Source organism: Halarcobacter ebronensis, assembly GCF_013201825.1.
Taxonomy (GTDB): domain Bacteria; phylum Campylobacterota; class Campylobacteria; order Campylobacterales; family Arcobacteraceae; genus Halarcobacter; species Halarcobacter ebronensis.
The window spans coordinates 2,710,560-2,941,245 of record NZ_CP053836.1 but is presented as its reverse complement, the minus strand read 5'-3'; the positions used below and the strand labels follow the sequence as shown (position 1 = coordinate 2,941,245).

Here is a 230,686-nt window from a genome sequence, read left to right as displayed (position 1 = left end):
ATGATAATTTTTCTTTTGTTATTAGAAGTACACAAAACCTTTCATCAAAAAGGGTATATGATAAATGTTATGGTTTGGAGTTTATTGTTTTTATTGATGAGTTAGGGGATGTTTATACATGTTTTTCACACCAGCATGATAAGAAAACTATACATGGTAATATATTTGAAAATAGTTTTAAAGAGATCTGGAATTCAAAAGAGAAAAAAAATGCATTAAATTATATTAATAATTGTATTGAAAAAAATATGTGTCAACCAAATTGTAGACATCATCAAATAAATAACTATCTCTGGAATATTAAACACCCAGATATAGAGCATATTAATTTTATTTAAGGTATTAACTATGTTATCTTCAAAAGAATTACGACAAAAAACAATAAAGTTTTCATGTGATACAAATGCCGGACATTTAGGTTCATCTTTATCTACAGTTGAAATACTTAAAGTTCTTTTTGAATCTTTTTTAAAGTTTGATAAAAATGATCCGAGGAATGAATCGAGAGATAGACTTATATTTTCAAAAGGTCATGGCGCTTATACTTATTATATTATTTTAAATCATTTAGGATTTATACCTGACTATGAACTAAATTATTTTAATACGGAAAAATCAAGTTTAAAAGGTTGTTTAGTTCAAAATAATAACTATATGATTGAAGCATCTACTGGTTCTTTAGGTCACGGACTTCCAATTGCAGTTGGGATGGCAAAATCTTTTAAAATAGAGAATAAACAAAATAAAGTTATATGTATTGTTGGAGATGGAGAGATGCAAGAGGGTAGTAATTATGAGGCATTACTTCTCGCTATAAGGTTTAAGTTGAATAACTTACTTGTTATTGTAGATGCAAATGAATTACAAGCAATGGATTATGTAAAAGATGTTTCAGTTGAGAATAAACATTTAGCAAAAATTTTAAATGCTTTTTCTCCTGAATCTTTTTATGAAATTGATGGGCATAGTGAAGAAGAATTAAGAGATGTTTACAAAAAGTTTTATACGGGAAAAAATGAAAATATCTCTATAGTAGTAGCACACACTTTAAAGGGAAATGGCTTAAAAATGATTCAACATGATACAAAGTATCACTATAGATGCCCAACAGAAGATGGTTATATCTTTAAAGAAGAGGAATTATAATATGGCAATTTCTAAAAAAGATGTAATGAAAGAGATATATAAATATTTTAAAAAAGATAAAAAAATGGTTCTTTTAGCTGGAGATATGGGGTTTGCAGTACTTGATGATTTCTTTAATAATCATGCTAATCGTACTTTTAATACAGGAATAACAGAACAAGCGACAATTGGTATTGCAGCGGGAATGGAAATGGTTGGAATGAAACCTATTGTATATTCACAAATACCTTTTTTAGTTATGCGTTCATTTGAACAGATTAGATATGATGTATGTGAACATAACCTAAATATAAAAATGATTGGAGTAGGTGCTGATAATTATTTTAAAGCTTTAGGTAGGAGTCATTGTATGGATAAAGATGATGTTTACTTAATGTCACTTTTTAAAAATCTTTTAATATTAGATCCTGATGAGTCATCTTTAGTAGAAGATATAAAAAAGATGTTTACTTATGATGGTCCAGTTTATGTAAGAACTCTTTAAAGGTTAAGATATGGGGAAATTACTAAATATAATAACTAAACTTCATAAAAGTACACAAAGAGATTACCTTGAAAGAATGAATAGGGAAAAGATTTTATGTATGAAAAAGGCAAAAGAGTTTGAATATGACTTTTGGGATGGAGATAGAAAATATGGTTATGGTGGATATAAGTATGATGGAAGATGGAATATTATTGCAAAAGAATTAATTGAAGAATATAATTTACACGATGGATGTAAAATACTTGATGTAGGATGTGGAAAAGGATTTCTACTTTATGAGTTTAAAAAGCTTTTACCAAATTCTAATATTGTTGGATTTGATGTTTCAAACTATTCTATAGAAAATGCAAAAGAAGAAGTAAAAAATTTTTTATATAATTATAGAGCAGAAGATAAATATTCATTTGTTGATAATGAATTTGATCTAGTAATTTCTATAAATACTTTACATAATTTAAAAATCTATGAGTTTAAACAAGCGATACAAGAGATTGAGCGTGTTGGAAAGAATAAGTATGTTTTAGTAGAAGGTTATAGAAATGATGCAGAGCTTTTTAATTTAGAATGCTGGGCTCTAACTTGTGAGAGCTTTTTTAGACCTGATGAATGGGTATGGTTATATGATGAGTATGGGTATACTGGTGATTATGAATTCATATACTTTGAGTAAGGAAAATAATAATGGCATCAAAATATTCTAAATTTAAAGTATTTCACTTTCAAGAGAAGTTAGATTCTTTACCAAAAGATGTGGAGGAAATAAGCTCTCCAATACATATAAGAATTAAACCTACAAATGTATGTAATCATAGTTGTTGGTATTGCTCTTACAGATTTGATGAGGTGCAATTGGGACAAGATATGGTAGTTAGGGATTTTATTCCAAAAGATAGGATGATGGAAATACTTGATGATTGCATTGAGATGGACGTAAAATCAATAACTTTTAGTGGAGGTGGAGAACCATTTGTTTATAAATATTTTCTTGATACAGTTAAGAAGCTTTCAAAGTCTAATATTAAATTTGCATCATTAACTAATGGATCTAAGTTAAAAGGAGAAGTTGCAGAAATTTTTTCAAAATATGGTGAATGGATTAGAGTTTCAATGGATGGCTGGGATGACTTAAGTTATAAAAAGTATAGAAAAACAAAAAAAACAGAGTTTACAAATATACTAAATAATATGAAAGAGTTTAAATCTCTTGGTGGTAAATGTGCTTTAGGGGTTAGTTTTATTATTGATAATAAAAATTTTAATCACATTTATGAGATGGCAAAAAAAATAAAAGCTACTGGTGCAGATAGTATAAAAATGTCACCATGTATAGTAAGTAATCTAGGAAAAGAAAATAATGAATATCATGCTCCAATATATGATGAAGTAAAAAAACAAATAAAAAAAGTAAAAACCGAACTTGAAGATGAAAGTTTTGAAGTTTATGACACTTATCATCTACTTGAAGAAAAATTTGAAAAAGATTATGATTGGTGTCCATATATCCAAATATTACCAATAATAGGTGCAGATTTAAATATTTATTCATGTCAAGATAAGGCATATAACTTGGATAATGGATTAGTTGGAAATATTAAAGAAAAAAGTTTTAAAGAATTTTGGTTTAATGATAAAGAAAAATTTTTTAAGATAAATCCAAAATGTGATTGCAGTCATCATTGTATAGCAAATGAAAAGAATAAAATGATTTTAGATTATTTAAATGTAGATTTAGATCATTTAGGATTTGTTTAATGGAATCTGTTGATTATTTAATATCTGGAATAAATGGAAATGTTGGTAATGAACTACTTCCTCTTTTTTTAAAGAATTCAGATATTACATATAAAAAAGCTGATTTGAAAAAAAATATAAATGCTAAGTGTTTTATTCATCTTGCTGCAAAAACTGGAAATAACTATAATGATTTAATAGATTCAAATATAGAATATTTAAGAACAATAATTGAGTATTGTTATAAAAATGGGATTAAAAAGTTTATTTTCTTTTCTGCAATGAGTATATATGGTAATCAAAATAAGTTAAATGTTAGCGAAAAATCAAGTTATAAAAATCTAAATTTATATTCTACCTCTAAATTATTTGGAGAAAAAATACTAGAAGAATCTTCTTTAAAATGTTTGATATTGAGATTACCAATGATTCTTACAAAAGATAGTAGTAATGGATTCCTAAATAGGTTTTTGTTAAAACTTAATAATGATGAGACAATTTATCTTTATAATGCAAAGAAGTTAAGTAATAATTTTATTGATGTAGAATCAATTTTTAATTTTATAATTGGATACAGATTTGAAAAACAATATGAGTTATTAAATCTTGCACTTGAACAAGAAATGAGTTTGAAAGATATAGTTCTTTATTTAAAAAAAGAGATTAAATCGAAATCAACAATTTTAGAAAATAATGAAAAATATAATTTTTTTAATATATCAATAGAAAAAGCTAAAGTATTATATGGATTTACTCCAAATAATACTAAGAGTGTTCTAAAAAAATGGGTATTAAAAAGGAAAAGGAATAATTTTTGAAGGAATCAATTAGAAAAATTTTGTTTCCCTTGCCAAGGGATCAGCAAAAACAAGGTTTTGAACCAAATTTTTATATCAAATTTTTAAGAGGCATTTCTAAAGTATTAATTGGACTATTTAAATTAAATGGTGTAAATCGATTTAGTAATGAGTTTATACAAATTTTAGAACCAAAAATAAAAATCCCTATATCTTCTAATGATAGTATTTTATTTAGAACAGGACATGGTAGATTATTATGGAGAGCTAAGACTTTGCTAACTGAAGAACCTATGACAATTGAATGGATTGATAGATTTTCAGAAAATGATATTTTTTATGATATTGGTGCAAATGTAGGAAATTATTCAATATATGCAGCTAAAAAATCAATAAGAAGTTTTGCTTTTGAACCAGAGATTTTAAACCTTTCTCTTTTATATGAAAATATTTTTTTAAATAATGTCGAAAAATTATGTACTCCTGTTCCCTTTGCTGTTCATGATGAAACGGCATTAGAAAAGTTTTATTTAAAAGATATTTCTAAAGGGGACGCATTACATTCAATTGGAAATAAATCTTATCTTCTTGAAAATCCTGATTTATCAACAAAAGTTATTGATACTTTTACTATGTCGTTGGATGACTTGATAAAAAATTATAATATCCCTTCTCCTACAAAATTAAAAATTGATGTAGATAATAATGAATTAAATGTTATATTAGGCGCGAATAAAGCATTAGAAAGTGTTAAAGAAATATGCGTAGAATTAGATTTGAATTTTTCGGAACATGTAAAGGTAAAAGAGATTTTAGAAGAAAAATCTTTTGAAATTATTTGTAAAGAGAATGGACCAATTAATTATAATACAAATATTGCAAATTATATATTTAGAAAAGGGTTTAAATGCAAAAAACAGCTTTAATAATTGGAGGTGGTTTTGCTGGTTGTACAGCAGCTTATATGCTGAAAGAAAAAGGTTTTAAGGTTACACTAATAGAGGGTAGTTCTTTATTAGGAGGTGGATGTAGAACTTTCTTTTATGGTGGGCACCCTTATACTTATGGACCTCACCATTTATTAATAAATAAAGATGAGATGTATGTTTGGGAGTATTTTGAAAAATTTTTAAATTTAAGAGAATTAAAACATCATTGTTTAACTTATGTTGAAAATGATCAAGCATTTTATAATTATCCTATTCATATTGATGATGTTGAATCTATGCCAGATTATGAAAAAATAAAATTTGAATTGGAAAATAAGGAAGATGTTTCAAAGGCAAATAATTTTGAAGAATATTGGATAAATTCTATAGGTACAACACTTTATGATAAATTTATACATTCATATTCTGAAAAAATGTGGAAAATAAAAAATAATACCGAACTAGATGAATTTGCTTTCTCTCCAAAGGGTAAAACAATACAAAGTGGATCAAAACAATGTTTTGTGGATCAAAAGAATATTGCTTACCCTATTGAATTAGATGGATATAATACATATTTTGATAAGTGTGTAGATGGCACAAATGTAATACTAAATCAAAAAGTAGAAATTTTTGATTTTGAAAATAAAAGAGTAAAAGTTAATTCTGAATGGATAAGTGCTGATGTTATAGTAAATACTGCTTCTTTAGATTCAGTTTTTGAGTATTGTTATGGGGAACTAAGATATATAGGACGAGATTTTCAAAAAATTATTTTACCTATTGAAAATGTCTTTCCTGAACCTTATCATTTTATTCATTATTCAGGAGAAGAACCATATACAAGGATTGTGGAATATAAAAAAATGACAGGATATAAATCTCCTCATACTTTAATAGGGATAGAAACACCTTCTTTAAAAAATAAGTTGTATCCTTATCCAATTAAATCAGAAATTAATAAAGCAGATAAATATAAAGAATTATTTCCTAAAGACTGTTATACCTTAGGTAGAATGGGAACTTATCATTATGATAATATGGATATTATTGTTAAAGAATGTATGGAACTTATGAAAAGGATATAGAAATGATTAGTTTAGACTTCTCAACATACAGATTTTATGAAAACCTTGCAAAGATGAATTTAACCAATTGGAGAATTCAGGCTTTATTTAATTTGGATTTATTTGAAAAAGCAAGTTTTCCAGTTAGAGTCAAAAACAACATGGAACTTAGGATGCTTATTGATACAATGCAAGAGAATAGATTTGAATCATTTATGAACGAATTAGATGGTTTGACAGAAGATGAGTTAGAGGAATTTCTTCATGCATTAAAAGAGAGTTACTATTTTCAAGTAAATATGTTTCCTCATCAAAAACCTATCATATCTTATGATACAGTATTGCATGCATTAGTCATAAAAAACCGTTTAGAACAATTAAAACCTGAGTATAAAACCTTATTAGAGATTGGACCAGGTTGTGGTTATTTTAGTTTCTATCTAAAACATAGAGAGTGTTTGAAAAATTATACTGCAATAGAAGCTTGTGAAAGTTTTTATTTATTACAAAATCAAGTAAATCAATTTTGTTTTGGAAGTCAATTTGAACAAAAAGTACCCATTCCTATTGAGTATGTAGAACCTAAAATAAACAAAACATTTGGAATCAATGATGAAACATTAATTGAATTAGATAAAAACAATTTTATTAGTAATAAAGAGGAGAAAAGAGCTTTTCATCTTCCATGGTGGAAACTTGGGAGTTTATATGAAAGTAAGAATGTTTTTGACATTATAATGTCAAATAGTAACCTATTGGAATTTAGCAGTGGTGCATTAACATATTATTTAGACCTTATTCAAAATAAACTTGATAAAGAAGGATTCTTTTTTGTTAATGGTCCTGGGCATCACACTTCTGCAACACAAAGAGAAGAATTAGGACAATTACTTTTTCAAGCTGATTTTGCACCAATTGCTATTGTAAGTGAGGTAGAGAACCTATATGATTTAAAAGTTATTGAAAAAGAAATTATGGATGAGGATGAAGTTGTTTTTTCACCTTTTACCATGCAAGTTAAAAAATTTTTATATGAAGAAAAAGATAAATTATTAAAAGATAAGAGTGTAGTTATCATTGATGATTATATAACACACCACGATGATTTTAAAGAGTATAAATTCATATCAACATCAATGCTTAAACAACACAAGATATCTTCAAAAAAAGTTATTATAGGTACTCGTTCACAAAATATATATGATACATTTGAGACTTTCTTTATCGAAAGAGGGTTTAATATTTTAAATTTAAATGATATTGTTATTCAAGCCAAAAGTTTTTGTATGTGGACAGGAATTTTTATTAATAAAAAACACGAATTATTTGAAAAATATCATAAGAGGGAGTTGTTTAGAAGACCTTCTTTTTTTGCAGATGAGTTTGAGTTTAAGCAGTTGTTTGAGGGTGATATAACACAAAAGAGAAAGAAGTATTCCAAAATAGAGATTAAGCAATTACTTCAAAAAAAATTAGATAAATAAGTAGGATTGGAAATGTTATTATCTGATAAAGAGTTTTACAAGTTATATGGAAAAATATTTAATGAAAAATTAGCAGAAGCGAAGTATTTTGTTAAAAACCCTAATCTTTTAAGATATAAAATAGAAAAATTAAAGAGGGGAGAAAATAAACTTTTAGCACCTAGTGTTGATGAGTTTTCTCATAAAATGACTTATTACAAGGGATTTGTAAAATATCCTCATCGACTAAAAAACTATATAGTCTCAAAAGAAGAAGAATATTTACCAGTTAGAAACTTTTTCCCTACAATAATGGATTTAGAACCTAATAGTAGATGTAATTTTAAATGTATCATGTGTCATGTTTCATCTTGGGAAAAAGGAAAAAGAGCTGAAGATATGACTTTTGAACAGTTTAAAGAATTTATAGATTCTAATCAAAATTTTATAGAAATAAAATTACATGGAATGGGAGAACCTCTTCTTCATAAAGATTATTTCAAAATGGTTGAATATCTTTCTTCTCAACATATATGGACAAGAACTTCAATAAACGGTTCTTTATTACATAAAAATGAAAATTATAAGAAACTAATTGATGCGGAGATAGGTGAAGTCCAATGTTCTTTTGACGGAGCAACTAAAGAAGTGTATGAAAAAATTAGAGTTAATTCAAATTTTGAAAAAGTAGTAAGTAATTTTACTTTGTTAAATAATTATGCCAATGAAAAAAATAGACCATATACAAGAATGTGGGCATTAATACAAAATTATAATAGGCATCAGTTATTTGATTTTGTTGAATTAGCAAAACAGATGAATTTTAAAAGAATAAGTTTTTCAATTACATTAAATGATTGGGGAAGAGAAGAGTGGCATGAGAAAAATGAGAAGTTGCAATCAAAGGGATTAAGTGAAGAAGAGGAAGTAAAACTTTTAGAATTGTCAAAAAAATATGATATTGATATTAGTGTTTGGGAGCAAGCAAATAAATATAAAACAGACTCTTTAGAGAATTTATGCCCTTGGGTTTTTAATAGACCGTACATTAGTTCTGATTCTAAAGTCGTTCCATGTTGCATGATAGCTGATCCTGATGTTATTAATTTTGGAGATATAAGTGAATTTAAAAGTTTGTGGAATGGTAAAGAATACCAAGACTTTAGAAAAAAACATTTAGAAGGAGATATCCCTTCTTGTTGTAAAAGTTGTTATGGGAATTAAAATGGGAAAAATTGAAGTTAGAAAAGCATTAGAAGAGGATAAGGAGATTATTTGGAAATGGTGGAATGATGAAACCACTAGAAAAATGATGAAGCAAAATGAATTTGTTCCATGGGAAGACCATATCAAATGGTATGAAAATACTTTAAAGAGTGAAAAAAGAATTTTATTAATGTCTTTGGAAAATCAAAATAAACTAGGGGTAGTTCGTTTTGACTTTAAAGAAAGCAATATATATGAAGTAAGTATAAATTTAAATCCAGAGTATAGAGGCAAAGGTTATGGAAAATTAATACTAAAAGCATCTTTGAACTTTTTTCTAAAAGAGAATCAAGAGGTGAAGAAATTATTTGCGATGTTTAAAAAAATAAATGTAGCTTCGAAAAAAACTTTTTTAGAAAATGGCTTTGTATTAGTTTCTAAACCTGATATGGATATTTCAGGTGTAAAAAAACTTGATATGGAAACTGAAGAGTATAGTGAATTAATAGTGAATAAAAAAGAGGAAAATTAAAATGTATGAAATGCCAGCAAGATTTTCTTTTGGTAATGAAGAAGTTTATGCAATAGAAAAAGTAATTAATTATTATAAGCAAAGGGGCGAAGATCCAGGCTATAATGGTGTTTTTGAAAAAGAGTTTTGTGAAAAATTTTCTTCTTATATGGGAGGAGGCTATAGTGATGCAGTAGCAACTGGTACAGCATCAATTTATACAGCACTTTTATCTTTGAATTTACCTAAAGGTAGTGATGTTCTAATATCTCCTGTTACAGATAATGGACCTTTGAATTGTATTATAATACTTGGATATAAACCTGTTTTGATTGATAGTAAAAAAGGAAGTTATAATATTGATTTAGAACAATTTAAGAAAAGAGTAACACCAAATACAACAGGGGCAGTTTTAGTTCACACTGGAGGTGAGCCTATTGAGGATATTGAAGATATTGTTTTAGAGGCTAAACGTTTAGGTATAAAAATATTAGAAGACTGTTCTCAATCAATTGGTGCAGAAGTTAATGGTAAAAAGGTTGGTTCTTTCGGAGATATTGCTGCTTTTTCTACAATGTATAGAAAGAACTTGATTGCAGGCTCTTCCGGAGGAATTGTTTTTACTAAAAGTAAAGATTTATATCACCTTGCATTAGCCCATGCAGATAGAGGTAAACAACCTTGGAGAGATGATATTAATCAAAATGATCCAGGTTGTGCACTTTTCCCTGCACTTAATTTGAATACAGATGAGATATCTTGTTCAATTGGTATTTCTTCCCTTAATAGATTAGATGAAACAATAAAAAGAAGAGTATTATTTCTTGAATATTTTATTCCATTACTTAAAGAAAAATCTAAATTTTGTAGTCCTTATAATTTTAATAAAAACTTTTCACCTTTCTTCTTTCCAATTTTTGTTGATACTTCTAAAATTAACTATTCAAAAAAAGATTTTGCTGAAAGATTAAACAAAAAAGGTGTTCCCAATAATGTAAATTATGGATGTGTTATTTCTGATTGGATTTGGGCACAAAAATATTTATCTGATGATTTTAAAACTACTAATGCACTAGAGGTTAAAAATAATTCATTTAATCTATTTTTTAATGAAAACTATACTTCAAAGGATGCAGATTTTATTGTTGAAACAATTGTCTATTTAGAAAATGAATTATTAGGTATAGGATAATAAATTGAAAAAAGCTTCAATAGTAATACCTACATTTAATAGAGCAAATTTTTTAAAAAGAGCTTTACTTAGTGCTACTTCTCAAGTGTACTCAAATTTAGAAATTATTGTTAGTGATGATTGTTCAGATGATAATACAAAAGAAGTAGTTGAAGAATTCTTGCATGATGATAGAGTAAAGTATTTTAAGCATATAATAAATAAAGGACAAGGAGATAATTACTTTTATACTATTAAAGAACTAGCAAATGGAGAATGGGTATTTTTATTAGCGGATGATGATTATTTTAATAGTAAGTACTATGTATCTGAAGTTATGAATTTAGTGATAAATGATGATGTTCATATGGTTTTAACTAACACAAAGATTGATTTAGGGATTACGCAATCAACATGTCATAAAGATATTCACGATAAGTATGGATTGAAAAATTATGATAAAAAAACATTAATAGATATATGGAAAGAATACCCTCATATATTAGATGGTGCAAATTGTTTTAAAAGGGATATTTTTTTTAAAGGATTTGGGGATAATTATAAAGAATCTACTATGAGTCTTGTTGAAGATTTTGATTTAGAAGTATTAAAACAAAATGTTATATATTGCCCTGAAGCTTCATATATATTTACAAATGGGGAACATAGTTTAAATAAATTTAAAGTGAATATTTATGAATATATATTAATCTTGAAATCATTTGTAAGACCTATAAAGTATGCTTTAAAGGAATCAATTTTTAGTAAAAAACAGTTAGAAACAATCTATTTAAAGAAATGGGAGTACTATTGCAATTGTACATCATTTGTATCGTCAGTATTAGATGAAGAGTTTTTAGATTTTGTTAAATTAATTATAAATAGTTCTTTAGAAAATGATAATATTTTTAATTTAATAGAAAAAAAAGCAATTAAATATTCTAAACTATATCAAAAAGAAATAGACAAGAAAATTATAGAGTATTCAAAATATGATCATATTTATAAAAATAAAAATAAAAAAATTGATGATGCAAAAACAGTAATAATCTATGGAACTAAAATTAGAGCTTTAGAGTATAAGTCATTTTTTGAAAAAAAAGGAAAAGAGATAAAATCTTTTCTTGATGATTTTTCTTATGGGTATGAGATAGAAAATGTTTTTGTACATAATATACAAAAAACTGATGATATTAAAGCAGATCTATATGTTATTGCCACTGATAAGTTTAATTTTGTTGAGAAAATGTATGAAAAACTAATAAATAAGAAAGTTGATAAAGATAAAATTATAGCATAATCTAATTTTAAGAAATGTTTAGATATCCTAATTATTATATTTTTAAGGAATAATAATGTTGAATAGTGGCTCAATATCTTTTAATTCTGCTCCACATTCTAAACCAACGAATGAGTTTAAATATTTATTAAAAAGAGCCGTTATAGATTTTTTTGGAGCAATTTTTTTAATTGTATCTTTACCTATAGTATTACTTATAAATAAACTTATTCCTTCTAAAAAAAGAAGAATAATGGTAGGTACTCATCCTATTGTAAGCAATATACATTATAAATATTTGTTAGAACATGGTTTACCTGAATATGAAATAGAAATATTTATATTTGAAGACTGGCTAAATGAAAAAAGTTATTATGATATTTCTGCTAAAGATATTTTTCCTAAATGGATAGTAGGTAAAAATGCATATGACATAGCTCCTTATTTTGTACTTTTATGGGCATTAAGAAAATATAATGGATTTTATTGGCATTTTGATGGAGCAATTTTAGAAAGAACTTTTTTATGGAGAGTTGAACCTCTTATTCTTGAACTATTTGGTAAAAGAGTTATTATGCAAGCATATGGAGCAGATCAATGGACAATTTTGCAATCTAATAATAATTTAAATTTTAAAATAGGTTTAACCCAGCATAGAAAAAGGTATTTTATGATGGATTTAAAAAAGATTAAAAGAAATTACATGTGGTGTAAATATGTACATCAGATTTCTGGAGATGTGAGATATTTACCTGTTGTAAATAGTTTCAGCTTAGCTCATTTCTTTGTTGAGACAAATGAGTTAGAATATAATGTAAATCAAAATTTAGAAAAGATAATAATTTCACATTTTGCAAACCACCCTGAAAGAAAAGGATCTAATGCTATAAAAGTAGTATGTAATAACTTAATTAAAAAAGGTTATAATATAGAGTATAGAGCTATTTCAGGGGTAAAAAGAGAAGAAGCATTAAGGATTCTTGACTCTTCTCATATATTTATAGAACATTTGTTTAATGGTATTATTGGTACTGGTTGTTTAGAAGCAATGGCAAAAGGGAATATAGTATTAACAAATATTGATGATAGATTAATTGATCTTGCATTGGTTCAAGATTATGAATTTTATTCAGATTTTTTTGATAATGCTCCAATTATTAATGTAAATATAAGAACTTTAGAAAAAGAACTTATTTCCATTATTAATGAAAAAGAAAATATATTAAATAAAATTGAAAAATCAAGAGAATTTATTGAGTTAGCGAGTAAAAAAGTAAAAGATGGGTTTTCTGATGACGAAAATATTAAAAAAATTTATAGTGAAGCAAAATAATTTTAAGTCAAGGAATATAAATGTTATCAAAATTAGTAGATATTTTTGTTTGTCCTTCTTGTAAAAACTCATTAAGTATTGATGTTGAGGAAGAAAAAAACAATAGAATAAAAGAAGGAACTTTCCATTGTTCTTCTTGTTCATCAAGTTATAAAATTATTAATTTTGTTCCAAGATTTGTTACAAATGAAGAATATGTTAGCTCTTTTGGAGATGAATGGCATTTATTTAAAAAGGTAAAGAATAGTAAAACTGATATGTCTAAAGATGAAATGGATAAATATCTAGGGTTAAAAGAAGTTAATATCAAAGATAAAATGGTTTTAGAAATTGGCTGTGGAGCAGGACCATACTTAGATGTATCTGGAAGAGAATATGGAGCTAAACATGTTATAGGAGTTGATTTAAGTCGTGCGGTTGATGCAGCGTATGAAAATGTAGGAAATCTAGAAAACATAACAATAATACAAGCAAACCTATTTTCTTTACCTTTTAAAGAGCCTATCTTTGATTTAATATATTCATTAGGGGTTCTGCATCATACTCCTAATACTAAAGACGCATTTAATGCAGTAATACCCTATGTAAAAAAAAACGGAGAAGTTTCAATTTGGCTATATGGAAAATATTGGGAAAGAAAAATAAGAAACCAAAATTGGATAAGAAAAAATATAACTTCAAAGTTTTCATCTAAGCAATTATATATTTTTAGTAAATTTGCTTCGTATTTATATTATCTATATTTAATACCAATTTTAGGCGATGGATTAAGAGAACGTATTCCAATAGCTATGGATAAAGATATTGAAGTTAGACAATTAAATACATTTGATATGTACAGTCCAACTTATATAAATTATCATTATTTAGATGAAGTTTATAGCTGGTTTGAAGAAGCAAAGTTTGAACAAATAAGACCTAATAAATATTTATTAGGTATGAAAGGGATAAGGAGATAGTATGATTTTTTCTCTTAATGATATACCCAAAAATAAAAGACTAATAATTTATGGGTATGGACATGCTGGACAGATGTTATTAAAATTTTTAAGTATTTATCGACCAAATCAAACTATAAAATGTATAGTTGATGATAACTACAAAAATTCAGATAATGATTTAAAGATTATTACTTTTGAAGACTTAAACGATATTTATTCACAAAATGATTTAATTTTGGTAACACTTTTATTAAGTGACAAAATTGAGTATAGATTAAGAGAAAATACAAAATTCAATTATTCATTGATAAGGTTAAATTATTTTCATGATGACATTGAATTTCTTAAATTCAAAAAGTTTTACAATAATAAACGTAAATATATATCTAAGTTACATAGTTTTGACGAATATAAAGAGAAAGATAAGCTTAAAAGAGTATTGTCAATTTTTACAAATGAAGTTGACAAAGAACTTTATAGTACAATAGTCAGTTGTTGGCATGAAGGAGATGAACTTATTCAGGATTATTTTGTTAACAATTTTGAAAAAATAGGGAGACATTATTTAGAGTATTTAGATTTTTCAAAAATTAAAAATGTTATTGAAGGAGGTGTAGCAGATGGAATCAATAGTATTGAATTTTTGTCCTTATTATCAAAAGATTGTAAGATATTTGGATTTGACCCTATATTTAATGAATATAATGAGTCTAAACATAAAAAATATCTTGAAGAAAATAATAATTTTGAAGTTATATTAAAAGGATTATGGGATGTTGATACTAACTTGGAAATAAATATCTCTGATTCCCTTCCTCTAGCTTCAGTTAGTGAAGTAAAAAGTATTTTGTCTAAAACAATAGAAGTTACATCAATAGACAATTTTATGAATGTAAGAAAAATTGATAAATTGGATTTTTTAAAGTTAGATATTGAAGGTGCCGAATATAATTGCTTAAAAGGTGCAATTAATACATTAAAGAAAGATAGACCACAATTAAGTATTTCTATTTATCATAAATATGAACACTTATATGAAATACCATTATTTTTATATGATAACCTGGCTAACTATACTTTCAGATTAGGACAATATCATTATGAACATGGGGAAACTGTATTGTATGCTATACCTAATGAGTTAATATGAAAATATTAAATAGACTTAACAACTTTATATCTTTTAAAATAATACCTTTCTTAACTGGAGAAAATAAAAAACCGTATGTGTATATAACAAACTTAAATTATTTGAATTGGAGACATCTTAAAACATCTATATTGAAGAGTAAACCTTACATAAAAGGCAAGTGTGTTGATATAGGTTCAGGAAATTCTCCTTATAAAAAAATTATTATTGATGGTATTGCTGAATATATATCTGTTGATAAAAGTAATATTCATAAGCATATGTTTTCATCTTTAAAGGAAAAGTTTATAGATGCTGATATAAAAGAATTACCTTTTTTAAATGATAGTTTTGACACTATAATATTAACTCAAGTATTAGAGCACATAGATGATCCCTTTAAAGCACTTAGTGAAGCTAAAAGAATTTTAAAAAAAGATGGTGTACTTATTCTATCAGTACCCTTTATATACCAAGCTCATGCCGTGCCATATGATTATTTTAGATTTAGTGAGTTTGGTTTAAAAAAAATTTGTAATGATTACAATTTTGAGATTATTGAACTTCATAGGCAAGGTTATTTAGGAACTACAATATTTTCAATTATTAATGGGTTTATTTGGGAGTTATTAAGTTTAAATAAGATTTTAAGGAATACAATTGGATTACCATTTTTATTAATAACATTTGCAATAAATAATTTATTTGGATTACTTTTAGATATTATAAAGTTAAAAAACTATAGTCCAAACTTTTGGTTAATCTTGAAAAATAAATAAAGATATGAAAATAATAATATTTACCCAGAATTTAGATTTTGGAGGAGTACAAAAGTCAGTATATTTATTAGCCAATTATTTAAAAAAAGAGTATGACTTAACAATTATTCTTGCAGAGGATAATAAAAAAATAAGATATAAAATTGATGGGATAAATATTTTACAAATTAAGACTCCATTAATAAATATTAAAGATCCTAATGTAGGAGAAAAACTTTATAAATATAGAATTATTGAACTTGATAATCTTCTCAATAAAGTGAAACCCAATATTTTAATAAGTTATGAAGATTATAATAATTTGATTACTTTAAATTGTGAATATAAATGTAAGAAGATTATTTCTTGTAGGGTAAGTATAAAGGATAGTTATGAAAAAAGAAGAATTCATCTTTTAGAATCAGAATTTTATTACAATATGATTAAAAAATTATATAAAAAAGCAGATAGAATAATAACTGTAAGCGAATCAATAAAAAATGAACTAATAGATGATTTTCAACTTGATAATATCATAACAATATACAATGGTATAGTTCACAATAATGATGTGGTTTCGTCAAAATATTCAAATTTTATTTTAAATATAGGTAGACTTCATACTCAAAAAGGTCAAAAAGATTTAATCAAAGCTTTTAATGAAATTAAAGATAAAGTAGATGTCAATTTAATTATTGTTGGTGATGGTAATATGAAAGAAGAGTTATTAAGTCTTGTCAATAGATTCAACTTAGGTGAAAGAGTTTTATTGGTAGGATATGATGACCCTTACAAATACATAAAAAATTGTAAGCTTTTTGTATTTCCTTCTTATTATGAAGGGTTTTCAAATACTATTCTTGAAGTTATGAGTTGTGAAAAAAATATTGTTTCATATAATTATAAAGGAAGTAAAGAAATATTATATGAAGATAATATAGTTCCCCTTGGAAATATTAAGAAATTGTCAGAAAAAATTTTATATTATTTAAATAATGAGAGAGAGAATATAGATTGTTCAAAAAAACTATTTGAAAAATCACAAAATTTTACGCTAGAAAAAACATTGCAAAATTATAAAAAGGAAATAGAAGCTTTATGTGTGGAATAATTGGTACAAATAATAAATCAGTAAATTTCACAAAAGCTGTGGAATTATTAGAACATAGAGGTCCTGACAATTTAGGTTATTATGAATATAAGAATAATCAGTTTGGACATACTAGATTATCAATTATTGATTTAGATAAAGAAGCTAATCAACCTATGGAATTTGATCAGTTAGTTATAACCTTTAATGGGGAGATATATAATTATAAAGAACTTATTGAAAGTGAAAAACTTCACTGCGTAACTAAGTCAGATACAGAGGTTTTAATCAGGTTATATCAAAAATATGGAAAGGATTTTTTAAATAAACTTAATGGGATGTTTTCATTTTGTATTTATGATAAAACAAAAGATAGTTTTTTTTGTGCTAGAGATAGATTTGGGAAAAAACCATTTTATTATTATCATAAAGATGGAATATTTATTTATGCGAGTGAAATTAAATCAATTTTAAAACTTTTATGCACACAACCTGAAATGAATATGAATGCTTTTTATGAATATTTATCATTTATGACACCAATAAATACAAATACTTTTTATAAAGATATAAAAAAACTTTTTGCTGGAAGTTTTTTGTATAAAGAAGGGAAAGAGTTTATTACAAAAAAATATTATGATATAGATAATATTAATACTACAGTTTTTGATGAAGAGGAGGCATTAAAAAGAATTGAGGAAATTTTAATCTCTTCAGTTAAAAGTAGACTTGTCTCTGATGTTGAAGTTGCAACATTACTTTCTGGAGGAGTTGACTCTTCTTTAGTGTCAGCACTATATGCAAAAATTGGAAGGAAGAAGATTAACACCTTTTGTATAGGTTATGATGAATATGAACATTATAGTGAACTTAATTATGCAAAAGTTGTTTCGAAACATATAAAATCAAATCATCATGAGTTAATCATGAATAGTAAAGATTTTGTAAATACACTTGATTTAGTTTTTAATCAGATGGATGAACCTTTTGCAGATAGTGCATCAATTCCAACTTATTTATTAAGTGAGTTTATAAATAAACATGGCATTAAAGTCGCATTATCTGGTGAAGGAAGTGATGAGAGTTTTTTGGGCTATGATAATTATTTCAAAATGTTGGAGTATTATGATAAGAAGCCTCAAAAAGAAGTTTTTAATTTGACTAAAGATTGGGAATATAACTTTAGGGCACTAAACAAAAAACACATATATCAGACAAGTGGAGAAACTTTTACTGAGATTCAAAAAGAAAAATTGTTGCTTAATTATAAGGCTTCATCATATATCGATAATTATAATTGTAATTATCCACCTTTTAAATGGTTAACATATATAGATTTTAAAATTTGGATTGAAGATGTTCTAATGACAAAAATAGATAGGATGTCTATGGCACATTCATTAGAGTTAAGGGCGCCTTTTTTAGATTATCGGCTTGTTGAATATGTTCTTAGTATTGATAAAAGTGTTAAAATAGGAAATACAAACAAATATCTTTTGAAAAAAATAGCAGAAAAGTATCTTCCTTTGGAAATTGTAAATAGAAGAAAAAAAGGATTTTCATTTCCATTTATAGAGTGGTTACATAAAGAGTTAAAAGATGAGTCATTATCTACCATTTTAAAAGCTAATAAGAAACTTGGGTTATTTGATGAGAATTTTTTAAAATATATTTATACTGAATCAAAAGATGGTAGATTTAAACAACACTTTTGGAGTTTGTATATTTTTGCTAAATGGTTTAATCAAAATTATTAACTTAATGGTATTTATTATATCTTGTAATTAAGTCAAGTAAAGAGTATGTTTTATCCTTAAAGGAGCATTTTATGATTAATTGGATTTATCTACTTGATTATAACATTGCGATTTTTATGGATTTACAATAAAATAAATCCTCTAAAAAAAGAAATGTATTAATTGATAGATATTCAATAGTGTACAATACAAATTATAAAGATTTATTAATAAAATTGTTAAATAAATTTATGAGAAAGATAAATAGTATTCTTATAATCAATAAAGTTTTTGTAATATTAATATATAATTATTTTTTATGCATTAAAAAATCATAAAGGTATGGGATGATAAATTTGACAAAAGAAGATTATGAAATCTTTGAAAGTATTGAAAAAATTAGAGAAGAGATTAAAAAAAAGTATATTCCTATTAAAGTTATAGATTATGGAGCGGGAAATCCTGAAAATGAAAGAAGTGCACATACGATGTATAAGGGTGTAGAAAAAATAACAAATACTTTTGAACAGTGTTCAATTGGGCTAAAAGAAAAATGGGCTGAAATAATTTATTCCTTAGTAAAAGAAAATATGCCCAAGAAAGTTTTAGAACTAGGAACATGTTGTGGTTTTTCTAGTATATATATGGCAAAAGGATGTAGTAGTTCTTTAATATATACAATAGAGGGTGATAAAAATGTAGCTAAAATTGCTAGTAAAAATATAAAAGCCGCATCTTGTAGTAATATAAAACAATTTGTAGGAAGATTTCAAGATATATTGGATGATGTTTTAAATGAAATTAAAGAAATTGATATGGCTTTCATTGATGGTCACCACGATAAAAAGGCAACACTAAATTATTTTGAAAAGATTAAACCTTTTTTATCTGAAAAATCAATTGTTATTTTTGATGATATTTCTTGGTCAAAGGGAATGATTGAAGCATGGGAAATTATAAAAAATGATTCTATGGTAAAAGAATATAAAGATTTAAAGAAATTAGGTATTTGTTATTTCTACTAAAAGGTTATATATATGATTTGGTTTGATCTTGTGACTCCAAAGTCAGTTTTATTTTTTATCCCTATTATTAAAGAGATTGAAAAAAGGGGTCGAAAAGTTTTAATTACAGCTAGAGAAGGTTCTGGTTATACAGAAGTTGTAGAACTTTTAAGACTATATAATATGGAGTTTGTAAATAGAGGTGAGTTTGGTGGAGCTGGGTTAAAAAATAAACTTCATGCTTCAATTGAAAGACAAAAATCTTTGATGGAGTTTGTTACTTTATACAATATTGAAAAATTAGTTTGTTTATGTTCTGTTGATGCAAACAGAGTTGCTTTTGGTCTTGGTATACCAGTTGTTAATTTCTATGATATTCCTTTATCTGATTGGGAAACAAACTTTAAAAAAGCTTTACCTCAAGCAAGATTAACTCTTCCTCTCTCTAATAAAGTATTTAAACCTTTTGTTGTTCCTGATGAGATATTTTTACGATTTTCTTTAGATTCAGAGCAAATATTTACTTATGATTTTATTGACCCATTAATTTGGTTAAAAGATTTTAAACCAGATTTTTCTTATGTAGAAAAGATTCTAAAACCATATAACCTTGATTTATCAAAAAAATTGATTGTTATAAGAGAAGAAGAGTATAAATCTTCATATGTTGATAAAAAATATCCTATTCTTTATGAAGCCTTGGAAAATATAAAAACATTGACAGATGCAAATATTATAATAATTCCAAGGTATGAAAGTGAATACTTAAAAAATGAATTTCCTTTTGCCACTATTTTAGAGGAAAAAGTGGTTATTCAACATCTTTTGGCATATGCCGATTTATTTATTGGTGGTGGTGGTACACTTAATACAGAAGCCTGTTTTTTTAATACTCCAACAATATCAACAAGAAGTTTTATTTGTCATTATGATAAATATCAGATTGACGAAGGATTAATGTGTTGGGTTTCAACAAAAGATGAACTACTAAAAAAAGTTATAGAACTTTTGAGTAAGAATAAAGAAGAAAAAGAAAATCCTTTTTTATCTATGGATTTAAATATTCAAAAAATGGTAGATCAAATATTAAAGTAGAAGGATAAGAATGTCATTAGAAAAAGCCCAAGAGCAATTACAGGAAATATTAGTAAAAACATTTTTTTCAAATTTAGAGTTATTAAAAAAATTTGATAATGAACTATACTGTAGAGTAAATGGACTTTCTCAAGCTATAGAAACTGAAGTATATAAAGAGAGATACTTCCTGGAGTTTATCCAAGAAGCTAATGAATTTGATATTTATGATTCTCATACAAAAGAGTATCTTTACAAAAGAAAGCCAAAACAATTTAATCGAAGGTTATTTAATAGTGTAAATTTAGATAAAAAAAGTTATTTTTCTTCCCTCTTACGAGAACCTTATGACTTAAATAATAGTTATCAAGAAGTGAATTTTGATTATGAATCATATGAAGAGTTAGAACCAATGATTTATAATGATATGAAAGAGTTTACTGATATATTAAAAGATGATACTACAAAGGAAAAAGTTTTTAATAGAATTGAAAAATTTGTTTTTGTAGGGACTTTACTTGGACGTCACCTTATTGATATTCATAGAAAAATAATGGCAAAGAGTTATTTTATATGTGAAAATAATTTAGAAATTTTTAGACTTTCTCTTTTTGTAATCAATTATGCTGATGTTTTCAATGGAACTAAGATTAGATTTTCAATTATGGACGATGAAAATAGTTTCATCAAAAAATATCAACTATTTTTGGAAGATAATTCAGATGAAAATTATTATATAAAATATTCCACTACAAATTATAATGTGTCGGAAATGATGAATAAGATTATTTCTACAATGTACAAAATAAATCCCATGACTTTTGATTATACTAGAAGTTTATATAACCTTGTAAAATTGACATCACAAAGGGTTAATAGTGATAATATATTAGTTGCAAATAAAAAGGAAAAAGGATTTGATTTTTCAAATAGTAATCCTGTTCTTTTTGTTGCAGCAGGTCCATCTTTACAAGATAATATACTGTGGCTTAAAAAATATCAAGATAGGTTTATAATTGTTGCAATTGGAGCTTCTTATAAACTACTTTTACAAAATGGAATCACTCCAGATATTATAAGTTCGGTTGAACCAAGTTTTTGGGAATTAGAAAAGCATCATTTTACTAAAGAAAATATAGAAAATTTACAAAATACAATTTTTTTATTTTCTATTATAACGCCTAAACAACTGACCAATACTATTAATCCAGAAAATGTCTTTTATTTTGAGATAAATAACTCTTTTAAAAGTAATTCAACAATATATAAAGGGTATAGTGTAGGAGAATTAACTGTTTCTTTACTATTAGATATGGGAGTAAAAGAGCTTTATATGTTAGGAACAGATTTAGCAATAAATAAAAAAACAGGGGAAACGCATTTCTCAAATTATAAAGATTTAGTAAAAAAAGAGGTCCAAAATATTAATATAACTAAATCTTTAGAGACAACTAAAACTTCATATAAAGATGATTTAATTCCTGTAACAGGAAATTTTGAAAAGGAAGTCTTAACTACAAGAATATTTATTAGTTCAATATTTGCATATATGCAAACTTTTGAAGATTTTAAGAAAGAAAATCAAAAAGTAATTAACCTTTCAAATCATGGTGCATATTTACAAGGTTCAGAAGCAAAAAAAGTAGAAGATATAGAAATAAACACTTTTAATAAAATAAATAAGAAAGATATAAAACAAATATTATTAGAAAATTTAAATAAAATTAGTGAAAACAAATTGACAGTAGGAGAGTTAGCAATAGTCAAAAAGGAGATAGAGTATTTTTCAGAATTGATAAAATGTTTAGAAAATGAAAAAAAACATAAAATAGACAATTTTAATCAATTAAAACAATTGTTAGAGGCTACAAATCAAAATATAAAAAAAATAGGATATGCTACATTGTTAAATTTTGTGTATGAAGAGTATTCAAAACTAGCGAATATTTATATTTGTTACTGTTTTAACAATAAAAAAATTAAAAATGAACAAAAAAAAATAATGGAAGTAAAAAAAGTTTGGTTGAATCAAGTAATAAGATTGACGAAACAGTATATTGAATATTTAGAAGATATCTTAAAAAGCAAGGGGACTTTCTAAAAGAAAGCCCTCTTTTAAAAACTATTGTAATAGTTTAAGTACGTTTTGTTGTACTGAGTTAGCTTGAGAAATTGCATAAGAACCAGCTTGTGCAATGATATTTTGTTTATTAAAGTTAGCAGATTCCGCTGCATAATCAACATCTCTAATAACAGACTCAGCTGCTGATATGTTTGTTGCTTGAGTCATTAAGTTTCTTACCGCTGACTCAACTTGGTTTTGAGTAGAACCTACATCCCCTCTATATCCATTTAAGGTAGTAATTGCAGAGTCAATAGCAGTTTGGAATGTTCCAGCACCACCACTAGATAATCCACCAGCATTAACCGATGCTTTAAGTGCAGTAAGACCTAATCCTGTAACATTAGATTGAATTGTACTTGCACTAATAATATCACTTGATGTCTCACCAACTTGGAAAGATAGAGTAGCCGATGCAGTAGTTGCTGTTGCACTATTTTGTAACAAATATGTACCATTATAGTTTGTTTGTTTAGCAATATTATTTAATTGATCTAAAAGTTTATTAATATCTTTTGCAATTGAAGTTCTACCATCGGCTGATGTAGTACTTGTATTAGCTTGTACTAATTTAGCTTTAATTGTATCAAGAATATTTGATTGCTCAGCCATTGATTTATCTGCAATTTGAAGTAATGAAACTGCTGAATTTCCATTATCAACACCTTGATTAATTGATGTTGCTTGAGTTCTTAATTTATCTGCAATTGCAAGACCAGAAGCATTGTCAGATGCTTTATTAATTGATAAACCTGAACTTAATTTTTCTAGAGAACTAGAAAGTGTTTTGTTTGTGTTTGTTGCTGCCTCTTGTGCATTAAGAGACGATACGTTTGTATTAATTCTCATAATAAATCCTTTCGATATTATGACACATTGCAAACTTATTATTTGCAGCCAATTGACCTTCTTGTTTTACCAAGCATGAAGATTACTTCTTGGAAGCCATTGCCCCTACATTTTTATTTTACACAAAAGAAACAGATATAAAAATCTGAATCTAGATTGAAGCTTTCACTTCATATACTCAATGAGAATTATGGCACACCAATTCTTAAAGTTAGTTTAAATTAAAAAAAATGAAAAAATTTTAGTAATAATATAGTAGCCTTGAAGCTACTATAATATTACTGAAGTAGTTTTAAAACATTTTGTTGAACTTGATTTGATTGAGAAATTGCATAAGAACCAGCTTGTGCAATAATATTTTGTTTATTAAAGTTTGCAGATTCTGCTGCATAATCAACATCTCTAATAACAGATTCTGCTGCTGTTATATTAGTTGCTTGAGTCATTAAGTTTCTAACTGCCGATTCTATTTGATTTTGAGTAGAACCTATATCTCCTCTATATCCATTTAAGGTAGTAATTGCTGAATCAACTGCTGTTTGTTGTGAAGATGCTAAAGTTTGTGTTATCCCTCCTGCAGAAACAGAAGCTTTAAGTGTATTTAATCCTAAGCCTGTAACATTTGATCTTATTGTCGCAGTGGTAATTGCATTTCCTGCATTTTCTCCAATTTGAAAAGTAAGAGCACCTGAAGCAAGTGAAGAAGTTGCACTGTCTTGTAGTAGATAACTCCCATTATAGTTTGTTTGAGAAGCAATATTATTTAATTGGTCTAAAAGTTTATTAATATCAGCTGCAATTGAAGTTCTACCTGATTCAGAAGTAGTATCAGTATTTGCTTGAATCAGTTTTGCTTTAATTGTATTAAGAATATTTGATTGCTCTGCCATAGATTTATCTGCAATTTGAAGTAATGAAACAGCTGAATTACCATTATCAACAGCTTGGTTAATAGATGTAGCTTGTGTTCTTAATTTATCAGCAATTGCAAGACCAGAAGCATCATCTGATGCCTTGTTGATTTTTAAACCAGAACTTAATCTTTCCAATGAAGCCGTCAATTCATTATTAGTATTAACAGCAGCTTCTTGGGCATTAAGAGACGAGACATTTGTATTAATTCTCATATCTGTTCCTTTTGTGTATTTTGAGTATGAATAATATTATCTAAGCAAAGTTTAAATTTTGGTTAAAATAACACCAGATTCTATATGTTCTGTATATGAAAATTGATCAAAAAGTGCAAATTTAATTATATTGTGTGTTTTTATCAGCTTTTCAAGGTCTCTATGCAATGTTTCTGGGTTACATGAAATATAAATTATTTTTTCAAAATTTGAAACTAATTCTCTTGTTGTATCATCTAATCCAGCTCTTGGTGGGTCAACAAAAATTGTATCAAAATCGTAACTTTTTAGGTTTATGTCTTTTAGTCTGTTAAATTCTCTCTTCTCTTCTAAGGCTTCAACAAACTCTTCGGCACTCATTCTTATAAAATCTATATTTGTAACTTCATTTAATTGACAATTTTTAAGGGCAGATTTGATTGAAGTTTTAGATATCTCAGTTGCAAGAACTTTATTGAATTTTTGACTTAATGCAATTGTGAAATTCCCCCCTCCACAATATAGTTCACACAAATCTTTATTTGATTGTTCAAGGTTGCTTAATACCCAGGTAATCATTTTTTCATTTACTTTGCTGTTTGGTTGAGTAAAGCCACCCTCTTGATATAAGAATTTATATTTTTTATTATCAATATTAAGCTCTTCATTAATATGTTCTTTTGATAAAATAACTTTTTGACCTCTACTTCTACCAATTATTTTAATATTTAATAATTTTTCAATCTCTTTTGCTTTTGTTTCCCATAATAGATCAAGTTTTTTATGATAGATTAGTGTTACTAACATATCATCTATTGTTGAGTTTAAAAATTCAACTGCATAGAGTTTATGTTTTAAAATTTCATCTTTTTTAATCTCTTTTAAAAGTTTGTGCATAATCTCTTTTATATGCAAAGTTACTATTTCACAACTATTAATTTCAACTGGCTTTTTATCAAAACCCGTCATGGCATAAGAGATTGTTGGATTGTTATTTTCATCAAAGCTTTTCCAGATTCTAAATTCTGCTCTGTTTCTAAAGTTTTTTTCATCACTTTTTATGATTTCAAACTCTAAGTTTGTTAGATTGCTAAACCTATTTTTCTCCCTTTGAATCTTGAAATTTAGTTGTTCTTCATAAGATTTGTCATAAAGTGTACAGCTTCCACATTTGCCAAAATATTCACAATGCATTAATTTCCCTAATGTAATAATTTGATTTAATCTAATATTATATTCTATTTACTATAATACTCACATGAAAGAGACTTTCCAAGAACAGCTACAATCACTGCTAAACTGTGATTTAAAATCCCTATTCCCACTAGCAAGAAGTATGAATAGAAAACTAAAATTTTTTGTTGGTCCTACTAACTCAGGAAAGACCTATAGTGCAATGAGTGAATTAAAAAGTTTAAATAGTGGAGTATATTTAGCCCCACTTAGACTTTTAGCACTTGAAGGGTATGAAGATTTAAAAGAGAATAATATTGAAGCTTCTTTAATAACAGGAGAAGAACAACTAATTGATGAAGATGCATCTCACGTTTGTTCAACAATTGAGATGTTGGATTTTAATTTAGATGTTGATTTGGCAATAATTGATGAAGTTCAGATGTTAGAGGATGAAGATAGAGGTTGGGCTTGGGTAAATGCAATTATTGGAGCTCCAGCAAAAACTGTTATTATGACAGGAAGTGTAAATGCCCTTGATGCGGTTAAAAAAATTGCTCAATATTTAGGCGAAGAGCTTGAAATAGTAAAATTCCAAAGAAAAACTCCACTAAAGGTATTGGCTAGATTTACCTCATTTGAACATTTAGAAGAGGGGACTGCCCTAATAGCTTTTTCAAGAAGTGATGTTTTAAAGCTAAAACAAAGACTTCAAAAAAAATATAGAGTATCTGTAATTTATGGGAATTTATCACCTGAAGTAAGACGTGATGAAGCAAGAAGATTTAGGGAAAAAAGAAGTGATATTTTAATAGCAACAGATGCCATTGCAATGGGACTTAATCTTCCAATAAAAAATCTTCTTTTTACAACTGATACAAAGTTTGATGGTAAAAGTAGAAGAAAATTAACTGTAAACGAGATTGTTCAAATTGCAGGTCGTGCAGGAAGATATGGTCATCATCAAGTGGGATTTTTAGGAGCAACAAGAAGGGATGTTTTAGCTTATATAAAAGAGGAGTTTGAACAACCAATAAAAACAATAAAACCTCCTTTTAATGTAAAAATGAGCAGTGACCAGCTTTTAGACTTATCTTCACATATAAAAACAAACTCTTTAACAAAAATTTTAAAATTTTTTAATAAAAATATGAAGTTTGATGGTCCTTTTAAAGCTGCTAACATAAGTTCAATGATTGAGGCTTCAACAATAGTTGATAATAAAGAAAAGTTAACATTAGAAGAGAAGTATCTTTTATCACAAGCTCCAATTACAGCAAAATCTACAATTATTATTCAAGCGTTTGATGCTTATGTTGCAGCTGTAGTTAAAAAAAGAGTGTGTAGATATAAGCCTTCAATTACTCTTCCTAAAAAAGCAATCACACAAAAAGATTTGTTATTAGTTGAAGATGAAGTAAAAAAAATCTCTTTATATCTGTGGTTATCATATAAATTTCCAGATATTTTCCCAGATTATGAAAAGGCTGTCATTTTAAGGGATAGTTTTAACTCATTTATTGAAAAATCCTTAAAAGCAAATTTAAGAGCAGATATAGAAAAGAAGCCTATAAGCAGAGAGTTTAAACCAAGGGCTTTTAGAGGAAGAAGAGATTAATTAAAAATTATTTTGGTATAATCTATGACTTATATAAGTTAGGGGTTTTTATATGCTGGGCATATTTAAAAGTGATAGTGCAGAGTTACTTCAAAGAGAACTTTTAAAAGATTATATTGATGAGAAAAAAGTACAATCAATTATTGACAGCGGAGTAAACTTAAACAGAAGAGATGCAAAAGGTAGAACAATTCTTTTTGATTTAGCGGCAAAAAGAAGAATAGAGTCTATTAAGATATTGATTCAAAATGGTATTGATATCAATGCAGAAGATAATTATGGGAAAACTGTTTTAAGTGAAGCTGTAGATAAAATGGATGGAATGATGATAAGATTCCTCCTTGATCAAGGTGCTTCAATTAATCATATCAATTCATCTGGTAGAACAATAATGCATGATGTGGCTTTGGAAGATAATGAAAAAGCCTTTAAAATTTTAATGACTAAAAATCCTGATTTATTAATTACTGACCATTATGGGAAAACCGCACTTTTTGATGCAGTTGAATGTGGAAACTTAGAGATTATCAAAGAGATTGTAAATAATATAGACGATATTAATATTGTTGATAACAATGGGCAAACAGTACTTTTTACAGCTGTACTAAAAGAGAATCCAGAAATTACCAAATTTTTAATTTCAAATGGAATAGATGTAAATGCATTAGACAAAAAAAGACAAAATGCTCTGTTTAATGCTGTTATTTTAGGTTCTCAAAATATTGATACCATTGAACTTCTTCTAAAAAGAGGTGCAAATTTAAATATAAAAGATTTTTCAGGGAAGACTATACTTGATGAAATTTTAAAAATTCTCTCTATTTTGAAAGATGAAGATACAAAAACTGAGGGAAAATATAAGCTTGTAACAAAAGAGAGAAATTATCTAAAGCTTACAGGAATTCTTATTGATTTAGGTTTGGCTATTGATAGGGTTGATGAGTATGGTAAAACAGTACTTTACAAAGAAGTTGATAGAGGAAACTTAGATACAATTAATTTTTTAGTTGCATCTGGTGCTGATATTAATGCTCAAGATAATGAAGGAAGAACGGTACTTTTTGATGCTGTATTAAAAGGATCAAAAAATATGCAGATGATTGACCATCTAATCTCGCTTGGTTCAGATGTTGATCATAGAGACTTCAATGAAAAAACAGTTATAGATGAACTTGCAGAAGCAGTTTTAATCACTATGAACCATAAAAAACCAAGTTCAAGAAGATTTTTTGAGATTGATGATACTGAAAACTATATTCCTATGCTTAAAAAAATGCTTCTTTTTAAACCAAGAATAAATGACCAAAGATCAGATGGAAAAACAGTTATTTTTGATGCACTAATTGAAAACAATCTTGAGCTTATAAGAGTTTTAGTTAATGCAGGAGCAGATTTAAATTTAATTGACAATGATAATAATACTCCGCTATCTTATTTGGTAGATAGAGGATTAAAAATAGTAAACCAAAAAGAGAAAGAGAACTTTTTGGAGAGATTAGTTTTTGTTCTTAAATATAGAGTTGATGTAAATATTATAGACAATGATGGAAGAACAGTAATTCATAAAGCAGTACTAGCAGATAATATGGAAGTTGTTGAAAAACTACTGACAAAAAAAGTTAATCTAAATATAAAAGACAAACAAGGGCGTACGGCATTAATGCATACTCAATGGAAGGGTAACTATAAAATTGCCAGACTTCTTATCTCAGCAGGAGCAGATATTAATGAACCTGACTACGCTGGTTTTACACTTTTAAATTATGCAGCTATTTTAGGGCATACAAAGTTAGTTATTGTTCTGATTATGTCTGGTGTATTGATGTACAATCACAATAAAAAGAGCAAACCAGTTGCCAAGTTTTTTAAAGAGAGAGAAAAAAATCTAGATAAGCTTTTAAATGCAAATATTACAGATGAAAAGATGAGAAAAGCTATAGAAGAGGTTACTCAAAACCTTAAAAAAGAGATAGAAGAGACACTGAAAGGGTGAGATGAATAAATCAATTATTATTTTAGCAGCAGGTGCTGGAACAAGAATGAAATCTACTTTACCAAAGGTATTGCACAAGATTTCAGGTAAACCAATGCTTTATTACTCAATTAAAGAGGCTTTAAAAATTAGTGATGATATTACAGTTGTACTTTATCATCAAGCAAAATTAGTTGAAGAGAGTATAAAAAAATATTTTTCAAAAGATAATATAAATTTTGTAATCCAAGATCATGAAAATTATCCAGGGACAGGTGGTGCTGTTATGGGAATAAAACCTAAATATGAAAAGACTTTAGTTTTAAATGCAGATATGCCACTTATTCAAGCAAATGAACTTGAAAAGTTTGATTTGGAAGCAACTATTGTTATGTCAGTTTTAAAGTTAGAAGATGCATCTGGATATGGAAGAGTAGTTATTGAAAACGGGAATGTAAAGAGAATTGTTGAACAAAAAGATGCAAAAGAGAATGAACTTAAAATAACAACGGCAAATGCTGGTATTTATCAGTTTGACACAAAATTTTTACTTGAGAATTTGCCTAAACTAACTAATCATAATGCTCAAAAAGAGTATTACATAACCGATTTAATAGAGTTTGCAATCTCTCAAAAAAGAGATTTAAAACCTATTTTTGTTAGTGAAGAGAATTTTAAAGGTGTTAATTCAAAAGTTGATTTAGCCTTGGCTGAAGTAATCCATCAAAATAGAATCAAAAATGAGTTTATGAGTAACGGTGTTATTATGAGACTACCTGAGACTATCTATATAGAAGAGGGTGTAAAAATAGAGGGAGAATCTATAATAGAAAATGGAGTTTCTCTTCTTTCTAATGCAGTTATTATTAACTCACATGTTAAAACAAACTCTATTGTGGAGGACTCAACATTAGAAGATTCAGATATTGGACCAATGGCTAGAGTAAGACCTGGTTCATATCTAAAAAATACCCATTTAGGAAATTTTGTTGAAGCAAAAAAAGCAAAATTAAATGGGGTAAAAGCAGGGCATTTATCATATCTTGGTGACTGTGAAATAGATGAAGGAACAAATGTAGGAGCAGGTTGTATTACTTGTAACTATGATGGAGTAAATAAACACAAAACCATTATAGGAAAAAATGTGTTTATAGGTTCAGATTGTCAGTTGGTTGCTCCTGTAACAATAGAAGATGAGGTAATGCTTGCAGCAGGAACTTGTGTAACGAAAGATATTTCAAGTGGAAATTTGGCAATAAATAGAGCACCAATGAAACTTGTTAAAAACTTTTATTATAAATTTTTTGGGAAAGAGTAATGCTTTTAAAAGAGAAAAATATACTTTTAGCAGTCACAAGTTCAATTGCAATATATAAAAGTTTGGAATTAATAAGACTATATGTAAAAGCTGGAGCAAATGTAAAAGTGATTATGAGTGAAGCTGCAAAAAAATTTATTGCTCCACTTACTTTTGAGGCAATTTCAGGAAACAGAGTTTTAAGTGAAAAGACAGAGTCGTGGGATAAAAGTGATGTCTATAATCATATTGATATAGGAAAATGGGCGGATATTTTTGTAATTGCTCCTGCAACTGCAAACACTATAAACAAACTAGCAAATGGAATTGCAGACAATCTTTTAACCCAAGCAGCTTTAGCATATCCAAAAGTAAAACTTATTGCACCAGCAGCTAATACAAATATGATAAAGAATCCAATAACTCAAGCAAGTTTAAAGATGTTAAAACTTTGCAATTTTGAAATAATCTCTTCTCAAGTAAAAGAGCTTGCATGTAAAGATGTTGGTGATGGAGCTATGGCTGAACCAATAGATATCTTTTATGAAACAGCAAGAGAACTTTTAAAAGAGAACTATTGGCTTGATAGAAGAGTTGTTTTAAGCGGTGGCGGAACCATAGAAAAGATTGATGAGGTTAGATATATTTCAAACTTCTCATCAGGCAAAATGGCATCATCAATGGCTTTAGCTCTTTATCTAAAGGGTGCAGATGTCTGTTTAGTTACAACTAGAGGTCATGAGAATTTACCAAAAGCAATTCACACAATAGCTGTTAGTTCAAGTAATGAAATGTATGAGTATTTGGTTGACTCAATAAGGGTTGCAAAAAAAGGTAAAATGAGTAAAACAACACTTATGGATGACTCAAAAAATAGTTTAATAAAGAAAAAACCATACCTTTTTATGGTAGCAGCAGTTAGTGATTATGTGCCTAAATTTCCCCAAGAAGGTAAACTAAAAAAAGAGCTTCTTGGAACAAAGTGGAATCTTGAATTAAGTCAAAATATGGATATTTTATCTTCACTTGACAAAGAAGGAATATATAGTATTGGATTTAAAGCTGAGATGGATGACACTGTGGCTTTTGATAATGCGAAATCTATGCTAATGAAGAAAAAAGTTGATGCAGTTTGTCTAAATAGTCTTAAAAACAGCGGTTCTTTTGGAAGTGAGACAAATAGTATTGAACTTATATTTGAAGATAGTTCTTATAGTTTTCAAGGTGAAAAATTAGAGATATCTTTAGAGATAATTGAAAGTTTAAAACAAGAGTTTTCATCTGATGAGTAATAAAATACCAAAACATATTGCCATTATAATGGATGGTAATGGAAGATGGGCAAAAGAGAGAAACTTAAAAAGAACAGCAGGACATGAAGAGGGAGCAAAAAGAGTTAGAGATATAACAACACACTGTGCAAAAATTGGAGTTGAATATCTAACTTTATATGCTTTTTCAACTGAAAATTGGAATAGACCTAAATTAGAAGTTGAGTATCTAATGAAGCTTCTTGAAAAATATTTAAAAAATGAGCTTCAAGTATATTTGGATAATGGAATAAAATTTAAAGCAATTGGAGATATATCTAAATTTTCTAAATCCCTTCAAAATATAATTAAAACAACCCAAGAACAAACTTCTCAAGGGAAAAATCTTACACAAATATTAGCTTTAAATTATGGTTCGCAAGATGAGATATTAAGGGCAATAAAAAAGTTAAATGAAGAGAAACTTGAAATAACAAAAGAGAATTTTGAAAACTGCTTAGATACAGCAGGAGTTCCAGATGTTGATATGCTAATTAGAACAAGTGGTGAGATTAGATTATCAAACTACCTTTTATGGCAAAATGCCTATGCCGAGCTTTTCTTTGTAAATACATTTTGGCCTGAGTTTTCTCCAAGAGATTTGGATGATTTGATTAGTGACTTTAATCTAAGAGAGAGAAGATTTGGCGCTCTTTAGTTTTATATTTGGAGCACTTATAGGCTCTTTTTTAAATGTAGTAATAAATAGATTACCCCTAAAAGAGTCTGCTGTTTTCCCAAGAAGCTACTGCCCAAAATGTAATCATAAAATATTTTGGTACCATAATATACCAATATTTTCATATATTTTTTTAAAAGGGAAATGTGCTTATTGTCAAAAGAGTATTTCAATAAACTATTTAGTAGTTGAACTTTTATCCGCATTTCTAACTTTGGCACTTTTTTTAAAAATAGGTTTAGAGTTGAATCTATTCTTATCTTTAGTATTCTTTTATACATTGATAGTATTGTCTTTTATAGATTTTAAATATAAAGCCGTTCCAGATTATCTTCTTTTAATAGTATTTCTTTTATCTTTTTTTATTACGGAATTTAGTTTAATAGATGCTCTAAAAGCTTCATGTATCCTTCTTGGTGCCTTTGTTATTTTAAACTTTTTAATAACTTTTTATATTCAAAATATAAAAGCAAAAATATTAAAAGATGAGAGTTTAAAAACACAACAAGCTTTAGGTGAGGGGGATTTTCCAATCTTAGCGGCAATTGGGGTAGTTTTAGGATTAAAAGGGGCTTTTGTAGCTATATTTTTATCATCTATTTTTGCTATAATACCTTCAATCTATTTTAATATCAAAAAAAAAGATATTCAAACACCATATATTCCATATTTAGTTTTAGGGTTTATTGTTGAATATTTTTTCAATATATCAAGGGTTTTTAATTGAAATTAAAAAAATATTTATATACACAATTTTCAAACACATTTTTTCCAATATTTTTTGGTTTGTACTTTATCACATCAATTGTATTTTTAGTAAAAATAGCAGCATTAACATCAGTAATAACAATAGATTTTTATGAATTATCTATACTTTATATGTATGTTGTGCCATCTATTCTTTTCTATACTCTTCCTGTAACTTTTTTTATTTCAATGGCTATTACTTTTTCAAAACTTTCAAGTGAATATGAGCTTATAGTTATCACCTCTTTTGGTTTAAATCCAACAAAAATTCTGAAGATTTTTTTCCCTATGACATTTTTAATCTCTCTTTCATTGCTTATTATCTCTTTAGGTTTAATGCCCAAAGCAAACTATGAAAATCAAAATTTTATAGAGAAAAAAAAGGCAGAAGCAAATTTTAATATCAAAGCTTCAGAATTTGGACAAAATTTTGGCTCATGGCTTATTTTTATTGATAGGAAAGATGATAAAGATTATCACGATGTAAAACTTTTAAAAGTAGAAGATAAACAAGATCAATTTGTAATTGCAAAAAAAGCAGTAATGGATAATAATAATGGGGATTTGAGTTTTAAACTAACTGATGGTAAATCTTTTAGTATAAAAGAGAATGAGTTAAACCAAATAGATTATACAAATATGATTCTTTATAATAGAGTAAAAAATAGTGATGTATGGTTTGATTTTACTACGGCTTATGAGTATTGGATGTTTTATTTAACTGAAACAACCATGTATGTGGATAAGTTTACCTTTAATATTTTATTATCAATTTTTCCTCTAGTTTCAATTTTTTTAACTGCTGCCTTTGGATACTATAATCCAAGATATGAGAAGAGTAAAACTATTCCATGGTCTGTTTTTTTTATAGTAATTTATTACACTACAATTAATTTCTTATCAAAATCAATTTATTATCATGCCCTATATATAGTTCCTTTTGTATGGTTAATTCTTACTTACTTTTTATATAAACACTTTGTAAAAAAGCAGTACTAAATGAATGCCAAGTTTACTATTTCTTATGATGGAACTAGTTTTCAAGGTAGTCAAACACAGCCAAATAAATTGAGTGTTGAGGATGCTCTACAAAAGGTATTTAAATCTTTAAATATAGATACAAAAATAGTTTTAAGTGGAAGAACAGATAGAGATGTTCATGCAACAGGGCAGGTTTTCAATTGTAATCTTCCTTCTTATTGGGAAGAGTTATTAAAACTAAAAGAGGCTCTAAATAGACAACTTCCTCTAAGCATAAAAATCAAAGATATTGTAAAAATTGATGAAACTTTCCATGCGAGATTTAGTGCAAAAAAGAGAGTTTATAGATATTTAGTTACAAAAAAAGAGTTAACTGCATTTAATTCAAAATATTTATGTAGCCAAAAAGAGTTTGATGAAGAAGAGATAAAAAAGGCAATAAAAGAGTTTGTAGGTATTTATGATTTCGAATATTTTCATAAAACAGGAAGTGATAAAGAGAATACAGTAAGAGAAATTTTCGATGCAAGATTTTATAGATATAAAGATATCTATGTATTTAGATTTTGTGCAAACTCATATCTTCGTTCTCAAATAAGATTGATGGTAGGTTTTTTACTAAAAATTGGAGAAGGAAAACTTTCAATTGAGGATTTAAAAGACCAATTAAATAAAAAAAGAAGAGTTTTTAAAACCCCCGCATCACCATATGGATTATATTTAGCAAAGGTTTATTATTAATGTTTAAAGATAGAAAATTTTATACTCTTTCAGATATAAAAAAACATCTAATCTTTACACCCTTAATCTTTGTTTTTATAATTGCTGTTTTGTCAATAATAATCACAATACTCTCATTAGAATTTAAAAAAAGTAATGAAATCTCACTTTTGATTCAAGAGGATAGTTTTCAAAAAGAGAAGATTTTAAATCAATTTATTGATGATATAAAATTTAATGCAAGTTCCTCTTTTGACAATGAGGAGACCTCTTTAAGAGAAGCTGTAATCTCTTTGTATGGTTTTATTAGTTATATGGATAAACAAATAGATGAATCACAAATTAATAAAAAAATAACAGAACTTGAAGAGATTAGTGGCTTTGATTTTGTTCTTTTTAAAAAAGACTCTGATGAGATTTTGCATGGTATACAAATTATTGATTATCTAAAATCAATTACTGATACAAGCTTGGAGATAAAAAATTTTAGACACCATATGTTAAGAAATATCTCTTATATTGGAGTTGACAATCTTATTTATTGGATTGATAAACAAAAAAGAAAGATTAGACTTAGTTACTTTAAACTTTTGGATAAACAAGGTTTATATTTAGGGGCTTTTTCTAAAATTGATGATATGAAAGATACTACAAGAAGAGTTATACAAAACTCAATTGTACAAAAAAGTAAATATTATAATGACAGCTATTTTTGGTTTTATGATTATGATTTAGGGTATGTTTTTAACTACTATAACAAAGGGCAGAAGCTCGATGCAAAATATATTTTGGAAAAAGATAGATTAAATAGTTCAAATGTAATTTTAAAAAAATATAGACAAAAAGAGATTCAAGAGGAGAGTGTAAACACCTATAATTTTATAAAATATAACTTTTTAGTATCTATAAAAAGTAATTTTTTAGCTTCAAAAAGTGTTGATATTGAACATGAATATAATTCAAAACTCTCAATATCAATTGCCATAATCTCCTTAATTGCGCTGTTTTTAGTTGTTGCATCTTCTCTTTTCGCAAAATTTATTAATAAAATCATCTATAGATACAATAAAAGATTAGAGACTAAAAATATAATGTATAAAAAGTGGAAAGAGAGATATGAATTAGCAATTATTGCCTCTAATGATGGACTTTGGGATATAGATTTAAAGAGTAATCACATATATTTTTCAAAAAAATGGTTAGATATGTTTGGTTATAAAGATGGAGATATAAATAAATTAGATGAGTGGTTTGATTTAATACACAAAGATGATGTTTTAGAAGTTAGAAGAAAGTTTGAAAATCATCTAAATGGTATAACTGAACACTTTATTTGTGAATATAGAATAAGAAATAAAGCAAACAAATATAAATGGATATTAGTAAGAGGGAAAGCCTTTTATGATGCCAATCACAAACGAATGCTTATGATGTCTATGGATATTGAACAGAGAAAAAAACTTACAAAAGAGTTACAATATGTAGATTTGCTTGTGGAATATGGAAGAATAGTAATCTTTAAATGTAAAAATGATGAAGAGTTAACCATTGAATATATCTCTAAATCAATCAACTCATATGGATATATTCCTGATGATTTTGAAAGAAGAAGAGTTAAGTATTTTGATTTTGTTTATGAAGAAGATACAAAGGTTTTATTAGAAGATTTAAAATCGGCTATGAAAAATGATGATAAATCTTTTACAAAAATCCATAGGGTAAAAGATAAAAATGGTGAGATAAGATGGGTTTTTAATAGAACAATATTTCTAAAAGATGATTTTGGAAATGTAACACATCTTTATGGTTATATAAGTGATATTACCCAGATGAAATTAACAGAAGAGCAACTAAAAGAGAAAATAAATGAAGAGGTGGAGAAAAATACCCAAAAAGATAGAATTTTAGTGCATCAAAGTAAACTTGCAGCAATGGGAGAGATGCTTGGAAATATTGCACACCAATGGAGACAACCTCTAAATAATATCAATCTTTTAGTACATTTTATTAGGGATAGTTATGGAACACTCTCTAAAGAGCATATTGATGAAGTAGTAAAAGATGCAAAACTGCAAATTGAGTATATGTCGCAAACAATTGATGACTTTAGAAATTTCTATCAGCCAAATAAAGACAAAATCAGGTTCTATTTGAAAGAGTCAATTGAAGATTGTGCAAAAATAATAGAGACACAGCTTGAAAAAAGTAAATTATCATTAAAAATAAAAGGGGACAAAGTCTCTTTATTTAACTATAAAAATGAGTTTCAACAAGTTATTTTGAATATTTTAAATAATGCTAATGATGCAGCAATTATTAAGAAAAAAACAAAAGAGTTTTCTCCTTGGATAAATGTTGATATAGAAAAAAACAGAGATAGTGTAGAGATTAAAATTTCAAATAATTGTGGTGAAATACCAGAAAATATAATAGATAGAATTTTTGAACCATATTTTACAACAAAGTTTGAAACTCAAGGAACTGGAATAGGGCTTTATATGGCAAAAACAATTATTGAAAAAAATATGTTAGGAGAGATTTTGGTAAAAAATATAAATGGCGGAGTTATGTTTATTATCGTTTTACCACTTTAAAATAATTTTTTGCTATAATAAAGCAAATTATGAATAGGAAAGCAGATGAAGAGTTACTCTACAAGAGTTCTATTAGTAGAAGATGAAGATGTTGCAAGAAAAACATTATCATTTTATCTAAATACTATTTTTGATGAGGTCGTCGTAGCAAAAGATGGACAAGAAGGCGCTTCTACTTTTAAAAAGAATTTCGAAGAAAAAAGAGTCTTTGATTTAGTTTTAACTGATTTAAAAATGCCAAATAAAGATGGTATCTCAATGATTGATGAAATAAGAGAAGTTGTTCCAAACCAAAGATTTATAATAGTTAGTGCCCATAAAAATGAAGATGATCTATTAAAGCTTATTAATTTAAGAGTTTTAGGATATTTTGTAAAACCTTTAAATATTGACAATATGATGGAGATGTTAAAAAAAGCTAAAGAGGAAGTTTTAGCTGATAACTCAAATCAAGAGGATAATAATGAACTTATTATTTTAAATAAAAGATATACCTACAATAAAAATAGTGACAAACTTTATAATGAAGAAAATATCGTTAAACTATCAAAAAAAGAGTTAGATATTTTAAAAGTTTTAATTGATAATCTTGGAGATGTTGTTCCTGTTACAAAGTTTAAAGAGCTTGTTTGGAATGATATAAACACAAATGATTCTGCTTTTAGAACAGTTATGAAAAGATTAAAAGACAAAGTAAAAGATGATGACTTTGTTATCTCTCACAAGGGGTATGGATATATTATAGAGAAACCTTTAAAAAAGTAGTTATTTTATAAAGTTATTCTCTTTAAAATATTTTAATGCACCATCATGAAGTGGTGCATTCAACCCTTCTAACAATGACTCTTTAGTAATATATTTATATACTGGATGAAGCGCTTTAAAATGTTCAAAATCCTCTAAAATTGCTTTTACTAAAGTATAAACAGCTTTTGTACTTACATCTGAACTTGTAACTAATACTGCTTTTACTCCAAATGTAGGCACATCTTTATTTAAGCCTTTATATAATCCAGAGGGAATTACACCTTTAATATAGTAGGGATTTTTATTTATAAAAGCATCAATCTTTTTGCCAGTTAATGGAGTTATATCAATATCTGTTGAGTTTGCTGCATCTTTAATATTTGCAGTTGGATGACCAACCATATAAAAATATCCATCAATTAAATTATCTCTTAGTGCATTTGGTGCCTCACCTGCTTTGAGTCTTCCAACATATGAGAAATCACTGGTTTTTATATTTAGTTCATTTAATAAAGTCATAGAAGTTGCTTCATTTCCAGAACCAGTATTTCCTATATTTATTCTTTTCCCTTTTATATCATCAATTGAGTGAATATTTGCGTCTTTTCTAGTAACTAAAGTAAAAAGTTCTGTATAAATAGAGAATACAGATCGTAGCTTTTCAACAGGAGCATTTTTAAATTTTCCTATTCCATTTATTGCTTGGTAAACTGCATCTGATTGTACAATTCCAAAATCTAGCTCACCTTCATTTATTGCCATAATATTGTATACAGAAGCATCAGTTGCTTCAACTGAACATCTAATCTTAGTCTCTTTTTTATATTTATTAACAAGTTTACAAATTGCACCACCAGTAGGATAGTATGTTCCTGTAACACTTCCTGTTCCAATTGTAATAAACTCAGTTCCAAAAATTGACAAATTAAAAGTGAAGATAAAGATAAGAATTTTTTTCATGGCAAAACTTTTTATTTTAATTATATATAAAAAAATTGAAATAATGACTAATTTTCTACCTAAAAAATGGCATTAAATATAAATTTAGCACTTTTATAAATCTTTTGCTAAAAAGAACTTGACATTTAGTCACTCATATAGTATAATAATTTTAGCAGTTTAAGATTTTAAGTGCTAATTTAAAGAGAGTGATAAAGATGTTAGACAAAAAAGAGTTTCTATTACATTCTATTATTAAGGCTTATATTGAGCATTTAGAGCCAATTGGTTCTTCACAGCTTAAAAGTATGTATGATATCACATATTCACCCGCAACTATTAGAGGTTACTTTAAAAAGTTGGGAGATGAAGGATTTCTTGCTCAAGAGCATGTAAGTTCAGGAAGAACTCCTACAACTGAAGCCTTGAAAATGTATTGGAGTGGAAAATTAAATTTCAAACTCAATTTTGTTGATGAAAAAGCAGTTGAATATCTTTCAAAAGATATTGGATTATCTGTTTTTTTGCAAGAACAAAAGTCAGATGTTTTAAAAGATATATTAAATGTTGAAAATAGATATATGATTTTAGAGTTTTCAACTTTTTCAATCACTGTTAAATTTACAGATGCTCTATATAGATTTTTAAGTGAAATGGTTGGTTTAGAGTTAGTTCATATTGTAAGTATCTCTAAACAAGTAGGTGCTTTTGAGATTTATGAAAAGGTAAGTCAACATCTACAAAATAAGAATTTCCACATCTATAATACAAAAGAGTTTTTTTCGTTAGCACTTCATTTTAACTTTGATGAAAAGAGTATTAACTCTTTTTTAAAGGGTAAAATTTTAGACTCAATTGAAGAGGGTTTATACTTTGACAAGATAGTGCCAGAAGGATATATTGGGATTTGTCACAATTGTAAAATTGAGGACAAGGATGTAAAAATGTTAGTAGTTGGTGAATTGTCAAGGGATTATGAATATTTCTACAAAAAGATAAGTATATGATAGGAGAGTTACTTTGAGTGAAAAACAAGAAGAATTAAACAAAGAAGAACAAGTTGAGAATCAAGAGAGCAAAGAAGAGGCAAAAGATACTCAGCCTACAGAACTTTCTGCTGAAGATAAAATTGCAGAACTTGAGGCAAAACTAAAAGAGAGTGAAGATAAATATTTTAGAGTTCACGCTGATTTTGAAAATATTAAAAAAAGATTAGAGAAAGAGAAGTATCAAGCTATTGATTATGCCTCTGAAAAATTTGCAAAAGATCTTTTGGCTCCAATAGATACTTTAGAGATGGCTTTAGCCGCAGAAGAAGCAGCAAAAGAGATGCCTTCTGATGAACTATTGGCAAAACTAAAAGAGGGAGTTGAACTTACAATTAAAAACTTCTATAGTGCTTTTGATAAACACAATATTACAATTGTTGAAGTTGATGGTGAGTTTGATCCAAATTTCCATAATGCAGTTATGCAAGTAAATAGTGCAGAGCATGAAGATGGAGAGATTGTTCAAGTTTTACAAAAAGGTTATAAATTTAAAGATAGATTACTAAGACCAGCAATGGTTTCTATTTGTAAAAAGTAAAACTTTTTACAAATAAATGAATAGATAATAATGAACAATGAAGAGTGATTTTTAGAAATTATTCATTTGATGCAAAGCATCACTGACCGCAATGTCTTTAAACTATCAATTAAGTTAAACAACATGAGGGAATCACACATGCGAAAGCATGTGCTTTAGGATTGGTTCTTAGGTTGAATTTATTTCAACCGCTAAAGAACATCAAAAAAGATGGTCCCTTCATTTTATAAAATAAAATTAAGGAAGAATAAAATGAGTAAAGTTATTGGTATAGATTTAGGTACAACAAACTCTTGTATGGCAGTTTATGAAGGTGGTGAAGCAAAAGTTATTCCTAATAAAGAAGGGAAAAACACTACTCCATCTATTGTAGCTTTTACAGACAAGGGTGAAGTTTTAGTTGGTGATCCAGCAAAAAGACAAGCAATTACAAATCCAGAAAAAACTATATATTCTGTAAAAAGAATTATGGGTCTTATGATGGATGAAAAAAATGCACAAGAGGCACAAACAAAAGTTGGATATAAGATTGTAAATAGAAATGGTGCAGCAGCTGTTGATATTGCAGGAAAAATTTATACTCCACAAGAAATTTCAGCTAAAATTTTAGGAAAATTAAAAGCAGATGCAGAGGAGTATTTAGGTGCTCCTGTAACTGATGCAGTTATTACAGTTCCAGCTTATTTCAATGATGCACAAAGAAAAGCTACTCAAGAAGCAGGAACAATTGCAGGACTAAATGTACTAAGAATTATTAATGAACCAACAGCTGCATCACTTGCTTATGGTTTAGATAAAAAAGGTGAAGAAAAAGTTCTTGTTTACGATTTAGGTGGAGGTACATTTGACGTTACTGTTTTAGAGATTGGTGATGGAACATTTGAAGTACTTTCAACTGATGGTAATGCATTCTTAGGAGGAGATGACTTTGATAATGCAATTATTGATTGGTTAGCAAAAGAGTTCAAAGATGAAAATGGCTTTGATATTAAAAATGACAAAATGGCTCTTCAAAGACTTAAAGATGCAGCTGAAAATGCTAAAAAAGAGTTAAGTAGTGCAGAATCAACAGAGATTAATTTACCATTTATTTCAATGGGAAGTGCAGGACCTGTTCACTTAGTAAAATCTTTAACAAGAGCAAAATTTGAGTCAATGACTGAGCACTATATTAATGAGACTTTAGGACATATCAAAACTGCATTAAAAGATGCTGGATTAGATAAAAGTGAAATTGATGAAGTTATTATGGTTGGTGGTTCAACAAGACTTCCAAAAGCAAATAAAGTAGTTAAAGAATTTTTTGGAAAAGATTTAAATAAAGGTGTAAACCCAGATGAAGTTGTTGCTGCTGGTGCTGCTGTTCAAGCTGGAGTTTTAAGAGGGGATGTTAAAGATGTTCTTTTACTAGATGTTACACCACTATCTCTTGGAATTGAGACTTTAGGTGGAGTTGCAACTAAACTAATTGAAAAAGGTACAACTATTCCTGTTAAAAAATCTCAAGTATTTAGTACAGCAGAAGATAATCAACCAGCTGTTTCTATTCATGTTGTTCAAGGGGAGAGAGAGTTTGCTAAAGATAATAAATCTTTAGGTATGTTTGAACTTTCAGATATTCCAGCAGCTCCAAGAGGTGTTCCTCAAATTGAAGTAACATTTGATATTGATGCAAATGGTGTTTTAAATGTAAGTGCTAAAGATAAGGGAACTGGAAAAGAGAATAAAATTACAATTTCAGGTTCATCTGGATTAAGTGATGAAGAGATTGAAAAAATGGTTCAAGAAGCAGAAGCAAATAAAGAGATAGATGCTAAGAAAAAAGAACTAATTGAAGTAAGAAACCAAGCAGATGCACTATTACATAGTACAAGAAAAACTTTAGAAGAGAACGAAGGTGCAGTTTCTGAAGATGAGAAAAAAGCTATTATTGATGCAGCAGCAGATTTAGAACAACTTTTAAAAGATGAAAATGCAACAAAAGAGCAAATTGATGAAAAAGTTAAATCTTTAACTGAAAAATCTCATAAATTAGCAGAAGCTATGTATAAAAAAGAGCAAGGTGCTCAAGGTGAAGCTCAACCAAACCAAAAAGCTAAAAAAGATGATGACGACGTAATTGATGCAGAAGTTGAGTAATTTGATAAAAATAAAAAAAACCTCTACACCAAAAAGATGTCTAAATCATTTTGAAAGAGAAAATATAACAAAACTCTTAAATGTTCTAAAAGAGGAACAAGAGAGAGTTTTTAGCATAAAGCAGGGGTAACTCTGCTTATGCAAACTATTCTTTTTTTACTGCTACTTTTTTTAATCGTAATTTTTTCTGTACTTCTTTTTTATAAAAACAAACACTCAAGAGTTGATAAATTAAATCAAGGTGAATGTCCTACTTGCAAAGCAAAAAGAAGAGTCTTTTTTGATGAAAATACAAGAACAACTTTCAAAGATGAAGTTATTAGTGCAAAAGTTTTGAAAAACCATGGTTGTTCAGGTCTAAATGAAATAGAATATACTTGTAAAATATGTGGACTAAAAGAGGTCTATCCCCAATCTTCAAACTCTAATTGCTCTATGTAATTGTAGATTAACTTTTAGATGATAAAATTTCAAGCTATAAAGGAAAAAGATGAAATTTTTATCAACAATCACAATAATTTTTATATTACTATTTACAGGATGTTCTCAAAAAGAGTTAATGAAGTTTGAAAAACTTCCAGTCTCACAAGCAAATGTAAAAAAAGTCTCTTTTAATGAAATAGAGGGATTTTATGAAGATGATTTACCTTTAGCTTTTGAAGTTTTTAAAAAAGATTGCCAAAAAGCTGTAAAATATGATTTATTTAAAAATGTATGTGAGAAAGCCAAAGAGTATACAAATGCCTCAGAATTTTTTACAAACAATTTTACCCCTTATGTTTTATATAATAGCAATGGTTTAGACAAAGGTGTTATTACTGGTTATTATGAGCCTCTTTTAAATGGAAGTAGAACTAAAAGTGATATTTATAAATATCCAATATATAAAACACCTGATGATATGATAATAATTGATTTAAGTGACTCTTATCCTGAATTAAAAAAGTATAGATTAAGAGGAAAAATGGTTAATGGTAAAATTGTCTCTTATGATGATAGAAAAGCAATTAACAAAAGAGATGATTTAACACCTATTTGTTATGTGGATGATAGATTAGAGCTCTTTTTTCTTCAAGTCCAAGGTTCAGGGGAAGTTAAACTAGATACAGGAGAGATTATAAATATTGGGTATGCAAACCAAAATGGACATCAATATAGTGGAATAGGAAAAATTCTTTTAGATGAAGGTGTTCTAAAAGAGTATGGTGCTTCAATGCAAGGTATTAAAGCCTATTTTGATGATAATCCACAAAGATTAGATGAGATTTTATATAAAAATAGAAGTTATATTTTCTTTTCTGAGAGAAAACAAGGAGCAACGGGTGCTTTAGGAATTGAACTTGTTGCAGGTAGAAACTTAGCAGTTGATAGAACTTATATCCCTTTGGGAATTCCTGTTTTTATCAATACAAAAAACTCTGTTACCCAAGAGAAAATTGATAGATTAATGGTTGCAGCAGATACAGGTGGAGCAATCAAAGGGGAGATTAGAGCTGACTTTTTCTTTGGTGATGGTAAAAATGCAGCAATATATGCAGGTGGAATGAAAGAGCAAGGAAGACTTACAATCTTAGTACCTAATAATTAGCATTTATATTATAAAATATTAAAAATATTTTTTGAAGGACTCCTTTGAACTTTCCATTTTGGAACCAATATGAATTTTTAGACAGTGATTTAGCAATTGTTTTAGACAAAAGACTGAAGATAGTTAGTGATAGAATAGAAAATTTTTTTAAAAATGTAGTCTCAACACCTCTAAAAGAGGAGTATATAGAGTTTTATCTGGCAGGGTCTTGTCTCAAAAGAGATACTTTTAGAGATATAGATCTATTTTTTCTTACAAATGAAGCATTACATGAAGTACTTGATTGTATAGATAAAAAATATTTCCTTTATAAAAACAACTCTCACACTTTTAAATTTGAAAATGATATTTTCCAGTGTGTATATAGGGAGAGATTTTTAAATAAAAATTTAAAATTTGTAATTGATATTTTTGATTTCTATTCAACAAAAATTGGTTTTAAATGTAGAGTAAATACCAAGAATTTCAAACTTGAAGTAGTTGAATCTGAGGTTAGGAAAGAGTTTGTTCTTTATATGAAAAAGAGATATAACCATGTAACAAGAATAAATCAAAATCCTTTTGTCTCATTACAAAGGGCAATCCATTTTTGTAAAAGTGGTGATGATGTGCCTTTTCACTCGTTTTTGGATGTTATTTTAGAGATTATGAAAATAGATCCTGTTGCTGATTATGAAAAATGTTTTCAAAGAATACAAGGTGATGGGCAAAATTATGAGGCTGTAAAAAAAGCAATAGAAGAGTTTTTAGAAAAAAGAAAAGAGCTTGAAAAAAGGGAGTAACTGCGAAATTAACCGCAGTGTCCTCCCCCACAACAGGTAGATTTTTGTGCTTTAAAAGCAATCACAAAATTGTTTGAATCCTCTTGAAGTTGGAAATCATGTTTCCCACAGAACTCGCTATTCATTCTATCTTTCATCTCAATTGCTTTACTTAAAGCTTCATCTTTTGAGCTGATTGATAAATTGTTTTCTAAATCGCTTCTTTTAAAACAACCACACTCATTTTCAACTATAATCTTATGCATTGTATATCCTTTAAAAATTTGTAATATAAAGTTTTGGAAGATTATCAAAATAGATTTTATAAATTCTTATAATTTTCTTTTAAATACACATTTTAAAATTGAAGATATTTTTAGGTAAAATTTAGGCAAACATATCAATTTATAATAAGGACAATTATGCATATAACAAATGTTATTTCCCAATATTTTGGAAAATTTGCAAGATTTGAATTTCCAGCATTTATACAAACAATAATAAATAGTGCCTATGTGAAATTCTTGGGATTAAATATGAGTGAGTTTAGAAATCCTAAATTTTATAAATCTTTAAATGATCTTTTTACAAGAGAGTTAGCAATTCCAAGGGAGATTGAAAAAGCAGATAATCTTTTTATCTCTCCGACAGATAGTTTAATTACCCAATGTGGAAAGATTGAAAAAGAGTTGGCTTTGCAAATAAAAGGTATGGAATACTCTATTGAAGAGCTTTTGACATATAATTGTGCAGAAAATTTTCATAAAATGCATGATGGAGATTATATGAATTTTTATCTCTCTCCAAAAGATTATCATAGATATCATGCGCCAATAGATTTTGAGGTAAAAAGATTGTTACATGTTCCAGGAAAACTCTATCCTGTAAATTTAAAATATCTAAATAAACAGATTGATCTGTTTATAGAAAACGAGAGAGTTATTTTAGAGTGTATTTACAAAGAGAAACTTTTTTATATGGTTTTTGTAGGTGCTTTAAATGTTGGACAAATGGTATTTGAATTTGAGCCAAAAGTTGAGACTAATTGTGATACTAATGAGATTAAAATCTATGAGTATGAAGATTTAAAAGTTGAACAAGGGGATTGTTTAGGTTATTTTAAAATGGGTTCAACTGTAGTAATGCTATGGGAAAAAGATTTTGTTAAGCTTGAAAATCTTTTAGGAACTAATGTTAAATTTGGAGAGCTTATAGCCAAAATGTAATTTTATGTAAGAAGGGTAAATAGATATGAAGAATAAAATCTTCTATAAAATATATGCAATTATAGTTGCTATTGTTCTTATCTATTCTCTTTTTATTATCTTCATTATTACCCCTAAAATATCTGACTATATTATTGATTTAGAGATAAAACAAGCGCAAATACAATTAAAAAGAGTTGACTCTATAATTAAATCAAAGGAGCTATATCTTAAAAGCCAAGAGAAAGATATAGATTTTGAAGAAGCGAAAAAGAGTATTTTAGAAGAGCTGAGATCTTTGATTCAATCCATAACTATAGAAGATTTGGGATATATATTTTTAATAAATAGTGAAGCAAAGATTGTTCTACATCCAGAAATAACAAAAGATTCAAATTCAAGTATTAATAATATGCCAAATATTAAATCTATGTTTCAAAAACTGGAGTTAGCATATAAAAAGAATATGCCATACGAGTATAAATGGCATAAAAAAGAGGATTCAAGTAATTTTAGTTATGAGAAAATTGCTTGGATAAAATATAATGATTATTTTGATTGGTATATAGTCTCATCTTTATATAAAGAGGACTTAATAAAAAAATCAAATGAGATTAGTTTTATGATAATTAATATCTCACTTATTGTTTTAATTCTTATCTCTTTGTTATCATCTCTTTTTATAAAAAGACTTTTAAATCCAATTTTAAAACTTTCAGAAAAAGCAAGATTAGTAAAAGAGGGAAGGTTTGATATTAGATGTAGTGTTGACACAAATGATGAATTAGGAGTGTTATCTAGTCAATTTAATGATATGCTTGATTTTATAGAAGATAATACAAAAAATCTTGAAAAAAAGATTTCACAAAGAACAAAAGAGATTGAGTATAAACTATATCATGAAAGTGTTACAGGAGCAAAAAACAGACTTGCCCTTTTAAATGATTTGAAAAAATATGAATTTTCAGCCCTAAATCTTATTAGTATAGATGATTTTGATGATATAAACGAGTTGTATGGCTATGAAGTAGGGGATGAAGTTTTAATTGAACTGACAACAAGAATAGATGAATTTGCTAAAAAAGAGGATTTCTTATTTTATAAAATAGGTTCTGCAACTTTTGCAATATTGGATTTACAGCTAAAAAATTTTATCTCTTATGACTTAGTTATTCAAAAAATATTAAAAGAGTTTAAAAAACCTGTCAGAATAAATTCTCTAAAAATAGAGATTATTTTTGAAATAACAGTTGGAACAGCAATCTCTCAAAACAATCAATTAGCTTGTGCAAATATTGCTTTAAAAAATGCAAAAAAAAGAGGAAGTAGATTTACAATATATAATCAAACAATTGATACCCAAGAGAATATAAAAAATACTACATTTTGGAGAGAAAAAATAAATAGTGCTTTAAAAGATGATAGGGTGATCCCTTTTTTTCAACCAATTTTTAACAAAGAGGGCAAACTTATTAAATATGAAGTTTTAATGAGAATAAAAGAGACAATAGAGAACGAACATTTTTATATATCTCCTACAAAATTTTTAGATATTGCTTTTAAAATAAAACAATACTACTCTCTAAATAGAATCATTATAAGTAAAGCCTTTTCAATGCTTGATACAATTAAAGAAGAGATATCAATAAACCTTAGTTTTAGCGATATTATGAATGTTGAGTATATGAAATTTTTAAAGAGTCAAATTGAACTTTTGAATAAAGAACAGAGAGAAAAAATAGTATTTGAAATTTTAGAGAGTGATGACATTACGGATAGTGAAGTTCTTAGTCAGTTTATTAGTGAATATAGGGGAAAAGGTATCAAAATAGCAATTGATGATTTTGGAACAGGTTTTTCAAACTTCTCTTATATTTTAAAAATCAAACCTGATTTTATAAAAATTGATGGTTCCTTGATTAAAGATATAAATAGTGATGAAAATTCTTATGAGATAGTTAAATCAATAACAACCTTCTCAAAATCTTTAGGAATAAAAGTAATTGCAGAGTTTGTCCACTCAAAAGAGGTTTATGAAACTTTAAAAAGACTTGATATAGATGAGTTCCAAGGTTACTATTTGGGTGAACCTTGTGCATTAAATTGATGAATTTAAGATAAAAAAAGTTTCTTTTTGTAAAATAGAAGAAATCTAATTTAATAAAAGGATATTATATGGCAACAACAGAATTAGGAAAACTTCAACTAGCTGGAACAAAAAAAGGTGTAATCTCAATCTCAAATGTATCTGAGCCTTATGGAAAAGGAACACCTGATATTATTAGTATTGGTATCTCATTAAATGGAAAAGATATTGAGTGGAAATCTCACATCCCTTATGAAAATCTTGATGATGTGATAGCAATATTACAAGAAGCAAGCAATAAGAAAAAAGAGGAAGAGTAAAACTCCTCTTTTTTATTCAAAAACCACTTCCTTTCTCTCCTCTAACCATAAGGCCATCCCACCTGCTAGATGAGCCACATTTTTATATCCATGTTGTTGTATTAGAAATTCTCCAACCACTCGTGTTCTATTTGCATGGGCACAAATAAGGACAAAGGGTTCTTCTTTTGACGTTACAATCTTCTCAAAATTTCTAAGCCAAGTGGGAATATCATGGTTTCCAAAAGAGTCAAAAAAAGTTAGTTTATGGGCATTTTTTATAACTCCTGTATTTTCCCATTCATCAGGACGTCTAATATCAATCATTGCAACGCCATCTTTTATCATAAACTCTACACTCTTTGGCGGTAAATCAGTTAATCTATTCATCTATAACCTTTTGCAAAAAAAATAATTCTAACATAAAAAATTTAATTATTTTATAATTTTTTATTATAATAAAATCTATAAGTTTACTTATATTATAAACAAAGGCTTTACAATATTTCTATATAATTAAAAAAAATGAAGGAAAAATATGAAGAAGATTTTATTGGTATTGCTATTTGGCTTCTCAACTCTTTTTGCTATTGAACATTTAAATGATTCAAATTTTGAGGAGAAGTTAAAAGGTAAAAATGTTATAGTTGATTTCTATGCTACTTGGTGTCCTCCTTGTAAAATAATGACAGGAATATTAAATGAGTTTGAAAAAGAGAAACCTGAAAATGTGGAAGTCTATAAAGTAGATATTGATCAATATAGAGATTTGGCAATTAAAAATGGAGTTAAAGCTCTTCCTACTTTGGCTTATTTTCAAGATGGTAAACTTATCACTTTGGAAGTTGGAATTAAAAGTGTAACAGATTTAAAACTAAGTAGTTATAACTATTTTAAATAAGGATTTATATTCTATGATAAAAAAACTCCTTTTACTACTATTTATAAGCATTTATGCTTTTGCAATAGAACAGAATTTTTTAGAGCCTAATGAGGCTTTTAAGACAAGTTTTGAAAAGAAAGATGACAAATTAGTCTTTAGACTTGCTTTGGGGAAAGATATCTATTTATATGATGATAAACTAAAATTTTTTATTAGTAAACCCAAAAAAATAGATATTAGAGATGATTTAAATGTTCCAGAAGCTCATCCATATGAAATTTGGCAGATTCATACAGATGATTTAAACATAGAGATACCTTATTCCTTACTAAAATCAAAAGTTAATGCTTCAAATATTGAAGTGCAAGTTGATTTTCAAGGATGCTCAAAAAAAGGTCTTTGTTATGCTCCTATGAGTGAGACAGTTACAGTTGATTTTGCTACAAGTTCAGCCTTAGCAAATGAAAATAAAGATGTTCAAACAGAAGTTGCACAAAATGAGACAGATATTATTGCTGGAACATTAAAAGATGGAAATATTCTTTTAGTTTTAGCAACTTTTTTTGGTTTTGGACTTCTTCTGTCTTTAACTCCTTGTGTGTTTCCTATGATTCCAATTTTGTCTTCTATTATTGTAAAAGCAGGGGATAGTGGAAATTTAACAGCTTCAAAAGGATTTTTCCTTTCACTTGTTTATGTCCTATCTATGGCAGTAGCTTATACAATAGCAGGAGTTTTAGCAGGAGTTTTTGGAGCAAATCTACAAGTAGCCCTTCAAAATCCTTATGTGCTTGTGGCTTTTGCTGCTATTTTTGTGGCTTTAGCACTATCAATGTTTGGCTATTTTAAACTTGAACTTCCACAAAGTTTGCAAAACAAAGTTAATAAAACAACAGATGGGAAAGAGAAACAAGGTGTTGTTGGTATTGCAATTATGGGATTCTTATCAGCGCTTATTGTTGGTCCTTGTGTTGCACCGCCATTAGCTGGAGCTTTAGTATATATTGGTCAAACAGGTGATGCTTTTTTAGGTGGAGCAGCTCTATTTGTAATGAGTCTTGGAATGGGAGCGCCTCTTCTTCTAATTGGTCTAGGAGCTGGTAAATATATGCCAAAACCAGGTGGCTGGATGGAAGATGTTACTAAAATCTTTGGTATAGTGATGCTTGGTGTTGCTATTTGGATGTTAGATAGGGTTTTAGATGCAACTTTAATAATGTATTTATGGGCAATTTTATTAATAGGAACTGCTTTATATCTAAAAGTATTTGGACATATTTTAGTGAAAATTTTAACAACTGTAGTTTTAATTTATGGTATTTTACTTTTTGTTGGTGCTGTAAGTGGTGCAACAAATCCATTAAAACCCCTTGATAAATTTACTTCAAAAGTTGCATTTGAGGAAACACAAAAACTAAATATTGTTTATGTAAAAAGCAATGAAGAGATTGATATGGCAGTCAAAGCATCAAATAAACCAGTAATGCTTGATTTCTATGCTTCATGGTGTGTCTCTTGTAAAGAGCTTGAAGAGATCACTTTTAAAGATAATAGAGTAATAGAAAAACTAAAAGAGTTTACTCTAATAAAAGCAGATGTTACAGAAAACAATCAAGATGATAAAGCAATGCAAAAAAGATTTGGTGTTGTTGGACCCCCTGCACTAATCTTCTGGGATAAAGATAACAATGAGATAAAAGCTGCGCAAATTGTTGGATATAAAAATCCAGATCAATTTTTAGAGATAGTAAACAAGCACTTTAAATAACTTATCTTAATTTTGATATACTTCCTAAAAATATAATTTTAGGAAGTATAGAATAATGGAGATATTTCTAGCAACATTTTTAAAAATGTTCTTTATAATGACCCCTTTCTTTGTTTTGTCAGTATTTTTAACTGTAACAAATGACGCAACAACAAGGGAGAAAAAAACACTAGCTGTTAAAGTTACCCTGTCAGTTATTATTTTATGTTTAGTTCTTCTCTTTTTTGGAAAACATATTTTCTCTATTTTTGGTATAACTTTAGACGCTTTTAGAATAGGTGCTGGAGCTTTACTATTTTTAACGGCAGTTGATTTGATAAGAGGTAGCAAAGATGGGCAAAAAGTTGATGCTACAAATATTCAAGAACTAGCAGTTGTTCCTTTGGCAATTCCTATTACAGTTGGACCTGGAACAATAGGTATTTTACTTGTAATGGGTGCAGGATTTAAAACTGCCTCGGAACTTTTTTTAGGAAGTGGTGCTCTTATTGCGGCAGTTGTACTAATTGGTATTATGTTATATTTTTCACATATTATAAAAAAAGTTATTGGTAAACAGGGACTTTTAGTGGTTTCAAAAATCACTGGACTATTTTTGGCAGCTCTTTCAGCGCAAACTATTTTTACTGGGATAAAAAACTTTTTAAGCCTTTAACATGATTGATTTTAGCAGTGAAATTAACTTTTTAAAACCAAATGTAAATCTAAATTATGGGTTAATTTCAGAGGCTAAATCAAACAGCTATAACACTCTTTTAGAACTTTTAGAAAATAGATACAAAGTTAAAAAAGAGCAAATAGAACTCTTTAATGGTTTTAGTTCAGCTATCTATTCTATACTAAAATTTTTGGATAAAAAGTTTTGTTTTATCTACTCTCCTTGCTCACTAGAGTATAAAAAAGCGGCTTATAATTTACAATATGAAGTAAGGGTTATAAATAGGTTTGAAAATCTCTTTTTACCAATAAAAGAACAAAGTGTAGTAATCTTTGCAAACCCTTCTTATCTTGATGGAACTTATTATGAGTTAGAAAATCTTTTTAAATATTGGATAGAAAAAGAGGCAATTGTAATAGTTGATGAGACTTTTTTAGATTTTTGTGGAGAGGAAGCTGCGGTAAAGTATCTAAAAGAGTATAAATTTTTGTATATTTTAAAAGATTTTTCAAAATATTATTCAAATGTAAACTTAAGTATTTCAGCAATATTTTCAAACCAAGAGAATATCTCTTTTTTACGAAAATATGAGCCAGAGAACAAACTCTCAATTTTTGATGTGAAGTATTTGGAAAACTCTTTAAAAGATGTTGAGTTTAGAGCTATTTCAAATAGTGTAAATATTAAAAATAGAATAGAGTTGGAGAAGATTTTTCACTCTTGCAAATATGTAGAATCTATTTTTCACAGTAGTTCAAACTCTCTTTTAATAAAACTAAAAGAGATAGATTCAAAAGAGTTTATAAATAGACTAAAAAACAGAGATTTTAAAATCTTTGATTGCATGAGTTATGATTTTATAGATGAGAAGTTTTTAAATATTTATGTAAATTCAAAGGATAATATAGCAAGTCTGAAAGAGGCAGTTTATGCTATTTGAAAATAAAATGATAAAAAATCTTTCAATTATAGTAATCCTTTTTGTTCTGCTTTTTATGGTTTGGATGATATACAAATCTTTTTTTATTGTAAAAAATCAGTTTATAGATATTGATGGCTTAACCTATGTAAATCAAGTAAAAGAGGATAAATATACAAAAGATTTGGCAAATAGACTTACAAAAGGGTGTGATACAAAACTTTGTGAAGTTCAGAGTCTGCTTGATTTAGTTACAAATATTCCATATAAAATAAATAAGTCAGTTGCAAGAAGTGGAAAAAATGTATTAGAGCAAAACTATGGAGATTGTGATGATAAGAGTAATCTTCTTATCTCTTTACTAAAAGCAAAAGGGTATGAGGCATATTTTGTATTAGTACCTAAACATATTTTTGTGGTTGTAAATATGAATCTAATTTTTCCAAATAAAAAAGCACTTTATATAAATGGTAAACCTTTTTATATTTTAGAAAGTACTGCAAAGGGTTCTAAAATAGGGTTTCCTTTAAAGTATAGTTTCGAAGATATAAAGGCATTTATTGATCCTTTTAAGAATAAGAAATTAGTGATTGAGAGTTTAGAGTATAAATGATAGCAGTAATACAAAGAGTAAGTAGTTCTAATGTAAAAGTTGAGGGAAAGATTGTAGGTGAGATTGGATGTGGATTAAATATTTTGCTTGGAGTTAAAAAAGGTGATACAAAAGAGGATATAAAAAAACTAATCTCTAAAATAGTAAATCTTCGTATTTTTCAAGATAAAAATGACAAGATGAATCTTTCACTTCTTGATACAAAAGGTGAAGTTTTAATTATCTCTCAATTTACACTAGCAGCAAATATAAAAAAAGGCAGACGTCCAAGCTTTGATTCAAGTGAAAATCCTGAGCTTGCAAAAAAGCTTTATGAAGAGTTTATAGAAGAAATGATAAAAGAGGATGTAAAAGTACAAACGGGAATTTTTGGTGCAAAGATGGATGTAAATATTCAAAATGATGGCCCAGTTACTTTTATTGTGGATTCTAAGGAGTTAAATTAGTGAAATATATAGAGTGGTTTGAAAACCATGGAAAAAAACATGCAAAAATTATGGGAAAACTAAAAAATCTAAGCGATGATGAGGTTATAAAATATTTTAGATTTGAAAATATGGTAAAAGAGGAGCCAGATTTTTGTCCACTGTATAAAGATAATAAGAAGTGCCATGATTATGAAGAGTTAAACTGCTACTTATGTGCCTGTCCAAACTTTAGATTTGATGATAATGGAGTTAGAAAACAAGAGGAAAAAACTCTTTATTCCTATTGTAGTATTGATTCAAAAGATGGAAGTCAATATAAAGGTGAAGATTATATACATCAAAACTGTTCAGGTTGTATAGTTCCACATAAAGAGAAATATATTAAAAAACACTTTTCAAGGGATTGGTTTTTGATTATGAAAGATGTTATTTTATCAAAATAGAGAAGATATTTTTCCCTGCATTGTGTTGGTAAACAAGTCTATATCCGTGTAAATGGGCAATTGTTTTAACAATATAAAGACCAAGTCCAAAACCATCACTTCTTTTCTCTTCCTGTGAGAAAGGTTCTGTGTAATACTCTAAATTGTTTTTTAGTTTTTCCCCTTTTGAGATAATATCTATTTTATATTTATTTGCACTTATACAAGCGTGTCTATCTGGAGAGAATTTAATAGCGTTGTCTATTAGGTTTTTTAGTGCCACTGAAAGCATAGCGGTATCTGCATTTAGTCTAAAGTCATTTATTTTTGCATCAATTTTATTAGGGTTTAACATGGCAATTTCAACTGTTTTTTTATAGATTTTAAAGAAACTTGTTGCCTCTTTATAAACTAAAGTACTATTTGAAGTAAGCCTTTCAACCATAGCTAACTCTTTGATAATATCATCCATTCTTTGAAAAGCTCTTTGCAAAGTCTCTCTTTTTTTCTCATCATCTAAAGTTTCAGCTATAAACATTGCTTTTGTAATAGGAGTTTTAAGCTCATGCATCATATTACGCATAAAAAGCTCTTTTGATTTTGTTTGATTATTTATATGTGTTATTGCTTCATCAAAAGTTTTTGCAATAGTTCCTATTTCATCTTTGCTATTTGAGACTATTTTAACGTTTAAATCACCTTCTGAGAATTTTTTAATCTCTCTATTTAGGTTTCTAAGAGGTTTTAATTTCTTTTTCAAAATATAATAAAGGGAGAATAAAACACCAATAGATAAGGCAATAGCTAAAGAGATAATCAAAAGATTATATGAGTAGTTTTGGGTATCTTGAATCATCAAGTTATAACCATCTTTTTGTACATAAGTGTAAAGATTGTCTTCTAAACTAAAGATTCTATACATTCCATTTATCGTTTGTCTAACAACAACAACTTTTGCATCATTTAAAACGGTAAGAGATAATATATTATCCTCTACTTGTTGCATTTTGAACTGTTTTAGAATAATCTTAATACCATTTTTTGAAGGGTTTGTATCAAGGGTTTTAAGTAAATTTTCTGCAACAAGTTCATACTTTTTTTGCATAGAGATATTAAACCTCTGTTTATCAAGTTTTATAAAAATGGCAAATGTAAGTGAGATTGCAATAAGTGCCAAAATAAAGATTGTATTGATAAAAGCAGAGATAGAGATATTTCTTAGCATATTAGTTGATAACCAATTCCTCTTACTGATTTAATATAGGTTTTACTATCATCTATTTTAGAGATTTTTGATCTAATTCTTGAAACCATAACATCAATATTTTTTAAACTACTATCATCTTCTATATGGTCACTTGCATAGATAAAATCTTCCCTTGCTATAACTGCACCATTTCTTTGAATAAGAAGTTTTAAAATATCAAACTCTGCCAAAGTAAGATTTAGAAGTTCCCCTTTGAAATATACTTGAATATCATCCTCTTTTAATATAAAATCAGATTTTTTTACTGTTTCATCTATTTTTTCTACAGGAGACATTCTTTTTAATATAGCTTTTATTCTTGCTTGAAGTTCTCTTGGATTATATGGTTTAGGAAGATAATCATCAGCTCCCCTTTCAAGTCCCATAACTTTGTCTAGAATATCATCCCTTGCACTTGAAATAATAATAGGAATGTCTGATTTCTCTCTTATTTTTGGAATCAGTTCAAGTCCATCAATCTCTGGAAGAGTTAAATCTAAAATTAAAAGTTTGTACTCTTTTATACTCAACATAGATAGTCCATTGTATGGACTATCTGTATTTGTTACTTCAATATCATAAGAGGCTAAGTAGTCAGTTATGATTTGAGCAAGCTCTAAATCATCCTCTATCATTAGTACTTGAACGATGGGAAATCCTTTAATCTATAACTAAAAGCAGTGTTTGACCATATCTGTCCACATACACTCTTTTGTCTTTTTTATTATATTTTCTAATTGCTTGTTGCATATCACCGAAATTTTTTACTTCGATATCTTCTATTTGTATAATAACATCCCCTGGTTGAAAACCTACTTTTTCAGCTTTTGAATTTGGTTCAACATAAGTGATTAGTACCCCTTGAGAGTTTGAACTAAGTCTAAATCTTTTTAGCATATCTGCATTTATCTCAGATAATTGAAGACCACCTAAGAAGTTTCCATTATTTGCTTCAGAGGTTACAAGTCCAGCTCTATTTCCTAAAGTGATAGCTAATTCAACATCTTTTTTATCTCTTTCAAGTTTTACTTTTATTGTCTCATTTGGTTTAAATGAAGCAATTGTATTTTGTAGAGTTTTTCTATCTCTAATAGGAACATTATTTACCATATAGATTAAGTCACCTCTTTTTAGACCAGCTTTTGAAGCAGGAGTATCATTTGCTACATCTAAAATAAGTGCCCCTTGTTTGTGAGTATACATTTTATTTATACTAGCTTTTAAATCATCAATTACTACACCTAAATAACCTCTGGTTACTTTACCATCTGTAATTAGTTTTTTAACAACATCTTTTACCATTGAAACTGGAATTGCAAAACCAACACCATTGTTCCCACCAGATTTTGTAATAATTGCACTATTAATACCAATTAATGCACCTCTACTGTCAACTAAAGCTCCACCTGAGTTTCCAGGATTGATTGAGGCATCTGTTTGAATAAAGTTTTCATATCTATTAATACCAACATGGTCTTTGTTAAGTGCTGAAATTATACCTTGAGTTACAGTTGTTCCAATACCAAATGGGTTACCAATTGCAAAAATCAAATCTCCAACTTTTAGTTCATCAGAATATGCAAAACTGATTGCTTGAAGATTGTTCCCATCAATTTTAATAACTGCTAAGTCACTATCTGAATCTTTACCAATTACAACTGCATTGTACTCTTTTGGATTATCTCCAATAGTTACAGAGATCTCATCTGCATTTTCAATAACATGGTTGTTTGTTACAATATATCCATCTTTTGAGATGATAACACCAGACCCAAGTGATCTTTGAATTCTATTCTCTTGAAACTGCTCACCAAATTGATCTCCAAAAAATCTTCTTAAGAAAGGGTCATTGAACATTTGAAATGGAATGCTCCCTGCATTTGAAGCAACTCTTCTTTTGGCTGCAATATTTACAACTGAATTCATTGCATCTTTTATACTATTATTAAATGATAAAATCTGATTTGGAGTATTAGGTGCTACTCTTTGTGGGTTTTGTTCTGCCATTTGAAAATCTATACTGTTGGCAAAAACACTACTTGCTATAAATATAGCTATAAAAAGTATTTTTCTTTTCATATTAGTTCCTTTGTAATTTTCTATGTATATAGAAAGAATTATAATACCCAAATGTAAACTATATTTGAATAAAGCGTAAATAAATAATTAATACAACGTGGAGTTTTTGTGGGGTTTGTAGTTATAGTATAGCCTAAAGCTATACTATTTTTTATAGATCAGTTTTTAAAACTGCTCCGCTACTTGCATTTGTTACAAGTGCTCTATATTGTCCAAGCCATTTTGATTTAAGTGTTTTTTTAAGTGGTTTAAATTCTGCTTTTCTTTTTGCAATCTCTTCATCGCTTAGATTTACACTTAAAATATATTGGTCAACATCAATATGAATCTCATCACCATCTTTTAGTAAACCAATCATTCCACCTTCTGCTGCTTCTGGACTTACGTGACCAATTGAAGCACCTCTTGTAGCTCCTGAAAATCTTCCATCAGTAATTAGTGCAACTGAACTTCCAAGTCCCATACCCATGATAAGTGAAGTTGGCGCTAACATCTCTTGCATACCTGGACCACCTTTTGGACCTTCGTATCTAATAACAACCACATCACCAGCTTTTACTTTTCCGCCAATGATTCCAGAGATTGCTTCAGGTTGTCCATCAAAACATACAGCTTTTCCTGTAAATACTCTATCTCCTGTAATACCAGCAGTTTTTATAACTGCCCCTTGCTCTGCAAGATTTCCATAAAGTATTGCCAAGCCGCCAACTTTTGAATATGGATTATCAATAGTGTGGATAATAGAAGTATCTTTTATAAAAGCATCTGCTATTTTTTCATAAAGAGTTTCACCAGTGATTGTTAAGTTATCTATTAAGATATCATTACCTCTTTTGGTCATCTCTTTCATAACTGCATTTACACCACCAGCTCTATTTATATCTTCCATATGAACTGTTGAAAGTGATGGAGAGATTTTTGCAATATGTGAAACTTTTTTTGAAATAGAGTTAATATCTTCAAGGTTAAAGTTAACTTCTGCCTCTTTTGCAATTGCAAGCATATGTAAAACAGTATTTGAACTTCCACCCATTGCCATATCAACTGCAAAAGCATTTCTAACAGCATTTTCATTTAAGATATTTCTTAATTTGAATTTTTCTCTTGAAGCTGCATCTTTTGCAATTTCACAAACTCTTTTAGCTGCTTTTTTGTATAACTCTTCTCTCTCAGGGGTTAAAGCTAAGATTGTTCCATTTCCTGGAAGTGCAATCCCCATAGCTTCCATAAGTGTGTTCATAGAGTTTGCTGTAAACATACCAGAGCATGAACCACCACTTGGACAGGCATTACACTCAATATCTTTTAACTCTTCATCACTCATCTGTCCAGCTTCATGTTTTCCAACTGCTTCAAATGCTGTTGCTAAGTCAATAGGTTTACCATCTTTTGTATGACCTTTTGCCATTGGTCCACCACTTACAAATACTGTTGGAACATTTACCCTTAATGCACCCATAATCATACCTGGAACTATTTTATCACAGTTTGGAATAGCAATCATTGCATCAAGTTTATGTGCATTCATTACAGTTTCAATTGAGTTTGCAATTAACTCTCTACTTGGAAGTGAAAATAACATTCCATCATGTCCCATTGCAATACCATCATCAACACCAATTGTATTAAACTCAAATGGCACACATCCATTTGCTCTTATCTCATCTTTTATAATTTTTGAAACTTTATCAAGGAAAAAATGACCTGGAATTACCTCTATAAAAGAGTTTGCAACTCCAATAAATGGTTTATCAAAATCTTCATCTTTTAATCCTGTAGCTCTAAATAGTGATCTATGCGGAGTTCTATCAAAACCTTTTTTTACTTCATCACTTCTCATGGAAACCCCTTAAAATAATTAAATTGCTTGGATTATAGCAGAAATTTTAAAAAATCTTGTTGAAACTCTTGACAAATATAAATATTTAGAATATAATTCCACTCCAATTTGAAAAGAACGATTTTCAAATACTACTATAAAATGTGCGAGTGTGGCGGAATAGGTAGACGCGTGGGACTTAAAATCCCATTCCGGTTTCGGAGTGTGAGTTCGATTCTCACCATTCGCACCACTATTAATCTTAATGTTGTAGAGAGTTGGCTGAGTTGGTCGAAAGCACCGGTTTTGAAAACCGGCGAGGTTCACGCCTCCGAGGGTTCGAATCCCTTGCTCTCTGCCATTTACAAATAATCATTTTGCCTTTTTACTGTTAAAATGATGTTTGTCGGAGGTATAGCAAAGTTGGTAATGCACCTGATTGCAAATCAGATATTCATCGGTTCGAGTCCGGTTACCTCCTCCACAGTAGTAGTTCTCCAGACTAATAAATACTGACAGTGTAATTACTTTTTATCAATTTTTTTATTGTTAGCATTGTTAGATTTAAAAGGGACAAAATTTTTTATTTTGTCCCTTTTTTTATTAAGAAGCTCTTCTTAGTATTTTTTTCTCATAATTATTAATACAAAACTCTTCAATAAGAATCTCACAAAAATTTTGTATATGGAATCCCAAACCTTTATAAAATGAGCTTTTTGCATTTGATTGTAAATCTTTTGCCCATACTCCAACCCAAGGTAAAAAGTTCTCTTCTAAAAATATTTTAAGGGCTTCTTTATAAGTAGCATCTTTTTCAAGATTAAAAAGAAGAGTACTTAAAAACTCTAATTCAATAGCAATAAAATCAGCAGGTTGCCCAAAGAGTGCATCTGTGAAGAAAGAACATTGATTATATAGTGATTTTACATTATCAGACTCTCTTGAATAAAGTTCCCCTGAAATATCAAGATAATATGAACCATAAGGAGGAGCTTTTAAAGAGATCTCATCACATATAAAAAGATCTGTATAATCCACTGCTAACTCTAAATAATCCTCTTTGAAATGAGATTCTTTCCATAAAAGATTTGCTTGAACGTTACTTGTGCTATTAGAGTGAATAAACCACTCTAATAGAATTTTTTTCTCTTTTATATCTTCCCACATCTCCTCTTTTGGAGGATTATATAAAAACTGTGAAAATATAGATGCCATATAGGCTAATACATTACAATCTTTCATAACAATCTCCTTATCCTATAAATATATGAGATGTAATTAATCCATAAAATACAATTCTTGTTAAAAATACACCTATGAAAGATACAACAAAGGCAATTTTCGCAAATTTTGTATTATCTTCTTCAATTAAAAGTAAAACCAAACTAAGTCCACAAAGTATAATTCCCCAACCAATTAGAAGCTCATATTTTCCATCTGCTAACTCAAAAGCATTTCCAACAATATCCAAATTTAGATTTCCTAAATGGAATGTATAAAGAACTGATGCTAAAACAAAAAGGACAAATCCAATTACTGCTGCAATAACTGAATATTTATACTCTTTACTCTCACTAGCAATAAAGGCTGTATAGGCAATTGAACCTAACAACAAGGCTGAAGAGAAAAATAGTAATAAAGTTAAATTTAGATTCCAAGTAGGAATTGTATTTGCCATTGAACCATAGATATTACCCATTGCATATAACATTGCCAAACCAACTACAGGTAAGATATAAATTAGGTTTTTATTCCCTTTTAATAAAATAGCAACACCCAATAAAAGCATTAGAGCAATACCAACAATCTCTAAAGGCAACCAAGAGATTACAAAACTATCATTTTGTGTAAATCCAAAAACTCTTGTAATCATATATGGTGCATGGAAAGGATCACCTAAGTGAAAAGTTGAGGTAATCATTCCCAACGCTACAAGAACAATAAAAATCATCCCAAATTTTTTATAACTTCTATCTTCACTTGCTGTAGCACCATTGTTAAAGGCATACAGAAGTGAGAAACCAACTGCACTTTGTGCAATTACTGTAAAAAGTATTAGAGGTAATTCCTCTATAAATGAGTTATATAATGTCATAAGTCACCTCCTGATAATTTTGAGGAAGATGTGCTTTCCCTGAACCATTTTCAGAAGGTTGCGCATTTTTCTCTGGTTTAATACATAAATTAGGTCTAGTTTTTTCATATTCTGGTAGCGGAGCAACTCCTGCTATGTGCCCATGTTTCTCTCTTAACTCTTTAATAGGACCAGCTTCTAAAGCTCTAAAAGGACAAGCTTCCACACAAATTGGATCTAACCCTTCATCAAGTCTTTCGCTACATCCGTTACATTTTGTCATATGTCCTGACTCTTCATCAAATTGTGGAGCACCATATGGACATGCCATTGCACATGATTTACAACCAATACATTTATCTGCATCAACGCTTACAATCCCATAGCTGTCTTTATGCATTGCTCCTGTTGGACATGCTTTTGTACAAGCTGGATCATCACAGTGATTACAAGATAATGAGGTGTAATATGTAAATACATTTGTTTGCTCAAATGCACCACTTTGTTTTTGGAACCATTTCCCACCTTCATACTCAACAACTCTTCTAAAACTTATACCAATTGAAGATTGTTTATAATCTTTACAAGCAAGTTGGCAAGTTCTGCATCCTACACATCTTGTTTGGTCGAGATAGAAACCAAATTGTCTATTTTTTTCCATAATATTTCCTTTTAAGCTCTATATTTTTCAATCTCAACTAATGCAGAGTGTTGAGGATTAGCTTTTGAAATTGCAGTAGGTTCTAAGTCAGTTAATGTATTAATACAACCTCCCACATCAATTCCATTTTCATTTTTATACCATCCACCTTGTGGGCAAGTTGTAACACCAGGTAAAATTTTTGAAGTAACTTTTACTGTTAATAAAATTTTCCCATGATCATTGTATACCAACGCTTTGTCTCCTGTTTTAAGAGCTCTTATTTTCGCATCAAGTGGGTTCATCCATAATTCATTTGGGTTTATCTCTCTAATTGGAGCACTTTCCCAAAAACTTGAGTGAGTTCTTCCTTTATAGTGATAACCAAAAATTTGTAAAGGGTATTTTTTTCTAATTGGATCCAATGGACCATTTTTTGCCTCAACAAACTCTGGTAAAGGATTTATTTTTTGCCCCTTTTTTAAAATCCAAGTTTTTGCCATTTGGTCTAGTTTTGTACTGTAAATCTCTATTTTCCCTGTTGGTGTTTTTAAAGGGTTCGCAACAGGATCTTTTACAAACTCTTCATGAATAATAAATGGTTTTTCATATCTTGGGAATTTTAAAATACCCATTTTTCTCATCTCTTCAAAAGTTGGCATATCTGGTTTATTTTCAAATTTCATATTCCACAAATGCTCTAACCATTGAACTTGAGTTCTTCCTTCAGTGAATTTATCAACTAACTCTTGACCACCTAGTTTTTCAGCAAGTTTAATACACATATCATAGTTTGTCATTGCCTCACCAAGTGGTTCTATTGCTTTTTGTGAATAGATAATATATGGTCTGTCATTTGAGTAACCAGCACTTGATCTTACAAAATCCTCTTGTTCAAGTGGAGTTGCATCAGGTAAGATAATATCTGCAAATTTATTACTTGATGTTCTTGTTACATTTATATCAACAATAAACTCACAAAGTGTGTCATCTTCTAAGATTTTTGCAGTTCTATTTGTATCACTGTGTTGATTTATAAGACAGTTACCACCACTATTTAAGATAAATTTGATATTTTGTTTTAACTGTTTAGTATGTTTAATACCATCAGTTAAATCTGTCATCTCTTTACCTCTTACAATTGCATCTGTCCATAAAAAACATGGAATAGAGTCTTTTATTGGGTTTTTAAAAGGTAAACTTGCAGGTTCAATCCATCCTGTTGTATGCTCTCTCCCTCCACAGTTTGTTCCTGGAACTCCTAAATTTCCTGTCATTACATTTAATGTTGCAATTGCTCTTGCAGATTGTTCACCATTTGAGTGTCTTTGTGCACCCCAACCTTGAGCGATATAACATGGTTTTACACTTGCAATCTCTCTAGCAAGTTTTACAATAGTTTCAGCTGGAATTTTTGTGATTTTCTCAGCCCATAAAGGAGTTTTTTCTGTTTTATCATCTCCTCTTCCCATAATGTAATCTTCATATGAACCATTTTGTGGTGCACCTTCAGGAAGTGTATTGCTTGAAAACCCAACACAATATTTGTCTAAGAATGCTTTGTCATGTAGATTTTCACTAATCATAACATGAGCTAATCCTGCAACTAAAGCGGCATCTGTTCCTGGTTCAATTGGAATCCATTGGTCACAAGCACCAACTAAACTGTCTGAATATCTTGGATCTATATGGATCACTTTTGCGCCACTTTTTTCTAAAGCAGTTTTATAAGCATATCCCGTTCCCCCACCACTCATTCTTGTTTCAACTGGATTATTTCCAAACATTACAACAAGTTTTGTATTTTCAATTTGCATAATATCACTACCTCTGTGAGTACCATAGAAGTAAGTTAAAGCATTTGAAATTTGTCCAGTTGAATAAGAGTTATGATAGTTAATATATCCTCCATACATTGACAATAATCTCATAAAAGGTCCTTTTGTCCCTCTATTCATTAATCCACCAGTTGTTCCTGTATTATATGGGATTAAAATTGCTTCATTTCCATATTTCTCTTTTACCTCTTTAAGTTTGTTTGCAATTGTGTCAATTGCTTCATCCCAAGAGATTCTTACAAATTTTCCTTCTCCTCTTTTCCCAACTCTTTTTAGAGGATATTTTAATCTATTTGGATTATATACTCTAAATCTATTTGATCTACCTCTTAAACAGGCTCTAACTTGGTGAGAACCAAATTCATCACCACCTGTGTTATCTGTCTCTATATGATCAATTTTATTGTCATTTACAAATACTCTTATGGCACATTTACTACCACAATTGATAGTACATCCAGCCCATTTTATAGCGTCATACTCTTTTTTTGTAACTTTTGTTTTTTCTGCTAAAGAGGGAATAGGTAGAACTGTACTTGCTGCAACACTTCCTCCTACTGCTCCACTCCATTGCAAAAATTGTCGTCGACTAACTTGCATGATGTCTCCTTAATTAATATCATTTATAAATAAAATCTTATAAAATAAAGTTAGCAAAAAGATGTCAGTTTTCAATAAGTAGTAAAAAATGTTTACTAAGGAGATATTGATATAATTAAACAAAAAGTATTGGATTCTCAATGAAAAATTTATTAGTTTCAATTTTTATAATAAGTCTTTTTATGTCAGCTTTATATGGGAAAAGCAAGCATATTCTGGTCTTACAATCATATAATAAAGGTTTGGTTTGGACAGATAATATTTCAAAAGGTGTTGAAGATGTTCTTCTGTCTCAAAAAAATCCTTATGAGATTACAACAGAGTATATGGATACAAAAAAGATAAATAATAAAGAATATATGGAGCAGATGTATAAACTTTTTCTTATGAAAATGAAGATACAAAAGTTTGATGCTGTAATTGCTGGAGATAATGAAGCTGCTGAGTTTATTTTAGAATATAAAGAGGAGCTTTTTGAAAATGTCCCTCTGATATTTTGTGGAATTGATAAACGAGATCCTGGTTTAAATATAGATATGGTACTAAAAAAAGGTATCACTTTGATTTTAGAGAGTAAAGAGATAAAAATCAATATGCAGTTTATAACTAAAATTTTGCCAAATTTGAAAGAGCTGTATGTTATAAATGATTATACAGGAGCTTCGGTTTTAGTAAATAATACATATAGACGAGAGGCAGAAGCCTTAGAGGAAAAGGGTATTAGAGTAGTTCTTAATTTCGATGGGAATTTAGAAGAGATTGAGGAAGATATAAAAAATCTTCCAAAAAATAGTGCAGTATTATTTGGTAGTTTATTTAGAGATAAAAATGGTAATTATGTTCCCTATTATGATGTAAATAGAGTTTTAAATACTTCAAAAGTTCCTCTTTTTGCCATGTCTGATTCACACTTTGGAAAAGGCGTGATAGGAGGCTATCTTTTAAGAGGTTATGATTTAGGAAAGGCTGCTGCAAAAGAGGCAATAGATATTTTAGAAAAAGGGGAAAAACCTCTAAAAGAGCCAATAGTAATCCCTTCTCAATGGACATTTGATTATAGAATTCTTGAAAAATATAATATAAATATGTCAAAAATACCTAAAGAATCAATTATTATAAATCTTCCTAAAACTTTTTTTGAAAAAAATAAAAAGCTGGTTGAATACTCTTTTATTCTTCTTCCTTTTTTAATAATCTCTTTGATTTTTGCAATAATAAACAACTATCAAAAATATAAATTAAGTCAAAAACTAAAAGCCCAAAGTGAGTTACAGGCAGTTTTGCTTAATAATATACATAGTTCTATTTTTTGGATTGATAATCAAAGTAGAGTTAAAGGGTGTAACAACTCTTTTTGTAGAATGCTAAATATGCCCCAAGATGAAATTATTGGAAAAGAGATTTGTGAAATCTTTTTTAAATTTTGTGATATGTCAATAAAAGAGAGCTTAAAAGAGTTAAAAGAGATTGAGTTTACAATAGATGAAAGAATATATAGACTTACAAGTCAGATATTTATGAACAACAAAGGTGAAAATGGTGGTATAGTTTCTATTATTACAGATATTACAGAGAAAAAACAACTTGAAGTTAATACCCAGTTTATTGTTCAACAATCAAAACTTTCAGAAGTTGGAGAGATGCTTTCTGCAATTGTTCATCAATGGAAAAATCCTCTTGTGGAATTATCAGCAGTTGCCCATAAAATGCTCTATTATGACAAAAAAGAAAAACTTACAAGTAAAGATATAAAAATATTTTATGATAATATTATGACACAAACCATATATATGAGTGAAACAATAGATGGCTTTAGAGATTTTATTAGACCATCTAATACTCCAAAAGCCTTTAATGTAGATACGGGCTTAAAAGAGGTTTTAATGCTTTTATCACACTCCTTAAAATATGATCATATTGAACTTGATTATATAAATAGTTCAAAAGAGTTTTGTTTTGCGTATGGCTATCCAAATGAGTTTAAACAAGTTGTTGTTAGTATAATTAATAATGCAAGAGATGCTATAGTGGAAGAAAAAAATCTAAATAGTACTCTAAAAGGAAAAATCACACTAACTTTGAAAAAAAATACAGAAGGTATAGACCTCTTTGTTGATGACAATGGATGTGGAATAAAAGAAAAAGTTATGGATCAAATATTTAATCCATTCTTTACAACAAAAAGCAGAGGTGATGGTTTTGGTTTATATATGGCAAAGTTAATTATAGAGAATAAAATGGAAGGTAGAATAAAAATCTCGTCCTTAGAAAAAGGTACAAGAGTAAGTATTTCTATACCAATATCAGAGAGTATAACTTAATGAAGATTTTGCTTTTAGAAGATAATGTAAGTTTATCAGAGATAATAAAAGAGATGTTCGAAGAGAAAGGGCTTATTGTTGATTGGTTTAAAGATGGAGAAGAGGCTTTATATGCAATTATAAATGGATATGATTGTTTCGTATTAGATATAAATGTACCCTCATTAAGTGGACTAAATCTTTTAAAAGAGATAAGAGATAGAGATAAAACGACTCCTGCAATTATAATAAGTTCAAATATAGAACTAGAGACTATACAAAAGGCTTATGTCAATGGTTGTAATGATTTTTTAAAAAAGCCTTTTTATATTTATGAGTTAGAGTGTAAGGTTGATCTTTTATGTAAAAATGAAAAGAATATTAATCTTTGTGAAGGATTTTCTTATAATTTAAAAGCTGAAATCTTATATGACAAAGAGAATAATAGTGTTAAACTTACTCACAAAGAGAAGAGATTATTAACACTATTGTGTAAAACTCCAAATATTACTGTCTCATTAGAGGTTATTGAACAATATGTATGGGAAGGTGAAATTGTAGGAATTTCAGGTATTCGTTCTTTGATAAAAAGGGTTAGATTAAAGATTTGTAAAGAGTTTATCCAAACAGAAAATTATGGATATAAGTTAATTACCAATCAAATGGGAAGTTAAAAACTTTCCCATTCTGCGTCATCTTTATTCTCTATTGAAGGAGTAATTTGTTTTTCCTTTGAATCCTTTTTAGATTTGTTAGGAAGAGCCTTAGAAGAGGCTTTTTTATTATCATTAGGATTGATGTGAATATGTTTAGCTTTAACATCATCTTTACCTATAAACCTTTTTTCATCTGCATTTCTAACAATAGCTAAAGCAATGTGTTGGGTTTGAACAGCAACCTCTTGGGTATGGGTTGCAACACTAGCATTCTCTTGGGTTTGTTGGTCAAGCTCAGTTACTGCATCATTTATCTGTTCAATTCCTGCTTGTTGCTCTTTTGATGACATCTCTATATCTTTTATAATTTGAATTGTTTTTATAATATTCTCATTTAGATCTTGATATCCATGTATCATCTTATCTGCAATACTTTTACCATCATTTGCTTTAGTAGTAGCATTTTCAACTAAGGCTTTAATCTCATTTGCTGCTTCTGCAGATCTTGAAGCTAGGTTTCTTACCTCTTGGGCAACAACTGCAAATCCTTTCCCTGCTTCTCCTGCTGTTGCTGCTTCAACTGCTGCATTAAGTGAAAGAATATTTGTTTGGAAAGCTATTTGATCAATAATAGTAATTGCTTCATTTATTGCTTCAACTTGATTATTAATCTCATCCATTGCTGTTGTTGTTTCAGAAGCTAGTTTCTCTCCACTATTTGCTGATCTATTTAACTCTTCTGCATATTTTGACATCCTTACAACATTTTCTGTATTTTGTGTAATATTCCCTGTAATTTGTTCTAAGGCTGCTGCTGTCTCTTCTAAAGATGCTGCTGCTTCATTTGTTGAGTTACTTAATGATTCTACATTCTCCAATAGTATATCTGCACTCTCTTGCAGTGTTAATCCTATTGATTTATTCTCTACTAGCATCTCGTTTATGATTTCAGCTAATCTATTAAGACCTTGAGAGGTTTTTCCTGTTGGGTTTGGTATTCTATGAGTAAAATCAAGATCTTGAAAATTTTCAAGACCTGTTTGTACTTTATTCATATCTCCACAAACTCTATCTGCCATAATTTCAAGCATCTCATTAAATATATTTCTTAATTCATGCAGAGATTCATTTTTTGTATCAAGCTCAACTTTTTTGTATAAAATACCGTGTTTTGCTTCATTTACAATTCTTTTTACATCATCTATTACAAGTAAATCTTTGTGTAGTCCATCTTCAATAGTTTGTAAGTATTTATTAAAGTTTTCACTTACAATACCAATCTCATCTTTTGATTCAACACTAACCCTTGATTTAACATCTCCACTATTTAATAGTTGAAGCACACCTTTATTTAATCTATTAAGAGATTTTGCAATACTTACAGGTATTGTAATAGAGAATAGAATAACTGCTATTATGATTAGAATAGAGACTATCAATGAGGTGTTAGATAAATTTTTATTTAGCTTGGCTACCATTGGACCAATAATCTCTTGTTCACTTTTTATTGATTGTTTCATATCTTCTGCTAAAGCAGCTATATTAACACCTATAGGTCCCAAAGAGTCTTGAATAAGCTGATTCCTAGTTTCAACAATTGTGACAAGTTTATTTAAACCAGAAATATAAGTAGTTAAGAGTTTATTTGCTTCTTCTATTAACTCTTTTCTATTTGTTGAGCTAAGTGAATTTTTTAATTTTACTAAATCTTCTTTAAATAATGAGAACTCTTCAAGTGCTTTTTGTATATCCTCTTTTGTGTTTGTATTTAAAAATTTAACCACATAAAGTCTAGCAAGTAGAAGAAGTTTAATTGAGTATGAAGTAGCTAAAGCTTCATCTTGTCTGTTATTCTCTTGAGCTTTTTTAGTTACTAATGTTAGGACCTCTTCAATCTTTTTACCATTTATGTTTAAGTTATTATTGACAATGTTATTTCTTTCATTAATTAATGCAATTATCTTATAAAAATCACTATTATAAGTTTGCAATTGATTATCAATTTTTGTTACCATTTCTGCCCGTTTAGAATTCTTGATTTCTTTTTTGGCTACTTCCAAAAATTCTGTTGTTAGTTTATAGTATTTGTCAAATTCATCAATACTATCTTTAGATTGTGTTCTTAGATAAGTTGCTCCTTGCATTCTCATCATAAGCATATTGCCTTGCACTGTATTTGCTAACAAACTATCTTTTGCTAACTCCCTATATGTTGAAAATCCGTCAGTTGCTTTATTCAATCCTATAATATTATATATTGCAAGAATTGCTACAAGTATTGAAATGGTAACAAATGAGAGGATTAGTTTCATTTTAATGGACATATTTTTTAGCATATCTATTCTCCTTCAAACAAATAATATTTTAAATGATAAATAAATAATTGTTAAAGCGAACTTATAAATAATATATAATATAATCAATTATATGTAATGAAATATTGGGAACTTATCTTTTAAGTTGATTAGTATTATCATATAAATAACAAATAAAAAGATGAGAAAATTTAAAAAACTAAATAATCAATTGGAATAGAAGTATAAAAGAAAAATAGGCTTATAAGAGATTAATATGAGCTTTTTTTGTAATAGTTTTTAAAAAGTAAAGCCAGTTCTATTGTTTAATTATTTCTGTTTAATCTACATCCAACTTTTTGAATTGTCTCTATAATTTTATGTTCTAATTTACTTCTTAGCCTATAAACTAAAGTTCTTAAAGTACTATCTGAAATGGTACTATTAGGCCAAATTCTCTGTTCTAATTCGCTAAAAGAGACAACATTGTTATTTGCTTCAATAAGTATTCTAAGTAAAAGATTCTCATTTTTACTTAAGTTTATAGGCATCTCTTTAAAAAAGAGTTTGTTTGTTTTGTAGTTATAATAGTATCCAAGACCCAAATCCAAATCAACAAGATTTTTGTATAACTGGCTTTTTTTACTATTTTTATAAATTCCTAAAAGAATATTTGATTTTAATTCATCTCTTTTAAAAGGTTTTATAAGATAACTTACTGGTTCAGTTTGAATAGCTCTACTTATAGTTTTTTCATCAGTAAAAGCAGTAATATAAATAACAGGAATTTTTTCATTTAAGTGAATTTTTTTTATGGTTTCAATTCCATCTAAACCTTTACCTAGATTTATATCCATAAGTATTAAATCTGGTTTATTTACTCTTACGCTATTTAGTGCCGCATTGTAGTTTGTTGCAGTTCCAGTTACTTCAAAGTTGAGACTTTGAAGTATCTTTTTTATGTCCAAAGCAACTATAGTTTCATCTTCAACAATTAAAATTTTCGCTCTATTCATCTCTTTCCTTTGTTTAATGATACCATTTAGTTGTTACAGTTTTTGTTGCAAATTCATCTATTGTTCCAAAAAAACTTTTTTGAAAAATTTTGATGCAAACTCTGGATTATAAGAGATAATTAAAAAAGGTACATCAAGGGAACCATACCCTTCCATCTCTTTGTAAATCTCTACTCCTCCTAATTTTTTAAAAAGTTTTAAGTGGTCTTTTCTTATCCCTGAAAGAGCAATATCAATATCATTATTAATAAAGATATTATATATTCCACACATAAGATATTTGAACTCTTGATGAAGTCCCTCATTTCTATATTTAACTACATTTCTAGAGATCTCTCCAATAGTATTATATTTTTTTCTCATATCATCAAATTTAACTTTTCCTTCTGTTGGAAGATTCTCTTTAGAGTCAAATATAAGTCTTATAGAAGCTGTTACTTCTTTGTTTTTTTGATAATATATAACTGCTGAGTTCATATCAAATTTGTCAAAATTGAGACCCTCTATAGTATCAGGAAACTCATGTTGGTAGTTAATATCTGTGTAAACGTCACTTCTTAGTTTGAATACTTCAATCAACTCTTCAGCTGTTTTAGTAAGTTTTAGATTATTTTTTTCATATGTCCAGACAAGTTTTTTATTAAATGATATTGTCTCATCAATTACTTTTTCTAAAAAAATTCTTTTATTAAAGATTTCAATAGCTTTTTGTTGCTCTTTGTAAAACCCCTCAGGAAGATATGTTGATTTTTGTTGGAAATTTGCTTCAAGCAACTCTTGTAACTGGAATAACGAGATGTTTTTGTTTATATTTACCATTTTTTGTCCTTTTTTTTAAGGACAACTTTACAAGAGCAGCGTCACGCTTTCTGTCACAAACAAATTAAGCTAAAAAAGAGGAGTTAGTTTACATCCTAAAGAGGGAACAGTTTCAATAATTTTATACTCAAGTTTTCCCCTTAAACGATAAATCAGTGTTCTTAACGCACTACTTGAAACTGCACAATCAGGCCAAATATAGTACTCAATCTCACTAAAACTTATTAATGAACCTTTTGCTTCAACTAAAAGAGTTAAGAGTTTTTTCTCATTTTGACTTAGTTTTATAGGTATATTTTCATAATATAGTATCTCATTATTTAAATCAAAAAAATAGTTAAATCCTAAATTTACACATTTCATCTCTATATTACATCTATTAGATTTATTTAATTTATAAAGACCCAAACGGATTGTGGAGTTTAGTTCATCCCTTTTAAAAGGTTTAATAAGATAACTTATTGGATTGGTTTCAATGGCTCTGCTTATTGTTTTTTCATCGGAATAGGCAGTTAAATATATGATGGGAATATTCTCTATTTTTTGGATAGCAATTGCTGTTTCAATACCATCTTTATCGCCAAATAGATGAATATCCATGAGAATAATATCTGGTTTGTTATTTATTACACTTTCAAGAGCTTTGTTATAACTTCTTACACATTGGGTAACTTCATAACCCAAATGCAAAAGAGCACTTTTTATATCTAAAGCAACTATAGTTTCATCTTCAACTATTAAAATCTTTGCCTTTTTCATAATCTATCCATGTAATTGATACCTTTACTCCATCTTGAGAATCCGTTACTATTTCTCCATCTAACTGTTGGGTTGCTAATGTATGAATTAATAATGTTCCTAATGAGTTGTCTTTTATTGATTTTTTATCATATCCAATTCCATTGTCTTTTACTTCCAAGAGAAAAGTGTTGTCATTTTTCTCTAAATTAATATATATATTTCCTTCCTTTTTTGGGAAAGCATATTTAAATGAGTTTGTAAGTAGTTCATTTAGGATTAAACCACAATAAATAGCATCTTCAATTCTTAGTTCAGTTTTTACATTCAAAATAATCTCTATATCTTTTTGGTAACTGTATTTTACCTCTTCAACTAATACTTCAAAATATTCAAAAGCATTTATAGATGATATATCATCTTTCCTATAAAGAAGTTCGTGTAAGTGACTCATAGCATTAATTCTATTTTGTATTGTCATTAATACATCTTGAAGTCTCTCATCTTCAACTTCATCATTTTGTAGTCTAATTAAAGAAACAATTGTTTGCATATTATTTTTAACTCTATGATTTAGCTCTTTTAGAAGAAGACTTTTTTCCTCTAATGCTTTTGTTAAATCTACTGTTCTCTCTTCAACTTTTTTAGCAAGAATTTTAGTCTCATTTTTTTGTTGATCTAAAAGTTTTTTATTTGCCTCTTCTTTCTCTTTTTGCAAAGAGTTAATTCTATTTGCCAAAGCAATAGAGAATAAAATAGCCTCTAAAATAAAAGAGATTTCAACAAAATAAGGTACATGTTCATAGATATTAAATATCCCAGCACTTGATAAAAACATTAACATCCCAGAGGTTAAGAAAATTGTCCAGGCAAAGAGTATAAAATAGGCTTGTCTATTCCTTTTTATTGCTGCATATAAAGTTAAATACATTAGATAAATTAGAAGTAACATTGTAAATAAATTTCTATATTTATCATATCCATTTGAAAAAAGGAAAAAGAGTATGGCAATAGGAATTAAAATAAGAAAAGCATTTAATATAAGATTGTGTTTTGGGTACTGTTTTGTTTGTAAAAAAGTTTTTGTAAACATTCCAAGAGCTAAAACAGGGAAAGCAACAATTATTGATGCTGCTTCAATAAGATTATGAATAGTTTGAGTAGATTCAATAAAAAACTTAATAAAACCTACATAAACTAATTGATGAAAAACAATGCCAAAAATATAAAGTACATAATATAAGTAACTTAAATCCTTTGTGAAAAAGAAAATAAAGAGATTGTATACTCCTAGAATAAGCATTGATCCAAAAAACAAAGCCAAAATAATCTGATGGAATACCTCTTTATTAAAAAAGGCTTCCTCCTGCCAAAGTTTAACTTTTATAATCAAAGTAGTAATATAAGAAGAAACATTTAAATAATAGGTTTTTGTTTCATTTGCTTTAAGATGGGCTTCAAAAGTTGGATTAACACTATTTCTTGTGAAATCTTTTGAAAAGAGTCCATTTTTTTGTTCTTGATAATTCTTATCTGGATCATAGAAATTTACTGTAGTTGTAAGTGGGTTATCATACTCAATTATTCTATTTAGGATACTATTTGAGTTATTTTGTAGAGTAAACTTAATCCAGACATTAAAATCAGGAGAGTAACCATATGGTAATATTTTTTTACTGTTTGGTTCAAATTTTAAATTTTTTCCAATAATATCATCTATAGTCAAATTTTTTGTTTTATCAATATATATTTCTGAGTGAGAAAGAATATCTGTACTTTTTGTCATTTCATCAATTTTAATTATTTGGGCATGCAATAGTGATGATAAAAAAAGAAGTAAAATTATAATTTTTAATTTCAAAGTAGGGTACCTTTAGATTTTTAGTAAATTATACTTAAGATGAATTGGGTTTCTTATAAATAGAAATATTCGAAAGCAAATATAGCACTAATATTGTGACAATTTTTGTGACATAAGCTAAATTAGAGTGGAATTTTTACCTCAAAAACAGTATAACCATTTTTAGAGTTTGCTTCTATTGTTCCTTTAAAAATATTATTAATAATCCCTTTACAAATATGTAATCCTTTTCTTTGTATATCTTCATTTTCACTTTCAAAATTTTCATTAAAGATTTTTTTTGTAGCTTTTAATGGAAGCTCTTTTGCATTGTCTTCAACTTTTATTACAATAAAAGTTTCAGTAATTGAAGCCCCAATAAAAATATCTTTTTTTGTATATTTTTTATTTGATGACTCAAACTCGTTTAATGAGTTATTTATAAGGTTTAATATCACTTGAGAGAATTCATTTTTTAAACCTTGTATCTTAATCTCTTCATTAATCTCTTTTCTTATATCAATATGTAACTTTTTTAATCTTCCCATTAAAATTCTTTCAACGGTGTTGACAATATCTGAAAGACTAAAGAGTTCAATTCCTTTATCAAGGGATAAAAACAGTTTTAAATCAGCAGTTGTATCAAACATAAATTGGGTACTCTCTTTAATTGTTTCCACTCTTTTTAAAGTATTCTCTTCATCAAGTTTATTTATTGTTTCATATTCCAACTCTATAGCTTGAGTATTTAATGAGATAAGATTTAAAGGGTGTTCCCATTGAAGAATAATATTATCAATTAAGTTTCCAATCTCTGCAAGTTTTGTTTTTTGAGCAAGTCTTTGTTCACTTTTTAATCTTTTTGCCAACTCCTCTTTTACCCTTTTTTCTAGTTCATTATTAAGCTCTTTAAGCTCTGTTATATCTATGGCAATACCTAAAATAAAATCTTTTTTAAAAAGTCCCAAGAAAGTTATTTTTATCAATCTTGTATCAAAATATAACTCTTTACTATTACTTGGAAGATGAAGAATATCTTCATATTTTATTTTGCTTTTTTTAAGAGCTTGGGAATCTTTTATTTTATTAGTATATGGAAGATTTTTTGAGCTAAAATCATAAGATATTTTCCCCAATAGTGACTCTTTATTCTTAAAACTATAAAGACTTACTAAAGATTCATTTACCAAAACAAATTTGCCAACTCTATTTTTTAGTGCAATAGGAAAAGGCAAACTATCAATTAAAGTCTCTAAAATTTTCATTTGAAATGCTTGTAGATATGAACCAATAATAACAATAGGAAAAGTAACAACAAAGATGATGATAAATATCATAAAAATTTCATTTTCTAACTCTTTTTCTTCTTTTTCATAAATCTCTTTTTTTACTGAATAGATTATAAAAAAGTCGGTATCAGTAATAGAAACTCTATCTATGTAGTAGAGTAGATTCTTGTCTTTATAGTTATTTAGTTTTAATTCATCTATATTTTTTATTTCATCTTTTACTTTATAATTAGTTTTAAGTTGGGTACTCCAACATTTTTTTCTATCAGGATGAAGTAAAAAATTACCTACATTATCCATATAGTACACATTGAATATATTTTGTGCTGAAATATAATCTATTAAATTCTTTACATTATAATTGATTATTAAAATTCCTAAAAATTTATCTCCTTCGTAAATGGGTGTTGAGACTCTTATTGTAGGTTTGTATGGTATTTCAATTTCACCATTTTCTACATTTAAGTCAAAATCAGAGATGTAGTATTGATTCTCTTTTAAATTTTTTGTTCTTAAAAAATAGTATCTATTCTCTTTGTTTTGAAGGTTTTTTGCAACATACGTTTCGCCACTTATTTTATCAACTCTTATTCTCTCCATCCCTTCATTGTCTAAATATCTTACCTGAAAAATATCTTCATTTGTTTTTGCATAATTTTCAAAATCATGGATTAAAGTGTTTTCTATATTTTTATCATAATCCATAATATATTGTTGGAAATTTCCACTCTCTTTTATAACTCTTAAAATTAGTCTATAGTGATCAATCTCTTTTTTTATCTGAATCTCTGTTTTGTTAAACTCATTTTGAGCAAGTTTAATATTGTTTTCATAAGTAGACTCAATTAGACTATCTTTTAAATAGATAAACATTAAAATAGCAATGGCAGTATTTAAAATTGCAACTGTAATAAGAAAAATATACGCATTCTTTTTTTGCTGATATTGAAAAGTCCATTTTTTTCTCTTTATTTAGAAAGTAGAAAATTTTACTTATTTAAACTGAAAGGTATTTTTAATATTTATTTTAATTATTTTAATGTAGTTTAAACTCTATTTTTAGGGTAACTATTAGAGGAAAAATATCTTTTTGTGTGGGTGTTTTTATTGGAAAACTATCTTCTATTGCATTAAATACGGCTTTTTTAAAGATTTTATTCCCTTGCAATAACTTAATATTATTAACACTTCCATTTTGGAAAATTTCAAAGCTTACTTTTGTATCTCCTTGGATTCCACGTCTTTTTGCACTATCTGGGTAGATTTTATTTTGATTAATTTTACTTTTAACTTTTGCTAAAAACTCATTTTTTATTGATGCTATGCTAATTGATGCTACTTGAGATTTAGGTTCTACTTTTTTTTGTTCTTTTTGCTCTAAAGGGTCTTTAATAGGAGTTTCACAAATCTTTTTTTCTTCTGGAAGTTTTTTTACAAGAGTCTCCTCTTTTTTTACCAAACTCTTTTTTAAAACCTTTTTTTCTCCTCTTTTTTCAATTTTTTTCTCTTTTTTTATAATCTTTTTTTCTTCTATTCTAGGAGTATCTAACTGCTTTTTTTCCTCTTTTATTGGTGGAGAAAGAAGTGAGATTTTTACAACTCTTTTCTCTTCTATAGTTTTATTTGAAAAAGAGGGTTTAGTGTTGTTATAAACAACTGCAAAAATTAATGAGCCATATAGAAATAGCGAGATTAAAAAAGAGCCTAAATATCTCAACTTTTGGATTCCTTTTTTGTAATTATTGCAATATTTTCAAACTCATTCTCTTTTAGAGTATCTAAGAGTTTAATAAAGAGTTCAAATCTAACATCTTTATCGCAATTTATCTCAATATTGGTTTTTTTATCATATTTAAGCAAACTATTTTCAAGCTCTTTTTCATCTATAGAACTTTCGTTAAAGAGTATCTCATCATTTGCTTTTATTGTAACAACTAGACTTTTTTTATCTTTTTTTATTGTGGCACTTTTTGCACTAGGCAAGTTTACAGGAATTATACCTTTTGCTACAAATGAGGCAGTGGTAAGAATGATTACTAAAAGGACCAACATAATATCAATAAATGGAATTACATTTATTGAATCAAATTTTTTAGGCTTCACTCTTTGCCTTTTGTAAAACTTCCCATTTAGCAATCAAAACTTCACTTTTTCTAACTAAATGGTTGTTAAATACAATTGCAGGAATAGCCACAATAAGCCCCATCGCTGTTGCTTTTAAGGCTAAAGCCAGAGAAGTCATAATGTTTTTTACATCAATATTTCCACTTTGACCCATAATATAAAAGGTAACAATAATGCCAAATACTGTCCCAAGCAGACCAATATATGGTGCATTTGATGCAGTTGTAGTAATAATACCAATATTATTTGTCAAATCTATCTCTAACTCCTCTTTGTTTTTATACTCTTCAAGTTTGATAGTTTTGTAAAACCAAATTCTTTCAATATAAAACATTAGTGTTAAGAAACTAAGAAAGCCCAAGAAACCGATTATTCCATAATCGGTTATCTTATTTATTAGTTCAATGTCCATTTATCTCCTTTGATGTTGTTAAAACTGTTGGTTGTTTTTCAACAGTTTTTGTATGGGTTTGATGTCTATGATTCTGCTCTTTTACTCCATAAGTATTAAATACATAGATTCTATAAAGATTAAGAAATAGATATAAAGATATAAGTGCAGAAGCAAAAAAGAATGCAAATACTTTTTTTAAAGTTGAGGCTTCAAAAAATTTCAATCTTTTTGCTAATATTAAATAAGCCCAAACTACAGCTAAATAAGGGAAAAAACTAAATATTTTTAACCAAGATGCATCCCTTGAGGCTAGGTTTTCAACTTTTTGTAAATCAAGGTTGAATCCATAAATAAATCCATTTGCTATATCTGCATAGGTGTGAGTAAAAAAACTATGAAGCAAGTGTGCTAAACCACCAATAACAAAAATTGGAATAAAGGCATATCCTAAAGTATATAAAGTTGTATTGAAACTACTTTTTAATAGTTTTGAGGCAAGAAACATACCTATAAAAACAGTTAAAATAGAGAATATTAGGGCATAAAGAAATGAGAACATTCCAACTGTATCTAAACCTTGAAGATTAAAAAGTTGCTCAAACTGTGCAGCTGTTTTGCTCCAAATAAACTCATTTGCAAGGTTTGTTCTATTTAATCCATGATGAAAAGACATGGTAATAGGAATACAAGCAATAATAAGTATATAAGTCCACACTTCGGCACTATTTATCTTAAATTTGCTAAATAGGGAGTTTGAAGGTTTTTCAACTTTAAAACTAACTGCTTCACATGCACTACTACAATCCATACATAAAGAGCAATCTTCCATAGAGTTTTTTTTCTCAAAAGTAAAGGGTTTTAAATTGTAACTACAGGCTTTTGCACACTCAAAAGTTTTACACTCTTTGCAATCTTCACTATAGGTTTTTAAACTTGTAAAAGAGATTTTATTAAAAGCTCTTGTTAGCGTTCCAATAGGACAGATAAATTTGCAGTAAGACATATCTTTATACAAATAAAATAGTGTAACTGAAAGAAGAGTTAATATTGTAAACATTAAAGCTGTGTTAAAAGGAGTTTTCCAAAAACTTGGGAAAGAGTAGTATACAAACCACCAACCAATAACTAAAATCATAATACCAATATATCTATTTTGCAAAAATTTAGGCATCTCTTTTTTTAGCCCTAATTTTGTGATATATTTTCCTAAAAAGCCATGGGGACAAATCCCACAGAAAACTCTTCCAAAAGTAACAAGAGAAACCACCATAAATAAAGACCAAAAAAGTCCCCAGAAAAGATATCTTGTAAAACTATTTTCTAACGTTGGTTCCTTAAATCCTAAAAAAATTGCATATACAAAAAGAGAAAGAGTTAACAGCTGTATCACTTTAATAAATACTCTATTTTTGAAAACTACTTTTAATATTGGCATTGCAAAAATATCATTAAAATCTCTATTTTTTGAAGTAATCATTTTATATCCTAAAATTTATATCTTAACCCAACATAAAAAGACCTAGATGGTCCGACAATAATTGTTGCATCTTCCATAGTGTAACTTACGCTACTATTTGTCAATTGTACAAACTGATAATAGTCTCTATCAAGAAGGTTGTCTACTCTTCCAAAAAGTTCAAGATTTTTGTTAACTTTATATGAAGTTCTTAAATTTACTAAAGCATAACCACCTTGTTTGTAGTAGTTTGTTTCATCTGCGTAATAACTACTTTTAGCAATAATCTCAGGTGACAGAGTTAAATTAGCTCCAACTTTATAATCAAATCTTAGATTAATTGTATGTTTAGGAGTTCTAGGAACTTGATTATTTGAGAGATCAAGGGTATTGTAATTTCCAACTGAAACATACTGTTTAAAACTATATCTTGTAAAATATGCATCCAAATAAGTATAGGCTAAATTAAATCCTAAATCTTTTGATAAATCACCACTTAAAGCAAGTTCGAAACCTCTACTTACCATATCTGCAACATTATCATAATAGTTTGCTTCATCAGAACGTCTTACATAGTTTCCTGCGCTTTTCCCAATATAGTCATCTCTGTTTAGCTGATAGATTGAAGCATCATAATTTACAAATCCTAAACTACCCTTTACTCCTATTTCATAGTTGTATACTGATTCAGATTTAATATCAGTTGTATAACCATCAGCGCTATTACTGCTTATTTGATCAGCTGTTGGAGCTCTAAATCCTGTAGAGATACTTGTATATAAGTTTGTATTTGAGTTGATTTTATAATTTAATCCAGCTCTATATGAACCTTCATCGTAAGTTGATTTTATACTACTAGCTGGTTTAGTAAGATTTTTCAAATCATACTTTATATTATCATATCTGGCATTTAATGTTGAGGTTAAATTATCTGTTATTTTATATTTAAATTCTCCATAAATAGCATTTACATCTTCATTTGTATCTACTGCTGAGTATGTTAATCCAGCGTGTAAAGGTGTACTGCTTGATTCTTGTTTATTTCTTTGAATATCAGCTCCTGCCATAAAAGCACTTTTCTCAAAACTAAATCTGTATTCACTTTTTATACCATTTTGTGTCCATTTCTCATCATTTGCATAATCATGTGATTCATCTAGTCCATCACCATTAGCATCTTCATAACCAGATTGATAAGATTTATCATCAAGATATCTATAGGTACTAACCATTAAGTTTGAGTTATCTTCAAAATCTTTTGAATAGGTTAAAAAAGTTTTAATAAGAGTTGTATCATAATCTGATGAGTAAGTAATCTCTCTTGCACTTTTTGGGTCAATTGTTGCTGCTGTAACTCCATGAACTCCACTTCCATCACCACTATCTATTTTGTTATAACTTAAACCAAAAATAATATCACTTGTATCATCTATATAGTAGTTATATTTACTGCTAAAAGATTTATTATCATTAAAAGCTCTGTCCCAATAACCATTTGTAGTTTTATAACTTCCTTGAATTTGAAGAGCAGAGTTTTCAAAACTTCTATTTGTTGAAGCAAGATATTTTTGATAACCAAAACTTCCAAACTCTGTTTCTACCTTGCTAGAGTTTTCTCCTTTTGGTCTTTTTGTAGTAATTACAATGGCTCCTGCAATGGCATCATTTCCATAAAGATATGAAGCTCCACCTTTAATAACTTTGATTGTTTCAATATTTTCTAAATCTATATTTATTTTTCCAGTTGTCTCTTGAACAGGAACTCCATCAATTACAACTGCAACCCCAGGTCTTTCTCCCATATATACTTGGTTATCAACTCCTCTTATATGAAGTTTAACAATATCTCCTTCAGTCTGCATAGCTGTAATTCCAGGCACCGAGTTTAAAACTTCAACAATATTTTGTGGGTTGATTTTCTCAATTTCATTTGAATCTACAATTGCAGTTGATGAGATATCACTTAATGTAGATTTAAATTTATCATCAATTGTAGAGGAGTCAACACTAATAACTCCTAAATCTTCAGTTGCAAATAGCAGTGAAGCTAGACCAATTGATAAAAATATGGCTTTTTTCATTTTTCTCCTTTGTTATAAAGACACCAATATTAATTTTAAAGAGATAATCAACTATAATAAATATTGGTATCTATGTACCAAATTTCCTACCTATGAGTCGCCAAACTTACTTTAGGTAGGAAATCCTACTTTAAAAAGAGTATCAATATTTTGTTAATTTTTAGTTAATTTTTTTAAGCTTTATATAATATTTGTCACTGAAATGTATTTTTTTGATAGGTAGAGGTTTGAAGTGGCAAAATACCACTTCAAATAAGTTTTAAGATAGAAAAGTTGTTTTATACTCCTCTTCATCAAAGCCAATTGTAAACTTCTCTTCACCATTTAGTCCATGTTCTATTATAGGTCTTTTTAAAATTCCATTATCTTTAGAGATTATCGATACAGCTTTTTTTTCTGTAGTTTTTTTATCTTTTAATCCTAAATCTTTATAGGTTTTACTTCTTGGATTTAACATCTGTGTAGCAGGTATAAATCTTTGCCAGTTCTCAATTTTTGGTAGATCAACAGGTTCTTTTGTCAGGTCTATAAACTCATAGCAGATATTATTCTCATCGAAAAAAGCTTTAGCTTTTTTAACACTTGGGCAACTTTTAATACCGTAAACTCTCATTCTATTCTCCTTTTTATTGAACTTCAATAGTATATTTCAAATCTAATTGAGTGCTAAAATCTTTAGCAAAACCAAAAGCAATACCTTGAATAGTATAATCAACTCCCGATTCACTCTGACTTACACTTTTAACCGGATAAACATACATCTCAATACATTGATCAAAATGAAATGTTATTGTTTTGTTTAAAGACTGGTCTAAAATTGTAAGTTGTGAATTTTCAAAGTGCAAACTCTCTCCTATATTGTGTCCATTAACAGTCAAAATCTCATAATCTTGGAAATGAAAATTAAACTCCAATAGATATCTCATTACAGAGATTTCATCTGTTTGGATATTAATATTAGAGTGAATTTTTCGATTTTCAAAAGTAAAAGTTTTAGTTAAAGTTGTATCTTTTTTTGAAATCCTATAAATGCCTCCATCTCTTTTAAGTTTAATACTATTTTGGGTAGTTTCAACTACCTCAAATGGTTGATTTGCAAAATCTCCATACTCTTGAAAAGTACAAGATTTAAACTCTGCTCTTGTAAAACCTCTATCGGTAATATGGTCAATTGCAGATTTTTTGATATACCAATCTGAAAACAGTTCAATATCTTCAGTAGTTGCAAGGATGTTGTCGTTATGAATTGTTGCAATCTCTTCATCACTCTCTTTTTTTTCTAAAACTTCATCACTGTTCTCTTCAACTCTTTGTATTTTATTATGATAAGTTTCATGGTATCTTGTAAGGGTATTTTGAAGATTGAACTCTTTTTTTCTTATATCAAACTCAACAATCTGTCCACCCATTTTTGGGTCAATAATTGTGATTAATTCAGGAGTATAAAACTTATACTCTTCATAAGAGTCCATATTTATATCACTTTTAGTGTAACCACTTTTAATATCAAGTAGATTTTCACATTTTATTATATATTTGTAGGCATTATCTCTAAGATTTGGAAGATAAATTCCTCCAAAAACACCATGCCATAGTACATCGTTGCATTGGGTTCTATAAAGAAAATCTTTAAATTGTTCATTTTGGTTTTCAACTTTTGAAAGTTCTAATGCTCTTTTATGAATCCAGTTGCTCTCATTATATTTGATAAAGAAGTTTTTCCAAATACCACCTCTTATTAGATACTCTCTATCAGAGTGTTCATGGATTAAATCCAAATAATCTTTAGAGATATTTGGTAGAGTTGACCACTCTCCCATTTCATGGTATGAAACAGTTGGAAGATATGACAATGAAATAGCTTTGTTTTTATCAAAAAATTCAGAATAAGTTGTGACATTTATTGTCTCATCTTCAATACATTTTTCAAAAAAGTTTTTAAGCCATTTTTTTTCATAAACTTTTTCATAAGTTTTTGGCCAAACACCAAATTTTTCACCATCATCAAAGATTATTGCAGCATTTTTACCCTCATAATTTGCAAACTCTTTTAATTTGTTTATACTATTCTCTACAGTTGCAAAAGGGATAATGTATCTTAAGTCTTTACTTATAGGAAATAGTGCAATTTGGTTATTACTATTTTCAGTTAAAAAATATCCGTTTAGTTCATATTTATTAAAACCTGAAGCTATTAAATGATAATCGTCAACAATCACATAATCAATTTCACATTTTTTTAGATCATCGATAATTGAGTCATCCCAAATTCTCTCAGTAAGCCACAATCCTCTTGGTTTTTGATTAAAGTTTTCAACTATAAAATTTGAGAGTTTATTTATTTGTGCAACCCTATCATGACTTGGAATTGAGGCCAAAATAGGTTCATAATAACCACCTGTAAAAAATTCAATTTGAGGGCTAAGTTTTTTTATTAAATTAAAAAGCTCCTTTTCATTGTTTTTTATAAATTCAAAAAGCCAACCACTAAAATGAACTGAACATCTAAACTGGGGATAATCTTTTAAAATCTCAAAAAAAGGTTTATAAGATTTCTCTATAATTTCGTATACAACTTTATCGAAATTATCAACGGGTTGATGGCAGTGTATCCCAAAAAGAAGATTTGTTTGCATCGTATTCCTTAAAAAATTTAAAATAAATGATTATTTTATATTAATATTTTATTTTACTTAAATATAATAATATTAGTCATTTACAAAATGATTACATTATACACATTTGCAATTATAATGTAATTTTTGTTATGTATTATAATATAATTGTTTATTAAATTTATTATAATAAAAATAAAAAGGAAAAAATATGGCACTAAAAGTAGCAATCAATGGTACAGGAAGAATAGGTCTTATTGCAGCTAAAATTATAGCTCAAAGAAGTGATATAGAGTTAGTGGCAATAAATACTACAACTGATTTGGATATGTTAATATATCTATTAAAGTATGATAGTGTTCATATGGGAGTTGAAGCTGAGATTATTGACGAACAACATATTAGTATTAATGGTTGTGATGTAAGAGTTTTCTCAGACAGAGATCCAAAAAATATAGATTTTGGTGGATGCGGAGCAACTGTTGTTATTGAGTGTACAGGAGCATTTTTAACTACACAAAAGTGTGAAGCGTATTTACATGGTGGAGTTCAAAAAGTTGTAATGAGTGCACCAGCAAAAGATGACACACCAACATATGTTTTAAATATAAATACAGATGAGTATAAAGGTGAAGCTATTATCTCTAATGCCTCTTGTACAACAAACTGTTTAGCACCAATTTGTAAAGTATTAGATGAAAAATTTGGTATTGAAAATGGACTTATGACAACTATTCACTCATATACAAATGATCAAAATATTTTAGATGTAAAACATAATAAAGATAAAAGAAGAGCAAGAGCAGCAGCACTTAATATGATTCCAACTACAACAGGTGCAGCTAAAGCTATTGGAAAAGTTATGCCACATCTATTGGGAAAACTAAATGGTTATGCAATGAGAGTACCAACAGCTGATGTATCAATTGTTGATTTAACTGTAAATCTTAAAAAAGAGGTTACAAAAGAGGATATAAATAAAGCGATGGTATTAGCTAGTCAAGCTGAATTTGAGGGATTAATTGAGATTGACAATGATATGAGAGTTTCAAGTGATTTTATAGGAAGTGCATACTCTTCAACTTTTGTTCCTGATATGACTTCTGTTGTTGATGGTAAAACAGTAAAAGTATTAGCTTGGTATGATAATGAATGGGGGTATACAAGTAGATTAGTAGATATGACACTATTTGTTGGACAATATTAATATATAGGGTAAAAAATGGCAATAGCAATAATGACTTCTGGGGGAGACTGCGCAGGGATGAACCCTGCAATTAAACAATTTGTAGATTACTGCTACACTAATGAAGTTCAACCTTATCTGATTTATGATGGTTTAGAAGGGTTAATAGATGGTGCAATTAAGGCTGCAACATATGAAGATGTTGCAGGAATAATGCATGAAGGTGGAACAAAGATAAGATCATCTAGGTCTAAAAGATTTTTTGAATATGAATATAGAAAGCAAGCTTTTGAAAACTTACAAAAACACGGCATTGATAAAATAGTAATTTTAGGTGGAGATGGCTCTTTTAGAGCTTTAAATCAGTTTCATAAAGATTTTGGTGTAAATTTTGTGGGAATTCCTGCAACAATTGATAATGATATTTATGGAACAGAATATTGCTTAGGTGTTGATACTGCACTAAATATAATAAGACAAGCAACAGATGCAGTAAGAGATACTTCTGCTTCATTTAGAAGAGCTTGTGTTATTGAAACCATGGGTAGAGATTGTGGATACTTGGCATTGGTATCTGCTATTACTTGTGGAGCTGAGATTTGTATTATCCCTGAGTTAGAGTATGATTTAGACTCAATTGGAAAGAGACTTAAAGGGGAACTTGCAAATGGAAGAAAATATATAGTTTGTTTAGTTGCAGAAGGATGCAATAAAGACAAATGTATATCTACACCTAATCTTGTAAGATGGCTAGAAGAGGATATTGGAATAGAGACAAGAGCTACAATTTTAGGACATGTACAAAGGGGAGGAAATCCTACTGTATTTGATAGATTGATGGCTTCAGAATTTGTCTCTTATTCAATAGATAAACTTTTGTCAGATCATAAAGAGGGAAGTGTAATTGTTTATAAAAAGAGTGAGTTTGAATTTGTTTCAATTGAACATGTAAATTCACAAAAATATAAAATAAGAGAAGATTTATTAGAGCTTGCAAAAAGATTAGTTAACTAAAAACAAAAAATCTAAAACGAAAGGTAAAAAATGAAAGCAATAGTACTAGCTGGAGGTTTCGGAACAAGAATACAGCCATTAACAAATGCTGTTCCTAAACCAATGCTACCAATATTGAATAGACCTATGATGGAACATATTATCATCAAACTTAGAGATGAACTTGGTATTACTGAAATTGGAGTTTTACTGTATTTCAAGCCAGAGATTATAAAAAATCATTTTAAAGATGGAAAAGATTTAGGGGTAAAAATAACCTATTTTTTACCAGATGATGATTATGGAACAGCAGGAGCAGTAGCATTTGCAAAAGAGTTTTTAGATGAGACTTTTATAATTGTTAGTGGAGATTTGGTAACAAATTTTGATTTTAAAAATATTCAAAATTTTCACGAAAAGAAAAACTCAAAACTAACTATTACACTAACTTCTGTTGAAAATCCTTTACAGTTTGGCGTTGTGATCGCAAATGAAGACCATAGAATAGAGAGATTTTTAGAAAAGCCAAGTTGGGGAGAAGTTTTTAGTGATACTATTAATACAGGTATTTATATTATAGAACCAGAAGTTTTAGATTTAATACCATATAAACACAATTTTGATTTTGCAAAGGATCTATTTCCTTTGATGATGAAACAAGATATTCCTCTTTGGGGTTGTTCTGAAAGTGGATATTGGAGAGATGTTGGAAATCCTGAAAGTTATAGAGAAGTATATAAAGATATCTTTAATGGGGAGATTACACTTCCATATAAGGGTTATGCAAAAGAGATTGATAATGGGATAGTTTATAGTGAATCAGGAGTTAAGCTAAATAAAAAAGTTAGAGTTGAAGGTACAGTTATTTTAGGTAAAAATGTATTTGTTGATGAGGGTGTAACTTTAAAAAATTGTATAATTGGTGATAATTCAAAGATTGGTAAACACTCAGAGATTATTGATTCAGTTTTATGGGATGATGTAAAAATTGGAGTTAAAGTTAAAGTTAATAACTCTGTAATTTGTAATGATAATATTATAAAAGATGAGAGCAAAATACCTTTTGGTGTTATTATGGCTGAAAAGTGTATTGTAAACAAAAAAGTATCTTTTGAAAAAGATATTATTATGTGGCCTGATAAAGAGATTGAAGCATCATCTGTTGTTAGTGCAAACATTATTTGGGGGAATAAATATAAATCATCAATCTTTGAAGATGGTGCGGTAGTTGGTAGAACAAATATTGAACTTTCGTGCGAGATGACTACAAAACTTGCAGAAGCTTTTGGGACGATTTTGCCTCAAGGCTGCAATATCTATGTATCAAGGGATTATCACAAATCTACATTTATGTTAAAAAGAGCCTTTGTAGCAGGTATTTTATCAACGGGTGTTAATATTGTTGACCCATACAATGTTCCTTCAAATGTTATGAGACAAGCTTTAAGTAAAAATGAAGATGTAATAGCAGGAGTACACTTAAGGCAATCTGTTTTTGATCCAACTCAAACTGAGATTATCTTTTTTACAAATGAAGGTTTAGTTTTAGATAGTAAACTTGCCCAATCAATAGAGAGAATTTTCTTTAGAGAAAACTTTAGAAAAGTGAAATATGATGAGATTGGTTCAATTACAGAGGATAAAAATCTAAGAGAGTTATATATAAAAGCTATTGAAGACTCTTTTGATAAAACCCTATTTAAAAACTGCGAACAGAAAGTTGCAGTTGATATTATGAATGGATCAACCTCTGATATCTATCCAAGAATAATAAATGAACTTGGAATTGATAATATAATTTTAAATGCCCATAGAAGAGAGAAGGGTAAATCAAACGATATTGTAAAAACCCAAGAGAATATGCAACATATTGTAAGAGGTTTAAACCTTGATTGTGGATTTCTTATCTATCCAAATGGACACAAACTTCAAGTTATAGATAATAAAGGTGAGTTAATCTATGACTATAAACTTCTTTTGATAGTTTTAGCTCTTTTAGATAAAAGTACAGATAGAAAATTAAAAGTTATTCTTCCAGCTTGGGCACCAGATTTTATAGAGTATGATCATATTGAAGTATATAGAGAAAAACTCTCAAACTTCAAAGCAGAGCAGTTAAAAGAGTATGATTTAATAGCAGATACAGATGGGCATTTTGCCTTTAATGAATTTGGATTAAATAGGGACTCTATTTTTACAAGTTTCAAAATTTTAGAGCTTCTTAAAAAGTCAGGGAAAAAGCTCTCTAAACTGCATAAAGATTTACCTGATTTTTGTTATAAAGGAGAAAACATACCTTGTCCTAGCTCTTTAAAAGGAAAAATGATGAGGAAGTTTTTAGAGGATGGTAAAGACAAAAAAATCTCTTCAGTTGATGGGGTTAAGATTTGGATGAATGATGAAGAGTGGATTTTGATGGTACCAGACCAACACAATGAGTACTTAAATCTCTATGTTCAGGCAGAAGATGAAAAGAGTGCCGGTAGAATTTTCTACTCATATCAAGATAAAATAGAGAAGTGGATCAGTGAGTAAAAAACTATATTTGTCATTTTTATGGCATATGCACCAACCATATTATAAAGATGATTGTGCTAATACTACTTTAATGCCATGGGTATTTTTGCATGCAACCAAGGATTACTATGATATTCCTTGGTATATGGAGAAATTTCCAAAAATCAAAGCAACCTTTAATTTAGTCCCATCATTAATGGCGCAAATTGATGAGTATATAAGTGGTAATGCCAACGACAAGTTTTTAGAGATTTTGAAAAAAGAGATTGTTAGCTTAAGTAAAGATGAGAGAGATTTTTTAGAAGAGTATCTCTTTTTGGCAAACGAAGAGTATATGATAAAACCTTTTTCAAGATATTATGAGTTGTTATTAAAATATAGAATGAATAATAATAACTTTTCAATCTTTTCCGATGATGAAATATTAGATTTAGAGGTACTATTTCTACTTAGCTGGTGTGGAAACTATTTAAGACAAAATAATGGGATTGTGCAAAATCTTTTAAATCAAAAAAGCACTTATGACCAAACTCAAAAGACAGAGCTATTAAATACAATGTTTAATTTTTTAAAAGAGATTATCCCTTATTATAATACTCTTTTTAAAGAGGGTAAAATTTCTGTGTCAACAACACCTTTTTATCATCCTATTTTACCTCTACTTTTAGATAGAAAAAGTGCAGTTGAAGCAAGAGCAGATGTGGCTTTACCTTTTTCTAGCGGAGCAAGTTATGATGAGTTTGCAAATATGCAAGTTGAAAAGGCTGTTTCTTACTTTGAAAATAAGTTTGGACAAGCTCCAATTGGATTTTGGCCAAGTGAGGGAAGTGTAAGTGAAAAAACCATAAATCTTCTGGCAAAAAATGGAGTGAAATGGGCTTGTAGTGACGAAGAGATACTTTTTAAAACTCTGAATAGCTCAAAAAAAGAAGCCCTTTATAAGCCATATTATCTGGATACTAAAGAGGGAAGAGTAAACCTATTTTTTAGAGATAAATATTTAAGTGACTTAATAGGTTTTGAGTTTAGTAAAAAAAGTGCAAAAGCTGCGGCAGGTGACTTTGTTTCACATCTAAAAAACATTTACTACAATGCACAAGAATCTGTAGTTGTTCCAGTCATTTTAGATGGGGAAAATGCTTGGGAGTTTTATCCAAACAATGCCCAAAACTTTTTTGAAGAGTTATATAAACTTCTAAGTGCTCAAAGTTGGTGTGAACTAACTTTGTTTGATGAGATTTCTAAGTGTGAAGATTTAAAAGCAAACTCTCTTTATTGGTTAGCAAGTGGTAGCTGGATTAGTGGGAACTTTGATATTTGGATAGGAAGTGGAGAGAAAAATAGAGCTTGGGAACTTTTAGATATGACTAAACTCTCTTTTGATGGAATAAAAGAGAATTTGAGTGAAGAACTTATTGAAAAAATCAATAAAGAGTTTCTTGTTGCCCTTGGAAGTGACTGGTTTTGGTGGTATGGAGATGATCATTATACTGAGCTTAACCATCAATTTGATGAACAGTTTAGAGCCCATTTGAAAAATATTTTTGAACTTATGGAGATTGAAGTTCCTAAAGAGATTTATACTCCAATTGTAAAAAGAGACAAAGGGAAACTAATAGATATAAAACCTACAGATTTTGTTGCTCCAACTGTAGATGGAAATATGAGCAACTTCTTCGAGTGGTTAAATAGTGGTAGAATTGATATAAAAAAAGAGTTTACAACTATGGATTCCTCTTCTTTATTTGTTGAATATCTCTATTATGGAGTTGATAGGGAGTCAAACCTATATTTATATCTAAAAGGTGATAGAATAAAGAGTTTAAAAAATGAAGGCTTTGAATTAAGATTGACTCTAAATAATCTAACTTTTATTTTTGATATAAAAGAGGGTAAAGAGAGTACCTCCCAAAATGGTGTTTACTTTGATATAGCCTATGATACAGGTGTAGAGTTAAAACTTTATGAGTGTAAACATAAAAGAGTTAAGCTGATTTTTGAAGTTTATAGAAATAAAAAAAGAGTTCAAAGATACCCGTTGTATGATGAATCAATACTCGATTTTGAAAATCTTTTTTTAAGAAATTGGTATATTTAGGAGATATTGTGTCAGAGTTTAGATATTGCAAATTAAGAAGAGAGTGGACACTATTTGCTCCTGAACGTCTTAAAAGACCTAAGTATTTGAATAATAAAAAAGAGGCTTATTTAGGGGAGATAATACATGAAAAATGCCCTTTTGATATGGGGAGGGAAGAGTTCACTCCAAATGAGATAACTAGAATTTCTCAAGATGGGAAATGGAAATGCAGAGTCGTACCAAATCTTTATAATGCCCTTTCTATTGAGACTCAACCAGTATCAAAGAGAGATGGATATTTTGAAAAATTTAATGGTTTTGGTGCCCATGAAGTCGTAATAGAGACACCAAACCATGATAAACAAATTTGGGATTATGACTATAATGATTTAGCAAACTATTTTACTATTATTCAAGAAAGAGTAGTTAATCTAAAAAGAGATAGTAGATTTGCATTTATCTCTATTTTTAAAAATCAAGGGGAAGAGGCAGGTGCTTCAATCTCTCACTCTCACTCTCAAATTATGGCACTACCATTTTTACCAAAAAAGATAAAAGAGGAGATAGAGTATAAGAAGAGTTACTACAGTGAACACAAAAGGGCACTTCTAGATGACTTAGTATATGAAGAACAAGGTTATGGAAAAAATATTATAAGTCAAAATAGTGAGTTTATAATCTACTGTCCATACGCTTCAATATTCCCTTTTGAAGTAAAAATTGTGGCAAAGAAAAAATTGTCATCTTTAAGCGAATTTAGCAAGAGTGATATTAGTGCTTTGTGTGATATTACAAAAGAGTTTTTTAATAAGTATTATAAGGCATTAGGTGAGGTTGCTTTTAATATGATTATTAATAACGCACCTTATGAAGAGTATAGTGAAAAAACAAAAGAGTATTATAGATTTAATATTGAGATAGAACCAAGAATCTATAAAATTGCAGGATTTGAGATAAATAGCTTAATGAATGTAAATGTTATGTTGCCGGAGACAGCAGCAAAAATTTATAAGGATAATTAATGAACATTCTATTTGCAGCAAGTGAAATCTTTCCTTATGCAAAAACTGGTGGTTTGGCAGATGTAGGGTATGCCCTTCCAGAAGCTTTAAGAGCTCAAAATCAAAAGGTTTATACAATTATGCCTTTGTATAACCAAATCGATAGAGAAAAATATGAAATTGTTTATGCTGGTTTAACCTTTGATTATTGGTTAGCAGGAGTAAGACACCAATTTGATATTTTCCATAAAGAAAATAATAAAGATGAACTTTTTGTCTACAATCCAATTTTATGTAATAGATGGGGTTTATATGATGATGAGTTCGGTGATTATGGAGATAATGCCTTAAGATTTGGACTCTTTTCTTACTCTGTTTTAGAAGTTATGATAAGAATGAATCTAAAAATTGATGCAGTTCATGTAAATGATTGGCAAACAGCATTAATTCCTCTTCTAATGAAAACAAGATATAACTTAAATCAAAAAACAGTGTTAACAATACATAATCTTGCCTATCAAGGGATTTTCCCTAAAAAAGTGATGGATGAGTTAGAGATTGATTGGAAAAGTTGTTTTAAATTTGAAGGCTTAGAGTATTATGATAATGTAAACTTCCTAAAAGCTGGAATCTTTTTTAGTGATAGTGTTACAACAGTTAGTTACACCTATGCAAAAGAGATTCAAACCCAAACTTTTGGAAATACTTTAGAGGGAACACTAAAGGTAAACAGCTATAAGCTAAGAGGCATTTTAAATGGAATCAGCACAGAAGTTTTTGATCCACAAAAAGATGAAAATGTTAAGTATAACTACTCTATAAAAAACTATAAAAATAGAGAAAAAAATAAATTAGCTTTATATGAAGAGTTAGGCTTAAAAGAGATAGATAGACCACTTTTTGTTTTTATTGGAAGATTTACCAAACAAAAAGGTGTTGATTTGATTTTGGATGCATTAAATCTATTTAAAAGCTATGAAGCTAATTTTGTTATTTTAGGAAATGGAGAAGATTTTTACAATCATGCCTTTGGAAGTTTTGTAAATAGTTTTGAAAATATTCATATAAGACTTGGCTATGACGAATCTTTTGCTAGAAGATTGTATGCAAGTTCAGATTTTCTTTTGATGCCATCATTTTTTGAGCCTTGTGGTTTAAATCAGATGATAATTATGAGATATGGAGGTTTACCAATTGTCTCTAAAACAGGTGGATTAAAAGATACAGTTGTTGATTTTACTGATGTAAAAGAGCTTGAAGGATTCAACTTAGGACTTGGTATTACCTTTGAAGAGCTAAATCTTTTTTGGTTTAATCATGCAGTTGCAAAAGCACTGTCATTGTACTCAAATAAAGAGAAGTTTGAAAAAATATCAAAACACAATATGGGAGTTGATAACTCTTGGAAAAACTCAGCACTTGAGTATATAAATCTATATAAATCATAAAAGGAAATAGAGTATGAGCCATTTACACACATATGAGATTGACAAAAAATATTCTAAAAGCGTTGCTTACTTTTCAATGGAGTTTGCAATTCACCAAGCTTTAAAGATATATTCAGGTGGTTTGGGATTTCTAGCGGGTTCTCATATGAGAAGTGCCTATGACTTAAAACAGAATTTAATTGGTATTGGAATGCTTTGGAGTTATGGATATTATGATCAAAATAGAGATGAAGACAGATATCTAAAGATTGAGTTTAGAAGAAAAAGATACTATTTCTTAGAAGATTTGAATATAACTGTAAATGTAAAAATTAATGGGAAAGATGTATATGTAAGAGCATATTTAGTTCCAAGTGAACTTTTTAACAGTGCTCCACTTATTCTTTTATCAACGGATATTCCAGAAAACGACTATCTATCAAGAACAATTACCCATAAACTTTATGATTCAAATAGTGAAACAAGGGTAGCTCAAGAGATAGTTTTAGGAGTTGCTGGAGCTAAAGTATTAGAAGAGTTAAAAATAGACCCAGAGATTTATCATATGAATGAAGGGCACTCTTTGCCTATGACTTTTGAGTTATATAAAAAGTATCAAAATATTGATGAGGTTAAAAAAAGAGTTGTTTTTACAACACATACTCCTGAAGCTGCGGGAAATGAAGAACATAATATAGATTTTTTATTCAAAATGGGATTTTTTAGTGATGTTTCTTTGGAAGAAGTTAGAAATTTAACGGGAATAGATAAAAATATGTTCTCTTTGACAATTGGGGCATTAAAGATGTCAAAAATTGCAAATGCAGTCTCTAAAATTCATGGTGATGTATCAAATGAAATGTGGTCTTCAATTGAGGGGCGATGTCAGATTATCTCTATCACAAATGCCCAAAATAGAAAATATTGGGCAGATAAAAATCTATTAAAAGCATTAGATGAACATGAAGAGTTTGAGCTTGATTCAAGAAAAAAACACTTAAAAAGACTTCTTTTTGATGAAGTTGCAAACCAAACAGGAAAGATGTTCTCTCCTGAAATTTTAACAATTGTTTGGGCAAGAAGATTTGCAGAGTATAAAAGACCAGGTTTATTAAAGTATGATTTAGAAAGATTTGAAAATATGTTAAAAAATCAAAAACATCCTGTTCAGATTATTTGGGCGGGGAAACCTTATCCTTTTGATACTCAAGCAATTAATATCTTCAATGATATAACATACCTTGCAAAAAAACATAAAAATTTGGCAGTTCTAATTGGCTATGAACTTGATTTGTCAATGAAGCTAAAAAAAGGTGCAGATATTTGGCTAAACACTCCAAGAGTAACTAGAGAAGCTAGTGGAACAAGTGGCATGAGTGCAGCAATGAATGGAGCTATTAATCTATCAATTGCAGATGGTTGGCATCCAGAGTTTTGTAGAGAGGGAATAAACTCTTTTACAATACCTACAGAGGGTAGAGGTTTGCCAATTGAAGAACAAGATAGATTGGATAATAAAAGTCTAATGGATATATTAGAGCATAAAATAATTCCTTTATATTATGATGATAGAAAAGAGTGGATGAGCGTAAAGAAAAACTCTATTTCTGATGTAATTCCAGCATTTGATTCTGGAAGAATGGTTCACGAGTATTATACACTTATGTATAATGCCTAAAAAAGGAGTAGATTTAATGGGATTAAATAGCCTTGCTGGTAAAAAAGCACCAAAAGAGATTTTAGAAAATATTGCTCAACTTGTAAGTGATTATTATGTAAAGATTCCAGATGTAAATAATCCTTTGCATTTGGTCTCTTTTGGAACTTCAGGACACAGAGGATCTGCTTCAAAAAATAGTTTTAATGAAGAGCATATTATGGCAATGGCACAAGCAGTTGCAGAGTTTCATAAAAAAAGTGGTCATGAGGCTCTTTTTGTTGGAATGGATACCCATGCTCTATCAACTCCTGCACATAGAACAACTCTTGAAGTATTGGCTGCAAATGGGGTTAAAACATATTTTGCAAAAGATTTTGAGTATACTCCAACTCCTGTAATTTCCCATGCAATTTTAACCCACAAAAATTGTGATGGCATAGTTATTACTCCTTCACATAATCCACCAAGTGATGGTGGTTTTAAATATAATTTTAGTGATGGAGGCCCTTCTGATGAGTCTATTACAAAAGTTTTAGAACAAAGGGCAAATGAGTTACTAAAAAACGATCTTGATGGTCTTAAAATAATGGATTTAGAAGATGCTTTTAAAAGTGGTTTTTTAATTGAGTATGATTTTATTACTCCTTATGTGGATGATTTGGTAAATGTTATTGATATGGATCTTATAAAAAAATCAAATCTTAAAATTGGTGCAGATGCAATGGGTGGTTCTGGGATGGCTTATTATAAAGCTATAAAACAGAAATATAATCTAAATATGGAAATTTTTAATGATATTGCTGATTTTACCTTCTCTTTTATGCATTGTGATAAAGATGGAAAAATTAGAATGGATTGCTCCTCTTCTTATGCAATGGCAGGACTTATTGATTTAAAAGATAGATTTGATATAGCTTTTGGAAATGACACAGATTTTGATAGACATGGGATAGTTACAAAAAGCAAGGGTCTTTTAAATCCAAACCATTATCTCTCTGTGGCAATTGACTATTTATCAAAAAATAGAGATTTTGATGGCCTTGGAGTTGGAAAAACACTTGTTAGTAGTTCAATGATAGATAGAGTTGTAAAAGATAACAACAAAAAAGTTTTTGAAACTCCTGTTGGTTTTAAATGGTTTGTTAAACCTTTTATAAACAAAGAGATATTTTTTGGGGGAGAAGAGAGTGCTGGAGCCTCTTTTTTAAGAAAAGATGGTGGTGTTTGGAGTACAGATAAAGATGGAATTATTTTAAATCTTCTTGCTGTTGAAATTTTGGCAAAAACTAAAAAAGATCCAGGAGAGTATTACAACGTTTTAATAGAAAAATTTGGAGAGCCAGTTTATGGAAGAGTTGATGCCATTGCAAATGTTGAGCAAAAAAAAGCTCTGAAAAATCTAAAACCAGAAGATATAAAACAAGATACTTTGGCAGGTGAAAAGATTGAAAATATTTTAACAAAAGCAGATAATGGATCTTCAATTGGTGGATTAAAAGTAGTGGCTCAAAATGGTTGGTTTGCAATAAGACCTTCTGGAACGGAAGATATTTATAAAATATATGCTGAGAGTTTCAAAGGAGAAGAACACCTAAAATTGATTCAAAAAGAGGCTCAAAATATTGCAAATAGTATATTTGATACTATTTAAACAATTTGTTAACAAAATTGTAACTTCAATTTTGTATAATTAAAAAATAAATTAATATTAGGAAAAATTATGTTTAAGAATTCAGAAAATCTTATTAAAGAAAGTTTAGAGAATGAGAATGATTTTTCTAGTGCAACCCATGTAATTGATAATTTAGTAGCTGTAAATAAACCAAAAGCTACAGAGTACAAAATACCAGAGAGATACAATAAAGATACTCTTAGAATAATCTTGGTTAATACAGAGAAGTATTTTGTCTATTGGGAAGTGAGTGATAAAACATTAGCTGAAAAAAGTATTGATTTAAATAAAGAGAAACTCTATTTTAAAGTAGATGATATAAATGGAGATGAATTATATAGTTTTGAATCATCACTTGCTTTAGGTGATTATTATGTTAACTCAGAATTTGAAAACAAAGATATTTTTGTAAAAGCGGGAGTTATTAAAAATGGAGAGTTTATAGAACTGATTAGTTCAAATGTAATACATACTTTCTCTTCAAAAATTAATTTCCCAAGTCAAGAGGAGTATGAAGAGTTGCTTAAAAAAGGTTATAGCTGGACAGAGATAATTAGAACAACAATTGAGCATTTTGATATGGGAACATCTTCAGCTAAATATGTACAAGAGTTGGAGAGATTAAAACATTTTATCCAAGAAGAGGAAAAAGATAAGTTCTCATCTAGCTCTTTTTTAGGAAAATCAAATGATTAAGGGGTATTGGGTTCCAGTTCTTCATTCACATCTACCTTTTGTAAAACACCCTGATTATGAAAATTTTTTAGAGGAACATTGGCTTTTTGAAGCGATAACAGAGTGTTATATCCCACTTTTAAAAAGGTTGAAAAAACTTGAGGATGATGGAGTTAATTTTAGGCTTACAACTTCTGTTACACCGCCATTAGCTGAGATGTTAGCAGATGAACATCTTATGTACAAATATAGAAAATTTTTAGAGACTCACATAGAGCTAGGAAATAAAGAGGTAGAAAGAACAAAAGGTGATGACTATTTTCATCCTTTGGCACATTTCTATAGAGATCTTTTTGTAGAGACAAAAGATTTTTTTGAAGGGTTTTTAGCAGGAAATGTTATAAATGGATATAAACACTTCTATTATAATGGAAGTTTAGAGATTATTACTTGTGGAGCAACCCATGGATATCTTCCAATCTTAAGCGTAAATGAAAAAGCTGTTAGAACACAAATAGAGATAGCAGTAAGAGCTCATGAAAAACATTTTGGTAAAAAACCAAATGGAATATGGTTGCCTGAGTGTGCTTATTATGATGGACTTGATAGAATTTTGAATGAAAAAGGTATTAAGTTTTTTATTGTTGATTCCCATGCTTTAACCTATGGAAGACCAACCTCTTTAAATGGAGTTTTTGCACCAACTTATACCCCTCACAGTGTTGCAGCTTTTGGTAGAGATTCTCAATCTTCAAAACAAGTTTGGAGCTCAAAAGAGGGTTATCCTGGAGACTTTTGTTATAGAGATTTTTATAGAGATATTGGATATGACTTAGATTTTGATTATATAAAACCCTATATTAATCCAGATGGAGTTAGGGTATTTACAGGCTTCAAATACCATAAAATAACAGGAACAACTGATTATAAAGAGGCTTATAATCCTTGGATTGCGATGGAGAAAACAAAAGAACATGCAAGTAACTTTCATTGGCATAGACAGCTACAGTTTGACCATTTGGGAAGTATGATGCAAAGAACACCAATGGTAGTCTCTCCTTATGATGCAGAACTTTTTGGGCATTGGTGGTTTGAAGGTCCAGAATTTTTGGCAAATATGTTTAGGGAAATAGATAAACATAAAGTTATGAAAGCAGTTACTCCAATGGAGTATCTAAATATGTATCCAAAAAACCAAGTTGTTAATCCAAATCCTTCTTCGTGGGGAGACAAAGGTTATTATGATGTTTGGTTAAATGAAGGAAATGATTGGATATATAGACATCTACATGAGATGGCAGATGTGATGGAGCAAAAAGCAAAAGAGTATTTCAGTACAAATGATTATGATATCTCTAGAGTTTTAACCCAAATGTTGCGAGAGCTTCTTTTAGCCCAAAGTAGTGACTGGGCATTTTTAATGACAACAGCTACAGCAACTGAATATAGCGTTAATAGAACAAAAGAGCATATATCAAATTTTAATGAATTACTTGGTATGATAAATAGCAATTACATCGATTATAGAAGATTGGATTATATGGAACATAAAAACTCTATATTCGATTTTATTGATTTTAGAATATTTATAACAAGTTAAGGTAAAGTTTATGATTGCGGTTTTTAATGCCATTACAAATATAGCAGAAGATATAGAAAAAAATGTATTTGTAGAGTGTGAAAGTTTTTTAGAGAGCAATTTGACAGAACAACAAATGAGAGAGTCTGTTCACAAATATTGTTCAGAAGTTATTCAAAGAGAGTTTAAAAAAGTAAAATCAGTTCATGGATTTATTGGAAAATATAAAAAAGAGTATATAACCATAAATGAAAGTGGAAAATATAAGATAAGTTATGTGGCAATTGATAATTTAGACCTTTTAGATGTAAATTTTTCTTTGGGTTCTATTTTTGGAATTTATGAGTCTCAAATGGATGCTTTTCACTTAAAAGCAGCTATGTATATAACTTATGGACCAACATTCCAACTTGTGTTTGCTTCTAAATCTGAGGGAGTTATCTATTTCTCTTTTGAAAATGGAGAGTTTATAGAACAAGATCCTTTAAATTTAGAAAAAGAGGGAAAAATAAACTCAACAGCTGGACTTGTACATGAGTGGAGCAGTGAGCATAAAGAGCTTGTGGATAGTTTTTTTAATAAAGGTTATAGACTTAGATTTTCTGATTCATTATCTTTAGATACACATCAAATATTATTTAAAAAAGGTGGACTTTATAGCTCTCCTTCAACAAAATCTTTTCCAGATGGAAAAATAAATGTGCTTTGTGAAGCTTTTCCTATCTCATACATTATTGAACAAGCAGGTGGTAGAGCAATTAGTAAAAAAGGACGAATCCTTGATATGACTAATGTTACTATTGAACAAAATACACCAATCTATTTTGGTTCAACAACAGAGATACAAAAAGTAGAAGACTCTTTTAACAGTTAAGCTTGCTTAACTGTTGATACTATAAAATTTACAACTTCATTCAAACACTTTTCATATTCAGATTTATTTTTTATTTCATTAAAATTATTAGTTAACATTGAAAAAACTTCAAAATTAGGAGTTATGTCGTATAGATTCTCAAGTATTGCCATCATAGTTTTAATTGAAATATGATGACTTAATAGAGTTTTATTTCTCTCTTCAATAATACAACCTAATCTATATTTTTCTTGTTCACAATAAGCTGCATCAATAAAGATAATTTGCGTAGCCTCTTGTAACTCTAGGCTCAATTCAGGAGTTAATTGAAAAGTTGAGATAAGTTTTACACCAGGAAGATTTAACTTTTGAAGTTTAGAAATAACATCAACTCCAAAAGCATCTTCTCCTCTTAGTTTATTTCCAAAGCCTACAATAATTTGCAAATTAGCCTCTTTTTATAGACTCAATTAGCTCTTTATTATGGTCTCTAATTTCCACTATAGAACTATAAACTCCTTGAGCATGAGTTGAACAGCTTAAACATGGATCAAAACATCTAATAACAGCTTCAACTCTATTTAAAGCCCCCTCTTTTATATTATTTCCATCCACAAAAGTTTTAGCCACTTGTGTTACTCCTGCATTCATAGCTAGGTTATTATTTCCTGTTGCTATTATCAGGTTTACTCCTGTAATGATTCCATCATTATTTACTTTATAGTCATGAAACAAAGTTCCCCTTGGAGCTTCAGAACAGCCAACTCCTTGGTTTCTGTTTATTTGTGCATAGGCTCTAATTTGTGGGTTTAAAGTCTCTTTTTCATTTAAGAGCTCTTCAATTCTCTCTATTGCATAAATAATCTCAATAAGTCTTGCATAGTGATAATAAAAAGTTTGAAGAATTGGTTTCCCATTATTTAGGTTTTTAAATCTTTCAAACTCCTCATCTGCTAAACTTGTACCACACTTATCTGCAACATTTAGTCTAGCTAGTGGTCCAACTCTATACATTCCTTTTTCATAACCATAGGGTTTAAAGTAGGGAGATTTTAAAAAACTATCTTCTTCAACAGCTTCACCTATATAATCTTTATAATCTTTTGGATCAATTTTATCTTCTACAATTTTACCTTCGCTATCAACAAATCTTAATAATCCATCATAGTGCTCAAGTTTCCCTTTTTTACTAACTAAAGCCATAAATAGTGAAGGAAAGTTTCCAAAAGATTTTATCTCTTTTTCAAATTTATGTAGATTTGAGACAAAAAACTTTAAAGATTTTTGAGCAATATCCATTGCTTCTGGAATTTGAGCTAGGATTGCATCTTTTGTCTCTTTTGAAATCTCATGGCTAACACCACCTGGAACTATCCAAGTTGGATGTATTCTTTTTCCTCCTAATGTTTCAATTATTTTTTGACCAAAGGCTCTTAAGTTTATCCCATCTTTTGCCATTTCTGGGTTTGTTTGCATAAGTTTGAAAATATTTCTATCTTCAGGATTTGCATCAAATCCAAATACAAAATCTGGACTACTTAGATGATAAAAATTTAAAGCATGAGATTGAACTATTTGTGCTAAATTTATAATTCTTCTTAAGTTTCTTCCAGCTTTTGGAGGTCTTACAGCAAGAAGATTATCACAAGCTTTTGATGAAGCTATGGCATGACTTACTGGGCAAATACCACAAGTTCTTGCAGTTAGTGCTGGCATCTCTGTATAGGGTCTTCCCTCACAAAGTTTTTCAAAACCTCTAAATTGGGTTACGTGAATTCTTGCTTGGTCTACCTCTTTTTTTTCATTTAAATCAATAGTTATTTTAGCATGCCCCTCTATTCTTGTTACAGGACTAATTACAATTGTCTCTTTCATATTTTTCCTTTATAGTCCAAATCTTGTATATTTGCTTGTGTCAACTTCAACTCCATCAATCAACCCTTTTAAAACTGCATAAATTGCATCTGCAGGAGTAGGGCAACCAGGTACAAAATAGTCAACTGATATTGCTTCATTCAGTGGAATTACTTTGTCTAAAAGTTTAGGTACAACTTTATTTGGGTATTTGCCTTTATTTAAATCAGCTAGCTCAAAATATCCTTTTTCAAGGGAAATTTCTGTTCCTGCAAGATTTTTCATTGCAGAGATATTCCCTGTAATTGCACAATCACCCAAAGCTAGGATTTTTTTACTATTATCTCTTATTTTTTGAATAATCTCTAAATCATGGTCAGTACTAATTGCTCCTTCGACAATAAAAAGGTCAATATTTGCTGGTATCTCTTTCGCATCAACATAGGGACTATAGATAATATTTAGATATTGACTCAATTCAACAATTCTTTCATCCATATCTAAAAATGACATATGGCAACCAGAACATCCATCAAGCCAGATTGTTCCCACATTTATTTTTGTTTTACTCATTTGTCATTCCTTGCTTGAATTAGGTTAGTTACGATATTTTTTCTTTTTACCATCTCTGTAGCACTTAAACCCTTTTCAAATAGAGCGCCAGTTGGACAAACTTGTACACATTTTCCACAACTTGTACAACTCTCACTTTGTGCCCAAGGCTCATCCATATCATGGATTATTTTCGAATCTATTCCCCTTCCAAAAATATCTAAAGCATGTGCACCTTCAACTTCATCACAAACTCTAACACATCTAGTACAAAGAATACATCTATTTGGGTCATACACATAATCTTTGTGGGAAGCATCTATCTCAAAATGTTTATGAATATAAGGAACATAGCTATGTTCAAGTCCTAGCTCTATTGCTTGGTCTTGCAATTCACAATGACCATTTGAAACACAAACGCTACAAGTGTGAGTTCTCTCTGCAAAAATCATTGATAAAACCATTTTTCTGTGGCTTGCAATCTTTTCTGAGTTTGTTATAACTTCCATTCCCTCTTTTATTTTAGAAGTACAGGCAGGAACTAGATTTTTACTCCCCTTTACTTCCACTAGGCAAATTCTACATGAACCAACACTACTTAAGCCTTCCAAATGGCAAAGGGTTGGGATTTTTATTCCATGATCCCTTGCCACTTCTAAAATAGTTGCATCTGATCTTCCTGTAACATCCATATCATCGATTTTAAAGGTCTTTACTCTAACTTTATCTTTAAGCATCTTTTATCCCTTCCAAATACTCTTCTTCAAAATATTTAATAGTACTTAATACTGGATTTGGAGCAGTTTGTCCTAAACCACATAGGCTAGTATTTTTTACAACTTCACATAACTCTTTTAAAAGTTTATAATCATTTTGTGTTGCATTTTTAGCAATAAATTTATCAAGTAAAGAGGTAAGTTCAGTAGTACCAACTCTGCAAGGAACACATTTCCCACAAGATTCACTTTGACAAAAATCCATAAAAAACCTTGCAACTTCAACCATATTTGAGCTTTCGTCCATAACAATAAGCCCACCACTTCCCATAATTGAACCAATAGATTTTAAAGATTCATAATCAACAGGAATATCTAAAAGTTCTTCAGGAATACATCCCCCACTTGGACCTCCTGTTTGTATAGCTTTTAGTTTTACTCCTTGTGGCAAACCTCCACCAACTTCATAAATAAGTTCTCTTAAGCTAATTCCCATTGGAACTTCAACAAGTCCAGTATTTTGTATATGCCCTGTTAGTGCAAATACTTTTGTCCCAGGAGAACTTTCAGTTCCAATATTTTTAAACCACTCTCCACCATTTCTAATAATAGGTGCAATATTTGCAAGAGTCTCAACATTGTTTAAAACTGTTGGCGATTTCCAAAGACCATAATCACTTAAATGTGGTGGTTTTTGTCTTGGGTTTCCTCTATTCCCTTCTATTGAAGCTACAAGAGCAGTTGCCTCACCACAAACAAAAGCTCCTCCTCCAAGTCTTACTTCTACATCAAAACTAAAACCACTATCTGCTATTTGATTCCCCAGAATTCCTTTTTGCCTTGCCTGTTTTATAGCTCTATTTAACTTTTCAACTGCTATGGGATACTCTGCTCTTACATATATATACCCTTTTGTTGCTCCACATGCATAACCAGCAAGAGCCATCCCCTCAATTATTTTATGTGGATCTGCTTCCATAATAGCTCTATCCATAAAAGCTCCTGGATCTCCTTCATCTCCATTACATACAATATATTTCTGGTCTGCATTTACCTTTGAAACAGATTCCCATTTAAGTCCTGTTGGATATCCACCTCCACCTCTTCCTCGAAGCCCTGAGATTTTTATCTCATTTAATACATCTTCGGGTCTCATCTCATCTAAGGCTGTATATAATGCCAAATAACCATCATAGGCTATATAATCATCAATATCATCAGGGTCAATAACCCCTGCATTTTCTAAAACTATTTTTTTCTGTCTTGTAAAAAAAGCTTGAGATAAATCACATTTTTTATCTTTTATAGGAGAGCCACTTTTAAGAGTTTCAATAAAGTCATTGTTGCTTGAAGCTTCAATTTTGCTATATATTGATTCTCTGTTTCCAACTTTGTGGTAATGAGATACCATTATAGCTTCTGAACAAAGTCCATTGCAGCCAACACCTTTTACTTTACATCTATGTTCCAACTCTTCATTCTCAGATACACTCTTTTTTAAATCTTTTAAAAGTTCTTCCGAACCCAGTGATGAACAACTACTCCCAATACAAACCCTAAGCTCTTCGTGAGAATTTCTTTTTAAGTCTCTTTTTTCAAGAGCAAGTTTTTTTAAATCTTCAAGTGAATCTATCATTTTATAAGCTCCTCTGCCTCTTTTTCAGACTCTTCAACTGAAAGATGTCCAACAGTTTTATCATCATAAATCGCAATAGGTGCTAAAGAACATGAACCAACACATCTAGCACTTATTAATGAAAGTAATTCATCTTTTGTAGTTTCTCCTGCTTTTATATTAAATTTTTTCTCTAATCTCTCAAGAATTTTATTAGCATTTTTAATATAACAGGCAGTTCCCATACACACAACTATAGTATGTTTCCCTTTGGGTTTTAATCTAAAGAAGTGATAGAATGTTGCTACACCATAAACTTTTGCAAAAGGAAGCTTTAATCTTCTTGCAATAAATTTTAGGGTTTCATTTTCTAAATATCCAAAAGTCTCTTGTGCTGTATGAAGTGTCTCTATAAGAGCACTTCTATCATAGTTAAGTTTTTTCATGGTTTTTTCAACCATTTTATATCTTGCATCATTGGGTACAGTAGCTAACAATGTAAATCCTTTTGATAGTTTTTGTATTATATACTTTTTTAGTTGCAGAAATATTACTTCTTTGTATATTTAATAAAAAAACAAATTAATTTACTTTTTTTAAAAAAGATATTAAATTTTAAAAAAAATTAGTATTATAATTTAAACTTATGGTAAATTAAGTGTAGATTTATAAAAGTATGGTTATTATTTCCTTGATTAATTTCATGCATATCTATTAAGAGTATCATAAGTAATACTTATGATACTCTTTTTTTTGTCTACAGATTTGTAAATAATCCCAAATAATATTAATTATCACACCTGTTATAAATCCTAATAAAATATTTAGTTGTATAATATCTTCGCCTATTATTGTGTTATAAATTATTGCACCAAGGGGAAAACACCAGACGAAAAAACTCGCAAGAAGGTATTTAAAAGTAGATTTGGCAAGACTCTCTCTTTTTTGCATTGATGACTCCATGAAAAAAATTTTGTCTAAAGATTTTTAAAAATTATTATCTAATAATTAAAAACATAATAAAATGCTATTATACTAACATAAAAAATTATTTATGTAAATAGTTTAAATATGATTTTGACTATTAATTTATATATTTAGAGTAAAAAGTGATGTAAGGACACTGTTTTTCAACTTGTGCAACTTTAATTTTGATTTTTTCGTAAATATAGTTACATTGTTGAATGTTCTGTTTTGTTGGGTTTACTATTAGCAAACCACTACAAAGTGTGTACGTATCATTTAATGTTTGTATCTCATTTACAAGAAGATAATATATGATTAACTCCTCTTTCATCTTATGATGTAAGTATATTGAAGTAATAGTAGCTAATGTAATAATTGTAAGTGCAATAATAGATAAGATTTTAGTAACTCTATTTATATTATTCTCCTTTTTATATATAAATAAAATTTATCAAAAAATTAATAATAAAAGAATAAATAGCAAAATATTTTTTTGAAAATTTTAAAAGAGTTTATTTTTTCATTAATAAGCTAAGTGTATAATGATTGGTTATTTATAGTAAGTAGTAAAATTATGAGGATTAAATGATTGAGAATATAGAGTTGTTATTAAAAGATATAAGAGAAGCACTTTTTTTAAATAAACCTTTTTTGTTAAATCCAAATATAAATCTAAACTTTAATCCACAAATCTCACAAGTATATATAACTCTTTTTCAAGAAGGATTGCCGCCTATTAAATGGGGTTCAAAAAGAGAAAATTTACAAATAACCATAAGTAGAATTCTTTTTAAATTGAAAACCAATAAAAACTTTGTTAAATTTGACCTTATAAGTAGTAACAAATGTAGAATTCTCTTTGAAATAGTAACTAAAGAGTACCCTTGTAATATTAGAAATCTGACAACCATGAAAATGACTTCACCAAATAGATTTGAACCTGGTGTTAATGGCTTAAAGTGGCAATATAAAGGGAATACAAACTATTTTATGCCAACTGATTCTTATACAAAATCAATTATGAGTGTAAACCAATTACTAAATTTTTTATCAAAACAGTGTGACATTGCTAAAAAGACAAATGAAATCAGTCAAAGAGTTCATTTAATGAGAAGGGAAGATATAAAATATACTTTTATAGAATCATTGGCTTATATAAGCTACAAAGATGAAGTTTTACAATTAGAAAGAGGTTATCCTCTTCCAATAGAATTTAATAAAGATATAGTTTATGATAAAACTTTTAAAAGTGTAGATTGGTTAATAAAAAATATGAATAAAGATGGAAGTTTTCTATACTTTTATGATCCATATAAAGATACAATTATTGATGAAATGCATCCAAATATGGTAAATCCTTTATATAACAATATTTTAAGACATTCAGGTGGGACAATAACCCTTTTAAGAGCATATGAATTTTCAAAAAACAGTATCTATTTAGAAAAAGCAAAAGAGTCAATAGAGTTTTTATTAACAACCTTTAAAGAGCACAATTATAAAGGAGAATATGCTTGTTTTCCTTTTTTTAATAAAAAATCAAAATTGGGTGGAGCGGGGATTGCGTTGGTGGCATTGATGCACTACTATATTCATACAAAATCACTTGAATATGAGAAACAAGTCAAGGGACTTGTAAGACATATTTTAAATCAAATCGATGAAAAGGGAGAGATGTTAGGTTATTTTATTCATCCTCAAATTGATGGTGGAAATCCAATAATAAATCCAAATGAAAAGATAAAAAAAGCACTTTTTTCTTTTTATTATCCAGGAGAAGCTCTTTTAGGACTTGCTTTATATATAAGGTTTTTTGAAAATATTGAAAAAAGTTTTAAAGATAAGGTTTTATTTTTAAGTGAAAAAGCATTGGATTTTTTAGTGGATATAAGACCAATAAAATATAAAGAACTTTTTGATACTTTACCAGCAGATTCATGGCTTATGCAAGCAGTTGAAGAGTGGGTTAAAATTGAAGGATTTAAAAAACACAGTTATATAGATTTTGTCTTTAATGATACAAAAAAAATGATAGATCATATGTATACAAATAAGAATACTTTTCCTTTTAATAAGGATTATATAGGTGGTTTTTTCTACTCTTATGGAGATCATGTTTATCATGATGCATCAAGGTGTGAAGGAGTAATTAGTGCTTACTATTTAGCAAAATATTTAAAAGATGAAAAAATGGCAACTTTTATAAAGGAACATATGCTTTTAAGTGCAAAAGGCTTAATGAAAACTTTCCATGATGAAAGATCAAATTATTGCCATATAAATCCTAATAAAGCTCTTCATAGCTTTAGATTTAAATTAACAAGACAATGGGTTAGAGTTGATTCTGTACAACATGCAGCTTGTTTTTTTATTAGACTTCTTTTTGCATGGAAATAAAAGGATAAATGATAAAACATAGACTTTTTATAAATATTTCAAAGAATGAAGCTAATCATGATTTAAGATGGGCTTATTCAATGGATATTGCTATTGCAAAAGGAGTCTTAGCTGTAAAATGGTCTTAATAAAGAGGAGTAAAATCTTTTGAGAGACAAGTTTTTAAAGTTACTTCCCCCTGAGGATTCTCCTGAATATCTTGAGCAAGAGGCTTTTATCTATTATAATCAATATTTTCCAAAGGAGAACATGCCTTGGAAAGCAAAAGATATTTGTGATTTTATACTTGCTTTATACCATAGAGATTACTCTTTTACTTTTAAGTTAAGATATTGGGAGAAATCTAGCTTTAAATGTGTTCCAATTGGTATTCCGCGAACGAAAAATATTACTAAAATGCAAGAAATTATAAATATTTCAAAAGTATGGGAAATAGTTGAAATGTTGTATCAGTATGCAATTAACTATAAAATAGAAAATCAAAATGATTTAGATAAATTAGTTGGTATTGTAGCTCAAATACATTGGTGGTTGAGTCATTCTATGCCATATCTTAGAGGAAGTGCAGCAATCAGTGATATGTTTACAAAAATTATTTTTCAATATCATAATATTTTTACACCTTTTTGGAAAGCGGGAATTGCACCAGATTTAGAGGCTTTCTGTATGCCTCTGGAAGAATATATAAAAAATTATCAAAACCTCTTTGAATCGCCCTTTAAATCTATAATATAAAAATTTATAAAAACCTTACATAGCAACTTTTTAGCAACTTATTTATTGTATATTAGTGTATAAAAAAATTATTCCCAAAAGGCACTATGATGAAACTAATAATTAGACACATAAATGGTGAAATAGAACAACTTGATGTAAGCAATAAAATGGAACTAAAGCCACTAGAAGGTGAGCAATTCTATTTTTTAGGAGCAAATAAGTATACTTTTTCTCTATCAGGAGGAGAAGAGAACATAAAGCTGTTTTTAATGGAAGATGGTCAGAAATTCGAAATTCTTCTTGATAATATGGCGGAGCTTATAAAAAACAATAAGCCAGATGATATTTTTGCTTTAAATACAGCCCTTGGAGTATCTTCTACTACTGATGGTGAAAAAGAGATTTTAGATGCAGTTAATAATCCTGATTTTCAAGGTGGAGAGATAATAAATGCTTTAAAAGAGTCTCTTAGTGTTAGTTCTTTAGCTGATATTGATGGTGCAATAATTGATAATTTTGGAAGTTTAGCTGAGCTTTTAGATGCTGCTGCTGCTGGGGATAATATAGCAAGTGATGGAAGTGTAAGTATAATCGAAGACAGTAATGATGTGCCAACTCCTGCTGGGGCAACCAATAGAGGAGAAAGAATAGAAGGCGATAGTGATACTGATGCCGACACAGATACAGATAGTGATACAGACACAGATACTGACACGGATACGGACACGGATACGGACACGGACACGGACAATGATGTCATTATTAGTTTATTAGGAGATAATGTAAATGAGGGAGAAGAAACAGCTACAATTACTGTAAGTGTAGATAATGCTCCACAAGGCACACCTTTAGTAATTACATTAAATCAAACTGATGAAAACAATAATCCAATTCAAGTTACGATTCCAGTGGGTGAGACTAGTATAACTATAGAAATACCAATTAATAATGATGAAGATGTGTGGAAAGATCCAAGTTCATTTGATGTTTCAATTGTAGAAACATCAGGAGGAGGATATGATAATGTTGATTCAACAAGTAATGCAACAGTAAATGTAAGTGATACAATAGATAAAACAACATTAACTTTAAATGATGTAAATGTAGATGAGGGAGCAGGAACAGCAACAATTGGAGCAACATTAGATCATACACCTCAAACAGAGTTAATAGTAACCCTTTCAAATGGAGCAACAGTAACGTTTGGAACAGATTATGTAGCAGGAACAGTAGTACAATCAACAGAGTTTAATATCCAAGGGGATGATGTATATAACGATGGTGAGAGTTATAATGTAAGTGTAACAAGTACAACTGGAGGTAACTTCGAAAGCTTAGATACAACAGATACCTCAAAAGTTACAGTAAGTGATACAATAGATAAAACAACATTAACTTTAAATGATGTAAATGTAGATGAGGGAGCAGGAACAGCAACAATTGGAGCAACATTAGATCATACACCTCAAACAGAGTTAATAGTAACCCTTTCAAATGGAGCAACAGTAACGTTTGGAACAGATTATGTAGCAGGAACAGTAGTACAATCAACAGAGTTTAATATCCAAGGGGATGATGTATATAACGATGGTGAGAGTTATAATGTAAGTGTAACAAGTACAACTGGAGGTAACTTCGAAAGCTTAGATACAACAGATACCTCAAAAGTTACAGTAAGTGATACAATAGATAAAACAACATTAACTTTAAATGATGTAAATGTAGATGAGGGAGCAGGAACAGCAACAATTGGAGCAACATTAGATCATACACCTCAAACAGAGTTAATAGTAACCCTTTCAAATGGAGCAACAGTAACGTTTGGAACAGATTATGTAGCAGGAACAGTAGTACAATCAACAGAGTTTAATATCCAAGGGGATGATGTATATAACGATGGTGAGAGTTATAATGTAAGTGTAACAAGTACAACTGGAGGTAACTTCGAAAGCTTAGATACAACAGATACCTCAAAAGTTACAGTAAGTGATACAATAGATAAAACAACATTAACTTTAAATGATGTAAATGTAGATGAGGGAGCAGGAACAGCAACAATTGGAGCAACATTAGATCATACACCTCAAACAGAGTTAATAGTAACCCTTTCAAATGGAGCAACAGTAACGTTTGGAACAGATTATGTAGCAGGAACAGTAGTACAATCAACAGAGTTTAATATCCAAGGGGATGATGTATATAACGATGGTGAGAGTTATAATGTAAGTGTAACAAGTACAACTGGAGGTAACTTCGAAAGCTTAGATACAACAGATACCTCAAAAGTTACAGTAAGTGATACAATAGATAAAACAACATTAACTTTAAATGATGTAAATGTAGATGAGGGAGCAGGAACAGCAACAATTGGAGCAACATTAGATCATACACCTCAAACAGAGTTAATAGTAACCCTTTCAAATGGAGCAACAGTAACGTTTGGAACAGATTATGTAGCAGGAACAGTAGTACAATCAACAGAGTTTAATATCCAAGGGGATGATGTATATAACGATGGTGAGAGTTATAATGTAAGTGTAACAAGTACAACTGGAGGTAACTTCGAAAGCTTAGATACAACAGATACCTCAAAAGTTACAGTAAGTGATACAATAGATAAAACAACATTAACTTTAAATGATGTAAATGTAGATGAGGGAGCAGGAACAGCAACAATTGGAGCAACATTAGATCATACACCTCAAACAGAGTTAATAGTAACCCTTTCAAATGGAGCAACAGTAACGTTTGGAACAGATTATGTAGCAGGAACAGTAGTACAATCAACAGAGTTTAATATCCAAGGGGATGATGTATATAACGATGGTGAGAGTTATAATGTAAGTGTAACAAGTACAACTGGAGGTAACTTCGAAAGCTTAGATACAACAGATACCTCAAAAGTTACAGTAAGTGATACAATAGATAAAACAACATTAACTTTAAATGATGTAAATGTAGATGAGGGAGCAGGAACAGCAACAATTGGAGCAACATTAGATCATACACCTCAAACAGAGTTAATAGTAACCCTTTCAAATGGAGCAACAGTAACGTTTGGAACAGATTATGTAGCAGGAACAGTAGTACAATCAACAGAGTTTAATATCCAAGGGGATGATGTATATAACGATGGTGAGAGTTATAATGTAAGTGTAACAAGTACAACTGGAGGTAACTTCGAAAGCTTAGATACAACAGATACCTCAAAAGTTACAGTAAGTGATACAATAGATAAAACAACATTAACTTTAAATGATGTAAATGTAGATGAGGGAGCAGGAACAGCAACAATTGGAGCAACATTAGATCATACACCTCAAACAGAGTTAATAGTAACCCTTTCAAATGGAGCAACAGTAACGTTTGGAACAGATTATGTAGCAGGAACAGTAGTACAATCAACAGAGTTTAATATCCAAGGGGATGATGTATATAACGATGGTGAGAGTTATAATGTAAGTGTAACAAGTACAACTGGAGGTAACTTCGAAAGCTTAGATACAACAGATACCTCAAAAGTTACAGTAAGTGATACAATAGATAAAACAACATTAACTTTAAATGATGTAAATGTAGATGAGGGAGCAGGAACAGCAACAATTGGAGCAACATTAGATCATACACCTCAAACAGAGTTAATAGTAACCCTTTCAAATGGAGCAACAGTAACGTTTGGAACAGATTATGTAGCAGGAACAGTAGTACAATCAACAGAGTTTAATATCCAAGGGGATGATGTATATAACGATGGTGAGAGTTATAATGTAAGTGTAACAAGTACAACTGGAGGTAACTTCGAAAGCTTAGATACAACAGATACCTCAAAAGTTACAGTAAGTGATACAATAGATAAAACAACATTAACTTTAAATGATGTAAATGTAGATGAGGGAGCAGGAACAGCAACAATTGGAGCAACATTAGATCATACACCTCAAACAGAGTTAATAGTAACCCTTTCAAATGGAGCAACAGTAACGTTTGGAACAGATTATGTAGCAGGAACAGTAGTACAATCAACAGAGTTTAATATCCAAGGGGATGATGTATATAACGATGGTGAGAGTTATAATGTAAGTGTAACAAGTACAACTGGAGGTAACTTCGAAAGCTTAGATACAACAGATACCTCAAAAGTTACAGTAAGTGATACAATAGATAAAACAACATTAACTTTAAATGATGTAAATGTAGATGAGGGAGCAGGAACAGCAACAATTGGAGCAACATTAGATCATACACCTCAAACAGAGTTAATAGTAACCCTTTCAAATGGAGCAACAGTAACGTTTGGAACAGATTATGTAGCAGGAACAGTAGTACAATCAACAGAGTTTAATATCCAAGGGGATGATGTATATAACGATGGTGAGAGTTATAATGTAAGTGTAACAAGTACAACTGGAGGTAACTTCGAAAGCTTAGATACAACAGATACCTCAAAAGTTACAGTAAGTGATACAATAGATAAAACAACATTAACTTTAAATGATGTAAATGTAGATGAGGGAGCAGGAACAGCAACAATTGGAGCAACATTAGATCATACACCTCAAACAGAGTTAATAGTAACCCTTTCAAATGGAGCAACAGTAACGTTTGGAACAGATTATGTAGCAGGAACAGTAGTACAATCAACAGAGTTTAATATCCAAGGGGATGATGTATATAACGATGGTGAGAGTTATAATGTAAGTGTAACAAGTACAACTGGAGGTAACTTCGAAAGCTTAGATACAACAGATACCTCAAAAGTTACAGTAAGTGATACAATAGATAAAACAACATTAACTTTAAATGATGTAAATGTAGATGAGGGAGCAGGAACAGCAACAATTGGAGCAACATTAGATCATACACCTCAAACAGAGTTAATAGTAACCCTTTCAAATGGAGCAACAGTAACGTTTGGAACAGATTATGTAGCAGGAACAGTAGTACAATCAACAGAGTTTAATATCCAAGGGGATGATGTATATAACGATGGTGAGAGTTATAATGTAAGTGTAACAAGTACAACTGGAGGTAACTTCGAAAGCTTAGATACAACAGATACCTCAAAAGTTACAGTAAGTGATACAATAGATAAAACAACATTAACTTTAAATGATGTAAATGTAGATGAGGGAGCAGGAACAGCAACAATTGGAGCAACATTAGATCATACACCTCAAACAGAGTTAATAGTAACCCTTTCAAATGGAGCAACAGTAACGTTTGGAACAGATTATGTAGCAGGAACAGTAGTACAATCAACAGAGTTTAATATCCAAGGGGATGATGTATATAACGATGGTGAGAGTTATAATGTAAGTGTAACAAGTACAACTGGAGGTAACTTCGAAAGCTTAGATACAACAGATACCTCAAAAGTTACAGTAAGTGATACAATAGATAAAACAACATTAACTTTAAATGATGTAAATGTAGATGAGGGAGCAGGAACAGCAACAATTGGAGCAACATTAGATCATACACCTCAAACAGAGTTAATAGTAACCCTTTCAAATGGAGCAACAGTAACGTTTGGAACAGATTATGTAGCAGGAACAGTAGTACAATCAACAGAGTTTAATATCCAAGGGGATGATGTATATAACGATGGTGAGAGTTATAATGTAAGTGTAACAAGTACAACTGGAGGTAACTTCGAAAGCTTAGATACAACAGATACCTCAAAAGTTACAGTAAGTGATACAATAGATAAAACAACATTAACTTTAAATGATGTAAATGTAGATGAGGGAGCAGGAACAGCAACAATTGGAGCAACATTAGATCATACACCTCAAACAGAGTTAATAGTAACCCTTTCAAATGGAGCAACAGTAACGTTTGGAACAGATTATGTAGCAGGAACAGTAGTACAATCAACAGAGTTTAATATCCAAGGGGATGATGTATATAACGATGGTGAGAGTTATAATGTAAGTGTAACAAGTACAACTGGAGGTAACTTCGAAAGCTTAGATACAACAGATACCTCAAAAGTTACAGTAAGTGATACAATAGATAAAACAACATTAACTTTAAATGATGTAAATGTAGATGAGGGAGCAGGAACAGCAACAATTGGAGCAACATTAGATCATACACCTCAAACAGAGTTAATAGTAACCCTTTCAAATGGAGCAACAGTAACGTTTGGAACAGATTATGTAGCAGGAACAGTAGTACAATCAACAGAGTTTAATATCCAAGGGGATGATGTATATAACGATGGTGAGAGTTATAATGTAAGTGTAACAAGTACAACTGGAGGTAACTTCGAAAGCTTAGATACAACAGATACCTCAAAAGTTACAGTAAGTGATACAATAGATAAAACAACATTAACTTTAAATGATGTAAATGTAGATGAGGGAGCAGGAACAGCAACAATTGGAGCAACATTAGATCATACACCTCAAACAGAGTTAATAGTAACCCTTTCAAATGGAGCAACAGTAACGTTTGGAACAGATTATGTAGCAGGAACAGTAGTACAATCAACAGAGTTTAATATCCAAGGGGATGATGTATATAACGATGGTGAGAGTTATAATGTAAGTGTAACAAGTACAACTGGAGGTAACTTCGAAAGCTTAGATACAACAGATACCTCAAAAGTTACAGTAAGTGATACAATAGATAAAACAACATTAACTTTAAATGATGTAAATGTAGATGAGGGAGCAGGAACAGCAACAATTGGAGCAACATTAGATCATACACCTCAAACAGAGTTAATAGTAACCCTTTCAAATGGAGCAACAGTAACGTTTGGAACAGATTATGTAGCAGGAACAGTAGTACAATCAACAGAGTTTAATATCCAAGGGGATGATGTATATAACGATGGTGAGAGTTATAATGTAAGTGTAACAAGTACAACTGGAGGTAACTTCGAAAGCTTAGATACAACAGATACCTCAAAAGTTACAGTAAGTGATACAATAGATAAAACAACATTAACTTTAAATGATGTAAATGTAGATGAGGGAGCAGGAACAGCAACAATTGGAGCAACATTAGATCATACACCTCAAACAGAGTTAATAGTAACCCTTTCAAATGGAGCAACAGTAACGTTTGGAACAGATTATGTAGCAGGAACAGTAGTACAATCAACAGAGTTTAATATCCAAGGGGATGATGTATATAACGATGGTGAGAGTTATAATGTAAGTGTAACAAGTACAACTGGAGGTAACTTCGAAAGCTTAGATACAACAGATACCTCAAAAGTTACAGTAAGTGATACAATAGATAAAACAACATTAACTTTAAATGATGTAAATGTAGATGAGGGAGCAGGAACAGCAACAATTGGAGCAACATTAGATCATACACCTCAAACAGAGTTAATAGTAACCCTTTCAAATGGAGCAACAGTAACGTTTGGAACAGATTATGTAGCAGGAACAGTAGTACAATCAACAGAGTTTAATATCCAAGGGGATGATGTATATAACGATGGTGAGAGTTATAATGTAAGTGTAACAAGTACAACTGGAGGTAACTTCGAAAGCTTAGATACAACAGATACCTCAAAAGTTACAGTAAGTGATACAATAGATAAAACAACATTAACTTTAAATGATGTAAATGTAGATGAGGGAGCAGGAACAGCAACAATTGGAGCAACATTAGATCATACACCTCAAACAGAGTTAATAGTAACCCTTTCAAATGGAGCAACAGTAACGTTTGGAACAGATTATGTAGCAGGAACAGTAGTACAATCAACAGAGTTTAATATCCAAGGGGATGATGTATATAACGATGGTGAGAGTTATAATGTAAGTGTAACAAGTACAACTGGAGGTAACTTCGAAAGCTTAGATACAACAGATACCTCAAAAGTTACAGTAAGTGATACAATAGATAAAACAACATTAACTTTAAATGATGTAAATGTAGATGAGGGAGCAGGAACAGCAACAATTGGAGCAACATTAGATCATACACCTCAAACAGAGTTAATAGTAACCCTTTCAAATGGAGCAACAGTAACGTTTGGAACAGATTATGTAGCAGGAACAGTAGTACAATCAACAGAGTTTAATATCCAAGGGGATGATGTATATAACGATGGTGAGAGTTATAATGTAAGTGTAACAAGTACAACTGGAGGTAACTTCGAAAGCTTAGATACAACAGATACCTCAAAAGTTACAGTAAGTGATACAATAGATAAAACAACATTAACTTTAAATGATGTAAATGTAGATGAGGGAGCAGGAACAGCAACAATTGGAGCAACATTAGATCATACACCTCAAACAGAGTTAATAGTAACCCTTTCAAATGGAGCAACAGTAACGTTTGGAACAGATTATGTAGCAGGAACAGTAGTACAATCAACAGAGTTTAATATCCAAGGGGATGATGTATATAACGATGGTGAGAGTTATAATGTAAGTGTAACAAGTACAACTGGAGGTAACTTCGAAAGCTTAGATACAACAGATACCTCAAAAGTTACAGTAAGTGATACAATAGATAAAACAACATTAACTTTAAATGATGTAAATGTAGATGAGGGAGCAGGAACAGCAACAATTGGAGCAACATTAGATCATACACCTCAAACAGAGTTAATAGTAACCCTTTCAAATGGAGCAACAGTAACGTTTGGAACAGATTATGTAGCAGGAACAGTAGTACAATCAACAGAGTTTAATATCCAAGGGGATGATGTATATAACGATGGTGAGAGTTATAATGTAAGTGTAACAAGTACAACTGGAGGTAACTTCGAAAGCTTAGATACAACAGATACCTCAAAAGTTACAGTAAGTGATACAATAGATAAAACAACATTAACTTTAAATGATGTAAATGTAGATGAGGGAGCAGGAACAGCAACAATTGGAGCAACATTAGATCATACACCTCAAACAGAGTTAATAGTAACCCTTTCAAATGGAGCAACAGTAACGTTTGGAACAGATTATGTAGCAGGAACAGTAGTACAATCAACAGAGTTTAATATCCAAGGGGATGATGTATATAACGATGGTGAGAGTTATAATGTAAGTGTAACAAGTACAACTGGAGGTAACTTCGAAAGCTTAGATACAACAGATACCTCAAAAGTTACAGTAAGTGATACAATAGATAAAACAACATTAACTTTAAATGATGTAAATGTAGATGAGGGAGCAGGAACAGCAACAATTGGAGCAACATTAGATCATACACCTCAAACAGAGTTAATAGTAACCCTTTCAAATGGAGCAACAGTAACGTTTGGAACAGATTATGTAGCAGGAACAGTAGTACAATCAACAGAGTTTAATATCCAAGGGGATGATGTATATAACGATGGTGAGAGTTATAATGTAAGTGTAACAAGTACAACTGGAGGTAACTTCGAAAGCTTAGATACAACAGATACCTCAAAAGTTACAGTAAGTGATACAATAGATAAAACAACATTAACTTTAAATGATGTAAATGTAGATGAGGGAGCAGGAACAGCAACAATTGGAGCAACATTAGATCATACACCTCAAACAGAGTTAATAGTAACCCTTTCAAATGGAGCAACAGTAACGTTTGGAACAGATTATGTAGCAGGAACAGTAGTACAATCAACAGAGTTTAATATCCAAGGGATGATGTATATAACGATGGTGAGAGTTATAATGTAAGTGTAACAAGTACAACTGGAGGTAACTTCGAAAGCTTAGATACAACAGATACCTCAAAAGTTACAGTAAGTGATACAATAGATAAAACAACATTAACTTTAAATGATGTAAATGTAGATGAGGGAGCAGGAACAGCAACAATTGGAGCAACATTAGATCATACACCTCAAACAGAGTTAATAGTAACCCTTTCAAATGGAGCAACAGTAACGTTTGGAACAGATTATGTAGCAGGAACAGTAGTACAATCAACAGAGTTTAATATCCAAGGGGATGATGTATATAACGATGGTGAGAGTTATAATGTAAGTGTAACAAGTACAACTGGAGGTAACTTCGAAAGCTTAGATACAACAGATACCTCAAAAGTTACAGTAAGTGATACAATAGATAAAACAACATTAACTTTAAATGATGTAAATGTAGATGAGGGAGCAGGAACAGCAACAATTGGAGCAACATTAGATCATACACCTCAAACAGAGTTAATAGTAACCCTTTCAAATGGAGCAACAGTAACGTTTGGAACAGATTATGTAGCAGGAACAGTAGTACAATCAACAGAGTTTAATATCCAAGGGGATGATGTATATAACGATGGTGAGAGTTATAATGTAAGTGTAACAAGTACAACTGGAGGTAACTTCGAAAGCTTAGATACAACAGATACCTCAAAAGTTACAGTAAGTGATACAATAGATAAAACAACATTAACTTTAAATGATGTAAATGTAGATGAGGGAGCAGGAACAGCAACAATTGGAGCAACATTAGATCATACACCTCAAACAGAGTTAATAGTAACCCTTTCAAATGGAGCAACAGTAACGTTTGGAACAGATTATGTAGCAGGAACAGTAGTACAATCAACAGAGTTTAATATCCAAGGGGATGATGTATATAACGATGGTGAGAGTTATAATGTAAGTGTAACAAGTACAACTGGAGGTAACTTCGAAAGCTTAGATACAACAGATACCTCAAAAGTTACAGTAAGTGATACAATAGATAAAACAACATTAACTTTAAATGATGTAAATGTAGATGAGGGAGCAGGAACAGCAACAATTGGAGCAACATTAGATCATACACCTCAAACAGAGTTAATAGTAACCCTTTCAAATGGAGCAACAGTAACGTTTGGAACAGATTATGTAGCAGGAACAGTAGTACAATCAACAGAGTTTAATATCCAAGGGGATGATGTATATAACGATGGTGAGAGTTATAATGTAAGTGTAACAAGTACAACTGGAGGTAACTTCGAAAGCTTAGATACAACAGATACCTCAAAAGTTACAGTAAGTGATACAATAGATAAAACAACATTAACTTTAAATGATGTAAATGTAGATGAGGGAGCAGGAACAGCAACAATTGGAGCAACATTAGATCATACACCTCAAACAGAGTTAATAGTAACCCTTTCAAATGGAGCAACAGTAACGTTTGGAACAGATTATGTAGCAGGAACAGTAGTACAATCAACAGAGTTTAATATCCAAGGGGATGATGTATATAACGATGGTGAGAGTTATAATGTAAGTGTAACAAGTACAACTGGAGGTAACTTCGAAAGCTTAGATACAACAGATACCTCAAAAGTTACAGTAAGTGATACAATAGATAAAACAACATTAACTTTAAATGATGTAAATGTAGATGAGGGAGCAGGAACAGCAACAATTGGAGCAACATTAGATCATACACCTCAAACAGAGTTAATAGTAACCCTTTCAAATGGAGCAACAGTAACGTTTGGAACAGATTATGTAGCAGGAACAGTAGTACAATCAACAGAGTTTAATATCCAAGGGGATGATGTATATAACGATGGTGAGAGTTATAATGTAAGTGTAACAAGTACAACTGGAGGTAACTTCGAAAGCTTAGATACAACAGATACCTCAAAAGTTACAGTAAGTGATACAATAGATAAAACAACATTAACTTTAAATGATGTAAATGTAGATGAGGGAGCAGGAACAGCAACAATTGGAGCAACATTAGATCATACACCTCAAACAGAGTTAATAGTAACCCTTTCAAATGGAGCAACAGTAACGTTTGGAACAGATTATGTAGCAGGAACAGTAGTACAATCAACAGAGTTTAATATCCAAGGGGATGATGTATATAACGATGGTGAGAGTTATAATGTAAGTGTAACAAGTACAACTGGAGGTAACTTCGAAAGCTTAGATACAACAGATACCTCAAAAGTTACAGTAAGTGATACAATAGATAAAACAACATTAACTTTAAATGATGTAAATGTAGATGAGGGAGCAGGAACAGCAACAATTGGAGCAACATTAGATCATACACCTCAAACAGAGTTAATAGTAACCCTTTCAAATGGAGCAACAGTAACGTTTGGAACAGATTATGTAGCAGGAACAGTAGTACAATCAACAGAGTTTAATATCCAAGGGGATGATGTATATAACGATGGTGAGAGTTATAATGTAAGTGTAACAAGTACAACTGGAGGTAACTTCGAAAGCTTAGATACAACAGATACCTCAAAAGTTACAGTAAGTGATACAATAGATAAAACAACATTAACTTTAAATGATGTAAATGTAGATGAGGGAGCAGGAACAGCAACAATTGGAGCAACATTAGATCATACACCTCAAACAGAGTTAATAGTAACCCTTTCAAATGGAGCAACAGTAACGTTTGGAACAGATTATGTAGCAGGAACAGTAGTACAATCAACAGAGTTTAATATCCAAGGGGATGATGTATATAACGATGGTGAGAGTTATAATGTAAGTGTAACAAGTACAACTGGAGGTAACTTCGAAAGCTTAGATACAACAGATACCTCAAAAGTTACAGTAAGTGATACAATAGATAAAACAACATTAACTTTAAATGATGTAAATGTAGATGAGGGAGCAGGAACAGCAACAATTGGAGCAACATTAGATCATACACCTCAAACAGAGTTAATAGTAACCCTTTCAAATGGAGCAACAGTAACGTTTGGAACAGATTATGTAGCAGGAACAGTAGTACAATCAACAGAGTTTAATATCCAAGGGGATGATGTATATAACGATGGTGAGAGTTATAATGTAAGTGTAACAAGTACAACTGGAGGTAACTTCGAAAGCTTAGATACAACAGATACCTCAAAAGTTACAGTAAGTGATACAATAGATAAAACAACATTAACTTTAAATGATGTAAATGTAGATGAGGGAGCAGGAACAGCAACAATTGGAGCAACATTAGATCATACACCTCAAACAGAGTTAATAGTAACCCTTTCAAATGGAGCAACAGTAACGTTTGGAACAGATTATGTAGCAGGAACAGTAGTACAATCAACAGAGTTTAATATCCAAGGGGATGATGTATATAACGATGGTGAGAGTTATAATGTAAGTGTAACAAGTACAACTGGAGGTAACTTCGAAAGCTTAGATACAACAGATACCTCAAAAGTTACAGTAAGTGATACAATAGATAAAACAACATTAACTTTAAATGATGTAAATGTAGATGAGGGAGCAGGAACAGCAACAATTGGAGCAACATTAGATCATACACCTCAAACAGAGTTAATAGTAACCCTTTCAAATGGAGCAACAGTAACGTTTGGAACAGATTATGTAGCAGGAACAGTAGTACAATCAACAGAGTTTAATATCCAAGGGGATGATGTATATAACGATGGTGAGAGTTATAATGTAAGTGTAACAAGTACAACTGGAGGTAACTTCGAAAGCTTAGATACAACAGATACCTCAAAAGTTACAGTAAGTGATACAATAGATAAAACAACATTAACTTTAAATGATGTAAATGTAGATGAGGGAGCAGGAACAGCAACAATTGGAGCAACATTAGATCATACACCTCAAACAGAGTTAATAGTAACCCTTTCAAATGGAGCAACAGTAACGTTTGGAACAGATTATGTAGCAGGAACAGTAGTACAATCAACAGAGTTTAATATCCAAGGGGATGATGTATATAACGATGGTGAGAGTTATAATGTAAGTGTAACAAGTACAACTGGAGGTAACTTCGAAAGCTTAGATACAACAGATACCTCAAAAGTTACAGTAAGTGATACAATAGATAAAACAACATTAACTTTAAATGATGTAAATGTAGATGAGGGAGCAGGAACAGCAACAATTGGAGCAACATTAGATCATACACCTCAAACAGAGTTAATAGTAACCCTTTCAAATGGAGCAACAGTAACGTTTGGAACAGATTATGTAGCAGGAACAGTAGTACAATCAACAGAGTTTAATATCCAAGGGGATGATGTATATAACGATGGTGAGAGTTATAATGTAAGTGTAACAAGTACAACTGGAGGTAACTTCGAAAGCTTAGATACAACAGATACCTCAAAAGTTACAGTAAGTGATACAATAGATAAAACAACATTAACTTTAAATGATGTAAATGTAGATGAGGGAGCAGGAACAGCAACAATTGGAGCAACATTAGATCATACACCTCAAACAGAGTTAATAGTAACCCTTTCAAATGGAGCAACAGTAACGTTTGGAACAGATTATGTAGCAGGAACAGTAGTACAATCAACAGAGTTTAATATCCAAGGGGATGATGTATATAACGATGGTGAGAGTTATAATGTAAGTGTAACAAGTACAACTGGAGGTAACTTCGAAAGCTTAGATACAACAGATACCTCAAAAGTTACAGTAAGTGATACAATAGATAAAACAACATTAACTTTAAATGATGTAAATGTAGATGAGGGAGCAGGAACAGCAACAATTGGAGCAACATTAGATCATACACCTCAAACAGAGTTAATAGTAACCCTTTCAAATGGAGCAACAGTAACGTTTGGAACAGATTATGTAGCAGGAACAGTAGTACAATCAACAGAGTTTAATATCCAAGGGGATGATGTATATAACGATGGTGAGAGTTATAATGTAAGTGTAACAAGTACAACTGGAGGTAACTTCGAAAGCTTAGATACAACAGATACCTCAAAAGTTACAGTAAGTGATACAATAGATAAAACAACATTAACTTTAAATGATGTAAATGTAGATGAGGGAGCAGGAACAGCAACAATTGGAGCAACATTAGATCATACACCTCAAACAGAGTTAATAGTAACCCTTTCAAATGGAGCAACAGTAACGTTTGGAACAGATTATGTAGCAGGAACAGTAGTACAATCAACAGAGTTTAATATCCAAGGGGATGATGTATATAACGATGGTGAGAGTTATAATGTAAGTGTAACAAGTACAACTGGAGGTAACTTCGAAAGCTTAGATACAACAGATACCTCAAAAGTTACAGTAAGTGATACAATAGATAAAACAACATTAACTTTAAATGATGTAAATGTAGATGAGGGAGCAGGAACAGCAACAATTGGAGCAACATTAGATCATACACCTCAAACAGAGTTAATAGTAACCCTTTCAAATGGAGCAACAGTAACGTTTGGAACAGATTATGTAGCAGGAACAGTAGTACAATCAACAGAGTTTAATATCCAAGGGGATGATGTATATAACGATGGTGAGAGTTATAATGTAAGTGTAACAAGTACAACTGGAGGTAACTTCGAAAGCTTAGATACAACAGATACCTCAAAAGTTACAGTAAGTGATACAATAGATAAAACAACATTAACTTTAAATGATGTAAATGTAGATGAGGGAGCAGGAACAGCAACAATTGGAGCAACATTAGATCATACACCTCAAACAGAGTTAATAGTAACCCTTTCAAATGGAGCAACAGTAACGTTTGGAACAGATTATGTAGCAGGAACAGTAGTACAATCAACAGAGTTTAATATCCAAGGGGATGATGTATATAACGATGGTGAGAGTTATAATGTAAGTGTAACAAGTACAACTGGAGGTAACTTCGAAAGCTTAGATACAACAGATACCTCAAAAGTTACAGTAAGTGATACAATAGATAAAACAACATTAACTTTAAATGATGTAAATGTAGATGAGGGAGCAGGAACAGCAACAATTGGAGCAACATTAGATCATACACCTCAAACAGAGTTAATAGTAACCCTTTCAAATGGAGCAACAGTAACGTTTGGAACAGATTATGTAGCAGGAACAGTAGTACAATCAACAGAGTTTAATATCCAAGGGGATGATGTATATAACGATGGTGAGAGTTATAATGTAAGTGTAACAAGTACAACTGGAGGTAACTTCGAAAGCTTAGATACAACAGATACCTCAAAAGTTACAGTAAGTGATACAATAGATAAAACAACATTAACTTTAAATGATGTAAATGTAGATGAGGGAGCAGGAACAGCAACAATTGGAGCAACATTAGATCATACACCTCAAACAGAGTTAATAGTAACCCTTTCAAATGGAGCAACAGTAACGTTTGGAACAGATTATGTAGCAGGAACAGTAGTACAATCAACAGAGTTTAATATCCAAGGGGATGATGTATATAACGATGGTGAGAGTTATAATGTAAGTGTAACAAGTACAACTGGAGGTAACTTCGAAAGCTTAGATACAACAGATACCTCAAAAGTTACAGTAAGTGATACAATAGATAAAACAACATTAACTTTAAATGATGTAAATGTAGATGAGGGAGCAGGAACAGCAACAATTGGAGCAACATTAGATCATACACCTCAAACAGAGTTAATAGTAACCCTTTCAAATGGAGCAACAGTAACGTTTGGAACAGATTATGTAGCAGGAACAGTAGTACAATCAACAGAGTTTAATATCCAAGGGGATGATGTATATAACGATGGTGAGAGTTATAATGTAAGTGTAACAAGTACAACTGGAGGTAACTTCGAAAGCTTAGATACAACAGATACCTCAAAAGTTACAGTAAGTGATACAATAGATAAAACAACATTAACTTTAAATGATGTAAATGTAGATGAGGGAGCAGGAACAGCAACAATTGGAGCAACATTAGATCATACACCTCAAACAGAGTTAATAGTAACCCTTTCAAATGGAGCAACAGTAACGTTTGGAACAGATTATGTAGCAGGAACAGTAGTACAATCAACAGAGTTTAATATCCAAGGGATGATGTATATAACGATGGTGAGAGTTATAATGTAAGTGTAACAAGTACAACTGGAGGTAACTTCGAAAGCTTAGATACAACAGATACCTCAAAAGTTACAGTAAGTGATACAATAGATAAAACAACATTAACTTTAAATGATGTAAATGTAGATGAGGGAGCAGGAACAGCAACAATTGGAGCAACATTAGATCATACACCTCAAACAGAGTTAATAGTAACCCTTTCAAATGGAGCAACAGTAACGTTTGGAACAGATTATGTAGCAGGAACAGTAGTACAATCAACAGAGTTTAATATCCAAGGGGATGATGTATATAACGATGGTGAGAGTTATAATGTAAGTGTAACAAGTACAACTGGAGGTAACTTCGAAAGCTTAGATACAACAGATACCTCAAAAGTTACAGTAAGTGATACAATAGATAAAACAACATTAACTTTAAATGATGTAAATGTAGATGAGGGAGCAGGAACAGCAACAATTGGAGCAACATTAGATCATACACCTCAAACAGAGTTAATAGTAACCCTTTCAAATGGAGCAACAGTAACGTTTGGAACAGATTATGTAGCAGGAACAGTAGTACAATCAACAGAGTTTAATATCCAAGGGGATGATGTATATAACGATGGTGAGAGTTATAATGTAAGTGTAACAAGTACAACTGGAGGTAACTTCGAAAGCTTAGATACAACAGATACCTCAAAAGTTACAGTAAGTGATACAATAGATAAAACAACATTAACTTTAAATGATGTAAATGTAGATGAGGGAGCAGGAACAGCAACAATTGGAGCAACATTAGATCATACACCTCAAACAGAGTTAATAGTAACCCTTTCAAATGGAGCAACAGTAACGTTTGGAACAGATTATGTAGCAGGAACAGTAGTACAATCAACAGAGTTTAATATCCAAGGGGATGATGTATATAACGATGGTGAGAGTTATAATGTAAGTGTAACAAGTACAACTGGAGGTAACTTCGAAAGCTTAGATACAACAGATACCTCAAAAGTTACAGTAAGTGATACAATAGATAAAACAACATTAACTTTAAATGATGTAAATGTAGATGAGGGAGCAGGAACAGCAACAATTGGAGCAACATTAGATCATACACCTCAAACAGAGTTAATAGTAACCCTTTCAAATGGAGCAACAGTAACGTTTGGAACAGATTATGTAGCAGGAACAGTAGTACAATCAACAGAGTTTAATATCCAAGGGGATGATGTATATAACGATGGTGAGAGTTATAATGTAAGTGTAACAAGTACAACTGGAGGTAACTTCGAAAGCTTAGATACAACAGATACCTCAAAAGTTACAGTAAGTGATACAATAGATAAAACAACATTAACTTTAAATGATGTAAATGTAGATGAGGGAGCAGGAACAGCAACAATTGGAGCAACATTAGATCATACACCTCAAACAGAGTTAATAGTAACCCTTTCAAATGGAGCAACAGTAACGTTTGGAACAGATTATGTAGCAGGAACAGTAGTACAATCAACAGAGTTTAATATCCAAGGGATGATGTATATAACGATGGTGAGAGTTATAATGTAAGTGTAACAAGTACAACTGGAGGTAACTTCGAAAGCTTAGATACAACAGATACCTCAAAAGTTACAGTAAGTGATACAATAGATAAAACAACATTAACTTTAAATGATGTAAATGTAGATGAGGGAGCAGGAACAGCAACAATTGGAGCAACATTAGATCATACACCTCAAACAGAGTTAATAGTAACCCTTTCAAATGGAGCAACAGTAACGTTTGGAACAGATTATGTAGCAGGAACAGTAGTACAATCAACAGAGTTTAATATCCAAGGGGATGATGTATATAACGATGGTGAGAGTTATAATGTAAGTGTAACAAGTACAACTGGAGGTAACTTCGAAAGCTTAGATACAACAGATACCTCAAAAGTTACAGTAAGTGATACAATAGATAAAACAACAATTACTTTAGTGGCTCCTGATGATGTTGATGAAAATGCAACAAAAGCAACTTATACTGTAAAAGTTGATAATGCGCCACAAGGTGATTTAACTGTTACTGTAGAAGTAAATGGAATAGAAAGAGAAGTTACAATAAAAAATGGAGAGACATCAACAACTTTTGATGTTGATGTAAGAGCTGATGATTACTACATTGATGAAGATGATACAACTGTTGCTAAAATAGTTGATCATAGTGGTGGAAATTACGAGGATGTAACTTATAATAATGATGATGATACAGTAGTTGTCAAAGATGATGCTGATGTTACTAATGTAACTATTACTGCAACCATTACAAAAACAACAACAATTGATGTTTCAAATGTTGATGAAGAGGCTAGTTACACTGTAAAAGCGTATGATTTGGATGGAGATGAAGTTAATGTCTCAAAAGTTACTGGTACGGATCATGATGGATTCGGTGTTTCTTCAAATACAAGTAATTATGGAGGAAGTGCTGCAGATAGTGAAATAGGTTCTGTTTATAATAATGGAGAGTGGAGCAGCGAAAAACTAGTAGTTGAATTCAAAGAAGATGTTTTAAGTGTTGATGTTTCATTTGCTTGGAAAAATTCACAGGAGAAAGCTGTTATTAATTTCTATAAAGATGGAGTAAAAGTTGGCGAGACAATATATGATTATGGTGGAACTGATACTGTAGATGATATTTTAACTCTTCAACCATCAAATGGTGAAGCCTTTGATACAATTGAATTCTCAGGTGCAATAAATGACTGGAATTATGCTGATCATGATTATTTAATTAATAGCATAGCTTATAAAGAGATTGTCTCTGAATCTACAGAGTTAACAAATGGGACAGAAGAAGTTACATTTACTATCCAAACTTCAAATGTACCTGATCCATCTCATTACGATTATATAAATACTTTCCCAACAGCAGTTGTTGAAGTAGAAGATGGAGAAGGGAATAAAACAACTTATACAATAAAATTGGATGATAATGGAATAGGAACATTAACTATACCAGCTAATGGAAGCACTAATATAACAGCGACAGTCATTGAAGTTAATGGAAACTTTGAAGCTGTAAATTTAGATAATGCTTCAGTTGAATTGACAGTATCTTTACCAGAGACAGAAGATGATAGTATCATAATTGATGAAGATCAAACATATACATTAACAACAAATGACTTTGGAACTTTAGGCGATGATATAACTAAAGTTAAAGTAGAAACACTTCCAACGAATGGAATTCTTCTTCTATCAGGAGTAGCAGTTGCTGCTGGTGATGAAGTTTCGATAAGTGATATTGAAAGTGGTAAATTGGTATTTAAACCTACAGAGAATAGTGATGCTGATAGTGGTTTTGATTTTAAAGTAAGTGATGGAACAAACTGGAGTGCAGATAGTAATACAACTACCATTGAAATAACAGCTGTTGCAGATAAACCTACAGCAACTATTGATGTTACTAAAATAGAATCATCTTCTAGTTCAGAAGAGCTTATTGTTAAAGTGGGAGATAAAACATATAATATCTCTGAAATAATTGCAAATAAAGATGTATATACAGAGTTAAGTGGAATTACAAATAGTACTTCAACTAATAAATCAAGTGTAGTTATAAATGAAGATATGGATACTAATGATTATCTTAAAACAACAAATTCAGATGATATTATAGTATTAAATGGAGATTTTGGTGAACAATGGGGTAACGCAAAATTTGAAGGAATGTCTGGTAATGATGTATATGTAATATTAGGAGATATTAAAGGATATAATAATGCTATAAACGACAGTGCTGGCGATGCAGATATTATTTATCTAAGTAAAAGTAGAGAGTATTATGTAATTACCGATTCAAATAACCATATAGTCAATGATTCAGGAACTGGAGTTGATTTTACTATCACACAATACGATGATAATGGTAATGTTGTGGGAAGTATGAGAATTAATAACATTGAAGGTATTGTATTTGGTGATGGTTCAACTTTTGGAAGTGTAGAGAAAGTTGAAACAACTACTACAACAGAGGAATATCAAGTTGACTTTAGTGCTGCTTTAACAGACTTAGATGGAAGTGAAAGTTTAACTGTAACAATTTCAAATGTTCCAGAAGGAGCAACTTTTGATACAGATGCTTTAGTTAATAAAGGTAACGGAGTATGGGAATTAACTATTGCAGAAGGGCAAAAATCTGTAGATTATCAAGATATTAAAATGACAGTTCCAGAAGGAACTAAAGATGTTGACTTAACAATAACTGCAAGAGCAACAGAAACAAATGATAATAGTGATGGACAAAACTATGAGGAGACCACAGATAGTGATGCTGTTCTTTACTCTTCTAATGAGATAAATAGTATGGAGCTTGGTACTTCAACTACGAATCTAATATTTACATTAGATGTATCTGGTTCTATGAATGACTGGGTCAGAAATAGTAGTGGAAATTGGGTTACAAGATTAGATATTGCAGTAGCATCTATTAAAGCTACAATTGAAGCCTATGAGGACCTTGGAAAAACTGAAGTAAACTTAACTCTATTTAATTCTACTTCTAATAATATTGGTTGGATGAACGCAAATGATGCAATTAATTATTTAGAAGGGTTATCTTTTAAAAATATTGGTTATTATAATAATCCAGAATATTTAATTCAATACAATAATAACGATATAAATGGATTAAGTGAACATGCGGGGACAGATTATCGAGATGGTTTAAAAGAGACACAAACAGTAGATTTTACTGGGCATAATGCAGATAATACAGTTGCATATTTTATTTCTGATGGAAAACCTACAGAAAATGAAACTAAAGTAGATTCAGATAATGATAATGCTATTAAAAATTGGAAATCTTATGTTGATGCTAATATTGATACTTTATATGTGGTTGGTGTAGGTCAAGGTGCAGATGATGATTATTTAAAAGTAGTACAAGTTCAAGATGGTGATGAAGTTATTATCGTAAGAGATGAGTCAACATTAGGAGATGTTCTTCTAAATACAGTAACACAAACAATTACTGGAGATGTATCTGATAATATTTATGGTGGAGATGGTGAATTTACAATTGATAGTATAGTTGTAGATAATGTTACATATACAAAAGATACATTCCCTCAAGAAGGTATAAAACTAGATGGAGATGGGACTTTCAAATTTAATTTTGATGATGGTACATACTCATATAGTGCAAAATCTTCAGAATTTAATGAAGATGTAACTAAATCATTTACAGTAAATGCTTCTGATGAAGATGGAGATAAAACATCTTTAGAAGTTGATATAAAAGTTGATATAACACCACTTAGTACAGGTTCAACTTTATCATTTGATTTGGCTGATGATACAATTGATTTATCAACTATCAATGAAACTAATATTAAAGTGATAGATTTAGAAAATGGTACTAAACAGACAATTAGTTTAAGTTCAGAAGATTTGGATGATCTTATTGATACACAGAGCCATGAGTTAATTATTAAAGGTGATAATACAGATGAGATAAAATTTGATGATTCAGATAATTGGAGTAAATCGTCTGAAAAAACACAAATTGAAGGGCAAGATGGAGAGTTCTATGAATATACAAGTACCTCAAATCCAAATATCTCAATTTTTATTGATGATGAAGTAAAAACAGATTTATAGTAGTATATAGAAGAGGAACTCCTCTTCTATAAAAAAGGCATATTTTTGAAAAGTTTAGAAGAAGAAAATTTATTGTTAAAAGAAGAGATAAAAACTCTTAAAGAGAAAATATCAAAAGAGATAGAGACAAATTATCGAAAAGATAAATTACTTTTTCAGCAAAATAAAATGGCTTCAATGGGTGAAATGTTGGGAAATATTACCCACCAATGGAGACAACCATTAATGGAATTGTCTTCTGTTACAATGGAACTTCAAGCAAAAATTGAACTTCTTGGTGGAGTTAGTAATGAAGAGATTTTGGAAGCAATAAAAAAATCAAATGAACTTACAAAATTTATGTCTCAAACAATAGATGATTTTCGTAATTTTTTTGTGAAAGATAGGGAAAAAATAGAGTTAAAAGTCTCTGAACAAATTAGTGCTGCAATAAATATAATCAACTCTTCTTTTAAAAGAAATAATATAAAAGTTGAGATTATTGTTGCAAAAAATTCTAAAATCCATGGTTTTAGAAATGAGTATTGTCAAGTTTTAATAAATATTCTTTCAAATGCAAGACAAGAACTAGTTTCAAGAAATATAAAAGAACCAAAAATAATAATAAGAATTTTTGAAAAAGACGAATATAGTATTGTTGAGATTGAAGATAATGCAGGTGGGATTAAAGTTGAACCAATAAATAAAATATTTGAACCATTTTTTACAAAAGATAAAGCTAATGGCACAGGAATGGGACTTTTTATGTCAAAACTTATTGTGGAAGACAATATGCAAGGGAAACTTTTAGTTAAAAATGTAGAAAAAGGAGCAAAATTTATTATTGCTATTCCTAAATCTAACTAGTAATAATTTGATATCCAATCCCAGAAATATTTTTGATTGCATCTTTACCAATTTTATTTCTTAATTTATTTAATACTGCTTTTAATGCTGAATCTGTAGCTTCATAAGAATCTTCCCAGATAACATCTTTTATCTCCAAAGTGTTAACTACATGATTTCTGTTTTTTAAAAGAAGTTCTATTAAAGCAATCTCTTTCCCTGTTAATTTAATGCTTTTGCCATCTTTCAATACAACTTTTTCTGAGATATTGTATTGGGTGTTGTTATTAAGTTTAATAATAAAATTACCTTCATCAGATATTTCCTGACTTGCTTTTATCAAAGCCTCTTTTAGTTGACTAAAATCTAAAGGCTTAACTAAATAATCAACTAATTTAAGTTTTGTTGCATGGAGTAAATAAGGAGTATCTGTATAAGCAGAGAGCAAAATTGCAGGAGTTCTTTTCCCTTTCTCTCTAATTTTTGATACAAATTCCAAACCACTCATTTTTGGAAGATTTATATCACTTAAAATAATATCTATATGATTTTCGTTGAATATATTTAAAGCATCTAATCCATTTGATGTTGTAAAGATTTTATTACACATCAATTTTAAAACTTTTGTTATATTGTCCCGTATATTCTCTTCATCTTCCACATAAAGTATAGTTAATTTTTTTAAAATCTCTAAAGAATGATGAGTTTGCATTAAGCACCTTTTTATTTTTAATTCTATGGTTGTGTATTTTAATCTATAAAAAATAAGAAAATAATAAAAAAAGTTTGTTTTTAGTAAAACTTTTAGTAACTTTTTTGTAGAATATCTTAATTATGTAAAAGGGTATAACATGAAAAAGCATATAATAAGTTTAGTCGTTTCCTCAATATTATGTACTTCAGTATTAAATGCAACAAGTTTAAAAGATGCGGTAGAACAGACAATAAGTTCAAATCCAGATGTATTATCTGAAAAGTTTAATAAAGATGCATATAGAAAATATGTTGATGAAGAGAGAAGTGATTATTATCCTAAAATTGATTTTTCAGGATATTTTGAAGATTCAACAACAAGATATGACAGAGATAACAGACCAACAGATCCAACAAAAGAGGATAAAGATGGTTGGAATGCACAATTAACAATAGAACAAATATTGTATGATGGTGGATTAACTCCTAGTCAAGTTCAAGAGAATATTCATCTTTATAATGGAAATAGATATAGAAGTAATAGAAGGGTTGAAGAGATAATAAGAGGTGCAGTTGATAGTTATATGAATCTTGTTGAATATCAAGAACTATTAAACCTATCAGAAAACAATTTAAAATTGCATGATGATTATTTAATTATGGCGAAAGATAAAGAGTCAATAAGTGGAGAAATTTTAGAGAGTTATCAAGTAAATGCTAAAAAACACTATATTACTGATAATCTATTAGAGCAAAAAGATTTACAAAACCAAGCAAAAAATAAGTATTTAAAATTTACTCAAACAGCAACAGATGGAAATATTTGTAGACCTGTAATTGATGAGTCTCTTATTCCTAATAAAATTGAAAAAATGGTTGAAATTGCAACACTTAAAAATACAAAAGTTTTAGAGCAGATTGAGAAGATAAAAGAGCAAAGAGAGAATTTGGAACAAGCAAAATCAAGTTATCTTCCCACTTTAAAACTACAATGGCAAGGTGTATGGAATGATGATTTAGAAGAACCTGAAAATGGTAGACAAGATATTCAAAGAACAAGATTAATTCTTGATTGGAACCTATTTGAAGGTGGAAGAACTTATCATACAACTCAAAGGGAAAAATTATTTTTACAAGAGCAACAAAAAGTTTTAGATAATACTATAGCAGAGGTTGAAGAAGAGATTAAAAGTAAGTATGACTCATATTTTATTGCCAAACAAAGAGTAGTAAATATGAGAAAATATATAGTTGATAATAGAAATATTAGAGATGTTTATTTAAAACAACTTCAAGATGGAACTAGAACATTTATTGATATTCTGGATGCTGAATCAGAACTATATAGATCAGAGATAAGTGCACTACAGTTAGAGATGGATATGTATGGAAAATATTTTGATATTTTACAAGATATTGATATGCTAACTGAGTCTATCTTAAAATCAAAAGATCAAGCATGTAAAGTATATATTCCAAAAAAATATGAAAATCCAATAAAAAGAGAAAAATTTAAAGATAATAGTGAATTGAAAGACAAAGATCTTCTAAATGAGCTAGGTGTGGATGCGGATAAGACTTTAGATAATGAGATAAATAAATTATTAAATAGTGAACCAGTAAAAGAAGAAAAAATTGAAAAATCAATTGAAAAAACTCTTCCAGATGGGGAATATACCATAAACTTAACAACTCTTAGTGGCAAAGAATATGACATTGCAACATTTAAAGAAAAATATGGATTAAGTAGTGATAAATCATTATATACTTATAATACAGATTCAGGAACAAATGTGATTTATGGTGGCTACAAGACATTAGAAGATGCGAATAAAGCAATGGAAGAGTTGACAAATAAGGGTATTGATTTAAAAATATATGTTGACTTTTTGAAAAAGCATAAAGAACTTCTAGAAAAATTTAAAAATATTAATTAGAGTTTCAAGGAAAATATTTGGATAATCAAGAGGTCAGTCAAGAAGAAGAAAAAGTAGGCGTTCTCCAAGAAAGAAGAAAAGTAGACACTCTTTTAGAGTCTCTACTCTTTTTAGCAAAATTTTATCAAAGGGCAACATCAAAAGAGTCTTTAGTATATGGAATGGCTCTACATGATAGTATGATGGGAGTTGATGAATTTATAGCATCATCAAAAAAAATAGGTTTAATCTCTAAGTTTGTTCAGAGAGAAAAAATACCTGATATCTCAAAACTTGCACTTCCTGTTGTAATCATTACTGAAAAAAATAGATCAGCTGTATTATTAGATTATGATGTAAATAAAAATGAAGCAGTTGTAATTATTCCTGGACTTAGTGATGGACAAGTTCATATGAAACTTGATATGCTTCAAAGTCAATATGTTGGACATGCTTTAATAATAAAACCTGAATATAAATTTCAAAATAGAGTAAGTAGTTCAATACTTATTCCCAAACCAAGAAAGTGGTTCTGGGATGCAATAAAAAGAAATAAAGATATATATTTAAAGGTTGCATTAGCATCTATTTTCATAAACCTTTTTGTTATTGCTACCCCTCTTTTTACTATGAATGTTTATGATAGAGTTTTGCCAAATAGCGCAATAGATACTTTATGGGCTTTAGCAATCGGTATACTTTTTGTTATGGGCTTTGATTTACTTTTAAAACTAATAAGATCTTATTATTTGGGAAAAGCAAGTAAAAGAGCAGATGTTGTAATGAGTAATGCAATTTTTGATCAGCTTCTTAATATAAGGCTTGAAGAGAGACCTGCTTCAACAGGAATGTTTGTAAATAGATTGCAATCTTTTGAATCTATTAGAGATTTTTTTGCAACAGCAACAATTGCAACTTTAGTGGATATTCCGTTTATTTTTATTTTTATTGCCATAATATTCTATATTGGAGGTTCTTTAGGATGGATATCTATCTTCTCAGTTATAATTTCATTAATATTCTCATGGTTTATGAGAAAGCCTATTAAAAAAACTGTTGAAGCATCTACAAAAGAGGATCAAATAAAACATACAACTTTAAATGAGACTGTTGCAGGACTTGATATTATTAAAAGTGTACGTGGACAAAATAGGATGAAAACCCACTGGGATAAATCAATCAATCAAACTGTTTATTACAATGAAAAATCTCAGTTTTTCTCTCAAATTGCAACATTCTTTACTACTTTTATTTCTCAGTTTTCAAATGTTGCAATTATTATAGGTGGAGTTTATTTAGCAAGTGAAGGTGAAATGACAATGGGGGGAATAATTGCTGCTATGACTTTAAATGGTAGAGTAATTGGCCCTATATCAAATATAGTTGGAATGATTATTAGATTTGATAAAACAATTTCATCAATAAAAAATATTGATGAAATAATGAAAATGAGTGTTGAAAGAGAAAATAAATCATATTTGAGTAGACCAACACTTAATGGTGATATAGAATTAAAAGATGTAAGTTTCTCATACAAAACACAAAATTTCAGGGCGTTAAAAGATATAAATCTAAAGATAAAACATGGGGAAAGAGTTGCTATTTTAGGAAAAATAGGTTCTGGTAAATCTACTTTGGTTAAACTTCTTCAAAACCTTTATGTTCCTCAAACAGGTTCAATATTAGTTGATGGAACAGATGTAAGACAGATTGATCCAGTTGATTTAAGAAGAGCTATTGGAGTTGTTCCCCAGGAACCTTTTTTATTTATGGGAAGTATTAAAGATAATATTACAATTGGAGAACCTTTTGCAACTGATGAAGAGGTTTTAAGAGCTTCAAGAATTGCTGGTGTTCATGATTTTTTATCAAAACATGAGCAAGGGTATGATTTAATAGTTGGAGAAAGAGGTGAAGGTCTAAGCGGTGGAGAGATACAATCTGTTGCAATGGCAAGGGCACTTATTTCAAATCCAAATATTATGATTTTGGATGAACCAACTAACTCAATGGATAGACAAACAGAAAAAGCGTTTATAAGTAAAATGTCAAAAATAGTAGAGAACAAAACTCTTATTTTAATTACCCACAAGGTATCTATCTTATCACTTGTTGACAGAATTATAGTTCTAGATAATGGAGTTGTAGTTGCAGATGGTAAGAAAGAGGATATTTTTGCAAATGGAATGAAGGCGTAAGATGTCAATATTTGATAAAGATGTAAATTTTGTACATTCACTATTTGGACAAGCTAATGACTCTCCCAAACACAAAATAGATTTAGTTTTTTTTACAATTGTTGCTTTTTTTGTATTTGTAATAATCTGGGCAAACTTTGCAAAAATAGATGAACTTGCAAGAGGTGAGGGTAAAGTTATACCTACAAATAAAATCCAAAGTATTCAATCTTTTGATGGTGGAGAGATTGAAGAGATTTTAGTTAAAAATGGTGAGCACGTTAAAATAGGGCAACCTTTAGTTAAAATAGACACTACAAGATTTCAAGCATCATTGGAAGAGAATCAAGAGGGAATTAGCCAATGGATGGCAATGCTTGAGAGATTGAAAATTGAGTCAAATATTGATATAGATAAACCAATACCTGAAATAGAATATACAGATGATGTAAAGAAAATTGCAGGGGAATATATAGAATCAGAGAAACTTCTATTTAAAAACAGAGCACAAGAGCTTAAGAGTTCAGTTCAAGTTTTAAACTCGCAGTTAAAACAAAAAGAGCAAGAATTACAAGAGATAAAAGCAAAAAAAGTGCAAATTGAAAAAAACCTTGAACTTCTTCAACTACAAAGAAAAACAATTAAAAGTTTAGTTGAGAAAGGTGTTAAATCAAAAGTTGATTTGATTAGCATAGAAAGAGAGTATCAGCAACTAAAAGGAGATTTAGAGTCAACTGAACTTTCAATCCCTAGATCACAATTTGCTATAAAAGAAGCAGAAAATAAAATTTTTGAAAAAATTAGAGGTTTTAGAACAGAAGCTTCACAAGAGTATCAAAAGATTTTAGTTGAACTAAATAAGGCTCAAGCTAGAAGAATTTCAGATGATGATAAAGTTAGTAAAACAGTTATAAAATCACCTGTTGATGGTATTATTAAAGAGATATATGTAAATACAATTGGTGGAGTTGTAAAATCTGGGCAAGATTTAATTGATATTGTTCCAAATAGTGAAGTTTTATTAGTTGAAGCAAAAATAGACCCTAGAGATATTGCTTTTATCAATCCTAAACAAAAAGCAATAGTAAAAATTACAGCGTATGATTACTCTATTTATGGTGGATTAGAAGGTCAAATTGTAGAGATTTCAGCAGATAGTATAATAGATAAAGATAGTAAAGAGGGCAAAAGTTATTATAAAGTGGTTGTAAAAACAAAAAGAAATTATTTGCTTAAAGATGGTGAAAAGCTACCTATTATTCCTGGTATGATTGCTCAAGTTGAGATTGTTACAGGAGAAAAATCAATTATGGATTTTGTTTTAAAACCAATTTTAAAAATAAAACAAAACTCATTGCATGAGAGATAAAGAAGGGGATTTATATGAATTTTTTAAAGAATTTTGCACTAATTGTTTCAATTTTATTATTTAGCGCTTGCTCTAATAGCATGGATAAAATCAGTATTAATAGCAGCAGTGAAGAAGAGTTATTAATATATGATTTAATAAGAGAAAAAAATATAAGTGGAATTGATAAATTTTTAGCAGATAATAAAAATCTAAATATCAAAGATAAACATGGATACACTCCCCTTCATATAGCAGTTAGATTAAATCAATTAAGAACTGTTGAAAAATTGTATAAAAGTGGCGCAACTCTAAACAGTAGGGATGTTTATGGAGACACACCCTTAATAGATTCAGTTAGAAATGATTCAAAAGCAGTATCAAGATTTTTGATCTGTAATGGAGCAAAAAAAGATATTAAAGATAGATTTGGAAAAACTGCCTTAGATTATGCCTTGAAAAATAGAGATTTATATACAGTTAGTTTGTTAAACACAGAGAAAATTGAACAAATGTGTAAACCTTTAGAGATTAGTATTGAAACTTATAATAAGAGTGAGAATAAAATATGTGGGAAGATTGTTTCAGGCTTTGCGTCTGATATTGATTTGACTCTCTCTCCTGAAAATGGAAATACAAGTAGTATATCACCTATTAAAGCTACTCTTGAAGATAATATTTACTGTGTAGATGTAGATAATAATATAGAAGAATCAGCAAATTTTTTAACTACAGTTGAAGCTACAAATGGAATTGATACAGTTGTTTTAACAAAGCTTCTTTCAGAAATAAGAGATTAAAGGATCCTTTATGAAAAAATATCTAATGGGAATATCAATAGTTTTAGCATTAGCTGGATGTACAACTAATAATGCTGTAGTTGTTGTTGGAGATAAAGAGGGATTACTTGATAAAAATGGAAATGTTTTAATAAAAGCAATTTATGAAAAAATAGATATTTTTGATCTTGATGGAACAATGTATGCCATTGTAAAAGATATTGGTAATAAATATGGAATAACTGATTTAAATGGAAATATAAAACTAGATATTAAATTTGATTCAATTGGACGATATATAAATGGTTTTGCAAAAGTTGAAGTTGGTGACAAATATGGACTTATAAATAAAAATTTTGAACTTGTATTAGAACCAATTTATGAAGATATAAGAACAGTTATTGATAATTCAATAGTTGTTAAAAAAGAGCTAGAAGAAAATAAAGTAAAATTTGGATGTTTTAATACAAATATTGAAGAGATTGCCCCTTTAGAATATGATATGATTTATCTTTCAAGTGAAAACAGAATGAGGGTAAAAAGAGAGAATTTATGGGGATTTATGGATACAAGTTGTAAATTAATTGTAGAACCTAAATACTCTTTTGTAAAAGATTATTCAAATGGTTTAGCAAAAGTTATAGGAACAAATGGTTTAGTTACATATATAGATTTACAAGGTGAAGAAATTGAAAGAAAGACCTTCAATGAGGGCTTAAACTTTTAAGAGAAGAAGATTCTTCTCCTCTTTTAATAAAACTCCTTTTGAGTCACTTCAAAAACTCTTTAATCGTTTTTAGATATAATCGCAAAATTTCATATAAAGATAAATCATCAAACATAGGATTATTATGTCAAAACAATTACTTCAAAAGCAAGCTGATACAATTAGATTTTTAGCTGCTGATATGGTTCAAAAAGCGAACTCAGGACACCCAGGTGCACCTATGGGAATGGCAGATATTGCAACAGTTTTAAGTGCACATTTAAATTTAAACCCAGCAAATGATAAATGGCTAAATAGAGATAGACTTGTATTTAGTGGTGGTCATGCTACTGGACTTGTTTACTCTTTACTACACTTATGGGGATTTGACGTAAGTCTTCCTGATATGAGAGAGTTTAGACAATTTCATTCTAAAACTCCAGGACACCCAGAATATGGGCATACACATGGAGTTGAAATTACAACAGGACCTTTAGGACAAGGTATTGCAAATGCAGTTGGTTTTGCGATGGCTGCAAAATATGCACAAAATATTTTAGGAAAAGATGTTATTACTCATAAAGTTTATTGCCTTTGTGGTGATGGAGATTTACAAGAGGGTATCTCTTATGAAGCGTGTGCAACTGCAGGACATTTGGGATTAGATAACTTAATTGTAATTTATGATTCAAACTCAATCACTATTGAAGGTGATACTTCAATTGCATGGAGTGAAAATGTTAAAAAAAGATTCGCTGCTGCAAATTTTGAAGTATTTGAGATAGATGGACACAATTTTGATCAAATTGATAAAGCTATTGAAAGTGCAAAAGTATGCGATAAACCTGCATTAATTATTGCAACAACTTCAATTGGAAAAGGTGCAGCAACTTTAGAAGGAAGTCACCATACTCATGGAGCTCCATTAGGTGAAGATGAGATTAGAGAGTCAAAAATTAAAGCAGGATTTAATCCTGATGAAAAATTTGTTGTTCCTTATGATATTAAAGGTGCTTTTGATAAACTAATTCAAGGTGTAGAAGCTGAAAATGCATGGGAAGAATCATTAAGTGATGAAACAAAAGCAAAAATAAAAGAGCTTCAAAATCCAAATTTTGACTCTATTGTTTATCCAGAATTTGAAGTTGGAAGTTCTGTTGCAACAAGAGATTCAAATCATAAAATTTTAAATGCAATTGCAAGTGCAATTCCAGGATTCTTAGGTGGAAGTGCAGATTTAGCTCCATCAAATAAGACTGAGTTAAAAGGGATGGGAGATTTTCCTAAAGGGAAAAATATCCACTTTGGGATCAAAGAACATGCAATGGCAGCAATTACAAATGCAATGAATCTTTACGGACTATTTAGAGTATTCTCTGCAACATTTTTTGTATTTTCAGATTACTTAAAACCAAGTGCAAGAATTGCAGCATTAGCAGGAATTCCACAACACTTTGTATGGACACACGACTCTATTGGAGTTGGTGAAGATGGTCCAACGCACCAACCAATTGAGCATTTATCTCAATTTAGAGCATTACCAAACTTCTATACATTTAGACCAGCAGATGCAACAGAAAATATTGCTTCTTGGAAAGTTGCATTAAAAATGAAAGCACCATCTGCCTTTGTATGTTCAAGACAAGGTCTTCAAGTATTAAAAGATGAAAGAGCATTTGGAGAAGTTGCAAATGGAGCATATCTTCTTAAAAAAAGAGAGAATGCAACAGTTACTCTTATGGCTTCAGGTAGTGAAGTTATGCTTTCACTTCAAGTTGCTTGTGTCCTTGATAAAGAGGGAATTAAAGCAAATGTTGTATCAGTTCCTTGTTTTGATTTACTACTTGAACAAAACAAAGAGTATGTAGATACAATAATTGATCCAAATACAAAAGTATTTGCAATTGAAGCAGCTAGAGGATTAGAGTACTATAAATACGCAGATGTTGTATATGGTATGGATACTTTTGGAGCTTCAGGACCTGCTGGAGTACTATTCAAAGAGTTTGGATTTACAGTTGAGTCTTTAGTAGAAAGAGTTAAAAAAGATATATAAGTTAGAGTTTTCTCTAACTTTAATCTTCAAAGAGTTTTGTTGGTTTTCCATCAAAACTTTTTTGATTGTTTTTTTTCATATACTCTATTTGCTCCTCTTTACTTTTTTTCTTATAATATTTTTTCAAATCTTCCCTTTGGTCTATAAAATCATAGAGTGGAACACCTTTCCCACAAGAGTTATTTACTTTTAATATTTTTACTTTAAAAACTTGTCTTGCTCCATTTGTATCTGGAAAGTATGAGATATATTTTTCCCATTTTTTATCTTTCTCTTGAATAGCTTTTGCTTTACAGTATAGTCTTAGAATATTTGGCTCTCCTTCAAAAGCACAAAACATAAGTGTCATTCTTTCATCCTCAAGAAGATGTGCAGCTGTTTCATTTCCACTTCCAAAGTAGTTTAACCATAAAACGGTATTATCATCAATTACCTTAAAGGTCTTATCCAAACCCTTTGGAGAGATATTGATTTTTCCTTTTTTTGGAGCAGTTGCAACAAAAAACATCTTTTGACCTTTTATAAAGTCAATATCTTTTTTATCCAATTTATCGCTAAGTTTTGCCATTATTTTCCCTTTTACTATAATTATAATACAAATTGATAAATTTATGATTACAATATATATCAATATATCTTGATATATTAGATTTATTATGTTATAATTAAAAATTCAAAAGGGGAATAATGGATATTTTTTTAAAATCTGCATCAGCTTTAAATGATGAGACCAGAGTAAAACTTCTTAAATTTATTAATACTCATGGCAAATGTTGTGTTTGTGATTTGGAAAACTCTTTTGATATGATTCAATCACGTCTTTCAAGGCACCTAAAAATATTAAAAGAGGGTGGATTTTTAAGAGTTGATAGGGTTGGAAGATGGGCTTATTACTCTATTAGAACACCCCTTGATGAGTTTAGACAAAGTGCCATAAAAGAGATTATGACCTTGGATATAGATTTACCAAAATTAAATAAAATATGTGAAAAAAAATGATAGAGACACTATTTGTTTATGGAACACTAATGCCAAATAGACCAAATGGACATGTTTTGGAAAATATTGTAGGTAAATTTGTACCAGCTACAGTAAAAGGAAGGCTTGTTGATGCAGGATGGAGTGCAAGTATGGGTTATCCTGGAATAAGACTTGATAAACCAGTTGATACGGTTCATGGCTATCTTTTCTATTCAGCAAATTTAATAAACCATTGGGATTATTTAGATGAGTTTGAAGGTTTAGAGTTTGTAAGAACTCCTGTTACAGTTGAAAGATATGATGAGTTGGAGGTTGAGACCTATATTTATGTGTTAAAACCAGAAGTTGAAGAGATGTTGGAAGAGTAACTCTTTTGAAACTCTTTTTTTGTAAAATATATCAATATATCTTGATGTATTGAAATAAGGAATAAAATGCTTTTAGCAAGTTCGATTTTTATTATTACACTTATATTTGTTATTTGGCAACCAAAAAATTTGCAAATAGGGACAACAGCAGTAATTGGTGCCATTGTAGCTTTGCTTTTTGGAGTTGTTAGTTTAAATGATGTTTTAGCTGTTACAAATATTGTTTGGGATGCAACTTTGGCTTTTATAGGAATTATAATTTTATCTATGGTTTTAGATGAGATTGGATTTTTTGAGTGGTGCGCAATAAAGATGGCAAAACTATCAAAGGGTGATGGTCATTTGATGTTCGTATATTCACTGCTTCTTGGTTCTTTTGTTTCTGCACTCTTTGCAAATGATGGTGCGGCACTGATTTTAACACCAATTTTACTTGCAAAAATGAAGATACTGAAACTAAATGCAAAGACTATTTTGGCCTTTTTGCTTGCAGGAGGTTTTATAAGTGATAGTGCATCTTTACCTTTTGTATTTTCAAATTTAACAAACATTGTTACTGCAAACTTTTTTAATATAGGATTTGCTCAATATCTTTCAAATATGATTATCCCATATATTGTAAGTACAGTGGTATCTATAGCTGTATTATGGCTTTTTTTAAGAAAAGATATTCCAGCAAAAGTTGATATAACGCTACTTAAAAATGCAGATGAAGTACTTAAAAACAAAACACTTTTTAAATTTTCATGGATTTTTCTTACTTTATTAATTGCAGGATATTTTATAGGTGATAGTTATGATCTTCCAATCTCTTTGTTTGCACTAAGTGGTGCATTGATCTTTTTGGCAATTGCAAGTTATATGAAGAGTGCAAAAGCTTGGCTTACAATAAAAAATGCACCTTGGCAAGTGGTTTGGTTTAGTATTGGACTTTATATTGTTGTTTATGGTTTAAAAAATGCAGGTTTAACTGATGAATTGACATATATTTTAAATATTTTAGCTCAAAAAGGTGATGCAGTTGCAATAATTGGAACAGGCTTTATCTCTGCAATTTTAAGTGCAATTATGAACAATATGCCAACAGTTATGGTTATGGATATAGCTTTAAAAGATATTCCAAATGAGGCATTAGCTTATGCAAATATAATTGGATGTAATTTGGGACCAAAAATGACTCCCTTTGGAAGTTTAGCAACACTTCTTTGGTTGTATGTTTTAGGTAAAAAAGGGGTTCATATCGGATTTTGGCAATATAGTAAATTTGGACTTATGGTAACTCCACCAGTTCTATTTGTAGTTTTATTAACATTAATTTAAAAAGGAATTTATTATGAAAAAAGTATTGATTTTATGTACAGGAAACTCTTGTAGAAGCATAATAGCTGAAGCACTTATAAATGCAAAATGTGAAGGCATTTGTGCTGATTCTTCAGGAGTAAAAGCTAGTGGAAGAGTAAATGAAAATGCAAAAAAACTTTTAGAGCAAAAAGGTATTTGGAAAGAGGAATATCATAGTAAAACTTTAGATACAGTTATTAACAACGAGTATGATTTGGTTGTAACAGTATGTGATCATGCAAATGAAACATGTCCAATGTTTCCTAAACCAGTTAAAAAAATACATATTGGTTTTGAAGATCCAGATGGAAAAGGTTTTGAAGCTTTTGAGAAAATCTATGAAGAGATTGAATCAATTTTACTTCCAAAAGTAGTAGATGCGGTTTTATCATAATATGATAAAAACTTTCTGTGAAAAGTAAAAGAGCAGTTAGGAGTTTAAGATGTTTTATTATTGGGAAAAATTTGTAGACTATTTAATCTATACTCTATTTAATATGGATAAGAGTAGTCATTTAACTCAAGCTTTGCACTTCTTTATTTATGATACTGTTAAAATTTTGATTCTTCTTGTATTGATTATTTTTATAGTCTCATATTTAAGAACTTGGTTTAATGTTGAAAAAGTAAGAGCCTATTTACAAGGAAAATCAGAGTTTACAGGAAATATATTAGCTGCAATATTTGGGATAATAACTCCTTTTTGTACTTGCAGTGCAATTCCTCTTTTTCTGGGATTTTTACAAGCAAGAATTCCTTTGGGAGTTACTTTCTCTTTTTTAATCTCAGCTCCACTTAATAATGAGATAGCAATAGCAATGCTTTTTGGACTTTTTGGTTGGAAAATTACAGCTATTTATATAGGTTTTGGACTTCTTGTAGCTATTGTTGGAGGTTTTATTATAGGAAGGATGAATATGGAAAAATATATTCTTCTTGAGGTAAAACCAATGCAAGGGTGTTGTGATAATCCAACTATAAAGTTAGATAGTAAAACAAGAGTAAAAGAGGCTTGGGATTACACTATGGATATTTTTAGAAAAATTTATATCTATGTGTTGTTAGGAGTTGCTGTAGGAGCGTTTATTCATGGATATATTCCAACAGATTTTATTGCTCGTTATACAGGTGGAGATGCTTGGTACACAGTACCTTTAGCTGTTATTTTAGGAATTCCAATGTACTCAAGTGCAGCAGGTGTAATGCCCCTTGTTGAGGTTTTAACTTCTAAAGGTATGCTTCTAGGAAGTGCACTTTCTTTTATGATGGCAGTTACTGCATTGAGTCTTCCAGAAGCAATGATTTTAAAAAGATTACTTCATACAAAACTTATTGCAACATTTTTTATAATAGTTGGATGTGGAATTATTGCCATTGGATATATTTTTAATACGATTTTATAAATAGGAGAGAAAGATGAAAATTGAGATTTTAGGAACAGGCTGTTCAAAATGTGAAGCTTTAACAAATAATGTAAAAGTAGCAGTTGCAAAAAAAGGAATTTTTGCACAAATAGAAAAAGTGGATGATATGGTAAAAATTATGAATTATGGAGTTATGAGTACTCCAGCTCTTGTAATAAATGGAGAGGTTAAATCAACAGGAAAACTTCTTAATGTTGAAGAGATTGAGGAACTTCTAAAATAGCTCTAAGAAATTTCTTAGAGACTATTGGATTCTTTTATCGTTTATATATAAACTATTTGAATCATACTTCAAATCAATAGAAGCTTGGTCTTTATCAAAGTTGATATATTGAGATAGGGCTGCTGGTATTTTAAGTTTATTATTTATCTGCATAATATCATTTTTTGGTAATTTTAAAAAATAGTTTGCAGAGATAGAATTGATTAATTCTCCAAAATTTTCAGTTGTTAGATTAAAAATATTTGGTTTTATTTCTACTTTTAATTTGCTATTTATTTTGTTTAACTCAAAAAAATCATTTATAGTTGTAAGTTTAATATTACTTATATCAAGTTTGTCTAGTTTGTATATCAAACCATCATTTATGATTTTATTAACACTAGTATATATCTTCTCTTCGTCATTTGTTTTTATTGAATCAAGAAGTTCATGAAAAGCAACTTCTTTCATACCTTCAATTGAACCTACTAGATTAAAATTTTTGAGTTTAATATTACTATTTAATATATCCATATTTATATCTGCAATTTGCATATTAGAATGTGGAGTTAAAAAACCATTTTTTGTATCTATTGTAGAATTACTCTTCAAATTTTCAATTTTCAATTGAACTTTTTCATTTCTCTCTTTAAATAAAGTTCTGATATGTTTTATATTTAACTCTTCAGATACTTTAAGCTCTTTTTCTCTGTTTAATTTATAATTTGAAGAGTCAATATCCAAATCAAATGATTGTTTATCAATAAGAATTGATGAAGATATCTTTTCGATATTTATATCATATTTATTAAAATCTTCAATATAAATTACAAAATTTTTAATAGTTTCACTAATAGAGATATTTTTATTAAGTAGTCTTAAATCAATATCTTTTAATCTTGCTTTTTTTATCTCAAAATTGTTAACTGATAAAACTAATTCTAAATCTCTATTTTTTATAAAAGATAATAGGTCTTGTCCTATCTTCTCCTTTAATAAAGCTTGTTCAAGATAAGAAGACAAGTTCTTAAAAGAGATTGAAATAGCATCATCTTTTTCTGTAGGATACTTTGGTAGTGAGATTTCAATTAGCAATTCTGTATTATTTACTAACTTCTCTACCTCTTGTTTTTCAACTAAACCTTTTAATTTTAAAAATAGATATGAAGAGTCTTTGATTTGTAGAATGTACTCTCTTTTAATATTAAAATAGTCATCATTTAAAGTTTTGATTTTAAGCTCCATACCTTTTTCTTCAAAACTTTTTTGTGTTTTTTCTATATAGTCATTAAATTTTACATTATAGATATTTGGTACAATAATTATGCTACCAAGGATTAATACAATAAGTATTATTGATATTTTTATTATTAACTTCATAAATGTCCTTTTAAGATAGAAAATAATTCTATCATAATAAAATTATATATAAATTACTTGCAAGGTAATATCGCAATTTTCTACTATAATAAAAAGGGGAATTTGGATAAAATAACATCTTTATCAAGGATATATTTTGAATCAAGAACGATTAGGGCATATTTATGCAACCTTTGCATTTCTCATATGGGGAGGTTTGTCTCCTATTTATTTTAAAGAAGTTGCTTCAGTAAACTCTTTTGAAATACTGCTTTATAGAGTTGTGTTTTCAGTTTTTACACTTTTACCTCTTTTAATTTATAATAAAGAGATAAAACTTTTTTTAGGAACAATGAAAGATAAGCGAAAACTTAAATATCTGTTTGCTTCAACTTTTTTTGTTTCTCTAAATTGGCTTATATTTATTTGGGCTATTGCAAATAACAAAATACTAGAGACCTCACTTGGATACTATATTAATCCTTTGGTAAATGTATTTTTAGGTTTTGTTTTTTTTAGTGAAAGAATGACAAAAAATCAATATATAGCTATTTTTATTGCTTTTTGTGCAGTATCTTATCAACTAATAACTTTAGGGCATATTCCATATATTTCTCTCTCTTGCAATATCTTTTGGACTTTATGCTCTGCTTAGAAAAAAGATAAACGTTGGTTCGGAGGTTGGACTTTTTGTGGAAGTCTTATTATTGTTCCCTTTTGCAGTTGGATATCTTGGCTACTTGTATCTAAATGGGAATATGGCATTTGTACAAAATAGTTCAGCATATATCTCTTTTATGCTTTTTTTAGCAGGGTTTATTACAGCTGTGCCGCTACTTTTATTTAATAGTGCAGCTATTAGAATAAGGCTTGCAACTTTAGGCTTTTTTCAATATATAGCTCCAACAGCTTCATTTCTTTTGGCAGTTTTTGTTTATAATGAAGATTTTAATAGTGATAAATTTATTACTTTTATTTTAATCTGGATTTCATTATTTATTTTTTCATTTAATTCAATAAAGAAAGCACTGTTTAATAGATAATTAACACTTCTTATATAAAATCCCAAGTTATTTTTTAGTAGGGATACGCATGAAATCAAAAGAAAAAAATAAAGTAGAAAACAAAACTAATGTTTTCTATAAAGCGGTTTGGAGATGGCATTTTTATGCTGGAGTTTTTGTAGTACCATTTATGCTAATATTAGCAGTTACAGGTATTATGATGATGTATATTGGATTTTTTGATGGAAGAGATGGGGAAAATATTATTATTCGTGTTCCTGAAAATAATACAATGATAAGTTTAGAAAAACAATCACAGATTGCAAGATCTTCAATTGTTGGTTCAAATGTTGTGGAGTTAATAAAAGCTCCAAGTGAAAATAGAGTTAATGTTTTTAGATTAAAGTTAGAAAATGGTACTCAAAAAATGATTGCGGTAAACCCATATTCTGGCAAAATTATAAAAGATTGGGAAAGAAGACAAGGTTGGTATGATTTAGCTGATAATATCCATAGTGATTTATTGATAGGAAAAACTGGGGATAGAATTTTAGAGATAAGTGCAGGGTTTGGTATTATTTTAATTATTACTGGTTTATATCTATGGTGGCCAAGAGATAGGAAAATTTCAAAGGTTTTAGCTTTTGATTTTTCTTTGAAAGGTAGAGAATTTTTTAAGAATTTTCACGTTACATTAGGTGTATATGTTTCAATTTTCTTTTTTCTTTTTTTACTTTCTGGGATGTCATGGACAGGTGTATGGGGAGCAAAAATAGTTCAAGCTTGGAGTACTTTTCCTGCTCAAAAATGGGATAAGATTCCATTATCAGATAAGACTCATGCTTCTTTAAATTATGGTCCTAGTGAAGGTATGCCTTGGGCAATAGAACATACTAATTTACCAATGTCAGGCTCAAAAATGGGACTAAAAGGTACTTTAGATAATGAAAAAATTAATATAGATTCAATAGTAAACCTAGCAAATGAGATTGGTTTTAAAGAAAGATATAGAGTATCCTTTCCTAAAGGAGAAACTGGTGTATGGACTATAAACCAAGATACTATGAATAGTGATTCCAAAAATCCATTTGTTGATAAAACAGTTCATATAGATAGATATACAGGAAAAATTTTGGCAAAAGTAACATTTGATGATTATTCCCTTGCCGGTAAAGTTATGGCTGTATCTATTCCTATTCATATGGGGCTTGTAACAATTTGGAATCTTATAATAAATACTTTGATTTGTTTATCTGTAATAGCCTTAAGTATTACTGGACTTGTAATGTGGTGGAAAAGAAGACCAGCAAATGCTGGATTTAAACTAAGTGCTCCTCCTATGCCAAAAAATTTACCCCATTGGAAAAATGCTATGTTTATAATGCTTTTAGTCTCTTTATTTTTTCCACTTGTTGGAATTACTTTAATAGTTGTATTGGCTTTAGATATTTTAGTTTTTTCAAAAATAAAAGTACTTAAAAATATATTTTCATAAATAAAAAAATAAAAGTAAAGAGTTGCACTCTTGACTTTTATATAATTATTATCTATAATCTCAAAAGTAAAGAGTTTAACTCTCTACTTTAGGAGTTAAGATGAAAATTATTGATGGAAAAGATTACTATAAGATGAGTGAGCTTGTACAACTGGTTGACCTTAGCAATTATACAATCTCTTTTTATGATAAAAAAGGTTTGCTTCCAAATACAGTTAATACTTCAAAAAATATGAAGTACTATCCTCATATCACAATTACAGTTTTAAATCTAATAAAATATTTCAAAGAGAATCTAAATTTTTCAATAGATTATATAAAAGAGCTTTTTGATTACTATAGAATTAACTTTGACGATAGAGCAGAGCTTATTTTGCAATCAATCCAAATGCTCTCAAATGAGATAAAAAATCCAATTTTAAAAAAAGATTTAGACCAGGAGCTTTTAAAAGAGGCTATTAGTTTAGATTTGTTAGATGACAAAAAGATATATTTCAAAACAGAAACAGAGGTATTAAAAACCTATAGTGAGCTTAGAAAATATGATATCTCCACAAAACTTATAAGTGAATATGTAAGAACAAGCAAAAAACTTGCTCTTTTAGAAAGAGAACTAAGCACAAAAGTTTTGGAAGAGACGGGATTTTTACCTGAGATTTTAGTTTTAGATATTCTAAACTCTTTTAAGCCATATATTTTCAATAGACACACAATTATTGAGTTCAAAAAAGAGAAAAAGGGGATTTAATGTTAAAAACAAATCAGAATATTTATATTATAAAATTTGCTTTTTTAATTGTTGTTTTTTGTAATGTAGTTGTTGATGTTGCCCACAAAGTTTTACTTCAAAATATTGCATTTAAAATATTTGATGGTAGTGAACAAGTTGTTTGGATATCAATTATAAATGCCATGATAATTATCCCTTTTTTACTTCTTTTTTCTATAAGTGGATTTTTGTCTGATAGATATAATAAAAAAGATATTTTGATATATGGAGCTATCTCTTCTTTTACCTTATCAGTTTTGATGGTTTTATCTTATCTTAGTGGAAATTTTTATTTAGCAATGTTAAACCTAACACTTTTAGCTGTACAAAGTGCAATCTATTCTCCTGCTAAATTTGGAATTATTATGGATATTTGGGGGAAAGGTAATCTTGCAAAAGGGAACTCCTCTTTGCAGGCAGTTTCAATAATTGCTATTTTGTTTTCAATTGCAAGTGGCTCATATGTTTTTGAATCTTTTTATAATTCAAATGCTTTACAAACATTGCAGACAAAAGAGGAACTTCTTCTTGCAATATTGCCTCTTACATACTATATTGTTCCTGTTGCCTTTTTAGAGATGCTACTCTCTTTATTAGTTTTAAGAAGGCTTAATACAAACTATAGTTTTGATGAAAGTTTAGTTTTAGATAAAAACAAACTTCTAAGAGGAGAGCTTTTAAAGAAAAATATTAAAATGCTTTTCTCAAATAATCTTGTCTCTTTATCTGTGGTTGGTTTATCAGTCTTCTGGGGAATTTCTCAAGGTTTAATGGCTGTATTTCCCTCATATGCAAAAGAGTATTTGAATATAACAGATGTATTTGTTATAAATGGAGTTCTTGCAGCTTCTGGCATTGGTATAGCTTTAGGTTCAATAATATACTCTAAACTTTCAAGACACTATATAGAAATAGGAACAATACCCCTTGCTGCTTTGGGAATGGCATTAATGATATATTGTTCAACAATTGTAGAGAGTTCTTTAATGCTCTCTTTGACATTTTTATTTTTTGGAGTTTTTGGAGGGATGTTTGTGGTTCCTTTAAATGCTCTAATACAATTTAATGCAAAAAAGAAAACTTTAGGAACTATCTTAGCTGGTAATAATTGGTTTCACTCTTTGGCTATGTTTATTATGCTTTGCCTTACAACTGTAGTTTCATATAATAATCTAAATCCACTAAGTACAATTTATTTGATTCTTTTTATAACTATTGTTGGGATGGCTTATACTGTTTATAGTCTTCCCCAATCTATGATTTTACTTTTTGTAAAGATAATTGTTGGATTAAAGTACAAATTAGATGTTCAAGGTTTGAAAAATATCCCTTCAAATGGGGGAGCTTTACTTCTTGGAAATCATGTCTCTTGGATAGATTGGGCAGTTGTATTTATGAGCTCTCCAAGACAAATTAGATTTGTGATGCATAAACCAATTTATGAGAAGTGGTATTTAACTTGGATATTAAAACTTTTTAATGTAATTCCCATCTCAAATAGTTCAAGTAAACAGACAATAAAAACCATTGCAAAGTGTTTAGATGATGGAGATATTGTAGTTCTTTTTCCTGAAGGAAGTATTACAAGAACTGGACATCTAGGTGAGTTTAAAAGGGGCTTTGAACTTATTTTAAAACAGACAAAAGATGATATTCCTGTAATCGCTTTTTATATTAGAGGTTTGTGGGAATCTATGTTTAGTAGAGCAAATAGAAAATATAAAAGTTTAAGAAGAATAAAAAGTGTTACAGTCTCTTTTTCAAACCCAATAAAAAAAGGAGAAGCAACTGCATCAAAGGTTAAGCAAGTAGTTAAAGAACTTTCATCTAAATCATGGAGAGAACATACAAACTCACTTGGAACTATCCAAGAGGTGGTTTTTGATAGATTAAAAGAGATGAAAACCTATAAAATTTTTGCAGATACAACAGGGCTTGAGGTTAGTGCATATAAATTTTTAACAGCAATTACTCTTTTTAAAAATATACTAAAAACAAAACTTCAAGGAGAACATATAGGTTTACTGCTTCCTTCAAGTGTAGGTGGGGCTTTTATGAACTGTTCAGTTTTAATGTTAGGAAAAGTTACTATAAATCTTAATTTTACCTCTTCTATGCAAACTTTGGCAGAGTGTGTAAAAAAAGCAGAGATAAAAAGCCTGATTACCTCTAAAAAATTTGTTGAAAAACTTATTGAAAAGGGTATAAAAATTGATGAAGTCTTATCTTTGTGTGAAGTTATTTATGTTGAAGATATGAAAAAAGAGATAACAAAAACTAAAGGGATAATAACTCTTATCTCAATAGTTCTTCTTCCAAGTTTTATTTTAAAAGCAATACATTTAAAAAAAGTGAATAAAGACTCAACAGCAGTTATAATGTTTAGTAGTGGAAGTGAAGGAGTTCCAAAAGGAGTTGAGTTAACCCACAGCAATATAATAGGAAACTCAAAACAAATTGCTTCAGTTATTAATGCAAACGAGGATGATATTATTGTTGGTTCACTACCTTTGTTTCACGCTTTTGGAACTGTTGTAACAATGTTTTTACCACTTATTGAAGGAATCACATGTGTAGCTCATCCTGATCCAACAGATGGTTATGCAATTGGTAAACTTGTGGAAAAATATAAAGCAACTATTATCCTTGGAACTTCTACTTTTTTTAGACTTTATGCAAAAAATCCAAAGGTGAAAAAAGAGATGTTTTCTTCTCTAAGACTTGTTGTTGCTGGGGCTGAAAAACTTTCACAAAAAGTAAGAGAGGATTTTGAAAAAAGGTTTAATAAAAATATTTTAGAGGGTTTTGGAACAACAGAAACAACTCCTGTTGCTTGTTGCAATCTTCCAGATATTAAAACTTCAACGGGAGAGTTTCAGCTAGGAAGTAAGCTTGGAACAGTTGGTATGCCAATTCCTGGAACAAAGATTAAAATAGTAGATCCAAGCACTTTTAATGAACTTAAAGTTGGAGAAGAGGGGATGATATTAATCTCTGGAGTTCAAGTTATGAAAGGCTACTTAAAAGATGAAAAAAGGACAAAAGAGGCAATAATTGAAAAAAATGGTGAGAAGTATTATATAACAGGAGATAAAGGAAGATTAGACAGTGATGGTTTTTTAACTATTGTTGATAGATACTCAAGATTTGCAAAACTTGGTGGAGAGATGGTAAGTTTAGGATTAGTTGAAGAGAAGATTAAAGCTTTAATTACTAATGATGAAATTGATGTTGTTGTTACTGCTATAAATGATGAAAAAAAAGGTGAAAAAATTGTTGCACTGCTTTCTCATATAAGTAGTGATGAGCTTGAAATACTAAAAAATGAAGTAAAAGAGAGTTTTGATAATAATTTAATGCTGCCTTCAGAGTATAAAATAGTAGAAGAAGTACCAAAACTAGGAAGTGGTAAAACAGATTTTGGTATGGCAAAAAAAGTTGCAATGCAGCTTATGTAGATGAGGTTTAACCTTCATCTACACACAAGTCATTTATAATCTCCTCTTGTTTTGCACAGAAGTTTCCATTTTTTTCAATCAAAAAGAGGTCGTGAGCTTTATTTTTTATTGAGCTTAGTTTTGCAGTCTCAATCTCAACTTCATAATCATCAAAAATCTTAGCAATGAAAGCCAAAAGTCCCTTTTGGTCTTTTGCAACAACCTGCATAGAGGCTAGATAAGTAGTGTGGTTACAATCTATTGTAATACCTTCTCTATTTATTATAGGAGTTAGAAGTTTGGTTTTTTTCTCCATATCAAAAGAGCTCTCTATAATTTGTGAAATATGAGGCAAATCTTCATCATCAACCTTTTCAGAGAAGTTGATTTCAAAGAATTTTTTTTCATCATAGAGTTTAAAGATGTTCATTGTTGAGATATTTAAAAACTCCATTTTCCCTAATAAATATCCCAAGTTTAAAGGTACTTTTCTAATGATTCTAATTATTAGGTTATTATCATTTATTATCTCATAATCAAAAGTAGTTACATCTTGTGCTTTTACTGCAATATTTACAATCTCATTTGCTTTTAGTTTCAAGAACATATGATTTGAAGCAATATAGAAGATTTTTTTCTTCATTATATTTGATAACTCTTTATACTCAGGAAGTGTTTTAATTCTCTCTTGTTTTGCATTTCTTCTTGCATTTTCATTTAATAAAGAGACATTATCAAAAGCTGGTAGTGATTGCAAATATAGTTGTTTTAAAAGTGAAGCATTTGAGCTGTTATATACAGTCTCTCCAACAGCAGAAATATCAGCATAGGTTACTACAAATAGCATAGTTAAAGCTAATTTTGATTTTAAAAGTGCTGTAAAAGAGAGGATAACTTTTTCAGAATAGATATCTTCACTTGTTGCAACTTTACTCATCATATTATGGTATCTAACAAGTAAAGCTCCCAATTGAATCTGCTCAGGTTCAAAATCAAATGCGGTTGTCATACTTTTAAATAATTTTTCACCAGAAATATGGTGATCAATTACTCTACCTTTTCCAACATCATGGAAAAGTGTTACAAGTCTCACTAATGCTTTTTCTTTTTCATCTAAACTATCATATAACTCTTGTACATAAGGATCGCTAATCTCCTCAAGTTTTTTTAAAGCTTTAATTGAATGGATATCAACAGGGTGTTGATGATATCCATCAAATTGAGGTTGATTTACTATTTTTTTAGTAATTGGAAGAACAGCTTGGAACAATCTTCCATTATATAAAAGTTTAATAAGTGGATATAAATTTGGCTTATAAAGCAGAGTTTTTATAACTTTTTTAAGCTCTTTTGTCTGTTTGTTAGGAAGTATTGTTTTACTTGCATAATAGACATAAGATCTATCAAAATATTTTACACTATCAGGTAGTTCAATAAGCTCTTTTAGGAAATCAATTAGTGTTTTAGGTTTTGCATTAAATGAGGTATATAGTTTATTATCAATAATATATAAATCTTTTTTATATCTGTACTCTTTTAAATTAAGAAGGGAAGTTTTATCAAAAATAACTCTTCTAGTAAATTTTTTTACCATAACTGAAGAGAAAAAGTGAACCCTATGCAAAGACTCTAAGATTTTTGTCATGCATAATCTCTCTTTAGTCATTCTTGGAGTGCCTTCAAATCCCAGCTTAGAGCTTAGTTCAGGCAATAAATCAAAGTTTACTACATCAAGTTTCTTTTTTGCAACACTGTGTAATACACTTCTTACTTGAAAAATAAACTCTAAAGAGGCTCTATATTTTTTATACTCTTCTTCATCAAACTCTTTATCTATTAATTGTCTAGTTGAAGTTACACCAAAAATCACTGTAGCCATCCAAAAAACCATATTGGCTTCTCTCATTCCTCCATAACCATCTTTGATATTTGGTTCCATTTTTAGGGGATATTTTAGAAGTCTTTGTTTATGCTCTTCAAGTTTTTCTAATACAAACTCTTTTCTTCCAGTTTTTCTTATTTTTCTTAATACATTTTCATATGAGTACCAAAGATGTTTTGAGCCATATATCATTCTTGATTCTATAATTGAGGTTTTAATAGTAATATCCTCTTTTACAGCCTCTTCTATCTCTTTTATCTCATGAACTCTTGAGCCTAGTTTTAATCCACAATCCCAAGCTAAAGTTACAAGCTCTTCCATTATTGGTCTTAAGTTATAACCTTTTATATCTTGATATAAAATCATTAAATCTACATCAGAGTGAACGCAAAGTTGTTCTCTTCCATAACTTCCTAAAGCTATTAGAGTTACAGGCAGAGAGCTACTCATTGGTTGATAGTCTCCAAAATATTTTCTTAGCATATATTTATAAAGTTGTATTAAAAATTTATCAGTATGTTTTGTATGTCTTACAAAAAAATCTTTTCCCAAAGATTCTATTGCAGTATCAATTGAGGCTACATAATTCTTGTAGTAGGTTCTAAAAACCTTTGATATCTCAAAATCTTTTGCATTTTGAGAGATTAACTCCTCAATTTGAATATTCAGTTCAGTCATTCAAGTATTCCTTATGAATATCCAGTTTTTTTCGAAGAGTAATTCTATTTAGTCCTAAATGTTTTGCCATTTGAACTTGTGATTTGTATTTTTTTGTAGCTGCTTTTAACATAGGTACTTCAAGCAGATATAAAAAGTCTTTATATGAGTTGTCACCCTTCATGTTAGAGTACATATAGTTTTCCATAAACATAAGAATTTCATCTTCACCAATTGTCTCAAAAAGGTATGAAAAATATATTGATTTTCTAAGGCTGTGTGCATTGTTTGAAATATTTATCATAAGTTTTGAAGGTATAATTTGGTCTAAATCCAAAGTTACACTAGCCTCTTTAGAAAACTTTTGTGTTAGAGCTTTTACATCCTCTTCTCTGTCCCTTAATGGTGGAAGCTCAATTGTAATTGAAAAAAGTTCAGCTAATCTATTGTTTAGCTCCTCTTTTAGTGTTGTTGCAATAACTCTAATGCCATTACTATTAATCCAATTTATAAAAAGATCAACATTTGTAATATTCTCGATTTTATCAATAATTACTGAACAATTTTGTAGATTTATTATATTGTCACTAATATCTTGTTGTAGATTTTTTGCTTTAAATATTGGAGCTTTGGGGACAATATATTGTGATAAAGATTTTTTACCAACTCCTGGCTCCCCTGAAATCAGTGCATTAACTTCAACACTTTGTAATAGATGTGCAGAGTTTAAAATCTCCTTCGAGTTTTTAGATATTGCTATGTAGTTTTCCATTTCTTACCTTCTTCGTTAATTATATTAAAAATTTATTTTTTTCTAGTTAAATATATAAAAATAGACAGTGCAATTAAGATAAAAGAGATACCTGTTATTAAATATAGTGCGTTTATCATCTTATCATAATCATTTATTGCTATTTTAAATACTACCATAAGCCCTTCAATAGAGAGAGCTATAATAATTGAGATTAAAAATTTTGTAATCATTTTTGTCTCAACTTTAGAGTTTTTTGAGTAACTTTTAAAATATACTTCTTGCTCTAAAATAGTTTTTCCTAAATCAAAAATTGCAACGCCTAGGGTTAAAGCAATAATAGGTTTAAAAATTGTATCTAAATCAAATATTCCTTTAACAGCAAAAGAGTGAATAAAATCATAAATAGAGTAAAAAACAATAAATAGTGCTAAAAGAAACATTGAATAACCAGCAATGGTATAAAATGTTTTAGTCATTGTGTGAAAAGGTTTGTTTAATTCGATTAAATTCATCCTCTCCAAAAGAGACTCTATTTTAAAATCAAAAAATATTATATAGTTTCCTTCACTTACAGAAACAGTTACACAACTACTTTTTGTTGCAGAACTTACATAAGGTGTGCTAAAAGCAGTTAATGAGTTCTCTTTAAAATGTAGTTTAGAAAGAAGATAATCCCTTGATATATTTTGGGCATTTGTATCTGTACTATTTCTATAAAAGTTGGGAGAGATTTGAATTTTAGTATCTTTGTTTATTATATATACTAATTCCAACGATGGGAAAATTGAGAATATCTCTTTAAACTTATTCTCTCTTAATCTCTTAAGCTCCCCAAGTTTTAGTAAACTCTCTTGTAAAAAATCTTCGATTTTATCTTGATTTTGGAAATATACTTCCAAATACTCTTTCATAAATCACCCCTTATTAAGTCAATTATTATAACATACTGTATATAAAATATATGTATATAATTTAAACAATTATCTAAAAAATAAAAAAGGATATACTAAATTCGAATTTATATTGATTAATATACAAAAATGTAACATTTATGTATTTCCCATAAAATGGGAATTTATATCCACTTGGTAGATATAATTAATAGTTTATTGTATAATTATTATACATATAAAGTTGAAAAAAAATTTATTTATCTGATAGAATTTCATCATACTTTATTTCAGAAAGGAAAAAAATGGAAAATTTTGCTGATGTAAAATATGTTCTAGATGGGTTTCTATTTATAATAATGGGTGCCCTTGTAATGTGGATGGCTGCAGGTTTTGCAATGCTAGAGGCTGGTCTTACAAGATCGAAAAATAATGCGACTGTACTAACAAAAAATATTGCATTATTTGCAATCTCTTGTATTATGTACTACTTTATAGGTTATAACCTAATGTATGGTGAAGGTTCATCTTTTATGGGAAGTTTCTCAACAATTAGCATGGAAACTGCTGCTGATGCATCTTATCCAGCTGCAGCTGATTTCTTTTTCCAAGTTGTATTTGTTGCAACTTCTGCATCTGTTATTTCAGGTTCAATTGCAGAGAGAATGAAATTATGGCCATTCTTAATCTTTATTGTAATCCTAAGTGGTATTATCTATCCAATTCAAGGACATTGGTCTTGGGGAGGAAGTGAACTTGGTGGTTTAATGGCTGGTTTCTCTGATTTTGCTGGTTCTACAATTGTTCACTCTGTTGGTGGATGGGCTGCATTAGCTGGTGTTCTTATCCTTGGAGCTAGAAAAGGTAAATATACAAAAGATGGTAAAGTTAAACCAATCCCTGGTTCAAACTTAACACTTGCTACACTTGGTACATTTATTCTATGGTTAGGTTGGTTTGGATTCAATGGTGGTTCTCAATTAGCATTAGGTTCAAAAGCAGATATCGATGGAATTGCATTAGTTGTTGCTGATACAAACATGGCTGCTTGCGCAGGTGCTGTAATGGCTGCACTTTTAACTCAACTTCTATACAAAAAAGTTGATTTAACTATGGTATTAAATGGTGCTTTAGCAGGACTTGTTTCTTGTACTGCGGGACCAGATTTAGGTATGTTAGTTGCATTTATTGAAGGTTTAGTTGGTGGTGTAATTGTTGTATTTGCTGTTCCTTTCTTTGATAAATTAAGAATTGATGATCCAGTTGGTGCTCTATCTGTTCACTTAGTTGCAGGTATCTGGGGTACATTAGCAGTTGGTATCTTCAATCCAGAAATTACAATATTAGCTCAAATTAAAGGTATAGTTATAGTTGGTATCTTTGTATTTGTTTCATCAATCATTCTTTGGAAAATACTTGATGTAATTATGGGATTAAGAGTAGATGAAGAAACTGAGATTAACGGACTTGATATCCATGAAACTGGATTAGAGTGTTATCCAGAGTTCAAAAAAGCTTAATAGATAGGTAGGATTATTATTATGAAAAAAATAGAAGCAATTATCAAACCTTTTAAACTTGAGGATGTAAAAGAAGCATTAGTTGAAAATGGAATCGCTGGTATGACTGTATCTGATGTAAAAGGATATGGAAGACAACAAGGTCACTCTGAGTTATACAGAGGGGCTGAGTATGTAGTAGATTTCTTAGCAAAAATTAAAATTGAAGTTATCGTTAATGATGAAGATGTAGATTCAACAATCAATGTAATTGTTGAAGCTGCAAAAACTGGTAAAATCGGTGATGGTAAAATTTTCGTTACGACTGTAGATGAAGTTGTTAGAATCAGAACTGAACAAAGAGGTTCAGAAGCTGTATAAGTTTTTTAGAAGAGTAAGAATTTTTCTTCACTCTTCTATTAAATATATATATGTATATTAAATATACATAATACTACTTTTTAAATCTTTTTAAAAACTATATAATGCTTGCTATTTACAAAAAGCAAGGATTAGAATATGGACTTACAATCAATAAATTATGTTATTGATACTTTTTTTGCAATATTTACAATGACACTTATAATCTTCATGGTACCTGGTTTTGCCATGCTTGAAGCAGGACTTGTTAGAACAAAAAATGTTTCGGCTGTGTTAATGGTAAATACTATGATATATGCGATTGCTTCTATGGCGTTTTTACTTTTTGGTTACTCTCTTGCCTTTGGAGATTTTGGAAGTGATTCAATGAGTAAATGGGCAGCATTTTTATTTCAAATGGCATTTGTTGGTAAAGCTATAAATATAATGTCAGGAGGGGTAAGTGAAAGAGCAAAAGTAATACCTCTTGCAATATTTACAGTTATTATGGGAGCAGTAATTTACCCAATTATAGTAAACTGGTCTTGGGGAAGTAATATGCTTGAAGGTACATTTTTAGAACTTTCAATGTATGATTTAGCTGGTTCAACAGTTATTCACAGTACAGGCGGATGGGCACTCCTTGCAGCTATAATAATAATTGGAGCTAGACGTGGAAGATATAGTGAAGAGGGAGTAATTAGAGTTATTCCAGCTTCAAATATTCCTTTAGTAACTCTTGGAGCATTTTTACTTTGGATTGGATGGTTTGGATTTAATGGTGGAAGTGTTGGTTCAATCTCATCAAAAGAGAGTGCAGATGCCGTAGCTTTAACAATTATGAATACAAATACAGCAGGACTTGCTGGTTCAATTATTGTTGGTATAATTATGTATTTTCAATATAAAAAACTTGATATTACTATGATTTTAAATGGTGCTTTAGGTGGTCTTGTTGCCATAACTGCTGGTCCTAATCTATACAATATCTATACTCCTATTTTAGTTGGGGCAATTGGTGGTGTAATTGTCGTAATTGGCGTTAGTTTTTTTGATAAATTAAAACTTGATGATCCTGTTGGAGCACTTTCAGTTCACTTATTAAATGGAATTTGGGGAACATTAGCTGTTGGAATTTTTGCAAATAATGGAGATGATATTACATTTTTAGGACAATTAAAAGGTGTAGTTGTTGTTGGTCTATTTGCTTTTGTTGTATCTTTTATTGTTCTTTTTGTAATTAATAAAATTGTTCCATTAAGAGCGGATAGAGATGAAGAGATGCAAGGATTAGATGTAGATGAGTGTGGATTAGAAGCATATCCAGAGTTCAAAAGAGCATTTTAAGATAAATTAATTCATATTAATAATTTATGAAATGATAGTTTAAAATTATTTAGTTAAAATATTATAATTAAAAAAAGGATTGTTATGAAAAAGATTGAAGCAGTAATTAAACCATTCAAATTAGATGATGTAAAAGAGGCTTTAACTCAAGCAGGAATTACAGGTATGACTGTTAGTGATGTAAAAGGTTATGGAAGACAACAAGGACACTCTGAACTATATAGAGGTGCTGAGTATGTTGTTGACTTTTTACCAAAAATTAAAGTTGAATTAGTAGTTGCTGATTCAGATGTTGACTCAACAATTGATATTATAATCAATGCTGCAAAAACTGGAAAAATTGGAGATGGTAAAATATTTGTATCTCCTATTGAAAAAACAGTAAGAATAAGAACAGGGGAAGAAGACGAGGACGCAATCTAGTATGCAAGAGTTTTTAATAGACTCAGCTTTGGATATGCACCTTCATTTACGTGATGGTGATATGCTAAAGTTAGTAGGTCCTTTGACTTCAAAAACATTTTCAGCAGCTCTTGTTATGCCAAATTTAGTTCCTCCTGTTACAACAAAAGAGGCACTTTTAGCTTATAAAGAGAGAATTTTAGAAGCTTGCAAAGAAGATGAGTTTGATCCCAAAATGACACTATTTTTTAAAAATGATTATTCATATGAGTTTTTAAAAGATGTAAAAGATGAAATAATTGCAATAAAACTCTATCCAGCTGGAATCACAACAAACTCTGAAACAGGTGTTGCTTCTATGGATGTTGAAGTATTAAGACCAACTTTGGAGTCGATGAGTAAACTAGGAATCCCTCTTTGTATCCATGGAGAAACAAATGGTTTTGTTATGGACAGAGAAAAAGAGTTTATGCCAATTTATGAATCAATTGCTTCTTCTTTCCCAGATTTAAAAGTTATTATGGAACATATAACTACAAAAGATGCAGTTGAGATGTTAGATAAATATGATAATCTTTATGCAACAGTTACCCTTCATCACCTATTAATTACTTTAGATGATGTGGCAGGGGGAATGTTAAATCCACATCTATTTTGTAAACCAATTGCAAAAAGACCAGAAGATAGAAGTGCCTTATTAAAGGCTGCTTTAAGTGGTCATTCAAAACTTATGTTTGGAAGTGATTCTGCACCACACCCTAAACATAAAAAAGAGTGTTGTGGTTGTGCTGCTGGTGTATTTACTTCACCAATTGCTTTACAGGTTCTAGTTGAGTTATTTGAAAAAAATAAAAAATTAGAAAATCTAAATAGTTTTGTAAGTTTAAATGCACAAAAAATTTATAATTACAAACCTAAAGAGAAAAAAATAAAACTTATAAAAAAAGAGTTTATAGTTCCAGCAGAGTATAGTTATGAAAATGAAAAAGTAGTACCTATGTTTGCAGGTGAAAGTTTAGCTTGGAGTATAGAAGGGTAATATTAAATTACCTTCCTTCTCTCTCTTTCTCTTTAAGAAGTCTTTTAATATTTGCAGTAGACTCTTCTGCTCTTTTAATTCTATCTTCTCTCATATTTCTTAGTATTTCTAAAGTTTCTTGTTTTTCGTGGTCAATATTTGTACTCATTTGAATAGCTTTTCTATTACTTGAAATACCAGATACTCCCAAAAATTTTTCACTATTATTTATATAGATTTTTGAAGATGAAGAGGTGGCATTTTTATTAAAAACAATAATATCATTAAGTTTTAGTTTTAAAAGCTCTGAAACAGTAAGTTCTGTTTCTGCCATAATAGCTTCAACAGTCATTTTTGCTCCTGAAATAAGAGTTGTAATATCTTTTTTTCTACTAGCTTTTTTGTTTTTACCTTCACTAAACATTTTTTCAACAATTTTATTTAAAAGTGGTTCAATATAAGCAATCGGATAACAAATTGAGATAAAACCTGACTCCTCATCAATAGTTATCTCAAGTACAACTAAAAGAACAATTTCGTGGTCAGAAATAACTTGAATTGCATTTGCATTTGTATCCCTTGACTCAATTTTAAAATTAAGTGTTGTTACCTCTTCCCAAGCTTTGTACATATGTTTTACAAAGAGTCTATAGAAGTGATCAAAAATATTAACTTCAATTTCAGTCAATTCCCTATCTAAGTTATCACTTGCCGCAACTGCTCCTGAACCTAACAATTCAGCAATAATTTTGTGTGAAATTCCAGGGTTACACTCAACAACTATTCTTCCATCAAGAGGTTTAATTGAAAGGGTACTAAGTGAGGTTAATTGTGGAATTGATAAAATAAATTCTCCATATGTCATCTGCTCAATTGAGTAAAGTTTAATATCAACAACTTTTCTAAGCATAGCAGAGAGGTCTGTAATTAAGTCTCTTAACATTTTATCATGTAGAGTTGAGAAAGCTTTAAACTGATCAGAAGAGATTCTGTTTGGTTTTTTAAAATCATATATTGAATAGTTTTTCTCTTTAGAGATTATCTGCTCATCAGCATTTGGATCAATCTCTTCACCAGCTTCAGCAATATCTAAAAGTGCGTCAATTTCATCTTGACTTAAGAATTCTGCCATTTTATCCTCTTATCTCAACTTCAACATTTAAAGCCCCAAGTTCTTTAATCATCTTTATTGTATCAATAATTTCAGTCATTGGTAACTTCATAACCTTCATAGCTCTAACTAAATCTGAAACGGTAGGCGTATTTTTGCTATTTAATAAAGTATTATCAATATCAACAGCGATTGGTTTATTATTAAGTTTTACATTATCTCCAATATCCTGCCCAGGATTTGCTTTTGGATCTTCCCAACTATTTTCATCTGGGAATTTTTTTATTCTAATTGTGAATTTATTTGTTGCAACTGTAACAGGGTCAATTCTTATATCAGCTCCAGCAATGATAGATTCCCTTTGCATATCAATAATAATTTTCTTTTTAAAATCAGAGGTTAATTCTATTGCTTGAATATCAGAGATAAATTTTACAATAGAGGTATTTTGAGGTTTTTTTACTTCAACAGTTCTTGTATCTGTTGCAGTTGCCAGTTTTTTACCAAAATGATTATTAATTTTATTTTCTACTTCATAAGCCTGTTTTGCATCGTTTTTAAACAAACTTAGAGTTACACTATTTTCATTTATTAAAGAGTAGTCAACTTCATTTTCTATTGTTCCCCCATCATAAATAAAACCTGTTGTGCTATTTTTTGCATCTGAAATAATTGAACCTTGCGCCAAAGCATATACTTGTCCATCAACTGCTTTTAGTTGAGTTAATAACAACTCCCCATGGTCAATAGATTTAGCATCTCCTATTGCAGATATTTTTACTTTTATTTTATCCCCTTGTCTAGAAAAAGGAGGTAGATCCGCTGTTACCATAACAGCTGCAATATTTTTAGATTTTATAGAAGATGTAGGAATTTTTATATATGAGTTTCTAAGTAAATTTTGTAAACTCTGCATTGTAAATTGTGATTTATCACCCGTTCCAGCAAGACCAACAACAAGTCCATATCCGATTAATTGGTTGTCTCTAATACCAACAACATTTGATATATCTTTAATTGTTACCGCAAAAAGTGAATTAATAACTAAAAAAAGTATTACTATGTATTTCAATTTTGCACCTCACTTATAATTGGAAAAATTTTATCTAAAATTTTATAAAATGTAGGTATAATCAACCAAAAAAACAGAGACAGGATATCTTTTGGTTGTTTACATTTACGGAAGTGAGAGTTTTAAAAAAGATATACATGACCTACTAGAGCATACTAATATCAAGTTTAGATTAGGTGAAGAGGGTCAAGTTATAGACTTAAATAGTATCAATGATTTAAAAGCTGCAATTGAAGATAATCCTAATAATATATACATAATTGATGACTCAAAAATAATAAAAAATAACACATTAAATAAGAAACTAAAATTTTTACAACCAAAAGATGGAATAGAGCAAGAGTATCTTTTGGATAATGGAATAGGGGATGTATCTGTTGATTCTATGGATGACCTATCAACTTATATTAAAAATAAATTGGACTCTATTGTTGAAGCAAATGAGAGTGAAGATATCCATGATTCTATTGTTGAGATAGTTGAAGGTGCTTATGAAGATGAGAATACAGATTATACTTTAGATGAAGAGTTAAGTCAACTTTTAACCCACAGAAATGATGTTGAAGAGAAAGTTGAAGTTGAACAAATTGATGATATCTCTAAACTTTTGGAAGAGGATAATAAAGAGTCTGAAGAGATAGCAGAAACTAAAGAAGAAGTAGTTTCTGAAGTTGAAGAAGAGAGTCATAGCGAACACAATTTTGAATTAGAGTTACAACAACTATTATCTGGAGAAGGTGTTGATGTAATGGCTGTTGAAAAAGAGGAAGAGGAATTTGACTCACAAGAGGATCAAAGTTTTTATGAGGACTTAATAAATAGTTTGAGTTTTGAAGAAGATTTTGGTAATATAGATAATGATGAAACTGAATCAAATAGTGAAGATGAAGAGAGTAATGAGACTTTTAATATGGATCTAGATGATGTAATTGAAGAGAATCAAAATATTCCAGAAATAATGGGTAGTAACCAAGGAGATAATATGGCAGAAGAGTTTTCAGAGTTTGATACTTTAAGTGAAGCTGATTTATTGGAGGCATTAAATGCGGAAGGTTCTGATGTTGTAGTAAGCCCAAAAGTAGAGAAAAATGTAACTGAAACTAGTAGTGATAGTAGTATTAGTTTAGGAAGTTCAAGTTCTGAAGATATTGCAAAACTTATATCTCAACTTTTGAATAATAAGACATTGGAGATTACAATAAAAGTAAAAGATTAATATGGATTTAATGGGTATTGCACAAAACACAGTTAAAATAATCCTTATTTTAGGATTGCCATCACTATTAGTAAGTATGGTAATTGGTCTTTTAATTTCAATATTTCAAGCTGTAACTCAAGTTTCTGACGCATCTTTATCTTTTGTTCCAAAAGTTATTTTTGTATCTATCTTTATTTTAATCTCTTTGCCTTGGATTGGAGATAATATTGAGACTTATACAAAAGATTTATGGGGAATAATTTTAACTTTCGGGCAGTAAAATGATAGATAAAATATATAACTTAAAAAAAATGCAAACTGACCAAAAACTTATGGAAAAAGGGCAGTTAATGTCTCAAATAAATAAGATTGAAAATGAGATAATGTTCACTTTAAATAAAATAAGTACTACAAGTGTGCAAAAGTTTGGAGCAATTGCAGATTTTTCTATCCTTCAAATACATAAAAATACAATGAAATTACATATTAAAAAGCTTGAAAAAGATAAAATGGAATTAAATAAAGAGTTAACCTTTTTAATTCAACAAATTATTGAGTTACAAAAAGAGTGTGAGCAATTTAAATATATTTTAGAAGAAGAGCAACAAGAGAAGTTAAGAAAAATATTAGTTGCAGAAGAAGAGGCAGCTAGTGAATATGTACAGAGTAAATATATATCAGAGTAAAGGAACCATTTTGTTAAGATTAGCTATTTTAATTCTTTTTTTTAATCTAATAAGTTTAAGTGCACAAGAGGTAAATAGTGCAACTTTGGTTAAACAAAGAATAGAGATAACTGAACTAAAAAAAGATTTGAATAATTTTTATAATAAAAAAGAGGCAGAGTATCAAACTAGAAAAAAAGAGCTTGATAATCTATTAGCAAAAATAGAAAAAGAGAAAAAAGAGATTCAAGATTTAAGAGATGAAAACAAGCAACTCTTAGAGAATATAAAAGGTGAAGTTGATAGTAAAACAGCGAATATTTTTAATAAAATGAAACCTAAAATTGCGGCAGATATTTTCAATCAAATGATTAGAGAGGGAAAAATTGAAGATGTTTTCGATATAATTATAAGACTTAAAGAAGCAAAAGTAACATCTTTGATGAAATATATGAGTCCTGAAAATGCTTCATTGTTAACACAAATGTTGCAGGATTATAAATTAAATAATAAGAGTGAAGGTTAATTATGGCAGATGAAAATGAAGAAGTAACACAAAAATCTAGTGGAAAAGGATTAATAGTTGTTTTAATAGTATTAGTTGTACTACTATTTGCTGCTGTTGGTGTTGGTGGATATTTATTACTATCAAGTGGAGTTCTAAATGGACAACAACAATTACAAAACCAAAACCAAACAACAACAGAAAAGGCAGATGCTAAAGATTCATATAAAGCTAGTATAAATGATTTGGTTTTAAATATTACAAATGCAAAAGGTAGAGAAAAGTTGATGAAGCTCTCTTTTGCTATAAAAAGTACAGAACCTACAATTGAATCTCTTGTTGAAGAGTATAAACCTGAAATAGTTGATGCAGTTATAGCCCAAGTTAGTTCAAGAAGTTCAGAAGAACTTTTGACTGTTGGTGGGAAAGCTTTATTAAAAGAGGAGTTGATGGATGATATTAACTCAATTCTTAATGAAGTAAGTGCTGAGAATGATGATATTCAAAAAAATAGTATTAAACAAATCTTATTTACATCTTTTGTAATAAAATAGAATAATAATGATTATAGCAGTAAAATCAACCACAAGAAAGAGGATAATAACAAAATTTTTATCTGTTGGAGCAGTAGTGTTATTGTGCCTATTTTACTACTATTATATGAGTGATACTTATGCACAAAAACAAAAAATTGAGAATGAAAAAAAACTTCAACAGATAAAAGAAGAAGAGAGAGGTAAAAACTCTAATAAGTTAGAAAAATTAATTTATAGGGAGATTGAATCAGCTGTTGATTTAATAGGTCAAAGAAAAGTTATTGACGTGAAAATAGTCTCAAATAGAGCTCTTCTTGTTGTAGATCCTGATACTAATCTAGATGCTTTAAAAGTTAGATATGGAAGTGCAGCACTTATTAAAAAAAGTGTTAATGATATAAAAATTGCTATAGATTTAAAATATGTTATTGAGAGTAAATATAATGCAAATTAAGCTATTATTTTTTTTATTTGTGCCTTTGGTATTTATTGGTTGTGTACAAAATCCAGAGATGGAGTTTACAAAACCAAAAGAGCAAATACCAAGAGAACAACCTATTGTTCAAAAGAATAAAGGCTCTTTATATACAGTAAAAGGACCTTCATTATTTGCAGATAAAAAAGATTTGCAAGTTGGGGATATCATTCAAGTTGAAATTGATGAATCTTTATCTTCAAATACAAATAATAAAAGAGAGACAAGTGCAGATAGATCAACTGATTTAGGTGCAGGTGTTGTAACAGCAGGAAATGGTGGAATTGGTAAAAAAATTGCTTCTACTTTAAACCCTTTAACAAATGTAGGTTTTTCTCAAACAACTGCAAATGATAATAAAGGTGAAGTAAAAACAAAACTTAGTGAAGATTTTGCAACTACTGTATCTGCAATTATTCAAGAGGTTTATCAAAATGGAAACTATTTTATAAAAGCAAGAAAAGAGATGTTAATTGATGGGCAAAAGCAGTCATTGACATTAACAGGAGTAATAAGACCTTATGATATTACCTCTGATAATTCAGTAACTTCTGCTCAAATTGCAAATATGCAACTGCTTTATGAAAAAGATGGAGAAGAACAAGATGTAATGCATGTTCCTTGGGGAACAAGAATTTTACAGTTGTTTTGGCCTTTTTAGTTAAAATACTTTTAGACTAATTTAATTTGAAGTATATATATAATATACTATTCTGTAATATGAAATTTGGAGTTAATTTATGGGAATTGAAGCTTATCAACAACAAAGTGCGATATCAGAAGATCCATATTTATTGATATTAAAACTTTATGAAGGCTTATTAAAATATCTGTCATTTGTTAAATCTGCAATGGAAGATGGTGATATAGAATCTAAATTTAAATACATAAATAAATCCGTGGCAATATTCGATGAACTTCGAAACGTATTGGATTTTGATGGTGGAGATGTAGCTTATTATTTAGATGGATTATATCTTTATCAAATAGAAACTCTATTTACTGCAGGGATTGACGATAATATTAACTCTGTAGGTCAAGTAATGAAAGTTGTACAAGGTTTAATAGAAGCATGGAAAGAGGAAATAGGTCTATAGAGGCTTTAAAAGAGTTAACTTATATTAACTCTTTAGAATCTCAAGAGAGAGCCGATGCTCTTGTAAGATGGTCAAAAAAATATTTGGTATCTTCTGATATAACCAGTGGCTTAGATTTTGACAACTTAAAAAAATTAAAAGAACTTTTCTATACAAATATCAATTTTATAAAAGAACACAAAGAAAACACAAGAAAACAAATGGTTGAGAATAGAAAACTAAAGAAGTTTTTTAGCTCTTAAATTATTTTAAATAGTTTTTCAACTTTCTCTTCATAAAGATAAACTCTAATATTTTTAGGTATTTTTTTTATTCGGCATTTCTCCTTAAACTCTTTTTCCATTTTTGAGATTTTATACGGTGCAATAAAGATATAATCTTCTGTAATTGCAATAGAGATTTTATGAGACACTACTATCTCTTTTTGTTTTAAGATCTCATCTCTTTGATCTTTTGTTAGTAAAAAACCTCTTCTTTTTAAACTTAAGTCAATTACTCTTATATTTAGATTATTATCCTCTAAATTTTTAAAAATCTCCAACTCTTTCTCTTGATAAATGGCTTCATTTCTAATATTTAAAGAGCTAATATCTTTTTCTAAATATTCAAAACTCTTTTTAACGCCAGATTTAAACTCTTGTAAAAATTTATTGGAGAAATTTTTCCTAAAGTAGTTTCTTCTATATTTCTCATCAAAATTACTCTCATCTACAAAATATCTGATTGAATTTTTCTCAAGATAGTTTATAATCTCATCCCTTGAAGTATTAATTAGAGGTCTTAGTATTTCATAGTTTTTATAAGTAGTTTTCTCTTCAAAAGAGACAAGTTCTAAGATACCAGCACCTCGGCTTAGTTGCATAAAAAACCACTCTAATCTATCATTTAATTGATGGGCAGTAATTAAAGTTTCATAACAGTTTTTCTCTATAATCTCACTAAAGAATTCATATCTAAAATCTCTTGCTTGTTTTTCAAAATTTGAATTGTTCTCAAAGTTAGCATCTTTGATAAATATCTTTTTTTCATATTTCTGTGCTAACTCTTTTGCATATGTAACTTCCTCTTTAGATTGTTCTCTTAGATTGTAGTTTACAATAGCAATATCAAAGGGAATACTATTTTCTAATAGAGTAAAAAAAAGAGCAGTAGAATCAACCCCTCCTGAAAAGGCTAGAAGATTTTTTTTGGTGTTGATTCTATTAATTTTCATTTTACTTAATAACAGTAGCTAGAAGTTTGTCTCCAACAAGTTCTGTAACTTTTACCTTATAAATAGAGCCAAATTTTAGTTGTAAAGCTTCATTGCTCTCATCCACAAGTTCATTGTCATTGATATAGATTTCCCCATCAATATCAGGTGCCCAAGATTTTTTTCTGGCACTTAATAGATATTCATGCTCTTGGCTCTCTCCATCAATGTAAACTTCAAACTCTTTTCCAATCTCATTTTCTAAAGACTCTTTTGTTGTTTTAGAGATAATTTCTCCTAAAATATCAGCTCTTTGGTCAATAATATCTTGTGCTACTTTGTCTATTCTATCATAAGCTGTTGTTCCCTCTTCATCAGAATAAGAAAATACATTTGCCCTATCAAATTTGTACTCTTTTACATAAGTGCATAGTTCTTCAAAGTCTTCTTGAGTCTCTCCTGGATGTCCTACAATAAAAGTTGTTCTAACAAAACTATTAGGAACTTTTCTCATTGCGTCCATTAACTCTTTTAGTTTTTCTACACCTTTTCCTCTTTTCATAATTTTAAGTAAATTAGAAGAGATATGTTGTAAAGGCATATCAAAATAGTTTTCAAATATTTTTGATTTTTGGATCTTCTCAATTAGTTTAAGAGTGGTTGTAGATGGGTAAAGGTATAAAATTCTAGCACTTTTTACACCTTCAATCTTTTCTACTTCTTCTATTAGTTTCTCTAAACCGTTTTTGATATTCATATCTCGAAGAAATGAAGATGAGTCTTGTGATACGAAAGAGAAGTCACAATAACCACTTTTTACAAGGTTTTTAACCTCTTTAACTAAAGATTCCAAAGTTCTTGAGTGAAGTTTTCCTTTAAAGCTAGGAATAGCACAAAAAGAACAGGTTTGATTACACCCTTCACTTAGCTTTACATATGCATGATAAGATGAACCAGTTATTACCCTATCATTAGTCTCACTTAATAAAAAAACTTCATCTGAAAAAGAGCTTCTTTTTTCATTTACTAATTGATCTATTTTGTCATAATCTCCAACACCTGTGAAGATATCAATCTCTGGTAACTCTTTTTGTAGTTCATCTTTGTATCTTTCACTAAGACAGCCTGCCATTACTAGAACTGATTCCTCTTTTCTTTCATCATGCAAAGTTAAAATAGTATTTATACTCTCCTCTTTTGCACTATCAATAAATCCACAGGTATTTACAATAATAACATCAGCATTTGAAGCATCATTTGTTATTTCATAATCTTTTAATTTTCCTAACATAATTTCAGAATCAACAAGATTTTTGGTACATCCAAGACTTACAAGATGTAAAGATTTAGTGGGTTTTTTTGTTGTAAAATTCATATTTTCCTATTGGCTTTCAATAATTTTTTGCGAATTTTAGCATAAATAGAAAAATATGTAAAATAAGTTCTAATCTAAACTTTTTTTTTAAGGATTAGTAGTTTTTAACTACTAAATCCACATATTATCTAAAAGCCTAACTGAACCAAATCTAGCAACTATTAAAATTATAGAGTTTCCTACTTCAATTTGTTTAAGTTCATTAAACTCCCTATTTACAAATGCGATATATTCCACATCAAGATTTTCCATAACTTGCATCATTCTATTTTTAATAGTTTCAATATCAAACTCTTTTTTTGAAACAAGAGCTGCAGCTGTATAGAGTGATTTTGAAATTGCTATTGCATCTCTTCTTTGCTCTTTTGATAGATAAATATTTCTTGAACTCATTGCCAAGCCATCGCTTTCTCTAACAATATCACAAGGCACTACATTAACTGATAAAAATAGATTTTTTGCCATTTGTTGAATAAGTGAGAGTTGTTGTGCATCTTTTTTCCCAAAGTAAGCATTTGTAGGTTGTACCAAACCAAATAGTTTAAGAACAACTTGTAAAACTCCGTCAAAGTGTCCTGGCCTTGTTTTCCCTTCCAAAATATAGCTTTTACTTGGTGCTTTAATTAATACTTCATCTTCACCATACATAGTTGTAGCATCTGGCATAAAAAGGTAATCAACTTTACACATTTCACAGATTTTTTTATCAGCTTGCTCTTTTCTAGGGTATGCATCTAAATCTTCACCTGGAAGAAATTGTGTTGGGTTTACAAAAATAGATACAAAAACTGTTTGATTTTCAGCTCTAGCTTTTCTTATTAAAGAAATATGTCCATCATGCAAAGCACCCATTGTTGGTACAAAACCAACACTTCCTTCTATCTCATTTCGAGCCTCTTGAAGCTCTTTAATAGTTGTTAATATTTTCAAAAAAATTCCTTATAAAAAATTACTTTCCATCATAGTTAGGGTTTAGTTTTAAAAGTGTCAAATCTGCTAGCATATTTCCTAAAAGAGTTAAAAATGCTCCAATTATTAATATTCCCATAATAACAGGATAGTCGTGACTTAAGGCACTTTGATAAAAAAGTAATCCCATCCCATCAATAGAAAAGATTGTTTCTAAAATAACAGAACCACCAATAATTCCTGGAAGTGAGAGCCCAAGAAGTGTAATTACAGGTGGATATAGATTTGGTAAAATATAGTATCTTAAAAGTTTTTTATTATCTAAACCTCTTGCTTTTGCAAAAAATATATAATCTGATTTAAGTATTTCAATAGTAAGAGATCTAATATACAAAGTTAAACTTCCAATTCCTCCAAATACAATAATAAAAATTGGTAAAACTAAATGCCATGCAAAATCCAAATAGTAATTTAAACTCCCATCCTCTGGCACAGAATGAAGTCCAGCAATTGGCAAAATTTCAAAATTTATTGCAAATATAAGAACAAGCAAAAGTGCAAGATAAAAAGAGGGCATTGCAAAACTTAGAAGTGATAGTTGTCCTATACCTCTGTCCAATTTGCCATCTTTATTTAGTGCCGCTTTTATTCCTAAATATAGTGAAATAATAAAAATTAAAAACATTGAGACAATATTTATAGTTAGTGTTATAGGAATTCTTGCAAGGATTTCATTTTTTACTAAAACTCCACTTGCAAAAGAGATTCCAAAATCAAGCTGGATAATTGCAAGTACCCAAAAGTAAAACTGAACATAAAGAGGTTTATCTAAACCATACACAGCTTTTAATTGCTCAATTGCTTCAGGTGTAATATTTGGATTTAGCTGTCCACTTGCAAAAAAAGAGTTTGGTGCCATATGTATTGCAAGAAAAGATATAAGGCTAATAATAAATAACATAATGATAAGGTATAATGCTTTTTTTACAAATAGTTTCATGGAAAGAATTATACACAAAATAGGTTTTAAAAATGTTAGGTATTGATGTAGTTTCTATAAATAGAATTAAAAATATGATTGATAAGTTTGGAAGAAGAGCTTATGAGAGATTTTTAGATGACGAAGAGATAGAGTTAATTAAAAGAGTTGAGACAGCAGCTGGGTTTTGGGCAGCAAAAGAGGCAGCTAGTAAAGCTTTGGGAACAGGCATTGGAAAAGAGTGCTCTTTTCATGATATAAAGATAAAAAAAGATAAAAATGGAGCTCCTAAATTAAAGTATACAAAAGAGATAAGAAAAAAATTTAAGATTAAAAAGTCATATCTATCTATAACCCATGATAATGATTTAGCAATAGCAGTAGTTCAAAATAAAAAAAAGTAGATTATTTACTTAAAAATCTTTCTAAAATAATTTTTGCAGCAAGGGAGTCAATTCTTCCATCTCTTTTATATTTTATTTCACCTTTAATTAGTTCTTCTGCTTCTATTGAACTCATATTCTCTTCTTGGAATTCATAAGGGATATCAAGATCAAGAAGTTTGGTAAAATGTTCAACTCTTTTTTGCATATCTAAACTTGCACTTGGAAAACCAATAATTAGTTTATCAATATCCCACTCTTTTAAAACTTTTTTTACATCATTTGAAGCTTGATTTCTATTTTTTCTTAAAACAGCAGGAAGAGGAGTTACAATATTGCCTTGTAGAGATATTGCCATACCTATTCTTTTAAGACCTATATCTATGCAAGCTAGCTTCAAGAAGTTTCCTTTAGTAAAATTTAGGTACTATTATAGCCTTAAAAAAATAAAACTAGGAAAATGTAAATGAAATTGGCAGTTTTTGATTTTGACTCAACGCTGATGGATGGAGAAACAATAGATTTTTTGGCTAAGCCTTTGGGTTTAGAGGAAAAAGTTGCTGCAATTACTGAAAAAGCAATGGCTGGAGAGCTGGATTTTTTTGAGTCATTAGTAGAAAGAGTATCACTTTTAAAAGGATTAGAATATACAAAAGCTGTAAAAATATGTAAAGATTTACCACTTATGCCGGGAGCTTACGAGACAGTAGCAAAACTAAAAGAGGCTGGATATAAAGTGGTTTGTTTTTCAGGAGGTTTTAGAATAGGAACTACACCAGCAAAAGAGAAACTAGGACTTGATGCAGATTTTTCAAATATTTTGCATGAAAAAAATGGAGTATTAACCGGACTTGTTGGCGGTGATATGATGTTTGGTTTTTCTAAAGGTGATATGATTCAAAGGGTACAAGCACTTTTAGGAGCAACTAAAGAGAATACTTTGGTAGCAGGAGATGGTGCTAATGACGTCTCAATGTTTCCCTATGCAGCTAAAAGAGTTGCTTTTTGCGGAAGAGAGATATTAAAAAAAGAGGCTAATATTATTGTTGATACAAAAGATTTAACAAAAATATTAGAGTATATTTAAGGATTATTTATGAGTTTAAGAGAAGATATAAATTTCTCACTTTGGTGTGATTTTATTGAGAGAGATTTTTTAGAGAATAGATTTATTGACCTAATTGAAAAAGAGATTATTTATGGTGCAACATCAAATCCAGCAATTTTTGAATCATCTATTTCAAACTCTGTTGCTTATGGGCAACAACTGCAAATGTTACAAGCAAATGAACCAAAAACAATCTATGAAGAGCTAGCAATCACCGATATTAAAAGAGCAGCAGAGCTTTTAAGTGATTTATATTCAAATGATTCTGATGATGGTTTTATCTCTATTGAAGTTGACCCAGAACTTTGTGATGATGCAAAAGGAACAATTGAAGAGGGAATGAGATTAAATACAATAATTGGTTCAGAAAATGTGATGATAAAAGTTCCTGCAACAAAAGCTGGTTATGAAGCTATGAAAGAGCTTACTTCTCAAGGAATTAATGTAAATGCTACACTGATTTTTTCTCCTGAACAAGCAATTGAGTGTGCAAAAGCTTTAGATGAAGGTATTAAAGCTTCAAATAAAGATACAAAAGCAGTAATCTCTGTGTTTGTTTCAAGACTTGACAGGATGTGTGATTCTGAACTTTTTGCAAAAGGCTTAAAAAAAGGTAGACTTGGAATTATGAATGCTACAAAGTGTTACCACGAAGTGGAGAAATTTGGAAATAGTAATATTAGAACTCTGTTTGCAAGTACAGGAGTTAAAGGAAATGATTTTAATGGAAGTTATTATGTTGATAATTTAATCTATCCAAACTCTGTAAATACTGCACCTTTAGCAACTATTGATGATTGGTTGGAAAATGGAAGTAAAGAGCCAAGTGAGATCCCAACTTTAGAAGATTGTAATAAATATTTTAGAAAATTAAAAGATAATAAAATCGATATTGAAGCTGTTTATAATAAGCTTTTAGAAGATGGTTTAAAAACATTTAAAGACTCATTTGCAGATCTACTTAGAAAACTTCAAAAAGATTAACAATATTAGTAATCCAAAAGCAATTTTTGGGTTACTCTTAATACTTAAGATACTTTTAGATAAAATCTACAACTATTTAAAAAGATAAGGGTTAGAATATGAATAATTGGAATCCTAGTAGTTGGAGAGATTTTCCAATAAAACAACAACCAACATATGATGATTTGGATAAATTACAAAAAGTTGAAAAAGAGTTAGCAACATATCCTCCTCTAATTTTTGCAGAAGAGGCTAGAAGATTAAAAACCCAATTGGCAAATGTAGTGGAAGGGAAAGCCTTTTTACTTCAAGGTGGAGATTGTGCTGAGTCATTTAATGCTTTTAATGCAAATAATATAAAAGATCTATTTAAAGTAATGATGCAAATGGCAGTAGTTTTAACTTTTTCAGGTGGATGTCCAGTTGTAAAAGTTGGAAGAATTGCAGGGCAATTTGCAAAACCAAGAAGTGCAGATTTTGAAGAGATAAATGGTGTATCTTTACCTTCATATAGAGGTGATATTATCAATAATATGGATTTTACAGTAAAAGATAGAGTTCCAAAAGCAAAAAAACTTTTAAAAGCATATAATCAAAGTGCAGCAACACTAAACTTACTTAGAGCTTTTTCAAGAGGTGGAATGGCAGATTTACATAAAGTACATGCTTGGAATTTAGACTTCGTAAAAGATAATACTCTTGGTGAAAAATATGAGCAATTGGCTAATAAAATCTCTGAGTCACTAAAGTTTATGGCATCTTGTGGAATTACAAGTGATAATACAACTCAGTTAAGAGAGACAACACTTTATACTTCCCATGAAGCACTTCTTTTAAACTATGAAGAGGCACTTACAAGAAAAGATTCTTTAACTGGTGATTGGTATGATTGTAGTGCACATATGCTTTGGATTGGAGATAGAACAAGAGAGCTTGATGGAGCTCATGTTGAGTACTTTAAAGGGATAAAAAATCCTATTGGATGTAAAGTTGGACCATCTATGAAAGAGGATGAACTTATTAAACTAATAGATACTTTAAATCCTGAAAATGAGGCTGGAAGACTAAATTTAATAGTTAGAATGGGACACGACAAAGTAGCAGATATTTTTCCAAATCTTCTAAAAAGAGTTGAGAGTGAAGGTAAAAAAATTGTTTGGTCATGTGATCCTATGCATGGAAATATAGAAAAGACTTCTAATGGATATAAAACAAGAGATTTTGCAAATATCTTAAGTGAAGTGAAACAATTTTTCCAAATCCATAAAGCACAAGGAAGTGTTGCAGGTGGAATTCATCTTGAGATGACAGGTCAAAATGTTACTGAGTGTACAGGAAGTACAAGTTCTGCAATAACAGCTGAAGGATTAGCTAGTAGATATCATACTCAATGTGATCCAAGATTAAATGCAGACCAATCTTTAGAGTTGGCATTTATGATAGCTGAAACACTAAAAGAATCAAGAAAATAAAAAAGTAGGTAATACTACTTTTTTATTTTTAAATAATCATCAAAATCTTTTATTCTCTCATCCTTTAGTAAATAATAATCATATAAATAACTTTGTAGTATCATAATTTAATCTTTACTTGAAGGAATATTATGGACTCTTTACCTCTTGAAGAACCAAAGAATAAGTACTCTTATGTTTTTAAAAGAACATTTGATTTGATTTTTAAAAAGAAAAATGAGCTGGCTAAAGTTTTGTTAATACCATTTATTTTACTTTTAATATGTGAGTATTTTTCTAAAGCAATTATAATGTATTCAAATATTTATATATTCGCATTTGTATATATTGCTATTACTGTAGTTATGTCAGTATTAATTCATAGGATAATTCTTTTAAATGAAGAAGTTTCATTTACACATTTTCTAAAATTTTTTAGTGCTGATTTAAAGTTTTTTTTCAAAACTCTTTTGTTGATTGTATTTGGTGCAATTATAGGAGGAATCTTATTTCTTCTTACAAACTTTTCTGAAAGATTGTTATATGATATTTTAGATTTAAAGGGTATTCTTATCTATTCAACTCTTATAAAAATAGTTGTTTTTTTATTTTTAGCAGTAGTTTTTTCTAGACTCTCTTTAGTTTTTCCTGCAATTTCAATAGATAAACCAATTGGTTTTGTGGATGCTTTTGTAATCTCTTCAAAATATAAAACTTTTGTTTTTCTAAATGTAATTATAATACCTGTACTTTTAGGAGCATTAATAGGTGGAGTATATGGAATTGTAATTGGATTTCTTATGGGAATTATCTCCCCAAAACTTTCAGTTTTAAGCTCGCTTGTAAGTGTTTTTATAACTATTTTTTCTATAGGATTTATATCTGTAACTTATGAATATATTATGAGTAAAAATGAAGAGGAAAAAATAGTTGAAGATGATGAGGAGAGTGAAGCTATTTTAATATAAATTTGTAAAGAGACTAAAGAAAAGTCTCTTTATAAAGCTTTTCATCAAAGCCAACTAAAACCTTGTCTTCGTATTCAATAACAGGTCTTTTAATAAGCATTGATTCTTTACAAAGCCACTCTATTTTCCCTGTTTCATCTAGGTTTAGCTCTTTTAAATTTAGAGTTCTATAAGTGGTTCCTCTACTATTAAAGAGTTTGTCAATTCCAGCATCTAAAGCCCAAAGTTTTATTTTATCACAAGGGGGATTTTGCTTTTTAAAATCAAAAAGCTCTGTTTCAATATTGTTATCTTTAAAAAATTTTAGTGCTTTTTTTACACTATCACAATTTTTTATTCCATAAATTCTAAGCATAATTACTCGATAATTTTTGGAACTATAAAGTAGCCATCTTCAGATTTTGGAGCATGTTTTAAAATATGATTTGATAGTTCTAAGTCTTGTTTTGCCACATCCTCTCTTAAAGGTGTTCCACCCTCAACTGTATTAAATGTAGCCTCAATATTTGATACATCAATCTCATTTAGATTTTCAACAAAGTTGATAATATCAGCAAGTTCAGCTTTTAGGTTCTCTTTTTTTGAGTCTGCAATCTCCAAACTAGAGAGTTTTGCTAACTTCTCGATTAGTTTATCATCAACAGTCATAATATAACTCCTTTTAAAGGTGCCCTTTAAAAGGGACCAAAAATTTAATAACTACTTTTTATCACTGAAATAAATTCACTTAAAAGTATCAGAATTCTAAAGAGAGCAACGAGTTGCTCTTATAAATTGTGTGGATTATATCTAAAAAGAGGTAATCTTACTCTTTAGTAACGCCTCTTTTTGCATAAAACTCTTTTTTAAATTCAAGCCAATTATCTGCTAAAATAGCTTCTCTTGCTTGTTTCATTAGGTTTAAATAGTATCTAATATTGTGCATTGAACCTAATCTAAAGTAGCTAATTTCACCTGCTCTAAATAGGTGATTTAAGTATGCTTTAGAGAAGTTTTTGCAAGTATAACAGTCACACTCTGGATCAATTGGTGCTTCATCCTCTTTGTATTTTGCATTTTTAATATTGATTTTTCCATAAGAGGTAAACAAAGTTCCATTTCTTGCGTTTCTTGTTGGCATAACGCAATCAAACATATCAACACCTCTTTCTATATTTTCTATTAAATCCTCAGGTGTTCCAACTCCCATTAAATATCTTGGTTTATCCAAAGGCATAAAATCTGTAGTCCACTCAACTGTTTCATACATATCTTCATTTGGTTCCCCAACAGATAACCCTCCAATTGCAAAACCATCAAAATCTAGTTCACAAAGTTGAGTAGCACTTAGTTTTCTAAACTCTTTATCTGTTCCACCTTGAATAATTGCAAAAATATTCTGGTCAACCCCTATACCTTTGCTTTGTTGCTCTTTATGGTAAGTAATAGCTTCTTTTGCCCACTTTGTTGTTCTCTCAATTGATTTTTTAATTCTCTCTTTTGTATTAGGAAGTGCAACTAAATCATCTAATATCATCATAATATCACTTCCCAAATCATATTGGGTATCTAAAACACTTTGTGGGGTAAAATAGTGTTTACTTCCATCAATATGTGATTTAAAAGTAATACCATTTTCATCTGGTTTTGAGTTATCACTTAAAGAGAAGGCTTGAAATCCACCACTATCTGTTAAAAATGAGTTTGGAAATTTTGAAAAACCATGAAGTCCACCAAATTTTTTTACGGTTTTGCTTCCTGGTCTTAAGTATAGATGGTAGGTATTTCCTAAAATGATTTTTGCTCCAAGTTCTAGCATATCATTTGCATCCAAAGCTTTTACAATTGCTTGAGTTCCAACAGGCATAAATACAGGTGTTTGTATAGTGCTATGGGCAGTTTTTATTGTGCAAGCTCTTGCCTTATGATGAGATTTTCCATCAATTTTAAATTCCATTAAATAGTTCCTTTTGTAATTAAAGTTTGTATTATATCAAATATAAAATTTAAATAGAAATTAATATGTAATATGAATGAATATACATTATCTTTTTTTAAAACTTAATTGCTATAATCTCTTGGGAAATTATTTTTGGGAAAATTCGTTGAAAAAGATTGTATGTGTATTTTTATTAGCTTGCATTATGGTAAATGCAAAAGAGTTCGATTTAACACTTGATAAAGCAATAGATCTTGCTTTGGAAAATAATGGTTTAAATAAAATCTCAAAATTAAATTTAGAGATTGCAAAAGCACAATATGAACAAGCCTTAAGTGCAAACTATCCTAGTCTTGACGTGGTTTTGTATGCTAAAAGAGATGACAAAGATACAATTTATCAACAAAGAGGTGAGTTTAAACTTCCAGCAGATATGGCTGCTGCACTTGGAATGATGGGAATAACATCAACTTCAATAAGTGCAGATATTGACACTATTGCAGTTGGTAGAGATACTGTAAGAGGAGAGTTAGAAGTTAATTATCCTTTATATACAGGTGGAAAAATCTCTTCAATAATCCAACAGGCAAAACTTAATAAAGAGATAAAAGCAGAAGCAATAAAAAGAAGCGAAAGCTCAGTTGTATATGATGTTAAAAGATATTTTTATGGTTATATTTTTGTGGATAGTCTTTATAAATTAATCAATGATATATATGAAAATATGAAGTTTAGCAGAGATTTAACCAAAGAATTTTTAGAGAATGGAACAACTCTAAATATTAAAAAAACAGACTACTTAAATATAAAATTAATCACTTCACTTATTGAAACTACCCTTTACAAAATTGATACAAATAGAAAGATATTAGAGGGTGCAATTGGGAATTTGATTGGTCTTAAATATAATGATGTGATTAAAATCACATATGAGAAACAAGAGATTTTAAAACAAAACCAAGATTTGGAAACATTAGTAAAAAAATCAATGGATTTTAATTCAGATATTAGAACTATTGATTTGGCACTTAAAATAAAAGATGAGCAAATAAAAGAGGCTAAATCTGAGTATCAACCAATGGTTAATCTTTTTGGAAATATCAATCATACTTACAATTCGTACCAATATGGATATTTATATGAAGAAAATGCAAATAGATGGACAGTTGGGTTAGCTGTAAAAATGTCTTTATTTAATGGATTTAAGACAGATAATCAAGTACTTGAAAAAAGATTAGATAAAAAGATTGTAAACGAACAAAAGATTCTTCTAGAAGATGGTCTTGCTTTACAACTAAAAAATGAGTTTATCAAAAGTTCATTGGGCTTTAAACAACTAAAAGCTCTTCAAGAAGCTGTTGATGCCGCAACTGAAAATAGTATAACAAATTTTAAAGCTTATAAATATGAGATGGTAGAGGCAAAAGATTTAGTTCAATCTTCTATGATGGAAGTCTATGTAAAAGCTGATTATCTTAAAAGTTTGCATGACTATCTTATCTCTTTAGCAACAATTGATAAACTAATAGGTAAAAAACTTGAAGAGACTTATTAGTTTATATTTTATTTTTATTACCCTTTTGTATGGGGATAATCATCTAGATAAAAACTATGAATTTGCTGTAAATATTGGTGAATACAATAAAATAAATCAAAATAAAATTAAAAGTATAGTCTCTAGAATCTCTAAGAAATTTGCAGAAAGATTTGATAATAAATATGATGTAAATGTAACTTTTATTGATAATGTTGATGAAGTAGTAGATGAATATATTAGATATAAAAAATATAACTCTTTAGTTATTTATTCAAGTTCCTATTTAAAATATAGGGATAAGCTAAAAGAGGTTTCAAAATATTTTTTTACTTTTGATAACAATATAGATTTTCAAAGATATGTTTTAGTTGTTAATAATAGTTCAAACATTAAAAGTATAAAAGATATAAAAAATAAGAAGTTTTTATCTTTTTCTTCAAATGATAATTATAGTGATTGGTTAGATTATTTGACTTTAAAAGAGTTAAATAAAAGATATAAAAAATTAATCAAAGAAGAGATTAGTGTAGAAAAAGATGCAGGTTTAGTTTTAAAACTATTTTTTGATAAAGGAGATTTTGCTGTTATTAGAAAAAGTTCTTATAAGGATTTAGTCCTTTTAAACCCCTCAATAGAAAAGAAAGTTTCCATATTAATTGAATCTGAACCTATCTTTTTTTATGGGATAGGGCTTTTTCATAAAAATACCTCAGAAGAGATAATAAATGGTTTTGATGGAATAGTTATTGATGGTAGTTTTAATAGGGAATATAACCATCTTATAAAAATGCTTGATAGCACAAAAATAAAAAGAATTTATCCAAAAGATTTGGAAACGTTAGAGAAATTCTATAAAGAGTATTTAAGCTTAAAAAGAAAAGTTGATGTTCAAGCTAAATAAAATATTTACAAAAATATTCATTTCAATGTTTTTAGCGATATTATTCTTTTCTTCTATTTTTTCAATATATTATATTACTAGCCAAAAAAAAGAGATTATTAAATCACTAGAACAAGAAGCAAAAAGTATTGCCCAAATATTGATCTATAGTATGTCAGATGCAATAGTATTAGATGACAATTCCTATATTGTAGAGTTCAACTATGATTTTCTTTCCCATCATGAATTACTTAACTCAATTGTAATTGAAAAAAACAATAAATATTTTATTATAAATAAAGATAAATGGTCATATGAAACTAATATTGATACAAGTATGAAGAGTCTTGAAAAAGAAAATAGTGTCTATAAAATGATGGTAGACCCAAGCTCTAAAATAGAGGTATTTCATTATGTTACACCTATTATTATATCAGGGTCTAGTTGGGGACATATACATTTAAGCTTTTCTCTTCAACAGTTTCATAAAAAAATAGAGAATATGTATTATAGTTTTTTTACCTTTTTTGTGATCCTTCTAGTTATTATTTTCTTGATTTCATTTTTTATTGCAAGAAGTTTTTCAAAACCAATAATCTCTTTAAATGAGGTAGCAAATGAGATTTCAAAAGGAAATTTAGGTTTAAGAAGTTTTAATAATAATAGTGATGAAATAGGGCATTTATCAAAAAGTTTTAATATGATGATTTCAAAAATAGAGAGTTCTCAAAAAGAGTTAAAAGATTCTTATGAAAAACTTGAAGATAGAGTTGAAGAGAGAACTTTGGAGTTAAATAAAACAAATAAAATGTTAGAAGACAAAACCCATGAGTTGGAACAATTAAACCAAGTTTTGGATAAAAAAGTAAAAGAAGAGGTTGAAAAAAGAGCTAAACAAGAGAAATTATTGATGCATCAATCAAGACTTGCAGCAATGGGAGAGATGATAGGAAATATAGCTCACCAATGGAGACAACCTCTATCAATGATTACAACAGCAGCTTCAGGAATGAAAGTTGAAAAAGAGTTTGGACTTTCAAATAATGAATCTGAACTAAATAAAATTGAAGTTATTATTAAAACCTCTAACTATCTTTCAAACACTATAGAGGATTTTAGTAATTTCTTTAAACCAAATAAATATAAAGAGACTTTTCATATTGAAGATAAACTGCAACAATCTTTAGAATTGGTTGCTTCAAGTTTAAAATTCCATCATATAACTGTAGAAGAAAATTTAGATAAAACTATCGAAATAAAGGGCTTCCCAAATGAATATGCCCAAGCAATTTTGAATATCTTAACAAACTCTAAAGATGTTTTAGTTCAACGAAAAATCAAAAATCCAACAATCTTTATAAAACTTTATAAAGATAACAACTATGCAGTTTTAGAAATAGAAGATAATGCAGGTGGAATCGATGAAAAAATAATTGATAAAATTTTTGAACCATACTTCACTACAAAACATAAATACCAAGGAACTGGTATAGGTCTTTATATGTCAAAAATGATTGTTGAAGAGAATATGCAAGGTAAATTAGGAGTTGAAAACAGCAAGCATGGGGCTCTATTTAAAATTAAAATTCCTATTGAGTTACAATCCTAAATAAGTTTATTTTTTTAGATAAAAAAAACAACAAATTTGAACATAAAAATTTAGCACTTTTAGATATAATACCCTATGAAAAAAATATTAGTAATCCTTGATGGCATTGTTGCAAAAAAATTGCTGCAAAGAATGGTTGAAACCAATACTACAGAAAATAGTTATGATATTGTTTATCTAAGTGATGCCATTGTACCAGAACACAAACCTTCAAATTTCACTTTTTATAAATTTGATCCAACTTCTGAGTCAAAACTTGCAATGGTTTTAGACAAAGACACACACTCACAAGTTCTTATTGCTCTTAATTCAAAAGATGAGATGATAAATGTAATCAAAAATATAAAAGCAAGAAAAAAGAATCTTCCAATGTCTATTTTAGACTATTGGGGAATTAATATGAAAGATCCTTATGTAAATATTTACAAAGGGATAGAAGTTCTTGCAAATGGTATGGTTGAAAGATTGCCAAATATTCCTGTAATGGCTCAAAATATTGGACTAAAGCAGGGTGAAATTATGGAAATTAAAATCCCTTTTGGTAGCTCTTATGCTTACAGATATATTGGTTCTATTGAGCAAAAAGAGTGGAAAATCTTTGGACTTTATAGGGGTGAAAAACTTATAAATATAAAACCCTCTTTGATATTAAAACCAAATGATATTATTCTTGTTATTGGTAAGCCTACTGTACTGATGCAAGTTTATAATGCAATTGGAAAATCACAAGGTCAATTTCCTATGCCTTTTGGACACAATATTTATTTGTATCTTGATATGTATTTACAAGATAAAGATAGAATTGAAAATGTAATCAACCAAATAAAATTTTTAAATAAAAGATTAAAAAACAGTAAAATGATTATCCGTATTACAAGACCTACAACCGTTGATATTATAGATTTAATAAAAGATAATTTTGCAAATAACGATAGTGTTGAGATAAAAATGGATTATCATGATATTGGTATGGAGAGACTTCTAAAGAGTGATATTCGTGCTTTTGATGTGGGAATGATAATATTAACAAGTGAAATGTTTAATAACAGAAAAAAAATAAAACATATTTTAGATTTGAAGTTGCCTTTATATAAAATAGGTGAAGAGAGTAATGGAACAGGATTGAAAAATAGTGTTGTGGTTATCAATGATGTAAACTCTTATGAACAGATTTCACCAGTTGTTTTTGATGTTTCTGCACAATTAAAATTAAGGACTAAGATTTTTAACATGAACCCTTTGGGTGAGAATGAGAAAAAAAGCGATTTAATAGATCATTTTGAAAATCTGGCAAAGATTTTTAATGAAAAAATAGAGGTTGTTTCAAATGATGAGAATCCTATAAGAGAGTTGAAAAAAGAGACAAACATCCTTCAAATTTTACCTTTGAAACATAGTATGTTTAAGTCTAGATTTTCATGGAAGTTTTTATATACAAATCCTGATTTAATCTCTTTTGATTTAAATAGATTTGATCAACTGCTAATACCAGTTATTGAAGAATAAGGAAAAAAATGAATTTTGAAAAATATCCATTTGAAAAGTTAAATGAGTTATTAAAAGATATTAAGCCAAATGATAATTATGAACCAAGTGCGTTAACAATAGGAGAGCCTCAGTTTGAGACTCCAAAATTTATTCAAAATGCACTTAATAAATCAACTTCATTACTTAAAAAATATCCAGCAAGTGCAGGTTTGCCTGAATTAAAAGAGGCAATGATTAATTTTGTTAAAAAAAGATTTAATGTAACTTTGAAAGATAAACAATTAGTTACTACTTTTGGAACAAGGGAGTCTCTTTTTAATTTCCCACAGTTTTTGCTTTTTGATAAAAAAGAGCCAACAATTGCATTTACAAACCCTTTTTATCAAATATATGAAGGTGCGGCAATTGCAAGTAGAGCAAAAGTTATTCATATAAATTTAACAAAGCAGAATAAATTCAAAGCAAAACTAAGTGACAAAGAGTTAGAGAAATGTGATTTAGTTATTTTGAACTACCCAAACAATCCAACCTCTGCAGAGATGACAAAAAAAGAGCTTGGAGAGTGGGTGAAAAAAGCTTTAGAGTTTGATTTTGTACTTGTAAATGATGAGTGTTACTCTGAAATATATTTTGATGAGAGCAAAAAACCATCATCTTTACTTGAAGCTAGTATTGAAGTAGGGAATGTAGATTTTAAAAATGTAATTGTAATGAACTCAATTTCAAAAAGAAGTTCAGCTCCAGGTTTAAGAAGTGGATTTGTTGCTGGAGATGAAAATATTTTAGAATCTTATATGCAATATAGAACTTATGTTGGGTGTGCTTCTCCTGTTCCGTTACAAAAAGCAGCAGCAGTTGCTTGGAATGAAGATTTCCATGTTGATGAGTTTAGAGAGATATATAAGAAAAATTTTAAAATTGCAAAAGAGATTTTGGGAATAACTCCTCCAAAAGCAACTTTTTATATCTGGCTTGAAGTAGAAGATGATTTAGAGTTTACAAAAAATCTTTATAAAGAGAAAAATATTAAAGTTCTTCCAGGAAGCTTTTTAGGTAGAAATGGAATGGGACAAGGGTATGTAAGAATAGCTCTTGTTGAAAATGAAGAGAAAACAAGAGAGATACTAAAACGATTAAAGGATTTTATTGATGGATAAAGAGGATCTAAATAGTGCAAGAACAAACCCTGATTTTTTAAAATATTTAGAAAAAACAAGGCTTGATGCAATAAGTAGTAGGGATATTGGTGCACTTTATGAAGTTTTAGACTCTTTTTTGGTTCTTGATTTAGATGAAGATAAAGCTGATGAAATCTATCAAAATATTCTAAAAATCACTTTTGAAGATGTTGAAGAGATTATATTAACAAGAAAACTTACCCTTAAAGAAAAAGATCTTTTTTATGTTAGAGCTTTTTATGAACATGCAATTGAAAAATGGAGCTATGAGAACAATAAAGGAGCAAAAGAGCTTCTTTTTGTTTTATTATCAATTTTAGATGACACTGCTCTTTGTGATGCACTAAAAGTACATATAATTGCCCTTTCAAAAGAGAAAAACATAGATAGCTTTTATGAAGAAGATGTGAATTTAAATGCTTCACAAGATGATGAAATTTATGGATATTTTATAACAAATTTTAATTATGATTTGGAAAAATATTTAGAAGAAAATAGTGATATATTAGATAAAGAGTATAAAACTTTAAAACATTTATTGGATAGTTAATGAGAGTACATTTTATAGGTATAGGTGGGATAGGTTTATCTGCCCTTGCAAGATTTTTGAAATATGACGGACATGAAGTAAGTGGTTCAGATATGAAAAGTTCGCCAATTACAAAAGAGTTAATAAAAGAAGGTATTAAAGTCTCTTGTCCCCAAGATGCAAAAAATATTGTTGATAATTTTGATTTAGTTATTTATAGTGCAGCAGTAACAGATGAAAATCCAGAGTTGATTGAAGCAAGATTAAAACAGATTAGAACACTTTCAAGAAAAGAGGCTCTGCCAATTATTTTAGGGGATAAAAAGAACTACTGTGTTGCTGGTGCCCATGGTAAATCAACTACCACAGCGATTTTAGCTTCAATACTTCAAAGTTCAGCTTTAATTGGTGCAATCTCTAAGGATTTTGGCTCAAACTTTAGATATGTAAATAATCTTGTGACTTTTGAAGCAGATGAATCAGATGCTTCATTTTTACTATCAAATCCATACTGTTCTATTGTGACAAATGCAGAACCAGAACATATGGAGTATTACCATTATGATTATGATAAATTTTTTGATTCATATAAAAAATTTATTGAGTTAGCAAAAAAAAGAGTTTTAAATGGTGAAGATAAATATATACAAAAACTAGATATAAAAGATGCTCTTTATTTGTACCCAAGCAAAGATATAAAAAATATTTCATATCTTTTAAGAGAAGGGGAACCTTGCACAAGATTTGAGTTAAAAAACTATGGTTCTTTTGAAGTTTGGGGATTTGGTTATCATATAGCTATTGATGCTTCATTGGCAATTTTAGCTGCATTAAATGAACTAGATATTGAAACAATAAGAGAAAATATTAAAAACTATAAGGGGATAAAAAAGAGATTTGATTTAATTCAAAAAAATGATAAATTTGCTTTAGTTGATGATTATGCTCACCACCCAACAGAGATTGAAGCAACAATGAAATCTGTTGAACTTTATGACAATCTAACAAATATAAATAAAAGAGTTGTTATTTGGCAACCACATAAATATTCAAGAACAAATGATAACCTTGAAGGTTTCAAAAAATGTTTTAGAAGATGTGACGAGCTTGTAATACTTCCTTTATGGACAATACCTGGTGAACAAGTAATTGAAATCGATTTTGAAAAAGAGTTTTCTTCTTATAATCCAATCTTTGCAGATAGATTAAAAGCTAGTGAAGGAAAAATTGAACTTATCAAAGATGATAAAATTATTAAAACATATGATGAAGGAATACTCTTAGGAGTAGGTGCTGGAGATATCACTTACCAACTAAGAGGTTACTAAAAAATAATTGAATTGTAACAAAATTGTTATTTATTAATAATTTTGTCACAAAAATGTCATTATTTATATAAAATCCTCAAATTCTGTGGTATTATTGATGCTTTAATCAATAGTACTCAGGGGGATGTGAAGGATGTTAAAAAATTTTAGTACCAAGTTTAAGTTGGCATTAGTGCCTATTGTCTATATTGTAATTGTGACAATTGTTACGATTATCTTTACTTACTACAACAATGTTGTAAAAACAAGAATACAAGCAGCAGAAAAAACAGATATATTTATTCAAGATGTCTTAAAGGGAAGAATTGCGGTTTATCAATTTTTAAGAACACCAAATGATTCAAATATTGATAATGTTCATAAGAGCTTTGAAACTCTTGATGACAAAGTTAAAGAGTTTAAATCTGGTCTAACTGTTCAGAAAAACATTGAAATATGTGATGAAATATTAAAAGAATCATCTGAATATATTGAACATTTTGATGCTTTTGCAAAAAAAAGAATTGATGAGTTTAATAATGGAATTTTAAATGAATCTAGTGAAATTAAACCTATTATAGTAAAAATGGCCGAAACTGGATTAAGACTAGAAAAAGAATTAAATCAAATTAACAGCAGTGCAAAAGAGTTAAGTATTCAAGCTGAATCAACAATGAATAATATTCTAATTGCTATTGCAATAATCTCAATTATCATTTTTCTTATTTTTTCTCTTGTTTTGTCAAATATTATTATTTCATCAATTGAGAAGTTTAAAGATGGACTATCTAGTTTCTTTGCATATATTAACAGGGAGACACAAGAGAGTAAACTTTTAGTAATTGAAGGTAAAGATGAGTTTGCAATGATGGCAGCTTCTGTTAATGAGAGTATAGAAAAAACCAAAATTGGATTAAATAAAGATAATGAAACAGTTAAAGAGGTTTTAGCTATTGTTGAAAAAGCAAACAAAGGGTATATGGATCAAAAAGTATTAAGTCATCCAAATAATCCGCAACTTGTGCAATTGTGTGATGCATTAAATGCAATGTTAAGTGGGCTAAAAAACAGAGTTGACTCAATAAACAAAATATTAAATGAGTTTAGTAGTTACAATTTCACAAGTAAATTAGATACTAAAGGGATTGAAGGGGATATGGCATCATTAGTAAATAGTCTTAATTTCTTAACTGATGAAATCTCAACACTTTTAAAACAATCATATACAATTGGGCTTACACTTGATAAATCATCAGATCAATTGATAATAAATGTTGATACTTTAAATAGAAGTTCAACTGAAGCAGCAGCTTCTTTAGAAGAGACAGCAGCAGCACTTGAAGAGATTACAAGTACAATTGTAAATAATGCAGAGAATGTGCACTTAATGAGTGAATATGCAAAAAATCTTAGTAGTTCTGCTAAAACAGGTCAAACATTGGCTCAAAATACAACTAAAGCTATGGAAGATATTACAGATCAAGTAAACTCTATTAATGAAGCAATCTCTGTGATTGATCAAATTGCTTTCCAAACAAATATTCTTTCACTTAACGCTGCAGTTGAAGCTGCAACAGCAGGTGAGGCTGGAAAAGGTTTTGCAGTTGTTGCTCAAGAGGTAAGAAACCTTGCAAGTAGGTCTGCTGAAGCAGCAAAAGAGATTAAAGAGTTAGTTGAGAATGCAACTTCAAAAGCCGCTCAAGGTAAAGATATAAGTAGCCAAATGATTAAAGGTTATGATGAATTATTAATTGATATTAAAAAGTCAACTGAAAAAATTGAGGAGATTGCAAATGCTTCTAAAGAGCAAGAGCAAGGAATTACTCAAATTAATGATGCGGTAAATCAATTAGACCAACAGACTCAACAAAATGCATTAATTGCAACACAAACTCATGATATTGCTGCTGAAACTGATGCAATTGCAAAAGAGATTGTTGCAGATGCTCAATCAAAAGAGTTTTTAGGTAAAAATAAAGTAGCAGCAAGAACATCAGCAAAAAGTGATAGAAAAGAGTCCTCTTCTGCATCTTCAAAACATGAAAGTAAAAAAGTTGAGTCACACTCTTCTAAAAAAACTGAAGTAAAAGACAAAGCCATTACAAGTAATGTAAAAGATGATGACGAGTGGGAAAGCTTTTAATACTTAAGTAAATTTTAGTTTAATTCTTCTCTTAGATATAAAGTTGTATTTTATAAATATAACTTTTTCTAGGAGGAGTAGATGCAGGTTTTAGTAAAAAAATATATAAGAAAAGAGTCAACATCTGGCATTATATTGATTTTTGCAACCATATTGGCTCTTCTTTTAAATAACTCTATTTTTTCAGAATTTTATACCTCTTTTTTACAAACAGAAATTGTCTTTAAAGTTGGACATATTCTTGATATTCAAAAGCCACTTATATTATGGATAAATGATGGTTTAATGGCAATATTCTTTTTACTTATTGGACTTGAAATAAAAAGAGAATTAATTGCTGGACATCTTTCAACTCCAAGTAAAATAGCTCTTCCTGCAATTGCTGCTTTAGGAGGAATGGTAGTTCCTGCATTAATATATTTTATCTTTAATTATGGAGATGACTATGCCCTAAAGGGTTGGGCAATTCCAACAGCAACTGATATTGCTTTTGCCCTTGGAATCTTATCTTTACTTGGAAGAAGGATTCCAGCTTCTTTAAAAATTTTTTTAATGGCTTTGGCTATTTTTGATGATTTGGGTGCAATATTAATTATTGCGCTATTTTATACAAATGATCTCTCTTTTCATGCAATTAGCCTAGCTGGTATTTGTATCATACTTCTTATACTTCTAAATAGATTTAAAGTAACAAGGTTGGGATTTTATATTTTATTGGGTGTATTACTTTGGATTTTTGTACTTAAATCAGGAGTTCATGCTACACTTGCAGGGATAATTGTGGCTTTTACTATTCCTCTTCATGCAATAGATGAAAAAAGAAAAATTATTTCCCCTGTTAAATCTTTACAACACCATATTCACTACTGGGTTGCTTTTTATATTTTACCGCTTTTTGCTTTTGTAAATGCGGGAGTAGATTTAAGTTATACTTCCCTTGATAAACTCTCAAATCCTACTTCGATGGGGATTATATTTGGACTTTTTATTGGAAAACAATTAGGGGTTTTTCTTTTTAGCTATCTGGCAATTAAATATAATATTGCAAAATTCCCAAGGTGCACAAATTGGGCACAACTCTATGGAGTCTCAGTTTTAACTGGAATAGGTTTTACTATGAGTCTTTTTATAGATAGTTTAGCTTTTGAAAATAGTAACGTATTCTTTTTTACTGATAAATTAGCTATTCTTATTGGTTCTTTTGCTTCAGGAATAATGGGCTATTTAATATTAAGATTTGTAAAAAGCCGAAGAGGTTGTAGTATTTAAAGGGGTCTTACAAAACCATTTTCAATTTTTATTATTCCTTCTAATTCCAATTCAAAGATTTTACTTTTGTACTTTTTTACTGCCTCTTCATAGCTTGGAAAACTATTTATAAAAGCTGCAAGTTCACTGGTGGTTACTTTAATTTCTCCAAAAGTGTCAAAAAATTTATTTAAGTCATAAATTGGTTCTATTAATCCCTCTTCAACCAATTTTTGTGTGCCTAAACTCTCATCTAATCTGTGAGGAAGAGTATATACTTTTTTATTCATTTTAAGAGCAAATTCAATTGATCTTAAACTACCACTATTTATATCTGCTTGGGTTACTATCAATACTTCTCCAAGGGCAACTACAAGTTCATTTCTTTGAACAAAAGTATAATTTCTTGGCATTTCATCATCACTATAGGTACTTAAAACAAGTCCCTTTTTTTCGATATCTTCAATTAATTTACTGTTTATGGCTGGATATCTAATATTTAACCCATTTGCAACTACAGCTATTGTATTATTGACACTTGAAGCTTTGTGGGCTATTGCATCAACTCCCATTGCTGCGCCACTTACAACTACAATATCTCTTTTTGATAACTCATTTGCAATAAGATTTGTGTACTTTACACAATATGCATTAGGTCTTCTTGAGCCAACAATTGAGACTTTTCTTTTGTTAAGTAAAGAGAGATCTCCTTTATAAAAAACATCTTTTGGATATTTCTCTAATAAATTAAACTCTTTTATATGAAAATCAATAATAGAAGACATAAATCCCCTTAATAATTTTCTATATTATATACAAATAAGTTTAATTAGTTGTTTTAAAATAAGATAATATATTATGAAAATAAAAAATATACCATGCTTTAATCATTATTTGATATAGTGTGCAAGAAAGAATATTTTTTTATAAGGTTTTAGAATATTGCTATGAATAATACAGCTACATCAACACAATCTTTAACATTATCACTTTTTGCAGTTTGTGGTGCAGGAATATTATGGGGAACAGGTGCTTTAGTAGTGGATATACTTGTTACAAAACATGGTTTTACTCCTGAAAATATCTCTTTTTGGAGATTTTTAATAGGTGATATTGTACTTATAACAATTTTTGGTCGTAAAATATTCTGGCATAAATTAAAACCCTTATTATTAACAGTTGTATTAGCTGGAATTGCTATGGCTGGTTATGTGCTACTTTGGTTTTTGGGTATAGAGCAAATTGGACCAGCTATACCTACTCTTATAGCTCTTTGCTTACCACCAGTTATCGTTACAATAATTACTGTACTAAAAGGGCAAGAAAAAGTAGATTTAAAGCTAATTTTAGTTCTTTTTGGAGCTATTCTTGGGACAATTTTAATCATTCTGAAAGATGATGATGCTTCTACTTTTTTAAACAATTCAAATAATTTACTCTTAGGTGTTGCATATTCCCTTGGTTCAGCCTTTCTTTATGCAGGTTTTTCAATGACAAGTGGTCGAATTTCCAAAGCTCTTGGTGCTGGTCCAGCAACAACTTGTTTAACGATTGTAGCCACATTGGTAATGAGTCTTTTTGCATTTTCTCAACCATTTATCTGGCCAAATCAATTGCCTCCACAAACTTGGTTTTTATATCTTGGTGTTGTAACGGCTGCACTTGCTTTACTTGCTTTTAGTTGGGGTGCAGTACGTTTAAAACCTACAACATTAACTGTTGGAACACTTCTTGAACCATTAACAGCAGTGGTACTTTCTGCTTTTTTATTAGATCAAGCTTTTGGTATCTCCCAATGGATTGGTAGTGCATTACTATTATCTAGTATTTGGTTACTTGGAAATAGAACAAAAATAAAGATGGAACCAATATCATAGAGATATAACTATATTTTATTTTACTTTTTTAAAGTGGGAATTTGATTTAGATATATCATCTCTAAACCATCAAGAAGAGGTTTTGACTCTTTTAAAGTCTTAATAGTTATAGGATGTGGGTGACAAATAGCAATGGCAAAACCATTTTTCTTTGCAATTGCAACTGCTTTTTTCAACTGTCCTTGTATATAGTTAAACTCTTGTTCATTATCTAAGAATACATTTCTAGAGATATATGGCATATTATATTTAAGTGCCATCTCTTTTGCTACACTTTTTCCTGTTGTTCTACTATCAACAAAAACAAAATCATATTTTGTTAGAGCTTTAAATAGTTTATCCATTGCTTCACGATTTTCAGTAAATTTACTTCCTGTATGATTATTTGTATATTTGGCATTTGGATAGAGTTCTCTTATTTTTGCAACTCTTTTTTCAATCTTTTCATAGGTATCATTTATATGAAGAGTACTTGACTCTTCATTTTTAAATGCAGTTGCTTCAAGGGGAAAATGTATCATATAAAAAGGCAAAGGCTGGGCGATTTTAGCTGAATCTGGATGCTTTTTTGTTGGAGGCATTACAGAAATTGTAGTTTTATAACCTATGTCTCTAATTTTATTTATTTGGTATTGGGTTGTAACATCATCAAAAATAATTGCTAATTTAGGTTTAATAGGGAATATAGCTTTCTCTTTTTCCTCTTTTTTAGGCTCTTTACTTTCGATTTTTTTCTCTTCTTCTGTTACACTTTTTTCACTTTTTTTCTCTTCTATATTTGTATCTGTATAATCTTTATAAAAATCTTTTGTATACTCTTCAAATTTATCTTTTTTTATCTTCTCAACTTCATCAAAATATTTATCAAATTTATCTTTTGTATCTTTTACTTTTTGTTCAATTTTTTCCACAGTTTTAGGAATAGGTGTATTATCAATAGTTTTTTTAACTCTATTATTGTCAATAATATATATTAAAAATCCAATAGCAATAATTAAAAGGGCAATAATAAGTAATAAAATATTTATAATCTTAAAATTATAGTTAGATTTACTGGTGCTGTTTTTTCTTCTAGTAGGTTTTCTACTACTCTTTTTCCGTCTAGTCATTAAGTTTTGGATTTGTTAAAGTAAGAAGAACCCTTCTTACTTTAACACTATTAGAAGTTTTAGTTTTTAGATTGATCAACAATTTTATTAGAAGCAATCCAAGGCATCATAGCTCTTAGTTTTTCACCAGTTTGCTCTAATAATGAAGCTTTTGCATTTTTTCTTTCAGCATTCATTCTTGGATATCCAGCTTGTCCTTCTAAAATGAAATCTTTAGCAAATACACCATTTTGAATCTCTTTTAAGATTTGTTTCATAGCAGCTTTTGATTCATCATTGATAACTCTTGGTCCAGAAACATAATCACCATATTCAGCAGTATTTGAAATAGAGTATCTCATATCTGCAATACCACCCTCATACATTAAGTCAACAATTAGTTTTAACTCATGTAAACACTCAAAGTATGCCATTTCAGGTTCATAACCAGCTTCAACTAATGTTTCAAATCCAGCATTAACTAAAGCAGTTGCGCCACCACAAAGTACAGCTTGCTCACCAAATAAGTCAGTCTCTGTTTCATCTTTGAAAGTAGTTTCAATAATTCCTGTTCTTCCTCCACCAATAGCACTTGCATATGCTAAAGCAATATCTTTTGTGTCACCTTTTGGATCTTGGAATACAGCGATTAAGTCAGGAATTCCTCCACCTTTAGTAAACTCTGATCTTACAGTGTGACCTGGAGCTTTTGGTGCAATCATCATTACATTTGTATTTTTTTCAGGAATAATTCTTCCATAGTGGATATTAAATCCATGTCCAAATGCTAAATAAGCACCATCTTTAAGATTTGGTTTAATCTCTTTTGCATAAATATCAGCTTGATTTTCATCTGGTAAAAGAATCATTACAACTTCAGCAGCTGCAGTAGCTTCTGCTACAGTTTTTACAGTAAATCCTTTAGCTTCAGCTTTTGCCCAAGATGAACCACCTTTTCTTAAACCAACAATTACTTCTACACCAGAATCTCTTAAGTTTTCAGCGTGTGCGTGACCTTGAGAACCAAAACCAATCATTGCAACTTTTTTTGATTTTATTAATTCGATATTACAATCTTTATCGTAGTAAACATTTAATGCCATATTACAATTCCTCTAGTAAATTTTGAGCGATTATATCCAAACAAAGTTAAAATCTAGGTAATTCAATGTTGAAGAATCTTTTATAATAATAACTTATTTTAGTATTTAAAGCTAAATAACTTTTGTGTTTTTTAGGTATAAACAATAAATGTTAAGAGGAATGATAGTATCATAATAACTAACAAAATATACTTCTTTTAGGGGTATTTATATTATTATCAATTATAAAAAATGAAGAGGAATCGAATATTGTATAAAGAACTATTTACTAAAGTACAACAAAATATAAGAGATTTTAGTGAAGAAGAGATAAAAAGTTTAGAAGAGTTTGTTAAAGAGGGTTTTATAGTTAAAAATGAAAATTATGAAATAAACTCAAAATATAGAGTTGGACAAGTAAGAGTTGATAAAACCAAAGCTGTACTTTGTGATTTGGTAAATGAACATAAAGATTTAGTTTTAGATTTTGAACATCTAAATGGTGCTTATGATGGAGATTTAGTTTTAGTAAAAAGAGTTTTTAATCCAAGAAATAAAATAAAAGCAAAGGTTATCAAACTCTTTTCAAATAACAACAATAAGAATATTTTAGTTTATGTAAAAAATAGAGAGTATTACACTGTAAAAGAGTCAATAAGACTTCAAAATACTCCAAATACTCTTTTAGAGGATGGAGAACTTTTAATTGTAGATAGCAAGAGTTTTGAAATTCAAGAAGAGTTAGGGAATATAAGCAATCCAAAAGTGGATGAAAGAATATCACTAAATCTATATAAAGAGGAGATAAGATTAGAGAAAACTCCTTTTGTAGAAGCTAAAATGGATGACCTAAAACAGAGAGTTGATTTAAGGGATTTGGCATTTTGTACAATAGATCCAAATACTGCAAAAGACCATGATGATGCCATCTATTTTGACTGGGAAAATTCAATTCTTTATGTGGCAATTGCAGATGTCTCTTATTTTGTAAAGGAAGATAGTGAACTGGATAAAATAGCTTTTAAAAAATCAACATCAGCTTATTTGCCTTCAAAAGTTCTTCCTATGCTTCCAAATGAACTTAGTGAAGATATGTGTTCACTAAAAGAGGGAGTTGATAGATACTCTTATGTTTTTAAAATCTATCTTGATTTACAAAAAGTTGAGGTTAAAAAGAGCGAACTTCTTGAAGCAGTTATTAATTCCCATAGAAAATTTTCTTATGGAAGAATTGACAGAGTTTTAGAGAACAAACTTGATACTTATACGCAAGTTGAGAAGCAAATTTTTGATTATCTTCTTCCTTTATATGAAGTAACCAAACAATTTAGAACAAAAAGATTAAAAGATGGATATGACTTTAGAAGTAGTGAGTATAGATTAAAACTTTTAAATGAAGAGTTGCAAAGTGTTGAGATTGAAACTTCAAGTTCATCTCACCAACTAATAGAAGAGTGTATGCTTTTAGCAAATATTGAAGCAAGTAAAAAAGTAAATAGTGTTGGGATTTTTAGAATTCATGAAGAGCCTCCTTTTAAAGCTATTACAAAATTGATTGATGATGTTAATAGCCTTGGAATAAAAGCAAAACTTCAAAGTGATGTGCACTCAACAATTACTCATATTCAAGAGAAAGCTAAACACTCTGTTTTAAGGGAAGAGATAGATGAACTTATTATTCATGCTCAAACCCAAGCAAAATATAGTTCAAGAAATTTAGGGCACTTTGGGCTTGGATTTAAGTCTTATTCTCACTTTACAAGTCCTATTAGAAGATACTCTGACTTGGTTTTACATAGGATGTTAAAAACAAAACAGACTCCTAAAAATATTGATGAAATATGTGATTATATCTCAGAGCAAGAGAGAAAAATAGATCAAATGGTTTGGGACTTTGAAGATAGAAAATACGCAAGATGGGCTTTAAAAAATATAGGAAAAGAGATAAAAGCAAAAATTATAGATACTGAAAAAGGTATTGCAGTCACTTATGGACAAATAGCAGGAGCAAAGATAAAACTTGATAACTATAAAGGGCAAACCCTTTATGGGAAAATAAAAGTTATTATAAAATCAAGTGATATCCTCTCAAAAGCGATAATTGGAACCATAAAATAATAAAGAGATTGAAAAACTTTTATTATAAAACTCTTTTGGGATAAAAAATTATATCTTTATTTACTATTTAGGAAGTTTCTTAAACACTTATAATAGTATCTCCACTTTTTATCCAATTACTTAGAAGCTCACCTGTATAATATACATCTATATTACAAGCTTCTAACCCTTCAGCTATTTCCATATTCTCTGCACATTTTAGACAAGCTGTAACTTTAACACCATCATCTATCATAGCTTTTACTTTATCTTGAATCTCTTTATCTTGAGCTATTAGTTTTTGACTAGCTCCCCAAACTAAAACTGAAACTTCATCCATCCAACCTTTTATTTTTGCATTGTGTGCATATAGAAGTACCATATGTATTGATGTCTCTTTGTTATCAGTAGTCCAAAGAATTTTTGCCTCTTTTTGCATAAAATATCCTTTTAAAATTTATGAATTATTGTTTGATTATACATAAGAGAACTTTTGCTTTAATAAAGTTTTTTTATTAGCTTTGTTTTTATTTTTAATAAAATCTAAGGTTTAACAAAGTCTGGACTAAAGAGCTAGCCGCGAAATTTAACAAATTAAAAAATCTTTGATTTTTTATCTTTGAGGGTATTTGCTTTAGCAAACAGTGAAGACGTTGGTGGCTTTTTGTATTACTTTTTGACATCAAAAAGTAATAGAAGCGCAATTCTTTGTAAAAGAGTGTAAGAGAGAATAAAAGCTTTAACTTTTAACAAAAGAGTCTTATTGCGAACATCTGTCATTCAAATCTTTTAACTCCAAATTTAAAGCATTTGATGAGATATAAACTTCCCAAATGCAAATAGCTAAAGAGATACACATAATTATAAGACTAAAACCAAAGATTTTTTTACCTAAATCGTAATATCCTAAAAACAGTGCAAACATTGATATGGTACAAAAAAGCATTGACAAAGCGCCAAAAAACTGCATCCATTTTGTAAGTTCCAATCTTTTTTTCAAGTTTGCAATTTGTCCGCTAAAATCTCTAATACCGTCAGTTCTAGCTTGGCTACTTATTGCCCTTATAAGTTGTCCTGTTGTTAAAAATCTATTTGTATATGCTAAAAGAAGTAGTGAAATAGCAGGAAAGAGTAGGGCTGGTGTTGAAATTTCTATTTCCATATTAAGCCTTTTTTATTTTACATTTTAACAGAAATAATATATAAAAGTAATGTTTGTTATTGGAATTTTTATGCAATTTAAAAATTAATAATAGATTTTACAGAAAGCTAGGAAAAGTATATTTTTGCTAATATTTTAAATAGCAATTATATCTATAAGGTACTAAATGAAAATTTTACATGCATTGGCACAAAGACCAGGGAAAACTGGAAGCGGTGTCTTTTTACAACAATTATTTAAAGCAGGTTTTGAAAAAGGATACCAACAAGCGGTACTTGCAGGAGTTCCTTTAAATGAGCAAGAACCAGGCATTGATAATTTAGATATGAAAAACTACTATCCTGTTTTATTTGAAACTTCAACATTACCTTTTCCTGTTGTTGGTATGAGTGATGTAATGCCATATAAAAGTACTAAATATAGTGAATTAACAAAAGAGATGTTTAACTCTTATGAAAAAGAGTTTAAAAAAGTTATAACAAAGGCTGTTGAGGAGTTTAAACCTGATGTTGTAATTTGTAATCATATTTGGCTTTTAGCAACTTTTATCAAAGATTTATATCCAAATTTAAAAGTTTTAGCTCTTTGTCACGGAACAGATTTAAGACAACTTGAAAGAGCTTTTCAATTTGTAGATTTAGTAAAAGAAAAAATTCCTAGATGTGATTATTTTTTTGCTTTAAACTCTGTACAAAATGAGGAAATTAAAAGATTGTACAAGCTAAATGACGAACAAGTTATTACAAGTGGAAGCGGATATAATCCTAAAATGTTTTTCCCTATAAAAAGAGAAAAAAATAAAAAAATAAAAATCACATATGTAGGAAAAATTTGTAATGCGAAAGGGGTTCCTCATCTTATAAATGCATTTGAAAATGTAGAAAATTGCGAAAATATGGAATTGAATTTGATAGGGAATGGTACAGCAAAAGAGAGTGATGATATAATAAAAAGTGTAGTTATATCAAAAGCAAATATAAGATACTTGGGATTACTTCCTCAAAAAGAGCTAGAAGAGATATTAAAGTATAGTGATATTTTTATTTTACCTTCATTTTTTGAGGGTTTACCTCTAGTTGTTATAGAAGCATTAGCCTCAGGTGCAAAAGTAATAACTACAGATCTGCCAGGTCTTGATGATTTTTTAGGAGATGAGTTAAAAGAGCTTGGTGCTATAAGATATATTAAAATGCCAAGATTAAAAAACTTAGATACCCCTTTTGAAGAAGATATAAAAGAGTTTGAGAATAGTATAAAAAGATTTATTAAAGAGGTTAGTTTAGAAGTTATTAGTGATAAAAAATATGATATTGATAAAGTAATTAAACTTTTAGAAGATAAAACTTGGATAGGTCTTTTTAATAGATTAGAAAAACTATTTTAAAAGTAAATTTAGGTTAATATTTCACTATGTATAAAAATGAATTCGACAACCTTTTAAATCAAAACAAAATATTTAATGCCTATATGTTTTATGGGCAATCAAAATTTTTAATAGAGTATTATACTGATTTGGTGGCCAAAAGACTGGGAACTCCTGATGAGGTAGAGAAACTCTATTTTGATGATTTTGATTTTAAATATGCAAAAGATAAACTTCTACAATCATCACTTTTTTCTTCAAATAATATTTTAGTTATAAAACTAGAGAAGAAGCTAAATAAAAAAGAGGTTGAAGAGCTAATAGAGGCTTGCAATATAAATCCTGACTCAAAAGTTATTTTTGCTTGTATGGATGATGGCGAATTCAAAACTATGGCTGGATATTTTACAGAGAAACAAAATGCTGTTAGCGTTAGAATGTTTTTACCTTTTGTAAATGAAGCAATAAAAATAATAGAGAGCCATGCAAAAGCCTTAAATATAAAATATGAAATTTCAGCACTAAATAATCTTTATTTTATGCATAGACAAGATTTATCTTTATGTGTGAATGACTTAAAAAAACTCTCAATTTTAGAACAACTAATAACTCCTGATTTGATATATAAACACTGCTTTGGAATAGGTGCAGTGAACTTTGAAGACTTCTTACACAATCTTTTAGAAGGGCAAGATATAAGTGAAGATTTGGAAGCTTTATTGGAAGAGGGTATGAATGAGATATATCTTCTAAATCAAGTAACTTCATTTATCCAACAACTCTTTATGATAAGCTCTTACGCAAGGGTTTACGGAAGTGCAAATGCAAAAGAGATTTTAGGTTTTATTCCTCCAAAAAATATTTGGGAGAGAAAAAGTAGATTAGCAATAAATATAAAACCAGAGAAATTTTTAGAACTACTTGATTTTCTATTAAATATAGAATTGGAGTTAAAATCTTCAAAAATAAACAATCAAAATCTATATCTCCAAGCTTCTCTTAGGAAAATTTCAGTTTTAATTAGATAAAATCACAGACTTTACAAAAACCTTGCTGATATTTGTAAAGATACCGGCACAATCTATAAGGAGAATTAATGACAAGAATCAAACATTATGAAACAATGTTTATCTTAAAGCCAACTCTTACAGAAGAAGAGACTAAGGCTCAAATCGATTTAGTAAAAGCTACAATCGAAAAAAATGGTGGTGAAATCGTATCTTGTGATGATATGGGAACTAAACAACTAGCTTATGAAATTGAAAAACACAAAAGAGGTTACTATTTCGTAATTTATTTCAAATGTCAAACTGATGGTATCTTTGAAATAGAAAGAAACTACAGAATTAATGAAAATATTATCAGATTTATTTTCATCAAATATGAAAGTAAAAAAGAAGTTGTTGCTTGGACAAAAATGAGTGATGAGGCAGCTAAAAAAGCTAACTAATTAAATTTATAGGAACATCTTATGTATAATAAAGTAGTAATGATAGGTAACTTAACAAGAGATATTGAGCTTAGATATATGCCAAATGGTTCTGCATTAGCTAAATCTGCAATTGCAACAAGTCATAGATATAAGACAAATACTGGAGAACAAAAAGAAGAAGTTTGTTTTTTAGATTTCAATATTTTTGGAAGAAGTGCTGAAATTGCTAATCAATACCTAAGAAAAGGTTCTAAAGTTTTATTAGAGGGAAGATTAGTATTTGAGCAATGGACAGCACAAGACGGATCTAACAGAAGTAAACATGCTTTAAGAGTTGATACTATGAAAATGTTAGATACTAAAGCTGATTCGCAAAATGTTGTTCCACAACAAGGTGGTGGGGATAATGGTTATAATCCACAAGCTCCACAATACAATCAATCTCAAGCACCTCAAAGCAATGTTGGTCAAAATAATTATGGTGGTAGTATGAACTCTGTGCAACCGCAAGAGTACAGTATACCTGAAATCGATATTGACGATGACGAAATACCTTTCTAGAATAATAAGGACATAAAATGGCAGAAAGAAGAAAATACGGAAAAAAATTTTGTAAATATACTGAGATGAAAGTTGATTTCATTGATTATAAAAATGTAGATTTATTAAAAATCTCTATGAGTGAAAGAGGTAAAATCATGCCTAGAAGACTTACTGGTAACTCTAAAAACTCTCAAGAGATGGTAGAGAAAGCAATTAAAAGAGCTAGACACATGGCATTAGTTCCATATATTGTTAACACTCAAAACGTTACAGATGCGGCTTACGTAAAATAGTCTATATTCTGATTAGATAAAAGGGAAGGAAGTTTATACTTTCTTCCCTTTTTTTATGCCAAAAATTTCTAAAAGCCTATAAGAGAGGGTTAAGTAATTTCTCTATATAATTTCAATAACAATTATCAATTACGAAAATAAGGATATTTTGATGAAATTAATTTTAGGATTTTTTTTGATATTCTCTGCACTTTTTGCAAGTGAAGAGGTAAATGTTTATTCCCACAGACATTATGATACAGATAAACAACTTTTTAAAATGTTTGAAGAAAAAACGGGAATAAAAGTAAATGTAGTTAAAGCTGACGCAAATGCTTTAATAAAAAGATTAACAAGTGAAGGTGATAAATCTCCTGCTGATGTATTAATAACTGTTGATGCTGGTAGATTATACCAAGCAAAAGAGCTAAATCTTTTACAGGCAATTAAATCAGACTACTTAATAAATAATATACCAGAAAATTTAAGAGATGAAGATAATGAGTGGTTTGCTCTTACAAAAAGAGTTAGAGCTTTTGTTGTTCCAAAAGATAGTGGTTTGGAAAACAAAATCAAGACTTATGAGGATTTAATTAAACCAGAGTTTAAAAAGATGATTATGACAAGATCTTCAAGTCACATATATAACCAATCTATGCTTGCAGCTGTTATTGCCCACCATGGAAAAGAGTATGCACTAAAATGGGCAAAGGGTGTTGTCAATAATATGAAAAGAGCTCCTAGAGGAGATGATAGATATCAAGTAAAAGCAGTTGGAAATGGGATTGGAAAGATAGGAATTGTAAATACATATTATGTGGGACAGATGACTGGCTCAAAAGATCTTTCTGAAAAAGAGGCAGTTCAAAATGTGAAAGTGATTTTCCCTGTATTTGAAAATGGTGGAACACATATCAATGTAAGTGGAGCAGGTGTTACAAAATATGCGCCACATAAAGAAAATGCTATCAAATTTATTGAGTTTTTGGCAAGTCCTGAGGCACAAGAGCTTTTTGCAAATGATAACTTTGAATATCCAGTTGTAAAAGGTATGAAAGTAAATAGTGTAGTTGCATCTTGGGGTGAATTTACTGATGACAAAATTTCAGTTAATACTTTGGGTAAATACAACGCAGATGCCGTTAAAATCTTTGATGAAGCTGGTTGGAAGTAAGAAGTTAGATTGAAGATATTTAATAAATTAACAATAAGTAGTGTTCTTTTAACGCTACTTATCTCTATTCCTGCGCTTATTTTAATCTCAAATATATTTGTAAGCAGCAAAAATTGGCAACATCTAGTTGATACTGTACTTTTTACATATATTTACAACTCTTTATATATAATGGTAGGAGTTGCTATTTTAACCTCTCTTTTGGGATTTACAACAGCTTATATTACAACTTTTTACAGCTTCAAAGGTTCAAAGTTTTTCCATTATGCTTTAATCCTTCCTTTTGCAATTCCGACATATATAATGTCATATATTTATGGAGGAATGTTTGATATAACAGGAAGTGTTACAACTTTTATTTTAGATTTTATGGGTAAATCTTTTGATGAAGTAAATTTCTTTGATATTATGTCAATAGAGGGCGCTATTATAATTATGTCTTTGGTTTTATACCCTTATGTGTATCTGATCTCTAAAACATATCTAAAAGCAGAATCTTCATCTATTATTGATGCTTCAAGAACAATGGGACTTACAAATTTTCAAATCTTTTATAAGGTAATAATTCCTATTTCAAGACCAGCAATTGTTGCAGGAGTGATTTTGGCAGTAATGGAAGCTGTTGCAGATTTTGGAGTTATGGATTATTATGGAGTATCAACATTTGTAACTGGTATTTTTAGAACTTGGCTTGGAATGGGAAGTGTGGAAGATGCTTCAAAACTTGCCTCACTTTTAATGCTTTTCATTTTTTTACTTATTTTTGCTGAGAGATTTCAGCGAAGAAATAAACAGTATAACAGTAGTGGAAAAGATTTTAAACCAATTATAAAACAAAAACTAAAAGGTTTAAAAGCCTTTTTAGCTTTTCTTGTATGTTTTATTCCTTTCTTTTTAGGGTTTTTACTCCCTTTTTCTCAAATGAGTTATTGGTTTTATATCTCTTATGAAGAGATTATTGATGAAGATTTTTTAACAATACTTTTTCAAACTCTTTCACTAGGAGTATTTAGTTCTATATTAATAACAATATTGGCATTTGTAATTACATACAATGTAAGAGTTCATAAAAATAAAATAGCTGAAAATCTAGTACAAATCTCAAAACTTGGATACTCAATTCCAGGAGCAGTTGTGGCTGTTGGGATTTTGAGTTTTTTTAGTATTATAGATAGAAATTTGGACATTTTACTAAGTGGAACAATAGTTGCCATAATCTTTGGTTATGTGGTTAGATTTATTGCAATCTCAATAAATAATTATGAGTCAGGATTTAGTAAAATTCCAAAAACCTATGATGATGCTTGTAAAACTATGCAAATAGGAAGTTTTCAAACCTTTTTTAAGATGGTTTTCCCTCTTATTAGAGGTTCAATTATGGTAAGTTTTATTATTGTTTTTATTGAAGTTATGAAAGAGTTGCCTTTAACAATGATATTAAGACCTTTTAATTTTGACACTCTTCCTGTTTTATCCCATGAGCTTGTAAATCAATCTCAGATAATAGAGTCTAGTGTTCCAGCAATGTTTATAGTTGCCTTTGGAATTATTTCAGTTTTGATTTTGGCAAAAAAAATGGTTAAGGATTAGTAGTATGGTAGGAGTTAGCCTAAAAAATTTCTCAATCTCTTTTTCAGATACAAAGATTTTAGAAGATGTATCTTTCGATGTTATTCAAGGGGAGATTGTAACAATTTTAGGACCAAGTGGTTGTGGTAAAAGTACAATTTTAAGAAGTATCGCCTCTTTGCAAGATGAGTATAGTGGAGAGATTTTTATAAATGATCACTGCTTAATAAACAACGGACAAAAACAGTGTCACAAAGATATTGGATATATTTTTCAAGATTATGCACTTTTCCCACATCTAAATGTAAAAGAGAATATTGAGTTTGCCCTTTATAAACTAAAGGCAATAGAGAGACAAAAAAGAGTTGATAAGTTATTAAAACAGTTTGACTTAGTTGAGCATAGAAATAAACAAATCCATGAACTAAGTGGTGGACAACAACAAAGGGTATCAATAGCTAGAGTTTTGGCATATGAACCAAAAGTAATACTTCTTGATGAACCCTTTTCAAATTTGGATTCAATACTTAGAAATAAAACAAAAGTTTGGCTAAAAAAACTTATCAAGCAGATGGGACTTAGTGCTATTTTGGTTACCCACGATCAAAAAGAGGCTTTAAGTATGAGTGATAAAATTGCAATTATTCATAATAGAAAAATTGAACAATTTGGAACACCAAAAGAGCTTTTTGAATCTCCAAACTCACTTTATGTGGCAAATTTTTTAAATAGAATAAATAGCCTTCCTAATGAATTAAGTCTATCGTTGGGTGTTGATGTTAATGAAGAGAGTGTTGGGGTTGTTCCTATTGATAAAATAAGTTTCTCGCAAAGTGGAGTTAAAGCTTCTATTGAAGATATCTCATATTGCGGAGATTATTATGAAGTGGAAGTTTTATTATGTGATTATGAAAACAGTTCTATATTTATAAAAACTACTTCAATTGATGAGCTTGAAAATAGCAGTGAGTGCTATTTGACAATCAATTTAGAAGATATAAAAGTAGTAAAAAAGAGTATTTAACTCTTTTTTATCTTGCTTCCCTATCTGTTCTTGGGTCAAGATCAGCTATATTTGCCCCAGAAGTTATAGGAACATTTACAAAGGTACTTAGTTCATCATCGGCAACTCTTTTTTTAGATAAAGAATAAAAAGTTAAATATATTCCTACAACAGAATACAATACAAACATAGAGTTGTCATAAAATTTAAATAAGAATCCAACAATAATTGGAGCTACAAAAGAACCTAATCCATAAGTAAAGAGTAGAGTTCTACTTATCTCTAAAATATCAGCATCTTCATCTAAAACATCATTTGCTCTTGCTAAGCTTAGAGGATATAGTGAAAATATAGTAAGTCCCAATAGAAAAGAACAAATGTATAATAAAGTTGTATTTAAACCTATAAATAAAAACAAAGAGGAACTAATTGCAGTAATAAATGAGACTATTGCAATAATCTTTCTTCTTCCATATTTATCTGAAACAATACCAACTGGCCATTCTGCAATAAGACCTCCTAAAATACCAATTAACATAAAATAAGAGACAACTTCTACAGATTGAAATTTTGCTAAAACATATACGGGAGCCATTGTAAAAAATGAACCAATAAATATCCCTCCAATAAAACTTGTTGTTGTAGCAAGAGGTACTATTTTATATATTTTTGGTAATGAATATCTCTCAAAAGGGAGCAGTTCTGGCTCTTTGATTTTTGTTAAAGCAATAAAAGGGATTGAAACTAAAACTAAAACAGAACCTAAAACAAAAATAGTGCTACTTAAATTATCCATTGTTAGAAATAGTTGCCCTAATGCAATTGATAAATAGAAAATAATCTCATATATTGCAAGCACTTTTCCCCTGATTTCTGAAGTAGCTTTTTCATTTAACCAACTCTCTATTATGATTAAGATACTAAAATAACAAAATCCAGCTACAAATCTAAGAAATCCCCATAAAAATTCATTGAAAAATAGATATTGAAGTAAAAATGTAGTTACCATAAGAGCTGCAAAATTTGCATAACTTCTTATATGCCCAACTTTTGAAATTATACTTTGACTAAAAATAGATGATAAAATAGCCCCAAGAAAAAATGATGAGTTAATAAGACCAATGGCAATATCATTTATTCCGTTGCCTTTTAAATATACACCAATATATGTTAGCACCATACCGTAACCAATAGCCAAAAAGGTTACTGAAAAAAATAGAGATGATATGGGCATAACAGAAAATCTATTTTTTTTTGACATTTTTTTTATCCTTCTTTTGGAAAATATTTTGATTATACAGAAATAAAAAATTATTTCAATAAATGTAAAAAAGTTTAAAAAGAGGAGGGTGTTTAGAAGTTAAACTTCTTAAACTCTCTCCCATACTACACCATTTGGTGTATCCATTATTGAAACACCTTTAGAGCTAATCTCTTCCCTTATTTTATCGGCAGTTTCAAAATCTTTATTGCTTTTTGCTTGAGTTCTTTTTTCAATTAGATTTTCAATCTCTTTAATCTCATCTTCACCTATTCCAAATTGGAAATATTTATAGGCATCTTCAAAACCAATACCTAAAATATCACTAATAAAATTAAACGTAGCAACTAACTCTTTTTTTAAGTTTTTATTTTTTGGTTCTTTATCTAAAGTCTCATTTGCTTTGTTTATATACTCATCTATTATAGAGATCGCTTTTGGTGTATTTAAATCATCATTTAAAGATTCTAAAAGTGAAGTTTTAAACTCACTGTTTACACTACTTGCTTCTAAACCATAAACCCTTTTTTTCACTCTATATAGTTTGTCAAGTCTTTTTTTAGAAGCGATTAAATCCTCTTCATTAAAGTTAAAGTTTGCTCTATATTGGGCTGTTAAAAGATAAAATCTTACAACTTCACCACTATATGATTTTAGTATATCTTTTAGGAAAAATGAGTTTCCTAAAGATTTACTCATCTTCTCTCCATCAATCGTTACAAAACCATTATGCATCCAATATTTAGCTAAATTTTGGTTTGAAGAGCATCTAGTTTGTGCTGCTTCATTCTCATGGTGAGGGAAAAGCAAATCTGCCCCTCCACCATGAATATCAATTTGGTACTCTTTATCTTTGTATGCCAAATGTTTTTTTATCATTGCACTACACTCAATGTGCCATCCAGGTCTTCCTTTACCAAAAGGTGACTCATAGGCTACATCATTTGCTTTTTCAAATTTCCAAAGGGCAAAATCACTTGGATTTCTTTTTTGAGTATTTGATTCAACTCTAGCAATAGAGTTTTCATCACTTGCTCTGTGTGAAAGTGAACCATAAATTTCATCTTTTGAAACATCAAAATATACACCGTCACTTATTTTATAAGCAATATCTTTTTCCATTAGATTTTCAATCATTTCAATCATATATTCAAGATTTTGTGTAGCTTTTGGTTCAAGGGAATTTGGCAAGATATTTAAAGTCGACATATCTTTTTTATATGCATTAATATATTCACTTGTAATCTCTTCCAAACTTCTATTTGTCTCGTGCATTTTTTTAATAATCTTATCATCGATATCTGTAAAGTTTTTGGTCATTATTACATTATAACCATTTGCTTTTAAGACTCTGTGAAGTAGATCAAAAGAGATAGCACTTCTTGCATGTCCTAAGTGTGAATCATCATAAACTGTAGGTCCACAGATATAAACTTTTACATCCGGGCTTTCAATTGCTTCAAATAGAACTTTCTCTTTTTTTACAGAGTCAAATATTGTTAATTTTTTCATTACTTAAATAGTGCCTCTAGTGATGCTGTATCATGATTTTTCTCTTCTTTTTGAGAATCTGTTTCTGTTGAAGAAATAGTCTCACCGCCAACCTCTTTTAGCTCTATATCATATTTTGTAAGCATTGATGCAAGTCTAATATTTAAACCAGATTTTCCAATTGCTTTTGATTTTTGATCAGCAGGGATTGTAACTAAAGCTTTTCCTTTTTCATTTCCTTCTGCATATTTTTCAATTTTTACACTTGTAATAATTGCTGGGCTAAGTGCTCTTGCTATGAACATTTCTGGAATAGTTGAGAACTCAACGCAGTCAATGTTTTCTCCATTTAACTGTTTTGATACTGCACCTATTCTAACACCTTTTACACCTACAACAGAACCAATAGGGTCAATATTAGAATCAGTTGAGATAAGTGCAATTTTTGCTCTAGTACCTGGAATTCTAGCACTAGCTTCAATAGAGATAATCTCATCTTTTAGTTCAGGAACTTCAGATTTTAAAAGTGATTCTAAAAATTTTGGACTTGTTCTTGAAATCTCAACAATAAGTCCATTTGTTTTATCTATATTTACACTTTTAACAACAGCTTTAACTGTATCACCAACTCTAAAAGATTCACCTTTAATTCTACTCTTTCTTGGTAACATCCCTTTAACTTCACCAATCTCTACGAAAGTATTTTCTGCTCTATCTATTCTAGTAACACTTCCGCTTATAGTTTTTCCAATTTTATTTTTATATTTATTTAGAAGAGACTCTTCTAGAAATCTTTGTATTCTATATTCAAAATTGCTGTGAAGAATTGTTGCTGCATTTCTTCCCATATTTTCAAACTCTAAGTCATAGTTTACAAAATCACCAATCTCTAAGCTTTCATCAATTTTTTTTGCTTCTTCTATTGAGATGTAATTCTCTTTACTGATGATATTCCCATAATTATCAACACCATCTTCTTTTAATCTCACATCATCGTTTTTAACAACTTCAATTTTTTGAAAAAGTTCTAATTTTTTATTTGGTCTATCTATTTCTGCATCAAATCTCAAAGTTGAATCAACCATCTTTTCCGCAGTCTTGATTAATGCCTCTTTTAAAGAGTTTTCAACATCATCAATTTTTAAGCCTTTTTCATAGGCAATAGAATCCAATATATCTATAATCTTATCCATTTGTACCTTCTTTATTTTGTGACATTGAAATGTAAAGTTTTTGATTTTCAATGTAGAGTAGAACACCATTTTATCTTAAAAGAGCTTTTATAGAAATTAAAGCAATTTTAAGATAGACTATTTAGCTAATTTATAAAAACAAAGGTTAAATAATATGGAATTATTACTTGCAAGAACTGAATTAAGTGAAAAACCAAAAAAAGTTCAACTTGATAAACTTAAAGAGGATTTGAAAAAAGATGGGGAGAAAATTTTCTATTTTGATAGAGATAACTCTCATAAAGATATGATGTCTTTAGTTGACTCTTTTGAAGATGAGGGATTTAACGTATACTTTAGAGAAGTTAAATACGGACTTGCAGATGAAGAGTATATGTATGAGGTTCATGCACTATAATTTTTTAGTGAAAAGTATTAATGAGTAAACAAGAAGAAAAAAAGCTATTTATACAAACCCTTGGCTGTCAAATGAACGACACAGACAGCCAACATATTATTGCAGAACTTAAAGAGCATAAAAACTACACCACAACAGATAATATAGAGGATGCAGATTTGATAATTATCAATACCTGCTCTGTTAGAGAAAAACCTGTTTCAAAACTCTTTTCAGAGATTGGTCAGTTTAATGTTAAGAAAAAAGATGGTGCAAAAATAGGTGTATGTGGATGTACTGCAAGTCATTTGGGAAACGATATTATAAAAAGAGCGCCTTATGTTGATTTTGTACTTGGAGCTAGAAATATCTCTAAAATAAAAGATGTTATAGAAAAAAAAGGTGCAGTTGAGATTGATATAGATTATGATGATTCAACTTACCAATTTGCACAAAACTCAAATAACTTGTATAAAACATCAGTTAACATCTCAATTGGTTGTGATAAGGAGTGTACATATTGTATTGTTCCTGCAACAAGAGGAGATGAAATCTCTATTCCTCCTGAAATGATAATTGAACAGATAAAAAAAGATGTTTTAAGAGGAGCTAAAGAGGTAACTTTACTTGGGCAAAATGTAAACTCTTATGGAAGAAGATTTAGCGACAAAAGAGAGAAATACTCTTTTACAAAACTTTTGCAAGATGTTTCAAAAATTGAGAAAGTTGAGAGAATTAGATTTACTTCTCCTCACCCTCTTCATATGGATGATGAGTTTATAGAGGAGTTTGCAAAAAATCCTAAAATCTCTAAGTGTATTCATATGCCACTACAAAGTGGTTCTACAAAAATTCTAAAAGCTATGAAAAGAGGATACACAAAAGAGTGGTTTTTAAATAGGGCTAAAAAGATAAGAGAGATGGTTCCTGATGTTAGAATTACAACAGATATTATTGTTGCTTTCCCAGGTGAAACCCAAGAGGATTTTGAAGATACAATTGATGTAATCAAGCAAGTAAAATTTGATCAAATCTTTAATTTCAAATACTCTCCTAGACCAAATACAGCAGCATTAGAGTTAAAAGATATAGAAGTAGCTGATGAGATAGGAAGCAAAAGACTTATAGAGGTAATTGAGCTTCATAAAGAGCACCAAAGCGAACTTATGGACTCAAATATTGGAAAAGTTGTAACTGTACTTTTTGATTCACTAAAACCAAATGGTGAAGTTGCAGGATTTACTGATAACTATTGCCAAGTTTTTGTAAAAGGAAGTGATGAACTTTTAGGTCAACTTGTTGATGTAAAAGTTACAGAAGCAACAAGAACAGCACTAAAAGGTGAAGTGATAAATAGATGAAACTTTTTTTAGTTACAAGGGTTGTTCCTTTTATAATGCAACTAATTGTTAGATTTATCTATTTAACCAATAAAAAAGTTTTTCATCATCCAGAAGTTAACCCAAAAGAGCCATTTATTGTGGCTTTTTGGCATGGGGAACTTCTGATGCAACCTTTTAATTATCAAAGATTAAAGCCTAAAGGAAAAGTAAGTGCCATGATAAGTGAGCACAAAGATGGCGAAGCTATTACAAAAACAGTAGAGTATCTTGGAATTGATTCAATAAGAGGTTCAAGTACAAGAGGTGGAGCCAAAGCTTTAATTGGTGCAATAAAAGAGTTAAAAGCAGGTGATGATATTGCAATAACGCCTGATGGACCTAGAGGACCAAGACACTCAGTTGCAGATGGAATTGTAGCAATTTCACAGAAAACAAATGCTAGAATATTGGTGTTTAATTGTAGACCAACAAGATATTGGCAATTTAATTCTTGGGATAAGTTTATTATCCCTAAGCCTTTTGGAAAACTGGAGTTTTTTATTCAAGAACCACTTGATATTAGTTCTTATACAGTTGAAGAAGCAAAAGAGTTAATTAAAGAAAAGATGCTTATAAATGCAATGAAGTAAGGGTTTTGATTTAAGATGTTTTCAAAAGAGTTTTTGTATATAAATGCCATCAAATATAGATCACAACTAAAAGTTAATTTTAAAAAATTAAGTAATAATGATATTGCTGAGACAAATACTTCAACTTTTATTGCAAAAGATGAGATTATGGGAAGAGATATTGCAACAAAATTTGTTGCTTTGCAATCTGAGATTGATAATACCTATATCTCAACACTTCTTCTACAAGAAGATGTAAAGCTATTAAGAAAAAATCAACAAAGACCAAGAGATTTTATAACAAGATCTTTAAATAATGACTATAATATTGCAGTTTCTAGAAATGCACTTTTTGAGACAAGAAACTACTTCTCTAAATGTGGAGTTGATTATATTTTTTCTGCTTATCATATTTTAAATCTACATATTGAGAAAACTCCTTGCAATAACAACTTTGTTGTTTTGCTTTTTAATAATCAAGCTTTTTGTGTAATACTAAATTCAAATAGTGAAATTGTATTTGATAAAAGAGTTGATTTAACTGCTTTTGAAGATATTAAAAATAGTCACTTTTATGAAAATGAGTTGATGGGACAAAAACTATTTGATGAGATTTATGCTTTGGAAGTTTATGAGCTTATTAAGGAGACTATTGAAGAGTTTTACCTAATTTCGAAAAATGTCTTTATTGAAAAGATATCAATTCTTTATAATCTAAGACTTATCTCTGAGGAACAGATTGCAAAAATGGGTGATGATTTTATGATTAATGTTTCATATCATCCAATCTCTGTTGATGAAGAGTTATTTGAACTTTCAAAAGATTCTCATATACAAAAAAGTTTTATTAAACCTAGAAAAAAACCAAACAATAGACTTAAAAATGCACTAATAATTTCACTAATTATAGTGCTTCTAATTGCAATTGCATATCTCTTTTATCCAAAAATTCAAGAACTGATGACACCACCTAAAAAAGTGCAAAAGAGTGTTGAAGTAAAAAAAGAGAAGGTGATAAAAAAACCTGTATTGTTGCCAAATCATATACAAAGTAATAGCATTGTTGAAACAAGAGTTATAAAAGCTTTTGAATCAATTCCTTATGATATGGTTCTAAAAGAGTTAACTTTAGATGTAAATAGCATGGAGATGCAACTAAATCTTTTAAATAAAGATAGTTATATAAAAGTTCTTGAACCAGAACTAAAAAGTTTATATGAAAATGTTGATATAGAGTTTAAAGAGTCTAAAGAGGCTATTAAAGAAGCAACTGTAAAAGCAGTTAGCTTAAAAGATAAAGGAGTAATAAAAACTAAAGACTATAAAGATATCTACACAGAAAATGAGTTTATGCCAATTATTAGTGTAACTGAACAGATGAAGATTCTTTTACCTGAAAATAGTGTAGTAACTTTTAAAAATAGTTCTAAAGAGGATGTTATTATTTTTAGTTATTTAGTAAATATTGTTATTCAAAAACCTTTAGAGTTTTTTGAGATAATTGATAGATTAAATAGAGAGTTATACTCAATAAATATCTCATATCCAATAAACTTTGCAAAAACTGATGCAGGAATTGAAGTTGAGTTTACAGTAGAGTTTAATCAGCCAAAGTAGGGCAACTTTAATTTAAAGTTACCAAACCTTTATTTCATTATAAACTGAGTCTCTTTCAACAGGAATAAAACCAGAGTTTTTTATTAAATCAACAAAATTTTCCAAAGCAATACCATTTGCACTTTTTGCTCCTGCGGCACTTTGAATAGACTCTTTTTCAATTGTTCCATCTAAATCATTTGCCCCAAACTCTTGAGCAAGAAGAGCTAATTTTGTTGTTGAGGTAACCCAATAGGCTTTAATATTTTCAATATTATCTAAAAGAATTCTAGAGATTGCCATAGTTTTTAAAATCTCTTGACCTGTTAAAAACTCTTTTACTTTTAAATAGTTGTTCTCTCTTTGATAAACCAAAGGAATAAAAGCGTTAAATCCACCAGTCTCTTCTTGAAGTTTTCTTAGTCTTAACATATGGTCAATTCTATGCTCTCTACTCTCCACATGTCCAAAAAGCATTGTTGCATTGCTCTCATGTCCTGCTTTGTGCCAAAGTCTATGTATCTCTAGCCATTGATCAGATTTAACTTTTCCACCACAAATTCTTTTTCGAACCTGTTCATCAAAAATTTCTGCACCACCGCCAGGCATTGAATCAACACCATTTTCAATCATTTTTTGAATCATCTCTTCATAGCTTAGATTATACTTTTCACATAAAAAGTGAATCTCTGCTGCTGTCAAAGCTTTTACATGTATATCGGGATGTTTGTCTTTTATTTTTCTAAAAATATCCAAGTACCATTGTAATCCGGTGTGGGGATTATGTGCTGAAACCACATGAACCTCTTTGATTCCATGTTTTACAGAACTCTCAACTGCTTCCATAATCTCTTCATGGCTCATGGTATATTGGTGTGGATTTTTTCTACTTGCACTATAAGCACAGAATTGGCATACATCTTTACAGATATTTGTTGGATTGATATGTCTATTTATATTAAAATAGGTTTTTTTACCATGTTTCTCTTCTCTAATTTTATTTGCAAGCTGGGCTAGTTCAAAAAGCTCCAAATCATAAAGTTTTACTGCCTCTTCAAATGTATATTTTTCTTTATTTTCAAATTTTTCTAATAAACTCATCTTATCTTCTTTTTAATTACAATCTATATCTTTGCTGTATTCTCCATGGTTACTTCTATGAACAAATCCTATACACTCTTTTTTTAAATCATCATCAAAGAACGTAACTTTGTATACAGTACTTTTTAATCTAGTCTCATTATCTTCAACTCTCATCTTATTTACAACTTTTATGTTAGAAATGTGTTTATGCCCTAAATCTGCTAGCACCTCTTCCATTTTCAAATTAATTGTAAAAACTTCAAACGTAAAACCGATTACTATAATAACTGACATTATAATAATGGTAATAATACTTTTTTTAGGTAATTTTCTAACTTCTATTTCACTCTTTTTCATAGGTCATCTCATTTAATGGTTTAAATTTATCATCTCTTTTATCATAATAATCAATCTGTGCTGTCTCAATATCATAATACCAGCCATGAACCTTTAGTTTGCCATCATTGCAAAGTTTTGCAACATCAGGATAGGTAAGAAGGTTTTCCAATTGATGTCTAATAGAGTTTCTCTCTGTTGCTCTATACATCTCTTCTTTTGTGGTAAACTTTTTATTTTTTAAAGTTCTCTCTTTTGCCTTTGCACCAAGAGTCAACCAGGTTTTTATATGAATAAATGATCCATCATCTGGAATATCATCATATAAACTTTTACAAGCACCACAGTGAGAATGTCCACAAATAATAATATGTTTAACCTTTAAAACAGCTATTGCGTACTCAATAGCAGCGGCACTTCCGTGGAAATCTTCATCATGTTTAAAAGGGGGAACAAAATTACCAACATTTCTTAGAATAAACATATCCCCAGGTTTAGTTCCTAACATTAAATCAGGAGTTACTCTACTATCAGAACACCCAATAAACATCACTTCAGGTTTTTGACCATGTATAACTAGGTTTTTTAAATCCTCTTCAAGCTCAATAAAACTATTTTTTCTAAAATTTTCATTACCCTTGATTAATTCTGTAAGAATCATCTTAATTCCTCTAATTTTTTACAAACTTTTTCTAACTGCTCTGCACTTATATCTATTTTTGCAATTAGCCTAATTATGGCATTTTTTACAGTTGGTTGTCTAATTGCACCAACTAAATATCCATCTTTTTTTAATTTTTGTTGAATTGTAATAACTTTTTTATTGTCACCAATTTCAATTGGAATGATTAAACTATTTGAAGTTATACCCAAAGACTCTTTTATCACCTTTAAATTTGAAGTGATTCTATTTTTTATAAGTTTTTTGTTTTTTTGAATAAACTTTAAAGACTCTAAACCTAATGCTGTATCAAATAGTGAAGGTGCGGTTGTATATATAACTGCTTTTGCTCTATTTAATAAAAAAGCAATAATATTTGAACTTGCAAGAATATATGCCCCATAACTTCCATAGGCTTTTCCTAAAGTTCCCATTTTTATATGATTCTCTTTTGGAGTTATGCCATAATAATCAAATATTCCAAGAAGATTTTCTCCTATTACTCCAGAAGAGTGCGCCTCATCAACTATTAATAAAGCATCATATTCATTTGCAATATCAAATATCTCTTTTGAAGCCAAATCTCCACCCATAGAATAAACACCCTCAATGGCAATGATTTTTCTTCCTTTTGTTTTAATATTTGATATTTTCTCTAAAAGATCTTTTGTATCATTATGTTTAAATATCACAACCTGATTTTTACTTAAAAGCCTTGTTGCAACCATTCCACTTGCATGGTACTCTTCATCTATAAACAGAGTATCACCTTTTCTTACAAGGGCTTCAATCATAGATAGATTTGCTAAAAAACCACTCCCAACTATTAAGGCATCTTCAAAACTATTTGCCTCTTTTAGTGCATCTTCAAACTCTTTATGAATGGTTGAGTAACCATTTACAAGCATAGAGGCTTTTGGTGCAGTGTAACTATTTTTTAAAACTCTTTGGTAAGCATTTTGGAAAAGTTCTTTATTTGCAGTTAGTCCCAAATAGTCGTTTGATGCTAAGTCGATTAGATTTTCATCATAGAGTTCTCTAGTTCTAAAACGGTTGGATTTTTTTATAGAATTTAGTTCTTTTGAATACAAAAGTGCTCCTAACAATTTTTGTATTTTATAGAAAAATCAATTAAATATTGTTAAATTTTTTTCAATGCTACTCTTTTGCAACGCTAATCAATTATAATTTCATTACCTACTAATTAAACGTCCTTCATAGTAGAGAAAAGAGCAATTAATTTTGCTCTTTTTTATCTTCTGCATTTATATTTAAACTCTTTTCAATCATTAGATTTGCAGTTTCAAGTTGAGAGTGAACATAGTGAGCAATATTTAGATCTTTTAACTCTTTTTTCTCATCTAGTGAATCAATCTTTACAATTAGTTTTGCATCACTTCTATAGTTTAATATCGCCTCACACACAAGTCTTTTTTGTGTTAGATTATTTAAAGTAATGATAATATCAGAGGCTTCATCAACTCTAAGTGATTCCATAACTGGCAGTTTTTCAAGGTGTCCAAAATATGCCATATAACCATTTTTTCTTGCTAATAAAACGTGTTTTAGGTTATCTGAGATAATTACAAAAGATCTTCCCTCTTTCATAAGTTCATGGGCAATAATTCTTCCTAAAATAGAGTATCCACAAATAATAGTGTGATTTTTTCTATTAATTGGTGTAATTTTATCTGATTCATAAAACTCTACTACAAAATATGAAGCAAGTTTATAGATATTGTTTACAATAAAAGGTGTGATTATCATAGATAAAACTGTAACCAAAATCAAAAACTTTGATAACTCTTCATCTAAGATATTATCATTTGCTGCAAGTGCAAAAACGGCAAAAGAGAACTCCCCAATTTGACATAAAGCAAGGGCAGATTTAACTGAATCACTCTTGTTTGATTTTCTTATCATTATTAGATAAACAACAAAGGCTTTTATAATCATTGTTGCAAAGAAGATAAGAAGAACATAGTGCAAATTTGAAACCAAATATACCACATCTATTTTTGTTCCAACAGAGAAGAAAAAAGTTCCTAAAAGCAGATCTTTATATGAAGCAATATCAGATTCAACTTTTATATGATAATTTGTTTCTGCAATAATCATCCCTGCTATAAAAGCTCCAAGAGAGTAGGTAAAACCAATAGTATGAGCCAAAAGAGAGGTTCCTATTACAATAGCAAGAACTGAAGCTAAAAAGAGCTCTTCCAATCTTGTTCTTGAAGAAAAATCCAAAAACCATTTTAAAAGTTTTCTTCCTATTGTAAACATAAAAGCACTAATTGCTATTGCTGCAAGTATGGTTTTAATCAATATTTCACTTAGACTTAAAGTATCATTTGATAAAAATGAGATAAGTAAAAGTATAGGGATTACTGCCAAATCTTGAAATACCAAAATTGCTGTTGATTTCTCTCCATATGGTGTATAGATATCTTTTGATTGTTTAAGATAAGTTAATACAATTGCTGTTGAAGAGAGAGAAAAAGCAAGGGCAATAATTATCGATGAGGTTGTATCAATTTTAAAAAGAAAAGTTGAAACCAAAAAGATAATTATTGAACTTGCTCCAACTTGTAAAACTCCATCAACAAAAAGAATATCTTTCATCTTTTTTAGTTTATTAAAAGGCATCTCCAAACCTATTGTAAACATTAAAAAAACTATTCCAAATTCTGCTATTAAATCTAAAGTATCTAAGGTTGTTGTAGAACTAAGATTAAAAATTGTTGCAATTATTGTCCCTGTTATAATATATCCTATAATATGGGACATAGATAACTTTTTTAGTATGATATTTAGCACTGTTGCAAGGGCTAAAGATGTAAATAATATTAATAGTGTTGTTTCCATTTTGGTATTTTAGCCAATATATACAACTGTATAGATAAAAACTTGTATATTAAATGAGCTTAAAACTATCCAAAAGAATAAAGCCCCAAGTTGTAAGTGCAATAACAACAGAGATGAATACTGCTGCACTTCCTGCATCTTTTGCCATACCTGCCATTCTTTGGTGCTCTAATGTAACTAAATCAACAGCTCTTTCAATTGCAGAGTTCATTGCTTCTGTTAAAAGAACTAAACTTAAAGTTATAAAAAGAAGAAGTTTATTTGTAAGTGTTGTTTCAATAAAAATCAAAATTGGAATAGAGATAAAAAAGAGTGTAAGTTCTATTCTAAAAGAGCTTTCAGTTTTAATAATATCTTTTAATCCTTTAAGAGCATAAATTGTATTTTTAAAAAAGTGATATTTTGGTTGATTTCTCATCAAGTCCCTTGTTTTGTCTTTAATAATCTTTTTATTTTAGTTAAAAAGAGTTACTAAAAGGTTATAATATATAAGTTTAAGGAGTAATAAATGATTGATAATATTAAAGAGTTTTTAGGTCATGGTAAGGATCATATAATAACAGTTATCTTAAAAGGACTATTTTGGCTTGCTCCAATTGCAGCGGTAACTATTATAGTTATTTGGGTATATGAAAAATTTAATTCTTTGACAGCTTATCTTTTTACATTAGTTGGTTTTGAGCCAAATCAGTTTCCTGTTCTTTGGACTTTGTTTGGTGTTGCACTTTTAGCTTTTTTGGCTTATGTTTTAGGAATTTTTGTAGAGACGGGACTTGTTAATTTTGTTCAAAAATTGTATTCAAAGGTACCAGGTTATTCAACTATAAAAGAGCTAGTTAATATATTTAATACCTCTAAATCTGGTGAAAAAAAAGTATTAGTTGTTTTAATTAGAGGTTTTTCTAAAAAAGATTACAATATAGGACTTATGTACTCAACAAAAGAGTCTATTGTGAAAGATCACTATACTGTAGTTTTATCTATGACTCCAATTCCAAATGGTGGATATATGTTTGAAGTACACAAAGATAAAATTTGGATAATAGAAGAGGCAACTTTTGATAGTAACCTTCAATATCTTTTGTCAATGGGAGTAAAATCTCTTGCTGAAATTTTAAAAGTTGAACCAAAATCAATAGATGAACTTGACACATTAAATAATTATTTGAACAAATTAGAAAGGAATAAAAGTAGTATTGGTTAAATTCTTTTAAGAAATTTTAATAATATTAAAAAAATAGTACTTTTTACAAAGGAATTTTATTTTATTTTATGGTAACCTTATACTATAGAAACTCTTTAAAAGTAGATTAAATGCCAAAAAATAATAAACAAGTATCAAGTCACTTAGCAGAACAGACTGTAATGTTCGCAACAATCACCAAATGGATCTTAATCTCTTCTTCAATAGGTGCATTTGTTGGACTAATTGTGGCATTTTTCCTAAAATTTTTAGAGTATTGTGAAAACTCACGTTCATTGCTTCCTTTTGATTATTACTATTTACTTCCATTTGCTTTGGTTGCTACAGTTATAATTGTAAAAAAATTTGCACCATCAGCAGAAGGACATGGAACTGAAAAAGTAATTGAAGCAGTACATAAAAATTCAGGAGAGATGAAACTCTCAGTTATCCCAGTTAAACTTATTGCAACAGTTATTACAATATTTGCCGGTGGGTCAGTTGGTAAAGAGGGACCTGGAGCACAAATTGGAGCTGCTGCTGCTTCTTTTGTGGCAACACTATTTAAATTTACAAGTAGAGATAGAAAAAAAGTTGTAATTTGTGGTATTAGTGCAGGATTTGCTTCTGTATTTGGAACTCCATTAGCAGGAGCAATTTTTGGTGTTGAAATACTAATTGTTGGTGCTTTGATGTATGATATTTTGTTGCCATCAATTGTTGCAGGATTTGCTGCTTTTTTTGTTGCAAAAATGGTTGGTATTAGTTACACCTATTTTGATATAGCTTATTATGTAACTTTTAATTTCAACTATGTACTTATTGCAAAAGTTATTTTAGCAGGAATATTTTTTGGACTTGTAGCAGATTTTATAATTACAGTCTTACGATATATTCACTCTTATGTAAAATCAATTGATTTACACTATGTATTAAAAGCTTTTATAGGTGGAGTGATTTTAGTTATATTAACTTTAATAGTAGGAGATGATTATTTAGGTTTAGGTTTTGAAACCATAAAAGAGTCACTCTCTCCAAATTTTCATGATCATGAAGGTGTACCTTGGTATGCTTTTATATTAAAGACAATCTTTACTTCTCTTACTCTTGGTTTTGGAGGAAGTGGTGGAGTTATTACTCCTGTATTTTATATAGGTGCAACAAGTGGAAACTTTTTTGGTGCTTTAGTTGATGGGTATATTCCTCTTTTTGCGGCTTTAGGATTTGTAAGTGTATTAGCAGGTGCTACAAGTGCTCCAATCGCAGCTATGATTATGGCAGTTGAACTTTTCGGGGTAAATGTTGCTCACTATGCGGCACTTTCAATTATAATTGCATTTTTGATGACAGGACATAGAAGTGTTTTCCCTTCTCAGGTTTTATCTATGAAAAAATCAGATGCAATTGATGTTAAACTAGGTCAAGAGATCTCAAATGCTGACGCAACCTATACCACAAGATTTTTTGGAAATATTAGAAGAGTATATAGAATTATTAATATAAAAACAAGAAGAGCCTTTAGAAAGAAAAGAAGAAGAGTTAGAGAGTAATATTCTCTAAAAACTCTATTTTTTCATCTACAACTATTATTGCATCAATACAAAAATCTGGAAAAATCTTTTTGGTCTGTAGATAATAATCAACACTTCTTTTTAGTTTTGAGAGTTTTGAAGGATTTATATTATTAACTGCTGTTTCATAATCTTTTGCAGATTTTACCTCTATAAAGTGATAGGTAGAATCTTTTGTTGCAATTAAATCAATTTCTCCTAGTTTTTTCGCATAGAAATTTTTTTCAACTATTGTAAAGCCTTGTGAGCTTAAAAACTCACAAGCTTTTGTTTCAGCTATATCACCCTTTAATCGGCTCAATTTCAACTCTAATAGATTTGAATCTTGCAGTTAAAATAAGCTCATCTGCCTCATCTCCAAAGATAAAATTGATTTTTGATTGGGGATGGTGGAATGTTGTGTATAAAGTTCCAGCTCTTATAGCTTTTGAGTATTTTACAGGCAAAATAGCAGTCTGTCCATATTGGGTTTTTAAAATAATATGTGAACTTCCAATTCTCTCTTCATCCTCTTTTGAAGCCAATACAATATCCACATCATATCTTGAGTTTAAAGCTTCACTTCTTATTGTTTGGGCTGCATTATTGTAATGAACTATTGTTCTTCCAGTTGTTAAATAAAACTCATTTTTTGCAAAAGTTTCATTTTGAACAAGTTTTTTTACTTGCTCTCTTATGTTGTATTGGTGATATTGAAAGTTAGCTTTTCCATCTTGTGTTCTGAATTTCTCAAGGTGTAAAATAGGAGTATCATCTTTTTCTATTGGCCACTGCATACCTCTATTTCTATTTTTTGATAATTTATGGTAAGTAGCTCCACTAAATCTTGATTTTACTCTCTCTTTTGTTTCATTCCAAACATCTTCACTATTTTCATAGATAAATTCGCCATTTATTTTGTTTTCAATATCCCTTAAAACTTCCCAGTCATCTGGTAAATCTGAATCAACAAGAGGTTGAGATAGATGAAGTCTTCTCATGGCATTTACATAAACACCAGTTTTTTCATAGGCTGATTTAACTCCAAAAATTATGTCTGCTTTTTTTGTTATTTCATTCATAAAAAGTTCATTTGAGATAATAACTTCAAGATTTTCTAAAGCTTTGTGTACTTTATTTTGATTTGGGTGAATATGGGCAATATCCTCTCCCATTACGTACATAGCTTTTATATTTCCTTTTAACATTTCATCTATTAGTTGAGGAGTCATAAAACCAATCTCTTTAGGCTCTTCATAATCTGGATTATAATATGGCAAACAACCAGTATCACAGGCTCCTTGAACATTATTTTGTCCTCTTAGAGGCATAAGTCCTGTTCCTCTTTTACCAACATTTCCTGTTAAAAGAGCCAAATGAACAATTGCCATAACAGCATATGAGCCATCAAGATGCTCTGTAATTCCTAATCCCCAAAAAAACATAGATTTTTTAGTGGCATATTCCCTTGCAACTTGAGGAAGAGTATCTGCTAACTCTTCATAACCTTTTATATTTCTTAGATATTCTGGATTTGCAAAAGGGTCATTTAAAATTGATTCCTTATACTCTTCAAATCCTACACATCTTGAATCTATAAAGTCATTATCATATAGTTTTTCAGAAAGTATTACATAAGCCATCATATTTAAAATAAGAAGATTTGCTTCATATGGGATTACTAACTCTTTACCATATTTTCCTATTTGGATATTTCTTACATCAATTACTGTTACTGTTGCAGTTTTAGCCTTTGAGGCTTTTATTATTCTATTTGCAACAATAGGATGGGCTTCTGTTGTATTTGAACCCATAATAATAATATTTTCAGTCTCAAAAATATCATCAAAAGGGTTTGTTGCAGCTCCCTCTCCAATTAGGGGTTTCATCCCTTTTAAACTTGGACTATGACAAACTCTTGCACAGCAATCAACATGTGGAGAATCCATACCTTCACGGATAAATTTTTGGAACATATAAGAGCTTTCACATGAAGTTCTAGCTCCTCCCATTCCACAAAAACTATGTCTTCCATACTTCTCTTTTATCTGCATCAGCTTCCAAGCTGCAAGGGAAGTTGTAAACTCATAAGGTGCTTCAAAATACTCTTCATCAAACTCTTTAAGAGTTTTAACTCTTGCTTTTAATTCCCTAGGAAGAGCTTCTAAATTATTAGTTACAAAAGATTTTTTAACTCTACAGTTTCTGATTCTTTGTTCTGAGTGAACAAAATTAAAACCTTTTGCACCTTTGATACAGAGTTTCCCTTGACTTACATAACCATCATTTTGTGCGTATATTTTTAATATTTTATTATCTTGTACTTGTCCTGTAATATCACATCCAACACCACAATAAGTACATACAGAGTTTATATCTGCAATCATCTTCAGCCACCACCTACAAATTGTAATAACTCTAGTTTGTCATCTTCTCTTATAACAAAATTACCCCATTGGTCTTTTTTTACAATCTCCATGTTAACAGCTGCGGCCATTACTTTATCTTCAATTTTTAGTTCCCTAATAATATTTTGTAAAGTTGATTCATTATCAAACTCTTTGTTTTCTCCATTTACTATTATGTTCATAATAATTGCCCTTTTAATTTTGCAGATTTTATCAAAAAGTTTATTATATTTGAGTTTTCTATAAAAATTAAAATTGATAATTTTTATAATCGTAATTTTAAATACTTTTACTATAATTAAAATCAATTAAAAAGATAGGTATGTGTATGTTTAAAAAAGAGAAATTAATCTCAATTTTTGTAACTTTAATTTTAATCTTTACTTTTCATAAACTAATAGAGAGCAATAACTATTTTATTGAAAGCAATATTGATAAACTATCTACTGAAGTTTTAAATTCCCAAGCAAATGTCTTAGAAAGAACTATATTAAGAAATACAAGAAGTGCAACAATTTTGGGCGAACATATATCATTAGTTAGAGGAGATATGAGTAGTTTTGATAGTTTTTCAAAGATGCTTTTATCGGAATCAAGAGGAGTAAGTAATCTTCAATTAGCTCCTAATGCTATTGTAACAAAAATATATCCACTAAAGGGAAATGAAAAAGCAATTGGGCATGATTTATTTAAAGACAATGCCAGAAAAAAAGAGGCTTTTTTAGCCCAAAAAAGCCAAGAGTTAACTTTGGCAGGACCATTTAAACTACTTCAAGGTGGCATTGGAATTATTGCTAGAAAACCTATTTATATTGATGATAAATTTTGGGGATTTGCCTCTGCCCTTATAATCTTAGATGATTTAATAAAAAATGCTAATCTATTAGAACTCAAAGATAAAAACTATATCTTTAGATTAAAAAGAGTTCATCCTGATACAAACAAAATGGATATATTTTATAGTAGTTGTGAATTTTCACAAGATAAAAAAGTATTTACAAAAAGTGTTGAAGTTCCAAATGCAACTTGGTATTTAGATATCCAATATATGGGCGCTTATATCTCAAACAGTTTTATTGCAATACTTTATATAACTTCAATTATAATCTCTTCTCTTTTAGGTTATCTTCTTTTTACAATCTTAATTAGACCAAAAGAGTTAGAAAGTGTAAATGAACTATTAGAGGAAAAAGTAAAAGAACAGACTAGAAAAATAGAGAATAATCTTAATTTAATAGGTAAATATGTTTTATATTCAAAAACAAATAAAGAGGGAATAATTACTGAAGCCAGTGATGCTTTTTGTAAATTAACTGGATATGATAGGGAAGAACTAATAGGTAAATCTCACAATATCTTAAGACATCCAGACTATTCTGATGAGTATTATAAAAATCTTTGGGAAACAATAGAAGATGGCAAAATTTGGAATGGTGAGATTAAGAATGTAGCAAAATCTGGACACACTTTTTGGATTAGTTCTGTAATTACTCCTGAGTATAATAAAGATAATGAACTGATAGGATATATGTCAGTACGACATGATATAACTGCAAAAAAGAGTTTTGAAGAGCACCAATTTGAGTATTTCCAAAATGCAAAACTTATAGCAATGGGAGAGATGATAGGAAATATTGCCCACCAATGGAGACAACCTCTAAGTGCAATAAGTATGTTAGCAAGTGGAATAATTCTTGAAAAAAAAGCAGATATTATTGATGACGAAGAGATGTTTAGAAAACTTGAAAATATTGTTGAGAATACAAAATATCTCTCAAAAACAATAGATACTTTTAGAAGTTTTTTAAGGGTTCAAAAAAATCCTGAAAAGACTGTTTTGCAAGATAGAATTGTAGCATCATTGATGATAATCAATGCAACACTAAAAGATAAAGGTATAAATTTAATTGATGAAGTAGATTATGATAATAAAGTTGAGATAGATTTGGTTGTGGGACAACTTGAACAAGTTTTATTAAATCTATTTAATAATTCAAAGGATGCTTTACTTGAAAACCAAATAGTTGATCCTTGGATAAAAATTAGAATTGAGAAAAAAGAGAAAATAGTTATAATCTCAATAGAAGATAATGGTGGCGGAATCAAAGATGAAGTAATGCCACATATTTTTGAACCATACTTTACAACAAAACATCAAACTTTGGGAACAGGACTTGGTCTTAGTATGAGTTACAAAATTATATGTGAAAGTCTAAATGGTAATATTTATGCAAAAAATACAGCACATGGGGCTAAATTTTTTATAGAACTTCCTATTTAGGTCGTTCAACCATATATCCAATTCCTCTAATATTGATAATAAAATCCTCTTTTAAAACTTTTTTTACTCTATTAACTTCTGCCCTAATTGTTGCTGTATCAATATTTTCTCCATTGTAAGCATACTCTCTAAACATATCATAATTTACAACTAAACTTCTATTTTTTGAAAGTAATGAGATTATTAAAAGTTGTCTTTTAGGCAAAATGTGTGGTTCGTTATCAAAATACAGAGTCATTGTATCATGGTCAAAACTATATGAAGAGGATAATCTTTTATGATTTTGTGGAACAACACTATTTTTTAAAATTTTATTGATACGAAGGTTTAGCTCTTTTAAGTGAAAAGGTTTTTTTAAATAGTCATGGCAACCAATGTCAAAAGCTCTTGAAATATCTTCAATGTCAAGCAGTGCAGAGATGAAAATAGTTGGTATCATTCTCTTATTCTCATGCATCTGTTCTAAGATTGTAAAACCATTTATATCTGGAAGATTTATATCAAGAATTAACATATCAAACTTCTCATTTTTTAGAATTTCTAGACAACTTTTACCATCTTTTGTGGATACTATTAAATGACCTACAGAGGTTAAATATTGAGCTATGGCATCATTTAACATTAAATCATCTTCTAGAAGTAAGATTTTCATATTTATTAATCCTTTTTAAAATGGTAGGTAAAGGTTGTAAAATTTTTATTTGATTCAAGGTCTATTTCAACCTCTTCTTCATCACATATTCTTTTTACCAAATTTAGTCCTAAACCAAATCCCTCTTTTATTTTCTCTTCTCTGTAATACTCTTCAAAGACTTTTTTAGGGTCTTGAATCAAGGTTGAGTGACTTGTAAATTGAAGTTTATAATGGTTTTTAGTCTCTAGTATTATAATATATATGTCTTCATTTTCAAAGCTATATTTTATTGCATTTGTTAGATTATTGTCAATTATTCTTTGCAATTTTGTTTCATTGAAATTTATTATCTTTTGATTTTGAGAAGTTTGGAAAATAAGTCTTGAGTGGGCTTTTATTGCTACTTGAGAAAAGAAATCAATTCTGGTTCTTGTATAATCCACCAAATCAATTTGTTGTTTTGTATAGATAATTTGGTCTTTCTTTATTAGATAACTTAAATCATCATATATAGAAAATAGGTTTTTCATTGCAACTTCAATATTTGTAAGATATCTATTTTTGCCAAATTCCATCTCATGAAGTTCAATATTCCACATAATTGAAGAGAGTGGAGTATTTGTTTCATGCACAGTGTGTCTTAAAAACTGTCTTTGTGCTGAGAGCAAGTCATGGGAATACTGTTTTTCTTGGTTTAATTTTTTTGTCTGTTCATCATAATCTTTAGTTGATTGTTGTATAAGATGGGTTAATGCTCTTATTACCCTTGAGTGTTCATTTTTTTGAAGGCTCTCTGGTAAAAAACACATTTTGCTTATTTTTGTTGGTTCTTCTGTTAAAGCAATAATAGTTAAAGTTTGGTTTAGGAGAAGATTTTTATTATTATAATGGAAAAACTCTGCATAGGTAAAAAAACCAGAAGTTGGGGCAATTTTTGCAAAGGGTTCCACTTCAACTTGAATAAAATTTGGCATATACCGTCTTCTTGCCATACAAGAGTATAAAAAGAAAGTTTCAGGTTTGATTGAACTATTTTTATCAAAACTCTCAATTGGATTTTGCATAATAAGTTCTGCATTTCCAAACCCAAGTTTAACTTTATCTCCTTTTTGTAGATTTCCTGCAAAACTTATACTTCCATCTTTATGTTTTGCAATAATTGCCCTTGCTATTTGGAAACCATCTTTCTCACTAATTAAAGGGAACTCTATACCAGTTGTAGGTAGCGTACTTGCAACATCTTCCCCAAGATATTTAGCATAAAAATCAATAGGTAACATACCATTTATACTATAAACTCTATTATCTTCAACTTTGTCAATAGTGTGTTCAATTCCAATTGGAGACCAATTAAAACGGTAATCATTGTGAACTTTTAGATAGTCTGAATTTAAAGATACACCTACAGCTCCATTTTTAATTAAAATATTTTGATAAGAAACAAAAGTTTGAATAAATTTTCCATTATCCCCTGCCATACCACCACATATAGGAACACTGTTATCAAAAGCTTCAATCCCTTTTAAAAAGTTTTCACCATTTGTACTGGTGCCATCTGCAAAAAGTATAAGTAGTTTTGTATCCTTAGTTACAATTTTTTTTGCAAGGTTGTATCCATTGTCAAAAGAGTTTTTACCGTCTTCATAGGAAGCTAAAATCTCTGTTTTATCAAATATTGAGATTGAAAGTACTGTATTTAGTATTGAAATCTTTTTATCTTTTATCTCTCCATCTGTGGTTGTTCCTATAATAATACTTTGTGGAAGATTTATTAATAGAGCATTTGTTATCTCTTTTAGTTTTCCCTCCCCTTCACCACAAAAGATTTGAATAAG

Annotated in this window: 199 protein-coding genes, 3 tRNA genes and 2 pseudogenes (2 of these 204 only partly in view); 135 read left to right on the top strand and 69 right to left on the bottom strand. The window is 29.4% G+C overall.

Annotated features, from left to right (window positions below):
* From AEBR_RS14335 to AEBR_RS14230, 22 genes are all read left to right on the top strand, one after another.
* Nucleotides 1–338 carry the 3' end of a radical SAM protein gene (locus tag AEBR_RS14335; RefSeq protein ID WP_129087090.1) on the top strand. It extends 721 nt beyond the left edge of the window, so the window shows 338 of its 1,059 coding nt (coding positions 722–1,059); its start codon lies beyond the left edge, outside the window; it ends in the stop codon at nucleotides 336–338.
* 10 nt (nucleotides 339–348) lie between these two features.
* Nucleotides 349–1,146, top strand: a complete 798-nt coding sequence (locus AEBR_RS14330) for a 1-deoxy-D-xylulose-5-phosphate synthase N-terminal domain-containing protein (RefSeq protein ID WP_129087089.1) — start codon at nucleotides 349–351, stop codon at nucleotides 1,144–1,146.
* 1 nt (nucleotide 1,147) lies between these two features.
* On the top strand, nucleotides 1,148–1,630 hold the full coding sequence (locus AEBR_RS14325; protein WP_129087088.1) for a transketolase family protein: 483 nt from the start codon (nucleotides 1,148–1,150) through the stop codon (nucleotides 1,628–1,630).
* Nucleotides 1,631–1,640: 10 nt separating this feature from the next.
* Nucleotides 1,641–2,303: a class I SAM-dependent methyltransferase gene (locus AEBR_RS14320; protein WP_129087087.1), complete on the top strand. Its 663-nt coding sequence runs from the start codon at nucleotides 1,641–1,643 to the stop codon at nucleotides 2,301–2,303.
* A gap of 11 nt (nucleotides 2,304–2,314) precedes the next feature.
* A complete protein-coding gene (locus AEBR_RS14315; RefSeq protein ID WP_129087086.1) occupies nucleotides 2,315–3,385 on the top strand; it encodes a radical SAM/SPASM domain-containing protein in 1,071 nt (356 codons plus the stop codon).
* Nucleotides 3,385–4,182, top strand: a complete 798-nt coding sequence (locus AEBR_RS14310; RefSeq protein ID WP_129087085.1) for an SDR family oxidoreductase — start codon at nucleotides 3,385–3,387, stop codon at nucleotides 4,180–4,182. The genes AEBR_RS14315 and AEBR_RS14310 overlap by 1 nt, the downstream gene beginning before the upstream one ends.
* Nucleotides 4,179–5,087, top strand: coding sequence for an FkbM family methyltransferase (locus tag AEBR_RS14305; protein WP_129087084.1), 909 nt, complete (start codon nucleotides 4,179–4,181; stop codon nucleotides 5,085–5,087). The genes AEBR_RS14310 and AEBR_RS14305 overlap by 4 nt, the downstream gene beginning before the upstream one ends.
* On the top strand, nucleotides 5,069–6,178 hold the full coding sequence (locus tag AEBR_RS14300) for an FAD-dependent oxidoreductase (RefSeq protein WP_129087083.1): 1,110 nt from the start codon (nucleotides 5,069–5,071) through the stop codon (nucleotides 6,176–6,178). Before AEBR_RS14305 ends, AEBR_RS14300 begins: the two co-directional genes overlap by 19 nt.
* A gap of 2 nt (nucleotides 6,179–6,180) precedes the next feature.
* Entirely contained in the window at nucleotides 6,181–7,641 is a 1,461-nt protein-coding gene (locus AEBR_RS14295; protein ID WP_129087082.1) for a hypothetical protein, read from the top strand.
* 12 nt (nucleotides 7,642–7,653) lie between these two features.
* Complete coding sequence (locus tag AEBR_RS14290; RefSeq protein ID WP_129087081.1) at nucleotides 7,654–8,844, top strand: radical SAM protein; 1,191 nt, start codon at nucleotides 7,654–7,656, stop codon at nucleotides 8,842–8,844.
* Between the two features lies 1 nt (nucleotide 8,845).
* Nucleotides 8,846–9,358: a GNAT family N-acetyltransferase gene (locus AEBR_RS14285; protein WP_164969472.1), complete on the top strand. Its 513-nt coding sequence runs from the start codon at nucleotides 8,846–8,848 to the stop codon at nucleotides 9,356–9,358.
* 1 nt (nucleotide 9,359) lies between these two features.
* Entirely contained in the window at nucleotides 9,360–10,529 is a 1,170-nt protein-coding gene (locus AEBR_RS14280; protein WP_129087079.1) for a DegT/DnrJ/EryC1/StrS family aminotransferase, read from the top strand.
* Between the two features lie 4 nt (nucleotides 10,530–10,533).
* The gene (locus tag AEBR_RS14275) at nucleotides 10,534–11,808 is read left to right on the top strand and encodes a glycosyltransferase family 2 protein (RefSeq protein WP_129087078.1); all 1,275 of its coding nucleotides are present in this window, start codon (nucleotides 10,534–10,536) and stop codon (nucleotides 11,806–11,808) included.
* A gap of 55 nt (nucleotides 11,809–11,863) precedes the next feature.
* Nucleotides 11,864–13,120, top strand: coding sequence for a hypothetical protein (locus tag AEBR_RS14270; protein ID WP_129087077.1), 1,257 nt, complete (start codon nucleotides 11,864–11,866; stop codon nucleotides 13,118–13,120).
* 20 nt (nucleotides 13,121–13,140) lie between these two features.
* The gene (locus AEBR_RS14265) at nucleotides 13,141–14,079 is read left to right on the top strand and encodes a methyltransferase domain-containing protein (protein ID WP_129087076.1); all 939 of its coding nucleotides are present in this window, start codon (nucleotides 13,141–13,143) and stop codon (nucleotides 14,077–14,079) included.
* A 1-nt stretch (nucleotide 14,080) separates the two neighbouring features.
* Nucleotides 14,081–15,211 (top strand): FkbM family methyltransferase, encoded by a 1,131-nt coding sequence (locus tag AEBR_RS14260; RefSeq protein WP_129087075.1) that lies wholly within the window; start codon nucleotides 14,081–14,083, stop codon nucleotides 15,209–15,211.
* Between the two features lie 131 nt (nucleotides 15,212–15,342).
* Entirely contained in the window at nucleotides 15,343–15,969 is a 627-nt protein-coding gene (locus AEBR_RS14255; protein ID WP_228712174.1) for a class I SAM-dependent methyltransferase, read from the top strand.
* Between the two features lie 4 nt (nucleotides 15,970–15,973).
* Nucleotides 15,974–17,059: a glycosyltransferase gene (locus AEBR_RS14250; RefSeq protein WP_129087073.1), complete on the top strand. Its 1,086-nt coding sequence runs from the start codon at nucleotides 15,974–15,976 to the stop codon at nucleotides 17,057–17,059.
* On the top strand, nucleotides 17,047–18,795 hold the full coding sequence (gene asnB / locus AEBR_RS14245) for an asparagine synthase (glutamine-hydrolyzing) (RefSeq protein WP_129087072.1): 1,749 nt from the start codon (nucleotides 17,047–17,049) through the stop codon (nucleotides 18,793–18,795). Before AEBR_RS14250 ends, asnB begins: the two co-directional genes overlap by 13 nt.
* 326 nt (nucleotides 18,796–19,121) lie before the next feature.
* A complete protein-coding gene (locus AEBR_RS14240) occupies nucleotides 19,122–19,799 on the top strand; it encodes an O-methyltransferase (RefSeq protein WP_228712173.1) in 678 nt (225 codons plus the stop codon).
* Between the two features lie 12 nt (nucleotides 19,800–19,811).
* A complete protein-coding gene (locus AEBR_RS14235) occupies nucleotides 19,812–20,873 on the top strand; it encodes a DUF354 domain-containing protein (protein ID WP_129087071.1) in 1,062 nt (353 codons plus the stop codon).
* Nucleotides 20,874–20,883: 10 nt separating this feature from the next.
* Nucleotides 20,884–22,953, top strand: coding sequence for a 6-hydroxymethylpterin diphosphokinase MptE-like protein (locus AEBR_RS14230; RefSeq protein WP_129087070.1), 2,070 nt, complete (start codon nucleotides 20,884–20,886; stop codon nucleotides 22,951–22,953).
* Between the two features lie 21 nt (nucleotides 22,954–22,974).
* Here the strand turns inward: AEBR_RS14230 and AEBR_RS14225 are convergent, their stop codons facing one another.
* The 3 genes from AEBR_RS14225 to trmA form a co-directional block, all read right to left on the bottom strand.
* Nucleotides 22,975–23,823 (bottom strand): flagellin N-terminal helical domain-containing protein, encoded by an 849-nt coding sequence (locus AEBR_RS14225; RefSeq protein ID WP_129087069.1) that lies wholly within the window; start codon nucleotides 23,821–23,823, stop codon nucleotides 22,975–22,977.
* A gap of 278 nt (nucleotides 23,824–24,101) precedes the next feature.
* On the bottom strand, nucleotides 24,102–24,950 hold the full coding sequence (locus AEBR_RS14220) for a flagellin N-terminal helical domain-containing protein (RefSeq protein WP_129087068.1): 849 nt from the start codon (nucleotides 24,948–24,950) through the stop codon (nucleotides 24,102–24,104).
* A 51-nt stretch (nucleotides 24,951–25,001) separates the two neighbouring features.
* A complete protein-coding gene (gene trmA / locus AEBR_RS14215; RefSeq protein ID WP_129087067.1) occupies nucleotides 25,002–26,123 on the bottom strand; it encodes a tRNA (uridine(54)-C5)-methyltransferase TrmA in 1,122 nt (373 codons plus the stop codon).
* Between the two features lie 64 nt (nucleotides 26,124–26,187).
* Between trmA and AEBR_RS14210 the strand changes: the two genes are divergently transcribed.
* Genes AEBR_RS14210 through AEBR_RS14165 form a run of 10 tightly spaced genes read left to right on the top strand, consistent with a single transcriptional unit; the run spans nucleotide 26,188 to nucleotide 38,785 of the window.
* Nucleotides 26,188–27,720 (top strand): helicase-related protein, encoded by a 1,533-nt coding sequence (locus AEBR_RS14210; RefSeq protein ID WP_129087066.1) that lies wholly within the window; start codon nucleotides 26,188–26,190, stop codon nucleotides 27,718–27,720.
* A 52-nt stretch (nucleotides 27,721–27,772) separates the two neighbouring features.
* Nucleotides 27,773–29,713, top strand: a complete 1,941-nt coding sequence (locus AEBR_RS14205; RefSeq protein ID WP_129087065.1) for an ankyrin repeat domain-containing protein — start codon at nucleotides 27,773–27,775, stop codon at nucleotides 29,711–29,713.
* Between the two features lies 1 nt (nucleotide 29,714).
* Complete coding sequence (gene glmU, locus AEBR_RS14200; protein WP_129087064.1) at nucleotides 29,715–31,010, top strand: bifunctional UDP-N-acetylglucosamine diphosphorylase/glucosamine-1-phosphate N-acetyltransferase GlmU; 1,296 nt, start codon at nucleotides 29,715–29,717, stop codon at nucleotides 31,008–31,010.
* Nucleotides 31,010–32,281 (top strand): bifunctional phosphopantothenoylcysteine decarboxylase/phosphopantothenate--cysteine ligase CoaBC, encoded by a 1,272-nt coding sequence (coaBC, locus tag AEBR_RS14195; protein ID WP_129087063.1) that lies wholly within the window; start codon nucleotides 31,010–31,012, stop codon nucleotides 32,279–32,281. Before glmU ends, coaBC begins: the two co-directional genes overlap by 1 nt.
* Entirely contained in the window at nucleotides 32,274–32,957 is a 684-nt protein-coding gene (locus tag AEBR_RS14190; RefSeq protein WP_129087062.1) for a di-trans,poly-cis-decaprenylcistransferase, read from the top strand. The genes coaBC and AEBR_RS14190 overlap by 8 nt, the downstream gene beginning before the upstream one ends.
* On the top strand, nucleotides 32,944–33,705 hold the full coding sequence (locus AEBR_RS14185; protein ID WP_129087061.1) for a prepilin peptidase: 762 nt from the start codon (nucleotides 32,944–32,946) through the stop codon (nucleotides 33,703–33,705). Before AEBR_RS14190 ends, AEBR_RS14185 begins: the two co-directional genes overlap by 14 nt.
* On the top strand, nucleotides 33,702–34,724 hold the full coding sequence (locus tag AEBR_RS14180; RefSeq protein WP_129087060.1) for an LptF/LptG family permease: 1,023 nt from the start codon (nucleotides 33,702–33,704) through the stop codon (nucleotides 34,722–34,724). The genes AEBR_RS14185 and AEBR_RS14180 overlap by 4 nt, the downstream gene beginning before the upstream one ends.
* Nucleotides 34,725–35,447, top strand: a complete 723-nt coding sequence (truA, locus tag AEBR_RS14175; RefSeq protein ID WP_129087059.1) for a tRNA pseudouridine(38-40) synthase TruA — start codon at nucleotides 34,725–34,727, stop codon at nucleotides 35,445–35,447.
* Complete coding sequence (locus AEBR_RS14170; protein ID WP_129087058.1) at nucleotides 35,447–38,020, top strand: sensor histidine kinase; 2,574 nt, start codon at nucleotides 35,447–35,449, stop codon at nucleotides 38,018–38,020. Before truA ends, AEBR_RS14170 begins: the two co-directional genes overlap by 1 nt.
* A 45-nt stretch (nucleotides 38,021–38,065) precedes the next feature.
* Nucleotides 38,066–38,785 carry a response regulator transcription factor gene (locus AEBR_RS14165; RefSeq protein ID WP_129087057.1) on the top strand — a complete coding sequence of 240 codons (720 nt, stop codon included), beginning with the start codon at nucleotides 38,066–38,068 and terminating at the stop codon, nucleotides 38,783–38,785.
* On the opposite strand, the gene AEBR_RS14160 is transcribed toward AEBR_RS14165, so the two are convergent.
* Nucleotides 38,786–39,727 carry a TAXI family TRAP transporter solute-binding subunit gene (locus tag AEBR_RS14160; protein ID WP_129087056.1) on the bottom strand — a complete coding sequence of 314 codons (942 nt, stop codon included), beginning with the start codon at nucleotides 39,725–39,727 and terminating at the stop codon, nucleotides 38,786–38,788. It lies immediately after the preceding gene.
* Between the two features lie 197 nt (nucleotides 39,728–39,924).
* Here AEBR_RS14160 and AEBR_RS14155 point away from each other — a divergent pair, with 197 nt between their 5' ends.
* The 6 genes from AEBR_RS14155 to AEBR_RS14130 all read left to right on the top strand — a co-directional run bounded on the left by AEBR_RS14155 (nucleotide 39,925) and on the right by AEBR_RS14130 (nucleotide 45,802).
* Entirely contained in the window at nucleotides 39,925–40,713 is a 789-nt protein-coding gene (locus AEBR_RS14155) for an HrcA family transcriptional regulator (protein ID WP_129087055.1), read from the top strand.
* A gap of 13 nt (nucleotides 40,714–40,726) precedes the next feature.
* Complete coding sequence (grpE, locus tag AEBR_RS14150) at nucleotides 40,727–41,293, top strand: nucleotide exchange factor GrpE (protein WP_129087054.1); 567 nt, start codon at nucleotides 40,727–40,729, stop codon at nucleotides 41,291–41,293.
* A gap of 252 nt (nucleotides 41,294–41,545) precedes the next feature.
* Nucleotides 41,546–43,432 carry a molecular chaperone DnaK gene (dnaK, locus tag AEBR_RS14145; protein WP_129087053.1) on the top strand — a complete coding sequence of 629 codons (1,887 nt, stop codon included), beginning with the start codon at nucleotides 41,546–41,548 and terminating at the stop codon, nucleotides 43,430–43,432.
* Between the two features lie 138 nt (nucleotides 43,433–43,570).
* Entirely contained in the window at nucleotides 43,571–43,873 is a 303-nt protein-coding gene (locus AEBR_RS14140) for a hypothetical protein (protein WP_129087052.1), read from the top strand.
* A gap of 49 nt (nucleotides 43,874–43,922) precedes the next feature.
* Nucleotides 43,923–45,020 (top strand): murein transglycosylase A, encoded by a 1,098-nt coding sequence (gene mltA / locus AEBR_RS14135; protein ID WP_172658915.1) that lies wholly within the window; start codon nucleotides 43,923–43,925, stop codon nucleotides 45,018–45,020.
* 44 nt (nucleotides 45,021–45,064) lie between these two features.
* A complete protein-coding gene (locus AEBR_RS14130) occupies nucleotides 45,065–45,802 on the top strand; it encodes a Gabija anti-defense Gad2 family protein (protein ID WP_129087050.1) in 738 nt (245 codons plus the stop codon).
* A gap of 8 nt (nucleotides 45,803–45,810) precedes the next feature.
* Here the strand turns inward: AEBR_RS14130 and AEBR_RS14125 are convergent, their stop codons facing one another.
* Nucleotides 45,811–46,047 (bottom strand): hypothetical protein, encoded by a 237-nt coding sequence (locus tag AEBR_RS14125; RefSeq protein WP_129087049.1) that lies wholly within the window; start codon nucleotides 46,045–46,047, stop codon nucleotides 45,811–45,813.
* A 156-nt stretch (nucleotides 46,048–46,203) separates the two neighbouring features.
* Here AEBR_RS14125 and AEBR_RS14120 point away from each other — a divergent pair, with 156 nt between their 5' ends.
* From AEBR_RS14120 to AEBR_RS14110, 3 genes are all read left to right on the top strand, one after another.
* Nucleotides 46,204–47,007 (top strand): phosphatidylserine decarboxylase, encoded by an 804-nt coding sequence (locus tag AEBR_RS14120; protein WP_129087048.1) that lies wholly within the window; start codon nucleotides 46,204–46,206, stop codon nucleotides 47,005–47,007.
* Nucleotides 47,008–47,032: 25 nt separating this feature from the next.
* On the top strand, nucleotides 47,033–49,093 hold the full coding sequence (locus AEBR_RS14115) for an EAL domain-containing protein (protein ID WP_129087047.1): 2,061 nt from the start codon (nucleotides 47,033–47,035) through the stop codon (nucleotides 49,091–49,093).
* Between the two features lie 68 nt (nucleotides 49,094–49,161).
* Nucleotides 49,162–49,392 (top strand): hypothetical protein, encoded by a 231-nt coding sequence (locus tag AEBR_RS14110; protein ID WP_128982640.1) that lies wholly within the window; start codon nucleotides 49,162–49,164, stop codon nucleotides 49,390–49,392.
* Nucleotides 49,393–49,404: 12 nt separating this feature from the next.
* Here the strand turns inward: AEBR_RS14110 and AEBR_RS14105 are convergent, their stop codons facing one another.
* On the bottom strand, nucleotides 49,405–49,761 hold the full coding sequence (locus tag AEBR_RS14105) for a rhodanese-like domain-containing protein (RefSeq protein ID WP_129087046.1): 357 nt from the start codon (nucleotides 49,759–49,761) through the stop codon (nucleotides 49,405–49,407).
* Nucleotides 49,762–49,909: 148 nt separating this feature from the next.
* On the opposite strand from AEBR_RS14105, the gene AEBR_RS14100 reads away from it, so the two are divergent.
* From AEBR_RS14100 to AEBR_RS14070, 7 genes are read left to right on the top strand one after another with little or no spacing between them, the layout of a single operon-like run.
* Entirely contained in the window at nucleotides 49,910–50,272 is a 363-nt protein-coding gene (locus AEBR_RS14100; RefSeq protein ID WP_129087045.1) for a thioredoxin family protein, read from the top strand.
* A 16-nt stretch (nucleotides 50,273–50,288) separates the two neighbouring features.
* Nucleotides 50,289–52,022, top strand: a complete 1,734-nt coding sequence (dsbD, locus tag AEBR_RS14095) for a protein-disulfide reductase DsbD (RefSeq protein ID WP_129087186.1) — start codon at nucleotides 50,289–50,291, stop codon at nucleotides 52,020–52,022.
* Between the two features lie 55 nt (nucleotides 52,023–52,077).
* Nucleotides 52,078–52,677 carry a MarC family protein gene (locus AEBR_RS14090; RefSeq protein ID WP_129087044.1) on the top strand — a complete coding sequence of 200 codons (600 nt, stop codon included), beginning with the start codon at nucleotides 52,078–52,080 and terminating at the stop codon, nucleotides 52,675–52,677.
* 1 nt (nucleotide 52,678) lies between these two features.
* Nucleotides 52,679–53,620, top strand: coding sequence for an aminotransferase class I/II-fold pyridoxal phosphate-dependent enzyme (locus AEBR_RS14085; protein ID WP_129087043.1), 942 nt, complete (start codon nucleotides 52,679–52,681; stop codon nucleotides 53,618–53,620).
* A complete protein-coding gene (locus tag AEBR_RS14080) occupies nucleotides 53,610–54,212 on the top strand; it encodes a transglutaminase domain-containing protein (RefSeq protein ID WP_129087042.1) in 603 nt (200 codons plus the stop codon). Before AEBR_RS14085 ends, AEBR_RS14080 begins: the two co-directional genes overlap by 11 nt.
* Nucleotides 54,209–54,658, top strand: a complete 450-nt coding sequence (dtd, locus tag AEBR_RS14075; RefSeq protein ID WP_129087041.1) for a D-aminoacyl-tRNA deacylase — start codon at nucleotides 54,209–54,211, stop codon at nucleotides 54,656–54,658. The genes AEBR_RS14080 and dtd overlap by 4 nt, the downstream gene beginning before the upstream one ends.
* Nucleotides 54,658–55,083 (top strand): hypothetical protein, encoded by a 426-nt coding sequence (locus AEBR_RS14070; protein WP_129087040.1) that lies wholly within the window; start codon nucleotides 54,658–54,660, stop codon nucleotides 55,081–55,083. Before dtd ends, AEBR_RS14070 begins: the two co-directional genes overlap by 1 nt.
* Here the strand turns inward: AEBR_RS14070 and AEBR_RS14065 are convergent.
* The 4 genes from AEBR_RS14065 to ilvD all read right to left on the bottom strand — a co-directional run bounded on the left by AEBR_RS14065 (nucleotide 55,067) and on the right by ilvD (nucleotide 60,227).
* Entirely contained in the window at nucleotides 55,067–56,287 is a 1,221-nt protein-coding gene (locus tag AEBR_RS14065) for an ArsS family sensor histidine kinase (RefSeq protein ID WP_129087039.1), read from the bottom strand. The genes AEBR_RS14070 and AEBR_RS14065 overlap by 17 nt on opposite strands.
* On the bottom strand, nucleotides 56,281–56,958 hold the full coding sequence (locus tag AEBR_RS14060) for a response regulator transcription factor (RefSeq protein ID WP_216843185.1): 678 nt from the start codon (nucleotides 56,956–56,958) through the stop codon (nucleotides 56,281–56,283). Before AEBR_RS14060 ends, AEBR_RS14065 begins: the two co-directional genes overlap by 7 nt.
* A 10-nt stretch (nucleotides 56,959–56,968) precedes the next feature.
* Nucleotides 56,969–58,387: a Do family serine endopeptidase gene (locus tag AEBR_RS14055; RefSeq protein WP_129087037.1), complete on the bottom strand. Its 1,419-nt coding sequence runs from the start codon at nucleotides 58,385–58,387 to the stop codon at nucleotides 56,969–56,971.
* Between the two features lie 151 nt (nucleotides 58,388–58,538).
* On the bottom strand, nucleotides 58,539–60,227 hold the full coding sequence (gene ilvD / locus AEBR_RS14050) for a dihydroxy-acid dehydratase (protein ID WP_129087036.1): 1,689 nt from the start codon (nucleotides 60,225–60,227) through the stop codon (nucleotides 58,539–58,541).
* A gap of 145 nt (nucleotides 60,228–60,372) precedes the next feature.
* Here ilvD and AEBR_RS14045 point away from each other — a divergent pair.
* From AEBR_RS14045 to AEBR_RS14035, 3 genes are all read left to right on the top strand, one after another.
* Nucleotides 60,373–60,459: transfer RNA gene (locus AEBR_RS14045), tRNA-Leu, on the top strand.
* Nucleotides 60,460–60,478: 19 nt separating this feature from the next.
* Nucleotides 60,479–60,567, top strand: a tRNA-Ser gene (locus AEBR_RS14040).
* Nucleotides 60,568–60,614: 47 nt separating this feature from the next.
* A tRNA-Cys gene (locus AEBR_RS14035) sits at nucleotides 60,615–60,690 on the top strand.
* Between the two features lie 119 nt (nucleotides 60,691–60,809).
* Here the strand turns inward: AEBR_RS14035 and AEBR_RS14030 are convergent.
* From AEBR_RS14030 to AEBR_RS14015, 4 genes are read right to left on the bottom strand one after another with little or no spacing between them, the layout of a single operon-like run.
* On the bottom strand, nucleotides 60,810–61,448 hold the full coding sequence (locus tag AEBR_RS14030) for a TorD/DmsD family molecular chaperone (protein WP_129087035.1): 639 nt from the start codon (nucleotides 61,446–61,448) through the stop codon (nucleotides 60,810–60,812).
* 10 nt (nucleotides 61,449–61,458) lie between these two features.
* Complete coding sequence (locus AEBR_RS14025; protein WP_129087034.1) at nucleotides 61,459–62,301, bottom strand: DmsC/YnfH family molybdoenzyme membrane anchor subunit; 843 nt, start codon at nucleotides 62,299–62,301, stop codon at nucleotides 61,459–61,461.
* Complete coding sequence (locus AEBR_RS14020) at nucleotides 62,288–62,941, bottom strand: DMSO/selenate family reductase complex B subunit (protein WP_129087033.1); 654 nt, start codon at nucleotides 62,939–62,941, stop codon at nucleotides 62,288–62,290. The genes AEBR_RS14025 and AEBR_RS14020 overlap by 14 nt, the downstream gene beginning before the upstream one ends.
* Nucleotides 62,942–62,952: 11 nt before the next feature.
* Nucleotides 62,953–65,358 carry a DMSO/selenate family reductase complex A subunit gene (locus tag AEBR_RS14015; RefSeq protein ID WP_129087032.1) on the bottom strand — a complete coding sequence of 802 codons (2,406 nt, stop codon included), beginning with the start codon at nucleotides 65,356–65,358 and terminating at the stop codon, nucleotides 62,953–62,955.
* Nucleotides 65,359–65,498: 140 nt separating this feature from the next.
* On the opposite strand from AEBR_RS14015, the gene AEBR_RS14010 reads away from it, so the two are divergent.
* Nucleotides 65,499–67,679, top strand: coding sequence for a sensor histidine kinase (locus AEBR_RS14010; protein ID WP_129087031.1), 2,181 nt, complete (start codon nucleotides 65,499–65,501; stop codon nucleotides 67,677–67,679).
* Nucleotides 67,679–68,332, top strand: coding sequence for a response regulator transcription factor (locus tag AEBR_RS14005; protein ID WP_129087030.1), 654 nt, complete (start codon nucleotides 67,679–67,681; stop codon nucleotides 68,330–68,332). The genes AEBR_RS14010 and AEBR_RS14005 overlap by 1 nt, the downstream gene beginning before the upstream one ends.
* Here the strand turns inward: AEBR_RS14005 and AEBR_RS14000 are convergent.
* The 13 genes from AEBR_RS14000 to AEBR_RS13940 form a co-directional block, all read right to left on the bottom strand.
* Nucleotides 68,329–70,650: a HAMP domain-containing methyl-accepting chemotaxis protein gene (locus tag AEBR_RS14000; protein WP_172658914.1), complete on the bottom strand. Its 2,322-nt coding sequence runs from the start codon at nucleotides 70,648–70,650 to the stop codon at nucleotides 68,329–68,331. The genes AEBR_RS14005 and AEBR_RS14000 overlap by 4 nt on opposite strands.
* 284 nt (nucleotides 70,651–70,934) lie before the next feature.
* A complete protein-coding gene (locus AEBR_RS13995) occupies nucleotides 70,935–71,624 on the bottom strand; it encodes a response regulator (protein WP_128983266.1) in 690 nt (229 codons plus the stop codon).
* 57 nt (nucleotides 71,625–71,681) lie between these two features.
* The gene (locus AEBR_RS13990; RefSeq protein ID WP_129087350.1) at nucleotides 71,682–72,443 is read right to left on the bottom strand and encodes an N-acyl amino acid synthase FeeM domain-containing protein; all 762 of its coding nucleotides are present in this window, start codon (nucleotides 72,441–72,443) and stop codon (nucleotides 71,682–71,684) included.
* A 69-nt stretch (nucleotides 72,444–72,512) separates the two neighbouring features.
* On the bottom strand, nucleotides 72,513–73,202 hold the full coding sequence (locus AEBR_RS13985; protein ID WP_129087351.1) for a response regulator: 690 nt from the start codon (nucleotides 73,200–73,202) through the stop codon (nucleotides 72,513–72,515).
* Complete coding sequence (locus AEBR_RS13980; RefSeq protein ID WP_172658913.1) at nucleotides 73,174–75,042, bottom strand: 7TM diverse intracellular signaling domain-containing protein; 1,869 nt, start codon at nucleotides 75,040–75,042, stop codon at nucleotides 73,174–73,176. The genes AEBR_RS13985 and AEBR_RS13980 overlap by 29 nt, the downstream gene beginning before the upstream one ends.
* A gap of 122 nt (nucleotides 75,043–75,164) precedes the next feature.
* A complete protein-coding gene (locus AEBR_RS13975) occupies nucleotides 75,165–77,183 on the bottom strand; it encodes an ATP-binding protein (protein WP_129087352.1) in 2,019 nt (672 codons plus the stop codon).
* A gap of 163 nt (nucleotides 77,184–77,346) precedes the next feature.
* Nucleotides 77,347–78,027, bottom strand: coding sequence for a TonB family protein (locus AEBR_RS13970; protein ID WP_164969491.1), 681 nt, complete (start codon nucleotides 78,025–78,027; stop codon nucleotides 77,347–77,349).
* Nucleotides 78,024–78,413, bottom strand: coding sequence for a TonB system transport protein ExbD (gene exbD, locus AEBR_RS13965; RefSeq protein WP_129087354.1), 390 nt, complete (start codon nucleotides 78,411–78,413; stop codon nucleotides 78,024–78,026). Before exbD ends, AEBR_RS13970 begins: the two co-directional genes overlap by 4 nt.
* The gene (gene exbB, locus AEBR_RS13960; protein WP_129087355.1) at nucleotides 78,403–78,846 is read right to left on the bottom strand and encodes a TonB-system energizer ExbB; all 444 of its coding nucleotides are present in this window, start codon (nucleotides 78,844–78,846) and stop codon (nucleotides 78,403–78,405) included. Before exbB ends, exbD begins: the two co-directional genes overlap by 11 nt.
* A complete protein-coding gene (locus tag AEBR_RS13955; RefSeq protein WP_129087356.1) occupies nucleotides 78,836–80,305 on the bottom strand; it encodes a 4Fe-4S binding protein in 1,470 nt (489 codons plus the stop codon). Before AEBR_RS13955 ends, exbB begins: the two co-directional genes overlap by 11 nt.
* 8 nt (nucleotides 80,306–80,313) lie before the next feature.
* The gene (locus AEBR_RS13950) at nucleotides 80,314–82,365 is read right to left on the bottom strand and encodes a TonB-dependent receptor (protein WP_129087357.1); all 2,052 of its coding nucleotides are present in this window, start codon (nucleotides 82,363–82,365) and stop codon (nucleotides 80,314–80,316) included.
* Between the two features lie 259 nt (nucleotides 82,366–82,624).
* Nucleotides 82,625–82,978, bottom strand: a complete 354-nt coding sequence (locus AEBR_RS13945) for an arsenate reductase family protein (RefSeq protein ID WP_128983251.1) — start codon at nucleotides 82,976–82,978, stop codon at nucleotides 82,625–82,627.
* Nucleotides 82,979–82,991: 13 nt separating this feature from the next.
* Nucleotides 82,992–85,001, bottom strand: coding sequence for an alpha-amylase/4-alpha-glucanotransferase domain-containing protein (locus tag AEBR_RS13940; protein ID WP_129087358.1), 2,010 nt, complete (start codon nucleotides 84,999–85,001; stop codon nucleotides 82,992–82,994).
* Between the two features lie 190 nt (nucleotides 85,002–85,191).
* Here AEBR_RS13940 and gap point away from each other — a divergent pair, with 190 nt between their 5' ends.
* From gap to AEBR_RS13885, 11 genes are all read left to right on the top strand, one after another.
* Nucleotides 85,192–86,187, top strand: coding sequence for a type I glyceraldehyde-3-phosphate dehydrogenase (gene gap / locus AEBR_RS13935; RefSeq protein WP_129087359.1), 996 nt, complete (start codon nucleotides 85,192–85,194; stop codon nucleotides 86,185–86,187).
* Nucleotides 86,188–86,202: 15 nt separating this feature from the next.
* Nucleotides 86,203–87,180 (top strand): 6-phosphofructokinase, encoded by a 978-nt coding sequence (locus AEBR_RS13930; RefSeq protein ID WP_129087360.1) that lies wholly within the window; start codon nucleotides 86,203–86,205, stop codon nucleotides 87,178–87,180.
* A gap of 30 nt (nucleotides 87,181–87,210) precedes the next feature.
* A complete protein-coding gene (locus tag AEBR_RS13925; RefSeq protein WP_129087361.1) occupies nucleotides 87,211–89,694 on the top strand; it encodes a sugar phosphate nucleotidyltransferase in 2,484 nt (827 codons plus the stop codon).
* The gene (locus AEBR_RS13920; RefSeq protein WP_129087362.1) at nucleotides 89,687–91,774 is read left to right on the top strand and encodes a glycoside hydrolase family 57 protein; all 2,088 of its coding nucleotides are present in this window, start codon (nucleotides 89,687–89,689) and stop codon (nucleotides 91,772–91,774) included. The genes AEBR_RS13925 and AEBR_RS13920 overlap by 8 nt, the downstream gene beginning before the upstream one ends.
* An 8-nt stretch (nucleotides 91,775–91,782) precedes the next feature.
* The gene (gene galT, locus AEBR_RS13915) at nucleotides 91,783–92,778 is read left to right on the top strand and encodes a galactose-1-phosphate uridylyltransferase (protein ID WP_164969492.1); all 996 of its coding nucleotides are present in this window, start codon (nucleotides 91,783–91,785) and stop codon (nucleotides 92,776–92,778) included.
* Nucleotides 92,778–94,205: a glycogen synthase gene (locus tag AEBR_RS13910; protein ID WP_129087363.1), complete on the top strand. Its 1,428-nt coding sequence runs from the start codon at nucleotides 92,778–92,780 to the stop codon at nucleotides 94,203–94,205. The genes galT and AEBR_RS13910 overlap by 1 nt, the downstream gene beginning before the upstream one ends.
* 13 nt (nucleotides 94,206–94,218) lie before the next feature.
* A complete protein-coding gene (gene glgP, locus AEBR_RS13905) occupies nucleotides 94,219–95,862 on the top strand; it encodes an alpha-glucan family phosphorylase (protein ID WP_129087364.1) in 1,644 nt (547 codons plus the stop codon).
* A 16-nt stretch (nucleotides 95,863–95,878) separates the two neighbouring features.
* Complete coding sequence (locus AEBR_RS13900; RefSeq protein WP_129087365.1) at nucleotides 95,879–97,495, top strand: phosphohexomutase domain-containing protein; 1,617 nt, start codon at nucleotides 95,879–95,881, stop codon at nucleotides 97,493–97,495.
* Between the two features lie 69 nt (nucleotides 97,496–97,564).
* The gene (locus AEBR_RS13895; protein ID WP_129087366.1) at nucleotides 97,565–98,212 is read left to right on the top strand and encodes a DUF4912 domain-containing protein; all 648 of its coding nucleotides are present in this window, start codon (nucleotides 97,565–97,567) and stop codon (nucleotides 98,210–98,212) included.
* The gene (locus AEBR_RS13890; RefSeq protein WP_164969493.1) at nucleotides 98,205–99,791 is read left to right on the top strand and encodes a glycoside hydrolase family 57 protein; all 1,587 of its coding nucleotides are present in this window, start codon (nucleotides 98,205–98,207) and stop codon (nucleotides 99,789–99,791) included. The genes AEBR_RS13895 and AEBR_RS13890 overlap by 8 nt, the downstream gene beginning before the upstream one ends.
* A 10-nt stretch (nucleotides 99,792–99,801) precedes the next feature.
* Nucleotides 99,802–100,644 (top strand): FIG domain-containing protein, encoded by an 843-nt coding sequence (locus AEBR_RS13885; protein WP_129087367.1) that lies wholly within the window; start codon nucleotides 99,802–99,804, stop codon nucleotides 100,642–100,644.
* Here AEBR_RS13885 and AEBR_RS13880 read toward each other — a convergent pair.
* From AEBR_RS13880 to AEBR_RS13850, 7 genes are all read right to left on the bottom strand, one after another.
* Nucleotides 100,641–101,069 carry a hydrogenase maturation protease gene (locus AEBR_RS13880; RefSeq protein WP_129087368.1) on the bottom strand — a complete coding sequence of 143 codons (429 nt, stop codon included), beginning with the start codon at nucleotides 101,067–101,069 and terminating at the stop codon, nucleotides 100,641–100,643. The genes AEBR_RS13885 and AEBR_RS13880 overlap by 4 nt on opposite strands.
* Nucleotide 101,070: 1 nt before the next feature.
* Nucleotides 101,071–102,498, bottom strand: a complete 1,428-nt coding sequence (locus AEBR_RS13875; RefSeq protein ID WP_129087369.1) for a Ni/Fe hydrogenase subunit alpha — start codon at nucleotides 102,496–102,498, stop codon at nucleotides 101,071–101,073.
* 9 nt (nucleotides 102,499–102,507) lie between these two features.
* Nucleotides 102,508–103,050 carry an NADH-quinone oxidoreductase subunit B family protein gene (locus AEBR_RS13870; protein WP_129087370.1) on the bottom strand — a complete coding sequence of 181 codons (543 nt, stop codon included), beginning with the start codon at nucleotides 103,048–103,050 and terminating at the stop codon, nucleotides 102,508–102,510.
* Nucleotides 103,047–103,766 (bottom strand): bidirectional hydrogenase complex protein HoxU, encoded by a 720-nt coding sequence (gene hoxU, locus AEBR_RS13865; protein WP_129087371.1) that lies wholly within the window; start codon nucleotides 103,764–103,766, stop codon nucleotides 103,047–103,049. The genes AEBR_RS13870 and hoxU overlap by 4 nt, the downstream gene beginning before the upstream one ends.
* Nucleotides 103,759–105,381 (bottom strand): NuoF family protein, encoded by a 1,623-nt coding sequence (locus tag AEBR_RS13860; protein ID WP_129087372.1) that lies wholly within the window; start codon nucleotides 105,379–105,381, stop codon nucleotides 103,759–103,761. Before AEBR_RS13860 ends, hoxU begins: the two co-directional genes overlap by 8 nt.
* Nucleotides 105,378–105,857, bottom strand: coding sequence for a bidirectional hydrogenase complex protein HoxE (hoxE, locus tag AEBR_RS13855; protein WP_206732672.1), 480 nt, complete (start codon nucleotides 105,855–105,857; stop codon nucleotides 105,378–105,380). Before hoxE ends, AEBR_RS13860 begins: the two co-directional genes overlap by 4 nt.
* A gap of 587 nt (nucleotides 105,858–106,444) precedes the next feature.
* Nucleotides 106,445–106,657 carry a hypothetical protein gene (locus tag AEBR_RS13850; RefSeq protein WP_128983213.1) on the bottom strand — a complete coding sequence of 71 codons (213 nt, stop codon included), beginning with the start codon at nucleotides 106,655–106,657 and terminating at the stop codon, nucleotides 106,445–106,447.
* 254 nt (nucleotides 106,658–106,911) lie between these two features.
* Here AEBR_RS13850 and AEBR_RS13845 point away from each other — a divergent pair, with 254 nt between their 5' ends.
* The 9 genes and pseudogenes from AEBR_RS13845 to AEBR_RS13825 all read left to right on the top strand — a co-directional run bounded on the left by AEBR_RS13845 (nucleotide 106,912) and on the right by AEBR_RS13825 (nucleotide 132,653).
* On the top strand, nucleotides 106,912–108,723 hold the full coding sequence (locus AEBR_RS13845) for a glycoside hydrolase family protein (protein WP_129087373.1): 1,812 nt from the start codon (nucleotides 106,912–106,914) through the stop codon (nucleotides 108,721–108,723).
* Nucleotides 108,724–108,870: 147 nt separating this feature from the next.
* A complete protein-coding gene (locus AEBR_RS13840) occupies nucleotides 108,871–109,458 on the top strand; it encodes a hypothetical protein (RefSeq protein ID WP_129087374.1) in 588 nt (195 codons plus the stop codon).
* 89 nt (nucleotides 109,459–109,547) lie between these two features.
* Nucleotides 109,548–119,081 (top strand): immunoglobulin-like domain-containing protein, encoded by a 9,534-nt coding sequence (locus AEBR_RS13835; protein WP_172658912.1) that lies wholly within the window; start codon nucleotides 109,548–109,550, stop codon nucleotides 119,079–119,081.
* Between the two features lie 77 nt (nucleotides 119,082–119,158).
* A complete protein-coding gene (locus tag AEBR_RS15610) occupies nucleotides 119,159–126,187 on the top strand; it encodes an immunoglobulin-like domain-containing protein (protein ID WP_420370947.1) in 7,029 nt (2,342 codons plus the stop codon).
* Nucleotides 126,157–126,252: pseudogene (locus AEBR_RS15605) on the top strand (immunoglobulin-like domain-containing protein); the annotation flags it as partial. The gene AEBR_RS15610 and the pseudogene AEBR_RS15605, both read left to right, overlap by 31 nt.
* A 12-nt stretch (nucleotides 126,253–126,264) precedes the next feature.
* Complete coding sequence (locus AEBR_RS15600) at nucleotides 126,265–127,731, top strand: immunoglobulin-like domain-containing protein (RefSeq protein ID WP_420370946.1); 1,467 nt, start codon at nucleotides 126,265–126,267, stop codon at nucleotides 127,729–127,731.
* Nucleotides 127,701–127,796, top strand: a pseudogene (locus AEBR_RS15595) (immunoglobulin-like domain-containing protein); the annotation flags it as partial. The gene AEBR_RS15600 and the pseudogene AEBR_RS15595, both read left to right, overlap by 31 nt.
* A 12-nt stretch (nucleotides 127,797–127,808) precedes the next feature.
* Nucleotides 127,809–131,807 (top strand): immunoglobulin-like domain-containing protein, encoded by a 3,999-nt coding sequence (locus tag AEBR_RS13830; RefSeq protein ID WP_420370945.1) that lies wholly within the window; start codon nucleotides 127,809–127,811, stop codon nucleotides 131,805–131,807.
* 45 nt (nucleotides 131,808–131,852) lie between these two features.
* On the top strand, nucleotides 131,853–132,653 hold the full coding sequence (locus tag AEBR_RS13825) for a sensor histidine kinase (protein WP_129087376.1): 801 nt from the start codon (nucleotides 131,853–131,855) through the stop codon (nucleotides 132,651–132,653).
* Here the strand turns inward: AEBR_RS13825 and AEBR_RS13820 are convergent.
* Nucleotides 132,646–133,344, bottom strand: a complete 699-nt coding sequence (locus tag AEBR_RS13820; protein WP_129087377.1) for a response regulator transcription factor — start codon at nucleotides 133,342–133,344, stop codon at nucleotides 132,646–132,648. The two genes, AEBR_RS13825 and AEBR_RS13820, sit on opposite strands and share 8 nt — an antisense overlap.
* Nucleotides 133,345–133,483: 139 nt before the next feature.
* Between AEBR_RS13820 and AEBR_RS13815 the strand changes: the two genes are divergently transcribed.
* From AEBR_RS13815 to tkt, 6 genes are all read left to right on the top strand, one after another.
* The gene (locus AEBR_RS13815; RefSeq protein WP_129087378.1) at nucleotides 133,484–135,262 is read left to right on the top strand and encodes a TolC family protein; all 1,779 of its coding nucleotides are present in this window, start codon (nucleotides 133,484–133,486) and stop codon (nucleotides 135,260–135,262) included.
* Nucleotides 135,263–135,279: 17 nt separating this feature from the next.
* A complete protein-coding gene (locus AEBR_RS13810; RefSeq protein ID WP_129087379.1) occupies nucleotides 135,280–137,439 on the top strand; it encodes a type I secretion system permease/ATPase in 2,160 nt (719 codons plus the stop codon).
* Between the two features lies 1 nt (nucleotide 137,440).
* Nucleotides 137,441–138,787, top strand: coding sequence for an HlyD family type I secretion periplasmic adaptor subunit (locus AEBR_RS13805; RefSeq protein ID WP_228712180.1), 1,347 nt, complete (start codon nucleotides 137,441–137,443; stop codon nucleotides 138,785–138,787).
* 14 nt (nucleotides 138,788–138,801) lie between these two features.
* Nucleotides 138,802–139,566, top strand: a complete 765-nt coding sequence (locus AEBR_RS13800; RefSeq protein WP_129087380.1) for an ankyrin repeat domain-containing protein — start codon at nucleotides 138,802–138,804, stop codon at nucleotides 139,564–139,566.
* Nucleotides 139,567–139,576: 10 nt separating this feature from the next.
* Entirely contained in the window at nucleotides 139,577–140,272 is a 696-nt protein-coding gene (locus AEBR_RS13795; protein WP_129087381.1) for a WG repeat-containing protein, read from the top strand.
* 124 nt (nucleotides 140,273–140,396) lie between these two features.
* On the top strand, nucleotides 140,397–142,307 hold the full coding sequence (gene tkt / locus AEBR_RS13790) for a transketolase (protein WP_129087382.1): 1,911 nt from the start codon (nucleotides 140,397–140,399) through the stop codon (nucleotides 142,305–142,307).
* 19 nt (nucleotides 142,308–142,326) lie between these two features.
* On the opposite strand, the gene AEBR_RS13785 is transcribed toward tkt, so the two are convergent.
* On the bottom strand, nucleotides 142,327–142,875 hold the full coding sequence (locus AEBR_RS13785; RefSeq protein ID WP_129087383.1) for a pyridoxamine 5'-phosphate oxidase family protein: 549 nt from the start codon (nucleotides 142,873–142,875) through the stop codon (nucleotides 142,327–142,329).
* A 119-nt stretch (nucleotides 142,876–142,994) separates the two neighbouring features.
* On the opposite strand from AEBR_RS13785, the gene AEBR_RS13780 reads away from it, so the two are divergent.
* The 6 genes from AEBR_RS13780 to AEBR_RS13755 all read left to right on the top strand — a co-directional run bounded on the left by AEBR_RS13780 (nucleotide 142,995) and on the right by AEBR_RS13755 (nucleotide 146,644).
* Nucleotides 142,995–143,306, top strand: coding sequence for an ArsR/SmtB family transcription factor (locus AEBR_RS13780; protein ID WP_129087384.1), 312 nt, complete (start codon nucleotides 142,995–142,997; stop codon nucleotides 143,304–143,306).
* Nucleotides 143,303–143,656, top strand: a complete 354-nt coding sequence (locus AEBR_RS13775; protein WP_128982044.1) for a gamma-glutamylcyclotransferase family protein — start codon at nucleotides 143,303–143,305, stop codon at nucleotides 143,654–143,656. The genes AEBR_RS13780 and AEBR_RS13775 overlap by 4 nt, the downstream gene beginning before the upstream one ends.
* 66 nt (nucleotides 143,657–143,722) lie before the next feature.
* Complete coding sequence (locus AEBR_RS13770) at nucleotides 143,723–144,976, top strand: arsenic transporter (RefSeq protein WP_129087385.1); 1,254 nt, start codon at nucleotides 143,723–143,725, stop codon at nucleotides 144,974–144,976.
* A gap of 13 nt (nucleotides 144,977–144,989) precedes the next feature.
* Entirely contained in the window at nucleotides 144,990–145,391 is a 402-nt protein-coding gene (locus AEBR_RS13765; RefSeq protein WP_129087386.1) for an arsenate reductase ArsC, read from the top strand.
* 49 nt (nucleotides 145,392–145,440) lie between these two features.
* A complete protein-coding gene (locus AEBR_RS13760) occupies nucleotides 145,441–146,400 on the top strand; it encodes a permease (protein WP_129087387.1) in 960 nt (319 codons plus the stop codon).
* A gap of 13 nt (nucleotides 146,401–146,413) precedes the next feature.
* Nucleotides 146,414–146,644, top strand: coding sequence for a thioredoxin family protein (locus tag AEBR_RS13755; RefSeq protein ID WP_129087388.1), 231 nt, complete (start codon nucleotides 146,414–146,416; stop codon nucleotides 146,642–146,644).
* A 21-nt stretch (nucleotides 146,645–146,665) separates the two neighbouring features.
* Here AEBR_RS13755 and AEBR_RS13750 read toward each other — a convergent pair whose 3' ends face one another.
* On the bottom strand, nucleotides 146,666–148,003 hold the full coding sequence (locus tag AEBR_RS13750) for a YdgA family protein (protein WP_129087389.1): 1,338 nt from the start codon (nucleotides 148,001–148,003) through the stop codon (nucleotides 146,666–146,668).
* Between the two features lie 136 nt (nucleotides 148,004–148,139).
* Here AEBR_RS13750 and AEBR_RS15510 point away from each other — a divergent pair, with 136 nt between their 5' ends.
* The 5 genes from AEBR_RS15510 to AEBR_RS13730 all read left to right on the top strand — a co-directional run bounded on the left by AEBR_RS15510 (nucleotide 148,140) and on the right by AEBR_RS13730 (nucleotide 154,708).
* On the top strand, nucleotides 148,140–148,637 hold the full coding sequence (locus AEBR_RS15510; RefSeq protein ID WP_228720439.1) for an EamA family transporter: 498 nt from the start codon (nucleotides 148,140–148,142) through the stop codon (nucleotides 148,635–148,637).
* 37 nt (nucleotides 148,638–148,674) lie between these two features.
* The gene (locus tag AEBR_RS15505) at nucleotides 148,675–149,025 is read left to right on the top strand and encodes an EamA family transporter (RefSeq protein WP_228720438.1); all 351 of its coding nucleotides are present in this window, start codon (nucleotides 148,675–148,677) and stop codon (nucleotides 149,023–149,025) included.
* A gap of 49 nt (nucleotides 149,026–149,074) precedes the next feature.
* Nucleotides 149,075–150,481 (top strand): PepSY-associated TM helix domain-containing protein, encoded by a 1,407-nt coding sequence (locus tag AEBR_RS13740; RefSeq protein ID WP_129087391.1) that lies wholly within the window; start codon nucleotides 149,075–149,077, stop codon nucleotides 150,479–150,481.
* A 100-nt stretch (nucleotides 150,482–150,581) separates the two neighbouring features.
* On the top strand, nucleotides 150,582–151,229 hold the full coding sequence (locus AEBR_RS13735) for a MerR family transcriptional regulator (protein WP_129087392.1): 648 nt from the start codon (nucleotides 150,582–150,584) through the stop codon (nucleotides 151,227–151,229).
* Nucleotides 151,229–154,708, top strand: a complete 3,480-nt coding sequence (locus AEBR_RS13730) for an acyl-[ACP]--phospholipid O-acyltransferase (RefSeq protein WP_129087393.1) — start codon at nucleotides 151,229–151,231, stop codon at nucleotides 154,706–154,708. The genes AEBR_RS13735 and AEBR_RS13730 overlap by 1 nt, the downstream gene beginning before the upstream one ends.
* A 7-nt stretch (nucleotides 154,709–154,715) precedes the next feature.
* On the opposite strand, the gene AEBR_RS13725 is transcribed toward AEBR_RS13730, so the two are convergent.
* Genes AEBR_RS13725 through AEBR_RS13715 form a run of 3 tightly spaced genes read right to left on the bottom strand, consistent with a single transcriptional unit; the run spans nucleotide 154,716 to nucleotide 158,891 of the window.
* The gene (locus tag AEBR_RS13725) at nucleotides 154,716–157,247 is read right to left on the bottom strand and encodes a [protein-PII] uridylyltransferase family protein (RefSeq protein WP_129087394.1); all 2,532 of its coding nucleotides are present in this window, start codon (nucleotides 157,245–157,247) and stop codon (nucleotides 154,716–154,718) included.
* Nucleotides 157,240–157,998: a Fis family transcriptional regulator gene (locus tag AEBR_RS13720; RefSeq protein ID WP_128982063.1), complete on the bottom strand. Its 759-nt coding sequence runs from the start codon at nucleotides 157,996–157,998 to the stop codon at nucleotides 157,240–157,242. The genes AEBR_RS13725 and AEBR_RS13720 overlap by 8 nt, the downstream gene beginning before the upstream one ends.
* Before the next feature lie 32 nt (nucleotides 157,999–158,030).
* Entirely contained in the window at nucleotides 158,031–158,891 is an 861-nt protein-coding gene (locus tag AEBR_RS13715) for a hypothetical protein (RefSeq protein WP_128982065.1), read from the bottom strand.
* A gap of 284 nt (nucleotides 158,892–159,175) precedes the next feature.
* Here AEBR_RS13715 and AEBR_RS13710 point away from each other — a divergent pair, with 284 nt between their 5' ends.
* The 5 genes from AEBR_RS13710 (at nucleotide 159,176) to pyrC (ending at nucleotide 163,517) form a co-directional block, all read left to right on the top strand.
* Complete coding sequence (locus AEBR_RS13710; RefSeq protein WP_128982067.1) at nucleotides 159,176–160,390, top strand: ammonium transporter family protein; 1,215 nt, start codon at nucleotides 159,176–159,178, stop codon at nucleotides 160,388–160,390.
* Nucleotides 160,391–160,411: 21 nt separating this feature from the next.
* A complete protein-coding gene (locus AEBR_RS13705) occupies nucleotides 160,412–160,750 on the top strand; it encodes a P-II family nitrogen regulator (RefSeq protein WP_128982069.1) in 339 nt (112 codons plus the stop codon).
* 138 nt (nucleotides 160,751–160,888) lie between these two features.
* Nucleotides 160,889–162,076, top strand: coding sequence for an ammonium transporter (locus AEBR_RS13700; protein ID WP_129087395.1), 1,188 nt, complete (start codon nucleotides 160,889–160,891; stop codon nucleotides 162,074–162,076).
* Nucleotides 162,077–162,160: 84 nt separating this feature from the next.
* Nucleotides 162,161–162,499, top strand: coding sequence for a P-II family nitrogen regulator (locus AEBR_RS13695; RefSeq protein WP_129087396.1), 339 nt, complete (start codon nucleotides 162,161–162,163; stop codon nucleotides 162,497–162,499).
* 1 nt (nucleotide 162,500) lies between these two features.
* Nucleotides 162,501–163,517 (top strand): dihydroorotase, encoded by a 1,017-nt coding sequence (gene pyrC / locus AEBR_RS13690; protein WP_129087397.1) that lies wholly within the window; start codon nucleotides 162,501–162,503, stop codon nucleotides 163,515–163,517.
* A 7-nt stretch (nucleotides 163,518–163,524) separates the two neighbouring features.
* On the opposite strand, the gene fliM is transcribed toward pyrC, so the two are convergent.
* Together fliM and AEBR_RS13680 are read right to left on the bottom strand one after the other, a co-directional pair.
* Nucleotides 163,525–164,628 carry a flagellar motor switch protein FliM gene (fliM, locus tag AEBR_RS13685; RefSeq protein ID WP_128982077.1) on the bottom strand — a complete coding sequence of 368 codons (1,104 nt, stop codon included), beginning with the start codon at nucleotides 164,626–164,628 and terminating at the stop codon, nucleotides 163,525–163,527.
* Between the two features lies 1 nt (nucleotide 164,629).
* On the bottom strand, nucleotides 164,630–165,679 hold the full coding sequence (locus AEBR_RS13680) for a flagellar basal body P-ring protein FlgI (RefSeq protein WP_129087398.1): 1,050 nt from the start codon (nucleotides 165,677–165,679) through the stop codon (nucleotides 164,630–164,632).
* Between the two features lie 91 nt (nucleotides 165,680–165,770).
* Between AEBR_RS13680 and AEBR_RS13675 the strand changes: the two genes are divergently transcribed.
* The 9 genes from AEBR_RS13675 to AEBR_RS13635 all read left to right on the top strand — a co-directional run bounded on the left by AEBR_RS13675 (nucleotide 165,771) and on the right by AEBR_RS13635 (nucleotide 170,397).
* Nucleotides 165,771–166,895 carry a hypothetical protein gene (locus AEBR_RS13675; RefSeq protein ID WP_129087399.1) on the top strand — a complete coding sequence of 375 codons (1,125 nt, stop codon included), beginning with the start codon at nucleotides 165,771–165,773 and terminating at the stop codon, nucleotides 166,893–166,895.
* Between the two features lies 1 nt (nucleotide 166,896).
* Nucleotides 166,897–167,157 (top strand): flagellar biosynthetic protein FliQ, encoded by a 261-nt coding sequence (locus AEBR_RS13670; protein ID WP_128982083.1) that lies wholly within the window; start codon nucleotides 166,897–166,899, stop codon nucleotides 167,155–167,157.
* Between the two features lies 1 nt (nucleotide 167,158).
* Nucleotides 167,159–167,563, top strand: coding sequence for a hypothetical protein (locus AEBR_RS13665; RefSeq protein WP_128982085.1), 405 nt, complete (start codon nucleotides 167,159–167,161; stop codon nucleotides 167,561–167,563).
* A 10-nt stretch (nucleotides 167,564–167,573) separates the two neighbouring features.
* Nucleotides 167,574–168,068, top strand: a complete 495-nt coding sequence (locus tag AEBR_RS13660; RefSeq protein WP_228712008.1) for a MotE family protein — start codon at nucleotides 167,574–167,576, stop codon at nucleotides 168,066–168,068.
* Between the two features lie 2 nt (nucleotides 168,069–168,070).
* Nucleotides 168,071–168,601: a flagellar basal body-associated FliL family protein gene (locus AEBR_RS13655; protein ID WP_129087400.1), complete on the top strand. Its 531-nt coding sequence runs from the start codon at nucleotides 168,071–168,073 to the stop codon at nucleotides 168,599–168,601.
* A gap of 7 nt (nucleotides 168,602–168,608) precedes the next feature.
* Nucleotides 168,609–169,037: a hypothetical protein gene (locus AEBR_RS13650; RefSeq protein WP_129087401.1), complete on the top strand. Its 429-nt coding sequence runs from the start codon at nucleotides 168,609–168,611 to the stop codon at nucleotides 169,035–169,037.
* Complete coding sequence (locus AEBR_RS13645) at nucleotides 169,027–169,719, top strand: flagellar basal body L-ring protein FlgH (protein ID WP_228712181.1); 693 nt, start codon at nucleotides 169,027–169,029, stop codon at nucleotides 169,717–169,719. Before AEBR_RS13650 ends, AEBR_RS13645 begins: the two co-directional genes overlap by 11 nt.
* Before the next feature lie 79 nt (nucleotides 169,720–169,798).
* Complete coding sequence (gene fliS, locus AEBR_RS13640) at nucleotides 169,799–170,155, top strand: flagellar export chaperone FliS (RefSeq protein WP_128982091.1); 357 nt, start codon at nucleotides 169,799–169,801, stop codon at nucleotides 170,153–170,155.
* Nucleotides 170,131–170,397: a hypothetical protein gene (locus AEBR_RS13635; RefSeq protein ID WP_129087402.1), complete on the top strand. Its 267-nt coding sequence runs from the start codon at nucleotides 170,131–170,133 to the stop codon at nucleotides 170,395–170,397. The genes fliS and AEBR_RS13635 overlap by 25 nt, the downstream gene beginning before the upstream one ends.
* Here the strand turns inward: AEBR_RS13635 and tilS are convergent.
* From tilS to AEBR_RS13615, 4 genes are all read right to left on the bottom strand, one after another.
* Entirely contained in the window at nucleotides 170,394–171,368 is a 975-nt protein-coding gene (gene tilS, locus AEBR_RS13630) for a tRNA lysidine(34) synthetase TilS (RefSeq protein ID WP_129087403.1), read from the bottom strand. The two genes, AEBR_RS13635 and tilS, sit on opposite strands and share 4 nt — an antisense overlap.
* A 1-nt stretch (nucleotide 171,369) precedes the next feature.
* A complete protein-coding gene (gene rimO, locus AEBR_RS13625; protein WP_129087404.1) occupies nucleotides 171,370–172,722 on the bottom strand; it encodes a 30S ribosomal protein S12 methylthiotransferase RimO in 1,353 nt (450 codons plus the stop codon).
* Between the two features lie 111 nt (nucleotides 172,723–172,833).
* A complete protein-coding gene (gene panC / locus AEBR_RS13620) occupies nucleotides 172,834–173,652 on the bottom strand; it encodes a pantoate--beta-alanine ligase (protein WP_129087405.1) in 819 nt (272 codons plus the stop codon).
* 19 nt (nucleotides 173,653–173,671) lie between these two features.
* A complete protein-coding gene (locus AEBR_RS13615) occupies nucleotides 173,672–174,631 on the bottom strand; it encodes an ABC transporter permease (protein WP_129087406.1) in 960 nt (319 codons plus the stop codon).
* Nucleotides 174,632–174,663: 32 nt separating this feature from the next.
* Here AEBR_RS13615 and acpS point away from each other — a divergent pair, with 32 nt between their 5' ends.
* Nucleotides 174,664–175,014 (top strand): holo-ACP synthase, encoded by a 351-nt coding sequence (acpS, locus tag AEBR_RS13610; protein WP_128982103.1) that lies wholly within the window; start codon nucleotides 174,664–174,666, stop codon nucleotides 175,012–175,014.
* 1 nt (nucleotide 175,015) lies between these two features.
* Here the strand turns inward: acpS and ruvX are convergent, their stop codons facing one another.
* A complete protein-coding gene (ruvX, locus tag AEBR_RS13605) occupies nucleotides 175,016–175,393 on the bottom strand; it encodes a Holliday junction resolvase RuvX (protein ID WP_129087407.1) in 378 nt (125 codons plus the stop codon).
* A 66-nt stretch (nucleotides 175,394–175,459) separates the two neighbouring features.
* Between ruvX and serB the strand changes: the two genes are divergently transcribed.
* From serB to AEBR_RS13585, 4 genes are all read left to right on the top strand, one after another.
* Nucleotides 175,460–176,080 carry a phosphoserine phosphatase SerB gene (gene serB / locus AEBR_RS13600; protein WP_129087408.1) on the top strand — a complete coding sequence of 207 codons (621 nt, stop codon included), beginning with the start codon at nucleotides 175,460–175,462 and terminating at the stop codon, nucleotides 176,078–176,080.
* Nucleotides 176,081–176,089: 9 nt separating this feature from the next.
* Nucleotides 176,090–177,085, top strand: a complete 996-nt coding sequence (locus AEBR_RS13595) for a transaldolase (RefSeq protein ID WP_129087409.1) — start codon at nucleotides 176,090–176,092, stop codon at nucleotides 177,083–177,085.
* Between the two features lie 98 nt (nucleotides 177,086–177,183).
* Complete coding sequence (locus AEBR_RS13590; protein ID WP_129087410.1) at nucleotides 177,184–178,536, top strand: class II 3-deoxy-7-phosphoheptulonate synthase; 1,353 nt, start codon at nucleotides 177,184–177,186, stop codon at nucleotides 178,534–178,536.
* Between the two features lie 131 nt (nucleotides 178,537–178,667).
* The gene (locus tag AEBR_RS13585; RefSeq protein ID WP_129087411.1) at nucleotides 178,668–179,483 is read left to right on the top strand and encodes a hypothetical protein; all 816 of its coding nucleotides are present in this window, start codon (nucleotides 178,668–178,670) and stop codon (nucleotides 179,481–179,483) included.
* A gap of 13 nt (nucleotides 179,484–179,496) precedes the next feature.
* On the opposite strand, the gene AEBR_RS13580 is transcribed toward AEBR_RS13585, so the two are convergent.
* The 3 genes from AEBR_RS13580 to tgt all read right to left on the bottom strand — a co-directional run bounded on the left by AEBR_RS13580 (nucleotide 179,497) and on the right by tgt (nucleotide 181,419).
* Nucleotides 179,497–179,838: an arsenate reductase family protein gene (locus AEBR_RS13580; RefSeq protein WP_129087412.1), complete on the bottom strand. Its 342-nt coding sequence runs from the start codon at nucleotides 179,836–179,838 to the stop codon at nucleotides 179,497–179,499.
* Nucleotides 179,839–179,840: 2 nt separating this feature from the next.
* Nucleotides 179,841–180,131, bottom strand: coding sequence for an Asp-tRNA(Asn)/Glu-tRNA(Gln) amidotransferase subunit GatC (gatC, locus tag AEBR_RS13575; protein ID WP_129087413.1), 291 nt, complete (start codon nucleotides 180,129–180,131; stop codon nucleotides 179,841–179,843).
* Between the two features lie 157 nt (nucleotides 180,132–180,288).
* Entirely contained in the window at nucleotides 180,289–181,419 is a 1,131-nt protein-coding gene (gene tgt / locus AEBR_RS13570) for a tRNA guanosine(34) transglycosylase Tgt (protein WP_129087414.1), read from the bottom strand.
* Between the two features lie 148 nt (nucleotides 181,420–181,567).
* Here tgt and AEBR_RS13565 point away from each other — a divergent pair, with 148 nt between their 5' ends.
* The 9 genes from AEBR_RS13565 to nhaA all read left to right on the top strand — a co-directional run bounded on the left by AEBR_RS13565 (nucleotide 181,568) and on the right by nhaA (nucleotide 193,341).
* Nucleotides 181,568–182,956: a TolC family protein gene (locus AEBR_RS13565; RefSeq protein ID WP_164969494.1), complete on the top strand. Its 1,389-nt coding sequence runs from the start codon at nucleotides 181,568–181,570 to the stop codon at nucleotides 182,954–182,956.
* Nucleotides 182,940–183,839 (top strand): PhnD/SsuA/transferrin family substrate-binding protein, encoded by a 900-nt coding sequence (locus tag AEBR_RS13560; protein WP_129087416.1) that lies wholly within the window; start codon nucleotides 182,940–182,942, stop codon nucleotides 183,837–183,839. The genes AEBR_RS13565 and AEBR_RS13560 overlap by 17 nt, the downstream gene beginning before the upstream one ends.
* The gene (locus tag AEBR_RS13555) at nucleotides 183,823–185,427 is read left to right on the top strand and encodes an ATP-binding protein (RefSeq protein ID WP_129087417.1); all 1,605 of its coding nucleotides are present in this window, start codon (nucleotides 183,823–183,825) and stop codon (nucleotides 185,425–185,427) included. Before AEBR_RS13560 ends, AEBR_RS13555 begins: the two co-directional genes overlap by 17 nt.
* A 75-nt stretch (nucleotides 185,428–185,502) precedes the next feature.
* Nucleotides 185,503–186,933: a COG3400 family protein gene (locus AEBR_RS13550; RefSeq protein WP_129087418.1), complete on the top strand. Its 1,431-nt coding sequence runs from the start codon at nucleotides 185,503–185,505 to the stop codon at nucleotides 186,931–186,933.
* A gap of 8 nt (nucleotides 186,934–186,941) precedes the next feature.
* Nucleotides 186,942–188,072 (top strand): succinyldiaminopimelate transaminase, encoded by a 1,131-nt coding sequence (locus AEBR_RS13545; RefSeq protein ID WP_129087419.1) that lies wholly within the window; start codon nucleotides 186,942–186,944, stop codon nucleotides 188,070–188,072.
* Entirely contained in the window at nucleotides 188,065–188,643 is a 579-nt protein-coding gene (locus tag AEBR_RS13540; protein WP_129087420.1) for a hypothetical protein, read from the top strand. Before AEBR_RS13545 ends, AEBR_RS13540 begins: the two co-directional genes overlap by 8 nt.
* Nucleotides 188,643–189,950, top strand: coding sequence for a UDP-N-acetylmuramate--L-alanine ligase (murC, locus tag AEBR_RS13535; RefSeq protein WP_129087421.1), 1,308 nt, complete (start codon nucleotides 188,643–188,645; stop codon nucleotides 189,948–189,950). The genes AEBR_RS13540 and murC overlap by 1 nt, the downstream gene beginning before the upstream one ends.
* A 133-nt stretch (nucleotides 189,951–190,083) precedes the next feature.
* Nucleotides 190,084–192,072 (top strand): methyl-accepting chemotaxis protein, encoded by a 1,989-nt coding sequence (locus AEBR_RS13530; RefSeq protein ID WP_129087422.1) that lies wholly within the window; start codon nucleotides 190,084–190,086, stop codon nucleotides 192,070–192,072.
* 81 nt (nucleotides 192,073–192,153) lie between these two features.
* Nucleotides 192,154–193,341 carry a Na+/H+ antiporter NhaA gene (nhaA, locus tag AEBR_RS13525; protein WP_129087423.1) on the top strand — a complete coding sequence of 396 codons (1,188 nt, stop codon included), beginning with the start codon at nucleotides 192,154–192,156 and terminating at the stop codon, nucleotides 193,339–193,341.
* On the opposite strand, the gene AEBR_RS13520 is transcribed toward nhaA, so the two are convergent.
* Nucleotides 193,338–194,105: a DNA-processing protein DprA gene (locus AEBR_RS13520; RefSeq protein WP_129087424.1), complete on the bottom strand. Its 768-nt coding sequence runs from the start codon at nucleotides 194,103–194,105 to the stop codon at nucleotides 193,338–193,340. The genes nhaA and AEBR_RS13520 overlap by 4 nt on opposite strands.
* Before the next feature lie 162 nt (nucleotides 194,106–194,267).
* Between AEBR_RS13520 and AEBR_RS13515 the strand changes: the two genes are divergently transcribed.
* Nucleotides 194,268–195,197 carry a DMT family transporter gene (locus AEBR_RS13515; protein WP_129087425.1) on the top strand — a complete coding sequence of 310 codons (930 nt, stop codon included), beginning with the start codon at nucleotides 194,268–194,270 and terminating at the stop codon, nucleotides 195,195–195,197.
* Between the two features lie 20 nt (nucleotides 195,198–195,217).
* On the opposite strand, the gene AEBR_RS13510 is transcribed toward AEBR_RS13515, so the two are convergent.
* Both AEBR_RS13510 and ilvC read right to left on the bottom strand, forming a co-directional pair.
* The gene (locus AEBR_RS13510; protein WP_129087426.1) at nucleotides 195,218–196,306 is read right to left on the bottom strand and encodes a divergent polysaccharide deacetylase family protein; all 1,089 of its coding nucleotides are present in this window, start codon (nucleotides 196,304–196,306) and stop codon (nucleotides 195,218–195,220) included.
* A 59-nt stretch (nucleotides 196,307–196,365) separates the two neighbouring features.
* Nucleotides 196,366–197,388: a ketol-acid reductoisomerase gene (gene ilvC / locus AEBR_RS13505; protein ID WP_128982144.1), complete on the bottom strand. Its 1,023-nt coding sequence runs from the start codon at nucleotides 197,386–197,388 to the stop codon at nucleotides 196,366–196,368.
* A gap of 249 nt (nucleotides 197,389–197,637) precedes the next feature.
* Between ilvC and AEBR_RS13500 the strand changes: the two genes are divergently transcribed.
* Nucleotides 197,638–199,485, top strand: a complete 1,848-nt coding sequence (locus AEBR_RS13500; protein ID WP_129087427.1) for an RNB domain-containing ribonuclease — start codon at nucleotides 197,638–197,640, stop codon at nucleotides 199,483–199,485.
* Between the two features lie 79 nt (nucleotides 199,486–199,564).
* Here the strand turns inward: AEBR_RS13500 and AEBR_RS13495 are convergent, their stop codons facing one another.
* Nucleotides 199,565–199,903, bottom strand: coding sequence for a DsrE family protein (locus AEBR_RS13495; protein WP_129087428.1), 339 nt, complete (start codon nucleotides 199,901–199,903; stop codon nucleotides 199,565–199,567).
* Nucleotides 199,904–200,224: 321 nt separating this feature from the next.
* Nucleotides 200,225–200,626 carry a DUF2721 domain-containing protein gene (locus AEBR_RS13490; protein ID WP_129087429.1) on the bottom strand — a complete coding sequence of 134 codons (402 nt, stop codon included), beginning with the start codon at nucleotides 200,624–200,626 and terminating at the stop codon, nucleotides 200,225–200,227.
* A 166-nt stretch (nucleotides 200,627–200,792) separates the two neighbouring features.
* On the opposite strand from AEBR_RS13490, the gene AEBR_RS13485 reads away from it, so the two are divergent.
* The 8 genes from AEBR_RS13485 (at nucleotide 200,793) to AEBR_RS13450 (ending at nucleotide 208,003) form a co-directional block, all read left to right on the top strand.
* Nucleotides 200,793–202,010: a glycosyltransferase family 4 protein gene (locus AEBR_RS13485; RefSeq protein WP_129087430.1), complete on the top strand. Its 1,218-nt coding sequence runs from the start codon at nucleotides 200,793–200,795 to the stop codon at nucleotides 202,008–202,010.
* 26 nt (nucleotides 202,011–202,036) lie between these two features.
* Nucleotides 202,037–203,017: a DNA polymerase III subunit delta gene (gene holA / locus AEBR_RS13480; RefSeq protein WP_129087431.1), complete on the top strand. Its 981-nt coding sequence runs from the start codon at nucleotides 202,037–202,039 to the stop codon at nucleotides 203,015–203,017.
* A gap of 68 nt (nucleotides 203,018–203,085) precedes the next feature.
* Nucleotides 203,086–203,439 carry a 30S ribosomal protein S6 gene (gene rpsF / locus AEBR_RS13475; protein ID WP_128982158.1) on the top strand — a complete coding sequence of 118 codons (354 nt, stop codon included), beginning with the start codon at nucleotides 203,086–203,088 and terminating at the stop codon, nucleotides 203,437–203,439.
* 21 nt (nucleotides 203,440–203,460) lie between these two features.
* Nucleotides 203,461–203,982 (top strand): single-stranded DNA-binding protein, encoded by a 522-nt coding sequence (locus AEBR_RS13470; protein ID WP_129087432.1) that lies wholly within the window; start codon nucleotides 203,461–203,463, stop codon nucleotides 203,980–203,982.
* A gap of 17 nt (nucleotides 203,983–203,999) precedes the next feature.
* Nucleotides 204,000–204,257, top strand: a complete 258-nt coding sequence (gene rpsR / locus AEBR_RS13465; RefSeq protein ID WP_128982163.1) for a 30S ribosomal protein S18 — start codon at nucleotides 204,000–204,002, stop codon at nucleotides 204,255–204,257.
* A gap of 151 nt (nucleotides 204,258–204,408) precedes the next feature.
* The gene (locus AEBR_RS13460; RefSeq protein WP_172658910.1) at nucleotides 204,409–205,410 is read left to right on the top strand and encodes a Fe(3+) ABC transporter substrate-binding protein; all 1,002 of its coding nucleotides are present in this window, start codon (nucleotides 204,409–204,411) and stop codon (nucleotides 205,408–205,410) included.
* A gap of 9 nt (nucleotides 205,411–205,419) precedes the next feature.
* Nucleotides 205,420–207,000: an ABC transporter permease gene (locus tag AEBR_RS13455; RefSeq protein ID WP_129087434.1), complete on the top strand. Its 1,581-nt coding sequence runs from the start codon at nucleotides 205,420–205,422 to the stop codon at nucleotides 206,998–207,000.
* Between the two features lie 4 nt (nucleotides 207,001–207,004).
* On the top strand, nucleotides 207,005–208,003 hold the full coding sequence (locus tag AEBR_RS13450; RefSeq protein ID WP_129087435.1) for an ABC transporter ATP-binding protein: 999 nt from the start codon (nucleotides 207,005–207,007) through the stop codon (nucleotides 208,001–208,003).
* 7 nt (nucleotides 208,004–208,010) lie between these two features.
* On the opposite strand, the gene AEBR_RS13445 is transcribed toward AEBR_RS13450, so the two are convergent.
* The 3 genes from AEBR_RS13445 to nusA all read right to left on the bottom strand — a co-directional run bounded on the left by AEBR_RS13445 (nucleotide 208,011) and on the right by nusA (nucleotide 211,927).
* Complete coding sequence (locus AEBR_RS13445) at nucleotides 208,011–209,243, bottom strand: MFS transporter (protein ID WP_129087436.1); 1,233 nt, start codon at nucleotides 209,241–209,243, stop codon at nucleotides 208,011–208,013.
* 108 nt (nucleotides 209,244–209,351) lie between these two features.
* The gene (gene cysS / locus AEBR_RS13440) at nucleotides 209,352–210,755 is read right to left on the bottom strand and encodes a cysteine--tRNA ligase (protein WP_129087437.1); all 1,404 of its coding nucleotides are present in this window, start codon (nucleotides 210,753–210,755) and stop codon (nucleotides 209,352–209,354) included.
* Nucleotides 210,755–211,927, bottom strand: coding sequence for a transcription termination factor NusA (gene nusA, locus AEBR_RS13435; RefSeq protein WP_129087438.1), 1,173 nt, complete (start codon nucleotides 211,925–211,927; stop codon nucleotides 210,755–210,757). The genes cysS and nusA overlap by 1 nt, the downstream gene beginning before the upstream one ends.
* 154 nt (nucleotides 211,928–212,081) lie before the next feature.
* On the opposite strand from nusA, the gene AEBR_RS13430 reads away from it, so the two are divergent.
* The 4 genes from AEBR_RS13430 to AEBR_RS13415 are packed head-to-tail and all read left to right on the top strand — an operon-like array spanning nucleotide 212,082 to nucleotide 215,871.
* Nucleotides 212,082–212,324: an HP0268 family nuclease gene (locus AEBR_RS13430; RefSeq protein WP_128982178.1), complete on the top strand. Its 243-nt coding sequence runs from the start codon at nucleotides 212,082–212,084 to the stop codon at nucleotides 212,322–212,324.
* Between the two features lie 20 nt (nucleotides 212,325–212,344).
* Nucleotides 212,345–213,664 carry a tRNA (N6-isopentenyl adenosine(37)-C2)-methylthiotransferase MiaB gene (gene miaB / locus AEBR_RS13425; RefSeq protein ID WP_129087439.1) on the top strand — a complete coding sequence of 440 codons (1,320 nt, stop codon included), beginning with the start codon at nucleotides 212,345–212,347 and terminating at the stop codon, nucleotides 213,662–213,664.
* The gene (locus tag AEBR_RS13420; protein ID WP_129087440.1) at nucleotides 213,661–214,275 is read left to right on the top strand and encodes a lysophospholipid acyltransferase family protein; all 615 of its coding nucleotides are present in this window, start codon (nucleotides 213,661–213,663) and stop codon (nucleotides 214,273–214,275) included. The genes miaB and AEBR_RS13420 overlap by 4 nt, the downstream gene beginning before the upstream one ends.
* Before the next feature lie 15 nt (nucleotides 214,276–214,290).
* Nucleotides 214,291–215,871, top strand: a complete 1,581-nt coding sequence (locus AEBR_RS13415) for a hypothetical protein (protein WP_129087441.1) — start codon at nucleotides 214,291–214,293, stop codon at nucleotides 215,869–215,871.
* Nucleotides 215,872–215,889: 18 nt separating this feature from the next.
* On the opposite strand, the gene mqnE is transcribed toward AEBR_RS13415, so the two are convergent.
* The 6 genes from mqnE to AEBR_RS13385 all read right to left on the bottom strand — a co-directional run bounded on the left by mqnE (nucleotide 215,890) and on the right by AEBR_RS13385 (nucleotide 221,213).
* On the bottom strand, nucleotides 215,890–216,951 hold the full coding sequence (mqnE, locus tag AEBR_RS13410) for an aminofutalosine synthase MqnE (RefSeq protein ID WP_129087442.1): 1,062 nt from the start codon (nucleotides 216,949–216,951) through the stop codon (nucleotides 215,890–215,892).
* 12 nt (nucleotides 216,952–216,963) lie between these two features.
* Nucleotides 216,964–217,290 carry a hypothetical protein gene (locus tag AEBR_RS13405; protein WP_129087443.1) on the bottom strand — a complete coding sequence of 109 codons (327 nt, stop codon included), beginning with the start codon at nucleotides 217,288–217,290 and terminating at the stop codon, nucleotides 216,964–216,966.
* Complete coding sequence (locus tag AEBR_RS13400; RefSeq protein ID WP_128982190.1) at nucleotides 217,277–217,930, bottom strand: carbonic anhydrase; 654 nt, start codon at nucleotides 217,928–217,930, stop codon at nucleotides 217,277–217,279. The genes AEBR_RS13405 and AEBR_RS13400 overlap by 14 nt, the downstream gene beginning before the upstream one ends.
* The gene (locus AEBR_RS13395) at nucleotides 217,927–219,021 is read right to left on the bottom strand and encodes an aminotransferase class I/II-fold pyridoxal phosphate-dependent enzyme (protein ID WP_129087444.1); all 1,095 of its coding nucleotides are present in this window, start codon (nucleotides 219,019–219,021) and stop codon (nucleotides 217,927–217,929) included. The genes AEBR_RS13400 and AEBR_RS13395 overlap by 4 nt, the downstream gene beginning before the upstream one ends.
* A 145-nt stretch (nucleotides 219,022–219,166) precedes the next feature.
* Complete coding sequence (locus tag AEBR_RS13390) at nucleotides 219,167–220,795, bottom strand: cation:proton antiporter domain-containing protein (protein ID WP_129087445.1); 1,629 nt, start codon at nucleotides 220,793–220,795, stop codon at nucleotides 219,167–219,169.
* A gap of 49 nt (nucleotides 220,796–220,844) precedes the next feature.
* A complete protein-coding gene (locus tag AEBR_RS13385; protein WP_128982196.1) occupies nucleotides 220,845–221,213 on the bottom strand; it encodes a diacylglycerol kinase in 369 nt (122 codons plus the stop codon).
* 90 nt (nucleotides 221,214–221,303) lie between these two features.
* On the opposite strand from AEBR_RS13385, the gene AEBR_RS13380 reads away from it, so the two are divergent.
* A complete protein-coding gene (locus AEBR_RS13380; RefSeq protein ID WP_129087446.1) occupies nucleotides 221,304–221,999 on the top strand; it encodes a DUF502 domain-containing protein in 696 nt (231 codons plus the stop codon).
* A 110-nt stretch (nucleotides 222,000–222,109) separates the two neighbouring features.
* Nucleotides 222,110–223,528 (top strand): chloride channel protein, encoded by a 1,419-nt coding sequence (locus AEBR_RS13375; RefSeq protein WP_129087447.1) that lies wholly within the window; start codon nucleotides 222,110–222,112, stop codon nucleotides 223,526–223,528.
* On the opposite strand, the gene AEBR_RS13370 is transcribed toward AEBR_RS13375, so the two are convergent.
* The 3 genes from AEBR_RS13370 to thiS are packed head-to-tail and all read right to left on the bottom strand — an operon-like array spanning nucleotide 223,518 to nucleotide 226,118.
* Nucleotides 223,518–223,850: a YraN family protein gene (locus AEBR_RS13370; RefSeq protein ID WP_129087448.1), complete on the bottom strand. Its 333-nt coding sequence runs from the start codon at nucleotides 223,848–223,850 to the stop codon at nucleotides 223,518–223,520. The two genes, AEBR_RS13375 and AEBR_RS13370, sit on opposite strands and share 11 nt — an antisense overlap.
* Nucleotides 223,831–225,915 (bottom strand): molybdopterin oxidoreductase family protein, encoded by a 2,085-nt coding sequence (locus tag AEBR_RS13365; protein ID WP_129087449.1) that lies wholly within the window; start codon nucleotides 225,913–225,915, stop codon nucleotides 223,831–223,833. The genes AEBR_RS13370 and AEBR_RS13365 overlap by 20 nt, the downstream gene beginning before the upstream one ends.
* Nucleotides 225,916–225,917: 2 nt before the next feature.
* Nucleotides 225,918–226,118: a sulfur carrier protein ThiS gene (thiS, locus tag AEBR_RS13360; protein WP_128982206.1), complete on the bottom strand. Its 201-nt coding sequence runs from the start codon at nucleotides 226,116–226,118 to the stop codon at nucleotides 225,918–225,920.
* Between the two features lie 146 nt (nucleotides 226,119–226,264).
* Between thiS and AEBR_RS13355 the strand changes: the two genes are divergently transcribed.
* Nucleotides 226,265–228,217: a PAS domain S-box protein gene (locus tag AEBR_RS13355; protein WP_164969496.1), complete on the top strand. Its 1,953-nt coding sequence runs from the start codon at nucleotides 226,265–226,267 to the stop codon at nucleotides 228,215–228,217.
* Here the strand turns inward: AEBR_RS13355 and AEBR_RS13350 are convergent.
* Nucleotides 228,210–228,869 carry a response regulator transcription factor gene (locus AEBR_RS13350; RefSeq protein WP_128982210.1) on the bottom strand — a complete coding sequence of 220 codons (660 nt, stop codon included), beginning with the start codon at nucleotides 228,867–228,869 and terminating at the stop codon, nucleotides 228,210–228,212. The two genes, AEBR_RS13355 and AEBR_RS13350, sit on opposite strands and share 8 nt — an antisense overlap.
* Before the next feature lie 5 nt (nucleotides 228,870–228,874).
* Nucleotides 228,875–230,686, bottom strand: the 3' portion of a protein-coding gene (locus AEBR_RS13345) for an FIST N-terminal domain-containing protein (RefSeq protein WP_129087451.1). It continues 84 nt past the right edge of the window; 1,812 of the gene's 1,896 nt are visible here — the last part of the coding sequence; its start codon lies beyond the right edge, outside the window — the gene reads right to left on this strand; the stop codon is at nucleotides 228,875–228,877.

Coding starts and splice junctions, on each gene's coding strand:
- AEBR_RS14330 (WP_129087089.1), top strand. CDS start 349: ATGTTATCTTCAAAAGAATTACGACAAAAAACAATAAAGTTTTCATGT.
- AEBR_RS14325 (WP_129087088.1), top strand. CDS start 1,148: ATGGCAATTTCTAAAAAAGATGTAATGAAAGAGATATATAAATATTTT.
- AEBR_RS14320 (WP_129087087.1), top strand. CDS start 1,641: ATGGGGAAATTACTAAATATAATAACTAAACTTCATAAAAGTACACAA.
- AEBR_RS14315 (WP_129087086.1), top strand. CDS start 2,315: ATGGCATCAAAATATTCTAAATTTAAAGTATTTCACTTTCAAGAGAAG.
- AEBR_RS14310 (WP_129087085.1), top strand. CDS start 3,385: ATGGAATCTGTTGATTATTTAATATCTGGAATAAATGGAAATGTTGGT.
- AEBR_RS14300 (WP_129087083.1), top strand. CDS start 5,069: ATGCAAAAAACAGCTTTAATAATTGGAGGTGGTTTTGCTGGTTGTACA.
- AEBR_RS14295 (WP_129087082.1), top strand. CDS start 6,181: ATGATTAGTTTAGACTTCTCAACATACAGATTTTATGAAAACCTTGCA.
- AEBR_RS14290 (WP_129087081.1), top strand. CDS start 7,654: ATGTTATTATCTGATAAAGAGTTTTACAAGTTATATGGAAAAATATTT.
- AEBR_RS14285 (WP_164969472.1), top strand. CDS start 8,846: ATGGGAAAAATTGAAGTTAGAAAAGCATTAGAAGAGGATAAGGAGATT.
- AEBR_RS14280 (WP_129087079.1), top strand. CDS start 9,360: ATGTATGAAATGCCAGCAAGATTTTCTTTTGGTAATGAAGAAGTTTAT.
- AEBR_RS14270 (WP_129087077.1), top strand. CDS start 11,864: ATGTTGAATAGTGGCTCAATATCTTTTAATTCTGCTCCACATTCTAAA.
- AEBR_RS14265 (WP_129087076.1), top strand. CDS start 13,141: ATGTTATCAAAATTAGTAGATATTTTTGTTTGTCCTTCTTGTAAAAAC.
- AEBR_RS14260 (WP_129087075.1), top strand. CDS start 14,081: ATGATTTTTTCTCTTAATGATATACCCAAAAATAAAAGACTAATAATT.
- AEBR_RS14250 (WP_129087073.1), top strand. CDS start 15,974: ATGAAAATAATAATATTTACCCAGAATTTAGATTTTGGAGGAGTACAA.
- asnB (WP_129087072.1), top strand. CDS start 17,047: ATGTGTGGAATAATTGGTACAAATAATAAATCAGTAAATTTCACAAAA.
- AEBR_RS14240 (WP_228712173.1), top strand. CDS start 19,122: ATGATAAATTTGACAAAAGAAGATTATGAAATCTTTGAAAGTATTGAA.
- AEBR_RS14235 (WP_129087071.1), top strand. CDS start 19,812: ATGATTTGGTTTGATCTTGTGACTCCAAAGTCAGTTTTATTTTTTATC.
- AEBR_RS14230 (WP_129087070.1), top strand. CDS start 20,884: ATGTCATTAGAAAAAGCCCAAGAGCAATTACAGGAAATATTAGTAAAA.
- AEBR_RS14225 (WP_129087069.1), bottom strand. CDS start 23,823: ATGAGAATTAATACAAACGTATCGTCTCTTAATGCACAAGAGGCAGCA.
- AEBR_RS14220 (WP_129087068.1), bottom strand. CDS start 24,950: ATGAGAATTAATACAAATGTCTCGTCTCTTAATGCCCAAGAAGCTGCT.
- trmA (WP_129087067.1), bottom strand. CDS start 26,123: ATGCATTGTGAATATTTTGGCAAATGTGGAAGCTGTACACTTTATGAC.
- AEBR_RS14210 (WP_129087066.1), top strand. CDS start 26,188: ATGAAAGAGACTTTCCAAGAACAGCTACAATCACTGCTAAACTGTGAT.
- AEBR_RS14205 (WP_129087065.1), top strand. CDS start 27,773: ATGCTGGGCATATTTAAAAGTGATAGTGCAGAGTTACTTCAAAGAGAA.
- glmU (WP_129087064.1), top strand. CDS start 29,715: ATGAATAAATCAATTATTATTTTAGCAGCAGGTGCTGGAACAAGAATG.
- coaBC (WP_129087063.1), top strand. CDS start 31,010: ATGCTTTTAAAAGAGAAAAATATACTTTTAGCAGTCACAAGTTCAATT.
- AEBR_RS14190 (WP_129087062.1), top strand. CDS start 32,274: ATGAGTAATAAAATACCAAAACATATTGCCATTATAATGGATGGTAAT.
- truA (WP_129087059.1), top strand. CDS start 34,725: ATGAATGCCAAGTTTACTATTTCTTATGATGGAACTAGTTTTCAAGGT.
- AEBR_RS14170 (WP_129087058.1), top strand. CDS start 35,447: ATGTTTAAAGATAGAAAATTTTATACTCTTTCAGATATAAAAAAACAT.
- AEBR_RS14165 (WP_129087057.1), top strand. CDS start 38,066: ATGAAGAGTTACTCTACAAGAGTTCTATTAGTAGAAGATGAAGATGTT.
- AEBR_RS14160 (WP_129087056.1), bottom strand. CDS start 39,727: ATGAAAAAAATTCTTATCTTTATCTTCACTTTTAATTTGTCAATTTTT.
- AEBR_RS14155 (WP_129087055.1), top strand. CDS start 39,925: ATGTTAGACAAAAAAGAGTTTCTATTACATTCTATTATTAAGGCTTAT.
- dnaK (WP_129087053.1), top strand. CDS start 41,546: ATGAGTAAAGTTATTGGTATAGATTTAGGTACAACAAACTCTTGTATG.
- AEBR_RS14140 (WP_129087052.1), top strand. CDS start 43,571: ATGCAAACTATTCTTTTTTTACTGCTACTTTTTTTAATCGTAATTTTT.
- mltA (WP_172658915.1), top strand. CDS start 43,923: ATGAAATTTTTATCAACAATCACAATAATTTTTATATTACTATTTACA.
- AEBR_RS14125 (WP_129087049.1), bottom strand. CDS start 46,047: ATGCATAAGATTATAGTTGAAAATGAGTGTGGTTGTTTTAAAAGAAGC.
- AEBR_RS14120 (WP_129087048.1), top strand. CDS start 46,204: ATGCATATAACAAATGTTATTTCCCAATATTTTGGAAAATTTGCAAGA.
- AEBR_RS14115 (WP_129087047.1), top strand. CDS start 47,033: ATGAAGAATAAAATCTTCTATAAAATATATGCAATTATAGTTGCTATT.
- AEBR_RS14110 (WP_128982640.1), top strand. CDS start 49,162: ATGGCAACAACAGAATTAGGAAAACTTCAACTAGCTGGAACAAAAAAA.
- AEBR_RS14105 (WP_129087046.1), bottom strand. CDS start 49,761: ATGAATAGATTAACTGATTTACCGCCAAAGAGTGTAGAGTTTATGATA.
- AEBR_RS14100 (WP_129087045.1), top strand. CDS start 49,910: ATGAAGAAGATTTTATTGGTATTGCTATTTGGCTTCTCAACTCTTTTT.
- AEBR_RS14090 (WP_129087044.1), top strand. CDS start 52,078: ATGGAGATATTTCTAGCAACATTTTTAAAAATGTTCTTTATAATGACC.
- AEBR_RS14085 (WP_129087043.1), top strand. CDS start 52,679: ATGATTGATTTTAGCAGTGAAATTAACTTTTTAAAACCAAATGTAAAT.
- AEBR_RS14080 (WP_129087042.1), top strand. CDS start 53,610: ATGCTATTTGAAAATAAAATGATAAAAAATCTTTCAATTATAGTAATC.
- dtd (WP_129087041.1), top strand. CDS start 54,209: ATGATAGCAGTAATACAAAGAGTAAGTAGTTCTAATGTAAAAGTTGAG.
- AEBR_RS14065 (WP_129087039.1), bottom strand. CDS start 56,287: ATGCTAAGAAATATCTCTATCTCTGCTTTTATCAATACAATCTTTATT.
- AEBR_RS14055 (WP_129087037.1), bottom strand. CDS start 58,387: ATGAAAAGAAAAATACTTTTTATAGCTATATTTATAGCAAGTAGTGTT.
- ilvD (WP_129087036.1), bottom strand. CDS start 60,227: ATGAGAAGTGATGAAGTAAAAAAAGGTTTTGATAGAACTCCGCATAGA.
- AEBR_RS14030 (WP_129087035.1), bottom strand. CDS start 61,448: ATGAAAGATTGTAATGTATTAGCCTATATGGCATCTATATTTTCACAG.
- AEBR_RS14025 (WP_129087034.1), bottom strand. CDS start 62,301: ATGACATTATATAACTCATTTATAGAGGAATTACCTCTAATACTTTTT.
- AEBR_RS14020 (WP_129087033.1), bottom strand. CDS start 62,941: ATGGAAAAAAATAGACAATTTGGTTTCTATCTCGACCAAACAAGATGT.
- AEBR_RS14015 (WP_129087032.1), bottom strand. CDS start 65,358: ATGCAAGTTAGTCGACGACAATTTTTGCAATGGAGTGGAGCAGTAGGA.
- AEBR_RS14010 (WP_129087031.1), top strand. CDS start 65,499: ATGAAAAATTTATTAGTTTCAATTTTTATAATAAGTCTTTTTATGTCA.
- AEBR_RS14005 (WP_129087030.1), top strand. CDS start 67,679: ATGAAGATTTTGCTTTTAGAAGATAATGTAAGTTTATCAGAGATAATA.
- AEBR_RS14000 (WP_172658914.1), bottom strand. CDS start 70,650: ATGCTAAAAAATATGTCCATTAAAATGAAACTAATCCTCTCATTTGTT.
- AEBR_RS13995 (WP_128983266.1), bottom strand. CDS start 71,624: ATGAATAGAGCGAAAATTTTAATTGTTGAAGATGAAACTATAGTTGCT.
- AEBR_RS13990 (WP_129087350.1), bottom strand. CDS start 72,443: ATGGTAAATATAAACAAAAACATCTCGTTATTCCAGTTACAAGAGTTG.
- AEBR_RS13985 (WP_129087351.1), bottom strand. CDS start 73,202: ATGAAAAAGGCAAAGATTTTAATAGTTGAAGATGAAACTATAGTTGCT.
- AEBR_RS13975 (WP_129087352.1), bottom strand. CDS start 77,183: ATGTTTATCTATTTAAAAGATAGTCTAATTGAGTCTACTTATGAAAAC.
- exbB (WP_129087355.1), bottom strand. CDS start 78,846: ATGGACATTGAACTAATAAATAAGATAACCGATTATGGAATAATCGGT.
- AEBR_RS13955 (WP_129087356.1), bottom strand. CDS start 80,305: ATGATTACTTCAAAAAATAGAGATTTTAATGATATTTTTGCAATGCCA.
- AEBR_RS13950 (WP_129087357.1), bottom strand. CDS start 82,365: ATGAAAAAAGCCATATTTTTATCAATTGGTCTAGCTTCACTGCTATTT.
- AEBR_RS13945 (WP_128983251.1), bottom strand. CDS start 82,978: ATGAGAGTTTACGGTATTAAAAGTTGCCCAAGTGTTAAAAAAGCTAAA.
- AEBR_RS13940 (WP_129087358.1), bottom strand. CDS start 85,001: ATGCAAACAAATCTTCTTTTTGGGATACACTGCCATCAACCCGTTGAT.
- gap (WP_129087359.1), top strand. CDS start 85,192: ATGGCACTAAAAGTAGCAATCAATGGTACAGGAAGAATAGGTCTTATT.
- AEBR_RS13930 (WP_129087360.1), top strand. CDS start 86,203: ATGGCAATAGCAATAATGACTTCTGGGGGAGACTGCGCAGGGATGAAC.
- AEBR_RS13925 (WP_129087361.1), top strand. CDS start 87,211: ATGAAAGCAATAGTACTAGCTGGAGGTTTCGGAACAAGAATACAGCCA.
- AEBR_RS13910 (WP_129087363.1), top strand. CDS start 92,778: ATGAACATTCTATTTGCAGCAAGTGAAATCTTTCCTTATGCAAAAACT.
- glgP (WP_129087364.1), top strand. CDS start 94,219: ATGAGCCATTTACACACATATGAGATTGACAAAAAATATTCTAAAAGC.
- AEBR_RS13900 (WP_129087365.1), top strand. CDS start 95,879: ATGGGATTAAATAGCCTTGCTGGTAAAAAAGCACCAAAAGAGATTTTA.
- AEBR_RS13895 (WP_129087366.1), top strand. CDS start 97,565: ATGTTTAAGAATTCAGAAAATCTTATTAAAGAAAGTTTAGAGAATGAG.
- AEBR_RS13890 (WP_164969493.1), top strand. CDS start 98,205: ATGATTAAGGGGTATTGGGTTCCAGTTCTTCATTCACATCTACCTTTT.
- AEBR_RS13885 (WP_129087367.1), top strand. CDS start 99,802: ATGATTGCGGTTTTTAATGCCATTACAAATATAGCAGAAGATATAGAA.
- AEBR_RS13875 (WP_129087369.1), bottom strand. CDS start 102,498: ATGAAAGAGACAATTGTAATTAGTCCTGTAACAAGAATAGAGGGGCAT.
- AEBR_RS13870 (WP_129087370.1), bottom strand. CDS start 103,050: ATGAGTAAAACAAAAATAAATGTGGGAACAATCTGGCTTGATGGATGT.
- hoxU (WP_129087371.1), bottom strand. CDS start 103,766: ATGCTTAAAGATAAAGTTAGAGTAAAGACCTTTAAAATCGATGATATG.
- AEBR_RS13860 (WP_129087372.1), bottom strand. CDS start 105,381: ATGATAGATTCACTTGAAGATTTAAAAAAACTTGCTCTTGAAAAAAGA.
- AEBR_RS13850 (WP_128983213.1), bottom strand. CDS start 106,657: ATGAAAGAGGAGTTAATCATATATTATCTTCTTGTAAATGAGATACAA.
- AEBR_RS13845 (WP_129087373.1), top strand. CDS start 106,912: ATGATTGAGAATATAGAGTTGTTATTAAAAGATATAAGAGAAGCACTT.
- AEBR_RS13835 (WP_172658912.1), top strand. CDS start 109,548: ATGAAACTAATAATTAGACACATAAATGGTGAAATAGAACAACTTGAT.
- AEBR_RS13820 (WP_129087377.1), bottom strand. CDS start 133,344: ATGCAAACTCATCATTCTTTAGAGATTTTAAAAAAATTAACTATACTT.
- AEBR_RS13815 (WP_129087378.1), top strand. CDS start 133,484: ATGAAAAAGCATATAATAAGTTTAGTCGTTTCCTCAATATTATGTACT.
- AEBR_RS13805 (WP_228712180.1), top strand. CDS start 137,441: ATGTCAATATTTGATAAAGATGTAAATTTTGTACATTCACTATTTGGA.
- AEBR_RS13800 (WP_129087380.1), top strand. CDS start 138,802: ATGAATTTTTTAAAGAATTTTGCACTAATTGTTTCAATTTTATTATTT.
- AEBR_RS13795 (WP_129087381.1), top strand. CDS start 139,577: ATGAAAAAATATCTAATGGGAATATCAATAGTTTTAGCATTAGCTGGA.
- tkt (WP_129087382.1), top strand. CDS start 140,397: ATGTCAAAACAATTACTTCAAAAGCAAGCTGATACAATTAGATTTTTA.
- AEBR_RS13785 (WP_129087383.1), bottom strand. CDS start 142,875: ATGGCAAAACTTAGCGATAAATTGGATAAAAAAGATATTGACTTTATA.
- AEBR_RS13780 (WP_129087384.1), top strand. CDS start 142,995: ATGGATATTTTTTTAAAATCTGCATCAGCTTTAAATGATGAGACCAGA.
- AEBR_RS13775 (WP_128982044.1), top strand. CDS start 143,303: ATGATAGAGACACTATTTGTTTATGGAACACTAATGCCAAATAGACCA.
- AEBR_RS13770 (WP_129087385.1), top strand. CDS start 143,723: ATGCTTTTAGCAAGTTCGATTTTTATTATTACACTTATATTTGTTATT.
- AEBR_RS13765 (WP_129087386.1), top strand. CDS start 144,990: ATGAAAAAAGTATTGATTTTATGTACAGGAAACTCTTGTAGAAGCATA.
- AEBR_RS13760 (WP_129087387.1), top strand. CDS start 145,441: ATGTTTTATTATTGGGAAAAATTTGTAGACTATTTAATCTATACTCTA.
- AEBR_RS13755 (WP_129087388.1), top strand. CDS start 146,414: ATGAAAATTGAGATTTTAGGAACAGGCTGTTCAAAATGTGAAGCTTTA.
- AEBR_RS13750 (WP_129087389.1), bottom strand. CDS start 148,003: ATGAAGTTAATAATAAAAATATCAATAATACTTATTGTATTAATCCTT.
- AEBR_RS13740 (WP_129087391.1), top strand. CDS start 149,075: ATGAAATCAAAAGAAAAAAATAAAGTAGAAAACAAAACTAATGTTTTC.
- AEBR_RS13735 (WP_129087392.1), top strand. CDS start 150,582: ATGAAAATTATTGATGGAAAAGATTACTATAAGATGAGTGAGCTTGTA.
- AEBR_RS13730 (WP_129087393.1), top strand. CDS start 151,229: ATGTTAAAAACAAATCAGAATATTTATATTATAAAATTTGCTTTTTTA.
- AEBR_RS13725 (WP_129087394.1), bottom strand. CDS start 157,247: ATGACTGAACTGAATATTCAAATTGAGGAGTTAATCTCTCAAAATGCA.
- AEBR_RS13720 (WP_128982063.1), bottom strand. CDS start 157,998: ATGGAAAACTACATAGCAATATCTAAAAACTCGAAGGAGATTTTAAAC.
- AEBR_RS13715 (WP_128982065.1), bottom strand. CDS start 158,891: ATGAAAGAGTATTTGGAAGTATATTTCCAAAATCAAGATAAAATCGAA.
- AEBR_RS13710 (WP_128982067.1), top strand. CDS start 159,176: ATGGAAAATTTTGCTGATGTAAAATATGTTCTAGATGGGTTTCTATTT.
- AEBR_RS13705 (WP_128982069.1), top strand. CDS start 160,412: ATGAAAAAAATAGAAGCAATTATCAAACCTTTTAAACTTGAGGATGTA.
- AEBR_RS13700 (WP_129087395.1), top strand. CDS start 160,889: ATGGACTTACAATCAATAAATTATGTTATTGATACTTTTTTTGCAATA.
- AEBR_RS13695 (WP_129087396.1), top strand. CDS start 162,161: ATGAAAAAGATTGAAGCAGTAATTAAACCATTCAAATTAGATGATGTA.
- pyrC (WP_129087397.1), top strand. CDS start 162,501: ATGCAAGAGTTTTTAATAGACTCAGCTTTGGATATGCACCTTCATTTA.
- fliM (WP_128982077.1), bottom strand. CDS start 164,628: ATGGCAGAATTCTTAAGTCAAGATGAAATTGACGCACTTTTAGATATT.
- AEBR_RS13670 (WP_128982083.1), top strand. CDS start 166,897: ATGGATTTAATGGGTATTGCACAAAACACAGTTAAAATAATCCTTATT.
- AEBR_RS13665 (WP_128982085.1), top strand. CDS start 167,159: ATGATAGATAAAATATATAACTTAAAAAAAATGCAAACTGACCAAAAA.
- AEBR_RS13655 (WP_129087400.1), top strand. CDS start 168,071: ATGGCAGATGAAAATGAAGAAGTAACACAAAAATCTAGTGGAAAAGGA.
- AEBR_RS13650 (WP_129087401.1), top strand. CDS start 168,609: ATGATTATAGCAGTAAAATCAACCACAAGAAAGAGGATAATAACAAAA.
- AEBR_RS13645 (WP_228712181.1), top strand. CDS start 169,027: ATGCAAATTAAGCTATTATTTTTTTTATTTGTGCCTTTGGTATTTATT.
- fliS (WP_128982091.1), top strand. CDS start 169,799: ATGGGAATTGAAGCTTATCAACAACAAAGTGCGATATCAGAAGATCCA.
- AEBR_RS13635 (WP_129087402.1), top strand. CDS start 170,131: ATGGAAAGAGGAAATAGGTCTATAGAGGCTTTAAAAGAGTTAACTTAT.
- tilS (WP_129087403.1), bottom strand. CDS start 171,368: ATGAAAATTAATAGAATCAACACCAAAAAAAATCTTCTAGCCTTTTCA.
- rimO (WP_129087404.1), bottom strand. CDS start 172,722: ATGAATTTTACAACAAAAAAACCCACTAAATCTTTACATCTTGTAAGT.
- AEBR_RS13615 (WP_129087406.1), bottom strand. CDS start 174,631: ATGAAACTATTTGTAAAAAAAGCATTATACCTTATCATTATGTTATTT.
- acpS (WP_128982103.1), top strand. CDS start 174,664: ATGTTAGGTATTGATGTAGTTTCTATAAATAGAATTAAAAATATGATT.
- serB (WP_129087408.1), top strand. CDS start 175,460: ATGAAATTGGCAGTTTTTGATTTTGACTCAACGCTGATGGATGGAGAA.
- AEBR_RS13595 (WP_129087409.1), top strand. CDS start 176,090: ATGAGTTTAAGAGAAGATATAAATTTCTCACTTTGGTGTGATTTTATT.
- AEBR_RS13590 (WP_129087410.1), top strand. CDS start 177,184: ATGAATAATTGGAATCCTAGTAGTTGGAGAGATTTTCCAATAAAACAA.
- AEBR_RS13585 (WP_129087411.1), top strand. CDS start 178,668: ATGGACTCTTTACCTCTTGAAGAACCAAAGAATAAGTACTCTTATGTT.
- AEBR_RS13580 (WP_129087412.1), bottom strand. CDS start 179,838: ATGCTTAGAATTTATGGAATAAAAAATTGTGATAGTGTAAAAAAAGCA.
- gatC (WP_129087413.1), bottom strand. CDS start 180,131: ATGACTGTTGATGATAAACTAATCGAGAAGTTAGCAAAACTCTCTAGT.
- tgt (WP_129087414.1), bottom strand. CDS start 181,419: ATGGAATTTAAAATTGATGGAAAATCTCATCATAAGGCAAGAGCTTGC.
- AEBR_RS13555 (WP_129087417.1), top strand. CDS start 183,823: ATGTTCAAGCTAAATAAAATATTTACAAAAATATTCATTTCAATGTTT.
- AEBR_RS13550 (WP_129087418.1), top strand. CDS start 185,503: ATGAAAAAAATATTAGTAATCCTTGATGGCATTGTTGCAAAAAAATTG.
- AEBR_RS13545 (WP_129087419.1), top strand. CDS start 186,942: ATGAATTTTGAAAAATATCCATTTGAAAAGTTAAATGAGTTATTAAAA.
- AEBR_RS13540 (WP_129087420.1), top strand. CDS start 188,065: ATGGATAAAGAGGATCTAAATAGTGCAAGAACAAACCCTGATTTTTTA.
- murC (WP_129087421.1), top strand. CDS start 188,643: ATGAGAGTACATTTTATAGGTATAGGTGGGATAGGTTTATCTGCCCTT.
- AEBR_RS13530 (WP_129087422.1), top strand. CDS start 190,084: ATGTTAAAAAATTTTAGTACCAAGTTTAAGTTGGCATTAGTGCCTATT.
- nhaA (WP_129087423.1), top strand. CDS start 192,154: ATGCAGGTTTTAGTAAAAAAATATATAAGAAAAGAGTCAACATCTGGC.
- AEBR_RS13520 (WP_129087424.1), bottom strand. CDS start 194,105: ATGTCTTCTATTATTGATTTTCATATAAAAGAGTTTAATTTATTAGAG.
- AEBR_RS13515 (WP_129087425.1), top strand. CDS start 194,268: ATGAATAATACAGCTACATCAACACAATCTTTAACATTATCACTTTTT.
- AEBR_RS13510 (WP_129087426.1), bottom strand. CDS start 196,306: ATGACTAGACGGAAAAAGAGTAGTAGAAAACCTACTAGAAGAAAAAAC.
- ilvC (WP_128982144.1), bottom strand. CDS start 197,388: ATGGCATTAAATGTTTACTACGATAAAGATTGTAATATCGAATTAATA.
- AEBR_RS13495 (WP_129087428.1), bottom strand. CDS start 199,903: ATGCAAAAAGAGGCAAAAATTCTTTGGACTACTGATAACAAAGAGACA.
- AEBR_RS13490 (WP_129087429.1), bottom strand. CDS start 200,626: ATGGAAATAGAAATTTCAACACCAGCCCTACTCTTTCCTGCTATTTCA.
- AEBR_RS13485 (WP_129087430.1), top strand. CDS start 200,793: ATGAAAATTTTACATGCATTGGCACAAAGACCAGGGAAAACTGGAAGC.
- holA (WP_129087431.1), top strand. CDS start 202,037: ATGTATAAAAATGAATTCGACAACCTTTTAAATCAAAACAAAATATTT.
- rpsF (WP_128982158.1), top strand. CDS start 203,086: ATGACAAGAATCAAACATTATGAAACAATGTTTATCTTAAAGCCAACT.
- AEBR_RS13470 (WP_129087432.1), top strand. CDS start 203,461: ATGTATAATAAAGTAGTAATGATAGGTAACTTAACAAGAGATATTGAG.
- rpsR (WP_128982163.1), top strand. CDS start 204,000: ATGGCAGAAAGAAGAAAATACGGAAAAAAATTTTGTAAATATACTGAG.
- AEBR_RS13460 (WP_172658910.1), top strand. CDS start 204,409: ATGAAATTAATTTTAGGATTTTTTTTGATATTCTCTGCACTTTTTGCA.
- AEBR_RS13450 (WP_129087435.1), top strand. CDS start 207,005: ATGGTAGGAGTTAGCCTAAAAAATTTCTCAATCTCTTTTTCAGATACA.
- AEBR_RS13445 (WP_129087436.1), bottom strand. CDS start 209,243: ATGTCAAAAAAAAATAGATTTTCTGTTATGCCCATATCATCTCTATTT.
- cysS (WP_129087437.1), bottom strand. CDS start 210,755: ATGAAAAAATTAACAATATTTGACTCTGTAAAAAAAGAGAAAGTTCTA.
- nusA (WP_129087438.1), bottom strand. CDS start 211,927: ATGGATAAGATTATAGATATATTGGATTCTATTGCCTATGAAAAAGGC.
- AEBR_RS13430 (WP_128982178.1), top strand. CDS start 212,082: ATGGAATTATTACTTGCAAGAACTGAATTAAGTGAAAAACCAAAAAAA.
- miaB (WP_129087439.1), top strand. CDS start 212,345: ATGAGTAAACAAGAAGAAAAAAAGCTATTTATACAAACCCTTGGCTGT.
- AEBR_RS13420 (WP_129087440.1), top strand. CDS start 213,661: ATGAAACTTTTTTTAGTTACAAGGGTTGTTCCTTTTATAATGCAACTA.
- AEBR_RS13415 (WP_129087441.1), top strand. CDS start 214,291: ATGTTTTCAAAAGAGTTTTTGTATATAAATGCCATCAAATATAGATCA.
- mqnE (WP_129087442.1), bottom strand. CDS start 216,951: ATGAGTTTATTAGAAAAATTTGAAAATAAAGAAAAATATACATTTGAA.
- AEBR_RS13405 (WP_129087443.1), bottom strand. CDS start 217,290: ATGAAAAAGAGTGAAATAGAAGTTAGAAAATTACCTAAAAAAAGTATT.
- AEBR_RS13400 (WP_128982190.1), bottom strand. CDS start 217,930: ATGATTCTTACAGAATTAATCAAGGGTAATGAAAATTTTAGAAAAAAT.
- AEBR_RS13390 (WP_129087445.1), bottom strand. CDS start 220,795: ATGGAAACAACACTATTAATATTATTTACATCTTTAGCCCTTGCAACA.
- AEBR_RS13385 (WP_128982196.1), bottom strand. CDS start 221,213: ATGAGAAATCAACCAAAATATCACTTTTTTAAAAATACAATTTATGCT.
- AEBR_RS13380 (WP_129087446.1), top strand. CDS start 221,304: ATGATTGATAATATTAAAGAGTTTTTAGGTCATGGTAAGGATCATATA.
- AEBR_RS13375 (WP_129087447.1), top strand. CDS start 222,110: ATGCCAAAAAATAATAAACAAGTATCAAGTCACTTAGCAGAACAGACT.
- AEBR_RS13365 (WP_129087449.1), bottom strand. CDS start 225,915: ATGATTGCAGATATAAACTCTGTATGTACTTATTGTGGTGTTGGATGT.
- thiS (WP_128982206.1), bottom strand. CDS start 226,118: ATGAACATAATAGTAAATGGAGAAAACAAAGAGTTTGATAATGAATCA.
- AEBR_RS13355 (WP_164969496.1), top strand. CDS start 226,265: ATGTTTAAAAAAGAGAAATTAATCTCAATTTTTGTAACTTTAATTTTA.
- AEBR_RS13350 (WP_128982210.1), bottom strand. CDS start 228,869: ATGAAAATCTTACTTCTAGAAGATGATTTAATGTTAAATGATGCCATA.